The organism is Marichromatium sp. PS1 (assembly GCF_041155115.1).
Taxonomy (GTDB): Bacteria; Pseudomonadota; Gammaproteobacteria; order Chromatiales; family Chromatiaceae; genus Marichromatium; species Marichromatium gracile.
This window is the reverse complement of the sequence record NZ_BAAFHB010000002.1, coordinates 242726-469134: the sequence shown is the minus strand read 5'-3', so window position 1 is coordinate 469134 and position 226409 is coordinate 242726. Positions and strand designations below refer to the sequence as shown.

The window sequence follows — 226409 nt, the reverse complement described above, 5'->3', positions numbered from 1 at the left end:
CGTGGCGCTGATCATGCAGTACCTGACCAATGGCGTGGAGTGGACCCACCGCCGGCTCAACGGCAACATGCATCCGCTGATCGCCGCCGGCCTGCTGGTGGGCACCCTCACCGGCATGGCGAGCTTCGTCTTCGGCTATCCCTTCCTCACCTCGACCTTCAGCCATGTGCACTGGCCGCTGGTCGGCGACTTCGAGCTGGCCTCGGCGATGGCCTTCGACCTCGGCGTCTATCTGGTGGTGGTCGGCTCGACCCTGCTGATCCTGATCCATCTCGGGCTGATGCGCAGCGCCGCCGCCCAGGAGCGAGACTGACTGATATGGAAGCCCTGATCTCCATCCTCATCGGCCTGCTCACCGCCTGCGGGGTCTATCTGGTGCTGCGCGCCCGGACCTTCCCGGTGGTGATGGGCCTGACCCTGCTCTCCTACGGGGTCAACCTGTTCCTCTTCGCCACCGGTCGACTGACCATCGGTCAGCCGGCGGTGATCGACGCCCAGGCGCCGGGCTACGCCGATCCGCTGCCCCAGGCGCTGGTGCTCACCGCCATCGTCATCAGCTTCGCGATGACCGCCTTCGTGATCATGCTCTCGCTCAAGGCCCGCGCCGAGCTCGGCAACGACCATGTCGACGGTCACGCCGACGAGGAGGGACGCACGTGAGTCATCTGGTGATCCTCCCGCTGCTGCTGCCGCTGCTCGCCGGCGCCCTGTTGCTGCTGGTGCGCCGCGCCCTGCCGCTGACGGTGCGGCGGCGACTCAACCTGGTGGCGGTGCTCGCCCAGGTCGGGGTGGCGCTGGCGCTGCTGCTCGCCGTCACCGACGGCAGCGTGCTGACCTACCAGCTCGGCGACTGGCCGGCGCCCTATGGCATCGTCCTGGTGGCCGATCGGCTCAGCGCCTGGATGGTGTTGCTGACCGCCTTGCTCGCGCTGTTCGCGCTGCTCTACGCGATCCGCGGCAGCGATGCCGGCAGCCGTCACTTCCAGCCGTTGTTCCAGCTGCAGCTGTTCGGTCTCAGCGGCGCCTTCCTCACCGGCGATCTGTTCAACCTGTTCGTCTTCTTCGAGGTGTTGCTGCTGGCCTCCTACGGCCTGCTGCTGCACGGCGGTGGCGCCCAGCGCACCCGCGCCGGTCTGCACTTCGTGGTGGTCAACCTGGTCGGCTCGACGCTGTTCCTGTTCGCTGCCGGGACCCTCTACGGCGTCACCGGGACGCTCAACATGGCCGATCTGGCCGGCAAACTCGCCGCCCTCGACCCCGACGATCTCGGCCTGGCCCGCGCCGGCGCACTGCTGCTGTTCGCGGTGTTCGCGCTCAAGGCCGCGCTCTTCCCGCTCTATCTGTGGCTGCCCACGGCCTATGCCGCGACCTCGGCGCCGGTGGCGGCGCTGTTCGCGGTGATGACCAAGGTCGGGATCTACGCCATCCTGCGCATCCAGACGCTGTGGTTCGGTGATGGCGCCGGGGAGTTGGCCGGGCTGCTCGACCCCTGGCTGTTGCCGCTGGCGCTGGTGACCATGGCGCTCGGCAGCCTCGGCGCCCTGGCGAGCACCACGCTGCGGATCCAGATCGGCTATCTGGTGCTGGTCTCGATCGGGGTGCTGCTGACCGCCATCGCGCTCGGCGATCGCGACAGCATCGCTGCCGCGCTCTACTACCTGGTCCACACCACGCTCGCCACCGGCGCCTTCTATCTGCTCGCCGAGGGCATCGCCCGACGCCGCGGCGCAGCCGGCGACCGCCTGATCGACGCCCCGACGATGCCCCATGCCGGACAGGTCGGCACGCTCTTCTTCATCGCCGCGATCCTGGTGGCGGGGCTACCGCCCTTCTCCGGCTTCCTTGGCAAGCTGATGGTGCTGCGCGCCGCGCTCGACGACCCGGCGATGGCCTGGATCCTCGCCGTGGTGCTGACCTCGGGGCTGCTCGGCATCGTCGCCCTGGCGCGCAGCGGCAGCCTGCTGCTGCTGCGCGCCGGTCCCGGCGAGCCACCAGCGGCCACGCCCGGTCGCGCCGAGCTGCTGCCCGCCACCGCGCTGCTCGCGCTGTGCATCGGGCTGACGCTGGGGGCCGGTCCGCTCAGCGCCTTCACCCGGGCCACCGCCGAGCAGCTGCTCGCGCCCGAACACTATGTCGAGACGGTGCTCGGCGGCGACATGGAGGCCCATGCACGATGAAGCTGCGACTGCTGCCCCATCCACTGCTCACCCCGGCGCTGACGGTGATCTGGCTGCTGCTGGTCAACAGCCTGTCGTTCGGCCACGTGCTGCTCGGCCTGCTGCTCGGCTGGCTGATCCCGATCTTCACCCTGCGCTTCTGGCCCGATCGGGTACGGGTGCACAAGCCGCTGACCCTGCTGCGCTTCGTGCTGGTGCTGCTCTATGACATCCTCGTCGCCAACCTGGGGGTGGCCTGGCTGATCGTGCGCGGCCCGCGCCGGGTGAAGCCGGGCTTCGTCGAGGTGCCCTTGGCGCTGCGCTCGGAACTCGGTATCAGCCTGCTGGCCAACACCATCTCGCTGACCCCGGGGACGGTCTCGGCCTGGCTGAGTCCGGATCGCGCCACGCTGGTGGTGCACGCGCTCGACGTCGACGATCCCGAGGCGCTGGTCGCGACCATCAAGCACCGCTATGAAACCCCCTTGCAGGAGGTCTTCGAACCATGCTGAGCACCGCTGTGAGTATCGCCTTCCTGCTGGTGGCCGCGGCCTTCGTGATGGCCCTGCTGCGCCTGCTCTACGGCCCCGATCAGCCGGACCGCATCCTCGCCCTCGACACCCTGTACGTGAACACCGTGGCGTTGCTGGTGCTGCTCGGCATCCATCTCGGCAGCGCGCTCTATTTCGAGGCCGCGCTGCTGATCGCGATGATGGGGTTCGTCGGCACCGTGGCGCTGTGCAAGTATCTGTTGCGCGGCGATATCATCGAGTGAGGCCAAGATGCTCGAAATCATCCTCTCGGCGCTGATCCTGATCGGCGCGCTCTTCACCTTCATCGGCTCGCTCGGACTGGCGCGGCTCGAGGACTTCTACACCCGGCTGCACGGCCCGACCAAGGCCACCACGCTCGGTGTCGGCAGTCTGCTGATCGCCTCGATGGTCTATTTCAGCACCCGCGGCGAGGGGCTGAGCCTACACGAGCTGCTGGTGACGCTGTTTCTCTTCATCACCGCGCCGGTGAGCGCCCATCTGCTGGCCAAGGCCGCGCTGCACCTGCGGCTGCGCTCGATCGCGCCGGTACCGCAGCGCACCGAGGCCAGCGATCCGCGTCAGGCCAATGCCGCCGAGGACTCAGCCACCCCGCCTCAGAGCTAGCAGGAAGCGCTCGATCGCCGCCGCCTCGAGCGGGCGCGAGAACAGATAGCCCTGTCCGGTATGACAGCCCTCGCGGGTGAGGAAGTCCTGCTGTTCGCGCGTCTCCACGCCCTCGGCCAGCACCTCCAGCGAGAGGCTGCTGGCGAGCGCGATGATCGCCTTGGCGATGGCCACGTCGTTGGCGTCGTCGGGGATGTCGGAGACGAAGGACTTGTCGATCTTGAGCTTGGTGAGCGGCAGTCGCTTGAGCTGGATCAGCGAGGAGTAGCCGGTCCCGAAGTCGTCGATGGCGATCTTCACGCCGAGCGCGCGCAGCGCGCCGAGCACGTGTCGGGTGCGCTCGATCGAGCGCATCATCGTCGACTCGGTGATCTCCAGCTCGAGTCCCGCCGGGGACAGACCGGTGCGAGTGAGAATGCCGCCGACCATCTCGCTGAGCGCGTGCTGATCGAACTGCTTGGGCGAGAGGTTGACGCTGATCAGCACCCCCTCGTCGAGCAGCCCGCCCTGCTGCCAGGCACGCATCTGGGTGCAGGCATGCTCGAGGATCCACTCACCCATGACGATGATGATCCCCGACTCCTCGGCCAGGGGGATGAACTTGCCGGGCGAGACCAGCCCCATCTCGGGATGACGCCAACGCACCAACGCCTCGAGCCCGCGTAGCTCGCCGCTCACCAGGTCGAGCTGCGGCTGGTAGAAGAGTTCGAGCTCATTCCGCTCCAGGGCACGGTGCAGGCTCGATTCGAGCAGCACGCGTTCGAAGGCGCGCGCGGTGAGCTCCTCGGAGTAGTAGCGGAAGCCGTTGCGGCCCTCGTCCTTGGCGCAATACATGGCCGCGTCGGCATTGCGCACCAGGTCCTCGGCGCGCGCGCCGTGCTCGGGATAGAGGCTGATGCCGATGCTCGCGCCGAGAAACACCGAGTGCTCACCGACCTCGAAGGGATCCTTGAACAGTTGCAGGATGGCGCGTGCCACCCGTGCCGCGTCGTCCTGATGGGCGATGCCGTTGAGGATCAGGGTGAACTCGTCGCCGCCCATCCGCGCCAGGGTATCGCCCTCGCGAAACTGCGCCCGCAGCCGCCCCGCCACCACCTTGAGCACCTGATCGCCATAGCTGTGATCAAAGCTGTCGTTGACATGCTTGAAGCCGTCGAGATCGATGAACAGCACCGCCAGCCGGGTGTGCTCGCGGTGCGCCAGTCGGATCGACTGCTCGAGCCGGTCGGCGAACAGCAGCCGGTTGGGCAGCCCGGTGAGCGGGTCGTGATGGGCGAGGTGGGCATAGCTGTTCTCGCGCTCGCGCAATCGGTCGAGCAGTTCGAGATGGTCGCTGATGTCGCGCGACACCTCGATGATGCCGATCACCTCGCCGGCGTCGTCGAGCAGCGGACTGGCAGCGACCTCGAACTGACGCACGCCGCCGTCGGGCAACCGATGGTGGCGCAGCATCTTGCACGGCTCACCGCTCTCGAGGATGGCGTGCAATGGGCACAGCGGATCCTCGGGCAGGCAGGGATGGGGGGCGAGCTGGTAGCAGCCGCACTCGTGCAGTTCGGCATCATCGACCGCGGCGAGACGCTGGGCGACGCGATTCATCCGCAGCACGCGGTGATCGGCCCCGATCACCATGATCGGATCGTCGATACCGTCGATCACGTGCTGCAGGAATGCACGCTCCTCGTGCAGCGCGCGCTCGGCGAGCCGGCGCTCGGTGACGTCCTCGCCCGATGACAGGGTGCCGATCACCGTGCCCTCGCCATCGCGCACCAGGTTGTGGTGCCAGGCGATCAGCCGCTCCTCGCCACGCGCGGTCAGGATCGGACCATCGGTCAGGGCGGTCTCCGGGTGGGCGCCCGAGAGCATCTTGCGAAACAGCCCGTGACGCCGCTCGCGCTCGCCCGGCGGCAGGAAGCGGGCGAACCAGTCGAGCCCGATCAGCTCCGACTCGGCACAACCGAGCACGTTACAGCCACGCGGGTTGACCGAGAGGATGTGGCCGTCGAGGTCGAGTGCGAGGAACATCACCCCGGCGATGTCGAGATACTGCTTGGCACGGTTGCGCTCGGTCTCGGCCTGACGCTGTGCCTGCTTGAGCGCGGAGATGTCGATCTGGGTGCCGACCATGCGCAGCGCGCGACCGCGCTGGTCGCGTACCAGATAGGCGCGGGACAGGACATCGACCCAATGGCCCTCCTTGTGACGCATCCGCATCTCGAGGTTGAAGTCGTCGCAGCGTCCACTCATGTAGTCGCGCAACCGGCGCCAGCAGCGCTCGCGATCCCTGGGGTCGACCAGTTGCTCCCAGGTCTCGAGCCGGTCGGGCAGTTCGCGCTCGGCGTAGCCGAGCATCGATTTCCAGCGCGCCGACAGATAGATCTGCCGGGTGCGCAGGTCCCAGTCGAACAGCCCGGCATCGCTGCCGCGCATCGCCAGTGCAAAACGCTCCTCACTGTCGCGCAGCGCACGCTCGTAGCAGTCGCGTTCGGTGATGTCGCGCCCGAGCACGATCAACCCCTTGCGTCGGCCGTCGTCCTCGAACACCGGCACCTTGATCACGTCGTAGACCTTGGTCACCCCGTCCGGTCGGGTGATCCGCTCCTCGGCGCGCGACAGCCGGCCGGCGCACCAGGCGATCTCGTCGCTCGACTCACAGGCGAGGAAGGCGTCGCGGTAGCAGGGATCGGTGAACTCGGCCAGCTCGGCGTCGGTCTTGCCGCGATAGTCGACGGTGGTGAGCGAGAACAGCGCGAGATCGGCGTCGTTGGCCTCCAGCCAGCGTCCCTCGCCGTCCTTGAAGCAGATGATGTCGGGGGTGGCGTTGATCAGCGAGCGCAACCGCTGTTCGCTCTCACGCAGCGCCAGCTCGACCGCGCTGCGAGGAGCAACCTCAAGGGCGAAGGCGCACACCAGGGGCTGACCGTCGCACTCGACCAGAGACAGCGTCACCTCGACGGCACAGTCCTCGCCCTCGACGCGCCGGTGTACGCCCTCACGCCGCTCGTGACGCGCCTGATGCAGACGCGCGACGAGCACCGACCAGGCCGCGGCATCGAGACTCATGTCGATGCTGGCGACCGGCTGGCCGATCAGCCGCTCGCGCCCCACGCCGGTCAACCGCTCGACGGTGGTATTGACCTCGATCAGTCGACCGTCGAGACCGGCCCAGTAGATCTCCAGGGCCGTCTGGTCGATGGCGGCTTGCGCCATGTCTTGTCGCAGCATACCTCGGCTCCGGCGCGCGCGGATGCGCTCAGTGCGTCCCGGATCGACCGTACGCGCAGCGGCTTCGCCTCCAGCCCGTCTGTCTCGACAGCGGGATCGAGCCGGGCACGGCCACCATCCTTGTACGCCGAGGCGAAACGTGCGGAGTGGAGATCCAGACACGCGTGTCAGATAGCGGGCAGAGACGACGGCTGCGCCTCGCCCAAGGGCGCTCACTCCGGGTCGCGGGCCGTCGCCTCGGTCCAGCGCCGCGCCGCGACCTCATCGCTGTCACGGGCCTCGACCCAGCGTTCAGCCGTACCGCTCGTCTCCTTTTTCCACAGCGGGACACGGGTCTTGAGGGCGTCGATCAGGAACTCACAGGCGCGAAAGGCCGCCGCGCGATGCGCGCTGCTCACCCCGACGAAGACGATCGGATCACCCGGGGCAAGCCAACCGACCCGGTGCACCAAGACCAGAGCGGTCAATGGCCAATGCTGCTCGGCCTGCGCGGCGAGCGCATCGAGCGCCTGCTCGGTCATGCCCGGGTAGTGCTCGAGGAACATGCCGTCGACCGCACCCTCGGCGCCGAACTCGCGCATCAGCCCGGTGAAGCTCACCACCGCGCCGACCCGTCCGTCGGTGTCGTTGAACACGGCCTGCTCGGCCAGTGGGTCGAGCGGCTCGTGCTGTACCCTGACCTGTCGCATCGGCGCCTCCGCCTCAACCGATCGGGGCCACTCCCAGCAGCGCCCGATGCAGCCAGAACATGAACGCAAGATAGAGTACCAGACCGCCGACGATGGCGAGTGCATCGTTGACGGGCGAGGCCGGCATGCCATAGACCCTGGGCGCGGGACGACGCTTGAGCGAGATGCGATCGGCCACCGCCCAGGCGAGGAAGCCGCCAAACAGCAGCACATCGGCCAGGGTACCGTTGGCCAGCAGGTGCGCCAGCGCCCACAGCTTCACCGCAACCAGCATCGGGTGCTTGAGGGTGTGCTGGATGCGCCCCGGCAGATAGGCCGCGAGCAGCAGGGTGAACACCGGCAGCATCAGCAGCAGATTGATATGACGCAGCCAGACCGGCGGGTCATAGAGCGGGATCGGCGCCTGACGCGCCAACCCGTAGCCCCACACCAGCACCAGGAAGCCGAACAGCGCAAACAGCGCGTAGAGCGCCTTCCACGGCAACTCACCGATACGCGCCACCGCGCGCGCGCGCCACTCGGGGGCGAAGATGGACACCGAGTGCCCACCGAGAAAGAGGACCAGACCCAGGATCAGGATCGCCATGCGCAACATCTCCTTCGAGCATCAGAAGCGGATGCAGATCCTATGCGATTGTCGGGCGATCGAGAAACCCGTGTGTCGGGGGAGTAGGCGTCAGTCGTCAGCCACCAGCGGTCAGCTTCCAGCCACCGGTGGGCGCGCATGCTCGACATTTGGTTGGCTCGCTCCCCGCTGGTGGCTAACAACTGACCGCTGGCGGCTGATCGCTGATCGCTGATCGCTGGCGGCTGACGACTGACGGCTGGCGGTTGGCGGTTGGCGGTTGGCGGCTGGCGACTGGCGACTGGAAGCTGACCGCTGGCGGCTGGAAACTGACCGCTGGCGGCTGGAAGCTGAAACTCAGCCCCGCACCGCGCTGGCGCAGAACATCGAGTAGCGGCGCCCGACCCCGGCGGCATCGGGCTTGACCAGGCGGTGCGCGGTCTCCACCCGGATCCGTTCCAGACCGGCGGCGGCGAGCGTCTCGGCGATCCACTCACGCTCGAAGCCGTGGTGACAGACGCCCTCGTGATCGGCGTGGAAGCTGCCGTCCTCGCAATCGAGGTCGACCAGGAAGAGCGTTCCGCCCGGGACCAGGAGGCCGGCAAGGCGCGCGATCATGGCACCGACGTCGGGCACGTGATGCAGCGCCATCGCCGAGTGGATCAGATCGAAGTCGCTGGCCGGGGCCGGCTCGTCGACCAGATCGACCTGGCGGATGCGGAGGTTGTCGACCCCGGCGGCGCGCCGCTTAGCCTCGAGTTCGGCGAGCATGCCGGGGCTGCTGTCCCAGCCCTCGACCTCGGCCACCTCGGCGGCGAGCGCGAGCGCCGCCAGACCGGTGCCGCAACCGTAGTCGAGCACCCGCATCCCCGGACGCGGCGCGCAATGACCGGCCAGGGCGAGACGGACCGCCCGTGCAAGCTCCCGGATCAACGGGTTGTCGTCCCAGGTCGCGGCGACCTGCTCGAAATCGGTCCGTGGGTAGGGGTTGGACATGATGATGATCTCCGGTGGATGAGGACGATCTCCAGACTAGCCGACGACCGTCTCGCCACACCTTCATCACCGACGCAACATCCGTCACCCGTGCCGCAATCGCGCCCGATAGCGACGCGGCGAACAGCCCTCGGCGACACGGAAGCGCGAGGCCAGGTGCGACGGCGAGGCGAAGCCGCACTCGGCGGCGACCTCGGTGATCGAGCGCTCGGTGTGCGCCAGCAGGGCGCGGGCCCGGGCCAGACGCGAACGATAGATCAGCTCGCGCGGACTGCAGCCGAGCCGGGCCCGCAGCAGCCGGTCGAGGGTGGCGCACGAGACCCCGAGATGGGCGGCGATCCGCGCGCGCGAGAGCGGCTCGGCGAGATGGGTCTCGACATAGACCACCGCCTGCTCGACCAGTCGCGCGGTCCGTGCGCTGGCCGGGCGCTCGGCCAGCGCGCGCAGACAGAGACGCGTCAGCTGCTCGGCGAGCAGGCGCAGCATCGCCTCGCGACCCGGCAACCGACCGAGATGCTCGCGGGCGAGCCGCTCGGCGACCGCGAGCACCTCGTGTCCCTCGATCGGCAGGAGCAGCGGCGCCCGCAGCGCCTCGGGGTCGAGCCCCTGGGTGTCGGCCAGCGCGGCGAGCCAGTCGTCCTCGACCAGCAGTACCAACTGGGTCGGCACGCCGCACTGCGACAGTGGCCGATGCAGCCGCGCCGGCGGCAGCATCAGCAGGCGACCGCGCTCGACGCGCACGCGCCGCCCCTCGACCTCCATCCACTGATCGCCGTCGAGCACCACCAGCAACAGCCATTGCGGATGACGATGCGGCGTCGCCACGGGCGCTCCGGGGTCGACGACGGGCGCGGCATCGGCGATCAGCAGCGACAGCTCGGGACAGTCGAAGGTGCGGCACGCACAGCGTGCCTGGAAGCGATTCGTCGCGCCCTCAGCCGTCGCGAGCGGCGCGGCTGAGCAGGGTGTCGAGGGCATTGGCGAAGGCCTGACGATCGCGCGCATCGAGCGCCGCCGGTCCCCCGGTCTGGACGCCACTGGAGCGCAGCGTCTCCATGAAGTCGCGCATGTTCAACCGCTCACCGATGTTGTGCGCGGTGTAGCGCTCACCACGCGGATCGAGCACCTCGGCGCCCTTGGCGATGGCCTCGGCGGCGAGCGGGATATCGGCGGTGATCACCAGGTCACCGGCGCTGACCCGGCGCACGATCTCGGCATCGGCCTGATCGAACCCGGCGCCGACCCGGATCGAGCGGATCCAGCGCGAGGGCGGCGTGTTCAGCGACTGGTTGGCGACCAGGGTGAGCGCCACCCCACAGCGCTCGGCGGCGCGGTAGAGGATGTCGCGGATCACCCGTGGACAGGCGTCGGCGTCGACCCAGATGTGCATCCCGTCTCCTGTACCAGTACCCAGGGCGCGATCACCAGCGCCCAGACCTCGGTATCGCGCGCGAACCAGTCGCGTGCCTCGGCGTCCGGGATCGGGCCGACCTCGCCGGCCTCGATCGCCGCGCCCAGCGCAGCGGTATCGTCGCGGGCGATACGCAGCGCGGTCTCGATCAGATCCAGCCCGACGGCGACGCGGATCACCTTGCCCTGGGCGAAGAAGCGTTGCAGCGACGACCAGGGCGCGCGGGCCGTTTCCTGGTTGAGCTTGGCGCGGAGCAGCGCATCGTCCTGCTCCAGCGGAGTGCCGTCGACGACGGCGGGGTCTTGCTGTGTCACGCGGGGTCGACCTCGTGGAATGACGTGGGGACGCCGCGCGAGGGGCGGCGTCGTTGCAATGGTTCGGCCCGACGTCGCAACGCCGGACCGAGATGGATCAGGCGGCGCTGACCTCACGGTCGGCAGTATCGCCGCGCGCGCCCGCCTCCGGGGCCTCGGCCCGTGACTCGCGCACCAGGATCAGGCCACCGAGCGGGGGCAAGGCGATCGGGATCGAGTAGGGACGCCCCATCCAGCTCACCGCCTCGGTCTCGACGCCACCCTGGTTGCCAACGTTGCTGCCGCCATAGAGCTCGGCGTCGGAGTTGATCAGCTCGCGATAGAAACCGGCCTCGGGGACGCCGATGCGATAACACTCGCGCGGCACCGGGGTGAAGTTGAACACCCCCACCGCCAGGGTCTCGCCGTTGCGGTCCTTGCGCAGATAGCTCAGCACCGACTGCGAGCTGTCGTGACAGTCGATCCACTCGAAGCCCTCGCTGGCGAAGTCCTGCTGATGGAGCGCCGGCAGCGTGCGATAACAGTGGTTGAGGTCGGTCACCAGACGCTTGATGCCCTGGTGCTGCGGCCGCTCGAGCAGCTCCCAGTCGAGCGCGTCGTCGAAGCGCCACTCGCGCCCCTGGGCGAACTCGCAGCCCTGGAACAACAGCTTCTTGCCCGGATAGCTGAACATCAGGGTATAGAGCAGGCGCAGACTGGCAAACTTCTGCCAGCCGTCGCCCGGCATCTTGTCGATCATCGAGCCCTTGCCGTGCACCACCTCGTCGTGTGAGAAGGGCAGCACGAAGTTCTCGGTGAAGGCATAGAGCAGCCCGAAGGTGAGCAGGTCGTGATGGAAGTGGCGATAGATCGGGTCCTTGGACATGTAGGACAGGGTGTCGTGCATCCACCCCATGTTCCACTTCATGCTGAAGCCGAGCCCGCCGAGATAGGTCGGGCGCGACACCGCCGGCCAGGAGGTCGACTCCTCGGCGATCATCAGGGTGCCGGGATGACGCTCGTGGGCCACCCGGTTGAGCTCGCGCAGGAACTCCACCGCCTCCAGATTCTCGTTGCCGCCGTACTTGTTGGGGATCCACTCGCCGGCGTCGCGCGAGTAGTCGAGATAGAGCATGGAGGCCACGGCATCGACCCGCAGCCCGTCGAGATGGAACTCCTCGAGCCAGTAGAGCGCGCTCGAGAGCAGGAAGTTCTTCACCTCGTTGCGACCGAAGTTGAAGATCAGCGTGCCCCAGTCCTTGTGCTCGCCGAGCCGTGGATCGGCATGCTCGTAGAGCGCGGTGCCGTCAAAGCGCGCCAGGGCGTAGGCGTCCTTGGGGAAGTGCGCCGGCACCCAATCGAGCAGCACGCCGATGCCGCGCTGATGCAGATGATCGACAAAGAAGCGGAAGTCGTCGGGCGAGCCGAAGCGCGAGGTCGGAGCGAAATAGCCGGTGCACTGATAGCCCCAGGAGGCATCGAGCGGGTGCTCGGTGATCGGCAGCAGCTCGACATGGGTGAAACCGAGCGCCTCGACATAGTCGCCGATCTGCTTGGCCAGCACGCGATAGTTGAGAAAACCGCCGTCGGCATCACGTTGCCAGGAACCGAGATGCACCTCGTAGACCGAAAACGGGCGCTGCTGCCAGTCGGCCTCGGCGCGGGCGCGCATCCAGCCGGCGTCACCCCAGCGATAGCGGGTCTCCGGGCAGAGATGGCCGGCGGTCTCGGGCCGCTCCTGGAAGGCCTGGGCATAGGGGTCGATCTTGACCTGGACGTTACCTTGGCGGTCGCGGATCTCGTACTTGTAGAGCCCGCCGGGACCGAGTTCGGGGATGAACAGCTCCCACACCCCGGAGCCACCGCGCACCCGCATCGGATGGGCGCGCCCGTCCCAGGCGTTGAAGTCGCCGACCACGCTCACCCGCGCGGCATTCGGCGCCCACACCGCGAAACGCACCCCGGCGATGCCGTCGACCTGGTGGAGATGCGCGCCGAGAAAACGATAGGCGTGCCAGTGACGCCCCTCGCCGAACAGATGAAGGTCGAAGTCGCCGAGCTGCGGCGGGAGGCAGTAGGGGTCGTGGGTGCGATGCACCGCCCCGGAGGCGTCTTCCCACTCGAGCTGATAGCACTCTGGCAACGCCTCGGGCAGGCCACGCCAGATGAACAGGTCGGTACCCTCGATCCGGGTCATCGCGGCAGCGGCCTCGACCAGCCGCACCCGCTCGGCGCGCGGCAGGAAGACACGCACCACCAGATCGCCATCCTCGTCGAGATGGCGACCGAGCACGCTGAAGGGATCGTGATGACGCGCCTCGACGATGCGTTGCAGGGGATCGGGAAGGGCCCGCGCGGCCTGGGTTGCGGTTGCCATATCGCTGATCTTCCTCCGCTGTCTAGCTGTGGTCGGGGTCAGTGACGGGCCCGCCGCCGGGGCCGCTGACCAGTCGAGACTGGGAACGCACGTCACCGCGCGAGCCTCGCCCGATACTCAGCAAAGATCGGGGAAATGGCTCGACGAACACGGCTCGATCCGCTCTGAAGAACGCCCTCAATGGTATCATAAGGGCACTGCTTAACATGCGGTTGCCTCAAGATTTCAGGAGGATTTCATGCCCCACAGCAACCCCCGTTTCATCAGCCGTCTCACCCGCAATACCCTGGCGCTGATCTTGGCTGGCGGACGGGGATCCCGCCTCAAGCAGCTCACCACCTGGCGCTCCAAGCCTGCGGTGCCCTTCGGCGGCAAGTTCCGCATCATCGACTTCCCGCTGTCGAACTGCATCAACTCGGGGATCCGTCGCATCGGCGTGCTCACCCAGTACAAGGCGCATTCGCTGATCCTGCACATCCAGAAGGGCTGGGGCTTCCTGCGTGGCGAGTTCGGCGAGTTCGTCGAGCTGTGGCCGGCGCAGCAGCGCGTGACCGAGAACTCCTGGTACGCCGGCACCGCCGATGCGGTCTACCAGAACCTCGATATCATCCGTGACCACGACCCCGACTATGTGCTGATCCTCGCCGGCGACCACATCTACAAGATGGACTACGGGGCGATGATCGCCTTCCACGTCGAGTCCGGCGCCGACATGACCGTCGGGTGTCTCGAGGTCGACACCGAGCGCGCCCGCGAGTTCGGGGTGATGGAGGTCGACGCCGGCCATCGGGTGCGCGGCTTCGAGGAGAAACCCGCCGAACCCAAGCCGATCCCCGGCGCCCCCGGGCGCTGCTTCGCCTCGATGGGGATCTATGTCTTCAACCGCGACTTCCTCTTCGAGCAGCTGCAGAAGGACGCCGACACCCGCGACTCGAGCCGCGACTTCGGCAAGGACATCATCCCTTCGGTGATCAAGCAGTATCGGGTGATGGCCTACACCTTCCGCGACCCGGTCAGCGGCGAGCAGGCCTACTGGCGCGACGTCGGTACCCTCGATGCCTTCTGGGCCGCCAATCTCGAGCTGATCGGCGTCACCCCACCGCTCAATCTCTACGACAAGGGATGGCCGATCTGGACCTATCAGGAACAATTGCCCCCGGCCAAGTTCGTCTTCGACGACGAGGACCGACGCGGCATGGCGGTCGATTCCATGGTCTCGGGCGGCTGCATCATCTCCGGGGCCAAGGTGAGTCACTCGCTGCTGTTCTCCAACGTGCGAGTGAACTCTTTCGCCTATGTCGAGGACTCAGTGGTGCTGCCCGACGTCGACATCGGTCGCAACTGCACCATCCGCAACGCCATCATCGAACGCTACTGCCAGCTCGAGGAGGGTACCGTGATCGGACTCGACCCCGAGGCCGATCGCCGCGCCGGCTACCAGGTCACCGACAGTGGCATCACCCTGGTGACCCCGGAGATGCTCGGGCAGAACGCCAACCACGTGCGATGAGGAACACAGAGCACATGCAGATCGAGATCAACGGCGACCGCACCGAGGTCGCCGAGGCCATCACCATGGCCGAGCTGCTCGAGCAGCTCGAACTCACCGGCAAGCGTCTCGCCGTCGAGGTCAACGCCGAGCTGGTGCCGCGCAGCCGCTTCGCCGAGCACCGCCTCGCCGCCGACGACCGGGTGGAGATCATCCACGCCGTCGGCGGCGGCTGAACGGCCACGCCGAGCCTGCCCCGGCGCCATCCTTGACTCACAGCTGCGGCCCTTTTGAATTTGCCTGCCACCGGCCGCATGCTGGTTCGTTTTCCACTTCACGCTTCGACACGGACCCTCATGACCACAGCGACCCAGAACCCAGACCGACTCGTCATCGCCGGCAAGGAGTACGGCTCCCGCCTGCTCGTCGGCACCGGTAAATACAAGGACATGGACGAGACCGCGCGCGCCATCGAGGCCAGCGGCGCCGAGATCGTCACGGTCGCGGTGCGTCGCACCAACCTCGGCCAGAACGCCGATGAGCCCAACATCCTCGACGTGCTGCCCCCGGAGCGCTACACCTACCTGCCCAACACCGCCGGTTGCTTCGATGTCGACACCGCGGTGCGCACCTGCCGCCTGGCACGCGAGCTGCTCGACGGCCACAAGCTGGTCAAGCTCGAGGTGCTCGGCGACCAGCAGACCCTGTTCCCCGATGTCATCGCCACCCTCAAGGCCGCCGAGATCCTCGTCGCCGACGGCTTCGACGTGATGGTCTACACCAACGACGACCCGATCGTCGCCCGCGAGCTGGAGGCCATCGGCTGCTGCGCGGTGATGCCGCTGGCCGCGCCGATCGGCTCGGGCCTGGGCATCCGCAACCCGCTCAACATCCGCACCATCGTCGAGAACGCCAAGGTGCCGGTGCTGGTCGACGCCGGCGTGGGCACCGCCTCCGACGCCGCCGAGGCGATGGAACTCGGCTGCGACGGCGTGCTGATGAACACCGCCATCGCCGCGGCCAAGGATCCGGTGCTGATGGCCGGAGCCATGCGCAAGGGCATCGAGGCCGGTCGCGAGGCCTATCTCGCCGGGCGCATGCCGGCCAAGCGCTTCGCCTCGGCCTCCTCGCCGATCGAGGGGCTGTTCTTCTGATCCCCGCCGACGGGCCGAGGCCCGTCGCCAGCGCGCCCGACCGGGCGCGCTGCCCCACCGACCGCCCGGCTCTTGGTATCCTGCGCATCCCGATCGTGCAGCGGAGCTGCGGCGCCATCGCCTCGAACCGCCAGGACGCAACACCCGCCCAGGGATCGCCCCCGCCACGATCCATCCGGTCATCAGTCATCAAGCGTCGAGAATCCATCCGTGCAACCAACAGATCCCCGTCATCGTCAGGTGCGCAGCTTCGTGCTGCGCGAGGGCCGACTCACCCCCGGTCAGGAGCGCGCCTTCGCCGAGCTCTGGCCCCGCTTCGGCGTCGACTGGCAGGCACCGGCGCCGCTCGACCTCGGTGCGCTGTTCGGCAACGACCAGCCGGTGACCCTCGAGATCGGCTTCGGCAACGGTGAGTCGCTGGCGCGGATGGCCGCCGACGACCCGGGGCGCAACTGGCTCGGGGTCGAGGTCCATCGCCCCGGGGTCGGGCACCTGCTGCTCGAGATCGAGCGGCTCGGTATCGACAACCTGCGGGTGATGCGTCAGGACGCCGTCGAACTGCTCACCCACGGCATCGCCCCCGGCGCACTCGACCGGGTGCAGCTGTTCTTCCCCGACCCCTGGCCGAAGAAGCGCCATCACAAGCGCCGCATCCTCAACCCCGGGATGATCGCGCTGCTCGAGCGCGCCATCCGTCCCGGCGGTCACTTCCACGCCGCCACCGACTGGGAGCCCTATGCCGAGCAGATGCTCGAAACCCTGGAGGCGGCCACGGGCTTCGCCAACACCGCCGGCGCCGGTCACTACACCCCGCGCCCCGAGAGCCGTCCGCTGACCAAGTTCGAGCAGCGCGGCGAGCGCCTCGGTCACGTGGTCCACGATCTCGTCTTCCGCCGCTGCTGATGGACGGGCTCAGGGTCCAGGGGCTCGGCAACGCCCTGTTCGGGCCCATCGACCTGGCCGTCGGCGCCGGCGAGCGGGTGTTCCTGTCGGGCCCCTCGGGCTGCGGCAAGAGCCTGCTGCTGCGCGCCATCGCCGACCTCGACCCGCATCAGGGCGAGGTCTGGCTCGACGACGCGCCGCGCTCGCGCCTGCCCGCCCCGCTGTGGCGTCGCCGCGTCGGGCTGCTGCCGGCCGAGTCGGCCTGGTGGGGCGAGTCGGTGGGTGAGCACCTGCCCGCCGCACACCCGCCGCTCGATGACTGGCTGAGCGCGCTCGGCTTCGGCCCCGAGGTACTCGACTGGTCGGTCGCCCGGCTCTCCACCGGCGAGCGTCAGCGCCTCGCGCTGCTGCGCCTGCTCGCCCAGTCGCCACGGGCGCTGCTGCTCGACGAGGCCACCGCCAACCTCGACCCGCAGAACTGCGCCCGGGTCGAGGGGCTGATCGAGGACTACCGCATCGCCCACCGCACACCGCTGCTCTGGGTCAGTCACGACCCGGCCCAGCGGCGCCGACTCGGCGATCGCCGGCTGCGCATCCGCGACGGCCGGCTCGAACCCGAGGACATCGACCCGTCATGACGCTGATCTCGCTCACGCCACTCGATCTCTCGCTCGCCGCGGTACTGATCCTGCTGCTCGCCGGGGTCTCCTGGCGGCTGCGTCTGGGGGTGGAACGGCGCGTACTCGTCGCCGCGCTGCGCAGCGCCATCCAGCTCAGCCTGATCGGGCTGGTGCTCAAGGTGCTGTTCGCCCAGTCGAGCCTGTCGCTGATCGCCCCGGTGGCGCTGGTGATGCTCGCGGTGGCCGGCTGGGAGGTGATGCAGCGTCAGCGCCGTCGCTATCGCGGTCCCTGGGGCTACGGCATCGGCGCGGTGTCGATGTTCCTGTCCTCGTTCGGGGTGACCTTCCTCGCCCTCACCCTGGTGATCGGGGTCGATCCCTGGTACCAGCCGCAGTACCTGATCCCGCTGCTCGGCATGCTGCTCGGCAACACCATGAACGGCATCGCCATCGCCCTCGACAACCTCACCCGCCACGCCTGGGAGGCGCGCGCGCGCATCGAGGCGCGGCTGCTCGCCGGCGCCGACTGGGGCGAGGCGATCGGCGAGGTGCGACGCGAGGCGATCCGCTCCGGGCTGATCCCGATCATCAACTCCATGGCCAGCGCCGGGCTGGTCAGCCTGCCGGGGATGATGACCGGTCAGGTACTGGCCGGCAGCCCGCCGCTGGAGGCGGCCAGGTATCAGATCCTGATCATGTTCCTGATCGCCGGCGGCACCGGACTGGGGTCGATCTTCGCGGTCTGGGCGGGTTCGCGACGGCTGTTCGACGACCGCCAGCGACTGCGTCTGGATCGGCTGAAGGCACGACCGAGAGGGGGCTGAGGGAGGAACCGGCGCACAAATCGTGCTTTTACCCACCGCCGAACCCGCCTCGGCGATGGATTGGTCCTCCCCCAATGATCCTGCACGGTGCTCAGCGAGCGACCCTTCAAGGTCGCGCAAGACACTGACCTGAAAGACTTTACATCGAAAGCGGGCAGTTATCCGAGCGACGCGATTGGTATTTACTTAAATCAATGCAAGCAATAAGTTGATTGTAAATATCAATATTATAAATCCGTCCCGCTGCGTTCTTTCCCGGCCCCGCATCCGCTAGTGTGAATCCATACCGCGTCGGGCCTGGCCTGACGCGCCTTCCCGACAGGGATCACAGACGGCAACCCGCGCAGGATCGCCATCGGCTCGGGGCCGAACCACCCTCGAGGCCCCGCTCCCGGACCCAGTGACCACCACCCGTGTCGTCACAGCGACCGGTGCATCCCTGCGCCACGCACAAGGCCGAACCCAGGGGCCTTGCGCCAAGAGCCGGCAACGCCGTTGCGGAGGAGCATGCGCATGAACCCATCAACCCACTACGACGTACTCATCGTCGGCGCCGGTGTCACCGGCACCGCCCTGCTCTACGAACTGGCCAGGTTCACCGATCTCGGCCGGCTGTGTCTGGTGGAGAAATACGACGACGTCGCCACGGTCAACTCACACGCCCACAGCAACAGCCAGACCATCCACTGCGGCGACATCGAGACCAACTACACCCTGGAAAAGGCGCGTTCGGTCAAGCGTACCGCCTACATGGTGATCAACTACGCCACCAAGCTGCCGCCCGAGGAACGCGACCGCATCATCCAGCGCATGCCCAAGATGGTGCTCGGTGTCGGCGCCGAGGAGTGTCGCTACATCCGCGAGCGCCATACCCGGTTCAAGGACCTCTTCCCGCGCATGGAACTGCTCGAGCGCGAGGCGATCGCCGAGCTCGAACCCAATGTGGCACGAGTCGACGGGCGCTGGCGCGACGAGGAGATCGTCGCCACGGGGACCGCCGACGAGTACTGCGCGGTCGATTTCCAGGCGCTGGCCCAGTCCTTCTCGGACGCCTGCGCACACCTGGACCGCACCACGGGCAAGCAGATCACCCAGCTGTTCTCGACCAAGGTCGAGTCGATCCGCAAGGAGGGCGGGGACTACGTGCTGCGCACCAACCGCGGCCTGCTACAGGCGCGCGCGGTGGTGGTCTGCGCCGGGGGGCACTCGCTGCTGATGGCCCAGGAGATGGGGCTGGGGCTGGAGTATTCCTGTCTGCCGGTGGCCGGCTCCTTCTACTTCGCCCCCGAGGCGCTCAACGGCAAGGTCTACACCGTCCAGAACCCCAATCTGCCCTTCGCCGCGGTGCACGGCGACCACGACGTCAAGGAGCGCGGCAAGACCCGCTTCGGCCCCACCGCGCTGATGCTGCCGATGCTCGAGCGCTACAACCGCGCGAGCATCCGTGAGTTCTTCAAGGTGCAGCGCTTCGACCGCGACGTCGCAGCGGTGGTCTGGGACCTGATGCGGGTGCCCGACATCCGCAACTATGTGCTGCGCAACTTCCTCTACGAGGTGCCCTGGCTCAACCGCCAGCTGTTCGTGCGCGAGATCCGCAAGATCGTCCCCGCGCTCCAGGCCTCGGAGATCAGCTATGCCGAGGGCTTCGGCGGGATCCGCCCACAGCTCATCGACAAGCGCGCACGCAAGCTGCGCATGGGCGAGGCCAAGATCAGCGACGGTGGCGGCATCATCTTCAACATGACCCCCTCGCCCGGCGGCACCAGCTGTCTCGGCGCCGGCGAGGGCGACATGCGTGCCATCGCCGAGTATCTCGGCGCCCGTATCGACGAGCGCGCCTTCGAGCAGGAGCTGCTGATGGGGCACGAGGACACCCGCGACCACGAGGACCGGAACACCGAGGCGCTGGCCACGGCGGTCTGATCCCGCAACCGAGCGCGGAAAAACGGGCCCGACCACGCTGAGGCGCGGTCGGGCCCGTTCATGTCGGCCGGATGACGCCGTCCGAAGACGGCGTGACAGCGACTCAGGCGTGGTAGGGACGGCTCAGCTCGTGCACCGCCTCGATCATCGCGCCGGCATTCTCGGGATTGACGTCCGGGGTGATGCCGTGGCCGAGGTTGAAGACGTGGCCGGGGCCCTTGCCATAGCTCTCCAACACCCGCGCGACCTCCTCGCGGATCCGCTCGGGCGAGGCGTAGAGGGTGCAGGGGTCGAGGTTGCCCTGGAGGGCGACGCGATCGCCGACCATGCGCCGCGCATCGGCCAGATCGGTGGTCCAGTCGACACCGAGGGCATCGCAGCCGGTGTCGGCCATGTCGGCGAGCCACTGACCGCCGTTCTTGGTGAACAGGATCACCGGGACGCGGCGGCCCTCGGCCTCGCGGGTCAGGCCGTCCATCACCCGCTTCATGTAGGCCAGCGAGAACTCGCGGTAGTGGGCCGGGGCCAGGGCACCGCCCCAGGTGTCGAAGATCATCGCCGCCTGGGCGCCACGAGCGATCTGGGCGTTGAGGTAGGAGGTCACCGAGTCGGCGACCTTGGTCAGCAGGCGGTGCAGCAGGTCGGGACGGTCGAACATCATCGCCTTGGTGTGGGAGAAGTTCTTGGCGCTGCCGCCCTCGACCATGTAGGTGGCCAGGGTCCAGGGGCTGCCGGAGAAGCCGATCAGCGGCACGCGACCGTCGAGCTCGCGGCGGATCACCGACACCGCGTCCATGACGTACTTGAGCTCACCCTCGGGATCGGGGATCGGCAGACGATCGATGTCGGCCTCGGTGCGCACCGGACGCTCGAAGTTCGGACCCTCGCCCTCGGCGAAGTAGAGCCCCAGGCCCATCGCATCGGGCACGGTGAGGATGTCGGAGAACAGGATCGCCGCGTCCAGCGGGAAGCGATCGAGCGGCTGGAGCGTGACCTCGCAGGCGAGCTCCGGGCTCCTGCACAGATCCATGAAACTGCCCGCCTTGGCGCGGGTGGCACGGTACTCGGGGAGATAGCGCCCGGCCTGGCGCATCATCCAAACCGGCGTGTAATCAACGGGTTCGCGCATCAGGGCGCGCAGGAAGGTGTCATTCTTCAGTTGGGTCATGAAGCAGTGCCCGGGCAGTTTGATGTGTTAAGAACGCAGGTTTTGCAGGGCTATTCTACTACGGGTTGACGACCGAACGCCCGACGAGAACGAACGTATCCCGCAGCGACCCTGCACAGCCCTCTCCCGCTCGCCCCGGATCTCCAGCGAGATCGCCAAGACACTGAAAACAAAGGAAACCTTAATAAGCTGTGCGCAACCCTGTGGATAAGTCGGTGGACAAAGAGGTGGACAAAATCAGGCCCTGATTCAGACACAAGTTATCCACAGGATATCTCCAGCTTCATCCACTCGCAGGCGCCTTGCAAGCCGCTGATCAACAAGAAGAAAACGGAGTTATCCGGATATCCACAGGAATCAATAATAACTACAGACTTTAAATATCTATATTTTATTTTGATTAGATTTTCGCGAAACGGCGGGGCCGAGCGGATCCAGCATACCCCAGATCCGGCCATCCGCGGACCGAAAATGTCAGTGAGATCCTCGTCTTCCGTCGCCCCCGCACTGGGGTAGAATTCCCCGATGAATGCTTCAGCCCTCCTCGACTCGCTCAACCCCGCCCAGCGCGAGGCCGTCTCGGCCCCTCCGGGCAATCTCCTGATCCTTGCTGGCGCCGGCTCGGGCAAGACCCGCGTGCTGGTCCACCGCATCGCCTGGCTGCTCCAGGTCGAGCAGGTCCCGCCCTGGGGGATCCTTGCCGTCACCTTCACCAACAAGGCCGCTCGCGAGATGCGTGGACGCATCGAGACCATGTTCGCGCAGCCGGTCGGCGGGATGTGGGTCGGGACCTTCCACGGCCTGGCCCATCGTCTCCTGCGCGCGCACTGGCAGGAGGCGGGGCTGCCGCAGCACTTCCAGATCCTCGACGCCGACGATCAGCTGCGCATGATCAAGCGCATCGTCAAGGACCTCGGTCTCGATGAGACCCGCTGGGCACCGCGCCAGATCCAGTCCTTCATCAACAAGCACAAGGACGAGGGGTTGAGACCGGCGCACCTCGACTTCTCCGGTGACTTCTTCGGCGAGCGGATGCTCACCGTCTATCGTGAATACGAGCAATTGCGTCAACGTGGTGGTCTGCTCGATTTCGCCGATCTGCTGCTGTGCGCCCATGAGCTGTTGCGTGATCGTGCCGACCTGCTCGAGCATTATCAGCGCCGTTTCCGTCATATCCTGGTCGACGAGTTCCAGGACACCAATGCCATCCAATACGCCTGGCTGCGTCTGCTCGCCGGTGGCGAGGACAAGTTGTTCGCGGTCGGTGACGATGATCAGTCGATCTATGGCTGGCGTGGTGCTCGGGTGGAGAACATCCGTTCCTTTCAGCGCGACTATCCGGAGACCCGTGTCATTCGTCTGGAGCAGAACTATCGCTCCACCGCCACCATTCTCGCCGGCGCCAATGCGCTGATCGCCAACAACCCCTCGCGACTGGGCAAGCAGCTGTGGACCGAGGGTGAGTCCGGCGCACCGATCCGGCGCTATGGTGCATTCAACGAGGTCGATGAGGCCCGCTTCGTCGTCGAGCGTATTCGCCGTCATGCCGAGACGCCGGATGGGCGTCACGATCAATGCGCCATCCTCTATCGTACTACCGCGCAGTCGCGGCTCTTCGAGGAGGCCCTGATGCGTGCCGCCGTCCCCTATCGGGTCTATGGCGGGCAGCGTTTCTTCGAGCGCGCAGAGATCCGTGACGCCCTCGCCTATCTGCGCATGATCGCCAACCAGGACGATGACGCGGCCTTCGAGCGGGTGGTCAATACGCCCTCGAGGGGGATCGGACTGCGTACCCTCGATCAATTGCGCGATCATGCCCGGGGGCACGGGTTGTCGCTGTGGCGCGCCGGCGCACAGCTGATCGCCGAGCAGGGGCTGGGTGGTCGGGCGGCGAATGCGCTGGGCGCCTTCATGGCCTTCATCGAGCAGCAGCGTGCCCGCAGCGCCACCCAACTGCTGCCCGATCTGACCGCCGCGCTGATCGACGAGGCGGGGCTGCCGGCGCACTACGAGAAGCAGAAGGACGGCAAGGGGCGCGATCGCATCGAGAACCTCCAGCAACTGGTCGAGACCGCTGCGCGCTTCGCCCATGAACTCGAGGCGCCGGATGGCGAGGTACTCGGCGCCTTCCTCGCCCATGCCGCGCTCGAGGCCGGCGAGACCCAGGCCGATGCCGAGACCGATGCGGTACAGCTGATGACGCTGCACAGCGCCAAGGGGCTGGAGTTTCCGGTGGTCTTCCTGGTCGGACTCGAGGAGGGCTTGTTCCCGCACGCCATGTCCGCCGACGATCCGGACCGGCTCGAGGAGGAGCGCAGGCTCTGCTACGTCGGCATGACCCGGGCGATGGCCGAGCTTTATCTGACCCATGCCGAGAGTCGGCGGCTCTATGGGCGTCAGGATCTGCCGCCGCCATCGCGCTTTCTGCGCGAGATCCCGGAGCGGCTGATCGAGGACGTGCGCGCTCGCGCCGCGCCCCCCAGACCGTCGCCTGCGTTCAGGCCCTCGCCGCCACCCGTTGCCCGTCCTGCCGCGGCGCGCGAGACCGGCGGTTTTCAGGTCGGACAGCGGGTCCGCCACGCCAAGTTCGGCGAGGGCGTGGTACTCGATGGCGAGGGACGGGGTGCCCAGGCGCGTATCCAGGTCAAGTTCCAGGGCAGTGCCGGTACCAAGTGGCTGGTGCTCGCCTATGCCAAACTGGAGGCGGCATAGCTTTGTCGCCGGTGGCCGACTCTGGAGGCAGAATGAAGACACTCAACAAACGCGTGCTGGTCACCGGCGGCGCCGGTTTTCTGGGGAGTCATCTCTGTGAGCGTCTGCTCGAGCAGGGTTGCGATGTCCTCTGTGTCGATAATTTCTATACCGCGACCAAGGACAACATCCGCCATCTGCTCGGTCATCCGCACTTCGAGTTGATGCGTCATGATGTCACCTTTCCGCTCTATGTCGAGGTCGATGAGATCTATAACCTCGCCTGTCCGGCCTCGCCGATCCATTATCAATCAGACCCGGTACAGACCACCAAGACCAGCGTCCATGGCGCAATCAACATGCTGGGTCTTGCCAAGCGGACCGGGGCGCGGATCTTTCAGGCCTCGACCAGTGAGGTCTATGGTGATCCCGAGGTCCACCCCCAGGACGAGGGCTATTGGGGACGGGTCAACCCAATCGGTCCGCGCGCCTGCTATGACGAGGGCAAGCGATGCGCCGAGACCCTGTTCTTCGATTATCACCGTCAGCACGGATTGCGGGTCAAGGTGGCGCGGATCTTCAATACCTATGGCCCGCGGATGCACCCTGACGACGGACGGGTGGTCTCCAACTTCATCATTCAGGCATTGCGCAATGAGCCCATCACCCTCTATGGCGATGGCAGTCAGTCGCGCGCCTTCTGTTATGTCGATGACATGATCGAGGGGATCGTGAGACTGATGGAGAGTCCGGAGGCGGTCACCGGGCCGATCAATCTCGGCAATCCGGTCGAGTTCAGCATGCGTGAACTGGCCGAATGCGTGCGTGAGCTGACCGGCTCGAATGCGCCCTTGATCGAGCGACCGTTGCCCGTCGACGACCCGCGCCAGCGCCGCCCGGACATCCGTCTGGCGCGCGAGCTGCTCGCTTGGGAGCCTCGGGTCCAGCTCGTCGACGGGTTGCGGCGAACGGTGGAGTATTTCGAGGCGCTGCTGCGTCGTGGCCTGGCCTGAGCCGATCTTCGGGCCGGTTGATGAAGGCTTTTTTGTTCAATGGTTTATTTGTTTCTGCCCCGGCGCTCGAGGCGCTAATCTGAGACCGGCGGCAGGCGCTGCGCGGGGGCTCGGTCGTCGTCGAACGGGGATGTCGGTCAGCGTTTCGCCCAGTGCTGTGCTATGGTTCGCGCCGGCGGTAGACGACCCGAGCGGGTTGCGCCCCCGAATCTCCCGGGGATGGCCGCCGTTCATGCCGGTTGCTCGGCCGCTGGGTTCGCGGGCGCCGGAGGATTCGATCCAGCCCCCGGAGAACACCGAACTCGGGGTGTCCATTCCAGAGGCTTGAAGATTTGCGCAGCGTGGTCTATCCCGGGACCTTCGATCCCATCACCAACGGTCATGTCGACCTGATCCTGCGCGCGGCGCGTCTGTTCGATCGGGTCGTGGTCGCCGTTGCCGCCGACACCGGCAAGCAGACCCTGTTCACCACCGAGGAGCGGGTTGCCCTGGTGCGCGAGGCCGTGTCCGATATCCCCAAGGTCGAAACCGTTGATTTCCAAGGGTTGTTAGTGGATTTCACGCGCGAGCTCGGGGTCGATGTGATCATGCGTGGGTTACGCGCGGTGTCCGACTTCGAGTACGAGTTCCAGCTCGCGGGCATGAACCGGCGCATGGCGCCGGACATCGAGACCCTGTTTCTCACGCCAGCCGAGAAATATGCCTACATCTCGTCGTCCCTGGTGCGGGAGATCGCCCGCCTCAAGGGCGACGTGTCGGCCTTCGTCGTCCCGACGGTCGAGGCTGCACTGAAGGCGCGCTTTGGATAAGATCCGCGCGCTTTTTCTCCATCCACTGAAGCTATAGCTCAAGGAGTTCTTCCATGGCGCTGTTGATCACCGACGAATGCATCAACTGTGACGTCTGCGAGCCCGAGTGCCCGAACGGCGCGATCTCGCAGGGTGACGAGACCTACGAGATCGATCCCAACCTCTGCACCGAGTGCGTCGGTCATTACGAAACCGCGCAGTGCGTCGAGGTCTGCCCGGTTGACTGCATCATCAAGGACCCCAATCACGAGGAGTCCGAGGACGCGCTGCGGGCCAAGTTCGAGCGCATCGCCGGCGGTAACTGACCGCGGTCTGCCACGGCAGTGCGCGACAGGCCGGTCTTTTCCGGACGTCCGCTGCTGTGGCTGTCGGCCTCGTCCCGGCGGTGTCGCGTCATGTCGGCACGTGCGCGGGCGACGATCGAACCCCTTCGTCCCGCCCGTGACGTGCTCCGCTCGCCGAAGACACCGCATGGGATGCATGGCGGTTGCCTGGGGTCGTGCATCGGTCACTGATGCCGTCGCGCGCCCCTCCTCCCTGCCGATCCGCGATCTTCCACCGGCCCCGGAAGACGGCACGTCCGGTCTCGAGGCCGGCGGCGGCGCCTCGTTTGTCGCGCCTTGATTTGCATCGATTTCGACAACCTGAAGGAGATCCTCGCTAATGACCGTCAAGACCCTGTTCACGACCGCGCTGGCGCTGGTCGTGGTCGGCTTCATGTCCGTGTCCACGGACGTCGAGGCCAAGCGATTCGGGGGTGGATCCAGCCTCGGCAAGCAGTCGAGCAGCCTCTCCTCGCGCCCGGCGCAGCGTCAGCAGCAGGCGGCGCAGCCACGCAGCTCGACCGCGGCCAACGCCCAGCAGCCGAAGAGCGGCGCGAGTCGCTGGCTCGGTCCGCTCGCCGGTCTGGCCGCCGGTGGTCTGCTCGCCTCGCTGTTCTTCGGCGACGGCTTCGAGGGTTTCCAGTTCATGGACTTCCTGCTGATCGCGCTGCTGGTGTTCGGCGCGGTGATGCTGTTCCGGGCGCTGCGGCGGCGGCAGGCGGCGGGGCCCGTGCCCGCGGCCGCCGGCGCCCATGGTCGGGTGATGCCGGGCCAGCAGCGTCAGGCTCACCCGGGTGCGGCCGGCATGCGTCGCGCTGGCGGGACCCAGCAGCAGCCGTCCTGGTTCAATGCCGCCGGCTTCCTCGAGGACGCCAAGGCGCATTACGTGCGTCTGCAGTCGGCCTGGGACCAGGCTGACATGAACGACATCGCCGAGTACACCACGCCCGAGCTGTTCGCCGAACTCGAGCGCGAGCGCGCCAAGCTCAGCGGTCCCCAGAGCACCGAGGTGGTGCAGCTCAAGACCGAGCTGGTCGGGGTGCAGCGCGATGGCGATCAGGTGGTCGTGAGCATCCTCTTCTCCGGGCTGATCCGTGAGCAGGCACAGGCACCGGCCGAGCCCTTCCGTGAGGTCTGGCACATCCAGCACGCCTGGGCCAGCCCTGCGGGTGACTGGTACATCGCCGGGATCCAGCAGGTCGAGGGCTGATCCCGAGGTTGCAGCGGGGCGCGTCGGCGCCCTGCTGCAGCGGCTGGTGCGACCGAGTGAGGGACGAGCGGGGCGAGATGCCGCATAATCCGCTCGACGGTGATTGGCCGAACGCCGCCGACCTTCGCCCCACTCGGCTCTGTGGGCGTCGCCCGTTGCTGCCCTGGTCGATCAGCTGGCGGATATCGCTGGTGTTCGTTCACTCCGTGCCCAGTTCATGTTCCATGGTGCCGAGACGGTTGTGGGCGCATCAGGTCCCGTCTCATCGAGTGTTGAGCGCGCCCTGAGTCCGCGCGTGTCTACGGAGAGTCCAGATCATGTCCAGCCCGACACCTCCCCCCTCCAGCTCCACCGGATCAAGCGCGCCCGACGGGATCTATCCCTCCAAGGAGGCGCTCGAACTCGCCTTCAAGGCGGTGCGCAAGGCGGTGGTGCCGCAGATCCCCGATGTGATCCTGGCGCTGCGCAAGGAGCTGAATCGGCCTGAACCCGACCTCCAGGTCGCCGCCGATCTGATCGCTCAGGATCTGGCGCTCTCCGGTCAGGTGCTCAAGACGGTCAACTCGCCCCTGTTCGGCGCGCGGGCCAAGATCTCCAGCGTCCATCAGGCGGTAACCATGATGGGGGTCCGGCGGGTCGCCGCGCTGGCCTCGGCCGATGCCATCGAGCGCGCGCTGCGCCACAGCCAGGGGGGCGCGGCGCGGGTGGTCTGGGAGTCGATCATGGAACAGGCCCATGCCGCGGTCGCGATCGCCAGACAGATCGGCTGCATCGATCCCGAGGAGGCCTATCTGTTCGGCCTGATGCACGATGTCGGCAGTCTCATCTTCGCCGAGCAGCTCAAGGACTATGCCACCGTTTGGATCCTCCACGCCGCCTCGCCGAATGCCCTGATCGAGCACGAGCGCAAGGCGCTCGGGGTCGATCACACCACGGTCGGTTTCCTGCTCGCCGGGACCTGGCAGCTCCCCGGCTACACCACCCTGGCGATCTATCACCATCACGATCCCCAGGCGGTCAAGCTCGCCGATGCGCGGGTGCGCACGCTGATTGCGATCGCCAAGCTCGCCTACTATCTGCGGGCACTGCCGCAGGGCAATCAGGATGCCCCCGAGATGCTCGGTTATCTCGACGACGCCCGTCAGGAGCTCGAGTTCAACGATGAGACCCTGAACGCGCTCTCCGAGGAGGCGATGCGGGGGAGCTGGAGCCAGGGTACAGGCGACGGATGAGGGATTAGTCGCCCCGTCTTGCGCTTTTTCATCGCCCGCCGATGTCCTCGGCGTCGAGACTCGTGTCCTTCGCAGCACGAGGAGAGACGCCGGTGAAGCCTTCCGACCTGACCATCCTGTTCGACAACCATGATCCCGCCGGCGGTCCGCGTACGCTCTGGGGGTTTGCCGCGCTGGTGCGGGTGAACGGTCAGCGGTTGCTGTTCGACACCGGCAGCAACGGCCCGGCGCTGTTGCGCGGGATGCGCGCCCAGGGGGTCGATCCGGCGACCCTCGATCAGGTCTTCCTCTCGCACCAGCACTGGGATCACATCGGCGGTCTGGATGCGGTGCTGGACGCCAATCCGGGTGTGTCCTGCGTGCTCCACGACGGCTTCTCGGCGCATCTGGTCGAGGACATCGACGGGCTCTGTGGCGAGCTGATCGTGGTCGGGGCCGAGCCGCGTGAACTCGCTCCCGGCGTCTCTTCCACCGGCCGGCTCGAAGGGCCGCCCGACGAGCAGGCGTTGGTGATCGACACCGGCGCCGGGATCGCCCTGGTCAGTGGCTGCGCCCACCCCGGGATCGAGACGCTGGTGGCACGTGCCCGCGCGCTCGCCGATGCCCCGGTGCGCTGGGTGATCGGCGGGCTGCACCTGATGCGTGCCGAGTCGGTGGAGATCGCGGCGACGGTGACCGCGCTGCGCGACCTCGGGGTCGAATGGGTGCTGCCGACCCACTGCACCGGCGCCGCCGGGGTGGCCGCCTGTCAGCGCCTCTATGGGGGTCATGCGCTCGGCGGCGGGATCGGTGCCAGGGTCGATTTCGCCGCCCTGGGCGCAACTGCTCAGCGCTGACAGCGCGGACAGTAGACGGTCGAGCGCTGGGCGATGCGCAGCTCGCGCAGCGGGGTGGCGCAGTCGCGACAGGGCTGGCCGCCGCGCCCGTAAACCCTGAGCGACTGGGCGAAGTAGCCGGGCTGGCCGTCGTCGCGGAGGAAGTCGCGCAGGGTGGTGCCACCCTGCTCGATCGCCGCCTCCAGCACCGCGCGGATGGTCTCGGCGAGCCGTCGATAGCGGGCCAGCGAGATCCGATTGCTTGGGCGCGTCGGGTGGATCCCGGCAAGGAACAGCGACTCGTTGGCATAGATGTTCCCCACCCCGACCACCACACTGGCGTCCATGATCAGCGACTTGACCGCGATGCGCCGGGTGCGGCCGATGCGGTGGAGATGATCGCCGTCGAACTCGGGGGTGAGCGGCTCCGGGCCGAGATGACGCAGCAGCGGGTGCGTGGCGCGGGCCTCGAGCGGCGTCTGCGGGGTCCACAGAAAGAGCCCGAAGCGTCTGGGGTCGTGCATTCGCAGGCAGGGGCCGCCGGCGCAGACCAGATCGATGTGGTCGTGACGACGCGGCGGCGTTGCCGGGTCGAGGATGCGCAGACTGCCGGACATCCCCAGATGGATCAGCAGGCTGCCCTGCTCGAGTCCGAGCAACAGATACTTACTGCGTCGCTCGAGTCCGAGGATATGGGTGCCGGCGATCCGCTCGGCGGTGTCGGCGGCGACGGGCTGGCGCAGCCGCGGCTCGCGTACCAGCAGGCGCTCGATCCGCCGCCCCTCGAGATGAGGGCGGATGCCGCGCAGGGTGGTCTCGACCTCGGGGAGTTCAGGCATCTTCGGGGCATACTCTCGAACGGGGACGATCGGCCGTGACAGTCGTCATCGTCAGGGCGGATCCGGGGCGAAGGGGTCCTGGCCGAAGCCCTGGGGCGGACGCTTGTAGGGCTCGGCGCCGAAGCCGGCCTCGGGGCTGGGGCGTTCGGGGCCGAGGCGGACCTCCGGTGGCGGTCCGAGCAGGGCATCGCTCGGCAGCACCGGCTCGTCCATCGCGCCGCTCTCCGGGGCGAAGGGATCGGCGCCGATGGGGGCTGGTGGCGCCATCGGTTCGGGCAAGGTCGCCAGCGCCGGATCGGTCGCGAGCCTGGGCGCCGTGGCCAGCAGATAGCGCAACGGCTGATCGAGTCGTCGCCAGCTGCGCTGATCCTCGGAGAGACGGAAGCGCAGCATCCGACCGTCCTCGGCGCGCAGACTGAGGGCGGTGCCGTGTGGTGGCTCGGGGTCGTGCTCGACCCGCTCGGCGCTGAGCGCGGGCAGCGCGGCGAGCGACTCCGGGGTCAGCCCGATACCCTCGAGTGTGCCCTGCACCGGGACGAAGTCGGCCGGCAGCGGGCGCGTCGAGACATAGTCGCGCAGCGGCGCGATCAGCAGGTGGTAGGCGCGATCGTCGATCAGGTGTACCAGGTCCCCGGCGGCGACATAGCGATGCTGCTGGAGCGGATCGGTGGCGCCGAAGGCGAACGCTCGGGCATCGACCCGCAGCTGCACCCGAGGGGGCGACAGCCCCAGGGGAGCGAGTTCGAGCCCGCTGACCGGGAAGCTCTGTTGCACCGGTGTCGCGAGCACCCCGAGCAGGCGTTCGATGCGCTCGACGTCGGCCGGTGCGCGGAAGGGCGCGCGCAGCTCCCAGCCCGCGCCGGCGCGCATGAACTCGAGCGGCGGCTCGCCATCGCGCTCGAGACCGATGCGCTGGATCTGTGTCGGTTCGATCGTCGCCAGCAGCGGGCGCGCATGGTGCTGGTGCAGCTCATCACGGATCGCCAGTGCGAGTCCGAGCAGGAGTATCGCCAGGACCAGATTGATCCGCCAGCGTCGATTCATCGTACCCTCCCGCGCCGCCACTGGATCAGCAGCCAGATGGCGAGCAGCAGTCCGGGGATCACCCCCAGGCTGCCCAGGCCGAGCAGCAGGCGACGCTCGTCGTCGAGTTCGAGTGGCGGATGTCCGGGCGCCGGTGACGGCAACGGGTGCATGCGCGCGCCACTGAGCCAGTCGATCAAGGCGAAGGCGAGCGCCCGGTTGCCCTCGCGGTTGATCCAGGCGTTGCTCATGAAGTCACCGTCACCGACCACCGCAATGCGCTGGTGGCGGTCGCCCTCGGTGCTCGCGCGGGTCAACGCGAGCAGGAGCGCCTGAGGACCGGCCAACTCGCCGACGACCTCGTCGCGGTAGCTCCCGGGCTCGATGCGTCCGACCTCGTTCCAGCTGCGCGGGCCGCTGAGCAGTGGCTGTGCGAGTGTCCAGCCCGCGGCGCTCTCGGGGGCGAAGACGCGTGCCCCGGGGAGCAGCACCGACTGCGACAGCTGGGCGGTCAGCGGGTGGGGGGTGGCGGTTCCCTGTGCGAGGGTCGGGGTGTCGGCGCCCTGCTCCAGGCTCTCGGGGTCGAGCACCACCCCGGGCAGCGGGTGCAGTCCGAGCCGTTCGAGCAGTGGCTCGAGGCCGTTGAGCGGGCCGGGGTCGAGCAGCCACAGCAGGTTGCCGCCACGATCGAGATAGTCGATCAGTCGCTCGACCTCGCCGGGGAAGAGCGCGATCTCGGGCTGGCTGAGGACCACCAGGTGGGTGTTGACCGGCACGTCGCTGACCAGCGCCAGGTCCAGTGGACGGGCGAGAAAGCCCTGGGCCTCGAGTTCGCGCCCGAGCCGACCGAGATCGGTGGCGGCCTCGCCATCGATGTCGCGCTCGCCGTGCCCCTCGATCACCGCGACCCAGGGCCGCCGATCCTCCAGCAGTCGGGCGATGGCGGCGCTGAGATCATGCTCGTCGAGCCGCTCCAGGGTCTCGCGTCGGCCGCGATACTCGACCAGCAACTGGCCATCGACCCGGACCTGGGCGTTACGCGCGCGCTCGGGGAAGCGGCGCGGGTCGACGAACTCGACCCGCATGCCGGGGAGCGCCTGTTGATAGCGGGTGAGAAAACGTCTGATCGACTTGCCGAGCAGCCCGTCGGGGTCGGCGAAGACGGTGATGCGCGGCGGCTGATCGAGTTCGGCGAGCAGCTGCAGAGTCTCGACCGAGAGGCTGTTGTCGCCACTCGAGGTCCAGTCCCAGTAGCGATCGTGACGTGCGCTCAGCCAGCCGGCGGCGATCGCCACGGCGAGCAGCAGCGCGAGGAAGACGCCATCGGCGAGCGGGCGATCGAGTCGTTTGAGCAGGGCGTGGATACGATGCAGTGGCGACATCAGGCGAGCCGTCGGTTGTCGAGGCGGCGCTGGGCGAGCGCGAGGAAGACCGCGCTGAACAGGGCGAAATAGGCGAGATCGCTGAGTCGGACGGCACCGAGCAGGAACCAGAAGAGGTGCTCGTTCCAGGTCAGCCAACCGAACAGTGACAGTGAGCCGTCGACGAACTGCTCGGCGCGACCGATGACCGAGAGCAGCAGCAGCACGGCGAAGGCGGCCAGGGTCGCGCTCGTCGGCTGGGTGCTCAGCGTCGAGGCGTGGATGGCCACCGCCGCGAACAGCCCGGCGACGAGCCACAGCCCCAGGGTGGCGGCGGCGATCTGTCCCGCGTCGAGCGGCGCGGCACCGACGAGGAGCAGCAGGTTGAGTGCCGGCAGCAGACACAGCGGGCTGAGCAGTGCCCACAGCCCGAGATACTTGCCGAGCACGATCTCGCCACTGCCGATCGGCGCGCTGGCGAGCAGCGCGAAGCGCCCGTCGCGCAGCTCCGCGCTGAGCATCCGCGCGCCCATCAGCGGCGCGGCGAACATCAGGATCACCGCGGTGAAGCCGAACAGGTTGAGGGTCAGCTCCAGGGTCAGACTGTGCTGACGGGTCGCCGCGTCGAGTCCGGCGACCTCCTCGAGCACCTGGAGGAAGATCCAGGCGAGCACGATCTGGGCGCCGCCGAGCAGTACCCAGGGCAAGGGGGTGACGGCGCCGCCGAGCAGCTCACGGGTGAACAGGGTACGGATCATGTCGACTCCTCCGCGCCGGTGAGGTCGAAGAAGACGCGTTCGAGATCGCTGCGCTCGGGGTGGAGTTCGTGCAGATCGACCCCGGCGGCGACCAGCTCGCGGGCCAGGTCGGCGGCGCTCGCGCCATCCTTGAGCACGACCCGGTAGCGGGCCTCGGCGAGTGGACTCACCTGATCGAGCGAGTCGAGCGCGTGCAACCGCTCACCCTGCTCCGGGTCGCCGAGCCGGATCCGCCACAGATGCGGATTGTGGTCGGCGGCGGGATAGCCGTCATAGCGAACCCGGCCCTGGTGCAGGATCATCACCCGGTCGCACACCGCTTGGACCTCGGGGAGGATGTGGCTCGAGAGGATGATGCCGCACTCGTGCGCGAGATCGCGGATCAGTGCGCGCAGCGCGCGGATCTGGTAAGGGTCGAGTCCCTCGGTCGGCTCGTCGAGGATAAGGACCCGGGGGCGGTGGATGATCGCCTGGGCGATCCCCAGGCGCTGCTGATAGCCCTTGGACAGGGTGCCGACGAGCTGGCGACCCGCCCGGTCGAGTCCGCAGCGATGCTTGGCCGCGTCCAGGCTTGCGTTGATGCGCGCACCTGGGATGCCACGCAGTCGTGCACAGAAGCGCAGATATTCGTCCACCCGCAGCTCGGGGTGGAGCGGCGGGCGTTCGGGAAGGTAACCGATCCGGCGCCTGGCCAGGCGTGGCTGACGGGCGAGATCGGCGCCGAGGATCTCGACCCGGCCGCTGCTCGGTGCGAGCACGCCGGCGAGCAGCCGCAGGCAGGTACTCTTGCCGGCCCCATTGGGGCCGAGCAGACCGAGCACCTGACCGGTATCGAGCGTCAGCTCCACCTCGGAGAGCGCCTGATGGCGTCCGAAGCGGCGGCTCAGGGCGGTTGCGCGCACGAGGGTCTCCATGACAGCGGCAAGATACCCGCTCCTCGGGGGATTGCCAAACACTTCCAGCGATCAGCCGTCAGCGACCAGCGACCAGCGACCAGCGACCAGGGGATTGAACCGCAAAGCCGCAAAGGGCGCGAAGAAGGAAAGAGCTTCCAGCGATCAGCCTCCAGCTGCCAGTGGCTGTCTGTCTTCGAGTGTTGGTTGGAAATGCACGCCAACCGGTGGCCGACAGTGAATGGAGCGCGCTATCGTCGAGGGCGTCCCTCCACTGGCGGCTGACCGCTGATCGCTGGCAGCTTGAATCCCTTCGCACCCTTCGCACCCTTTGCGGCTTTGCGGTTCAAACTTCCTGGCGGCTGGCGGCTGGCGGCTGGCGGCTGGCGGCTGGCGGCTGGCGGCTGGCGGCTGGCGGCTGGCGGCTGGTCGCTGGTCGCTGGTCGCTGGTCGCTGGTCGCTGGCGATTGATACCTTGCCATGCCCGGCGGTGGCGGCAAGAATGCGGCGCATGCGTCGTCCTAGCCCGTTGCCGACTTGGTTCCATCCCTCGCTGGAGTGGCTCCGGCTGCGTCTGTCGCGCCCGGAGGCGCTGGTGTGGCACGCCGCCATCGGGTTGTTGACCGGGCTGTTGGCCGGTGCGGTGATCGTCGGTTTCCGGCTCGTGGTCGAGGGTGCCCAGGCGGCCTGGCTGCCCGAGCATGGCGAGAACTACGAGGCGCTCGCCATCTGGGTACGGTTGTTGTTGCCGCTCGCCGGGGCGCTGGTCATCGGGGTGATCTTCCTGCGCTTTGCTCAGGGTATCCAGGTGCTCGGCGTGGCCCGGGTGATGGAGCGCATGGAGTATCACCAGGGCTATCTGACCCTGCGCGGCTTCGTGCTGCAGTTCGTCGGTGCGGCCATCGCCATCGTCAGCGGCCACTCGGTGGGGCGCGAGGGGCCACACGTCCATCTCGGCGCGGCCAGCGGCAGTCTGCTCGGCCAGCTCTTCTCCCTGCCCAACAACAGCATCCGCACCATGGCCGCCTGCGGGACCGCCGCCGGGATCGCCGCCTCCTTCAACACCCCGCTGGCCGGGGTGATCTTTGCCCTGGAGGTGCTGGCGCTGCCCTACAGCATCGGCGGTTTCATCCCGGTCACCCTGGCGGCGGTGAGCGCCAATGCCGTCGCCGTGGCCGTCTTCGGCAGCGCTCCGGTGTTGCTGCTCCCGCCCTTCGTGCTCGGCTCGCTCGCCGATCTGCTGCCGGTGCTGTTGCTGGGGGTGCTTGCCGGCGCGGTCGCGGCGGCCTATATCCAGTCGTTGCAGGGCGCGGCGCGGCTTGCCGGGCGTCTCGGTGGGGTGCGTCGCTACCTGGTTGCGGGCCTTGCCGCCGGGCTCATCGGTGTCCTGGTCCCTGAGGTGATGGGGCTCGGTTATGACACCCAGCAGACGCTGCTCACCGGTCAGGCCGCCTGGGGCTTTCTGGTGGTGCTGCTCGTCGCCAAGCTCGCCGCCACCGCGCTCAGCGTCGGGCTCGGGATCCCCGGGGGCAACATCGGTCCGGCGCTGTTCATGGGGGCGATCGTCGGCAATCTCACCGCGGTGATCAGTGCGTTCTTCGTCCCGCTCGATCCCGCCCATGTCACCTTCTACACCCTGCTCGGCATGGGGGCGATGATGGGGGCGAGCCTGCAGGCGCCGTTGGCCGCGCTCACCGCCATCGTCGAACTCAGCCACAACCCCGGGGTGATGATGCCGGGGATGCTGGCGATCGTGATCGCGGCGCTGACCTGTCGCCAGCTGTTCGGCAAGGACTCGATGTTCCTGACCCTGCTGCGCGCCAAGGGGCTCGATTATCGCGCCAACCCGGTGATCGCGATATTGCGCAGGAGCGGCGTGGCGAGCGTGATGAACACCGGCTTCGTGCGCCAGCAACGGCTGCTCGATCGCGCCAAGGCCGAACGTCTGGTCGCCGATGCGCCGGATTGGATCATCGTCGACCAGGACGGTGCTCCCAGCGTGTTGATGCCCGGACTGGCGGTTGCCAGCGAGCTTGCGCGTACCCCGGAGACGGTCGAGATCGATCTGCTGGAGATCCCCGCCGAGCGTTTCGAGCTGGCCCCCATCCATCTCCAAGCGACCCTCCAGGAGGCGATCGAACAGCTCAATGCCCGCGGGGTCGAGGCGCTCTATGTCCAGCGTCCCCTGGCCCCGGGGATCGAGCACGTCTACGGCGTCCTCACCCGCGGGCGTATCGAGTCGGCGTATCGGTATTGAGTACCTGCCCGCGATCGAACCGCCAAGACACAAAGGACACGAAGGATTTGACGAATTGCGCCCTGTAGACTTTCAGCCGCGAGTGGCCGAAGGCTGAGCTTTGGTGACTGGTGTGTTGCAATTTCGTTCATTCGACGGCGCGACGAGTGGCTCGCCTTGAGATCATAGGGGTGCGTGCAAAAACGCCACTGGCTGCTGGAGGCTAGCGGCTCTTTCCCTCTTCGCGCCCTTCGTGTCTTTGTGGTTCAGTATCCTGGCGGTTGGCGCTATGGGTGCGCGATTATGTATCGCGACCTGGAGGGTCGGTTCGTGAGTCGCGCGCCGGATCTTGGTCCCGGGGAAGCCTGCGGGCACTGGCGTGTGACGTTCCTCTTATCTGCAATCAGGAACGGACATGTTGTTGAATACGCTATTTTTCGTGCTGTTCGCGCTGATCATGGTGCCGGCGGTGATCATTCTGCTCGGGGTCACGCGTTGGCAGAGCGTGACCGTGGCGCTGGTCGAGCGGCTCGAGGCGGCCAGGCGTGCGGTGACGCCGCGCACCTTCGAGCGCGATGAGCTGCAGGGGCTGCCGGAGCCGGTGCAGGCCTATTTCCATGCCGTGTTGAGTGCGCGACAGCCGCTGGTGGCCGCCGCCGAGATCGCCCAGGAGGGCAAGATCGATCTCGGTCGCGCCCGCACCCGCTGGGTCCCCTTCCGTGCCCGTCAGCGGGTCTTCGTCGCCCGTCCCGGTTGGTTGTGGGATGCGCGGCTGCGCTGGCTGCCCGGGCTCGGGCTGTTCGCCCATCAGGGCCTGCTCGCCGGGGTCGGAGTGGCCCGCTACAAGCTGTTCGGCCTGATCCCGTTGGTACGCTCGCGCGAGGATGAGGCCGGCGCGAGGAGCGAACTCAGCCGTTTTTTTGCCGAGGCGGTGTGGTATCCGACCCGGTTGCTGCCGAGTCAGGGGGTGACCTGGGAGGCAATCGACGACCGGCATGCCCGTGCGACCCTGGAGGACGACGGCGTCGGCGTCGAGGTGGTGTTCACCTTCGATGATGGCGGGATGGTGCGCTCGGTGCGGGCGCCGGCGCGTGAGCGACGGGTCGGTGGCACCCGGATCGAGACCCCCTGGGAGATGCGTTTCTGGGAGTATCGCGAGCATGGCGGGATGCTGATCCCGGCGCAGTACGAGATGGCCTGGGTGTTGCCCCAGGGGCGTCAGGTCTATGCCCAGGGGCGGGTGAGCGAGGCGCGCTACAAGTTCACGCCCTGAGGTTCGCCGACATCACGCCCGCCACAGGGTGGCAGGCGTGATGCCGCGACCGGTCAGGTCAAGGTTTCAGCTTGTCCTTGAGGATGGCGTTGACCTGCTGGGGGTTGGCCTTGCCGGCGCTGGCCTTCATCACCTGACCGACGAAGAAGCCGAACACCTTGTCCTTGCCGGCCCGGTACTGCTCGACCTGTGCGGGGTTGGCGGCGATGATCCCGTCGATCATCGACTCGATCGCCCCCGTGTCGGTGATCTGCTTGAGCCCCTTCTGTTCGATCACCTGATCGGCATCGCCCTCGCCCTGCCACATCGCCTCGAACACCTGCTTGGCGATCTTGCCCGAGATGGTGCCGTCCTTGATCCGGGCGATCAGCCCGGCGAGTCCCTCGGCGCTCACCGGTGATGCCTCGATCTCCAGTCCCGCCTTGTTGAGCGCGGCCATCAGCTCGCCGCTGACCCAGTTGGCGGCGAGCTTGGGCTCGCCGCTGGCGCGTGCCGCGGCCTCGAAGTAGTCGGCCAGCGCGCGGCTGCCCGCGAGCAGGTTGGCGTCGTACTCGGAGAGCCCGAAGTCGTCACGGAAACGGGCACGCTTGGCGTCCGGGAGTTCGGGCAGATCGGCAGCGACGCGCTCGATGAAGGTGGCGTCGATCTCGACCGGCAACAGGTCGGGGTCGGGGAAGTAACGGTAGTCGTTGGCCTCCTCCTTGGTGCGCATCGAGCGGGTCTCGTCGTTGGCCGCGTCGTAGAGCCGGGTCTCCTGGATCACGCTGCCGCCATCCTCGAGCAGGTCGATCTGGCGCTCGACCTCGAAGGCGATGGCGCGTTCGAGGAAGCGGAAGGAGTTGACGTTCTTGATCTCGGTGCGGGTGCCGAAGGTGTCGCTGCCGAGCGGGCGTACCGAGACGTTGGCGTCGACGCGGAACGAGCCCTCCTGCATGTTGCCGTCGCTGATGCCGATGTAACGCACCAGCTGGTGAATCTTGCGCGCGTAGGCGACCGCCTCCTCCGGCGAGCGCATGTCGGGCTCGGAGACGATCTCCAGCAGCGGGGTGCCGGCGCGGTTGAGGTCGACACCGGTGTAGCCGCCACCGAGCAGGCTGTCGTCGTGGAGCGACTTGCCGGCGTCCTCCTCGAGGTGCGCGCGGGTCACGCCGATGGTCTTCACGCTGCCGTCATCGAGCACGATCTCGACCTGGCCGCGACCGACGATCGGCAGCTCGTACTGGCTGATCTGATAGCCCTTGGGCAGGTCCGGGTAGAAGTAGTTCTTGCGCGCGAACACCGAACGCGGGGCGATCTCGGCGCCGATCGCGGTGCCGAAACGGACCGCCAGGCGCACGACCTCGGCGTTGAGCACGGGCAGCACCCCGGGCAGTCCGAGATCGATGGCGCATGCCTGGGTGTTGGGTTCGGCGCCGAAGGCCGTCGGTGCCGCGGAAAAGATCTTGGATTGGGTCGCGAGCTGGGTGTGGATCTCGAGACCGATGACGGTTTCCCATTGCATGGTTGGGCCTGCCTGATTCTCTTGTCGATGCGTCACCAGGCACCCTGGGTGCCTGGGTGTTGAGCGATCCCGGCGCCGAGGACGCCGCTTCAGGGCGACGCCTTCGGCAACCGGGTTCTAGACGTCGAGGTTCTCGACGTTGAGCGCATTGTGCTCGATGAACTGACGGCGCGGCTCGACCTGATCGCCCATCAGGGTGGTGAAGATGCGATCGGCGGCGACCGCATCCTCGATCGAGACCTGGAGCAGACGCCGACCCTCCGGGTTCATGGTGGTCTCCCACAGCTGCTCCGGGTTCATCTCGCCGAGACCCTTGTAGCGCTGGATGCTGTAGCCGCGCTGGGCCTCGGCGAGCAGCCAGCGAACGCCTTCGCCGAGCGAGCTGATCTCGCGGCGGCGCTCGCCACGGGCCATGTAGGCGCCCGGTTCGAGCAGGCCGTCGACCTTGGCGCCGTAGTCGACCAGGCGCTTGTAGTCGGCGGTTTGGAAGAACTCCAGCGGCACGAAGCGGGTGTCGGGAATGCCGTGGATCAGTCTCACCACCTCCAGCCCCGCGGCGCGCTCCTCGGTGGCGGCGACATGGTTGACGCGGTAGTGCAGCGAGGGCGACTGCTCACGGTTGAGCCCGGACTCGAGACGCTGGTGCCACTGCGCGAAGGCCTCGGGGTCTGTGAAGGTCGCGGTCTCGAGCGCGGGCAGCCGGGTGAGCTCCTCGAGGAAGGCCGCGTCATAGCGTGCGGCGAGCCGTTTGACGATGCCGACGAAGACCTGATAGTCACGCGCCAGGGCCTCCAGCGCGGTGTTCGCCAGTGCCATGGCGTCGGGCGAGACGTGCAGCTCGGCGCCGTCGAGCGCGGTCTGCAGCATGGCATTGTTGAGCGCCGGCTCGTCGAGCAGATACTCCTCCTGTTTGCCCTTCTTGATCTTGAACAGTGGCGGCTGGGCGATATAGATGTGGCCGCGCTCGACCAGCTCGGGCATCTGCCGGTAGAAGAAGGTGAGCAACAGGGTGCGGATGTGGGCGCCGTCGACGTCGGCGTCGGTCATGATGATGATGCGGTGATAGCGCAGGTTGTCGGGGTTGTACTCCTCGCGTCCGATGCCGCAGCCGAGCGCGGTGATCAGGGTGCCGACCTCGGCCGAGGAGAGCATCTTGTCGAACCGCGCCTTCTCGACATTGAGGATCTTGCCCTTGAGCGGGAGGATCGCCTGGAAGCTGCGATCGCGCCCCTGCTTGGCCGAGCCGCCGGCCGAGTCGCCCTCGACCAGATAGAGCTCGGAGAGTGCCGGGTCCTTCTCCTGACAGTCGGCGAGCTTGCCGGGAAGCCCGGCGATGTCGAGCACGCCCTTGCGTCGGGTCATCTCGCGCGCCTTGCGCGCGGCGTCACGCGCGCGCGCCGCCTCGAGCATCTTGTTGGCGATCGACTTGGCCTCGTTCGGGGTCTCCTCGAGGAAGATGCTGAGCTGCTCGGCAACCAGCGACTCGACCACCGACTTGACCTCCGAGGAGACCAGCTTGTCCTTGGTCTGCGAGGAGAACTTGGGGTCCGGTACCTTGACCGAAAGCACCGCGGTGAGACCCTCGCGAGCGTCGTCGCCGATGGCGCGCACCTTCTGGCTGCGGTCCAGCGCCTCTTGCTCGATATAGCTGTTGAGGGTGCGGGTGAGCGCGGCGCGCAGCCCCGCGAGGTGGGTGCCGCCGTCGCGCTGCGGGATGGTGTTGGTGTAGCAGAAGATGGTCTCCTGATACCCACTGTTCCACTGGATCGCCAGTTCGACGGAGATGTCCTGGCGCTCGGCGCTGAAGTGCATCACCGTCGGGTGGATCGGCTCCTTGTTGCTGTTGAGGTGCTCGACGAAGGCGCGGATGCCACCCTGGTACTCGAAGTGGTCGCTGCGCCCCGTCGCCTCCTCGCTGAGGGTGATGCGCACTCCCGAGTTGAGGAAGGAGAGTTCGCGCAGCCGACGAGCCATGATGTCGTAGTGGAAATCGAGGCTGGTGAAGATCTCGGGCGAGGGCTGAAAGCGGATTTCGGTGCCGGTCTGCTCGGTGTCGCCGACGCGCTTGAGCGGATACACGGGCTCGCCCATGCGGTACTCCTGCTCATAGATGTGCCCGCCGCGCTGGATACGCAGCTTGAGCCACTCGGAGAGCGCGTTGACCACCGAGACGCCGACCCCGTGCAGGCCGCCGGAGACCTTGTAGGAGTTGTCGTCGAACTTGCCGCCGGCGTGGAGCACGGTGAGGATGACCTCGGCGGCCGAGCGCTGCTCTTCCTCGTGGATGTCGACGGGGATGCCGCGTCCGTCATCGAATACCGAGACCGAGCCGTCGGCATGCAGGGTTACGCTGATGCTCGAGCAATGACCGGCGAGTGCCTCGTCGATGGAGTTGTCGACCACCTCGAACACCATGTGGTGAAGACCGGTGCCGTCGTCGGTGTCGCCGATGTACATACCCGGACGCTTGCGGACAGCGTCCAATCCGCGGAGTACCTTGATGTTGGAGGAATCGTACGTCATGTGATCTGCTTCGGGCGATGAGTGAGATCCTGTCGTTCGATGCCCGGGGGGCAAAGGGCAAAGGATCGAGGGATACGCGGTTCGGTGTTCGAGCCGAGCGTCGTGTTCTGGGGCGTCGTGCTGAAACGCACAGGGCGTCCTCCGTGCAGGCCTCCGGGCGTCATGACCTGGCGCGGCCCCGGTGGGCGAGGGCCTGCACGGGACGGGGGGCGTGCCCCGCGTCGACGGTGAGCGGCCGATGCCGACACACTACGCGCGCTGCGAGGGTCCAGGGCGGTCGTCTCATCCCCTGATTATACGGGATGCCGCCCTGCTTGGGCGTCGTACAACGATCGTCGGGCCTGTGGCCTGGATTGGGTTTCACGTGGAACACCCTGTTCAGCCTTCTGCCTTGTGCGCCGATGGTTTCACGTGCAACAAGCGGTGCCCGAGGTCCGAGTCGGGAACCGTTCGGCGAGCCCCCGTTCCACGTGGAACAGGCGCATCAGATCAATGCTCGGCGCTCGAGCCTACAGCCCCGTGTTCCACGTGAAACACCCGGGTCGCGTTGGGACGGGTGCAAGGGCCTGGGTCCGGGGCGGTCGCGACCCGGGTGAGGATGCACTGACCGTCGCGCTGGCCGATCAGCCCCCAGAGTCGCTCCAGGGTATGGGCGTCGAGTTCGGCCTCGATGTCGTCGAGCAGCCAGAGTGCCGGCGCCAGCCCCTGATCGCGATGGACCTGCTCGGCGGCGAGCTGCAACAGACAGACCACGACCTTGGCCTGGCCGCGCGAGAGCGCGAGCCGGGCGCCGTCGCGCTCCAGCTGGAATTCGGCTCGTCCGGGACCGATCAGGGTATGCCCTCGGCTGAGTTCTGCGCGCCGCGCGGTGACGATGGCCTCGGCCAGCGACTGTTGCGCCGACCAGCCCCGAGCGAACACCAGATCCGAGGCATCGAGGAAGGGGAAGGTCGCGGCGAGTTCGTGGAAGCGTGTCCGCCAGCGTGTGAAGAACGTCTGACGCTGATGGTCGATACGCTCGCCCAGCTCGCTCAGCGCCCGATCCCAGACCGCGAGTTCTCGCCCACCACCGCGTCGCAGCACGGCGTTGCGTTGTTGCTGGACCCGGGAGAGTTCTCGTCTGAGCGCGCCGAGTCGAGGTTCCACGTGGAACAGGTTCCAGTCGAGAAAGGTTCGGCGCAGTGCCGGGTCGCCTTCGAGCAGCGACTGGGCGTTCTCACCGATCAGCTTGATGCGCAGCGGACGTTGGTCACCCGCTGGCGGCCAGGGCAGACCGTCGAGGCTGTGCTCGCGACCATGATGATCGCGCCGATAACGCAGTAGACGTCCGTCCGGTGCATCGGCCTCGCAACGCCCTTCGACCAGGGTGCCGCGCTCGCCGCGGGTGGTCATCGGACCGGCCTTGCGGCCGCGGAAGCTGCGCCCGCGGGCGAGCAGATAGACCGCCTCGAGCAGCGTGGTCTTGCCCGCGCCGTTGCCGCCGGTGATCACCACCACGGGGGCGGCGGTCTCCAGCGCGACCTCACGACAGCGACGCAGATGGACCACCCGCAGCGTGCGCAGCGGGCAGACGGGGGTGGGCGCGGACATCTCTCCGGGGTGCGACTAGAGGCGCATCGGCATCACCACGTAGGTCTCGGCCTCCGCGCCCCTGCCCCGCCACACCGAACTGCTGTTGCCGTCCTGGAAGCTGACCTCGACCTCGTTGCCATCGAGCACGCCGAGCAGGTCGGTGAGATAGGAGACGTTGAAGCCGATCGCGGTGAACTCGCCCTGGTACTCGATCTCGACCTCCTCCTCGGCCTCCTCCTGCTCCGGGTTGTGGGCCTGGAGCTTGAGCAGCCCGTTGTCGAAGCCCAGACGCACGCCGCGATACTTCTCGTTGGAGAGGATGGCGGTGCGCGAGAGCGCGCGCTTGAGCGGCTCCTTGTCGATCACCGCCGACTTGGCGAGCTGCTGGGGGATGACCCGCTCGTAGTCGGGGTAGCGACCGTCGACGAGCTTCGAGGTCATCATCATGTCGCCGATCACCAGACGGATGCTCTTCTCGCCCAGGCTCACCGAGACCGGGTCGTTGGAGTTGCCGAGCTGGCGGCGCAGTTCGAGCACCGTCTTGCTCGGCAGGATGACCTGGCGACCATCGACCGCCGCGACCCCGAGATCGGTGTTGAACTTGGCCAGTCGATGACCGTCGGTGGCCACCGCGGTCAGCCCATTGGCGTCGAACTCGATCAACAGACCGTTGAGATAATAGCGCACGTCCTGCTGGGCCATGGCGAAGGCGGTCTTCTCCAGCACCCGCTTGAAACCGGCCTCGTCGAGTCCGAACTCGACCCCGCCCTGTTCCTGTTCCATCACCGGGAAGTCGACCGCCGGCAGCACGCCGAGCGAGAAGCGTCCGCGCCCGGCGGTGACCACGCAGCGCTCGTCGCTGATACGGAAGCGGATGTCGGTGCCCTCGCCGAGGTTGCGACAGATGTCGACCAGCTTGCGTGCCGGGACCGTGGTCTCGCCGACTTCCTGGACCGCCGCCTCGCAGCGGGTCTGGACCTCGACCTCGAGGTCGGTGCCGAGGATGGTGAGCTCGCCCTCGCGCGCCGCCAGGCGGAAGTTGCCGAGGATCGGCAGCGTCTGACGGCGTTCGACGACACCGATCACCTTCCCCAGCGCCGGCAACAAGATCTCGCGGTTAACGACGAATTCCATGAATGTCTCCTAAAAATCGTGAATGGGCGGTTGCGGTGTCGTATGTGATGGATACGACCACCGACCGGCGCGACCCTGGACCTGTGCGCGACTCAGGAGGTCAGGATTCGCAGCAGATTCCTGTAGTCCTCCTCGACCCCGGCGTCGCTCTCGCGCAGGCTCTTGATCTTGCGCGTGGCGTGCAGCACGGTGGTGTGATCGCGCCCGCCGAAGGCGTTGCCGATCTCGGGGAGGCTATGCTTGGTCAGGTCCTTGGCCAGGGCCATGGCGATCTGGCGCGGTCGGGCGATCGAGCGACTGCGCTTGGCCGAGAGCATGTCCGAAGCCCGTAGCTTGAAGTACTCGGCCACGGTCTTCTGGATGTTCTCGATGCTGACCTGCTTGTCCTGCGCCGCGAGCATGTCGCGCAGCGCGTGCTTGGCGAAGTCGAGGGTGATCGGCTTGCCGGTGAACTGGGCGTTGGCCACCAGCCGGCGCAGCGCGCCCTCGAGCTCGCGGATGTTCGAGCGGATCCGGCGGCCGACGAAGAAGGCGACGTCCTCGGGCAGGTCGATGCCGAGCAGACTGGCCTTGCTGTGGAGGATGGCGACGCTGGTCTCGAGGTCCGGTGGCTCGATCGAAACCGTCAGCCCCCAACCGAAACGTGAACGCAGCCGCTCCTCGAGTCCGACCACTTCCTTGGGGAAACGATCGCTGGATAACACGATCTGTTGACGAGATTCGAACAGCGCGTTGAAGGTGTGGAAGAACTCCTCCTGCGAGCGTTCCTTGCCGGCGAAGAACTGGACGTCGTCGATCAGCAGCGCGTTGACCGAGCGATAGGTGCGCTTGAACTCGTCGATGCGGTTGTGTTGTAGCGCCTTGATCATCTCGGCGACGAAGCGCTCCGAGTGCAGATAGGCGACCCGGGCACTGGGGTTGGAGGCGAGCACCATGTTGCCCACCGCGTGCATCAGGTGGGTCTTGCCCAGCCCTACTCCTCCATAGATGAACAGCGGATTGTAGGCTGCCCCCGGATTCTGGCCGACCTGGAAGGAGGCGGCGCGGGCGAGCTGGTTGGACTTGCCCTCGACGAAGCTGTCGAAGGTGAAGTCGGGGTTGAGGTTGGCGCTGAGCTGGCGGTCACGGTCGTCACCGCTCGCCGTCGCCACCGCCGGGGCGCTGGCGCGGGGGCGGTTCGGTGCCGGCGTGGGGTCGGGCGTGGCGACGCTCTGGTCGATGCCGCCGACGCTGAAGGTGATCCGCGAGACCTGCCCCTCGCTGTGCAGCGCACACAGTTCGAGCAGTCGCGGCTCATAGTGCTGACGGGTCCAGTCGAGCACGAAACGGTTGGGCGCGAATAAACGCAGCACATCGGCGTCGATGCGCGCCTGGAGCGGCAGGATCCAGGTGTTGTACTCGGCCGAGGTCAATTCTCCCTTCAGCTGCTTGACGCATTTTTCCCACACACCCACAGTTGATCCCGATCCTCGTCTCGTTGCCCGCACCCGTACCGCTCTCAGGCGGTACCCTCGTCGCGGAGTTGGTTGACGAGGCGCACCTCGAACCACTCCGGTGCGCTCGGAGTCTAGCGCTCTCGGCGCGACTTATCCACAGGTTAAGACGAAAACGGGATTGACTTTTCACGCTAGATTGATTAAATTTTCGCGCCTTTTATAAAGGGGTGCCATGCGCCCCGTGCTGCCAATTCCAAACTCCCTGGAGTACCGACCATGAAGCGCACTTTTCAACCGAGCCGCCTGAAGCGCGCTCGTACCCACGGCTTTCGTGCGCGTAGCGCCACCCGTAACGGCCGCAAGGTCCTTGCTGCCCGTCGCGCCAAGGGCCGCGCGCGTCTCGCGCTCTGAACCCCGAGCGCTCCGCCGGTCGCGCCGAGCAAGCCTTTCCGCGCGAGCGAAGGCTGACGTGCGCCACGCAGTATCGACACGTCTTCAGCGATCCCGTCCGCGCTGGACAGCAGGGCTTCGTCGTCCTGTTCCGTCCCAACGGGAGCGGGCGTGCGCGACTCGGGCTGGCAATCTCTAAGAAGTGCGCGCGACGCGCGGTTGACCGCAACCGGCTCAAGCGTCTCGTCCGCGAAAGCTTCCGGAACCACCATCGCACCCTCCCCGGGGTGGATGTCGTGGTCATGTGCGCGCGTGGTGCACCGACGCTGCCCAATCGGCGACTGTTCGACCATCTCGAGCGTGCCTGGGCAACCATCAGGAAGAAACAACCATGCGCCGAATCCTGACCGGTCTGATTCGCGTGTACCAGTACGTCCTGAGTCCCCTTCTCGGACCGCGTTGTCGCTTCTATCCGACCTGTTCCCATTACGCCATCGAGGCCATCGAGTGCCACGGCCCGGTCTACGGCAGCTATCTCGCCGTACGCCGTGTGCTGCGTTGTCACCCCTGGCACCCCGGCGGCGTCGATCCCGTTCCCCCAGCAAGGCAGACATCGACTCATGGATAATGTGCGCCTGATCCTGTTTCTCGCCCTCGCCGCGGTCTCGTTCCTGATCTACGAGGCCTGGATGCAAGACTACGGGCGGCCACAGTCGCCGCAGGTCGCAATGACCGAGTCGGCAGGCGCGCTCCCCGGAGAGGCCGGTTCGGCGCCGGCGGACGTGCCCAGTGTCGCCGTCACCCCGGATGCCGCCACCCCCGGAGTCATGGGCGCCGAGATGCGCGCCGCCGGCGCCGCGCCCGTGGTCGTCGAGACCGACGTACTGCGTCTCGAGATCTCGCCCCAGGGCGGATCCATCTCCAGCGCCTGGTTGCTTGACTATGCGGTGGTGCCCGAGCGCCCCGAGGACAAGTTCCGGCTGATGAAGCCGGTGCCGCCGAACATGTTCATCGCCCAGTCGGGGCTGCTCGGCCAGCAGGCCGGCACGCTGCCGACCCACGAGGCGCAATTCACCGCCGAGCAGTCCGAGTACCGTCTCGAGGACGGCCAGGACCAGCTCCAGGTGGTGCTGCGCTGGCAGGGCGAGAACGGCGTCGCCGTCGAGCGTGTCTACACCTTCGAGCGTGGCAGCTATGTCATCGACACCGCGCAGCGGGTGACCAACACCACCGATGCGGCGCTGGTGGCGCGTGAGTACAACCAGCTCCAGCGTACCGACTTCTACGATCCCAACGAGCCGAGCTTCGTCCACACCTTCACCGGCGGCGTCTATTACAGCCCCGAAGAGAAGTACAAGAAGGTGTCCTTCGACGACATGCGCGACGACAAGCTCGATCGCAGCGTGACCGATGGCTGGATCGCGATGATCCAGCACTACTTCATGGCCGCGTGGATCCCGCCGCGTCAGGTCCAGGAGACCTTCTATACCAAGGTCGTCGGTGACTCGCGCTACATCATCGGCAAGTACTCGCCGGCGGTGACCATCCCCGCCGGCGCCACCCACAGCTTCGACAACCGACTGTTCGTCGGTCCCAAGCTGCAGGACGACCTCGCCGCCATCGCCCCCGGGCTCGAGCTGGCAGTCGACTACGGCTGGCTGACGGTGATCGCGCAGCCGATCTTCTGGGTGCTGGAGAAGATCCACGCGCTGGTCGGCAACTGGGGCTGGGCGATCATCGTGCTCACCATCCTGATCAAGCTGGCCTTCTTCAAGCTCTCCGAGACCAGCTATCGCTCGATGGCCAACATGCGCAAGCTCACCCCGCGCCTGCAGGCCATCAAGGATCGCTACGGCGACGACAAGCAGCGCCTCAACCAGGCGATGATGGAGCTCTACAAGACCGAGAAGATCAACCCGCTCGGCGGCTGTCTGCCGATCCTGGTGCAGATCCCGGTGTTCATCTCGCTCTACTGGGTGCTGCTCGAGAGCGTCGAGATGCGTCACGCACCCTTCATCCTCTGGCTCGACAACCTCTCGGCGCCCGATCCCTACTACGTCCTGCCGTTGATCATGGGCGTGTCGATGTTCGTGCAGCAGAAGCTCAACCCGCCGCCGCCGGACCCGATGCAGGCCAAGATCATGATGGCGCTGCCGTTCGTCTTCACCGTGTTCTTCGCCTTCTTCCCGGCGGGTCTGGTGCTCTACTGGACGGTCAACAACATCATCTCGATCGCCCAGCAGTGGCACATCACCCGTCAGATCGAGCAGGGTGCTGGCACGGCCAAGCAGAAGCGCTAGCCCGATGAGTGCCGACACCATCGCCGCCGTCGCCACCCCGCCCGGCGTCGGGGGTGTCGGCATCGTCCGGGTCAGCGGCGCGGGCGTCGCCACGATCGCCCGCGCCCTGCTCGGCGCCCTGCCCGCCCCCCGTCAGGCCCATTTCGGCGTCTTCCGCGACGCCGCGGGCGGCTTCATCGACGCCGGCATCGCGCTGCGCTTCGTCGCCCCGGCCTCCTTCACCGGCGAGGACGTGCTCGAACTCCAGGGGCACGGCGGTCCGGTGGTGATGGATCTGCTGCTGCAGCGCTGTCTCGAACTCGGCGCCCGCCCCGCGCGTCCCGGCGAGTTCACCGAACGCGCCTTCCTCAACGGCAAGCTCGATCTCGCCCAAGCCGAGGCCGTCGCCGATCTCATCGAGAGCGCCTCCGCGCTCGCCGCCCGGCTTGCCGGCAACAGCCTGCAGGGCGCCTTCTCGCGGCGGATCGAGGCACTAGTCGAGCGGCTGGTGCGGCTGCGTACCTATCTCGAGGCCACGCTCGACTTCAGCGAGGAGGAGATCGATCCCGGCGACGCGTCGCGGATCGCCGCCGATCTCGCCGAGCTGATCGCCATGACCCGCACGGTGCTCGGCGAGGCGCACCAGGGCTGCCGTATCCGCGAGGGGCTCTCGGTGGTCATCGCCGGCGCCCCCAACGCCGGCAAGTCGAGCCTGCTCAACGCCCTCTCCGGGGCCGATACCGCGATCGTCACCGACATCCCCGGCACCACCCGCGACCTGTTGCACAGCGACATCCAGATCGACGGTCTGCCGCTGCGCATCATCGACACCGCCGGCATCCGCAACAGCGACGACCCGGTCGAGCGCGAGGGGGTGCGCCGTGCCCGCGAGCAGCTCGGGCGCGCCGATTTGGTGCTGTGGGTCTACGACGCCACCCAGGGACCCGACACCGAGACCGCCGCAAGCCTTCCCGAGGGGGTGCGCGTCACCCGGTTGCGCAACAAGATCGACCTGACCGGCGTTGAGCCGGGTATCGACGAGGCTGAGGACGGCACCGAGATCGCGCTGTCGCTGCGCGAGGGGCGCGGGCTCGAGTTGCTGCGCGAACATCTCAAGGCGGTCGCCGGGGTCGGTGCCCGTCCCGAGGGGGCCTTCACCGCCCGTCGTCGCCATCTCGACGCCTTGCGCCAGGGCCTTGCCGCACTGGAGTCGGCGGCCCGCGCCCAGGCCGCGGGCGTCGGCGCCGAGCTGGTCGCCGAGGAACTCCACCTCGCCCAGCGCGCGCTCGGCGAGATCACCGGCCGCTTCACCTCTGAAGACCTGCTCGGGCGCATCTTCTCCAGCTTCTGTATCGGCAAGTAGGGTTCAGTCGCCAGTCGCCAGTCGCCAGTCGCCAGTCGCCAGTCGCCAGCCGCCAGCCGCCAGCCGCCAGCCGCCAGTCGCCAGCAGGCGGAGGGCGGAAGGCGCCGCCGTCGTCGAGGACGCACACCCACTGGCCGCTGATGGCTGATGGCTGATGGCTGATGGCTGATAGCTGGTGCCTGGCCGCCTGAACCTCGAAGCGGCCGAGTTTCAATCGCGCGACTCTGGGTTATCGTGTTGCCCATGGTTTTCCTGCGGAGTCACGGATGCGTCCGACCCCTGTCCTGTCCTGGTTGTTCGTCGGCTGGACGCTGATCGCTCTGGTGGCGCTCTGGTGGCCGGGTGCCGGCCCCCTGTGGTGGGGGTATGGCGGGCTGCTCGCGGTGATCGTGCTGGGCGATGTCCTGGCGCTGTGGCGGACGCCGGTGCCGCAGGTCGAGCGGACGCTGCCGGGGACCCTGTCGCAGGGCGAGTGGTGCACGGTGGCGCTGCTGGTGCGCTCGCCGGCGCGGCGGCGGTTACGGCTGCTGGTGCATGACCAGCACCCGGCCGCCTTCGAGGTCGCCGGGCTGCCCGCCAGTCTGCTGCTGTCGCCGTTGGGTGAGGCGCGTCTGGACTATCGGCTGCGACCCGGGAGGCGGGGCGATTTCGTCTTCACCGGGGTCGATCTGGCGCTCTACTCGTCGCTCGCGCTGTGGCGCCGTCGTCGCCGGCTCGTCTTGTCGGAGCGGGTGCGGGTGGTGCCGGCACTCGCCGCGCTGCGTCGCGGGATCGCCTTGGCGGCGCAGGACGCGCGACTCGGCGCCGGGGTGCACCCGCACCAGCGACGCGGCAGCGACGGCGACTTCCATCAGCTGCGCGACTATCGTGCCGGCGATCTGCTGCGCCAGATCGACTGGAAGGCGAGCGCTCGCGCGCAGCGCCCGATCTCGCGCGAGTACCGTGAGTCGCGCGATCAGCAACTGGTGTTCCTGCTCGATTGCGGTCGGCACATGCGCCATCTCGGGGACGGGCTCGGTCATCTCGATGCGGCGCTCGCCGCGCTGTTGCTGGTGTCGGGGCTGGCGGTGCGCCAGGGCGATGCGGTGGGGCTGATGAGCTATGGCGGGACGAGTCGCTGGTGTCCCCCGCGCCAGGGGCAGCCGGCGCTGCGCCGCTTGCTCGATGACTGCTACGACCTGCAGCCGACGCTGGAGGCCGCCGACCCACTGCTCGCCGCCGCCACGCTGCAACAACGGCTGCGTCGCCGTGCCCTGGTGGTGTTGATCACCTGCGGGCGCGACGAGGATCAAGAAGGACTGGAGCAGGCGGCACGACTGCTCGGTCGCGACCATCTGTTGCTGCTCGCCGATCTGCGCGAGCGCTCGCTGGACGGGGCGTTGAACCAGCCGTTGCGCGACCTGTCGGATGCACTGCGCTTCCATGCCCTGCGCGACTGGCGCGAGCGGCGGCGGGTGCGCTGCGCGCGGCTGCGTCGACGCGGGGTCCTGGTGCTCGACCTGCTCCCGGGGCAGCTGCCGGCGGCGCTCGCCGACCGCTATTTGGCCATCAAGCGGGCCGGTATGCTGTAATTCCGGATCGGCCGTGAGGCTTGGCCGGTGAACCCTCTGTCAGGAATCGACCCCATGCGTAAACTGCTCGGCGCGCTCGCGTTGCTCGTCGTCTCGGTCCAGGTGCGGGCCGGGATCCCCGCCACCCCGGTGATGACCCTCTATGCCTTCAATGGCCCTGTCGAGGTGCCCTATTACAGCGCCGAGCGCTTTCGCCCGGGCGACCCCGGGGCGCCGATCGGCACCCTCGTCCAGGGCACCTCGCTGATCCCCTGTCTGGTGATCCGCGACGGCGCGCCGCTCACCGATGCCTCGGGCACGCCCTATGTCGGGTTCGAGGTGGTGGTCGATCCCCGTCGTGCCGGTCCCGAGGCGCGCGCGCGCTTCCTCGCGGCGATCGAGCGACGCAAGGGGCTGGAGGTGGAGAACCACCACTGTGAGGCCGGGGTGCGCGGGGTGATCGATGTCCGTCAGCTCTATGCCATGGAGAAGGCGCCCTTCTTCACCCCGCCGCCCGATGGTCGACCGGGGACGGTGTCCCCGGCCGCGTCGAGTCAGCTCGATCGCATCGTCCGCGACTTCCATGCCTCGTCCGAGTGCGCCCGCGCCAATGCCCGGCTGAGCGGACGGCGCGGCGCCCTGGAGCGGGCCTGGGAGGATTATCTGGCCCGGCATCGCGGCGAGCTGCCGCTGACCACCCTGGCGCGCGCCAAGCACCTCGACTACACCCTGCGCACCGCGCTGTTCGAGGGCCATCATGCGCGCGGCTGCAACGCCTATGGCGCCTGTGAGCGCAACATCGTCGCGCTGACCATCCGTAATCGCGCCGTCGGCCAGTGCCCGCGACACATCGGTTGTACCTTCCCCGGCGATTTCCAGGGGGTCGCCTCCAAGGTCTCGCAGTACAACATCTGGGACGAGTTCCTCACCCAGATCTCCGGCCTGACCGCCTGCTATCTGCGCCCGGACCTGGCCGACGAGCCGCGCTTCGCCAAGCTGCAGGCGATGTACGTGCAGAGCGTCGGCGACGTCGAACGCATCCTCTATGGTGACGACGACGACCTGCGCGCGGTCTTCCCCGGCACCGATCTGGCCAAGCTCAAGCGGGTGCGTCACTACTATCACGCCCCGGCGATGGGCAAGTGCTTTCCCGAGCACCCACGTGTCGAGTACATGTCCGGCGCGATCGCCCGCAGCGGGGAGGATTTCGCGCTGATCGCCAACACCCGCATCGAGGTCGGCGAGACGGTCGGCACCGGTTATCGCTTCAAGCAGTTTCGTTTCGACGAGTTGGAGACGCGCGATCGCACCTGGGTCGAGGACCGCTATCCCGGCTTCGTCGTCGACGGGCGCAAGGTCAGCCTGCGAGCCCCGAGCGACTGTCGCCCCTATGGCATCCCCGCCGGTTGTCGGCTTGACGACAGCATCGGGCGCTATCGCAAGATTCCGCACTGGGCCGATGCCGGCGAGCCGCTCGAGATCCGCTGTCGGGTGATCGACCGTGGGAGTGACTGTGATCGCGACGGAGACGGCGTCATCGCTCGGGTCGGCGGGGCCTGCGATCGCGAGATGCGACCGGTGAGCGGGGTGCGTTGAGGGTTAAGGCGCGATTTTTGCCTTATGAGTGATCAGGTGGCTGGCCGCTCCCGTCCGCCTGCGTCGCGGCGGGCCACTGTCCATGATTGCGGCGCGATCATGGCGGCGGGAGCGGTCGTGGCCCGGGTTGAACGATCACCAGAGGTAGAGGGCCTTGAGCGAGACGACGCACACCAACGACAGATATGTGAGTTTCGTCGATATCGACTGTGAGTCGCGGGTCGACGGCTGCATCGAGCGCATCCGCGCCTGTATCGAGCACAACACCAACCCATCACCGCTGCACGACTATGTCGCGACCAAGCTCGCCGAGACCGAGGCGCGCGGTCAGGATGGGTTGTACCTGATCGGCAGTCAGGTCAACGTGTTGCGCGAACTGTTCGAGCATCATCACGACGATGCCGGGTTGCACCTGCTCGAGTGTATCGAGCTCGAGTGCTGCTGAGGCGGTTCAGCGCGCCCAGCGCGGCTCCAGGTCGAACACCCGGGCGAGGGTGTCGACCAGCCGGCCGGCGACATCGGTCACCCCGATCCCGGCGACGAACTCCGAGAGCTGGGTCATCGCCAGCCCGGTGTAGCCGCAGGGATTGATCCGGTCGAAGGGTTCGAGCTCCATGGCGACGTTGAGCGCCAGCCCGTGATAGCTACGTGCATTGCGCACCCTCAGCCCGAGCGAGGCGATCTTGGCGCCCGCGACATAGACCCCGGGGGCGTTGTCGCGGCGTTCGGCATCCACGCCGTAGTCGCGCAACAGCTCGATCACCGTCTGCTCGAGCATGTTGACCAGCCGCTTGACGCCGATCCCGGCGCGTCTCAGATCGAACAGCAGATAGGCGACCAGCTGGCCGGGGCCGTGATAGGTGACCTGACCGCCGCGATCGACCTGTAGCACCGGAATGTCGCCGGTGGCGAGCAGGTGCTCGCGGCGTCCGGCCTGACCGAGGGTGAACACCGGCGGGTGCTCGAGCAGCCACAGCTCGTCGAGCGAGTCCTCGTCGCGGGCGTCGGTGAAGCGACGCATCGCCTCCAGGGTCGCGGCATAGTCCTGCAGCCCCGGCAGACGGCGGATCAGCAGCGTCTGCTGTCGCGCTCCCTCCCCCGCCTCGCTCACAGTGCCCAGACCACGCGCTCGTGCGCGGTCAGCTCGGCATAGATGGCGTCGAGCTGCGCCTTGCTGTGCGCCTCGATGGTGACCGTCACCGCCAGCCACTTGCCGCCGTTGCTGGGGCGGGCGCTGATCGCCGTGGCCTCGACGCCGGGGGCATGACGTTCGACGATGTCGACGACCAGCGTCTGGAAGTCGTCGCTGGCGCGGCCCATCGCCTTGATCGGGAAACGGCAGGGGAATTCGAGCAGGGTTTCTTCAGAATCGGACATGACCGTTGCGTACCTGTGACTTGTAGTCCTGATAGAGGGCGTCCATGCGTCGCCAGAGTGGTCCCGGTCGGCCGTCGCCGACCGGCTGGTCGTCGAGCCGGGTGACCGGCACCAGCTCGCGCGTCGAGCTGCCGAGCCAGATCTCGTCGGCGGTGCGCAGCCGGGCGTCCTCGATCGGTTGTTCGGAGAAGGCGATCTCACCGCTCTCGGCGAGTCGCAGCGCCAGCTCGCGGGTGATCCCGGCGAGCAGACGGTGATCGCAGGGCGGGGTCAGCAGCCGCTGACCCTGGACCACGAAGACGTTGGCCGCGGCGGCCTCGGTGACCCGTCCGTCGCGCAGCATGATGGTCTCGTCGGCACCGGCCGCGCTCGCCTCCTGGCGCATCAGCACCGCCCCGAGCAGCGAGGTCGACTTGATGTCGCAGCGCTGCCAGCGGATGTCGGGCCGGGTGATGCAGCGGATGCCGTCGCGGGCGATCGCCGGGTCGCGTGGGGCGAGCGGCGTGCTCATCGCCAAGACCGTCGGCCTGACCCCCGTCGGGAAGCGGTGATCGCGGGTCGGCGCCGCCCCGCGGGTGATCTGCAGATAAAGGCTCTGATCCGGGGCCGGTGGCTCGCCGACCAGCCGGCGCGCCACCCGTTGCCAACCCTCGGGTCCGAGCGGGTCATCGAGCCCGATCGCCGCGAGACTGCGCCCGAGCCGCGCCAGGTGCTGGTCGAGACGGAGGAAGTGACCGCCGTAGCTGGGCACGACCTCGTAGACGCCGTCGCCGAACAGGAAGCCGCGATCGAGCACGGAGACCTGCGCCGCCTCGGGCGGCAGGAAACGACCGTTGAGATAGAGCTCGTTCATGCGCTCGCTCCGCCGGCTCGGACCGGCATCAGAACATGCGCAGCAGATGGTCCTTCGCCTTGCGCACCAAGCCCCCCTCGGGCACCGCCTCGAGCGCGACCAGGGGGACCCGCGTCAGTTCGCGCCCGGCGTTGTCGACCACCAGATCGCCGATGCGGGCGCCGACGGCGATCGGGGCGGTGAGCTCGGCGGTGCGCTCGATACGGGCGCTGAGTTGACCATAGTCGCCGCGCGGGATGGTCGCAAACACATCCGTCGCCGGGCCCACCGACAGCACCTCCTGCTCCCCGTACCACACCCGCAGGTGCTCGACCGGCTGACCGGCCGGATAGAGACGGTGGCTCTCGTAGAAGCGGAAGCCGTAGTTGAGCAGCGCCAGGCTGGAGGTGGCGCGGGCATTGGGGCTGGGCGCGCCCATCAGCACCGAGACCAGTCGCTGGTCGTCACGCTTGGCCGAACCGACCAGACAGTAACCGGCGGCGCGGGTGTAACCGGTCTTGACGCCATCGGCCGAGGGGTCGCGACGCAGCAACGGGTTGCGGTTGGGCTGGGTGATGTCGTTGTAGGTGAAGTCGCGGCTGCTGTACCAGGCGTAGTACTGCGGGAACTCGCGGATGATCGCCATGGTGACGCGGGCGATGTCGCGCGCGGTGGTGTAGAGATCGGGATCGGGCAGGCCGTTGGGGTTGGTGAAGTGACTGTTGGTCATCCCCAGCCGACGGGCATGGGCGTTCATCAGGTTGGCGAAGGCCTCGACGCTGCCGGCGACGTGCTCGGCGAGGGCGACGCTGGCATCGTTGCCCGACTGGATGATCATGCCCTTGAGGAGGTCCTCGACGCTGACCTGGGTGCCGACCTCGATGAACATCCGCGAGCCGCCGGTGCGCCACGCCTTCTCGCTGACCAGCACCTGATCGTCGAGACGGATGTTGCCCTCGGCGAGTTCGCGAAAGACCACGTAGCCGGTCATGATCTTGGTCAGGCTGGCCGGTTCCAGACGCTCGTCGGCATTGATGTCGGCGAGCACCTGGCCGGTGTTGAAGTCGATCAACAGATAGCCCTTGGCGTCGAGCTGCGGCGGTGCCGGGATCTGCGGTGCGGCGCTCGCCAGCACGGGGTACAGGCACAGCAGGACGATCAGGACGAGGGGCTGGATACGTGACTTCATGGGGTGTCCGGGTTCGGCGTGGGGGCGTGTCATCACGGGGTATTCTAACCTTGCTGTCGCTGTCTTGGGGATCGCCCGACCGTGACCCCGGTTGCTGGGATCGATGAGGATGGGGTGGTCGGGCACCGGCGGCGGTGACGCCGCCGCCGGTTGGGCGGACCCGAGGGTCAGTTCTGCACCAGGCGGGTCTCGGCGATGCCGAGCCCTGCCAGGCGTTCGGTGAGGGCGCTGGCTTCGGTGCGCGAGGCCAGCGGGCCGATGCGGACCCGATAGAGCGCATTGTCGGCGCTACGGGTGTTCTCGACCAGGATCGGGTCGCCGAGTTCCGGACGCAGCCGGGAGCGCAGCCGCTCGGCGTTGCGCGGATCGCCGAAGGCGCCGACCTGGACATAGAGGCCACCGCTGCCGCCATCCGTGGTACGCGCGGCGGTCGTGACCGGCTTGGTCGTCGCCCTGGCGGGCTCGGACGCCGGGGGAGTGGTGTCGCGAGCACGCTGCGGTGCGTGCTCGCCGCCCGCCACCAGCGGGCCGGGATCGGCATCCGGTCGTCGTGGGTCGATGGCGCGGACCTCGACCATGGCGGTGCCCTTGCGCGCCATGCCGAGCTTGGTTGCGGCGGTATAGGACAGGTCGATGACGCGCGAGCCGTGGAAGGGACCGCGATCGTTGATCCGCACCACCACGCTGCGGCCGTTCTCGAGATTGGTCACCCGGGCATAGGTCGGCAGCGGCAGGGTCTTATGGGCTGCGGTCATGGCGTGCATGTCATAGGGCTCGCCCGAGCTGGTGCGGCGACCGTGGAAGTCCTTGCCGTACCAGGAGGCCAGGCCCCGCTCGACGTGTCCGCGGCTGCTTGCCTTGGTGTAGTAGCGTTTGCCGAAGACCTCGTAGGACTTGGGGTTGCCGTATCTGGACCTGGGTTCGACCTTGGGGACGGCGTCGGGGATGTCGGCGATCTCCGGCGGGACGTCGTCGAAGGCGTCGAGCTGGTGTTGACCCGGCTGGCTGGCACAGCCGCCGAGCGCGGCTGCACCGATCGCCAGTGCGATCAGCAGCCGACGGTGCGATGGACGAGCGGACGGTATGGACATGCGGATCCTCCCCTGCGACAGCGCCTGTTGATCGACCGCGATGCGGGACGCGCTCATGGCGGCGTCTCCCCGATCGCCTCGCTCAACTGGTGCACGGCCATGGCGTAGAGGTTGCTGTGGTTGTAGCGGGTGATGGCGTAGAAGTTGGCGAAGCTGATCCAGCAGCGCTCGCCTGCCGCGCCGCCATCCAGGCACATCAGGTTGGCCGGCGTCTCCGGCGCGAGCCCGTTTGCGGCCATCGGGTCGATGCCGGCGGCGCGCAGCGCGCCGAGGGTGGTCGCGGGTGCGCGCGGCGCCTTGCGCACCACTGCCGGCATGGTCGCTGGCGGCTGCGCCAGGGGGATCGCCACCGGGCCGCCTGCGCGCCAGCCGTGACGCGCGAGATAGTTGGCGATGCTACCGATGACATCGGCGCTGCTGCGCCACAGGTCGCGCCGCGCGTCGCCGTCGAAGTCGACGGCATAGGCGCGATAGCTCGAGGGGATGAACTGGGGCATGCCGAGCGCGCCGGCGTAGGAGCCGCGTACGACGCTCAGATCGATCCCCTCCTCGGCGCCGAGCAGGATCAGTTGCTCGAGCTCGCGACGGAAGAAGGCGGCGCGTCTGGGGTAGGAGAAGCCGAGCGTGGTCAGCGCGTCGAGCGCGCGATGACGACCGAGCACCTCGCCGTAGCGGGTCTCGATGCCGATGATGGCGACGATCACCGGTGCAGGGATGCCGTAACGCGCCTCGGCCCGCGCGAGCTGCTCGGCATGGGCGGCGTGGAAGGCGCGTCCGCCGGCGATGCGCTCGGGGGTGAGAAAGAGTGCGCGATAGCGGTGCCAGGGCTTGCCCTCGTAGGGCTGCTCCATGGCATCGATGATCTCCTGGCGATACTCGGCCCCGGCGATCAGGGCGGCGAGCCGCTCGGCATCGAGGTCATGGCGCGCGGCCATCTCGGTGACGAAGGTGGCTGCGGCATCCCGATAACTGTCGGGCGCGGCCTCGGCGGTGGCGAGCAGCAGCAGGGCGCTCAACAGGGTGATCAGGGTTCGCATCGGTGCTCGATCGGTCCTGAGTCTCGGTGCGGATCGACGGCAGCTCGATCCTGAAGGTGATGGTGTCGTGCACAAACGCCCGTCGCGCTGCACGCTTTCCTTGACACTCGACCTCCAGTATATGCGCAAAGCGCTTAAATCCGAACCCTTTTTCGATGTGTCTCGATACTCATGATCATCCCGAAGCCGATCATCAGGGTGACCATCGAGGTGCCGCCGTAGCTGATCAGCGGCAGCGGCACGCCGACCACCGGCAGCAGTCCGGTGACCATCCCGGTGTTCACGAAGACATAGACGAAGAACACCATGATCAGGCCGCCGGCGAGCAGCCGACCGTAGTTGTCCTGGGCGCGGCTGGCGATCACCAGCCCGCGCAGGATGATGAACAGATAGAGCGCGAGCAGCGCGAGGATGCCGGCGAAGCCGAACTCCTCGCCGATCACCGCGAAGATGAAGTCGGTGTTGCGCTCGGGCAGGAACTCCAGGTGCGACTGGGTGCCGTTGAGCCAGCCCTTGCCCGAGACCCCGCCGGAGCCGATGGCGATCTGCGACTGGATGATGTGATAGCCCGAACCGAGCGGGTCGGACTGCGGGTTGAGGAAGGTGAGCACGCGCTCGCGCTGGTAGTCGTGCATGCCGAACCACAGCAGTGGCGCGGCGGCGGCGGCGATGAGCGCGAGCGCGCCGATCATCCGCCAGCTCAGCCCGGCGATGAACAGCACCATCACCCCGGCGCTGGCCACCAGCAGCGAGGTGCCGAGATCGGGCTGTTTGGCGATCAGCACCACCGGGATCATGGTGATGAACGCCGCCAGCAGGATGCGGGTGCGCGAGGGCGGCAGCGGCCGGGCGGCGAGGATCCAGGCGACCGCCATGGGCACCGCGAGCTTGAGCAGCTCCGAGGGCTGGAAGCGCACGAAGCCGAGGTCGAGCCAGCGTTGCGCGCCCTTGCCGATCTCGCCGGCCACCAGCACCGCCACCAGCATGATGCAGCCGGCGACGAACAGCGAGGGCGACCAGTTGCGCAGTCGGTTCGGCGGGATCTGCGCCACCGCCAGCATCAGCGCGAAGGCGATGCCGAGTCGGATCAGCTGGCGCTCCACCGCCAGCGGGCTCTGGTCGCTGGCGCTGTAGAGCACCATCAGCCCGAAGCCGCACAGTCCGAGCAGCGCCACCAGCAGCGGCGCGTCGATGTGCAGTCGTCGCAGCGGACCGGGCAGCGGTTCGTCGACCCCACGGTCGAGCTGGGCGGCGCGGGTGTTAGTCGCCATCGGCGCGCTTCTCCTCTTCCTCCGGCGGCAGCGGCTCGCCGCCGAGATAGGCGTCGATCACCCGCCGCGCGATGGGCGCGGCGGTGGCGCTGCCGCTGCCGCCGTTCTCGACCACCACGGCGACGGCGATGCGCGGGTCCTCGACCGGGGCGAAGGCGACGAACAGCGCGTGGTCCTTGAGCCGCTCGGGCACGGTCTCGGCGTCGTAGCGTTCGCTCTGACCGATGGTGAAGACCTGCGCGGTGCCGGTCTTGCCGGCGATGTGGTAGTCGGGGGAGCGGATCTTGCGCGCGGTGCCGTGGCGGTCCTCGATCACCGCCACCATGGAGTCGATCACGGTGTCCCAGTGCGCCGGGTTCTCGACCTGGATCTGGTGCTCGACGATCGGCAGGGGTTCCTCTGGGGTCGATCGCGAGGGCTCCGAGGCGCGACTGGCGCGCACCACCCGGGGGGCGATGAAATGACCGTGGTTGGCGAGGGTGGCGGTGGCGGCGGCCAGCTGTAGCGGGGTGGCCAGATAGGCCCCCTGACCGATGCCCATGATCACCGTCTCGCCGGGGAACCAGGGCTGGTTGCGGACCCGCTGCTTCCATTCGCGCGAGGGCAGCAGTCCGCCGAGTTCGCCGGCGAGATCGATCCCGGTGACGGCGCCGAAGCCGAATTCGGCCAGGCGCGCATGCAGCCGGTCGATACCGAGTTTGTGGGCGAGATCGTAGAAATAGACGTCGCAGGACTCGGCCATCGCCGCACGCAGATCGACATGGCCGTGACCGCCGCGGCGCCAGCAACGGAAGCGGTGCGAGTGTCCGGGGAGGGTGAAATAGCCGGGGCAATAGGCCTTGCTCTGCGCGGTCACCGTGCCCTCGATCAGCCCGGCGAGCCCGACGAACGGCTTGACCGTCGAGCCCGGCGGGTACTGGCCGCGGATGGCGCGGTTGAACAGCGGCTTGTCCGGCGAGTAGAGCAGTGCGTGATAGTCCTTCTGGCTGATCCCCTCGACGAACAGGTTGGGATCGAAGCTCGGCTGGCTGACCAGCGCCAGTACGCCACCGTTGCGCGGGTCGATGGCGACGATGGCCCCGCGGCGATCGCCGAGGATGTCGGTGGTGGCGCGCTGCAGGTTGATGTCGAGATAAAGGCTGAGATCGCGTCCGGGGAGCGGCGGCTGGCTCTCGAGGGTGCGCAGCACCCGGCCGCGGGCGTTGACCTCGACCTGCTGGTGACCGACCTCGCCGTGGAGCAGGTCCTCGTGGGCCTTCTCGATCCCGCCCTTGCCGATGAAGTGGGTGCCGGCATAGTTGCGCGCGTCGATGCGCTTGAGCTCGCGCTCGTTGATGCGCCCGACATAGCCGAGCACGTGCGCGGTATAGGGTCCGAGCGGGTAGGCGCGCACCAGCTCGGCACGTACGTCGACGCCGGGGAAGCGATGGCCGTTGACCGAGAAGCGGGCGACCTCCGCCGGGGTCAGGTTGAGCCGGATCGGTACCCCCTGGAAGCGCATCCGCTGGCGCTTGAGTCGGGCGAAGCGGGCGCGATCCTTGTCGTCGATCGGGATGATGCGGGAGAGCGCCTCGATGGTGGCGTCGAGATCGGTCACCTTCTCGATGGTGATCTCGAGCGAGAACGAGGGGTGGTTCTCGGCCAGCAGCACGCCGTTGGCGTCGTAGATCAGTCCGCGGGTCGGCGGGATCGGCTGGATCTTGACCCGGTTGTCCTGCGACAGCACCGAGAAATGATCGTGGCGTTCGACCTGCAGGTGCAGCAGCCGCACCACCAGCAGCGCCAGGGCCAGCATCACCAGCAGTGCGGCGATCGCCGAGCGGGTGGCGATGATCCGCTGTTCGCGCTTGCGATCCTGGAAGCCTGACTCGAGCATCGTCTCAGAGGGTTCCGGCGCGTCGCCCGAGGTCGCCGAGCAGCGCGCTCAGCCAGGGCCAGAAGATCAGTCCGAGGAAGGTCGGGGCCCAGTAGCTCAGCGCCGGCATCGGTTGTCCGGTGGCGCCGAGCACCCACAGGGTGAGCAGCCGTTCGGCGAGCAGCAGGACCCAGACGAACAGGGTCTGCTGCCACATCGGGAAGATGCGGATGCGCTGGTGCAGCTCGACGACCAGATAGGCGAGCAGCGACAGGGTGAGTGCGTGCTGACCGAGCAGGGTGCCGGAGATCACGTCGAGCGCCACCCCGCTGGCGAAGGCCGAGAAGACGCCGATCCGCTCGGGGGTGTGCAGACACCAGAACACCACCACCATCGCCACCCACTGCGGACGCAGCGCCTCGGCCGGCAGCGGCATCGGCAGGATGCTGAGAGAGAAGGCGACGAACAGGCTGAGGCCGATCAGCCAGCCGCCGCGTGGCCTGGTCTCGCTCATGGTCGGGGCGGGGCCTCCGCGCCCTGGGTGTCGGAGAGTGCCTGCTGTTGCAACACCGGGTCCATGGTCCAGACCAGCAACACCTCACGGCTGCGGTCGAGTGCGGCGGTGGGCTCGGCGAGCACGGTGATGAAGGGGTTGTCCGGGTCGTGGCGTACGGTCTTGATACGGGCGACCGGGTAGCCCGGCGGGAAGCGCTCGCCCATCCCCGAGGTCACCAGCAGGTCGCCGACGCGCACGTCGGCGTTCTTGGGGATGTGCAGCAACTGCAGCTCCTGGCTCAGGCCGGTGCCGGCGGCCACCGAGCGCAGACCGTTGCGATTGATCTCCACCGGCAGTGCGTGCTCGGCGTCGGTGATCAGCAACACGGTGGAGGTGAAGGGGTTGGTCTGGATGACCTGGCCCATCACCGCGTTGGCGTCGAGCACCGGCTGGCCGACGAACAGCCCCGAGCGCGAGCCCTTGTTGATCATCACCTGTTGCCGGTAGGGCGCGATGTCGAGCGACATGATCTCGGCGATCAACACCCGTTCGCCGACGCTGAACGAGGAGCCGAGCAGGTCGCGCAACCGCATGTTCTCAGCCTCCAGCGCCTCGAACTGCTGCAGCCTGGCCTTGAGGGTCAGGTTCTCGCGATGCAGCGCGGCGTTGCGCGCGCGCAGCTCGGCGGCGTTGGTGAGGCGCCCCTGGGTGTCACGCATCATGTGCGCCGGAAGGTCGACGACATAGTGCAGCGGATAGGCGACCAGCGAGAGCGCCGAGCGTACCGTACCGAGATGATCGTAGTGGTGGTCGGCGATGATCAGCCCGAGGGACAGAATCACCGCCACGATCATCCTGAGCAGTGGAGATGGGCCGCGGACGAACAGGGGTTTGATGGTCGGCTCCTCGGCAATGACTGGATTGGGGGAGAGCGCGTCTGCTGCGTCGCGCGGGGTGGTTCAAACCCCGTGGACAGGGCTCCGCCCCTGCTGCATCAGGGGCGGCGTGAGCGGGTCATTTTCCGATATTGTGCCGAGCGCGACCAGTCCGCTCGTGTCGGGGCGTTCCCGCAACGGCGGGGCTCACTCGACCGAGAACAGTCCGGTGGCGCGCTCGTCGATCAGCTCCAGTGCCTTGCCGCCGCCGCGCGCCACGCAGGTCAGCGGGTCGTCGGCCATCACCACCGGCAGTCCGGTCTCTTCCTCGATCAGCCGGTCGAAGCCGCGCAGCATCGAGCCGCCGCCGGTGAGCACGATGCCGCGCTCGGCGACATCGGCGCCGAGTTCCGGCGGGGTCTGCTCCAGGGCCATCTTGACCGCACCGACGATGCCCGAGATCGGCTCCTGCAGCGCCTCGAGGATCTCGTTGCTGTTGAGGGTGAAGCTGCGCGGCACGCCCTCGGCGAGATTGCGGCCCTTGACCTCCAGCTCCAGCATCTCGTTGCCGGGGTAGGCCGAGCCGATGTTGTGCTTGATGCGCTCGGCGGTGGTCTCGCCGATCAGGGTGCCGTAGTTGCGCCGGACATAGTTGACGATGGCGTCGTCGAAGGTGTCGCCGCCGATGCGCACCGAGGCGGAGTAGACGATGCCGTTGAGCGAGATCACCGCCACCTCCGAGGTGCCGCCGCCGATGTCGATGACCATGCAGCCGTGGGGCTCGTGCACCGGCAGCCCGGCGCCGATCGCCGCCGACATCGGCTCCTCGATCAGGAAGACCTCGCGCGCGCCGGCGCCGGCGGCCGACTCGCGGATCGCGCGCCGCTCCACCTGGGTCGAGCCGCAGGGCACGCAGATCAGCACCCGCGGGCTGGGACTGATCAGGCGCGACTCGTGCACCTTGTGGATGAAGTACTGCAGCATCTTCTCGGTGACGGTGAAGTCGGCGATCACGCCGTCTTTCATCGGCCGCACCGCGGTGATGCTCTGTGGGGTCCGTCCGAGCATCAGCTTCGCCTCCTCGCCCACTGCCGCGACCGACTTGCCGCCGGTGGCGCGGTCATGACGGATCGCGACCACCGAGGGCTCGTTGAGCACGATGCCTTGTCCGCGGGCAAAGATGAGGGTGTTGGCGGTCCCCAGGTCGATCGACAGATCGTTGGAGAATATCCCGCGAATGCGTCTGAATACCATCAGATACTTACCTTGGAGGAAGAGAGGAGCGCCGGGTCCCGCAGGCGTCCGGTATCGATGTCCGCTGAGGGAATCCTTGAAAAACAGGACGGCTAATCTAGCAATGCAATCAGGGATGGGCAAGGCAGCGGCGCCAGCGACCAGGGGATTGAACCGCGAAGGCACGAAAGGGAATAAGCCGCCAGCCGCCAGCGATCAGCCGCCAGTGGGTGCGGACCCGCGCCGCCTGTGGCCTCACGCCGACATCACACACCATGCACTTCGCGTGCAGGGAATAAGCCGCCAGCCGCCAGCGATCAGCCGCCAGTGGGTGCGGACCTGTGCCGCCTGTGGTCTCACGCCGACATCACACACCATGCACTTCACGTGCTTCGCGGCTTTGCGGTTCAATCCGCTGGTCGCTGGTCGCTGGTCGCTGGTCGCTGGTCGCTGGTCGCTGGTCGCTGGTCGCTGGTCGCTGGCGGCTGGTTCCACCGTCCATGGCCGCTATGCTATTTTGACTCCCCATTTTTGTAGGCCCAGCAGGACGGACATGTCACTGGATCGTTCCGACGTCGAAAAGATCGCGCACCTCGCGCGCCTGGCGATCAGCCCGGATCAGACCGAGCGCTATGCCGCCGAACTCTCCAATATTCTCGATCTCGTGGCCCAGATGGACTCGGTGAACACCGACGACGTCGAGCCGATGGCGCACCCGCTGCACATGGCCCAACGGCTGCGGCCCGATCAGGCCACCGAGCCGGACCGCCGCGCCGAGTACCAAGCCGGCGCGCCGCTGAGCGAGGGCGGGCTCTATCTGGTTCCGAAGGTCATCGAATAATGCAGAACAAGTCGATCGCAGAGCTGGCCGCCGATCTGCGGCTGCGCAAATACTCCAGCACCGAGCTGACCCGTCACTATCTCGATCGCATCGCGCGGCTCGATCCCCAGCTCAACAGCTTCATCACCGTCGATGCCGAGGCCGCGCTCGCCGCCGCCGCGCGCGCCGACGAGGCGCTCGCCCGTGACCAGGCCGGCCCGCTCACCGGCATCCCGATCGCGCACAAGGACATCTTCTGCACCAAGGGGGTGCGCACCAGCTGCGCCTCGCGCATGCTCGACAACTTCGTCGCTCCCTATGACGCGACGGTGGTCGAGCGTCTGGGTGGCGCCGGCGCGGTGATGCTCGGCAAGACCAACATGGACGAGTTCGCCATGGGCTCGAGCAACGAGACCAGCTACTACGGCCCCGTCGCCAACCCCTGGGACACCTCGCGGGTGCCGGGCGGCTCCTCCGGCGGCTCGGCCGCGGCGGTGGCCGCGCGTCTGTGCGCGGCGGCCACCGGCACCGATACCGGTGGCTCGATCCGTCAGCCGGCGGCGCTGTGCGGCATCACCGGCATCAAGCCGACCTACGGGCGCTGCTCGCGCTGGGGGATGATCGCCTTCGCCTCCTCGCTCGACCAGGCCGGGGTGATGGCGCGCTCGGCCGCCGACGCCGCCTTCCTGCTCGACGAGATGGCCGGTTTCGACGAGCGCGACTCGACCAGCGCCGACGTGCCGGTGCCGGACTATGTCGACGCCCTCGACAACGACATCAGCGGTCTGCGTATCGGCCTGCCCAAGGAGTTCTTCGGCGAGGGGCTCGACCCGCGTGTCGGCGCCGCGGTCGAGGCGGCGATCCGCGAATACGAGAAGCTCGGTGCCGAGATCCGCGAGATCAGCCTGCCCAACAGCCCGCTGTCGGTACCGGTCTACTACGTGGTGGCGCCCGCGGAGTGCTCGTCGAACCTCGCCCGTTTCGACGGGGTGCGTTACGGACACCGCTGCGCCGATCCCGCCGACCTCGAGGATCTCTACACCCGCAGCCGTGCCGAGGGCTTCGGCGCCGAGGTGCAGCGCCGGGTGATGATCGGCACCTATGTGCTCTCGGCCGGCTATTACGACGCCTACTACCTCAAGGCGCAGAAGATCCGTCAGCTCATCGCCGACGACTTCAAGCGCGCCTTCGAGGAGGTCGACGTGATCATGGGACCGACCACCCCGAGCACCGCCTTCGCCCTCGGCGACAAGATGGACGATCCGGTGGCGATGTATCTCAACGACATCTACACCATCGCCACCAACCTCGCCGGGCTGCCGGGGATGTCGATCCCGGTCGAGCCGGTCGCGGGCATGCCGGTCGGGCTGCAGCTCATCGGCAACTACTTCGACGAGGCGCGGCTGCTCAATGTTGCGCATCGCTACCAGCACCTCACCCACTGGCACCAGGCCGCGCCCGCGGGCTTCGACTGAGTGCCTCCGGGCCGGGCGGCCTGCCCGGCCCGATGTGCGCCGCTCCCGCTCCCGCGGGCGGCGGCGCCCTACCCTTGTTGCAGCGTGCCGGCCTTGCCCGAGACCGGGCGCGGCAGCGCCTCGACGGTCTCCTCGATCCACTGCTCGACCGCGGCATTGATCTCGGCGGCCTTGCGTCCCTGGGTCTCCATCAGCGGGCCGATCACCAGGTCGATGGTGCCGGCGCGCTTGTGCAGGCTGCGTCGCCCCCAGAACTCGCCGGCGTTGTGCGCCACCGGGAGCACCGGTCGACCGCTGCGCTCGGCCAGCAGCGCACCGCCGATGGCATAGGGCTGACGTGCGCCGGCGGCCACTCGGGTGCCCTCGGGGAAGACCACCACCCAGCGCCCGGCCTTGAGCAGCGCCAGCCCCTCGCGCAGCAGCTGTGCGACCGCGCGGCGTCCGGCCGAGCGGTCGATGGCGATCGGCTGGAAGCGCTTGAGCGCCCAGCCGAAGAAGGGGATACGCATCAGCTCACGCTTGAGCACCCAGGTCTGTTCCAGCGGCAGGATGGCGCGCAGCGCGATGGTCTCCCAGGTCGATTGATGCTTGGCGAGCACGATGGTCGCCTCCTTGGGCAGGTGCTCGAGCCCCTGGATGCGATAGCGCAGTCCGCAGATCCAGCCGAGCGCGCGCAGGTTGAGCCGTGCCCAACCCCGCGCCAGCCAGGCCCCGACCTGCCTGGGGGTGACGAGGATCAGCGAGGCGTACAGCACGATGGTGATGTACATGAAGGATTGATAGACGAGCGAGCGGATCAGGGTCATGGGCGTGTGTCGGATGCGAGCAGGGCGTCGGTCGCCGCGCTGAGGTCGGGGAAGATCGGGACGCCGGCCAGAGGGTCGGGCCCCGGATGGTCGGCGCAGGCCGCCAGGGTGCGCTCGCCCTTGCCGGTGCGCACCAGCCAGGGCGCGGCGCCGACGGCGCGCGCGGCCTCCAGATCGCGCAGCGAGTCACCGATCACCGGCACCCCGCGGAGATCGGCGCCGAGACGTCGGGCGATCTGCTCGAGCAGCCCGGGCAGCGGTTTGCGACAGTCGCAGCCGTGGTCCGGGCCGTGGGGGCAGAAGGCGATCATCTCGACACGGGCGCCATGATCGGCGAGTTGCTCGCGCAACCGTTGGTGGATGGCGTCGAGGGTGCTCGGGCCGAACAGCCCGCGGGCGATGCCGGACTGGTTGGTGGCGATGGCCAGCCGCCAGCCGGCATGGTGGAGCCGGGCCATCGCCTCGAGGCTGCCGGGGATCGGCCGCCACTCCTCGACCGACTTGATATAGGCGTCGGAGTCGTGGTTGACGACCCCGTCGCGGTCGAGGATGACCAGCCGTTCGGTCATGCCGGGTCGGGCGCTCAGTGCTGCAGCCGCGAGATGTCGGCGACCTGCATGAACAGCGCGCCGAGCGACTGCAGCAGACGGATGCGGTTGGCGCGCACCGCCGGGTCCTCGGCCATCACCATCACCTGATCGAAGAAGGCGTCGACGTCGCCGCCGAGCTCGGCCAGGGTGGCGAGCACGCGGCCATAGTCGCGGCTGGCGACCAGTGGCGCGACCGTCTCGCCGAGCGCGGCGACACGCTCGGCGAGACGCTGCTCGGCCGCATCCTCGAGCAACCCGGTGTCGACCGCCCCGGCCGCGCCGACGGCCGCGGCGTTCTTCGCCAGGATGTTGTGGATGCGCTTGTTGGCCGCGGCCAGCGAGGCGGCCTGGGGCAGTTCGCGGAAGGCCGCGACCGCGGCGATGCGGCGGTCGAGCTCCCAGGGGTTGGCGCCGCCGGCGCCGAGCACCGCCTCGACGACGTCGGCGCCGACGCCCTGCTCCTCGTAGTAGCCGCGCAGCCGCTCGAGCATGTAGTCGCGGACCTCGCCGACCACCTCGGCGCCGAGCAGCCCCTCGGGGTAGCCGGCGGCGGCCTGCTCCAGCAGCGCCTCCAGATCGAGGTCGAGCGGGGTCTCGATGAGGATGCGCAGCACCGCGATCGAGGCCCGTCGCAGCGCGTAGGGGTCCTTGGTGCCGGTCGGGCGCAGCCCGATGCCGAAGATGCCGACCAGGGTGTCGAGCCGGTCGGCGAGCGCCAGGGCGCGGCCGCACAGCCCTTCGGGCAGGGCGTCGCCGGCGAAGCGCGGCAGGTACTGCTGCTCGATGGCGGCGCTGACGCAGGGGTCCTCGCCGGCGCGCTCGGCATAGTAGCGGCCCATGGTGCCCTGCAGGCTGGTGAACTCGTAGACCATGCTGGTGACCAGGTCGCACTTGGCCAACCGCGCGGCACGCTCGATCAGTGCCGGGTCGCCGCCGAGCGGCGCGGCCAGGGAGCGCCCGAGCCGCGCCACGCGCGCGCTCTTCTCGGCCAGGGTGCCGAGCTTGTCCTGGAACACCACCCGTTCGAGCTTGCCGGCGAAGGCCTCGAGCGGCTGCTTGAGGTCCTGCTCCCAGAAAAAGGCGGCGTCGGCGAAGCGCGGCCGGATCACCCGCTCGTTACCGGCACGCACCTTCTCGGGGGTGCGGCTGACGACGTTGGCGACGGTGATGAAGCAGGCCTGCAGACGACCCTCGGCGTCTTCCACCGGGAAGTACTTCTGGTTGCTCTGCATGGTCTCGATCAGCACCTCCGGGGGGATCTCCAGGAAGCGCTCCTCGAAACGACCGAGCACCGGCTGCGGCCACTCGACCAGGGCGCAGACCTCGTCGAGCAGCTCGGGATCGATGCGCGCGCGCAACCCTTCGGCCTCGGCCAGGGCGGTGACGCCGGCGCGCACCTGCTCGCGGCGCTGGGCGAAGTCGGGCTCGACCCGGCCGGTGGTGCGCAGCTGCTCGGCATAGTCGTCGGCGCGCGCGAGGGCGATCGGCTCGGGGTGATGGAAGCGGTGACCGCGGGTGCTGGTGCCGGCCTCGATGCCGAGCACCCGGCCGGCGACCGGCTGCTCACCGAGCAGCAGGCAGACCCAGTGCACCGGGCGCACGAACTCGGCCTCGCCCGCACCCCAGCGCATCCGCCGCGGGATCGGCAGGGTGGCGAGCGCGGCCTCGACGATCTCGGGGATCAGCTCGGCGGTGGCGCGACCGGCGAGGGTCGAGTGATAGACCAGCCAGGTGCCCTTGGGCGTCTCCTCGCGCTCCAGCGCCTCGACCTCGACGCCGCAGGAGCGGGCGAAGCCCTGTGCGGCCTTGGTCGGCGCGCCGCTGTCGTCGAAGGCGGCCCGGAGCGCCGGGCCGCGGCGCACCTGCTGCTGGTCGGGCTGGCGGGTGGCGATGCCGCGCACCAGCATCGCCAGGCGGCGCGGTGCGGCGAAGGGTTCGATGGTGGTGAAGTCGATGCTGCGCTCGCGCAGCTCGCGCGCCACGCCCTCGACGAAGGCCTGCGACAGGCGCGGCAGCGCCAGCGGGGGGAGTTCCTCGGTGCCGATCTCGATCAGCAGATCAGTGGATGCGTCCAATGTTCTCTCCCTCACTGTGCCAGCATCGGGAAGCCAAGCGCCTCCCGGCTCTCGTAATAGGTCTTGGCGACCGCCCGCGACAGCGTGCGCACCCGCAGGATGAAGCGCTGGCGCTCGGTCACCGAGATCGCCCCGCGGGCGTCGAGCAGGTTGAAGGTGTGCGAGGCCTTGAGCATCTGCTCGTAGGCCGGCAGCGGCAGTCCGCGCTCGATGAGTTGGGTGCTGACCCGCTCGCAGGTGTCGAACTGCGCGAACAGCGCGTCGGTGTCGGCGATCTCGAAGTTGTAGGTCGACTGCTCGACCTCGTTCTGGTGGAAGACGTCGCCATAGGTGACGATGCCCGCCGGGGTGCGGCTCCACACCAGGTCGTAGACGCTCTCGACGCCCTGCAGGTACATGGCGATGCGCTCGAGCCCGTAGGTGATCTCGCCGGTGACCGGGCGGCAGTCGAGTCCGCCGACCTGTTGGAAGTAGGTGAACTGGGTCACCTCCATGCCGTTGAGCCAGACCTCCCAGCCGAGTCCCCAGGCGCCGAGCGTGGGCGATTCCCAGTTGTCCTCGACGAAGCGGATGTCGTGCTCCAGCGGGTCGATGCCGAGTCGGCGCAGCGAGTCGAGATAGAGTTCCTGGATGTTCTCCGGCGAGGGCTTGAGCGCGACCTGGAACTGGTAGTAGTGCTGCAGCCGGTTGGGGTTCTCGCCATAGCGCCCGTCGGTGGGGCGACGCGAGGGCTGCACATAGGCGCTGCGCCACGGCTCGGGACCGATCGAGCGGAGGAAGGTGGAGGGGTGGAAGGTGCCCGCGCCCACTTCCATGTCATAGGGTTGGACGACGACGCACCCGAGATCGGCCCAGTAGCGTTCGAGCGCGAAGATCAGGCCCTGGAAGGTCGAGAGGTCCTCGGATTGGAGAGTCAAGGCGGGCTCCTTGGGATCGGGGCGGTTGACGTAAACGCGCAATTATATCGGTTCGGGTCGCTGGCGCGCCAATGGGGTTGGTCGGGGGCAGCGACCAGCCATCAGCCGCCAGCCATCAGCCATCAGCCATCAGCCGCCAGCCGCCAGCCATCGGTGGCTAGCCGTTAGCTGCTAGGGGCAAGAGCGTGGCCTCCCCGGTGACTCGAACCTGTCCTCCCTACTGAAGGCCGTGGGTTGGACGCTGATCTGATCGGCCAACCTTGAGTCATGAACGCCATCCCTTCCCGCTGGCGGCTGTCAGCTGGCCGCTGGAAGCTGATGCGACCTGCCGCTGTCGCTTATACTGGAGCGCCGTCGGCCCGGACCCGGTCGGCGCAACCTGCGGAAGCCCCTAGTCGTGACCCTCGATCAACACAGCGCCGATGCCCGTCGCGAGGCCGTGACCCGGACCGCCGTGGTCGGGGCCGTGCTCAATCTGGTGCTGGCGGCGATCAAGATCGTCGCTGGTTGGCTCGGTCATTCGCAGGCGCTGGTCGCCGACGGGCTGCACTCGCTCTCCGACCTGCTCTCCGACGTCCTGGTGCTGATCGCCGGGCGCCAGGCCCATCAGGGACCGGACCAGGAGCATCCCTATGGGCATGCGCGCTACGAGACGGTTGCCACCCTCGCGCTCGGTTTCCTGCTGCTGGCGGTGGCCATCGGCATCGGCTGGGACGCGGTCGAGCGATTGTTCAGCCCCGAGGAGCTGCTGCGCCCCGACCTCATCGCGCTCGGCGCCACCCTGGCCTCGATCCTGGTGAAGGAATGGCTCTACTGGTGGACCCTGGCCCATGCCAAGCGGGTGCGCTCCGACCTGCTGCGTGCCAACGCCTGGCACCATCGCTCCGATTCGGTCTCCTCGGTGGTGGTGCTGGTGGGGATCGCCGGCACCATGGCCGGGCTGCCCTATCTCGACGCCATCGCCGCGGTGATGGTGGCGCTGATGATCGCCAAGATCGCCTGGGAACTCGGTTGGGAGGCGGCCAGCGAGCTGGTCGATACCGGTCTGCAGGGCGAGCGGCTCGAGGCGGTCAAGCAGACCATCCACTCGGTCGGCGGGGTGCGCGATATCCATATGCTGCGCACCCGCCGTCTCGGAGGGCAGGCGTCGGTCGACGTGCATGTGCTGGTCGATCCCTACGTCAGTGTCTCCGAAGGTCACATGATCAGCGTCCTGGTCGAACGCCGGCTCAAGCGCGAGATCGACGAGATCGCCGATGTCACCGTGCACATCGACCCCGAGGACGACGAGCACCTCTCCGCCTGCTACCTGCTGCCGCTGCGTGCCGAGGCACTGGCGCGCCTGGCCTCGGCCTGGTCGGCGATCCCCGAGGCCAACGAGCGCCAGCGGGTGTTGCTGCACTATCTCGACGGGGCCATCGACATCGAGGTGTACTTCCCGCTCGCCGCCTGTCTGCGCCAGGGAGCCGATGCCGAGCGATTGCGGACACGCCTGGCCGAGGCGCTCGCCGATGACCCGGTGTTCCGTGGGGTGCGAATCTTCTTTGGCGACTGATTTGCACCTTTTTGGTGCATAAAGTCGCTCGATGTTCTTTTTTAGTGCAGTCCGCGCCCGGTGTCGCGCCGCGATTGGGTGCGCCGGCCCCCCGCTGTCCGCCCATCCATGGCGGTGCTGTCGTCACCATGGTGCGTGATTTCACAACCCTCTCATCGCCAAGGTCTTGTTTGTACGTCTCATCGTCTCATCGCGTGTTCGTTGCGATCGGGGCGCGGGGCTGGCGTCAGCGGGGTGCGCAAGATTCTGGCTTGCTCGTTGCATGACTGATTGGCATCGGACGGCGTGGATCATCCCGTCGTCCGGCGGAACGGTCGCGATGGAGGTCCTTGTCGTGGACCCGAGCCCGGGACATCAACCGGGTCAGCCAGAATTCTGCATCGCCTGCCGGCCCGGACGGCAGGTCGTGCGGCACGATCGATGACCTGTTAGGCTGCTGCGCCGGATGGTGCGAGCGCTGATACGCCAGCGCAAGCCTTGTGCATTGCTCGGCCGACAACGCCTTATCCGTATCTAGAACACAGCACTCAGCATTGGAGACGTTCGAATGACCACTGATGTCATGAAGATGATGAAAGACAACGAAGTGACCTTCGTGGATCTGCGCTTCACCGATACCCGCGGCAAGGAGCAGCACGTCTCCATGCCGACGAGCATGATCGACGAGGATGCCTTCAAGGAAGGCAAGATGTTCGACGGCTCCTCGATCGCGGGCTGGAAGGGCATCGAGGCCTCGGACATGGTGCTGATGCCCGACCCCACGACCGCGGTGATGGATCCTTTCTCCGAGGAGAGCACCCTCATCATCCGTTGTGACATCCTCGAGCCCGACACCATGATCGGCTACGAGCGTGATCCGCGTTCGGTGGCCAAGCGCGCCGAGGCCTATCTGAAGTCCACCGGCATCGCCGACACCGCCTTCTTCGGTCCCGAGCCCGAGTTCTTCGTGCTCGACGACGTGCGCTGGGGCGCGGACATGAGCGGCGCCTTCTACAAGATCGACTCCGAGGAGGCCGGCTGGAACTCCGAGCGGGTGTTCGGCGACGGCAACATGGGTCACCGTCCGAAGGTCAAGGGCGGCTACTTCCCGGTGCCCCCGGTCGACTCGCTCAACGATCTGCGTGCGGCCATGTGTCTGACCCTCGAGGAGATGGGCGTCGGCGTCGAGGTGCACCACCACGAGGTCGCCACCGCCGGCCAGTGTGAGATCGGCACCAAGTTCGACACCCTGGTCAAGCGTGCCGACGCCAACCAGATCCTCAAGTACGTGGTGCACAACGTCGCCCACGCCTACGGCAAGACCGCGACCTTCATGCCCAAGCCGCTGGTCGGCGACAACGGCAGCGGCATGCACGTGCACCAGTCGCTCGCCAAGGACGGTCAGAACCTGTTCGCCGGCGACAAGTACGGCGGCCTGTCCGACATGGCCCTCTACTACATCGGCGGCATCATCAAGCACGCGCGTGCGCTCAACGCCCTGACCAACGCCTCGACCAACTCCTACAAGCGTCTGGTCCCGGGCTTCGAGGCGCCGGTGATGCTCGCCTACTCGGCGCGCAACCGCTCGGCCTCGATCCGCATCCCGCACTGCGCCAGCCCCAAGGGTCGTCGCATCGAGGTGCGCTTCCCCGATCCCACCGGCAACCCCTACCTCGCCTTCTCGGCGATGATGCTCGCCGGTCTCGACGGCATCATGAACAAGATCCACCCCGGCGATGCCATGGACAAGGATCTCTACGACCTGCCGCGTGAAGAGGCCAAGGCCATCCCGACCGTCGCCTCCTCGCTGGAGATGGCGCTCGACAACCTCGACCGTGACCGTGAGTTCCTCACCGTCGGCGGCGTGTTCACCGATGACCTGATCGACAGCTACATCAACCTCAAGATGGACGAGGTCACCCGCATGCGGATGACGACCCACCCGGTCGAGTTCGACATGTACTACAGCCTCTGATCGGCTGTCGCGACCGCGCGGGTCCCGCGCGGTCGCAACCTCGGCGCAGGGAAGCGCCACCGACGTCCAGGCGTCCCCGCTTGAGCCCCCTCCGACGCTGGACTATGCTTCGGCCATGATCCGGCCGGCACTGCTCCTCCCGCTGTTGCTGCTCCCCTGCCTCATCGTCCAGGCCGGCGTCTATCGCTGGGTCGATGCCGACGGGCGGGTGCACTTCTCCGATCGACCCGCCGACGCCACCGCCGAGCGACTCGATATCCATGTCGACGCCCCGGTCTCGCGCGGCGCCGACAGCCCCGTCGATCCGCCCCCTGCCAGCGCCCCCTTCCCCGGGCCCTATGCGCGCTTCGAGATCCTCTCCCCTGTCGATGCGGAGGTGCTGATGCGCGGCGAGGGTCGCTTCGCCGTCGAACTCGGACTCGAACCCGCGCTGCAACCGGGGCATCGCTTGGCGATGGTGCTCGATGGACTCGAGACGGTGATCGAGGCCGGCGCCACCCGCTTTGCCCTCGATGGCGTGGCCTTCGGTCCCCACCGCCTCGGCGCGTTGATCCGCGACGAGCAGGGTGTGCTGATCGCCCGCGCCCCGACACTTCGCTTCGAGCTGCGTCGCGACGCGCCCCCCGGCGAGCTCTGAGCACTCCTCCTGGCCGCACTGGCCTGTCTCTTGCTAGTCTTTTCTTCGACGACAGGATGCCCTGTCTCGTCCTCCGGTCTCGGATGACCTCACTCAGTCGCGCAGATGGACCATGACAGCTCAAACCACCGGTAAGCGCTCGCTGGAGCGGACGATCCTCGATCACGTCAACATGGCGGTGCTGCTGTTCGATCGAGGGCTGCGGCTCGAATACCTCAACCCGGCGGCCGAGATCCTCTTCGAGGCCAGCGCCCGACACATGATCGGTCAGGCTGCCGCCGACCTGCTGCCCTGCCCCGATGGCCAGGTCGAGGCCCGGCTGGCGGCGGCGCTGCGTTCGCGCCACCCCTTCACCGAACGTGAGATCAACGTCACCGTGGCCGATGGGCGCACCAAGACGGTGAACTGTACCGTGCTGCCCCTGCACCATTTTGGTGCGGACGAGGGGGTGCTGGTCGAGCTCTATCAGGTCGATCGTCAGCTGCGCATCACCCGCGAGGAGCACCTGCTCACCCAGCACCGGGCCACCCAGGCGCTGATCCGCGGCCTCGCCCACGAGATCAAGAATCCGCTCGGCGGGTTGCGCGGCGCGGCCCAGCTGCTCGAGCAGGAACTGCCCGACCCCGCGTTGTGCGAATACACCCGGATCATCATCGACGAGGCCGACCGCCTGCAGTCGCTGGTCGATCGCATGCTGGGGCCCAACCGCATGCCCCAGCGCGAGACGCTCAACATCCACGACGTGCTCGAGCACGTGCGCGGGCTGATCCTCGCCGAGTTCCCGCGCGGCCCCGAGGTGGTGCGCGACTACGACCCCAGCATCCCCGACCTGATGGGCGACGGTGACCGGCTGATCCAGGCCTTCCTCAACCTCGCGCGCAACGCCGCGGCCGCCACCGGCGCGGACGGACGCGTCGAGCTGCGCACCCGGGTGCTGCGTCAGTTCACCATCGGCAGTCGTCGCTATCGGCTGGTGTTGCAGACCCAGGTTCGGGACGATGGCCAGGGGATCCCCGAGGACATCCGCGACAAGATCTTCTTCCCGATGGTCTCGGGCAAGCAGGGTGGCACCGGACTGGGGCTGCCCATCGCACAGGAACTCATCAACCAGCACGGCGGGCTGATCGAATGCGAGAGCCGGCCGGGCGAGACGGTGTTCTTCGTCTATCTGCCGCTGGAGTCGGAGCATGCATAGGAACCTGCAACCACCCCATTCGCCAACCTCGTCGGCGTCGCCGTGCCCACGCCGCCCGAGGCATGCCGTCGGCATGCCGGGAGCGCGATGATGCCGCACAGTCTCGAGCGCGGGAATCGCGAGCCCCGGGTCTGGGTGATCGACGACGATCGGTCGATCCGCTGGGTACTGGAACGGGCGTTGCGCAAGGCGCAGATGCACGTCACCTGTTTCTCCAACGGGGTCGGGGTGATGGAGGCGCTGGAGCGCGAGCAGCCCGACGTCATCCTCTCCGACATCCGCATGCCGGGGATCGACGGGCTCGATCTGCTCGAACAGGTCTCGGCCCGCTACCCCGGGCTGCCGGTGATCATCATGACCGCGCACTCGGACCTCGACAGCGCCGTCTCCGCCTTCCACGGCGGCGCCTTCGAGTACCTGCCCAAGCCCTTCGATCTCGACGAGGCGGTGGCGCAGGTCAGCCGCGCCTGCCGGCGTGGTCGCGAGGAGCGTCAGGAGGAGGTGGCGCGTCCGACCGGACCCGACATCATCGGCGAGGCGCCGGCGATGCAGGAGGTGTTCCGCGCCGTCGGGCGGCTGGCGCGCTCCAACATCACCGTGTTGATCAATGGTGAGTCGGGCACCGGCAAGGAGCTGGTGGCCCAGGCGCTGCATCGTCACAGCCCGCGCAGCGAACGTCCGTTCATCGCCCTCAACATGGCGGCGATCCCGCGCGACCTGCTCGAGTCCGAGCTGTTCGGTCACGAGCGCGGTTCCTTCACCGGTGCCCAGGCGCGCCGCGAGGGGCGTTTCGAGCAGGCCGACGGCGGTACCCTGTTCCTCGACGAGATCGGTGACATGCCCGCCGAGCTGCAGACCCGGCTGCTGCGGGTGCTCGCCGACGGCGAGTTCTATCGTGTCGGCGGGGTCGCGCCGATCAAGGTCGACGTGCGCATCATCGCCGCCACCCACCAGGACCTCGAGTCGCTGGTGCGCGAGGGGCGCTTTCGCGAGGACCTGTTCCACCGACTCAACGTCATCCGTATCCATCTGCCGGCGCTGCGCGATCGCCGCGAGGACATCCCGCTGCTGATGCGCCACTTCCTCGCGCAGGCGGCGCGCGAGTTGAGCTGCGAGCCCAAGGTGCTGATGCAGGGGGCGATCGAGCGGCTCGAGCGACTCGACTGGCCGGGTAACGTGCGTCAGCTCGAGAACACCGCGCGCTGGCTCACGGTGATGGCCTCGGGCAAGCAGATCCATGCCGAGGACCTGCCCGAGGATCTCAGCGCCTCGCTGACCCAGGAGCAGCCCGAGACATCCTGGGAGACGGTGTTGCGGCGCTGGGCGCGGCAGCGGTTGCAGCAGGGCGAGCGCGGTCTGCTCGACGAGGCGCTGCCGGTCTTCGAGCAGACCCTCATCCAGTGCGCCCTCGAACAGACCGGCGGGCGGCGCCAGGAAGCGGCGCGGCTGCTCGGCTGGGGGCGCAACACCCTGACCCGCAAGATCAAGGAGCTCGGGCTCGAGAGCGAGTCCGAGACCGGGGTGGACTGAGCGCCGGGCTTGGCTTGGGCGGCGGCTGCCGCGACACTAGGTCGACGAGGCCCGGACGTCGTGGACCGGGCATGGCGATGGAGTGAGTCGAGTGGACAGCATCAGTATCGATCTCAAGGGCTCGACGGTCGATGCCGTCGAGCAGCGCGGCGGGCAGCTGCGGATCCATTTCTCGCGCGCCTATCAGCTCAAGACCATGACCGGCTCGCGCGAGCGGACACGCTGGTGGCAGGCCGGAACCCTGGTGTTCGACGGGGCCGACGAGACCGTCCTGCCCCCTCCGGGTGAGCTGTGCTGCAGCGGTGGCGAACTCGAGGACAACCTCTATGTCTATCGCGACATGATCCCGGTGCCCTTCGAGAGCCGGGGACGGGTGGGGTGCAGTCTGGAGTTCGAGGGGCTGGAGGCGCCGCTGGTGGTGCGGGGCGAGGCGGTGCGGCTGGAGCTGGAGGCGGTGCCTCGATATATCGAGCACCTGCGCCCGGAGACGGGGTGACTGCGGCGGCCCCGGCGGCTGCCGGGGCCTGTCGGGTCAGAGTCGCGAGGACCCGACGAGTTCGTGGGCGATGTCGACGACACGGTTGGCCATCGTCATGTACTCGTCACGGTAATTGGCCAGCAGGCCCTCTTGGGACCCCCAGTAGTCCTTACCCGAGACGCCGTTTTCGTGTTCGTAGTCGATGAACTGCTGCTGCATCTCGACCATCTTCTCGATCAGCGCTTGCTTCTCTGCTTTCAGCGCGGCGATGTCACTCATGGACCTGTCCCCCACTATGGCGTGAGCCGTCTGCGACGGCGAATTTAGCAAATGCCGAAGTCTTAATATATCATGCGTCCGCGCGCCGGGGACAACCGTTAAACCCTGGTGCGCGGGCGGATATCTCGCCGTCCGCAAAGGATTTTCCTCCGCCCTCCGCTGCTTCCTGACGAGTCCCGCCCGCGATGTTCGATATCATCCTCTACGAGCCCGAGATCCCGCCCAACACCGGCAATGCGATCCGTCTGAGCGCCAACGCCGGGGCCCGGCTGCACCTGATCGAGCCGCTCGGTTTCGTGCTCGAGGACAGCAAGCTGCGTCGCGCCGGGCTCGATTATCACGAATGGGCGGAGGTTCGCGTACACGCCTCGCTCGAGAGCTGTCTCGGGCAGCTCGCCCCGCGGCGGCTGTTCGCGCTCACCAGTCATGGCCAGGTGCCCTATACCGAGCCCGACTACCAGCCCGGCGATGCGCTGCTGTTCGGTCCGGAGACCCGGGGGCTGCCGCGCGCGCGCATCGAGGCGCTGCCCGAGTCGCAACGGCTCTATATCCCGATGTGTCCGGGCAATCGCAGTCTCAATCTCTCCAACGCGGTCGCGGTGGTGGTCTTCGAGGCCTGGCGCCAGCAGGGGTTTGCCGGTGCCGCGCCACGCTGAGGGCGGGCGCCCGGACCGCGTGCGGTCCGGGCGTGGGGGTCAGTGGAACTCGGGCTTGGGTTCGCGCTCGAGCAATGCCTGGGTCGCCTGTGCCGGCGAGACCCCGGCGTGGAGCACCAGATAGACCTGTTCGCTGATTGGCATCTCGATGCCGAGACGCTGGGCCAGGCCGTGGATCGCCTTGGCGGTGATCACGCCCTCGACCTCCTGGCCGATGCGCGCGCGTGCCGCCTCGATGCTCTCACCCCGGGCCAGCGCCAGCCCCATGCGGCGGTTGCGTGACTGGTCGTCGGTGCAGGTGAGCACCAGGTCACCCATCCCGGCCAGCCCCATGAAGGTCTCGGGGCGGCCGCCGAGTGCCTGACCGAGCCGGATCAGCTCGGCCAGACCGCGGGTGATCAGCGCCGCACGGGTGTTGGCGCCGAAACCGAGACCGTCGGCGATGCCGGTGGCGATCGCCAGCACGTTCTTCGCCGCGCCGCAGATCTCCACCCCGACCATGTCGCTGCTGGTATAGGCGCGGAAGCGCCCGCCGTGGAGCAGGCCGGCGACGTGTTGGGCGAAGGGCTCGCGTTCGGCGGCGACGGTGACCGCCGTCGGCAGGCCGTCGCCGACCTCGCGGGCGAAGCTCGGCCCGGAGACCACCGCCAGCGGGCGCTCGCCGAGCTCCTCCTGGGCGACCTGATGGAGCAGCTGATTGCTGCCCGGGTCCAGCCCCTTGGTCGCCCAGGCCACGCCGAAGCCCTTGGAGAGGTGTGCGGCGAGCTGACGGGCGACGGTGCGGAAGGCATGGCTCGGCACCACCACCAGACAGTCGCTGGCGTCGGCCAGGGCCTCGGCGAGCGAGGCGGTGGGGATCAGCCCTTCGGGCAGCGCCACGCCGGGGAGGAACTGGCGATTCTCGCGGTCGCGCTGGAGTGCCGCGATCTGTTCCGGCTCATGACTCCAGAGCCGTACCTGATGGCCGTTGGCCACCAGCTGCAGCGCCAGCGCCGTGCCCCAGGAGCCGGCGCCGATGACTGCGATCCGGGCGCTGGGGGTGGTGCTCAATGCTGGACCGCCTCGGCCGGCTCGGTGCCGCCCTGCTGGGCCTCCTGCTGGGCGCGCTGCTGCTGGTGCTGGGCGAAGAGCATGTCGAAGTTGACGTGCTGCAGCACCAGTTGCGGGAAGCTGCCCTTGACCACCAGGTCGGAGACCACCTCTCGGGCATAGGGGAAGAGCAGGCTCGGGCAATAGGCGCCGAGCATCGGGCCGAGCTCCTGTTCGGGGAAACCGGCGATGTTGAAGATGCCGGCCTGCTGCACCTCGACGATGAAGGCGGTCTTGTCGCCGACCTTGACCGTCACCGTGACCTCGAGCACCACCTCGTAGTGGTCCTTGTCGAGATCATTGATCCTGGTGTTGAGGTTGAGGGTGTGCTTCGGGGTCCAGTCGCCGCGGAAGAGTTCGGGCGCGTTGGGGGACTCGAAGGAAACATCCTTGATATAGACGCGCTGGACGGAGAATTGACGCTCGGGGGTCTGCTGTTGCTTGTCGGCCATGCCGCGATTCCTGTGTCTGGTGGTGCCCCCGACGTCCTTGACTGGCGTCGGGCGGCGGGAACGGATCGGGCCCGGCCCCGGCGCGCCGGGACGGGGCGAGGGTGCCCGCGCTCGCGCGGGCCGATCAGGCCCGCCGCGCGGCGGGGCTCAGCGCTTCTTCTTGCCGCCGCGGGCCAGCGGCAGGCTCGCCGCCTCCCAGCCCATGATGCCGCCGCGGAGGTTGTAGACCTCCTCGAAGCCCTCCTTGCGCAGCTGGGCGCAGGCCATCTGCGACTGCGAGCCGGAGCGGCAGTTGACGATGATCGGCTTGCCCTTGTGCTTGGCGACGGTGGCGAGCTGATTCTTGAAGCCGTTCATGGGGATGTTGATGGCGTTGAGGATGTGACCCTTGGCAAAGTCGGCCGCCGGGCGCACGTCGATCACCACCGCATCCTGGCGGTTGATCATCTCGGTGGCCGCGAGCGGTTCGACGCTGCCCTTGCTGCCGACGATCAGGTTGTGGATGAGCAACCCGAGGATGACGACGAGCGCCAGGAACAGGAGCCAATGGTTGCCCACGAACTGGACGAGCTGGTCTAGCGACATCGCGATGCAGTCTCACATGAATGTTGGAGCGCCGCCCGCGTGCCGCCCGTCACCGCTGCTGATCGGGGTGCGGCGGCGAGATCGCGCGAACCGGCGCTGGTGCAAAGGGGGTTCAGAGTATAAGGAGCCGCGGCGGTGGGCGACACCCCGGAGGTGTCAGCGCACGTGCTGACAGAAGACCTCGCGCATCATCCCGATCAGCTGCAGGGTGCGACCGTCGCTGACACGGTAGTAGACACGGTTGGCGTCCTTGCGCGAGGCCAGGATACCCTTGTCGCGCAGGATCGCCAGATGCTGGGAGATATTGCTCTGCGAGGTGCCGACATGGTCGACGATCTCCTGCACGCTGACCTCCTGCTCGCCGAGCGTGCACAGGATCTTCAGTCGCAGCGGATGCGACATCGCCTTGAGCGAACGCGAGGCGCGTTCGATATCCGCGTCGTCGGCGAACAGGTCGAGTGGCTCGGAGCCGGCGGCGTTGAGGATCGGGGGAGGAGACTGGCTCAGCTTGCTCACCATCGTGATCGTGTCTAATCAATGTTTCACCATATGATGATAAACGCTTTGCCCGTCAAGCGCGATGCGGCGCGCTGTGAGCCGAATCCGCCCGGATCGATCGCGGATGCCGGGGCTGGGGCGGCGACCGCGCACGCCGCGGCGGAGAGCGCATCATCGAGCAGACATTGACCGGGGGTGGGTGAGTTGAACGCGGCGTCCTGTGTCCCTCGTGCCTGGCCGTGGCTGTGTCTCTGCACGCTGCTGGCGGTCGCGGCGCCGACGGCCGGCTCCGAGCCCGCGCTCGAGACGCGCCAGCGCGACCTCGTCGAGCTCGAGCGCGAGGTCGAGCGCCTCGGCACCGCGCTGGCCGATCAGCAGCGCACCCGTGGCGAGCTGATCGCCGCGCTCGAGGGGCACGAGCGTGAGATCGCCCGACTTGCGCTGGCCGAGCGCGAGATCGCGCAGCAGGAGACCCGTCAGCGCGTCCGTGCCGAGGCGCTCGCGCAGCGTCGCCTCACCGCACGCGCCGCGCTCGACGGCCAGCTCGGCGAACTGGCCGAGCTGGTGCGTACCGCCCACGTGGTCGGGCGCGCCGACCGGTTGCGGCTGCTGCTCAATCAGGAGGACCCGGTTCGCGCCGGGCGGGTGCTGTCCTACTTCGCCTATCTCAATCGCGACCGGGTGCAGCGCATCGATCGGGTACGCGGCGAGATCGAGCGTCTCGCCGCGCTCGCCGCCGCCGCCGCCGAGCAGGCCGCGTTGCTGGCCGAGCTCGGCGCCGAGCGGGGCGCGACGCGCGCCCGGCTGGAGGCCGCCCAGGACGAGCGCGAAACGGTCCTTGCCGCGCTCGAGACGGCGATCGCCGCGCGTCGTGACGACCTCGCCGCGCGTCGCGCCGATGCCGAGACGCTGCGTCGGTTGATCGAGCACCTGCGTCAGCGCGCCGCCATCCAGGCCGAGCTCGAGATCCGTCGCGATCCCTTCGCCGCGCGCAAGGGGCGGCTGACCTGGCCGCTCATCGAGGGCCGGGTGCTGGCCGGCTTCGGCAGCCGCAAGGCCGACTCCCAACTGCGTTGGGACGGCGTGCTGCTCGCCGCTGAGGCCGGCGAGGAGGTGCATGCGGTCTACGACGGCCGGGTGGTCTACGCCGACTGGCTGCGCGGCTTCGGCCTGCTGCTGGTGCTCGAGCACGGCGACGGTTTCATGAGCCTCTATGGCCACAACCAGGCGCTGACCAAGGAGGTCGGCGAGTGGGTCGGCGCCGGCGAGGTGATCGCACTCAGTGGCAACAGTGGCGGCCAGCCGCGCCCGGCGCTCTATTTCGCCATCCGCCACGACGGCAAGCCACAGGATCCGACCCAGTGGTGCAGTCGTCCCGGCGCGCGCGCTGCGCTCGGTCACCCACCGCTCGCCGGGAACATGTCGCCGCGCGCGTCGTCCAATGCGCCGTTGCCCGGGGCGGCGCTGTCGGCGCGTGCGGAAACATGCGATCCTTACGCCATCAGGGATGTCCGCGGTGCGCCGGTCGGCCGCCGCGTCGCCGAATCCATCATCGATCGAGAGATCCCCGCGTCATGATGATCATGCCTCGTCCGCTCGCCCTGGCCCTGGGGCTGTTGCTCGCCGTCGGTCCGTCGGCGTATGCCGCCGAACCCGCCGGTGATGAGATCGCCGCCGCTGACACCGCCTCCGAGGCGCTGCCGCTCGACGAGCTGCGCACCTTCGCCGAGGTCTTCGGTCGCATCAAGACCGACTATGTCGAGTCGGTCGCCGACGGCGAGCTGCTCGAGAGCGCCATCCGCGGCATGCTCGCCGGACTCGATCCGCACTCGGCCTATCTCGACGCCGAGGAGTACCGCGACCTGCGTGTCGGTACCAGCGGCGAGTTCGGCGGACTCGGCATCGAGGTCGGCATGGAGAACGGCTTCGTCAAGGTGATCGCGCCGATCGACGACACCCCGGCACAGCGCGCCGGGCTGCGCGCCGGCGACCTGATCGTGCGCATCGACCACAAGCCGGTGAAGGGGATGAGCCTCAACGATGCCGTCGAGCTGATGCGCGGCGAGCCCGGCACCGAGGTGGTGCTGATGCTGATGCGCGAGGGCGAGGAAGCGCCGCTGGAGCTGACCCTGGAGCGCGCCGTCATCCAGGTCGAGAGCGTCAGGAGCCGGGTGCTCGAGCCCGGCTACGGCTATGTCCGCATCGCCCACTTCCAGTCGCGCACCGCCGAGGACATGACCGCGGCGATCGAGACGCTGAAGGCGGGCGAGACCCCGCTCGCGGGGCTGGTGCTCGACCTGCGCAACAACCCCGGCGGGGTGCTCAACAGCGCCGTCGGGGTGAGCGACGCCTTCCTCACCGGCGGGCTGATCGTCTATACCCAGGGGCGCGATCCGAGCAGCCGGCTCGACTTCAAGGCCGGTCCCGACGACGTGCTCGACGGCGCCCCGCTGGTGGTGCTGGTCAACGGTGGCAGCGCCTCGGCTTCGGAGATCGTCGCCGGCGCGCTGCAGGATCAGCGCCGCGCCATCGTCATGGGTGCCCAGACCTTCGGCAAGGGCTCGGTGCAGACCATCGTCCCGGTCGACGACGAGACCGCGCTCAAGCTCACCACGGCGCGCTACTACACCCCCTCCGGGCGCTCGATCCAGGCCCAGGGGATCAGCCCCGACATCCTGCTCGAGCGCGGCGAGTTCCGCCCCCTCGCCGGCGCCTCGGTGGAGCCGCTCAAGGAGGCCGATCTGGTGCGTCATCTCGACGATCCGGACGGGGACGGGACGGTTCCGGTCGAGGCGGACGAGCCCGCCGAGGCCGCGACCACCGAGTCGCTCGACGCCGAGGTCGAGCCGACGCCGTTGCGCGCCCGCGACGACTACCAGTTGCTCGAGGCGCTCAACGTGCTCAAGGGTGTCAACATCCTCGGGCGGTCACGCGCCGATTGAGTGCGCCCCTGGCCGCCGATCCATCCATCACTGCAAGTTAAGGAGTGTCAAGCCATGCCCAGGGTACTCGTCCCGCTCGCCGAAGGTCTCGAGGAGCTCGAGGCGGTGACCATCATCGATCTGCTGCGTCGCGGTGAGGTCGAGGTGGTGACGGCCGCGCTCGGTGCCCGTGAGGTCACCGCCAGTCACGGTACCGTGCTGGTGGCCGACACCTCCCTCGACGCGGTCGCCGATGAGCAGTTCGACATGGTGGTGCTGCCCGGCGGCCTGCCCGGCGCCGATCATCTCGATCAGGACCCGCGGGTGCGCGCCCTGCTCCAGCGCCATCACGCCGCCGGCGCCTATACCGCCGCGATCTGCGCCGCGCCCAAGGCGCTGGCCAACCTCGGGCTGCTCGACGAGCGTCGCGCCACCCACTATCCGGGCGCGCTCAATGCCGCCGACTTCCCGCGTGCCGAACTGGTCGACGCCCCGGTGGTGATCGACGGCAAGGTGGTCACCGGCCGTGGCCCCGGCACCGCGATGGACTTCGCCCTGGAGCTGCTCGAACTGCTGCAGGGCAGCGAGTGTCGCGCCCGGGTCGAGACGGGGCTGACACGCGCCGCCTGACCCCTTCCCGATGCAACCGCGCCCGGCCCGCGCCGGGCGCCGACCTCGAACCATTCCGAGATGATCCCACAGACCCCGATCCTGGCCGTGGCGGTGCTCGCCGCCCTGCTCCTGAGCGCGCTCGCCACGCGCTGGCTGTCTGCGCGCGCCGGCACCCGGTTCGGTGCGCTCGACGTCCCCAACGCCCGCTCGCTGCACAGTGCGCCGGTGCCCCGCACCGGCGGTCTGGCGGTGCTGCTGGGGCTGGCGCTGCCGCTGCTCGCGCTCGCCGTGCTGGGGCTGGTGCCGGGCGTGCTCGGCTGGATCGCACTGGCGCTGGCGCCGGTGGCGGCGGTCGCCTTCGTCGACGACCTCGGCGAGGTCGCGCCGCGCTGGCGGCTGCTCGCCCAGGTGCTCGGCGCGCTGGTGCTGATCGCCGTCGGGTTGCGCTGGGGCGTGGTCGAGCTGCCCGGGGTGGCGTGGGCGCTGCCGCTGGTCGCGAGTCTGCCGCTGACCCTGCTGGCGGTGGTGTGGATGACCAATCTCTACAACTTCATGGACGGCATGGACGGGCTGGCGGCGAGCATGACCCTGTTCGGTTTCGGTGCCCTGGCGCTGCTCGGCTGGAACGGCGGCGAGCCGGGCTATGCCGCCGTCGCCGGTTGCGTGGCCGCTGCCGGTGCCGGCTTCCTCAGCGGCAATTTCCCACCGGCGCGGATCTTCCTCGGTGACGTCGGCTCGGCCTCGCTGGGGCTGCTGGCGGCGGCCCTGGCGCTGTGGGGCGCGCAGCTCGGGTTGTTCCCGCTGTGGGTGGCGCTGCTCGCCTTCTCGCCCTTCGTGGTCGATGCCACCTGGACCCTGCTCGTACGGCTCGCGCGCGGCGAGCGGGTGTGGCAGGCGCATCGCTCGCACCACTACCAGCGCCTGGTGCTCGCCGGCTGGTCGCACCGCCGCACCCTGCTGCGTGCCCAGCTGCTGATGGCCGCCGCCAGCGCCTGCGCGGTCGCCGCGCCGGGGCTGGTGGCGCGCGATCAGTGGCTGGTGATCGGTGCCTGGTGCGCGATCTATCTGCTGGTGCACCTCAAGGTCGGGCTGGTCGAGCGCGCCGCCGCGGGGTCGCGCGCATGAACCCGGTGCTCGACCGGCTGCGCTCGCGCACCGCCGCCTTCGCCCACGATCTCGTCACCATCCCCGCGGCCTGGCTGCTGGCCTACTGGCTGCGCTTCAACCTCGGCGAGATCCCCCCCGAGTTCCTCGCCGGGGCGCTGCAGGCGCTGCCCTGGGTGATGCTGGTGCAGGGCAGCGTCTATTGGGCCTTCGGGCTCTATCGCGGGGTGTGGCGCTTCGCCTCGCTGCCGGACCTGATCCGTATCCTCAAGGCGGTGGTGGTCGGCTCGCTGCTGGTGATCGCGGTGCTCTTCATCGTCAACCGCTCGCTGGCGCTGCCGCGCTCGGTGCCGGTGATCTATCTCGGCCTGCAGCTGGCGCTGCTGACCGGGCCGCGCCTGCTCTATCGCTGGCTCAAGGATCGCAAGCTCGACCTCTCCGGCGGTCAGCGGGTGCTGATCGTCGGTGCCGGGCGCGCCGGCGAGATGCTGGTGCGCGATATGCTGCGCGACCCGCGCCGCGCCTATGTCCCGATCGGCTTCCTCGACGACAAGCTGCGCCGTCAGGGCAGCGAGGTCCACGGCGTGCCGGTGCTGGGGTCGACCACGGCGCTGCCGGCGCTGGCCGCGCGTCACGACGTCGAGCTGGTGCTGCTGGCGGTGCCGAGCGCCGGGGCGCGACAGATGCGCCGTCTGGTGGCGCTGTGCGAGCGCGCCGGGGTGGCCTTCCGCACCGTGCCCGAGCTGGCCAGCCTGATGCGCGGCGAGGTCAGCATCGGCCAGCTGCGCCCGGTGTCGATCGAGGATCTGCTCGGGCGCGACCCGGTGCGGCTCGATTGGTCGGGGATCTGTGCCGGGCTCTCGGGACGGGCGATCCTGATCACCGGCGCCGGCGGTTCGATCGGCTCGGAGCTGGTGCGCCAGCTCGCCGGCGCCGCCCCCGAGCGACTGATCCTGGTCGACAGCTGCGAGTACAACCTCTATCGCATCGAGCTGGAGCTGCGCGAGCGCCACCCCGGGCTGGCCTTCTCGCGCCACCTGCTCGACGTCACCGACGCCACCGCGATCGATGCCCTGTTCGCCGCCGAGCGCCCGGCGATCGTCTTCCACGCCGCCGCCTACAAGCACGTGCCGATGCTCGAGGATCAGGTCGGGGTGGCGGTGCGCAACAACGTCGGCGGCACCCGGGTGGTGGCCGAGGCGGCGGTCGCCCACGCCTGCGAGCGCTTCGTGCTGATCTCCACCGACAAGGCGGTGCACCCGGCCAACGTGATGGGTGCGACCAAGCGGCTGGCCGAGGCGCTGTGCCAGCGCCTCGATCGCGCCGAGGGCTGCCGCTTCATCACCGTGCGCTTCGGCAACGTGCTCGGCTCGGCCGGGAGCGTGGTGCCGCTGTTCCGTCGTCAGCTCGAACGCGGCGGTCCGCTCACCGTCACCCATCCCGAGATCGAGCGCTTCTTCATGACCATCCCCGAGGCCTGCCAGCTGATCATGCAGGCGGCGGCGATCGGCGAGGGCGGCGAGATCTTCGTTCTCGACATGGGCGAGCCGATCCGCATCGCCTATCTCGCCGAACAGATGATCCGGCTCGCCGGGCGCGAGCCCGGGGTCGACGTGGCCATCGAGTACGTCGGCCTGCGCCCCGGCGAGAAGCTCTACGAGGAGCTGTTCTACGACGGCGAGGACCTGGTCGAGACCGCGCACCCGAAGATCCGCGCCGCGCGCGGCGCCGGGGTCGCGCTCGATCCAGATCGCCTCGAGGCGCTGTGCCGCAGCGCGGTCGATGGCGACGAGCGCGCCGCCCGCGCGCTGCTGCAGGGGCTGTTGCCGGAGTGGCAGAGCCCGGTGATCGCGCCGGAGGGCGCCTGCGCATGTCCGCCGCCCCCGAGCTGAGCGCGGCCGAGTCCGCGGCGCTGACGCGTCTGGCGCGCGCCGGCCGGCTCACCGAGAGCGATCTGGCGCGCGCCCGGCGCCTCGCCGAGGAGGGCGGCGAGGCACTGCTGCCGATGCTGTTGCGGCTCGGGTTGGTGGCCGAGCGCGCGCTCGCCGAGGCGCTGGCCGCCGAGCTCGGGCTCGAACTGGTCGAGTCCGAGCGCTTTCCGGGTGCGCCGGTGGCCGAGGAGCGCTTCACCCCGCGTTTTCTCAAGGACGCCCGGGTGTTGCCGCTGGCCGAGCGCGACGGCGTGCTGGAGGTCGCACTCGCCAACCCCGCCGATCCCTTCGTCGTCCAGGCGGTGCGACTCGCCGCCGCCGGCCCGGTGCGTCTGGCGGTGGCGCTGCCGAGCGTGCTCGAACAGAGCTTCGAGCGGCTCTACGAGGCCGCGCCCGAGCCCGCGGCGGAGGAGCCGAGCGGCGAGATCGACGCCACCGACATCGAGCAGCTCAAGGACCTCGCCAGCGAGGCCCCGGTGATCCGCATGGTCAACCAGCTGCTGCAGCGCGCCGTCGAGGCGCGCGCCTCGGACATCCATCTCGAGCCCTTCGCCGACACCCTGCGGGTGCGCTATCGCGTCGACGGCGTGTTGCAGGAGGTCGAGGCGCCGCCGGTGCGCTCGAGCGCGGCGGTGATCTCGCGGGTCAAGATCATGGCGCGGCTCAACATCGCCGAGCGCCGCCTGCCGCAGGACGGGCGCATCCCGCTGCGGGTGCAGGGGCGCGAGCTCGATCTGCGCGTCTCCACGGTGCCGACCCTGTTCGGCGAGAGTCTGGTGATCCGGCTGCTCGACAAGGAGCGGGTGCGCTTCGACCTCGATGCCCTCGGCTTCGACGGCGCGCTGCGCGCGCGGCTCGACCGGGTGCTCGAACACCCCTACGGCATCCTCCTGGTCACCGGGCCGACCGGCTCGGGTAAGAGCACCACGCTCTACACCCTGCTCGCGCGGCTCAACACCGAGTCGCGCAAGATCATCACCGTCGAGGACCCGGTCGAGTACCAGCTTGCCGGGATCAACCAGATCCCGGTGCGCCCGGCCATCGGCATGACCTTCGCTAGCGCACTGCGGGCGATCGTGCGTCAGGACCCGGATGTGATCATGGTCGGTGAGATGCGCGACCTGGAGACGGCGCGCATCGCGGTGCAGTCGGCGCTGACCGGACACTTGGTGCTCTCCACCCTGCACACCAACGATGCCGCAAGCGGTGCTACCCGGCTGCTCGAGATGGGGGTCGAGGACTATCTGCTGACCTCCACCGTCAACGGCATCCTCGCGCAGCGGCTGATACGGCGGCTCTGTCCCCACTGTCGTGCGCGCTATCGCGCCGACGCCGAGCTGGCCGCGCGACTCGGCCTCGCCACGGACGCGCTCGAACTCCACCGCGCCGTCGGCTGCGACGCCTGTCGCGGCACCGGCTATCACGGCCGGGTGGTGATCGGCGAGCTGCTGCTCCTCTCCGAGGCGGTCCGTGCCGCTGTGCTCGATCATGCCGGGGCCGCCGAGATCCGCCGCATCGCCCGTGCCGAGGGCATGGTGACCCTGTTCGAGGACGGGGTGACGAAGGCGCGCGCCGGGCTGACCAGCATCGAGGAGGTGCTGCGGGTGGCCGAGGACTGAGACCATGGCGCGCTTCCAGTTCCGCGCAGTCAGGCTCGAGGGCGAGACGCTCGACGGCGAGCGCGAGGCGCCGGATCTGGCGGCGCTGCGCGCGCAGCTGCAGCACGAGGGCCTGCTGGTGCTGGAGCTGCGCCCGGCCGGCGGGCTGCGGGCGCGGTTGCGCGCGCGCGCGCGTCGTCGGCTCGGGCGCGCCGAGGTCACCGCGCTGACCCGTCAGCTCGCCACCCTGCTGGAGTCGGGCATGGCCCTCGATCGTGCGCTGCAGATCCTCATCGAGCTGGCCGCCGCGGGGCCGACCACCCGGGTGCTCGGCGACCTGCAGCAGCGGGTGCGCGGTGGTGCGAGCTTCTCGACCGCGCTCGCCGAGCAGGACGGTCAGTTCTCCAGGCTCTATGTCAGCATGGTGCGCGCGGGCGAGGCCGGCGGCGCGCTCGATCGCGTGCTGGGGAGTCTGGCCGATTATCTCGAACGCATCGCCGAGCTGCGCCAGACGGTGATCTCGGCGCTGGTCTACCCGGCGATCCTGGTCACGGTGGCGGGGCTGACGGTGGCCCTGTTGCTGATCTTCGTCGTCCCCCAGTTCGCCGGGCTGTTCGCCGACATGGGCGCGACCCTGCCGCGCTCGACCCGCATCCTCATCGGTCTCGGCGAGCTGCTGCGCGACCACTGGTGGGTGCTGCTCTGTCTGCCTGCACCGATCGCCCTGGCGCTCGAACGCTGGCTGGAGGATCCGGCGCGCCGCGTCCGGCTCGATCGCCGCCTGCTCGGGCTGCCGCTGGCCGGTGCGCTGTTGTGGCGGCTGGAGACGGCGCGGCTCTGTCACACCCTCGCCACCCTGCTCGGCAACGGTCTGCCGCTGGCCGGCGCGCTCGATCTGGCCCGCGAGGTGGTGACCAACCGCGCGCTCGCCGAACGGCTCGAGGCCGCCGGCGACGAGCTGCGTCGCGGGCGTGGTCTGGCCGGTCCGCTGGCGCGCCACCAGGCGCTGCCGCCGCTGGCGCTGCAGATGGTCCGGGTCGGCGAGGAGTCGGGCGGGCTGGAGCCGGTGCTGGCGAAGGTCGCGACGATCTACGACCGCGAGACCCGCGCCGCGGTGCAGCGCCTGCTCGCGTTGCTCGAACCGGCGCTGATCCTCGGTCTCGGGGTGGTGGTCGCCGGGATCATCCTCTCGATCCTCGGCGCCATCCTCGGCGCCAACGCCCTGGTGGTCTGAGGTCGGCGCGGGCGTTTGCCCGTGCTTTCCCCGGCCCTCTAGAATGGCCTCCCCTTCACTCGCGTATCGGCATTGCCATGGATTCTCAGCGTTCGCGTACGTACGGTTTCACCCTGGTCGAGCTGCTGGTGGTGCTCGCCATCCTCGGACTGCTCGCCGGGGTGGTCGGTCCCCAGGTGATGAAGTTCCTCGACAGCTCCAAGAGCAAGACCGCCAAGCTGCAGGTCGACAGCCTCGCCGCCACCCTCGATCTCTACCGGCTCGAGGTCGGGCGCTATCCGAGCACCAGCGAGGGGCTCGAGGCGCTGGTGCGCAATACCGCCGACCTCGACACCTGGAACGGCCCCTATCTCACCAAGGGCGAGGTGCCCACCGACCCCTGGGGCAACCCCTATCATTACCGTTTCCCCGGCGAGCACGGCGGTTTCGACCTGTGGACCTTCGGCGCCGACAACCGCGAGGGCGGCGAGGGCGAGAGCGCCGACCTCCACAGCTGGGACTGAGCGCGTGCGCGCCGCTCGCGCGCCCGGGTTCACCCTGGTCGAGCTGCTGGTGGTGCTGGCGATCCTCGGCCTGGTGCTCGCCGCGCTCCCCGGCGCCTTCAGCGCCGCGCTCCCCGGGGTCGAGGCCAAGGCTGCGGCGCGGCGCACGGTGGCCGCGCTGCGCCTGACGCGCGAGCGGGCGATCCGCGAGGCCCGCGCCGAGGCGCTGCTGGTGCGCCCCGCCGCGCACCGTCTGGAGCCGCCGGGTGCGGCGCCGGTGCAGCTGCCGCGGCGTCTGGCGCTGCATCTGGAGACGGCCCGCGCCGAGCTGGTCGGTGCGCGCGCCGGGGCCATCCGTTTCTTCCCCGACGGCAGTTCGAGCGGCGGGCGCATCGTGCTGAGCGCCGAGGGGCGCGGCTATCAGGTCGGGGTGCACTGGCTCACCGGGCGGGTGTACATGGCCCCCTGGAGCGCGCCATGAGCCGGGCGCGCGAGCGCGGCTTCTCGCTGCTCGAGGCGGTGGTCGCCTTCGCCATCCTCGCCCTTGCCCTCGGGGTGCTGCTGGAGATCTTCTCGCGCGCCTCGCTCGCCAGTCAGCGCGCGACCATGCTGGCACGCGCCTCGGCGCTCGCCGAGTCGCGCCTGGCGCTGGTCGACGGCGGTGCCGTCGACCTCGTCCCCGGGGTGATCGAGGGCGGCGAGACGGCGGGGATGCGCTGGAGCCTGGCGATGATCCCGCTGGCGCGCGCCGGGCTCGCCGCCGGCGATCCCCAGCCCTACCGGGTCGAGGCGCGGGTGCGCTGGGTCGAGGCCGGGCGCGAGCGTCGGCTGGTGCTGCCCACCCAACGTCTCGGCGCGCCGCAGCCATGAGACCGAGTCCGCGCCGCCGCGCGCGCGGCTTCACCCTGCTCGAACTGCTGGTGGCGCTGGCGCTGCTCGGGCTGATCGCGACCCTGGTGTTCGCCGGTCTGCGCCTCGGTGCGCGCACCTGGGAGGCGGTCGATGCCCGCGCCGAGGCGCTCGCCGAGCTGCGCGCGGTGCATGGTTTCGTCGGTCGCGCGCTGCGTCAGGGGCGGGCGCTGGCGCTGACCCGCGAGGACGGCGTGCACCCGGTGTTCGCCGGTGACAGCGAGCGTCTGGAGTGGGTTGCGCCCTTGTCGACCCATGTCGGCCTGCCCGGTCTGCATCTGCTGCGTCTGACCCGCGAGCGGGGTCCGCGCGGCGAGGTGCTGATGCTCACCCACTGGCTGTTCCATCCCGAGGTGCTCGCCGGCGCGTCCGGTACGCCGCCCTGGGTGGCGCTGGCCGATGAGCCGCCAGCGCCCGGTGCGCCGGGCGAGGAACTGGACCTGGGCGACGGCGCCTTTGGCCGGACCCTGCTGCTGGCGGGGCCGATGCGCTTCGAGCTGGCCTATTACGGCACCCGCGAGGGCGAGCCGGGCCCGGCCTGGCATCGCGACTGGCTGGGTCAGCCGCGCCCGCCGCGGTTGGTGCGGATGCGGTTGCGCACCGCGGCGCTCGACTGGCCCGAGCTGGTGGTGGCGCTCGCCGATGAGGCGGCGCGATGAGTGCGTCGCGTCAGCGCGGGGTGGCGCTGCTGCTGGTGCTCTGGGTGCTGGCGCTATTGACGGTGATGGCCGCCGGGCTGACCGCCACCGGGCGCAGCGAGTTGGCGCTGGTCGACAACGCGCTCGCCGCCGCGCGCTTCCGCGCCGCCGCCGATGCCGCGCTCGCCGAGGTGGCGCTACGCCTGACGCTGCCGCCGGGGCGGCTTGGCGAGCCGCTGTGGCGGGTCGACGCCACGCCCCATCCCTGGACCTTCGGCGGCGAGCGGCTGGAGGTCCGCATCCAGGACCTCGGCGGGCTGATCGATCTCAACCGCGCCGACCCGCAGCGGCTCACCGACCTGTTGCGGGTCCTCGGGGTCGAACCGGGGCGAGCCGGACGGCTGGCGGCGGAGATCGTCGACTGGCGCGATGGCGATGCATTGACCCGCGCGGGGGGCGCCGAAGACGCCGATTACCGCGCCCTCGGTCGCGCCTTCGGGGCCCGCGATGGCGATCTGCCGCTGGTCGACGAGCTGGCGCTGCTGCCGGGGATGACGCCCGAGCTGGTCGCGGCGCTGGCGCCGCTGACGCGGGTGACGGGTGACGCTGGCGGGATCGCGCGCGCCTTCGCCCCGGCGGCGGTGCTCGCCGCACTCGACGGTCTCGGGCTGGAGCAGGCGCAAGCACTGCGCGCGGCGCGCGAGATCGATCCCAGGCTGCGCGGTGGGCCGCGCTATCGCGTCGAGGTGCGCGCCCGCGACGGTGGCTGGCGGTTGCTGGCGCTGCTCGAACTCGGTGCCGACCCGGGGCGCCCCTATCGCGTGCGCTGGCGCCGTCTCGTCTATCCCGGCGCCTGAGCCGGGCGGTTCAGACGCCGGGCTCGGCGAGCAGCCGCTCCAGGGCGGGGAGGTCGGCGCCGCGCCAGGGGCGGTCGTCGACCGGGTCGAGCGGCGGCTGGCGCCGCGCCCGTGGCGGCAGCACGATCAGCTCGAAGGGCTGGTCGCCGGCGACGAAGCTGAAGGCGGGGTGGGCATTGCGGGCACCGCCGGGATAGCGCAGGGTGCGCTCGCCCTCGTCCCAGGGAATGCCCTGGTCGTGGAGACGGAAGAGCACGTCCTCGGGGCGCTCGGCATAGAGCAGCAACTCGACCCCGAGGCTGGGGTCGCCGACGCCCTGCAGCGCCGCGCCGACCAGTCGCGGCGAGAAGTCGGCGAGGTTGCGCATCGCCCCGGCGGCGGCCTCGCGCATCCGCCGCAACTGCGCGGCGTCGTCGTCGCGGAACAGCCGGCGCTGGGTCAGCAGCGCCTCCTGCACGGTCTCGTTGTCCGGCCAGTGCCGACGGTCGCGGATGCCGGTGCGGGTGGCGGCCTTGCGTCTGGCCCGGTCGAAGTCGGACAGGCCCTGTTCGATCATGATGCGCGCGGCCTCGTAGGCCATTCGCGCACGCAGGGCGTCGGTGCGCGCTCGTGCGGTCATCGCTGAACCCCTCCGCTCGTTCGCCGGTCCCGCCGGGGCGGGTCTGTGGACGACCATCGCGGGCGTCGTCACGCCCGTATCGGCACCGACACTAGCATGGCCGACGGCGGCGGCGGAAGGGTGTTCCGGCAAGGGCACCGTGCGTGGCGCGGCGATGAGCTCGGTTGTCGGGGCGCGGACCGGGTGGTGGTGCCGCCAGGATGGTCGTCGCGACGATGAATGCTCGCGAAAGCGCAAAATTTTGATATCTTTAGAGCCATTATCGTAGAAGTCGGTTTACCCGCTCCGGGTACGATCGAGCAGACGAGATCACTGAATGTTCGGCCTCATCAGCAAGAACCGTACACTGATCGGTGTCGATATCGGCTCGACCTCGGTCAAGCTCATCGAACTCTCGCGCGGGCACGCCAACGCCTCGAGCGGGTTGCGCCTCGAGCACTTCGCCATCGAGCCGCTGCCGGCCAATGCGGTCGCCGAGAAGAAGATCGTCGAGTCCGAGGCGGTGGGCGAGACCATCGCCCGTGCGGTGAGTCGCTCGGGCACCGAGACCAAGCGTGCCGCCGTGGCGGTGGCCGGCTCGGCGGTGATCACCAAGATGATCGTGATGCCGGGCGGACTCGAGGACGCCGAGCTGGAGAGCCAGATCGAACTCGAGGCCGACCAGTACATCCCCTATCCGCTCGAGGAGGTCAATCTCGACTTCGAGGTGATCGGTCCCTCGCAGACCAACCCGGGGATGATCGACGTGCTGCTCGCCGCCTCGCGCACCGAGAACGTCGACGACCGGGTCAACGCCCTCGAGACCGCCGGGCTGGTGCCGGCGATCGTCGATGTCGAGGCCTATGCCATGGAGAACGCCTGCGCGCTGCTGCTCGAGGAGGACGGCGAGCCGGGCGCGACCGTCGCCCTGGCCGACGTCGGCAGCGCGACCACCACCCTGCACGTGCTCCACGAGGGGCGCATCGTCTATACCCGCGAACAGAACTTCGGCGGGCAGCAGCTGCGTGACGAGGTGCAGCGTCGCTACGGCTTCTCGCGTGAGCAGGCGGCGGCGAAGATCCTCGACGGCGATGTCGCCGAGGGCTACGACATCGATGTGCTCGCGCCCTTCAAGGAGGCCTTGGCGCAACAGATCGGCCGTGCGCTGCAGTTCTTCTATTCGGGCACCAGCTACAACCGGGTCGACCGGCTGGTGATCTCCGGCGGCGTGGCCTCGCTGCCCCGGCTCGATCAGCTCGTCAGCGAGCGACTGCGTATTCCGACCACCATCGCCAATCCCTTCGCGCGCATGACCCTGGCCCCGACGCTCGACGCCCAGGCGTTGATGCGCGAGGCGCCGGGGATGATGCTCGCGCTCGGCCTGGCCCTGCGGGGAGTGGACTAGAAATGCCACGGATCAACCTGCTGCCGTGGCGCGAAGAGGCGCGACAGCGGCGCAAGAAGGAGCTGGCGATCGCCGCCGGCGCGGCGCTCGGCGCGACCCTGGTGCTGGCGGTGCTGGTGCACCTTCATTACGACGGGCGCATCGCCTATCAGGAGAGTCGCAACCAGCTGTTGCAGCAGGAGATCGCCCAGCTCCAGCGCAAGATCCGCGAGATCGACCGGCTCGAGCAGACCAAGGCCGACCTGCTTGCGCGCATGGAGGTCATCCAGAACCTGCAGCAGAGTCGGCCCGAGATCGTCCACCTGTTCGAGGAGCTGGTGGTGACCATCCCCGAGGGGGTCTATCTCAACCGTCTCGAGCAGAAGGGGCGTTCGGTGGTGGTCGAGGGGCGCGCCCAGTCCAACGCCCGGGTCTCGGCCTTCATGAGCAGCATCGAGTCATCGGACTGGGTCGGCAATCCGCGGCTGATGCTGATCGAGAACAAGGACAAGACCGGGACCGGGCTGAGCCACTTCCGGCTGTCCTTCGATCAGGTCCGCCCCGGCGGCGAGGACGAGGACCAGCCGGCATGATCGGCGCGACACGTGGCTCGCCCCCGACGGAGACCGCGACGCGGCGGAGATCGTCATGGATCTGAATCAACTCAACGAACTCGATCTCAGCACCATCGGCGACTGGCCGCTGCCGGCCAAGGCGGCGGTGATCGCGGTCGGCTGTCTGCTGCTCGGCGTCGCGGCCTACCATTTCGACATCAAGAATCAGCTGATGCTGCTCGAGACCGCCGAGCGTCAGGAGCAGCAGCTGCGTGCCGATTTCGAGAAGAAACAGCGCAAGGCGGCCAACCTCGCCGGCTATCGTCAGCAGCTCGCCGAGATGGAGGAGTCGTTCGGCGCCATGCTGCGCCAGTTGCCGAACAAGACCGAGGTCGCCTCGCTGCTGATCGATGTCTCCCAGACCGGGCTGGCCAACGGGCTGGAGTTCGAGCGCTTCGAGCCCGAGGGCGAGAACCAGCGCGACTTCTACGCCGAGCTGCCGATCCGGATCCGCGTCAACGGCAGCTATCACGAGTTCGGTCGATTCATCAGCGGGCTCGCGGCGCTGCCGCGCATCGTCACCATCCACGACATCGAGATCGAGCAGCCCGGCGGTCGCGACCGGGATGTCGCCGAGGCGGGGCGCAAGCTCTCGCTCGATGCCACCGTCAAGACCTATCGCTATCTCGACGAGGGGGCGGCGCAATGAACCGGATCCGCCTGTCCGTCCCGGTCGCCGCGCTGCTGGTGCTGGCCGGCTGTGGTGGCGGCAACATGTCCGATCTCGAACGCTATGTCGGCGAGGTCAAGTCGCGTCCGCCGCGTCCGGTCGAGCCGCTGCCCGAGATCCAGCCGGTCGACAGCTTCGTGTTCGACCCCGGCGATCGACGTGACCCCTTCGTCCCCGATCGCGGGCTCGCCCCGCTCGCCGCCGAGGAGAGCGACAACGGTCTGGCGCCCGACCCCAATCGCCGCAAGGAGGTGCTCGAGGGCTATGCACTCGATGCCTTGCGCATGGTCGGGACGCTCGAGCAGACGGACCTGCGCTGGGCGCTGGTGCGGACCCAGGACGGGGTCCTGCACCGGGTGCGGGTCGGCAACTACATGGGGCTGAACAACGGGCAGATCGTCAGCATCGACGAGGACTCGATCGAGCTCATCGAGATCGTCGCCGACGCCCCGGGGCAGTGGCGCGAGCGCGACGCGGCCCTGGAGCTTTCCGAATGATTTCTGGAGGGGACCCCGGCATGAACGCACCATCTCAATCCGATGCACGCCTCGGGAGGGCGCTGGCGCGCGGCGTGCGCCGGCCGGTCGTGTCGCTGTGCCTTCTGCTCCTGCTGCTCGCCGGCTGGAGCACCGCGACGATGGCCGTGGAGCTGCGCGACGTGCAGTTCGCCGCCCAGCCCGGCAACCGGGTCGAGATCCAACTCGAGCTCTCGGCGCCGGTGAGTCCGCCCGAGACCTTCGCCACCGATGCGCCGGCGCGGATTGCGCTCGACTTCCCCGGGGTGAGCAACGGGCTCGATGAGCGCTCGCTGCCGATCGGCATCGGTTCGGTGCACAGCCTGGTGGCGGTGGAGGCGAGCAATCGCACCCGGGTGGTGATCAATCTCAGCGATCCCGTCCCCTATCGGGTGAGCAGCGAGGGCAACCGGGTGCGTCTGATCATCGAGACCCAGGCCGACGCGGCCGGCTCGCCGCCGAGTCGGCAAACGACAGCGGCGCTGTCCCGACCGACCGCGACGCGCGCGCCGTCGACGCCGGCCTCCGGCGGTTCGGTGCGCGATATCGACTTCAGACGCGGCGCCGAGGGTGAGGGGCGGGTGCTGATCCGTCTGCCCAACCCCGAGACCCGGGTGACGGTGCGCGAGCAGGGGCGGCGGGTGATGGTCGAACTGCACGACACCTCGCTGCCGCGCCGGCTGTTCCGCCGACTCGACGTGGTCGACTTCGCCACCCCGGTGGTGGCCGTCGAGTCGCGCCCGCGCGGGCGCAACGTCGAGGTCGCGGTGGAGACCGGCAGCGATTACGACTACATGGCCTATCAGACCGACGACCTCTTCACCCTCGACTTCCGTCCGCTGACCGCGGCGGAGAAGGAAGAGCAGCTGCGCAGCAAGGTCGTCTACGAGGGCGAGCGGCTGTCGCTGAACTTCCAGGACATCGAGGTGCGGGCGGTGCTGCAGGTGCTGGCCGACTTCACCGATCTCAATCTGGTGGCCAGCGACACCGTCACCGGCAACATCACCCTGCGGCTGAAGAACGTCCCCTGGGACCAGGCGCTCGACATCATCCTCAAGACCAAGGGACTGTCGATGCGCCGTACCGGCAACGTCATCATGGTTGCGCCGACCGAGGAGATCGCCAGCCAGGAAGAGCTGGAGATGCGCTCGATGCAGAAGATCGAGGAGCTGGCGCCGTTGCGCTCGGAGTTCATCCAGGTCAACTACGCCAAGGCCGCCGATCTCGCCCGTCTGCTCAAGAGCGAGGAGAACCAGCTGCTGACCAAGGATCGCGGCAACGTCACCGTCGACGAGCGCACCAACACCCTGCTGGTGCAGGACACCGCCGCGCGGCTCGAGGACATCCGCGGCATCGTCACCCGGCTCGACGTACCGGTGCGCCAGGTGATGATCGAGTCGCGGGTGGTGATCGCCGAGAGCAACTTCGCGCGCGATCTCGGCGTGCGCTTCGGGCTGTCGACCTCGTTCGGCGCCGCGGGCGGCAACGAGGTGATGATCGCCGGCGCCCAGCCCGGCACCCTCGAGATCGGTGGCTTCGACAAGGGCCCCTTCGGTCTCAACGTCGACACCGGCAGCCCCTACAACTCCGGGATCATCGACGAGGACGACAACCAGACCCTGATGGTCGACCTCGCCGCCCCCAACCCATCCGGCGCGGTCAACTTCCTGATCGGCAAGGTCGGCTCCTATCTGCTCCAGCTCGAACTCTCGGCGATGCAACAGGAGGGACGCGGCGAGATCATCTCCAGCCCGCGGGTGATCACCTCCGATCAGCACCAGGCGACGATCAAGGTCGGTCAGCAGATCCCCTATCAGACGGTGTCGCAGAACGGCACCCAGACCCAGTTCAAGGACGCGGTGCTGCAGCTCGACGTCACCCCGCACATCACCCCCGATGACAGGGTGATCATGGACCTGTTGGTCAACAAGGACGCGCCCAACTATACCAACGAGACCGATAGCGGCATCGCCATCGATACCCGCTCGGTGGAGACCTCGGTGCTGGTCGACAACGGCGAGACCGTGGTGCTCGGCGGCGTCTACGAGCGCACCCGCGGCTTCAAGAAAGAACAGGTGCCCTGGCTCGGCGACATCCCGGTGGTGGGACGGCTGTTCAAGCAGGAGCTGCGAGAGGATAACAACAGCGAACTGCTGATCTTCGTGACCCCCAAGATCCTCCGCGGCGATCTCGCGCGACGCTGATGGCGCCGTCCCGGCGCCCTCGGGAACCCGCATCTTTCCCGGGGATGCCGGCGTTTTTTTCGCGTATCCGGGACGCAACTTACCCCATGGGGCTAGAATGTCGCGCGAGCCGGGCGTTGCCCCGCTCCGCTGATGGGCGCGCTCGACCCGTCCCGCCGTGCCTGCGACCGCATGCGTGCCGGGGTGCCCGGTCGATCGTCCATGTCATCCGAGGGCTGCCTGGGGAGTCGGTCTCGAGCCGGGCAAGGCGTGCACGGTGGCCGGCATCCCGCCGCCGTCGTCGCCCGCGTCGAGACACCTCCTTGGTCCTCGTTCCAATGTTTCCGCAGCCCGAGCAGGCGCTGGCCCACCGTTCGCCGGTGTCGTCGGGTCGCCCGGGTCGGCAGGCGATGTAGGTCACCGCCATCCCCGCCGGTTCGCGCTGCGCGCTCATCCAACTCGATGCGAGGGAGGACGCGAACCTCACCCGCGTACAGACAACCTGGCATATCTTTCGCTATGATCCGTGCACAGAACATCTTCATCGTCGGCCCGATGGGGGCCGGAAAAAGCACCGTCGGGCGTCAGCTCGCCGAGGCGCTCTCCTACACCTTCAAAGACAGCGACCAGGAGATCCAGCGTCGTACCGGTGTCGATATCCCCACCATCTTCGAGTTCGAGGGCGAGGCCGGCTTCCGTGCCCGCGAGCGTCAGGTCATCGTCGATCTGATCGCCGGTGAACGGATGGTGCTGGCCACCGGCGGCGGGGTCATCATCGACCCCGAGAACCGTCAGGACCTGGCCGCGCGTGGCGTGGTCATCTATCTCCACTGCAGCGCCGAGCAGCAGCACGCCCGCACCGCCCGCGACCGCAATCGTCCGCTGCTCGACACCGAGGAGCCGCTGCAGCGCCTGCGCGAACTGATGGAGGAGCGCGAGCCGCTCTATCGCCAGGTCGCCGACATGGTGGTGACCACCGAGAAGCGCGGCACCGGCTCGGTGGTCAAGGAGATCGTGCGGCGGCTCGAGGAGGGCGCCACCGGCGTGCTCTGACCCCGATTTACGTTTGGGGTCGAACCCCTTCGCTCTGTGAGGGCGTCGCCCGGGACGGTCACAGCCACGGGCGCGTCGTGTCGGCGTCGGCGGTTGATGCGGACGATCGGGCGGGGTGTCTGGTCGGGTGATGCGATTGCAACTCCGTGTCAGACCGCTAAGATGCCAATAAGACCGATCATCAACCCGTGCGCGCGCATCCCTTGCGCCAGCCGTGCCAAGGACCGGGCTGGCCCCGGTCGCTGACGCCCAGCGCCATCCCGTCATCGGCCCGCCGTAATGCGTCGCCGCTGACGGGGGACGACGAGCCGGCGCCGGTGTGCGAGCCAACCCGCCAAGAGCTGCCTTATGACCAGAACCCTTGAAGTCGATCTTGGGGACAGAAGTTACCCGATCCATATCGGTCCCGGACTGCTCCACGACCCCGTGCTCTACCGCCCCCATATCCGTGGCCGGCAGGTGATGATCGTCACCAATGAAACGGTGGCACCCTTGTATCTGGCCCCCTTGCGCGCAGCCCTCGATGGTCTCGAGGTGCGCGAGGTGGTGCTGCCCGATGGTGAGCAGTACAAGACCCTTGAGGTGTGGAACCGCATCTTCGACGCCCTGCTCGATGCCCGTTTCGCGCGTGACTGCACCCTGATCGCGCTCGGCGGCGGGGTGGTCGGCGACATGGCCGGGTTCGCCGCGGCCTGTTATCAGCGTGGCGTGCCCTTCATCCAGGTGCCCACCACCCTGCTCTCCCAGGTCGACTCCTCGGTCGGCGGCAAGACCGGCATCAACCACCCCGCCGGCAAGAACATGATCGGCGCCTTCCATCAACCGCTGGCGGTGATCGCCGATACCGAGACCCTCGACACCCTGCCCCAGCGCGAACTCTCGGCCGGTCTGGCCGAGGTGCTGAAGTACGGACTGATCCGCGATCCCTCCTTCCTCGACTGGCTGGAGTCGCACATGGCCGAGCTGCTCTCGCGCGACCCCGAGGCGCTCGCCCACGCCATCCGCCGCTCCTGCGAGATCAAGGCACAGATCGTTGCCGAGGATGAGCTGGAGTCGGGACAGCGCGCCCTGCTCAATCTCGGTCACACCTTCGGACACGCGATCGAGACGGCCTCGGGCTATGGCAACTGGCTCCACGGCGAGGCCGTCGGCGCCGGCATGTGCATGGCCGCCGATCTCTCGGCGCGCATGGGCTGGCTGGCCGAGGCCGATGTCGAGCGGGTGCGCAGCCTGGTCACCTGCGCCGGGCTGCCCACCGAGCCGCCGCCCGAACTCGACGCCGAGCGCTTCCGCGAGCTGATGGCGGTCGACAAGAAGGTGCTCGACGGGCGTCTGCGTCTGGTGTTGCTCACCGCCGTCGGCGAGGCGGTGATCAGCGACGAGATCGATCAAGATCAATTGATGGCGACCCTGTCGGCGCGACGTCCCTGAGGGTGGTCGCCCACGCCCCGTGATCCGCACGCGCGCATAGATAGTGGCGTGCGCCGGTGTTCGACGTTATTATTAGGGGTTCGCGATTTCAACCCGGCCTGGTCGCTGGGGTTCGCATGCCTCGAACCCCGCTCGCCGAACACCGGCGTCGGCGGCCCGTGCCGACGCGCTCCGGACACCCTGGAGATCGCACGCCGAGCGTATTGCGATGACGAGCGAGCCTGCTCTCTGGATCCAGGACACAGGATTGTGACGCCAACCGCCTGGCGGTCGGCACGCGCCCTGGTGCTCGATCACCAAGGTCTTCCCGTCCACGGCGGCGTCGACAGTCGGAATCATTTACCCCAGGTATCAACGAGGTCAGCGATGAGCCTTCGTGCCTTGCCTCCTGCACAGGGTCTCTATGACCCAGCCAATGAGCGCGACGCCTGTGGCGTCGGCTTCGTCTGCAACATCAAGAACGAGAAGCGTCACGCAATCGTTCAACAGGGACTCGAGATCCTCGAGCGACTGACCCATCGCGGTGCCGTTGGCGCTGATCCCAAGGCCGGCGATGGCGCCGGTATCCTGGTGCAGATCCCCGACGCCTTCTTCCGCGCCGTGGTCGATTTCGAACTGCCGCCCGTGGGCGCCTATGGCGTCGGCATGGTGTTCCTGCCCAAGGACGCCGATGCACGCGCGCGCATGGAGGAGACCGTCACCCGCCACCTCGAGGAAGGTGGTCAGCGCGTGCTCGGTTGGCGCGACGTCCCGGTCGACAACAGCTCGCTCGGCGAGAGCGTGCTGCCGAGCGAACCGATGGTGCGCCAGGTGTTCGTCGGCTGCGGCGACAACTGTCCCGACCAGGACGCCTTCGAGCGCCGTCTGTTCGTCATCCGCAAGCGGATGGACAACGAGATCCGCAGCGCCGGCTTCGACAAGACCGCCTACTACGTGGTCTCGCTGTCCTCGCGCACCATCAACTACAAGGGCATGCTGCTCGCCGATCAGGTCGGCAAGTACTACCTCGATCTCGGCGACGAGCGCTTCACCTCGGCCCTGGCCCTGGTGCACCAGCGCTTCTCGACCAACACCTTCCCGACCTGGGACCTGGCGCAGCCGTTCCGCATGATCTGCCACAACGGCGAGATCAACACCGTGCGCGGCAACGTCAACTGGATGGCCGCGCGCCGTCACACCATGCGCTCGGAGATCCTCGGCGACGATCTCGACAGTATCTGGCCGCTGATCCCCGAGGGTCAGTCCGACTCGGCTTGCTTCGACAACGCGCTCGAGCTGCTGGTGATGGGCGGCTACTCGCTCGCCCACGCGATGATGATCCTGATCCCCGAGGCGTGGTCGGGTAACAAGCAGATGGACGCCGAGCGGCGCGCCTTCTACGAGTACCACGCGGCGCTGATGGAGCCCTGGGACGGTCCGGCGGCGGTCGCCTTCACCGACGGTCGCCAGATCGGCGCCACCCTCGACCGCAACGGCCTGCGTCCGGCGCGCTACCTGGTCACCAACGACGACATGGTGATCATGGGCTCGGAGATGGGCGTGCTCGACATCGCCGAGGAGCGCATCGTCAAGAAGTGGCGACTGCAGCCGGGCAAGATGTTCCTGATCGACCTCGAGCAGGGCCGCATCATCGACGACGCCGAGATCAAGGCCGAGCTGGCCGGCGCGCAGCCCTACGGCGAGTGGCTGGGCAAGACCCAGATCCACCTCGACGAGCTGCCCACCGACGTCGCCCCGATGGCCCCCGACGAGGCCACCCTGCTCGACGCCCAGCAGGCCTTCGGCTACACCCAGGAAGACCTCAAGTTCCTGCTCGCGCCGATGATCGCCAGCGGTCAGGAGGCGATCGGCTCGATGGGTGCGGACAACCCGCCCTCGGTGCTGTCGAGCCGTCCCAAGCACCTCTCGACCTACTTCAAGCAGAACTTCGCCCAGGTCACCAACCCGCCGATCGATCCGATCCGCGAGGAACTGGTGATGTCGCTGGTGTCGCTGATCGGCCCGCGCCCCAACCTGCTCGGTCTCAACGAGATGGGCAAGAACTGGCGTCTGGAGGTCAACCAGCCGGTCCTCACCAACGAGGACCTGGAGCGGGTGCGCCACATCGAGGACAACTGTGGCGGCGCCTTCCGCACCACCACCCTGCACATGGTCTATGCCTCGAGCGAGGGCTCCGCGGGCATGGCCGCTGCGCTCGAGCGGTTGTGCAAGGAGGCCGAGGATGCGGTGCTCGCCGGCTACAACATCCTCATCCTCTCCGACCGCAACACCAACCGTGACCACATCGCCATCCCGGCGCTGCTGGCCACCTCGGCGGTGCATCACCACCTGATCCGTCGCGGGCTGCGCACCAGCTCCGGCCTGGTGGTCGAGACCGGTGCGGCGCTCGAGGTGCATCACTTCGCCACCCTCGCCGGTTACGGCGCCGAGGCGATCAACCCCTATCTGGCCTTCGACACCATCCAGTCGATGCTTGCCGCCGAGGACGACGCGCCGAGCTTCGAGGAAGCGCAGTCGCGCTACATCAAGGCCGTCGGCAAGGGGCTGAAGAAGGTGATGTCGAAGATGGGCATCTCCACCTTCCAGTCCTACTGCGGCGCGCAGATCTTCGACGCGGTCGGTCTCAACAGCGGCTTCGTCGAGGCCTACTTCACCGGCACCCCGACCACGGTCGAGGGCGTGGGTCTGCCCGAGGTCGCCGAAGAGGCGGTGCGCTGGCACGCCCAGGCATTCGGTGGCGAGCAGATCTATCGCAAGCATCTCGATGTCGGCGGCGACTACGCCTTCCGGCTGCGCGGCGAGGAGCACATCTGGACCCCGGACAGCATCGCCAAGCTGCAGCACGCCACGCGTGCCAACGACGCCAACACCTTCGCCGAGTTCTCGCGTCTGATCGACGAGCAGAGCGAGCGGTTGCTGACCTTCCGCGGGCTGATGGACTTCAGGTTCGCCGAGACCCCGGTGCCGATCGACGAGGTCGAGCCGGCCAAGGAGATCGTCAAGCGTTTCGTCACCGGCGCGATGTCCTTCGGCTCGATCAGCTACGAGGCGCACTCGACCCTGGCCAAGGCGATGAACGCCATCGGCGGCAAGTCGAACACCGGTGAGGGTGGCGAGGAGCCCGAGCGCTTCAACCCGCTGCCCGACGGTTCGAGCAACCCCGAGCGCTCGGCGATCAAGCAGGTCGCCTCGGGTCGTTTCGGCGTCACCGCCGAGTACCTGGTCAACGCCGACGACATCCAGATCAAGATCGCCCAGGGCGCCAAGCCCGGCGAGGGTGGTCAGCTGCCCGGTCACAAGGTCAACGCGCAGATCGCGCGGGTGCGTCACTCGACCCCGGGCGTCGGTCTGATCTCGCCGCCGCCGCACCACGACATCTACTCGATCGAGGATCTCGCCCAGCTGATCCACGACCTGAAGAACGTCAATCCCAAGGCGCGCATCTCGGTCAAGCTGGTCTCCGAGGTCGGTGTCGGCACCGTGGCCGCGGGCGTGTCCAAGGCCCATGCCGATCACGTCACCATCTCCGGCTATGACGGCGGCACCGGCGCCAGCCCGCTGACCTCGATCAAGCACGCCGGCTCGCCCTGGGAGATCGGTCTCGCCGAGACCCATCAGACGCTGGTGCTCAACCGTCTGCGCGGGCGCATCTCGGTGCAGGTCGACGGCGGCATGCGTACCGGTCGCGACGTGGTCGTCGGCGCGCTGCTCGGCGCCGACGAGTTCGGCTTCGCCACCGCGCCGCTGATCGTCGAGGGCTGTCTGATGATGCGCAAGTGTCATCTCAACACCTGCCCGGTCGGCGTCGCCACCCAAGATCCGGAGCTGCGCAAGCGCTTCACCGGCAAGCCCGAGCACGTCATCAACTACTTCTTCTTCGTCGCCGAGGAAGTGCGTCAGCTGATGGCCAAGCTCGGCTTCCGCACCATCAACGAGATGATCGGTCGCTCCGATCGCCTCGAGATGCGTCGCGCCATCGATCACTGGAAGGCGCAGGGGCTCGACTTCTCGCGTCTGCTGGCCAAGCCCGAGGTCGGTCCCGAGGTCGCGATCCACAACACCGAGGCCCAGGACCACGGGCTCGACCAGGCGCTCGACAACGAGCTGATCGCCCAGGCCGCGCCCGCGCTCGAGCGCGGTGAGTCGGTACGCATCGAGACCCCGGTGAAGAACTTCAACCGTTCCTTCGGCGCCATGCTCTCGGGCCGCGTCGCCGAGCGCTACGGTCACGCCGGGCTGCCCGACGGCACCATCCACATCAAGGCCAAGGGCACCGCCGGTCAGTCGTTCGGCGCCTGGGTCGCCGGTGGCGTGACCGTCGAGCTCGAGGGCGAGGGCAACGACTACGTCGGCAAGGGCCTCTCGGGGGGACGCATCATCATCTACCCGCCGGCCGAGTCGGCCATCGGCAAGGCCGAGGAGAACATCATCGTTGGCAACACCGTGCTCTACGGTGCCATCAACGGCGAGTGCTTCTTCCGCGGCGTCGCCGGCGAGCGCTTCTGCGTGCGCAACTCCGGCGCCGTGGCGGTGGTCGAAGGCGTCGGCGATCACGGCTGTGAGTACATGACCGGCGGTGTCACCGTGGTGCTCGGCGCGACCGGGCGCAACTTCGCCGCGGGCATGTCCGGCGGTGTCGCCTACGTGCTCGACGAGGCCGGCGACTTCGCCGATCGCTGCAATCTGGCGATGGTCGAGCTCGAGCCGGTCGCTGCCGAGGACGACGCACTCGAGGCGCTCGACCATCAGGGCGGCGATCTCGAGACCCATGGACGGGTGGATCTCAGCCGCGACATGACGCGCCACGACGCGTTGCGTCTCAAGCAGCTGATCGAGAAACACCTGCACTACACCAACTCCGCGGTGGCGCGGCGCATCCTCGACGACTGGGCGGCCTGGCTGCCGAAGTTCGTCAAGGTGATGCCGGTGGATTACCGTCAGGCGCTGGAAGGCATGCGTGCCAGCCAGAGCCGTCCGCCGCAGTCGAACAAGCAGCTCAAGGGGATCGTCGACCATGGGTAAGCCGACCGGTTTCATGGAATACGACCGTCGCGACCGGCGCTACGAGCCGGCCGGCGATCGCGTCGTCCACTACAACGAGTTCGTCATCCCGCTGACCGAGGCCGAGGTCAGCGAACAGGGTGCGCGCTGCATGGACTGTGGCATCCCCTTCTGTCACCAGGGGTGCCCGGTCAACAACATCATCCCGGACTGGAACGATCTGGCCTATCGGGGTGACTGGCAGGCGGCGATCGAGGTGCTGCACTCGACCAACAACTTCCCCGAGTTCACCGGTCGGATCTGCCCCGCGCCCTGCGAGGCCTCGTGCACGCTCAACCTCGAGGACACCCCGGTGGCGATCAAGACCATCGAGTGTGCGATCGTCGACAAGGCCTGGGAGGAGGGCTGGATCAAGCCCCAGGTGCCCGAGCGGCGTACCGGCAAGCGGGTCGCCGTGGTCGGTTCCGGCCCGGCGGGCCTGGCCGCCGCGCAGCAGCTCGCGCGCGCCGGCCACAAGGTCTCGCTCTACGAGAAGGAAGACCGCATCGGCGGCCTGCTGCGCTACGGCATCCCCGACTTCAAGCTCAACAAGCAGTTGATCGATCGACGCATGGCGCAGATGCGTACCGAGGGCGTGGAGTTCCACACCAACGCCCACATCGGTGTCGACATCTCGGTCGCCCAGCTGCGCGATGAGTACGATGCGGTGGTGCTGGCCGGCGGCTCGGAGAAGCCGCGCGACCTCGACGTGCCCGGTCGCAGCTTCGCCGGCATCCACTTCGCGATGGACTTCCTCACCCGCAACAGCAAGCGGGTGCAGGGCTCCCACGTCCCCGACGACGACTTCATCAGCGCCGAGGGCAAGCACGTGGTGGTCATCGGTGGTGGTGATACCGGTTCGGACTGCATCGGCACCTCCAACCGTCACGGCGCCAAGTCGGTCACCCAGGTCGAGATCCTCGACCGTCCGCCGGAGCGCGAGGACAAGTCGCTGACCTGGCCCAACTGGCCCAACCGCATGCGCACCTCCTCCTCCCAGGAAGAGGGCTGCGAGCGGATGTGGAACGTCGCCACCAAGGGCTTCGTCGGTGATGCCAACGGTCAGGTGACCGGGGTGCGCTACAACCTGGTGCGCTGGGAGCGTGACGCCGACGGTCGCTGGCAGATGCACGACGTCCCCGGCACCGAGGGCGAGCTCAAGGCCGATCTGGTGCTGCTGGCGATGGGCTTCGTCCACCCGGTCCACGAGGGCATGCTCGCCGAGCTGCGCGACGAGGCCGGGCTCGAGCTCGACGCCCGCGGTAACGTCAAGGGCACCACCGAGGGTCCCGAGGCCTATCGCACCAGCGTCGACGGCGTGTTCGCCGCCGGCGACATGCGTCGCGGCCAGTCGCTGGTGGTGTGGGCGATCCGCGAGGGCCGTCAGTGCGCCCGCGCCGTCGACGAGTGGCTGATGGGCTGCTCCGACCTGCCGCGCTGAGCGCCGCCGTCCGCCCCGGTCGATCCGGGGCGAGACGGTCCCCGACCCCAGGAGAAGCGGCCCGCGAGGGCCGCTTTTTCGTTGTCCACATCCCGGTCACGGGCAGGGTCTTGTCGGTGCCGGCGAGGTGATACACTCGATGGCTGAGAACCAACGAGGTATCGCCATGGATCGCCAACAGGCCGCGCGTTTCATGCTCGACTGTCTGCGCAAGATGGTCGCCAAGAAGGGCTCCGATCTCTTCATCACCGCCGGCTTCCCTCCCGCTTGCAAGATCGACGGCCGTCTCACCCCGATCGGCGATCAGCCGCTGAGCGCGGCGCAGACCAACATCCTCGTGCGCTCGATCATGAACGATCGGCAGATCCGCGATTACGACATGCACAAGGAGTGCAACTTCGCGATCCATCCCCAGGACATCGGCCGTTTCCGCGTCAACGCCTTCGTCCAGCAGGGCAAGGGCGGCGCGGTGCTGCGCACCATCAACGCCCGCATCCCCTCCGCCGCCGAGCTCAAGCTGCCGCTGGTGCTGCTCGACATCGTCATGGCCAAGCGCGGCATGGTGCTGCTGGTCGGCGGTACCGGTTCGGGCAAGTCGACCTCGCTGGCGGCGATGGTCGGACACCGCAACCAGGAAACCTATGGCCACATCGTCACCATCGAGGACCCGGTCGAGTACGTCCATCCCCACGGTAACTGTCTGATCACCCAGCGCGAGGTCGGAGTCGATACCGAGAGCTGGGAGGCGGCGCTGGTCAACACCCTGCGCCAGGCCCCGGACGTCATCCTCATCGGCGAGATCCGCAATCGCGAGACCATGGAGCACGCGATCAACTTCGCCGAGACCGGCCATCTCTGTCTCTCGACGCTGCACGCCAACAGCGCCAACCAGGCGCTCGATCGCATCATCAACCTCTTCCCCGAGGAGCGCCGCGCCCAGCTGCTGATGGATCTCTCGCTCAACCTCAAGGCGGTGATCTCGCAGCGTCTGCTGCCCTGCACCGACGGTGGTCGCATCCCCGCCGTCGAGGTGCTGATCAACTCGCCGCTGATCCAGGACCTGATCTTCAAGGGCGACGTCAGCGGTATCAAGGAGGTGATGAAGCGCTCGCGCGAGCAGGGCATGCAGACCTTCGATATGTCGCTGTTCGACCTCTACGAGGCGCGCAAGATCAGCTACGAGGACGCGCTGCGCAACGCCGACTCGATGAACGAGCTGCGGCTGATGATCAAGCTCCAGGGACAGGAGGCGCGCGAGAAGGATCATTTCGAGCCGGCCGACGGGCTGTCCATCCTCGGCGACGACGATGAGCCGCCCTTTCGTTAGGTGACGGGCTGCCGCTGTCCGGCGAGCGCGGTGCTAGAGGATTGAAACGGCTGGCCGCATCGCGCGCCGCCCGCTGCGGAGGCGCAAGCGCGTCGAGCAAAAGCCATTGACGCGGAACAAAGATAAATGCATAAGGATATAAGAATTCCTTTATAAGTTAACCTTGCAGTTTCTCCGTCTTCACCCGCGCGTCCGCGCCGACCCCCGGAGCCCGACATGGCGATGGATATCACCCCCTATCTCGAGATGATGATCCGGCACAACGCCTCCGATCTCTTCCTCACCCCGGGTATGCCGGTGAAGATCAAGATCGAGGGCGTCATCCGCCCGATCGGCGAGACCATGCTCACCCCGACGGTGTGTCGCGAGGCCCTGGCCTCGTTGCTCGATCCGGCCAAGGCGCGCGAGTTCGAGGAGGAGCTGGAGGTCGACTTCGCCGTCGCGCTCGACAATCGCGCCCGCTTCCGCGTCAACGCCTATCACCAGCGCGGCTACCCCTCGATGGTGCTGCGCTATATCCGCACCACGGTCCCCACCTGCGACGAGCTCGGTCTGCCGGCGGTGTTGCCCAAGCTGATCATGCACCGGCGCGGCATCATCCTCATGGTCGGCGCCACCGGCTCGGGCAAGTCGACCACCCTCGCGGCGATGCTCGATCACCGCAACAGCACTGCCCCGGGCCATATCATCACCATCGAGGACCCGATCGAGTTCGTCCATCCGCACAAGCAGTGCATCGTCAGCCAGCGCGAACTCGGGCTCGACACCAAGAGCTATGCCAAGGCGCTCAAGAGCGCGCTGCGCGAGGCCCCCGATGTGGTGCTGATCGGCGAGATCCGCACCCGCGAAACCATGGAGGCGGCGCTCGAACTGGCCGGTACCGGCCATCTGGCCGTCGCCACGCTGCACGCCAACAACGCCTATCAAGCGATGGAGCGCATCATCAACCTGTTCCCCCAGGCGCAGCACAAGACGCTGTTCACCGACCTCTCGGTCTATCTGCGCGCGATCATCTCGCAGCGCCTGGTACGCACCCAGGCCGGGTCGCGCTGCGCCGCGATCGAGGTCATGGTCAACACCCCGCACATTGCCGACCTGATCCGCGACGGTCAGGTCGAGGCCCTCGGTCAGGCGATGCAGCAGAGCGGCGAGGAGGGCATCCGCACCTTCGACGACGCCCTGCTCGCGCTCTATCGCGACGGCACCATCTCGCTGCAGGAAGCACTCGACAACGCCGATTCCGCCGCCAACCTGGAGGCGAGGATCCACTTCGGCTGATCTGGATGGACCCGCGCGCGACCACAGCGGTGGCCGGACGCTCCGGCACCCGAACGACCAACCGGCGGCCCAGGGGTCGCCCGCTATCCCGCCCTGGGCACATGGACCGGGGTCTCTCGCGGAGGAATGGATGATCATCGGACTGGACGTCGGCGGCACGCACGCCGACATCGTCTTGCTCGGCCCCGAGGGGGTGCGCGCGCGCGCCAAGGTCGACACCGACCCCGACGACCTGGGCGCGACCCTGCTCGAGGCCCTCGACCGGGTGCTGCACGCCACCGAGCCGACGGCGGTGCGCCGGGTGGTGCTGAGCACCACGCTGACCACCAACGCGGTGGTCGGCGCCGGTCTCTCCCCGGTGGGGATGCTGGTGTGCGCCGGTCCCGGGGTCGATCCCGCGCTCTATCGCACCGGCGAGCATTACGCGGTGGTGCCGGGCGCGATCGATCATCGCGGTCGCGAGATCAGCCCGCTTGATCTCGACGCCGTCGATCTCTGCGCCGAGCGCTTTGCCGCCGCCGGCATCCGCTATGTCGGCGTGGTGGGCAAGTTCTCCACCCGCAACCCGGCCCACGAGCTGGGCATCGCCGAGCGTATCGCCGAGCGCTTCGAGCGGGTGTTCACCGGCCACCGCGTCTCCGGGCAGCTCAACTTCCCCCGGCGCATCGCCACCACCCATCTCGCCGCCTCGGTCTATCCGCTGCACCGCAACTTCTACGAGGCGATCGCCGAGGCGCTGCGCACCCGCGGGGTGAGCGCCCCGGTGCACCTGCTCAAGGCCGATGGCGGCACCCTGTCGCTGGCCGCCTCGCTCGACTCCCCCGCCGAGACCGTGCTCTCGGGGCCGGCGGCGAGCGTGATGGGGGCCATCCCGGTGGCCTCGCCCGAGGAGGACGTGGTGGTGCTCGACATCGGCGGCACCACCACCGAGATCGCCCTGCTCAGCGGCGGTTCGCCGCTGCTCGAACCGCTCGGCATCACCATCGGCGCCACCCGCACCCTGATCCGCGCCCTGCTCAGCCGCTCGATCGGCGTCGGCGGCGACAGCGAGGTGCGCTGTGTCGAGGGCAAGATCACCATCGGTCCACGCCGACTCGGCGCACCGCTGGCGCGCGGCGGACCGGCGCTCACCCCCACCGACGCGCTGATCGCCCTCGGCGAGAGCGAGCGCGGCGACCCGCAGGTGGCCGCCGCCGGGGTGGCCGAGCTCGCCGCCGAACTCGGCTGCGAGCCGGCGATGGCCGCGCGCGCGGTGATCGATCACGCCTGTCGACGGATCATGGCCGCGGTCGATGGCCTGGTCGATCAGGTCAACGGCAGCCATGTCGACACCATCCACGAGCTGCTCGACGGGCATCGCATCCGCCCGGCGCGCATCCTGGTGCTCGGCGGGCCGGCCGAGTCGCTGGCCCCGCACCTGGCGCGGCGCAGCCAGCTGCCGGTCGAGCTGGTGCCCGATTCGGGGGTGGCCAACGCGATCGGTGCGGCGATGGCGCGCCCGACCGATGCCCTGAGCCTGATCGCCGACACCGAGCAGGGCTGGGTGAGCTGCTCCGGGAGCGACCGGCAGTGGCGGTGCGATCGGAGTTATCGGCGCGAGCAGGCGCTGGAGCAGGCCCGGGCATTGCTCTTCGAGCGCCTCGGTCCCGAGGCCGGGACCCCGGAGCTGGAGGTGGTCGAGGACCTCGAGTTCAACATCGTGCGCGGCTTCTCCACCGTCGGGCGCAACATCCGTCTGACCCTCCAGGTCAAGCCCGGGCTGCTCGAGCCCTTCACCCCGGAACACGCCAAGGTCGCCGTATGCTGAGTGCCAGACACGAGACCGGGCTGGTCCTCTTTCCCGCCTTCGACTGGGCGATCGAGGCCACCCACCCCGAACGCGAGGAGCGCCTGCTCTACACCCGCGACCAGATCTGCGAGGAGGGCCTGCTCGATCTCGAGGGGGTGCGCGAATACCGCCCCGAGCCGGTCTCCGTGGCCGACGTGCAGCGGGTCCACTTCTGCCCGTCCGGGGTCGAGACGGTGGCCGGCGAGTCGCACCGCATCGCCGCCGGTGGCGCGCTGCGTCTCGCCCGCGCCTGGCACGCCGGCGACATCGAGCGCGGCTTCGCGCTGGTGCGCCCGCCGGGTCATCACGCCCAGCGGGTGATGCACGGCGGGCGCGGCTTCTGCGCGATCAACAACGAGGCGATCATGATCGAGGCGCTGCGCCAGCAGCACGACATCCGCCGCGTCGCCATCATCGACACCGACTGCCATCACGGCGACGGCACCCAGGACATCTACTGGCACGATCCCGACGTGCTCTTCATCTCCATCCATCAGGACGGTCGCACCCTCTATCCCGGCACCGGCTTCATGGACGAGCAGGGCGGACCCAACGCGGTCGGCGCCACGGTCAACATCCCGCTGCCGCCGCGCACCTCGGACGCCGGTTATCTGGAGATCGTGCGCGACACCGTGCTGCCGATCCTCGAGGACTTCGAGCCCGAGCTGGTGATCAACTCCGCCGGTCAGGACAATCACTTCGCCGACCCGCTCACCGACATGGACTTCAGCGCCCGTGGCTATGCCGAGCTGACCCGGCTGCTCGCCCCGGACCTGGCGGTGCTCGAGGGCGGCTACTCGATCGAGAGCGCGCTGCCCTATATCAACATGGGCATCCTGCTGGCGATGACCGGGCTGGAGAGCGATCACGTCGTCGAGCCCTACCGCCGCCCCTCGGGCGGGGTGCAGCCCGAGGAGATCACCGAGGCGGTGCGCCGCATCGGCACCCGCACCCGCGCCGTCTGGGCCAAGCGCGAGCAGCGTCAGGCACAGCTCCACGCGGTCAGCGACGAATGTGCCCATCGCACCCGCGAGATCTACTACGACACCATCGACGCCTTCGAGCATCAGCACGAGGCGGTGCGGCTGTGTCGGCACTGCGGCGGCGCGCTGCGTATCGCCACCCGCATCGGCGACGGTCCGCAGACGCTCGCCGTCCATGTCCCGCTCTATGCCTGCGACGACTGCCGTCGCGCGGCGCTGCGCTGGTTCGAGCTGGCGCCCGACGAGGGCTTCGCCGCCGCCTTCCTCCAGGACCGTCCCGCCGATCGTTATCTGATCCGCTGATCGCGATCTTCCCCCGCCTCGCCCGCCGCTGCCGTTCGTCGGCGGTGCGCGAGGCGCCTCTCCCCGTTCGACTCCAGGCGCCGGCGTCTCTGCGCCGTCGTGACGGGCGCTCGTCTGTCTGATCGTCAGCGTCCAGTGTGATATCTGGACGGTGATTTATCATGTTCAAAGTTTGCATAAACATGATTCAGAGTACTAAGCTAATGTTCAAATACTAATTAGTGATGTCTGAGACATGATTACAGCCGCGCAACTTCGTGCCGCCCGCGCCCTGCTGGGCCTCGATCAACGCCGACTGGCCGAGGCGGCGGCCCTGTCGCTGCCGACCATCCAGCGCATGGAGGCCAGCGACGGCCAGGTGCGCGGCAATGTCGAATCCCTGGTCAAGGTGGTCGAGGCGCTCGATCGGGCCGGTATCGAGCTGATCGGCGAAGGTGCGGTCAGCGCCGGTGGCGGACGCGGGGTGCGGCTGAAGGTCATGCCGCCGGACGACGATCGTCCATGAACATGCATCCCGCCCTGTCACTGGCCCTGCTGGCGCTGACCCTGGCGCTGGCCTCGGCGCTGGTCGCGCTGCCGGCCGCACGCTGGCCGCGGGCGCTGCGTTGGGCCTCGCTGCCGCTGCTCGGGCTCTCCGGGGTGGCGGCGAGCGGCGCCGGGCTGTGGGCGCTGGTCGAGGGGCTCGATCTCGGTCTCGTCCTGCCGCTGGGGCTGCCCTGGCTGCCCTGGCACCTCCAACTCGACGCCCTCGCCGGCTTCTTCCTCGCGCTGATCGGTATCCTCGTCACCGCCGCCGGCATCTACGGCCCGGCCTATGTGCGCGGGCTGGAGAACGGACGCGAGTCGCTCGCCGCGCTCGGCGGCTTCAGCGGGCTGTTCGTCGCCGGCATGCTGCTGGTGGTGCTCGCCGCCGACGCCTTCGTGTTCATGGTGGCCTGGGAGCTGATGTCGCTGGCCTCCTATTTCCTCGTCGCCTTCCACCACGACAACCCGGCCAACCGTCGCGCCGCCTTCCTCTATCTGCTGATGGCCCATGTCGGCGGGCTGGCGATCCTGCTCGGCTTCGGCGTGCTCGCCGCCTTCGCCGGCGGTTTCGAGTTCACCCTGCTGCGCGAGGCGGCGCTGTCGACGTCCTGGGCGAGCCTGTGCTTCGCCCTGGTGCTGCTCGGCTTCGGCATGAAGGCGGGGCTGGTGCCGCTGCACGCCTGGCTGCCCGAGGCGCACCCGGTGGCGCCCTCGCACATCTCGGCGCTGATGTCCGGGGCGATGCTCAAGGTCGCCGTCTACGGCTTCGTGCGCGTGGTCTTCGACCTGATCGGTCAGTTCCACTGGCAGTGGGGCGTGGTGATGCTGGCCGTCGGCAGTCTCTCGGCGCTCACCGGGGTGCTGTTCGCGATGATGCAGAGCGACCTCAAGCGGCTGCTCGCCTACTCCTCGGTGGAGAACCTCGGCATCATCTTCATCGCCCTCGGTCTGGCGGTGCTGTTCATGGCCACCGGCCATCCGACGCTCGCCGCGCTGGCCTTCGTCGCCGCGCTCTATCACGCCATCAACCACGCGCTGTTCAAGGGGCTGCTGTTTCTCGGCGCCGGGGCGGTGCTGCACAGCACCCACGAGCGCGACCTCGAGCAGATGGGCGGGCTGCTGCGGCGCATGCCCTGGACCGGGCTGTTCTTCCTCATCGGTTGTGTCGCGATCTCGGCGCTGCCGCCGCTCAACGGCTTCGTCTCCGAATGGCTGACCTTCCAGGCCGCGCTCCAGGCCTGGCAGCTCGACAGCGGCGTGCTGCGCAGCCTGATCCCGATCGTCTCGGCGGTACTCGCGCTCACCGGCGCGCTGGTGGCGGCGACCTTCGTCAAGGTCTATGGCGTCGCCTTCCTCGGCCAGGCGCGCTCGCGTCACGTCCGGCGGGCGCGGGCGGTGCCGCTGGGGATGCGCTGGGGACAGGGGCTGCTGGCGCTCTTCTGCGTGCTGCTCGGGGTGCTGCCGACCCAGGTGATCGCGCTGCTCGACCCGGTCGCCGTGGCCGTCGTCGGCACCGGGCTGCCGCAGGCCGCTGCCGGCGGCTGGCTGTGGCTGACCCCGGTCTCGGCCGAGACCGCGAGCTACAGCGCGCCGCTGTCGATCCTGCTGCTGGCGCTGATCGCCGGTGCGGCGATCCTCTGGGCGCGGCGCGGGCGGGTACGACGGGTGCGCCGCTGCGACCCCTGGGACTGCGGTCTGACCCCGCCGACGCCGCGGATGCAGTACAGCGCCGCGGCCTTCGCCCAGCCGATCCGCCGGGTGTTCGCGCTCGCCTTCGCGATCGACGAGCGCAAGCCCGCGGCCACCGATACCCGGCCGCGCTATCGCCTGCGCATCGCCGACCGTGCCTGGTCGCTGCTCTATGTGCCGCTGGCCCAGGCGGTGGAGTCGGCCGCGCGTCGGGTGGTGCTGCTGCAGTCGGGGAACGTGCGGGTCTATCTGGGCTGGACCCTGGCGACGCTGCTGGTGCTGCTGTGGATCATCTCGTGATCGCGGCGCGCGCCCTGCTCAACCCGGTGGCGTCGCGCCCAGTCGCGGCGCGCCCACTGCCGTGCGGGACCCTGTGCGATGGATGAACCTTTGATGCTCTCGGCCTGGGGGATGGCGCTGCTGCAGGCGCTGCTCTACCCCGCGCTGGCGCCCCTGCTGATCGGCTGGGTGCGCAAGGTCAAGGCGCGGCTGAACAACCGCCGCGGCGCCTCGGTGCTGCAACCCTATCGCGACCTGCGCAAGCTGCTGGCGAAGGAGACGCGGGTGGCGCACACCGCCTCGCCGCTGTTTCGTCTGGCGCCCTACGTGGTGTTCGTCGCCACCTGGCTGGCCGCGGCCACGGTGCCGCTGGTGGCGCGCGACCTGCCGACGGCGCAGATCGCCGACATCATCGTGCTGGTCGGCCTGCTCGGTCTGGCGCGCTTCTTCCTCGCGCTGGCGGGGATGGACGTCGGCACCGCCTTCGGCGGCATGGGCGCCTCGCGCGAGATGATGGTCTCGAGCCTCGCCGAGCCGGCGATGCTGGTCGCGGTCTTCACCCTGGCGATGAGCGCCCACAGCACCAGCCTGTCGAGCGTGATCGGCTATCACCTGGCCGACGGCTTCGTGGTCCGCCCGTCCTATCTCTTCGCCTTCGGCGCCCTGGTGCTGGTGGCGCTCGCCGAGAGCGGACGCATCCCGGTCGACAACCCCACCACCCATCTCGAACTGACGATGATCCACGAGGGCATGCTGCTCGAGTACACCGGTCGCCACCTGGCGCTGATGGAGTTGGCGGCGTATCTCAAGCTGATGCTCTACGGGGTGCTGATCGCCAACGTCTTCGTGCCCTGGGGGATCGGTCAGGCGTTCGCCCCGGCGGCGCTGGCGCTCGGCCTGGGGGCGATCCTGCTCAAGCTCGCGGTGCTCGGCGCGGCGCTCGCCGTCGGCGAGACGGTGGTGGCCAAGATGCGGCTGTTCCGCGCCCCGGCCTTCCTCAACCTCGCCCTGCTGCTGGCCCTGCTCGGGCTGCTCAGTCACGTCATCCTGGAGGTGGGCGCATGAGTCTCACGCAACTGCCGCTGCTCGAACAGTTCGTGCTGCTGCAGGCGGCGCTGGTGCTCTTCCTGTCCTTCGGGCTGCTGTCGCAGACCCGACTGCTCGCCGCCATCCACGCCTTCGCCTGGCAGGGCGCGCTGATCGCCGCGGTGACCCTCACCGTGGCGATCGCCGGCCACGCCCACCATCTCTATTTCTCGGCGCTGCTCACCCTGGCGCTGAAGGCGATGCTGATCCCCTGGATGCTGCACCGGCTGGTGCGCCGTCTCGCCCTGGAGCGTCACACCGAGACCCTCAGCCACCCGGCGCTGGTGAGCATGGCGGCGGTGGCGCTGGTGATCTTCAGCTACTGGGTGGTGGTGCCGATTGTCGCCGAGGAGCTGACCTTCACCCGCAACATCGTCGCGGTGAGCCTGGCGGTGGTGCTGATCGGGTTGCTGATGCTGGTGGCGCGCCAGCAGGCGGTGGCCCAGGTGCTCGGCTTCATGTCGATGGAGAACGGGCTGTTCCTGGCCGCGGTCTCCGCCACCGCCGGCATGCCGCTGGTGGTCGAGCTGGGCGTGGCCTTCGACGTGCTGGTGGCGATGGTGCTGTTCGGGGTGTTCTTCTTCCAGATCCGCGACAGCATCGACTCGCTCGACGTCGACCGCCTCAACCGCCTCACCGAGACCGAGGAGGAGACGCCATGAGCGCGCTGATCCTGATCCTGCTGCTGCCGCTGGCCGGGGCGCTGGCGCTGGCCTTCGTCAGCTCGGTGCGCTGGGCCGGCTGGATCAACCTCGGCGTCGCCGCGCTCACCCTGGCCGCCGCGTTGTGGCTCGGCTGGACGGTCGCCGCGCACGAGGTGGTCGCCGGGCTGCACTTCAGGGTCGATGCCTTCAACGTCTATCTGGTGGTGCTCACCGCCTTCGTCGGTCTGACCACGGCGATCTTCTCGCGCCCCTACATGCGTCACGTCTGCGCCAACGCCCGTATCAGTCCGCCCGGGGTGCGCATCTATCACAGCATGTACCAGACCTTCATGCTGACCATGCTGGTGGCACTCACCACCGACAACCTCGGCGTGCTCTGGGTGGCGGTCGAGGGCGCGACCCTGGCCACGGTGCTGCTGGTCTCGCTCTATCGCACCCCGGAGGCGGTCGAGGCGGCGTGGAAGTACTTCATCCTCTGCGGCGTCGGCATCGCCCTGGCGCTGTTCGGCACCGTGCTGACCTACTTCGCCGCCCAGCAGGTGCTCGCCGACCCCACCGAGGGGCTGACCTGGAGCGTGCTCTACGCCGACGCCGCGGCGCTCGACCCCACGGTGATGCGCATCGCCTTCGTCTTCCTGCTGGTCGGCTACGGCACCAAGGTCGGGCTGGTGCCGATGCACCAGTGGCTGCCCGATGCTCACTCCGAGGGTCCGACGCCGATGTCGGCGGTGCTCTCCGGGCTGCTGCTCAACGTCGCCCTCTATGCCGTGGTGCGGCTGAAGATGCTGGTCGACGGCTCGCTGGCGGCGACCGATACCCCGCACCTGGCCGGTGCGCTGCTGATGGGCTTCGGGCTGATCTCCTTCCTCGTCGCCGGGCTGTTTCTGCACCGCCAGCGCGACATCAAGCGGATGTTCAGCTACTCCTCGATCGAGCACATGGGGCTGATGACCTTCGCCTTCGGGCTCGGCGGGCCGCTGGCCACCTTCGGCGCGCTGCTGCACATGCTGGTGCACTCGCTGACCAAGTCGGCGATCTTCATCACCGTGGGGCACGCCGCGCACATCGCCGGCACCCAGTCGATCGACCGCATCCGCGGGCTGATCCGTACCCAGCCGGCGGTCGGCTGGTCGCTGTTGCTGGGGGTGGTGGCGATCGCCGGCTTCCCGCCGTTCGGGGTCTTCGCCAGCGAGTTCCTGCTGCTCACCGCCACCATCCAGACCCAGCCCTGGTTGAGCGTGGCGCTGCTCGGCGGGCTGGCGGTGGCCTGCGCCGGGCTGTTTCGCCATGTCCACCCGATGGTCTACGGCACGCCGCCCGAGGGTCAGCAGCCGGTCGAGGCCAACATGCTGCCGGTGATGATCCATCTCGGGCTGGTGCTGTGGCTGGGGTTGGCGATCCCGGCGCTGCTCGCCGGCTGGCTCGACCGGGCGACCGGACTGATCGCGGGGAGTCATCTGCTATGAACGTCACCGATCCGCTCGCCGACCTGCAGGGGCTGCTCACCGCCCCGGGCATCGGCGCCACCCCCTGCGCCACGGCTGCCGGGGTCGAGTCCTGTCTGGCGCTGCCGGCGGCGCACTGGGGCCTGCTCGCCGAACTCGCCGCCGACGCCGGGCTGCGTCACGCCGGGCTCTGGGCCGATGCGCTCGATGAGGAGCGGCTGCGCGTGCAGGCGCTGTTCGCCGCCGCCGACGGCTATCTGCTGGCGCAGACCGAGGTGACGGGCGCGCCGCCCGAGCTGGCCTCCCACACCCCGCTCTTCCCCGGTGTCGACCGTCTCGAACGCCATGCCCAGGACCTCCTCGGGGTGCGCTTCCTCGGTCATCCGCGCGGTGCGGTGCGCTGGACCCGTCACCAGGCCTGGCCGGAGACGGCCCACCCGCTGCGTCCCGACTTCCCGCTCGCCGGCGACCATCCCGGTCGCACCCCCGCCGATGGCGACTACCCGATCGTGCGGCTGCAGGGCAACGGCGTCTGCGAGGTGCCGGTGGGGCCGGTGCACGCCGGGGTGATCGCCCCCGGACACTTCCGCTTCCAGGTGATGGGCGAGGACGTGCTGCGGCTCGAGGAGCGTCTCGGCTATGTCCACAAGGGCATCGAGAAACACGCCGTCGGCCGTGATGCCGCGGGGCTGGTGCGACTCGCCGCGCGGGTCGCCGCCGACAGCACCGTGGCCCATGCCTGGGCGGCCTGTCAGGCACTCGAGCGCGCCTGCGACACCGAGGTGCCGGCGCGCGCGCTCTATCTGCGCGCGCTGCTCGCCGAGCGCGAGCGGGTGGCCAACCATCTCGGCGACATCGGCGGGATCTGCAACGACGTCGGTTTCGGCTTCGGCCAGAGCCAGTGCGCGCTGCTGCGCGAGCGCTGGCAGCGCGACAACGCCAGCCATTTCGGCCATCGTCTGCTGATGGACACCCTGGTCCCCGGCGGCGTGGTGCGCGATCTCGACCCCGCCGCGCCGGAGCGTCTGATCCAGGCCAACGGCGAGCTCAGACGGGTGCTGCGGCGGCTGTTCGACATCCTCGACGATCATCCGCCGCTCAACGACCGGCTGCTCACCACCGGCATCCTCGCGCAGGGCACGGCGCGCGCGCTCGGCTGCACCGGCTATGTCGCCAAGGCCAGCGGGATCGACCACGACCTGCGCCATCACGTCCCCTACGCACCCTACGACCGGCTGCGGCTGGAGACGGCGGTGGTCGAGCACGAGGGCGACGTGGCGGCGCGGATGCGGGTGCGGATGCGCGAGATCCACGCCAGCCTGGGGCTGATCGAGCAGCTGCTCGCCGCGCTCCCCGAGGGCGCGATCGCGGCGCCGCTGACGCCGCGCCCCGAGGCCAGCGGGCTGGGGCTGGTCGAGGGCTGGCGCGGCGAGTCGGTCGCGCTGGTGCGGCTCGATGTCGCCGGGCGGGTGGCGCGCTACTTCCCGCGCGACCCGAGCTGGTTCAACTGGCTGGCGCTCGAACACCTGATCCTCGGCAACATCGTCCCCGACTTCCCGGTGTGCAACAAGTCGGTCAACGGCTCCTACTCCGGGGTGGACCTGTAGCGCCCGCCCCAGCATCGACAGGCACTGAACCATGTTCCGCATCCTCAACCAGATCGTTCGCACCGGGCTGCGCACCGAGCCGGTCGCGCGTCCCGACGCCGCCGGCCTCGAACGTCTCGGCATCGAGCTGCGCCGCCGGGTCGACGCGCGGTTCGGCCACAGCCTCGCGATCCGTCAGGTCGATGCCGGTTCCTGCGGTGGTTGCGAGATCGAGATCCACGCCCTCGCCAACGCCTACTACGACCTCGAACGCTTCGGCATCCGCTTCTGCGCCTCGCCGCGTCATGCCGACGCGCTGCTGGTCACCGGGCCGGTGTCGCGTCACATGGAACAGGCGCTGCGTCGCACCTGGCGCGCCATGCCCGCGCCCAAGTTCGTCATCGCCGCCGGCGACTGCGCCTGCGACGGCGGCGAGTTCGGCGAGAGCTATGCCAGCTGCGGCGCGGTCGAGCGGGTGATCCCGGTCGACGTGCGCATCCCCGGCTGCCCGCCCACCCCGCTGCAGCTGGTCGAGGGGTTGCTGGCGGCGCTGGCGCAGGATCGCGACTGATCGCGATCGCCGGCGACGGTATCCTTGGCACTCATCCCCATCGCACGAGTGTCACCATGAGCGAGCCCCGTCTCTCGATCCTGATGTATCACCAGGTCGGCGATTTCGCGCCGATGCGCGCACATCGCGCCAACTACTGCGATCGCCGTCGCTTCAGCGCGCAGATGGCGTTGCTCGCGCGTCTCGGCTATCGGGTGATCGGGCTCGACGAGGCGCTCGCCGGGCTGCGCGGCGAGCGCGCGCTGGCGCCGCGCTCGGTGGTACTGACCTTCGACGACGGTTATCGCAACTTCGTCGACCACGCCCTGCCGGTGCTCGCGCGTCACGGCTTCCCGGCCACCGTCTATGTCATCAGCGACTGGGTCGGGCGGCGCGCCGAGTGGTTCGCCAAGGACCCAGGCCGCCCGGTCCCCGAGCTGATGGACGCCGCCGCGCTGCGCGAGATCCATGCCGCTGGCATCACCATCGGCTCGCACACCGCCAATCACGTCAAGCTCGGCGAGTGCCCGCCTGCGCGTCAGGCCGAGGAGCTGGGCGCCAGTCGTGCACGGCTCGAGGACCTGCTCGGCGCCCCGGTGCAGCATCTCTGCTATCCCTTCGGCAGCTTCGATCACCACACCCCGGGGCTTGCCGCCGCCGCCGGCTATCGCTCGGCGACGACCTGTCTGCGCGGTGCCGCGACCCGCGCCGATCATCCGCTGGCGCTGCCGCGCAAGGCGATCTCCTTCGGCGACGACCTGCTCGGTTTCTGGTGGAAGGTCGCGGTCAAGCACGCCCCCAAGCGCGATCTGGTGAGCTGGCGGGCGCGATTGGCGGGTGAATGAGCGGGTGAAATTCATTACACTTTTCGCGTGAATCATGCGCTGCGGGCACACCATGGAGCGATGACCTGGAGCGATCCCCCGACGATCGATCTGCGGTGTTCGTTCTATGGCCACAGCAAGCATGGATATCGATCCGAGCGCGCTCGACGCGCTGCCCTCGCCACCCCTGGTGCTGCTCGAACTGCTCGATGCCTTCGTCGACGAGGCCGTCGAGTTCGAGACCCTGGCGCGGATCTGCGCGCGCGACCCGTCGCTGACCACGCGGATGCTGGCGATCGCCAACTCCGCCGCCTTCCGCCGTCGTGCGCCCACCTTCGTCTCGCTCGAACGGGTGCTGGTCACCCTCGGGCTCGACACCATCAAGACCATCGCCCTGACCACCGCGCTGGTCCAGGCCTTGGCCCCGGAGCGCGCGCTGTCCGCCGCGACGCTCGCCGCCTTCTGGCGTCATGCCCTGGTCACCGCCGCGCTCGCCCGCGCCCTGGCCCATACCCTCTCCATCGATGTGCCCGAGCGGCTCTATCTTGCCGGTCTGCTGCACGACATCGGTCGTCTGGTGATCGCCACCCAGCGCGGTGAGTGGCCGCCCGAAGGCGCGGGCGAGGGTGATGCCGCGCGTCTGCTCGCGTGCGAGCGCGAACGGCTCGGTGTCGATCACTGCGCCGTGGGCGCTGCGTTGCTCGGCGCCTGGCGGTTGCCGGCGCCGCTGGTGATGGCCGCGCGCCATCATCACGCCCCGCTCGCGGCGCTCGCCGACGCGCCGCCGGCGCTGCGTCTGGTGCATCTGGCCAACGCACTCGACAGTCCGCACTGGCGCGAGTCCGAGGCCCTGGCGCTGGCCGATGCGCTGTTCGGCCTGACCCCGGCGCTGGCGCAACGGCTGCATCGCGAGGCCGTGCAACAGGTCGAGCCGCTGTGCGCGGCGCTGGGGTTCGAGAGCGGCGCCGCGCCGGGCGCGCCGTTGACGCGTGCGCTGTGCGATCGCGCGCTGGTCGACGGGCTCGACGGCCAGCTCGCCCGCGCCGAGGACGAGGACGTGCTGCTCGCGACCATCGCGCGCTGCGTGGTGGTGCTGTTCGGCATCGATCGGGCGCGCTTCCTGGTGGCTGAGGACGGGCGCTTGCGCGGTCGCGATCCGCTGATGGCCGATCCCGGGTTCGCGGCGATCGACTGTGCCGCCGACGGTGAGCACCTGCCCGCTCGCGCACTCGCCGGCGAGCCCTGCTCGACGCTGCTCGCGGACGACGGGCCCGGGGTGCTCGAACACCAGCTCGCCGCCGGCGCCGAGGCGCTCTATTGTCTGCCGCTGCGCGCCGCCGGCGAGCCCGGCGCGGTGCTGGTGCTGGCGCCGAGCGCGGCGCAGCTCGCCCGGCTGCGCGCGCGCGAGCGGCTGCTGCGGACCTTCGGCGAGGTCTGTGGCCGGGCGCTGGCGCGCCAGCGCGAGCAGCGCCTGCTGCACCAGCGCGCCGCGCAGGAGCGCGCGCTGCTCGAACGGGCGCGATTGCGTCAGGTGGTGCACGAGGCGGGCAACCCGCTGAGCATCGCCCAGAACTATCTCGAACTGCTCGCCCAGCGTCTTGCAGACGACGCCGAGGCCAATGCCGACCTGCTGGTGCTGCGCGAGGAGCTGGAACGGGTCGGGACCATCCTGGTGCGTCTGGTCGACGGCGACGAGGCCGCCGGCGACGGTGACGAGGGCGATCCGGCCGAGTCGTTGCGCCGGCTCGTCGGGGTGCTCGACCATGCGCTGTGTCGGCCGCGCGGGATCGCGTTCAGCTGTACCTGTCCCGACTCGCTGCCGCCGCTGCGTCTGGCGCGCGACGCCCTGCGTCAGGTGGTGGTCAATCTGGTGCGCAACGCCGCCGAGGCGCTGGGCGAGGGCGGACGGATCGAGGTGGCGCTGGAGGACGGGGTGCGGGTCGGCGGTCGTGCCCATGTCGAGCTGCGGGTCGAGGACGACGGCCCGGGGCTTGCCGCCGAACGGCTGGAGACCCTGTTTCAGCCGCAACAGAGCGCCAAGCCGGGACATGCCGGGGTGGGGCTGACCATCGTGCGTAATCTGGTCGAGGCGGCCGGAGGGCTGGTGAGCTGTCGCAGTCGGCCTGGCGCCGGCTGTCGCTTCCAGGTCCTGTTGCCGCTGCGCCGACCCTGAGCGAGGCGGAGCGAAGCGATGAGCGATCGACAACCCCCTTCCCCCGCGACGCTGGCCGAGGACGGCTGCCGGCGCCTGCTGGTGGTCGACGACGAGCCGCGCAGTCGCGCCAGCCTGGAGCGCCTGCTCGGGGCGCGGGGCTTCTCGGTGTGCGCCGTCGCCGGTGTCGCCGAGGCCCTGGCGCAGCTCGAGGGCGAGCGCTTCGACCTGATCCTGCTCGACCTGATCCTGCCGGTCGGCGACGGCGTGCAGGTACTCGACCGGCTCGCCGAGCGCGGCGAGGAGATCGCCGTGGTGGTGGTCAGCGCCACCCGCTCGGTGGCCGAGGCGACCCGCGCGCTGCGTCATGGCGCCTGTGACTTCGTCGCCAAGCCCTATCGGCTCGACACCCTGCTTGCGGCGATCGCGCGCGCCTGCGAGCGCGGCGCGCTGACCCGCGCCCAGGCGACCATGCAGGCGCGGCTGCGCGACTCCGAGCGTCTCCACCGCTTCCTGGTGCACGCCTCGCCCGACCTGGTCTTCCTGCTCAACGGCGCCGGCCGGGTGCGCTTCGTCAACGATCGGATCGCGGTGCTGTTGCAGCGCCGTCCCGAGAGCGTGCTCGAGCGCCCGCTGCTCGAACTGGTCGCGCCCGGCCATCGGGGTCGCGCCAGCGCCCTGCTGGATGAGCTGGGTGAGAGCGCCGAGGGGCGGGTGCGCGCCATCGAGCTGGAGCTGCTCGACGGCGCCGGCGGGCCGCCGTTGCCGGTCGAGATCAAGCTGCTCGCGCTCGGCGCCGGTACCGAGACGCCGGTCGGCGGCGAGGTCTTCGCGGTGGTCCGCGACCTCGCCGCGCACCGTCGCGCCGAGGAGGCGATGCGCCGCTCCTTCGATCTGCTCCACCACGTCATCGCCGCCAGCCCGGCGGTGGTCTATGCCCGCGAGCCGGGGCGCCCGGCGCGCTTCATCTTCGTCAGCGACAACCTCCGCCAGCTGCTCGGCTACGATCCCGAGCAACTGGTCAACGGCGCGCTGGTGTGGGAGGGGCTGGTACACCCGGACGATCGCGCCGTGCTCGACGGCATGTTCGACGGCGATGCCGGGCGCGCGGCCAATGCCGAGTACCGCATGCGTCATCGCGACGGCGACTGGCGCTGGGTGCGCGACAGCGTGCGCCTGTTGTGCGACGGCAACGGTCGGGCGGTGGAGCTGGTCGGCTCCTGGCTCGACAACACCGAGGCCCACCGACTCTCCGAGGAGCTGCGCCGTCAGGCCAGTCTCGACGCGCTCACCGGGCTGCTCAACCGCAGCGCCTTCGAGCAGCGACTGCAGCGGGCGATCGAGGAGGCGCGGCGCGAGCGCCGCCAGCATGCGCTCTGCTATCTCGATCTCGATCAGTTCAAGGTGATCAACGACACCTGCGGGCACATCGCCGGCGACGCGGTGCTGCGCCAGCTCGCCCACGTGCTCGCCGCCTGCATCCGTCAGCAGGACACCCTGGCGCGGCTCGGCGGCGACGAGTTCGGGGTGCTGATGGAGGACTGCGAGCACGCCGGCGCGATCCGGGTCGCCGAGGCGCTGTGCAAGGCCGTCGGCGACTTCCACTTCGTCTGGGGCGACAAGCGCTTCCGGCTCGGCGTGAGCATCGGGCTGGTGTCGATCGACGCCGCCAGCGAGGGCCTGGTCTCGCTGCTCAGCGCCGCCGACAGCGCCTGTTACGCGGCTAAGGACGGCGGGCGCAACCGCATCCATGTCTATACCGCCGACGATGCCGAGCTGGCGCGCCGTCACGGCGAGATGCAGTGGGTGTCGCGGATCAACCTGGCGCTCGAGCAGGCGCGCTTCGGGCTCGCCTTCCAGCCGATCGTGCCGGTCAACGGCGACGGCGACGGCGCGCACTACGAGCTGCTGCTGCGGATGTACGACGACGACGGCGCGGCGGTGATGCCCGGCGCCTTCCTGCCCGCCGCCGAGCGCTATCACCTGATCGGGCGGATCGACGAGTGGGTGCTGGAGACGGCGCTCGCCTGGCTCGGCGATCACCCCGAGCATCTCGACGGTCTCAGCCTGTGCTCGATCAACCTCTCCGGTCACTCGCTGAGCGATCCCCAGCTGCTCGATCGCATCGCCATGCGGCTGCACCGCCACGAGGCCATCGCCGCCAAGCTCTGCTTCGAGGTCACCGAGACCGCGGCGATCTCCAACATGACCAACGCCGTCGAGTTCATCGAGGCGCTGCGCGCGCTCGGCTGTCGCTTCGCCCTCGACGACTTCGGCAGCGGGCTGTCCTCCTTCGCCTATCTGAAGAACCTGCCGGTCGACTTCATCAAGATCGACGGCATGTTCATCAAGGACATCGCCGTCAACCCGATCGCCCGCACCATGGTGCGCTCGATCAACGAGGTCGGTCAGGCGATGGGGATGCGCACCGTGGCCGAGTTCGTCGACGGCGAGGAGACGCTGGAGGTGCTGCGCGGCATCGGCGTCGATTACGCTCAGGGTTACGGCGTCGGTCGACCGCGCCCGATCGAGGAACTCGTGCGATCATGTTAGGGATCTGTCCCGTGCGATTGCGGAGTCCAGCTTGAGCCCGATCCCCCTTCCCGATCTCCCCGACTTCGGCCGCGCCAGCATCCTCGTGGCCGGCGATCTGATGCTCGACCGCTACTGGAGCGGCAGCACCCGTCGTATCTCGCCCGAGGCCCCGGTGCCGGTGGTGCGCATCGACGGGCGCGAGGACCGCCCCGGCGGTGCGGCCAACGTCGCGCTCAACCTCGCCGCGCTCGGCGTGCGCACCGCGCTGGCCGGGGTCACCGGTCGCGACGAGGCCGCCGAGTGCCTGAGCGCGCCGTTGCGCGAGGCCGGGGTCGCGCTGCACCTGCACCGTCGCGACGACGTGCCGACCATCACCAAGCTGCGGGTGCTCAGCCATCACCAGCAGCTCATCCGGCTCGACTTCGAGGAGCCGCTCGCGCCGCTGGCCGAGGACCCGCTGCCGGCGCTGGTCGAGGCCGCGCTGCCGCATCATCAGCTGCTGCTGCTCTCGGACTACGGCAAGGGCACCCTGGTCGACCCGCAGCGGCTGATCGAGCGCGCCCGCGCCCGTGGCCTGCCGGTGCTGGTCGACCCCAAGGGATCGGACTTCGCGCGCTATCGCGGCGCCACCCTGCTCACCCCCAATCGCGGCGAGCTGGAGGCGGTGGTCGGCGTCTGCGCCGACGACGCCACCCTGATCGCGCGCGCCGGGCGGCTGCGCGACGAGCTGGCGCTGGAGGCGCTGTTGGTGACCCTGGGCGAGCGCGGCATGTTGCTGCTCGCCGCCGGTGCCGAGGCGTTGCACCTGCCGACCCAGGCACGCGAGGTGTTCGACGTCACCGGCGCGGGCGATACCGTGATCGCCGCGCTCGCCGCCGCGCTCGCCGCCGGCATGCCGCTGCCCGCCGCCTGCGCCCTGGCCAACTGCGCCGCCGGGCTGGCGGTGGCCAAGCTCGGCACCGCCAGCGTCGGCGTGCGCGAACTGGCGCGCGCCTATCGCGGCGGCGAGTGGCGCACCCTGCTCGATCGCGACGCCCTGGTGCACACCGTGGCCGAGGCGCGCGCGCGCGGCGAGCGGGTGGTGATGACCAACGGCTGCTTCGACATCCTCCACGAGGGTCATGTCGCCTATCTGCAGCAGGCCCGCGCGCTCGGCGATCGGCTGGTGGTGGCGGTCAACGACGACGACTCGGTGCGCCGGCTCAAGGGCGAGGGGCGACCGATCAACGGCGTCGAGCAGCGCATGGCGGTGCTCGCCGGGCTGGCCTCGGTCGACTGGGTCTGTCCCTTCTCCGAGGACACCCCGGAGGCGCTGATCTGCGCCGTCGGCCCGGACGTGCTGGTCAAGGGCGGGGACTACCGCGTCGAGGAGATCGCCGGGGCCGACTGCGTGCGCGCGCGCGGCGGCGAGGTGCGGGTGCTCGACTTCCTGCCCGGGCGCTCGACCAGCCGGATCATTGGGGCGATCCGCGATGTCTGAGTCGGTGATCGAGGACCAACCCTCGTTCAGGGGGACACTGTTGCAACTGCTCTACACCCTGGTACTGCGTCTGACCCTGCCGCTGGTGCTACTGCGCCTGGTGCTGCGCGGGCTGTCGCGACCGGCGCGCGAGCTGCGTCTCGGCGAACGGCTGGCGCGCGGCGTGCCCGCACCGCCGGTCGAGGTCTGGGTGCACGCCGTCTCGGTCGGCGAGGTGCTGGCCGCGCGCGGGCTCATCGAGCACCTGCTCGCGCGTACCCCGACCTGTCGGGTGCTGGTCACCACCACCACCCCGACCGGGGCCGAGCGGCTGCACGCGCTGTTCGGCGAGCGGGTGGCGCACCGCTACACCCCCTACGACCTGCCCGGGGTGCAGGCGCGCTTCCTCGATCAGGCGCGTCCCCGGCTGCTGATCGTCATCGAGACCGAGATCTGGCCGAACATGCTCGACGCCTGCGCCGAGCGCGGCATCCCCTCGCTGCTGGTCAATGCCCGACTGTCGGCGCGCTCGGCGCGCGGCTATGCCCAGCTCGGCCGGCTCACCGCGCCGACGCTGCGCCGCTTCGCGCTGATCGCCGCCCAGGGGCGCGGCGACGCGCGTCGCTTCAACGCGCTCGGCGCCGAGCCCGAGCGGGTGCGGGTGACCGGCTCGGTCAAGTTCGACGTCGCCGACGACCCCGAACGCGAGACCCGCAGTGCCGAGCTGCGCGCGCACTGGGGCGAGGGGCGTCCGCTGTGGATCGCCGCCAGCACCCACGAGGGCGAGGAGGCGCGGGTGCTCGCCGCCCACCGCCGCGTGCTCGAACACCACCCCGAGGCGCTGCTGGTGCTGGTGCCGCGCCACCCGGAGCGCTTCGATCAGGTCGCCGCGCTGGTCGAGACCCACGGCTTTCGCCTGGCGCGCCGTACCGATCCCGACGCCGATGTGAGCGAGGCCCAGGTCCTGCTCGGCGACACCATGGGCGAGTTGGCGGGGCTGATCGCCGCCGTCGACGTCGCCTTCATCGGCGGCTCGCTGGTGCCGGTCGGCGGTCACAACCTGCTCGAGGCCGCCGTCGCCGGGGTGCCGGCGCTGGTCGGCCCGCACACCTTCAACTTCGCCGAGATCACCACCCGCCTGATCGGCCTCGGCGGCTGCGCCCGGGTCGCCGACAGCGAGGCCTTGGCCGCGCGCCTCACCGACTGGCTCGCCGCCCCCGAGCGCCGCGCCGCGATCGGCGCCAACGGCCGCGCCTTCGTCGAGGCCAATCGCGGCGCGCTGGCGCGGTTGATCGGGTTGGTCGAGGGGTATTTGCCGAAGGGGTGAGCATGGGGCCTCAGACCATGGCCGTCTGGAGATGTTCTGCGGATGAGCAATGATGATCTGGGCCGCATGACGCAAGCGGCGAGGGCGACCAACTCTTCCCCGATCATGAGGACGATGATGGCCCAGGTCACGATGAAGGTCGTGAGCGAGCGAAGGGGCTGTTTGTTCTTGCGTCTCCTGGCTCCTTATGGGTTCGGGTTTGTCGGTCGCCGAAAGACCGGTGCTTCGGTGGCCGGACGTCCATGCCCTGCGTCCGTTTCGACCGGGGCGAATGGAGGCATGCGTTCAATCCGGCGTCTGTGGATCGGGCTCGCTCGACCAGGCCCGGATGGCGGCAATCTCGTCGGCCTCGATCCCGAGCGAGACGAGGAAGGCCTCATGCGCCTCTGGCGCCTGGCCTTCGAAGGCGCGATGCCAGCGCCGCATACCCTGTTCGTCGAGCCCGGCGGCGCGGAGCATCGAGACCCACAGCGCCTTGTCGACCAGGGGGACGTCCAGTGCCTGGGCGTCGGTCTGAAGCAGACGCAGGATGAGCCGCTGCTGGTCGCGCAGCTGCTCGATCTCGCGGTTGATGGCGAGGAGTCTGCCTTCGAGTATCGGTCGCAGTCCCTCGCCCTCGTGCCGCAGCAGCTCGGCGATGGTCTCCAGTGCCAGACCGGTCGCCCGGTAGGCACGGATCTTTTCGAGCCGTTCGAGATCGCGCTCCGAATAGAGTCGATAGCGGGCGGCGCTGCGGCCGCTCGGGACCAGCAGCCCGATGGCGTCGTAATGGAGGAGGGTGCTGCGCGCCAGGCCGAAACGGCGGGCGACCTGTCCGATGGTCCAGGTTCTAGCGGTCATGATGCGGATCCGGCAAGGGTTCTGACGCGAGCGGCCGAGCGTGTCGCCCGGCCGCTCTCGCTCTGGTGCGATCAGCTCGCGCGGATGCGGCGGATCTCGTCGGGCGGGACGTTCAGCCATTCGAGGAAGGACTGGTGCCCGTCCGGATAACGGGTCTCGAAGCAGCGATGCCAGCGCTGCATGCCGTCTTCATCGATCCCGATCTCCTTGAGCAGCTCGATCCACTGGTCTTTGGTCATCTCGATTCTCCGTGTGTGGGTTGCAGGACGCGCGCCCGATTCAGCGGCGTCGGGGAAGAGCATCGACCCTGAGGCCGTCGTCGGGTCAAGGCCTTCACACGCCATTCGGGTGCGCGCCTCATGTCCTCCGTTCCGCGGGCTGCAAGAGCATTCAAGACGAAGGGGGCGCACCGGCCACCGTCTCTTCCTTGCGCAACGGAAAAGGGTGGAACCATGGGCACCATTCACGGCGATTCGGCGCGCGAGGCCGAGCGTCTCTCGGGTCAGGCGGCGATCCTGCGTCCCTGCCCGCACCGCCGCCTCCGCTTCCCGGCCGGCAGAGCCTGGCCCTGCTGGAGCACGACCCCGGCACCCATCCGATCTGTCTGGACGTCGATACCGGTCAGCTGGATCTGGCCCGGGAGCGTCTCGCCGGATGGGAACGGAGCCTTGGCTTCGTCCATGGCGATCTGAACATGGACCCCTTGACCGGGGGAGGTCTTCGAGCATGCCTTCGTCTGTTTCCTGCTGGAGCACCTGATACGCTCCGAGGCGGCGCTCGCCCGGCTAGGCGGCATGCTGCGGACGGGCGGAATCCTGACCCTGATCGAGGGCGATCAGGCCCCTTCCGCTTTCATCTGGAGACGCCGGCGTCGCGGGACGTCTGGGACGCCCTGGTTGCCGAGCAGCGCCGGCTCGGGGCGATTTCTATGCCATCGCCGTGGCCTATCTGCCGGGCAGCATGTCCGAAACCTGGATGCCTTCGCGGGTGGTGGTGGTCGGGGTCGTTTGTTCCATCGTCGCCGCGCTCGGGATGGCGCTGTTGGAAAACGCCCTGCGCCATGCCGGTCCTGGTCATCTGCGGGTGCCATTGCAGCAGGTGGACGGCGTCTGTCGACGGAGGTGGAGGATCGTGGTCGCGGTATCGACAGCGCGCTGGCCGCCGACATCTTCGAGGCCTTTCGCCGTGGCGGTCCCAACCATCGAGTCTGGGAGGACGTTCATTGGTGATTTCCTGGCCGATGCGCGCGCATCGGTAAGAGGCTCCGCAGCCTAGCCGTCACGTCCGCCGAGACGAGGATCGCCTGATGCTCGACCATCTCTTCCGATGGGGCTGCGCTCGGCGTCCGGACGCAAGCCACCGATGGTTGATGGCTTGCGTCCGGCCCCATCCCCCGCTCTATTCCTTGAACAACGACCAGACGGCGCGGAACTGCTCGTCGGACGAGTCGCCCAGCCATTCGAAGCCGACCGATTCGGTGCACACCACCTGGATGCCGCAGTGGCGCATGCGTTCGAGCACGTTCTGCTTGTAGGCGGGGTGGCGCGAGATGATGCCGTCGGCGGGCACGAACACCTGATAGCCCCAGCGCTGCAGCCCGGAGACGGTCTGCACGATGCAGATGTGCGCCTCCATGCCCACCACCACCAGTTGGCGCCGCTCCGGCGAGGCGGAGATGTTGCGCTCGAAGCCGGGGGCGGTACAGCAGGAGAAGGCGGTCTTCTCGGTCGGTTCGGCCGCCTCGGGCAGCGCCTCGCGGATCGGTGCGATGATCTGCCCGAGCCCGCGCGAGTTGTGCTGGGTGGCGATCACCGGGATGTCGAGCGTCTTGGCGGCGCTGATCAGCCGCTGGATGTTGGCGGTGACGCCCTCGAGTTCGTCGCGCGGCATCGCCGCGGCGAGCCGTTCCTGGGCGTCGATGATCAGGAGCTGGGAGAAGTCGCGCTGACACAGCGGCATCTGCGCCTGGTGGATACTCATCTCGTCCGTCCTCCGCACTGCTTGATTGTGTTGTGCTTCGATGCGAATCCGCCGCTCGGCGGAACACGGAGTGTGCGCTGCAAGCGGCGCCGGGTTCAAGATCTTTGCGGGAAGGGAGAGCGGGCGGACGCCCGGGCGGGCGTCCGCGAGGGGGGGGCGTCAGAAGACGAACTGCTCGCGCGCCGGGGCGTTGCGCAGCGTCCCGGCCAGGGTCTCGAACAGCGGCTCGCGCTGATAGTCCTGGCCGCCGCCGCGGGTGATCAGCACCGCCTCCATCACCGGCGCCTCGCCGAGGATGCAGCACAGTCGGCCGCCGAGCGCGAGCTGCGACTGCAGCGCGTCCAGCGCGCTGTCGCTCGGCAGTGCGCCGTTGAGCAGGATGGCGTCGAAGGGGCCGCCCTCGATCGGCCCGGCGAGACCGTCGGCGGCGCGGATCTCGACACGCTCGGTGCCGAGCTCGGCGAGGTGGGCGCGGGCGATCTCGGCCTGCTCGGGGTCGATCTCGAGACTGAGCACCTGGGCGCCGAGCGCGGCCAGACAGGCGGTGGCGTAACCGCTGCCGGTGCCGATCTCGAGCACGCGCTCGTCGGGCTGTACCGCCAGCGCCTGGAGCATGCGCGCGGTTACCCGGGGCGGCAGCATGTGGCCGCCGTTGGCCAGCGGCACCTCGATATCGGCATAGGCAAGCCCCTGATAGCCGTCGGGCACGAAACGCTCGCGCCCGATCTCGGCCATTGCCCCCAGCACCCGCTCGTCCAGGACGTTCCATGGACGGATCTGCTGCTGGATCATGTTGAAGCGCGCAAGCGCGTTAGGGCTCTCCACGGCACGAGGACCTCGCTGATGAATGATTGGCTAGACCCTACAAATTAACGTTTGGTCCGGACGAGGGCAAATGGCCCCCGTGTACGCCTCATTCGGCCATCGGCGCATAGCCCTGGCTGCGCACGCCCTGGAGCAGTTCGTCGACGTCGTCGGTGGGGACGCCGAGCATCTGCAGCGCCTCGGCGCCGAGGCGCAGGCTGCTCTCGATCGCCTCGGGGTAGGCGTGGGTGGCGCCGGCGCGGATCAGGTTGCCGCAGGCCTCGAGGTCGCGGGCACGGGCGATCACCGGGACGTGCGGATGGGCGGTGCGGATGTGCGAGACGGCGCGCAGCGCCGAGGGGCCGTGGTCGATGGTGAGGATCACCAGCGCGGCGCGCTCGACCTGGGCGGCGGTGAGCAGCTCGATGTCGCCGATGTCGCCGTAGAACACCGGGCGCTGGTCGCGCTCGCCGCGCTCGACGTGTGCGGGGTTGGTGTCGAAGCAGATGAAGGGGATCTGGTTGGCCTCGAGCATGGTGGCGATGGTGTGACCGACCCGGCCATAACCGGCGATCACCACCCGCCCCTGGGGGACGACCCCGGTGGTGGCATAGTCGAAGCTCGTCTGGCTCGTCGTCCGTCGCTCGGCGCGGCGCGCCAGCAGGTCGCCGAGGCGCACCAGCAGCGGGGTGATCAGCATCCCCACCGAGATCACGCTGACCGCCACGGCGAAGGTGGTGTCGTCGATCACCCCCAGTGCCTTGGCCGCACCGAACAGCACGAAGCCGAACTCGCCGCTCTGCGCCAGCATGAAGGCGACCCGGGTGGCCACGCCGCGCGGCAGCCCGAAGGCCAGCGCGATCAGGAACAGCACCAGCAGCTTGATGCCGACGATCACCACCACGTGCTGGGCGAGCAGCAGCGGCTGGGCGGCGATCGCCGGCAGATCGATCGACATCCCCACGGCGACGAAGAACAGGCTCATCAGCAGCCCCTTGAAGGGCTCGATATGGGCCTGGATCTGGAAGCTGAAGCGCGAGGTCGACAGCAGCATGCCCATCAGGAAGGCGCCGAGCGCCATCGACAGCCCGGCCTCGTGCATCGCCCCGGCGGCGAGGAAGACGGCGAGCATCACCACCAGGGCGAAGGCCTCGCGGTTGCCCTGGCGCAGCAGTCGCGCCAGGGCGAAGGGCACCACATAACGCCCGAAGACGACGATCAGCCCGACCATGCCGACGACGATCAGCAGCTGCTCGCCGAAGGGCACCGAGGAGGACAGGGTGCCGCGATCGGAGAGCAGCGGCACGATCGCCAGCAGCGGCACCACCGCCAGGTCCTGCATCAGCAGCACCGCGAAGGCGGTGGTGCCGTGACGGGTGGCGATGTCGCCGCGCTCGTGCAGCAGCTGCATCACCAGCGCGGTGGAGGAGAGCGCGAAGGTCAGACCGATCAGCAGGCTGACCTGCCAGGAGGGGGCGTAGAAGACGCTGTAGGCGGCGATCGCCAGCCCACTGAGGAGGATCTGCGCGGTGCCCAGGCCGAACACCTCGCGGCGCAACGACCACAGCCGCTTGGGCTTCATCTCCAGCCCGATGAGAAACAGCAGCAGCACCACGCCCAGCTCGGTGAAGTGACGCACGTCCTCGACGTGTGCGGTGACGTAGGGACCGGGCGAGTGTGGCCCGACCACGATTCCGGCCACCAGCAGGCCGAGGATCGAGCCCAGCCCCAGGTGCTTGAACAGGGTGACGGTGATCGCCGCCACGCTGAGCAGCACGATTGCGGAGATGACGAAGCTGTTCAGTTCCATGGCGGAACTTTATCAAGATCCGCCATGCGAGGGTTAACGCCGTGTGCGTGGCGCCGGGCGTCGACGACTGCCGGTCGTGCCGGCGTGCCGGGACGCCGTTCAGCCCAGCGGGGCCGATCCTGCCAGATGGATCACCCGCACGCTGCCGTCGCTCGGCGGCGCGACCTCGAGATGGGTGTTGAAGTGCGCCGAGAGCGCCTGGCGGTTGCGACGCATCGGCGCCACGTCGCGCTCGGCGAGCACCTGTCCCTGGGCGTCGAGCACCTGGACGCGGATCGCGCCGGGGACGGCGCCGCGGTGCGGGATGCGCTGGGCGAGGGTGCCGTGGACGTGTACGCCGCTGGTCTCGGTCTCGGCCTGGACCAGACCGAAGGCGACCCGCGCCGAGTCGACGGTGTCGACGCGCGGGCGCTCGGCGGCGAGTGGCAGGGTGGAGACGGCGAGCAGGGCGATCGCGAGCAGCCGGGCGGTGTGTGCGTGTTTCATCGGTCTTGACCTCGTTGGAGTGACTGGTGGCGGTCGACGACCGCCGGATCCGTGGCCGTCCTGGCCGGGTTCGGTGATGGCTAGAGGCGCCCGTACTCGAGTACCGGCACCAGCCAGTGATGGATGCCGCTGCCACCGAAGTCGGTGTGCAGCGCCACCAGCACCGCGCGCGCGGTCTCGGGCGGCAGGTGGATGAGGTACATCACCCGCTTGCTGTGTCCGGCGACCTGCTCGGCGAGCGAGAGCGAGTGCTCGGAGGCGCCGTGACCGGCCGCCGGCACGCTGGTGAAGCCCGGCACCTCGGGGCGTTCGAGCAGCCACTCGGCGAGGGCCTCGGCCGCCGCCGGAGGGACGACCAGATAGAGCAGGGTGTGATCGGTCATGCCTCGGACCTCGCGTCGGTGGGCGTGCCTGGTGTCGGTGGGGCGCCGAAGCGGCGATAGAGGATCGGCAGCAGGATCAGCGTCAGCGCGGTGGCCGAGACCAGGCCGCCGACCACCACGATCGCCAGCGGGCGCTGGATCTCGGAACCGGGTCCGGTGGCGAACAGCAGCGGCACCAGCCCGAAGGCGGCGATGCTGGCGGTCATCAGCACCGGTCGCAGCCGGCGCTGCGCGCCCTCCACCACCACCTGTCCGAGCGGGTGACCGAGGGTGCGCAACTGGTTGAAGTAGGTGACCATCACCACGCCGTTGAGCACCGCGATGCCGAGCAGGGCGATGAAGCCGACCGAGGCCGGCACCGACAGGTACTCGCCGGTGAGCGCCAGCGCGAACACCCCGCCGATCAGCGCGAAGGGCACGTTGGAGAGCACCAGCAGCGCCTGACGTACCGAGCCGAAGGTGGAGAACAGCACCAGGAAGATCAGCCCCAGCGCCACCGGCACCACCAGCGCCAGGCGCGCGGCGGCGCGTTGCTGGTTCTCGAACTCGCCGCCCCACTCCAGCCAGTAGCCGTCGGGCAGGTCGACGCGCTCGGCGACCGCCGCCCTGGCCTCCTCGACGAAGCCGACCAGGTCGCGGCCGCTGACGTTGGCGATGGCCACCGCGAGCTGGTTGCCGCGCTCGCGCGAGATCGCCACCGGGCCCTCGACGCGCTCGACGCGCACCAGGTTGGTCAGCGGCACGGCCCGCCCGTCGGGCAGGCTGATCTGCAGCGCCGCCAGTCGGGTCGGCGCGGAGCGTGCGCTCTCGGGGCCGCGGATCATCAGTGGCAGCCGCCTGGCATCGCGGTAGATGGTGCCGACGCGCAGCCCCTCGATCTGGGCGCGCAGCAGGCTCGCCAGGGCGTCGGCGTCGATGCCGAGTCGCCCGGCCTCGAGGCGGTCGATCTCCAGGTTGAGGTATTGCGCGCCCTCGTTGCGCGGGGTGTAGACGTCCTCGGCGCCGGGCAGCGATTCGAGTACGCCGACGACGGCCTCGGCGGTGGCGTTGAGGCCGTCCTGATCGGTGCCGAAGATCTTCACCGCCAGGTCGCCGCGCACGCCGGTGAGCATCTCCGAGACGCGCATCTCGATCGGCTGGGTGAAGGCGTAACCGAGCCCGGGGAAGCCGTCGAGCACCGCGCGGATGGCGTCGACCAGGGCATCCTTGGTGGCGAAGCGCCACTCCTCGCGCGGCGCGAGCACCAGGAAGCTGTCGGTCTGGTTGAGCCCCATGGGGTCGAGCCCGAGTTCGTCGGAGCCGGTGCGGGCGACGATCGCCCGCACCTCGGGGACCTGGTCGAGGATGGCGCGCTGCACCCGCTGGTCGATGGCGATCGACTCGTCGAGGGTGATCGAGGGCAGCTTCTCGAGCTGCACGATCAGGTCGCCCTCGTCGAGCGTCGGCATGAACGACTTGCCGACCTGGGTGTAGACCGCCCCGGCGGCGAGCAGCAGCGCCAGCGCCGCGCCCACCACCACCCGGGCGTGACTCAGCGCCCAGTCGAGCAGCGGGCCATAGAGCCGGGCGAGCTGGCGCGGCAGCCAGGGGTCGCGATGGGCGCCGGCGCCGAGCAGGAAGGAGGAGAGCACCGGGATCACCGTCAGCGCCAGCAGCAGCGAGCTGGCGAGCGCGAACACGATGGTCAGCGCCACCGGCACGAACAGCTTGCCCTCGAGCCCCTGCAGGGTGAGCAGCGGCAGGAAGACGATGATGATGATGAGGATGCCCGAGGCGACCGGCACCGAGACCTCGCGCACCGCGCGATAGATCAGGTGCAGTCGCGGCAGCCGGCCGCCGCCGCCGCCGCGGGCGAGCTGGGTGACCACGTTCTCGACCACCACCACCGCGGCGTCGACCAGCATGCCGATGGCGATCGCCAGGCCGCCGAGCGACATCAGGTTGGCCGAGAGCCCGAACTGACGCATCAGGATGAAGGTGCCGAGCGCGGCCAGCGGCAGCACCAGGGCGACGGTGAGCGCCGCGCGCAGATCGCCGAGGAACAACACCAGCAGCACCACGACCAGTATCGTGGCCTCGATCAGCGCCTTGGAGACGGTGTGCACCGCGCGCCCGACGAGCTTGCCGCGATCGTAGAAGACCTCGACCCGCACCCCATCGGGCAACCCCGGGGCGAGTGCGTCGAGCTTGGCCTGGACGCCCTCGATCAGGGTGCGCGCGTTGGCCCCGCGCAGCCCCAGCACCAGTCCCTCGACGGTCTCGCCGGCGCCGTTGCGCGTGACCGCGCCGTAGCGGGTGAGCGCCGAGCGGCGGACCTCGGCGACATCGGCCATCCGCACCGGCTCGCGGGCGTCGGCGACCACCACCACGGCGGCGAGGTCGGCGAGGGTCTGGATCGCGCCCTCGCTGCGCACCAGCAACGTCTCCTCGCCCTCGTCGAGCCGTCCGGCGCCGTCGTTGCGGTTGTTGCGTTCGAGCGCCGCGCGCAGGTCGGCGAGCTGGATGCCGCGGGCGGCCATGCGGGCGTTGTCGGGGACCACCTCGAAGGTGGTGACATAGCCGCCGAGGGCGTTGACCTCGGCCACCCCGGGCACCGAGCGCAGCGCCGGGCGGATGGTCCAGTCGAGCAGATCGCGGCGTTCGGCGAGCGACAGGTCGCCGCCCTCGATGCTGAACATGAACATCTCGCCCAGCGGCGTGGTCATCGGCGCGATGCCGCCGGAGAGCCCGCTGGGCAGGTCGTCCCAGACGCCGTTGAGGCGCTCGGCGACCTGCTGGCGTGCCCAGTAGATGTCGGTGCCCTCGGCGAAGTCGATGGTGATGTCGGTGAGGCCGTACTTGGCCACCGAGCGCAGCATGGTCTGGTCGGGGATGCCGAGCAGCTCCACCTCGATGCGGCTGGTGATGCGCTCGGCGACCTCCTCGGGGGTCATTCCCGGGGCCTTGACGATGATCTTGACCTGGGTGGTCGAGACGTCGGGGAAGGCATCGATCGGGGTCTGCTGGATGGCCTGCCAGCCGCCGCCGATCAGCGCCAGCATCGCCAGCAGCATCAGCAACCGCTGGGTGAGCGCGAATTGGATCAGGCGCGCGAGCATCACTCGCCTCCCTGCCAGGCGGCCTTGATCGCGATCACGCCGGTCACCGCGACGCGGTCGTCGGCGCCGAGCGCGCCGCCGACCACCACCTGGTCGTCGGTCGCGCCGAGCAGCTCGACCGGCTGCGGCGCAAAGCCGCCGTCGCGGGCGACGAACACCAGGGTGGTGTCACCGTCGCGCACCAGTGCCGCGGCCGGCAGTCGCCAGCCGGCGCCGGTGGCGCGGGCGAGCTGGACCTCGATGAACTGTCCCGGGCGCAGCTCGGTGCCGGGGTCGTTGATCGCGGCGCGGACCAGCACGCCCTGGTCGAGTGCGTGGACCTGACGGCCGACGGTGGTGATCACCGCCTCGCGCGCCAGCGCCGGCAGGTGCACGCGACTGCCGGGGGCGAGGCCGTCGAGTTCGTCGAGCGGCACGTGGATCTCCAGCCACAAGGGATCGAGCTGGCCGATGCGATAGAGCGGGGCGGCCTGGGCCACCGACTCGCCGGTGTCGACCAGCTGCTCGAGCACCACCCCGGAGATCGGCGCGCGCACGCTGAGGGTGCTGGTGAGGGTGTGGTTGCGGTCGAGCTCGGCGAGCTCGGTCTCGGCAAAGCCGGCGAGCCGCAGTAGCTGACGCTGTTGCTCGACCTGGGTGGCGAGTTCGCGCTGGGTGGCCTCGCGTTCGCGCAGCCGCCGCTCGGCGATCACCCCCTCGCGATGGAGCTGACGGTCGCGGGCGAGTTCGCCCTCGGCCAGCTCCAGACGGATCAGTGCCTCGAGATACTGACGCTGGATATCGACCAGCGCGGGGCTACGCAGCTCGGCGAGCAGGTCGCCGGCGGCGACCCGGTCGCCCTCGGCCACGGCCAGGCGTTCGAGCACGCCGTCCTGGCGCGCGGCGACCACCCGCAGTTGTGGGTTGGGGACGCGGACCTCGGCCGGATAACGGCGCCCGAGGCTGTGCTCGACCGCCTCGGGGGCGACCAGCTCGATCCCGAAGGCGGCCTGCGCTGCCGCGTCGAGGGCGATCGGCGCGGCGGCCTGGACCAGCACCGGGAGCAGCAACAGGGGCGCCAGGGCGTGGCGGGAGAAGCGATTCATTGGGGGATGACTCCGAGTGCCTGATTGAGTCGGGCCTGGGCGCGCCCCAGCTCCAGCCGGCGCAGTGCCAGATCGAGGCTGGCGACGCGGGCGCTGGCCTGGGTGCGCAGCAGATCGGTGAGGTCGCGCTCGCCGAGGTCGAAGGCGCGTCGTCCCAGCTGCAGCGCCTGCTGGGCGAGGGCGTGGCGCCGTTCGGCGACGGTGAGCGCGGTGGCCGCGCCCTCGCGGGCGAGCTGGGCGGCGATCAGGGTGCGCTCGGCGGCGAGTCGGGCACGCTGCAGGTCGGTGGCGCGCTCGGTATAGCCGCGCTCGGCGCGGGCCAGCGCCGGGGCCGACTGGCTGGCGAGTCCGAAGGGCAGACTGATCTCGAGCTGCAGCGAGTCGGCGGTGTCGGCGCCGCGGACCTCGCGGGCGCGCTTGCCGCCGACGCTGAGCACCGGGTTGCCGCGCCGCTCGCGCTGGGCCTGTTCGCGCTCGGCGCGGGCCAGCGCCAGGGCGCTGTCGGCGTCCTCGAGCAGCGGGTGGTCGGTGGGCAGTGCGTCGGTGCTGGCGGGCGTCTCGCGCAGCGGTTCGGGCAGCGTCTGCAGGCCGGTGAGTTGGCGATAGTCGGCGAGTGCGCGATCGTGTTCGAGCTGCGCGTCGCGCAGCTCGGCCTCGCGCTCGAGCGTCTGCTGGCGGGCGACCAGCAGGTCGACCCGCGCCAGCTCGCCGGCACCGACCCGCTTGTCGATCGCCGCCTCCAGGGCGCGGGCGTCGCTCAGTGCCTGCTCGGTCTGACGCAGCCGCCCGGCGGCGATCGCCGCCGCCCAGCTCTTCTCGCGCACCTCGCCGGCGATCTCCCAGCGCAGCCGCCGGTCGAGGCTGCCGGCCTGACCGCCGACGGCGGCGGCGACTTGGCGTCGCGCGTCGCGCTGACCGGGCAGCCACAGCGGCATGTCGACCATGGTCTCGACCTCGTAGGCCCCGGCGTCCTCGGTGGCGCGGTCGCTGAGATAGCTCAGGCGCAGCGCGGGATCGGCGGCGAAGGGGCTGGCGGCCTGACGGGCGAGGGCGTCGCGCTCGCCGGTGATGGCCTGGGGGCGAGCCAGCTCGCCGCTGCGTTCGAGCGCCGCGCCGACCGCCTCGCCGAGGGTTCCGGCGGCGGCCGGCGCGGCGGCGAGGGCGAGCAGCAGTGCCAACGGCAGGACGCCGAGGGGTCGAGTGGGGGGGTGTCTTGTGTCCATGGGTCCATCCTGGACCCCGGAGCTGAAATCAAGCTGAACGCGGGGCGCGATCGCTGGTGGGGTGCTCGAGCGCGAGCCAGGCCTCGGCGCACAGCCCGCCGAGCGCGGCGCGCGAGAACGCCAGTCGGCCGCCGTAGCCCTCGACGATCTCGCGCACGATCGCCAGCCCCAGGCCGTGACCGCTGACCTGCTCATCGAGCCGCAGCCCGCGCTCGGTGAGCGTGGCCAGGGCCGCCTCGGCGCAGCCGGGACCGTCGTCCTCGACGCGGATCAGCAGTTCGTTGTCGGCGGTCGAGAGGGTCGCGCGGACCTCGGACTCGGCCCACTTGCAGGCGTTGTCGAGGAGGTTGCCAAGGAGTTCGAGCATGTCCTCGCGGTCGACCGCGAGCGGCCCCGAGAGCTCGCTGTGGAGGACGATATGGAGTCGCTTGGGCGCATGCATGCGTTCGAGCAGCCGCGCCAGCACCGGCAGTTCCTCCTCGGGCTCGAAGTAGAGCGCCGCACCGCCAGCGCCGGCGAGCCGGGCGCGTCTGAGCTGGCGCTCGGCGATCTGGCGCAGTCGCTCGACCTGATCGAGCAGCCCCTGGCGCTGCTCGGCGTCGAGCGCCAGGGTGTCGGCGGCGAGCTGCTGGCGCAGCAGGGTCAGCGGTCCCTTGAGCGCATGGGCGAGGTTGCCGGCGGCGGTGCGCGAGCGTTCGAGACGCTGGCCGAAGCGCTCGAGCAGGCGGTTGAACTTGCGTACCAGCGGCAGGATCTCGGGCGGGACCTGCTCGGTGAGGGTGCCGGCGCGTCCGTGTTCGAGCCGCTCGATGTCGCGATAGAGCGGGCGCAGGCTGGTGAAGGCGCGCTGCACGATCAGCCGTTGCAGCACCAGGCTCAGTGCCAGCCCGCCGATCGCGAGCAGCGCGAACAGCCGCTCGAAGAAGTCGATCTCGGTATCGAACTCGCTGACGTCCTCGGCGATGGTGAGGGTGAGGAGATGCGCGTCGAGACGATAGCCGCCGGCCCATACCAACAACGACTGCCGATCCGGGCCGGCGGCGCGCCAGGCGGCGGTCTCGCCGGGGGCCAGCGCCCGGGTGTCGAGGTCCTCGTCCCACAGCGAGCGCGAGCGTAGTCGGTTGCCCTGGTCGTCCTCGACGACGAAGTAGTGGCCCGAGAGCGGCTGGTTGTAGACCGGGGTGAGATGGCGCGCGGCGACGTGCAGATGACCGTGACCGCTGCGCAGCGAGCCGAGCAGGCCCTCGGCGTCGTGCTCCAGACGCGAGTAGATGACGCTCTCCGAGCTGTGGTGGAGGGCGATGTGACCGATCCACCAGGCGCTGCCGATCACCGCCGTCAGCGCCAGCGCCAGCCCCAGGTGCAGCCGGGTCTCGAGCGAGATCATCGGCGTCTGAGCCGATAGCCCTGGCCGCGCAGGGTCTCGATGCGTTCGCGCCCGATCTTCTCGCGCAGCCGCCGGATATAGACCTCGATGAGATTGCCGCTCGGCTCGGCGTCGAGGTCGTAGACGTGCTCCATCAGCTGGGTCTTGGAGAGGATGCGCCCGGGGTTGCGCAGCAGGTAGCGCAGCAGGCGGAACTCGGTGCCGGTGAGCGGGTGTGTCTGGCCGTCCTCGAGCACCACGCGCTGACCGTCCTCGTCGAGGCTGAGCCCGTCGACCGCGAGGGTGCGTCCGGCGGCGGGGGCGGCGCGGCGGGTCAGGGCATTGAGCCGGGCGAGCAGTTCCTCGACGTGGAAGGGCTTGCCGAGATAGTCGTCGGCCCCGGCCTTGAGCCCGTCGACACGTTCGTGCCAGGCGTCGCGCGCGGTCAGCACCAGCACCGGCAGGTCGCGCCCGTGTGCGCGCCAGTGACGCAGCACCTCGAGTCCGGGGCGGCGCGGCAGTCCGAGGTCGAGCACCACCACGTCATAGGGCTCGGTGTCGCCGAGCTGCTCGCCGCCGATGCCGTCGGCGGCATGATCGACGGCGAACCCGGCGGCCTTGAGCGCCGGCAGCAGCGCCGCGACCTGGGCCGGGTCATCCTCTACCAATAACAGTCTCATGGCTCGATCTCGTGGTGCAGCGGGCGGGCGGTGGCGGCATCGAGTTCGAGCTCGTGGACCCGGCCATCGGCATCGAGGATCTTGATCTCGTAGCGATATCCACCATGTCGATGTTCGAGTTCGGCCTCGATCAGCTGGCCGGGGCGCAACCGTGCGGCCTGTTCGAGCAGCTGCTCCATGGGCAGGATCTGGCCGTGCTTGCGGAGCTGCCGCACCTTGTCGTGGTCGAGGTGGTCGAGGTGGTCGTCGGCGCCCGCGCAGATGGTCAGTGACAGCAGACCGAAAGCGAGCAGGGGGACTGTGGTCTTCATGCAGAGGGTCCGTTGCGGCTCACGGCGCGGGCGTGACCCGTGCCGATCGATGCCCAAGAAGTGTAAACGAGGTTCCTGAACCCATGCTGAACATCACTGCAAGCAGCCGGGTGCGCTGGCTAGGCGTCGCGTTTGCGCTCGGCGCCGCGTCGACCGGCGCCAGCGAGCTGTCGCCGCCATCGTCGCTGGTGGCGCTGGGCCGGGCGCTGTTCTTCGATACCGGGTTGTCCGAGCCGCCCGGGCAGTCATGTGCGAGCTGCCACCTGCCGAGTGCCGGCTGGAGCGGCCCGGACAGCGCGATCAATGCCGCCGGTGCGGTCCAGCCCGGGGCGGTGCCCGGACGCTTCGGCAATCGTCGCGCGCCGACCCTGGCCTACGCGAGCTTCAGCCCGCCGCTGTATCTCGACGAGGAGGGCGGCGGTTTCGTCGGTGGCAACTTCTGGGACGGTCGCGCCACCGGCTGGCTGCTCGGTGACCCGCTCGCCGAGCAGGCCCAGGCGCCATTGCTCGACCCGCTCGAGCATAACCTTGCCGATGCCGCCGAGGCGGTCGAGCGGGTCTGTGCCGGGCCGCGGGGGCGAGCGCTGCGCGACTGGTTCGGCGAGAGCGTCTGCGCCGAGCCGGTCGCTGGGTTCAACGCCATTGCCCGCGCGCTCGCCGCTTACCAGTCATCGCCCGAGGTCAACGCCTTCAGCTCCAAGTACGACCATTATCTGCGCGATCCCGAGCGCTATCCGCTGAGCGCCGAGGAGGCCCGGGGGCTGGAGCTCTTCGCCCGCGCCGACAAGGGCAACTGCGCCGCCTGTCATCCGCACACCCCGGGGGCGGACGGCAGTCCGCCACTGTTTACCGACTTCACCTACGACAACCTCGGTGTCGGGCGTAACCCCGACAACCCCTGGTACGCGATGGCCGGCTACAACCCCGATGGGCGTGCCTGGCGCGATCCCGGGCTGGGAGGACTGCTCGCCCGGGTGCCGCGCTTCGCGGCCCTGGCTGGGGCGCAGCTCGGCAAGCACAAGGTGCCGACCCTGCGCAATGTCGATCGTCGTCCCGCGCCCGGATTCGTGCGCGCCTACATGCACAACGGCGCCCACAAGGGGCTGGAGACGGTGGTGCACTTCTACAACACGCGCGATCTCAAGCCGGTCTGCGAGGACCTGGCCGCGCCGCGTCCGGGCAACAACTGCTGGCCACGCCCGGAGGTGGCGCGTAACGTCAATGATGACGAGCTGGGTGATCTCGGCCTCGATGCCGAGGAGGAGGCCGCCATTGTCGCCTTCCTGCGAACACTCAGCGACGGTTGGGACGCGCCACAGGATTGATCGGATCGAGGAGGTTGGATGAGTGAGCAGGGACGGCCCCGGGTGGCGGTCGCCGGTGCCAGCGGTTTCATCGGCACCGCGTTGTGCCGGGCGCTGGCCGAGCACCACGAGGTGGTGGCGTTGACCCGCTCGCCGGCGCGGGCGCGGATTCCGGACCCCGAGCGGCGTATCGGCTGGCGTCGCTGCGATCTGTTCGACGTCGAGGCGGTGCGCGCCGGGCTGCAGGGCTGCGATCTCGCGGTCTATCTGGTGCACTCCAACGCCCCTTCGTCGCGGTTGACCCAGGCCGCGGCGCGCGACATGGATCTGATTCTTGCCGACAACTTCGCCCGCGCCGCGGCGGCCTGCGGGGTGCGTCAGATCGTCTTCGTCAGCGCGCTGATCCCCGAGGGCTTCGAGATCGCGCCGCTGCTGTGGAGCCGGCGCGAGGTGGAGCTGACGCTCGCCGCTCACGGCACCCCGGTGAGCGTGCTGCGCGCCGGGCTGGTGGTGGGGCCGGGCGGTTCCGGGCTCGGGCTGCTGGTCGATCTGGTGCGCCGTCTGCCGCTGCTGGCGCTGCCGCCGGAGGCGCGCTCGCCGACCCGCCCGATCGCTCTCGACGACCTGGTGCGCGCCATCCTGCTGTGTCTGGAGCGCCCCGAGGACTATCGCGGGGTGTTCGATCTCGGTGGTCCCGAGTGGCTGAGCCATGCCGAGATGGTGCGTCAGTGCGCCGAGGTGATGGGGGTGCGACGCTGGGTGTTCACCCTGCCGTGGTTGCCGCTGGGGGTGGTCGCGTGGGTGGCGCGGCGGGTCTCAGGGGCCAGTCCCGCGTTGGTCGGGCCGGTGGTCGAGAGTCTGCCGCAGCGGCTGCGAATACGTGACAATGCGCTGCAACGGGCGATCGCGCCCTCGGCCCTCGCCTTCCGTCGGGCGCTGGCGCAGTCGCTCGCCGCCGATGGTCTTCACCTGCAGCCCAACCCGCGCCGCCCGATCCAGCTCGAGGACCGGGCGCAACTGCGCGAGGCGAGCCGGGTACGCTCGATCCAGCGCATCATCCTGCCGCCGGGACAGGACGCGGCCTGGGTGGCGGGCAACTATTTCCGCTGGCTGGGACGCTGCTGCTGGCCGCTGGTGGCCAGTCGCGAGTGCGCCGACGGCGGTTGGGAGGTCGGGCTGCGACTGCCCCGGGTGGTACTGTTGCGGCTGCGTCCGGCGGCGGCGATGAGCACGGCACAGCGGCGGGTCTATCACATCGACGGTGGATTGCTGGCCCGCGCCGAGACCGGCGGGCGGTTCGAGTTCCATACCCTGCTCGATGGCCGCTATACCATGGCCGCGATCCACGACTATGCCCCGGCGCTGCCCTGGTATCTCTATCTGTGGACCCAGGCGGCGATCCATCTGCGGGTGATGCGTCGCTATCAGCGCCGGCTGGCGCGACTGGCGCGCTGAATGCTCGGCGATCAGGCAAGGAGGGCACGCTCATGGAGTCCCAATCCCTTTCCCCGTTGCAGGGTCTGCGGCTGCTGGTCGCCGAGGACAACGAGATCACTCTGTGCGTGCTCCAGGAGATCCTCGAGGGCGAGGGGGCGCGGGTGACCGGCGTCGGCGACGGCGAGCAGGCGCTCGCCGCACTCGATACCGACGACGATTACCAGTTGCTCCTCACCGACCTGCGGATGCCGGTGGTCGATGGACTGACGCTGGCGCGGCGCTGCCGTGAGCGTCTCCCCGGGATCCCGGTGGTGGGGCTGACGGTCGCGCTGCTGCCCGAGACCTGCGCCCAGGCCAACGAGGCCGGTATGGCCGAGCTGCTGGAGAAGCCGCCGGACATCGATGCGCTGGTGGCGGCGGTACTGCGCCACGCTCGCTGGCCGGGCGACGCCGACTGAGCCGGAGCGGTGCTCAGGCCGCCGCGGCCGCGGGCGCCGGCGGCCGGATCACGCCCTCGACCATCGCGGCGAGATCGACGCGCGCGCGCAGTCGGCGCGAGAGCATGAACGAGCCCATGAACTTGCGGTGCAGGAACATCGTCTCCGGCGCCGGGGCGGTGCTGAAGGCGCCGGAGCGGAACAGCTCGCGCCCCTGGCGGTAGACGCGCTCGAACAGGTCGGAGGTGCCGAAGTCGTAGTGGTCATCGGTGCTCAGCGGCTCGGCGGCGAGCTGCAGCAGGTCGAGCATGGTGCCGATGTGCTCGACCGGGTCGTCGGCGCCCATGTAGCCGAGCGCGACCGATGCCTCGCGCATGCCCTCGCGATCGCTGTCGATGGTGGCGAGCGCCAGGCGGCGGAACGCGGCGACGTGCTCGGGGGCGACGCCGTGGGTGGCGCCGAAGTCGAGCAGGGCGATACGGCCGCTGTCGGCGTCGTAGAGATAGTTGCCGAAGTTGGGGTCGGTCTGCACCAGGCCGAACTCGAACAGCTCGCGCAGGGTCAGGCGCATCAGCGCGGTGGCGGCGCGATCGCGCGCGGCGCGGCGGTAGTCGGCGCCGGCGAGGCGGTCGACCGGTACGCCGTCGACGAAGTCCATCGCCAGCACGTTGCGGGTGGTGAGGTCGCGATGCACCGCCGGGACCAGGAAGTCGGGGTCGTCGCCGAGTCGCGCGCGATAGCGCTCGAGGGCCTCGGCCTCGGCGTCGTAGTCGGCCTCGCGATGGAGCTGGCGGCGCGCCTCCTCGAGAAAGGGCTTGATGTCGATGCCCTTGGGGGCCATGCCGAAGGTCTGGCCGAGCAGGGCGAGGTTGTCGATGTCGCTGTCGATGCTGTCGCGCACCCCGGGGAACTGGATCTTCAGCGCCAGACGGCGACCGTCGCGGGTCTCGGCGCGGTGCACCTGGCCGATCGAGGCGGCGGCGATCGGTTTGAACTCGAAGCGGCTGAAGCGCTTGTCCCAGTCCGCCCCGTACTCGCGCTCGAGCACCTGGCTGAGCTGACTCATCGGCATCGGTTCGGCGCGCTCGCGCAGCGCACTCATGATCTCGGCGGCCTCCGGGGTGAAGATGTCCGAGCCTTCCATCGACATCAGTTGGCCCATCTTCATCACCGCACCGCGCATCCGCGCCAGCCGCTCGGTGAAGCGCCGGGTGTGCTCGGGTGAGAGCTGGATGCGCGCCGGCTCGCCGCTGTTGCGACTGCGCGCCAGCTCGAACATCCCCTTGACGCCGACGCCGGCGGCCAGGTCGGTGGTCGCACGACCGAGGTGCCAGAGACGGCTGAGACGGCGGCTGGGGACGGCGCTTCCCGGCTGCTTGGTGGATTTGGTCATGATGAATTCCTTATCGAAATATTAAGGTTTAACCCAATGTAGGCGCGGCATGGAGTGGCGACAAGGCAAAATCGCAACCCTTGCGGTGGCGGTGATGGTGTGTGGAAAAGGTGAAATCACTTGCAGTTGCACGCACATAGTTCAATAATAAACAGTTTCCTCGCGATCTCCGGCAGGCCATCCCGGCCTTCTTTGCAAGCGCGCCTTTCTCTCTCCCCTTCGAGGCTCCACCATGGATACCCCTGACACGAGCACCGGTTTCGCCGATCTCGGTCTCTCCCCCGCCGTCACCCAGGCCGTTGGTGATCTCGGCTATGAGTCCCCCACCCCGGTTCAAAGCCAATGTATCCCGCACCTGCTCGCCGGGCGTGACCTGCTCGGTCAGGCCCAGACCGGCACCGGCAAGACCGCGGCCTTCGCCCTGCCGCTGTTGAGCCGTCTCGATCTCGATGCCGGGGGACCGCAGATCCTGGTGCTGGCGCCGACCCGCGAGCTCGCGCTGCAGGTCGCCGAGGCCTTCCAGGAGTACGCCGCGCACCTGCCCGGCTTCCTGGTGCTGCCGATCTATGGCGGTCAGAGCTACGGGCTGCAGATCAGCCAGCTCAAGCGCAAGCCGCAGGTGATCGTCGGCACCCCGGGTCGGGTGATGGACCACATCCGTCGCGGCACCATGTCGCTCGCCGGGATCCGCGCCCTGGTGCTCGACGAGGCCGACGAGATGCTCAACATGGGCTTCGCCGAGGACATCGACTGGATCTTCGAGCAGGCGCCGGAGGAGCGGCAGGTGGCGCTGTTCTCGGCGACCATGCCGCGCGCCATCCGTCAGGTGGCCGAGAAGCGGCTGCGCGATCCCATGCTGGTGCAGGTGGCGGCCGACTCGGAGACGGTCGACACCATCGATCAGCACCACTGCGTGGTCACCCGCTTCCACAAGCTCGATGTGCTCACCCGCATCCTCGAGATCGAGGAGTTCGACGGCATGGTGGTCTTCGTGCGCACCAAGCACGGCACCACCGAACTGGCAGACAAGCTCAAGGCCCATGGGTTCGCCGCCGAGGCGCTCAACGGCGACATGAACCAGGAGATGCGCGAGCGCACCATCGAGCGGCTCAAGCAGCGCCAGCTCGATATCCTGGTCGCCACCGACGTGGCCGCGCGCGGACTCGATGTCGAGCGCATCAGCCATGTCGTCAACTTCGACATCCCCACCGACCCCTCGGCCTATGTCCACCGTATCGGCCGCACCGGCCGTGCCGGTCGCGCCGGTCGCGCGCTGCTGCTGGTCGAGCCGCGCGAGCGCGGGCTGCTGCGCGCCATCGAGCGCACCATCCGCCGCAGCGTGCCGGCGATGGAGCCGCCCTCGGCGGCCGATCTCAGCGAGTCGCGTATCGATCGCTTCACCGCCGAGATCAAGGAGGCGCTCGGCCAGGACCTCGATTTCTTCTATCGCCTGCTGTCGCGGCTCAACACCGAGCTGGAGGTCGAGATGCACGACCTCGCCGCGGCGCTCGCCTATCTCAACCAGCGCGAGCGTCCGCTGGAGATCCAGGAGGAGCTGCCGCGGCCGCGCCCGTCGCGCGAGCGTCATGACCGCGGTCCGCGTCTCGAGCGGGGCGCTCGTCCCGAGCGCGGTGATCGCGGCGAGCGTCGCCCGCGTCGCGAGCGCGACCACGACGCCGGCCGGCCGCCGCAGGGCGATCTCGAGCACTACCGCATCGAGGTCGGTCATCAGCATGGCGCCACCCCGCGCGAGATCGTCGGCGCCATCGCCAACGAGGCCGGGCTGGAGGGCCGCTTCATCGGCCGCATCGACATCCAGGACGATCACTCGGTGGTCGACCTGCCCAAGGGCATGCCGCGCGAGGTCTTCCAGCACCTCAAGCGGGTCTATGTCCGTGGTCAGGCGCTGCGCATCTCGGCGCTCGATCAGAGCGAGGGCGAGCCGCGCCGTGGCACCGCCGCACCGGTGCGCGAGGGGCGTCCGGGCAAGCCGCGTCCCGGCAAGTTCGTGCCCGGGCGGCAGCGCGGCGAGCGCACGCCGGTGCGTCGTGGCGCGCCCGGCGAGAAGGAGTGGCGGCCGCGCCCGAATCGCAAGCCGCGCGACTGAGATCGGTGGATAACGAGGGGGATCGATGATGCATCCGGCACGACCCTGGCTGGTCGTCGGCGCGCTCTGCGGGCTGACGAGCGTGGCGCTCGGCGCCTTCGGCGCGCACGGACTCGATGGCCGGGTCGAGCCGCACATGCTGGCCAACTGGCACACCGCCGCCGACTATCTCGCCACCCACGCCCTGGCGATCCTGGTCTGTGGCGCCTTGCTGGTGGCGCGCCCGCGCGCCGCTGGCGTCGGTCTCGCCGCCTGGCTGTTTCTCGCCGGCATCGCCCTGTTCAGCGGCAGCCTGTTCGCGCTGGTGCTCAGCGGGGTGCGGGGGCTGGGCATGGTCACCCCGATCGGCGGCATGCTGCTGCTCGGCGGCTGGCTGGCCCTGGCCTTCGCCGGCTGGCGTCTGGCCGGTGGTCGTGATCACGGGGGCTGAGCCGTGCGCATCCCTCGCGTCCATGTCGACCAGCCGCTGACCGACGGCGCCGACTGCGCCCTGCCCAGCGGTCCCGCGCGTCATCTGGCGCAGGTGCTGCGCCTCGGCCCCGGGGCCGAGGTGGTGCTCTTCGACGGCAGCGGTCACGACTTCCCCGCCACCATCACCCACAGCGGGCGCGAGGGCGTGCAGGTGCGTCTCGGCGCGCCTGGTCCCGTCGAGCCCGCGCCCCGGCTCGAGATCCATCTCGCCCTCGGCGTCTCCAAGGGCGAGCGCATGGACTTCGCGTTGCAGAAGGCCGTGGAGCTTGGCGTCACCCGCATCACCCCGCTGCGTACCGAGCGCAGCGTGGTGCGGCTCGACGGGGCGCGGCTGGCGCGTCGTCTCGACCACTGGCGCGGGGTGATCGTCAGCGCCTGCGAGCAGAGCGGTCGTCGCCGCCTGCCCCGGCTCGACGACCTGCAGGCGCTGCCCGACTGGCTCCCCGCCGGCTGGCCCGGCGGTCTCATCCTCGATCCTCGCGCCGAGCGCGCGCTCACCGCACTCACCCCGCCCGAGACCGGCGTCACCCTGTTGATCGGTCCCGAAGGCGGTCTGAGCGAGCGCGAGATCAATCAGGCCCGCGCTCAGGGCTTCACCGGCGTGCGTCTCGGTCCCCGCATCCTCCGCACCGAGACCGCTCCCCTGGCCGCCATCGCGCTGATCCAGGGGCTGTGGGGCGACCTCGGGGACTGATCCCGGGCGCCGGCCGTTAGCGACCAGCCGAATCGAACCGCAAAGATACCGTCTTTCCCGTCAAGCCGCGGAAGCGTAATCGGGCTGGTAGGGACGACGGTTCTTGAACACGCCGAAGCAGATGTGGGCGAGTTTCCGCATGGCGGCGCCGAGGGCGACCATCTTGGGCTTGCCGCGCGCCAGGAGGCGTTCGTAGAGGTCCTTGACGTGAGGGTTGTAGCGAATGGCGGTGACGGCGGCCATGTAGAGGGTGGCGCGTGCATGCGCAGGCCCGGCCTTGGAGAGTCTGGCGCGCCCCTGCACGGAGGTGCCCGACTGTCGCTCGACGGGCACGAGCCCGAGGTAGGCGGCGAACTGTTGGGCCGAGGTGAAGGGACGGCTTTGCAGCAGCGCCACGAAGCGCTGAGCGACCTTGAGGCCGACGGCGGGGATCGAGGTGAGGAGGTCGACGTCCTCGCGTAGCTGAGGATGGCCGTCGAGGTGGTCGTCGATCTGTTGCTGGAGCTTGGCGAGGGCAGCCTCGAGGAAGGCGATGCTCTCGCGCACCGAGTCGCGCACCAGCGCCGGGGTGTGGGTCGCCTCGACCTTCTCCAGGCGGTTGCGCTCGCGGCGCAGGTCCTCGATGAGGGCGCGCTGACGGGCCAGCAGCGCCCGCAGGAAGCGCACCTCGGGCGAGGGCGGCGTCCAGGGCGCGGGCTTGAGGAGCGCGCCGAAGCGCGCCAGCACCTTGGCATCGACCGCGTCGGTCTTGGTGCGCACCGCCAGACCGCGAGCGAAGTCCCGGGCCTGGGCCGGGTTGACGATCGAGACCGTCAGGCCACGCCCGTGGAGCAGCTCGGCGGCCGTCTCGTGGTAAGGGCCGGTGGCCTCCAACACCACATGGACCGCCTCCGGCCTCGCCCCCTGACGCCCCAGCCAGTCGATCAGCGCCTCCACCCCCGCGGCGGTATTGGGCACCGTCTTGGTCTTGAGCTTAACCCGCTCCTGCTCGCTCAGCTCCAGCGCGGTGTGCAGCTTCGCCTTCGAGACATCGATTCCGAGAGACATCATCGTCGTCCACTCCTTGATCCTGGGCCAGTCCTCATACCCACTCGCCTTGTCCATGCAGGGTTCGCCCCTTGGATACCGTTCAGTGTCGAGACTGGCATGAGAAGAGAGATCGAGGGCTGAATCTTTGCGGCAAGGTCCAGGCCTTCAGTCGCAATCGAGCTGCCTCAATCTCGCGCGGTGGGAGCTAACCACCACGGGGTGGCAAGATACAAGACGCCAAGCGCGCAAAGAAGACGATCGGCTTCCAATAGCAGGCCTCCAGTGGGCATTGCATTCAGCCGTACTGGTCGCTGCAACCCAATCAACTGTTTTTGCTTGGCATCCTTCGCATCTTTGCGGTCCAAATCCCTTGGCGGCTCGTCTTGTGTACGCTCCCGTCGAGCCGCTATCCTCCAGGTTGACTCCCGTCGCCCGAGGTCGTGCCGATGCATCGCCTGTTGCTGCTGCTGTGTCTGCTGTTGCTGTCGGGTTGGGTCGTGGCCGGGGAGGGGGCCGACGGGCCGACCGTGGTGCGGATCGGGGTGACGCTGGACCAGATCGTCGGGATCGACCAGAAGGCCGAGAATTTCTCCGCCGTCTATACCCTGCGGGTACGTTATCGCGAGCCGGCGCTGGCCTATGAGCCGACGCCCGGGGCGCCGCCGTTTCGCATGCTGACCTTTGCCAAGACGATGGAGAGGTTACAGGCGCAGGGGGTGGTGTGGCCGGGGATGTTCCTGGCCAATCAGCAGGGGCGGCACGACCTGAGCCGCCAGGGGATACGCCTCTACCCCGATGGCGAGGTGCACTATATCGAGCGCGCAACGGCGGTGTTCCAGGCCCCGGACTTCGATTTCCGCGACTTCCCCTTCGACAGCCAGTCGTTCTACATCCGGGCGGAGTCCTTGCTCCCCGACTCGCTGTTCGTCTTCGAGCTTCTGCCCGAGCATATCGGGGTCGGCGACCAGCTCGGCGAGGAGGAATGGCAGGTGTTCGATTCGGCGGCGGTGGTCGACACCGTCACCGGTGCCGACGGACTCGGTTACTCGCGCTTCTCGCTCGGCTTCCAGGCCAACCGTCACCTGCTCTATTACGTGGTGCGCATCTTCGTGCCGATGCTGATCATCCTGGTGGTCTCGTGGAGCACCTTCCGCCTCAAGGACTACATGAAGCGTATCGACATCGGCATCACCGTGCTGCTGTTGCTGATCGCCTTCAACTTCACCCTGGGCAACGATCTGCCGAGGCTGGGCTATCTCACCGCGGTCGATGCCTTCATCGCCGGCACCTTCGTGATCACCGGGGCGGTGATCCTGGTCAACGTGCAGTTGCGGATCTGGCAGCACCAGAAGCGCGAGCGCGAGGCCGAGCGGCTCGATCGTCTCGCCCGCATCGGCTACTGGCCGGCCTATCTGGTGGGGATGTCGACGGCCCTGCTGTTGCTCTGAGCGGGGTGAAACCGACGGACAGACAAGAAAAAAGGGCTGATCCGTGAGGATCAGCCCTTTTTCGTATTTGGCTCCCTGGGACGGGCTCGAACCGCCGACCTAGTGATTAACAGTCACCCGCTCTACCGACTGAGCTACCAGGGAATGTCTTGAGCCGATAATATTAGTGGGGATGCGCTGATGCGTCAAGCATGGATTCGATTGCTGTGTTCGATCGCATGCCGTTTTCGCTTGCCTCTGACCGATGACTCGGCGCCCCGGCGGACGGGACGCCGGGGCGGGTCTCAGCCGGCGCAGGCGTTGGCGATACGCTCGAGCGCCTGTTCCAGGTTCTCGCGGCTGGTGGCGATCGACAGTCGGACGTAGCCGGGCAGGCCGAAGGCGGTGCCGGGCACCAGGGCGACGCCGGCGGTCTCGATCAGGAACTCGGCCAGCTCGAGGTCGGTGTTGATGTTGGGCATGCGATCGATCAGCCCCTGCACCTTGGGGAAGACATAGAAGGTGCCGTCGGTGGGCAGGCACTCGATGCCCTCGATCGCGTTGAGCCGCTCGACGACCAGGTCGTGACGCGCCTTGAAGGCGACGAGCATCTCGCCGATGCACGCCTGCGGGCCTTCGAGCGCGGCCTGGGCGGCGGCCTGCGAGATCGAGGCCGGGTTGGAGGTGCTCTGCGACTGCACCTTCTTCATCGCCTTGATGATGTCGACCGGACCGGCGGCGTAGCCGATGCGCCAGCCGGTCATCGAGTAGGCCTTGGAGACGCCGTTGAGCACCAGGGTGCGCGGGGCGAGGTCGGGGCAGGCGTTGAGGATGTTGACGAAGGGCGCATCGCTCCAGCGGATGTGCTCGTACATGTCGTCGCTGGCGATCACCGCGCGCGGGAAGTCACGCAGCACCTCGCCGAGGGCCTCGAGCTCGTCGCGGCTGTAGGCCATGCCGGTGGGGTTGGAGGGGCTGTTGATGACCACCAGCCGGGTCTGCTCGGTCATCGCCGCGCGCAGCTGCGCCGGGGTGATCTTGAACGACTGGTCGGCGGCGGCGTGGATGAACACCGGGGCGGCACCGGCGAGCAGCGACATGTCGGGGTAGGAGACCCAGTAGGGGGCGGGGATCACCACCTCGTCGCCCGGATCGAGCAGCGCCTGGGCGAGGTTGAAGAAGCTCTGCTTACCGCCGCAGGAGACCAGGATCTGCTCGGCGGTGAAGTCGAACCCGTTGTCGCGCTTGAACTTGTCGATGATCGCCTGCTTGAGCCCGGCGGTGCCGTCGACGGCGGTGTACTTGGTGAAGCCGTTCTCGATCGCGGCGATGGCGGCGGCCTTGATGTGTTCGGGGGTGTCGAAGTCGGGTTCACCGGCACCGAGTCCGATCACGTCCTTGCCCTCGGCGCGCAGCGCATTGGCGCGGGCGGTGATGGCGAGTGTGGCAGACGGCTTGACGGCCTGGACGCGGGCGGCGAGTTTGGTGCTCATCAGCGATGATCTCTGGGGTCCTGGGGTGGCTGGATTTGATTGTTGCAACTGCCAATAATAGCGAAACGCCGGACGCCCGGCATCTCGCGCGATGGCCGTGGATCGCGGTCGCTGCGGGGTGCCGTCGCCATCAGCAGACGAGGCCCCTTGCATGTCCGCCAGACCTTTCCAGCTCGAAGCCCGGTTCGCACCCGCGGGCGATCAGCCAGCAGCCATCGAACGCCTGGTCGCCGGCCTCGAGGACGGCGAGGCCGGGCAGACCCTGCTCGGGGTGACCGGTTCGGGCAAGACCTTCACCATCGCCAACGTCATCGACCGGGTGCAGCGCCCGACCCTGGTACTGGCGCCGAACAAGACCCTCGCCGCCCAGCTCTACGGCGAGATGCGCGAGTTCTTCCCGCACAACGCCGTCGAGTACTTCGTCTCCTACTACGACTACTACCAGCCCGAGGCCTATGTCCCGGCCACGGATACCTATATCGAGAAGGACGCGGCGATCAACGAGCACGTCGAGCAGATGCGGCTGTCGGCGACCAAGGCGCTGCTGGAGCGGCGCGATGTGGTGATCGTCGCCACCGTCTCGTCGATCTACGGGCTCGGTGACCCGAGCGCCTATCTGAAGATGGTGCTGCTGCTCAAGCGCGGCGATCTGGTCGATCAGCGCGCCATCCTGCGTCGTCTCGCCGACCTGCAGTACCAGCGCAACGAGGTCGAGCTGCAGCGCGGCTGCTACCGGGTGCGCGGCGACGTGATCGATATCTATCCGGCCGAGTCCGACGACGAGGCGGTGCGGGTGGAGCTGTTCGACGACGAGATCGAGTCGCTGTCGCTGTTCGACCCGCTCACCGGCGCGGTGCGCCAGCAGGTGGCGCGCTACACCGTCTACCCCAAGACCCACTACGCCACGCCGCGCGAGACCATCCTCCAGGCCGTCGAGCAGATCAAGCCGGAGCTGCGCGAGCGCCTCGCGGTGCTGCGCGAGCAGGGCAAGCTGGTCGAGGCGCAGCGGCTCGAACAGCGCACCCAGTTCGACCTGGAGATGATGGTCGAGGTCGGCTACTGCCAGGGCATCGAGAACTACAGCCGCTATCTCTCCGGGCGCGCCCCCGGCGAGCCGCCGCCGACCCTCTACGACTACCTGCCGCACGACGCCCTGGTGGTGATCGACGAGAGCCATGTCACCGTGCCCCAGCTCGGCGGCATGTACCGGGGTGATCGCTCGCGCAAGGAGAACCTGGTCGACTACGGCTTCCGCCTGCCCTCGGCGCTCGACAACCGGCCGCTGCGCTTCGAGGAGTTTCGCGCGCGCCAGCCGCAGACCATCTATGTCTCGGCCACCCCGCGCGCCTTCGAGCTGGAGCACTCGGGCGTGGTCGTCGAGCAGGTGGTGCGTCCCACCGGGCTGGTCGACCCCGAGCTCGAGGTGCGCCCGGCGCTGACCCAGGTCGACGACCTGCTCTCCGAGATCCACGCCCGGGTCGCGGTCGACGAACGCGTGCTGGTGACCACCCTCACCAAGCGCATGGCCGAGGACCTCACCGATTACCTCACCGAGCACGAGGTGCGGGTGCGCTATCTGCACTCCGACATCGATACCGTCGAGCGCGTCGAGATCATCCGCGATCTGCGGCTCGGCGCCTTCGACGTGCTGGTCGGCATCAACCTGCTGCGCGAGGGGCTGGACATGCCCGAGGTCTCGCTGGTCGCCGTCCTCGACGCCGACAAGGAGGGCTTCCTGCGCTCGACCGACTCGCTGATCCAGACCATCGGTCGCGCCGCGCGCAATGCCAACGGCAAGGCGATCCTCTACGCCGACAGCGTCACCGCCTCGATGCGCCGGGCGATCGACGAGACCGAGCGCCGCCGCGCCAAGCAGCTCGCCGCCAACGCCGCCAACGGCATCACCCCGCAGACCATCCGCAAGGCGGTGGCCGACATCATGGAGGCGGCCACTCCGGGCGCGCCGCTGCCGGCGCGTGACTATGCCGCGGTGGCCGACGAGGTGGCCGAGTACGCCGCGCTCACCCCGCAGCAGCTGGCCAAGCGGATCAAGACGCTGGAGAAGACCATGTACCAGCACGCCAAGGACCTGGAGTTCGAGCAGGCGGCGGCGGTGCGCGACCAGATCCGCGCGCTGCAGACCCGGGGGCTGGCGGGCTGAGCACGCGCATGGGTGCGACACCGCGACGATGAGCGAGCAGGAGCGGCGGGAGGCCGGCGCGGTCGACGCCCCCGGGCCGGGCATGGCGAGCGCCGCGGCCGAGGCACCCGGGTCGCCGCCGTCGCGGCTCCGGAGCATGCCCGGGCGCGCGCGCTGCTGGCTGCGCCGCTGCGGTCGCGGGTTGCTGGTGCTGGCCGTCACCGGCGTGCTCGGCTCGGCGCTGCTCGTCGGGGCGCTGCGCTGGGTCGATCCGCCGGCCTCGGCGTTCATGCTCCAGCACGCCTACAACCTGTGGCGACTCGATCAGTCACCGCCCTATTACCATCATTGCTGGGTGCCCTGGAGCGAGCTCCCGCCGCCGCTGCGACTGGCGGCGATCAGTGGAGAGGATCAGCGCTTTCCGACCCATCTCGGCTTCGACCTGATCGAGATCCGTCACGCCCTCGCCGCCCATCGCCAGGGCGGCGCGTTGCGCGGCGCCAGCACCATCACCCAGCAGACGGCCAAGAACCTCTTCCTGTGGCCGGGGCAGGGCTGGGGGCGCAAGGCGATCGAGGCCTGGTTCACCTTGTTGCTCGAGGTGCTGTGGTCGAAGGAGCGCATCCTCGAGGTCTATCTCAACATCATCCAGTTCAGCCCCAGCACCTATGGCGCCGGGGCGGCCAGCGTGCGCTACTTCGGCCACCCGGCGCGCACGTTGACGCTGGAGGAGTCGGCGCTGCTCATCGGCGTGCTGCCTGCCCCCGGTCACTACCGTCTCGACCGCCCCTCGGAGCGGTTGCGCCGCCGCGCCGACTGGATCATCGACCAGTCCTCGCGTCTTGGCGGCGAGCGTTATCTGGGGCGGCTCTGAGGTTCAGCGATCAGCCGTCAGCTACCAGCCGCCAGCCGCCAGCCGCCAGCGGGCGTTTTTCCTCACCCTCGCCACGAACACCAGGCGCCATCATCGTAGGATGGGCAAAGCGCAGCGTGCCCATCGCGGGGGGGGGCGATCAGCGCCCAGCCTTCAGTCGCCAGCTGCCAGCCTCCAGTGAGGGGGCTGGGTTGTCTCGTCGCGTCGCGGTTGACCGTACGCCGACACCGGAGGCTGTTTGCTGAAGGCTGGTCGCTCTCTTCGCGTCCTTTGGGACTTTGCGGTTCAATATCTCCCGGCGGCTGGCGGCTGGCGGCTGGCGGCTGGCAGCCCGTCCTCAGGGGCCGCAATACCGCTCGACCTGGGCGCGGTGGTGTTCGAGCATCTGCTCGCGGTAGCGCTGTTCGCTGCGGTCGCGGTAGGTGGCGCGGGCGGCCTGTTCCCAGCGCGCGACCTGGGCACGGTGACGGGCGCATTTGGCCCGATCCACTGCCGTGGGGGTTGATGTCTTGCGCGGCGCGTCGGTGGAAGTGCGCTCGGTCGGGGGTGGGGCGAGCCGTTCGAGCTGGCTGCCGACCGACATCCTCGGGTCGTTGGCGGCGCGGGCGTTGCCGTCGGGGCTGCGGGTGTCGAGCTCGATGCTGCCCCCCGAACTTGCGGCGTCACAGGGCGTTTGCTGGTAACTGGTATGACCGGCGGCGTCGACGCAACGATACAGCTCGGCCTGGGCGTCGAGGGCCGCGACCGCGCAGAGCAGCGCGATGGCGCCTTTCATGCTTGATCCTCCCTCCGCTGGAATCACATGGCGGGGCTCAGTGCCCCGCCATGTCCGAGCTTAGTCGGGATCCCCGGCGCGCGTGAGAGGCCGGCGGTCTCAGTCGCGCCCGCGGGCGCGGGCGGCGCGGCGCTGCTCCACGGCGTCGGCCAGTGCCTGGAGCATGGGCTCGGTGTCGTCCCAGCCGACACAGGCGTCGGTGATGCTCTGGCCGTGGACCAACCCCTTGCCGTCACCGAGGTTCTGCCGCCCGGCGACCAGGTTGCCCTCGATCATCGCGCCGATGATGCACTGCTCGCCGCGCGCCACCTGTCCGGCCACGTCCTGACAGACGCGCACCTGCTTCTCCGGCTTCTTGCGGCTGTTGGCGTGGCTGCAGTCGATCATGACCTTCGGCGTCAGCCCGGACTCGACGATCTGGTCGGCGGCGATGTGCACGCTCTCGGTGTCGTAGTTCGGACGCTGGCCGCCGCGCAGGATGACATGGGTGTCGACGTTGCCGGTGGTGCTGAAGATCGCCGAGCGTCCCTCCTTGGTCACCGACATGAACACATGGGGACGGGCGGCGGCGTGGATGGCGTCGATCGCCACCTTGACGTCACCGTTGGTGGCGTTCTTGAAGCCGACCGGGCAGGATAGCCCGGAGGTCAGCTCGCGATGGCCCTGGCTCTCGGTGGTGCGCGCGCCGATCGCGCCCCAGCTGATCAGATCGGCGATGTACTGGGGGCTGATCAGGTCGAGGAACTCGGTGCCGGCGGGCATGCCCATGTCGTTGAGATCGAGCAGCAGCTTACGGGCGATGCCCAGCCCCTGGTTGATCTCGAAGCTGCCGTCGAGTCCGGGGTCGTTGATCAGCCCCTTCCAGCCGACGGTGGTGCGCGGCTTCTCGAAATAGACCCGCATCACCACCTGCAACTGCTCGGCGAAGCGCTCGCGCAGCGGCTTGAGCTTGCGGGCGTACTCGATCGCGGCGTCGGGGTCGTGCACCGAGCAGGGACCGATGATCACCAGCAGACGATCGTCCTCGCCGTGGAGGATGCGCTGGATCGCGTGACGGGTGCCATAGACGGTCGCCGAGGCGGCCTCGGAGAGCGGAAACTCCTCGTGCAACGCCTTCGGTGAGCGGACTTCTTTGATTTCGCGGATGCGCAGGTCGTCGGTCTGGTACATGGGCATGGGCGTTGCTGGATTGTCGATGGAGCGAAGCATTATAAACCGAAGCGTGTAGGTCGCTGCGCCGGAGATGACCGTCGAGCGCCGCTCGACCGGCATGTCCGCCGTACCTTGGGGGCAGGCGCGGATTCCCCGCTCGCGCCGCTGCCGCCCGGCGTCGCGTCTCCCTCGTGGCGACGGATTCGGGTATGCTTAGACGGGATCAGGGCTGCCGCCCGATCGATCCGGCGCCCGAGCACTTTCCATCTCCATTGCGGCTTGCGCCGCCGATTGCCGGTCCCGGCCCCGTCCCAGGGGTCGTGCGGATCCTGCGTCGGCGCGGCGCGGCCTGGTCGTAGGCCTGCATGAAGCAAGACATCATCGAACTCATCCGCGACGCCCTCGGGCGTCTCGTCGCAGACGGCACCCTCGCGCTCGAGGCGCTGCCCGAGCCCCAGCTCGATCGCACCAGGGATCCGGCCCACGGCGACTTCGCCACCAACATCGCCATGGTGCTGGCCAAGCAGGCGCGCACCAAGCCGCGCGACCTGGCGCAGCGACTGGTCGAGGCGCTGCCCGCCTCCGCCGCCGTGGCGCGGGTCGAGATCGCCGGTCCCGGCTTCATCAACTTCTTTCTCACCGAGGCCGCCTACCACGCCCTGGTGCCGCAGATCATGACCGCCGGGCCCGACTACGGGCGCAGCCAGGTCGGCGCCGGACGTCGGGTGCAGGTCGAGTTCGTCTCGGCCAATCCCACCGGACCGCTGCACGTCGGTCACGGTCGCGGCGCGGCCTACGGCAGCGTGGTCGCCGATCTGCTCGCCGCGGTCGGCTTCGACGTCCACCGCGAGTACTACGTCAACGACGCCGGTCGCCAGATGGACATCCTCGGCACCTCGGTGTGGCTGCGCTATCTCGAGCTCTGCGGCGAGGAGCTGACCTTCCCGAGCAACGGCTACAAGGGCGATTACGTCTGGGACATCGCCGCGACCCTGCACCGCGAGCACGGCGACGCCTACCGGGTGGCCGCCGATGCGGTCTTCGCCGGGGTGGCGGCGGATGACGACGGTGCCGGCGGCGGTGACAAGGAGGCGCACATCGACGACCTGATCGCGGCCGCCAAGCGTCTGCTCGGCGACAACCGCTATCGCTTCGTCTTCGAGCTCGGGCTCAACACCATCCTCGACGACATCCGCGACGATCTCGCCGGCTTCGGCGTCGACTATCAGGAGTGGTACTCCGAGCGCACGCTCACCGAGAGCGGTGCGGTCAACAAGGCCATCGAGCGGCTGCGCGCGTCCGGGCACGTCTACGAGCAGAACGGCGCGCTCTGGTTCCGCTCCACCGACTTCGGCGACGAGAAGGACCGGGTGGTGGTGCGCGACAACGGCCAGACCACCTACTTCGCCTCCGACATCGCCTATCACATGGACAAGCTCGAGCGCGGCTTCGAGCGGGTGATCGACATCTGGGGCGCCGACCACCACGGCTATGTGCCGCGGGTGAAGGCCGCGCTCGAGGCGCTCGGCGACGATGCCAGCCGTCTCGAGGTGCTGCTGGTGCAGTTCGCCATCCTCTATCGCGGCGGCGAGAAGGCGCAGATGTCGACGCGCTCGGGCGAGTTCGTCACCCTGCGTCAGCTGCGCGAGGAGGTCGGGCGCGACGCGGCGCGCTTTTTCTACGTCATGCGTCGCTGCGAGCAGCATCTCGACTTCGATCTCGACCTGGCCAAGTCCGAGTCCTCGGACAACCCGGTCTACTACGTCCAGTACGCCCACGCCCGCGTCTGCAGCGTGCTGCGCCAGGCCGCCGAGCGCGGCATCGTCATCGAGCCGAGCGCCGGCACCAGCCATCTCGATCGCCTGGTCGAGCCCCAGGAGCAGGCGCTGCTGCGCTCCATCGCGCGCTATCCGGAGGTGGTCGAGGGCGCTGCGCTCAAGGCCGAACCGCATCAGCTCACCCACTATCTGCGCGATCTCGCCAACGAGCTGCACACCTATTACAACGCCCACCAGTTCCTGGTCGATGACGCTGCGCTGCGCGATGCCCGGATCAAGCTGATCCTCGCCGTGCGTCAGGTGCTGCGCAATGGCCTGGGGCTGCTCGGGGTGAGCGCGCCGGAGAACATGTGAGATGACCAGGGACTACCGACGCAGTGGCGCGACCCGCCCCAGCCCGAAGCGCCAGCAGTCGCGCTCCTGCGTCTGGTGGTTCCTGTTCGGGGCCCTGCTCGGTGCCTTCGGCGCCAGCCTGTACTGGATGCCCGAGCCCGAGGTGGGCGCGGAGACCGGCGAGCGCGCGGCGCCGGCCTCGCGTCCGGTGCCGGTGCAGCCCGACTTCCAGTTCCCCACGCTGTTGCGCGACGCCGAGGTCGAGATCGAGACCGACGCCCCGCCACCCCCGCCGCCGGCCCCTCGTCCCCAGCCAGAGCCGCCGCCCCAGCCGCAGACCCCGCCGCCATCGGCCAGCCTCGAGCGTCCCGCCGCCACTGGCGGCTATGTCGTCCAGGCCGGCTCGTTCAAGCGCAATGCCGATGCCGAGACGCTGCGCGCCGAACTCGCTCTGCTCGGCCTCTCCAGCCGGATCGAGCGCGTCACCCTCGACAGCGGCGCGGTCTATCACCGGGTGCGTCTCGGTCCCTACGCCAACAAGGCCGATGCCGAGCGGGTGCGCGCCCAGCTGCAGCGCGCCGGCAAGGATGGGCTGACGCTGCCGGCGCGCTAGTCGCCGGCGCGCGCGCACTCAATCCAGGTCGGGGGTCTTGCCCGAGGCGACATAGATCGCGCGCTCGGCGACATTGGTCGCGCGGTCGGCGACCCGCTCGTAGTTGTGGGCGATCCACAGCAACTGGGTCCCGGTGACGGCGAACTCGGGGTCCTCGCGCATCCGCTCCAACACCTGCTCGATGAAGGCGTGCTCGTCGCGGTCGACCTGCTCCTCGGCGGCCACCGCCGCGCGCGCGCGCGCCTCGTCGCCGTTGGCGGCGAACACCTCGAGGGTGGCCTCGAGCATCGCGATTGCGGTGCCCGCCAGCTCGCCGATCGCCGCCACCGGCTCGGCGGGGAAGGGCGTCGCACCGCGCTTGACGAGGAGACGGGCGACGTCGGCAGCATAGTCGCCGATGCGCTCGAGTTCACCGGCCAGCTCCATGCACGCACCGACGGCGCGCAGATCGACGCCGGCGGGCTTGTAGGCGGCCAGGGTCACCAGGCATTCCTGTTCGAGCAGGCGGCGCTGCTGGTTGATCTCGGCGTCGTCGGCGATGATTTGCGCGGCGCGCGCCGGATCGTGCTGCTCGAGACAGTCGACCGAGTGGCGCAGTGCCGTGAGCGCGAGCCGTCCCAGCCCATCGACGGCATCTTGCAGGTGGGCGCGCTGTTTCTGCACCAGGGTCAGGCTGTCGGTCATCGAATCGATCCTCATGCTTGGGGAAGTCGTGTCGACGCCACCGGCGCCGACATGCCAACGTTCCATCTTCGCACAGGGATGTTGCGAATTTGCGGCGGCGGTCGCCGCGGGTCAGGTCTCCTCGTGCGGGGGCGTGTGGAGCCCGAGCCCGCGCGGGCGGCCCTGCCGTCCGCCGGGACCGAAGTCGCGGGCGATCTCGACGAGCTGCTCGGCGGGCAGTGGGGTCGCCGGCGCGCGCGGCTGCTCGGGCGTGGCGTCGATCTCCAGCGTCTGGGTGGGGAAGGCGAACGCGACGCCGAGCTGCTCGGCCAGACGCACCACCTCCAGCAACACGCGCTGGCGCTCGACCAGCTCGGTCGCCCAGTCGGGCACGGTGAGGAAGAAATAGAGCATGACCGTGATGCCGTGTGCGCCGAGGTCGCTCACCACCACGTGGAAACCGTCCTTGCGGGTCGCCGGGTTGGCGCGGATGACCCCCTTGATACCCTCGAGAAAGGCCTCGACACGCTCCGGCGGGGTGTCGTAGCGCAGATCGATGGTGGTGTAGACGCGGCGGTGGTCGCGCTTGCCCATGTTGTCGATGGTGGCATTCATGGTGTAGGCGTTGGGCACCGCCAGCACCGAGTCGTAGAAGGTGCGGATGCGGGTGCTGCGAAAGCCGATGTCCTCGACCGTGCCCTCGTAGTTCCCCATCTTGATCCAGTCGCCGATGCGGAAGGGGCGGTCGAACATGATCGCTAGCGAGCCGAACAGGTTGGCGAGGGTCTCGCGCGCGGCGAGCGCCACCGCCAGGCCGCCGACCCCGAGCCCGGTGATCACCGAATAGGCGGGCAGGCCGATGCGTTGGGCGCCGTCGATCACCAGTGCGGCGATGGCGATGATGCTCAGCAGGCGGAAGCCGAGCCGCAGCAGTTGGCTGTCGATGCCGCGCGGGCGCAGCCGGCGCGAGCGGATGATCGCCTCGGCGCTCTGGTTGAGCAGCAACGCCACCAGCCAGGCGAGCACGGTGTAGAGCACCAGCACGAAGCCCTGTTTGACGGTGATCACCACCGCGCCGGTGAGGTTGATCTGGACGTCGATCAGGTATTCGAGCCCCTGCAGCAGGAGCGCCACCGCGCCGAGCGCGAGGATGGTGCCACCCCGCCTGGAGGTGTCCGTGCGCCGCTGGTCGGCGCGCCGACCGGCGCGCAGCAGCGCGCTGGCGAGCAGCGCGCCGAGACCAAGCGCGACGCCGGTGGCGAGCCACTGCCACAGGGTCTGACCGAGCCATTGCCGGGTCAGCCAGTCCGGCAGCGTCCGCCCCCAGTCGAGGCTGAGTCCGCGCCCCGGGGTGGAGATGTAGGCGTCGTAGAGTCCAGGGGTGGCCTCGGGCAGGTAGGGCAGCGCGGCCACCCGGTCATAGTCGTCCTCGAGACGGTCGAGCGTCCCCGGGGTGAACAGGAACTCGCCCGCGCGCGGCCCGCTCTCGACCCGGGCGATAATGATCTCGGTGTTGGGGATGCGCCAGCGGGTGAGGTCGTGCCGCTCGACCGAGCGCGCGTCCGGGACCTCGGCGAGCGCCGGCAGTCCGACCCGGTCGATGATCTCCTTGAGCAGCAGCGCGCGCTCGATGCCGATGTTGGCGGCAAGGCGCTCGGGGATCTCGCTGAGGTTGAGGGTACGCGCCGCCCGTTGCAGCGGCACCAGGGTGTCGTTGCGTGGCCGTGCCGGATCGAGGGCGATGGCGTGGACGCGCTCGAGGTTGGTCAGCAGGCTCTGCAGCGTCGCCCTGGGGCTCGAGGTATCGGGAGGTCGCAGCGGGTTGGCGGCGGAGGCGATTGCCGCCGGCGGGTTGGCCGGGACGGGTGCGACCGGCAGCCAGACGAGACCGAGCAGGGCGATGAGGCCGAGCGTGCCGCGCCAGCGTGTGGATGGTGCTCGCCCCGTGATCCCCGGTCGTGCGTCCATCCGCCATCTCCTGATGTCCATTCCCGCGCTCCCGTAGCTGACGGACCCTTGCCCGCCTCGGCTTGGGGTATAGCCCGCCACCGTCCCCTTTGCAAATGCAATGAGGGTCGCGGCTCAGTCCCGGTCGCGTCGTTCGATGGTCTCGGGGTCGGCGTCGATCGGACGATAGATCTCCACCCGCTCCTCGGGTGCGAGTGTCCGCTCGAGGGTGACGAAGCGGCCGAAGATCCCGACCCGATTGATCTCCAGGTCGATCTCGGGGAAGCGTTCGAGCATCCCCGATCGCGCGATCGCCTCGCCCACCGTGGTCTCCTCCGGCACCTCGATCATCAGCCAGGCGCGTTGCTCCTTGCTGGCATAGGCGACGCCGATTCGCATGCTGTTTTTCTCTGCCATCGTTCGCTCTCGCTCAGACCGGTGCCGCGGTTGCGCCACGGGCGCGGATGCGGGCACGTCGGGTATCGATCAACCGCTTGCCCGCGAGCATGAAGCCGAGGGCGAGGAAGCCGCCGGGGGGCAGGATCGCGAGCAGGAAGCCGGGGTAGTCGGGGATCAGGGTCAGTTCGAGGAAGGCCATCGATTCGCCGAGCAACAACGAGGCGTCGGCGAACAGGGTGGCGCTGCCGATGATCTCGCGCACCGCGCCGAGCGCGACCAGCACCAGGGTGAAACCGATGCCCATCATCAGCCCGTCGAAGGCCGAGGGCAGCACCGGGTTGCGCGAGGCGAAGGACTCGGCGCGCCCGAGGATGGCGCAGTTGGTGACGATCAGCGGGATGAACAGCCCGAGCACCTTGTGCAGGTCGTGCAGCCAGGCGTTCATCGCCAGGTCGACCAGGGTGACCAGCACCGCGATCACCAGGATGAACACCGGGATGCGGACCTCCGGGGTCACCAGCGAGCGCACCAGCGCCACCAGCACCCCGGAGAGGGTCATCACCAGGGTACTGGCCAGCCCCAGCCCGAGCCCGTTGGTGGCGGTGGCGGTGACCGCCAGCAGTGGGCAGAGCGCGAGCGCCTGTCCGAGCACCACGTTGTTGTTCCAGATCCCGTCGGCGGCGATACGCCGCCAGTCGGTGGGTTGCGGTTGCGACATCGGGGTCACTCCTCTGCGGTGTCGAGCCGGTCGGGCGCGACGATGAGCCGGCTGCGCTCGGCGGCGAAGCGCTCGAGCCCGGCGCGCACCGCGCGCACCACCGCGCGCGGTGTGATGGTCGCGCCGCTGAACTGGTCGAAGTCGCCGCCGTCCTTGGCCACCGCCCAGCGCGCCGCTGGCGGGTCGCCGAGCGCGCGACCGTCGAAGTCGAGGATCCAGTCGTCCTTGGCCAGCTCGATCTTGTCGCCCAGACCGGGGGTCTCGCTGTGGGCGATCACCCGCACCCCGAGGATGCGTCCCTCGGGATCGACGCCGAGCATCAACCGGATCTCGCCGGCGTAGCCCTTGCCCACCACCGGGAAGGCCAGCGCGCTGACCGTGCCGTCGCGCAGCGCGCGATAGACGGTGACCGTGCGCCCGGCGTCGTCGACCAGGGGGACGGTGGCCTCGAGCAGGTCGTTGTCGTGCAGCTCGGCCGGGATCACCTGGGTCAGGGTCGCCTTGAGATCCTCGGCCTCGCGCAGTGCGATGGTGTCGCGGGTGGCGATATCACCCATCACCAGCAACGCCGCGGCGAGCAGGGCGAAACCGCCGAGCAGTCCGGCCTGATAGCCGACGCGCGCGCGGTAACTGGGTTCGGCGAGGGTGTTCATCGACGTGCCTCCGGGCTCTCGGCGCCGACCAGTGGACGGCCGCGGCGGTCACGGCCGTGGATGCGGGGTCGGACGTAGTGGTCGATCACCGGGGTGCAGGCGTTCATCAGCAGCACCGCGAAGGCGACCCCCTCGGGATAGCCCGCCCAGGTGCGGATGACATAGACCAGCAGCCCGCAGCCGGCGCCGAAGATCAGTCGCCCGCGCGCGCTCACCGGCGAGGTGGTGGGGTCGGTGGCGATGAAGAAGGCACCGAGCATGGTGGCGCCGCCGAGCAGGTGATAGGTGGCGTCGGGGTAGTGGGTCGGGTCGTGGAGGTGCATCACCGTGGCGAGCAGGGCGAGGGTGCCGAGCATCGCCGCCGGGATCTGCCAGCCGATCACCCGGGTGAGGATCAGCCCGAGGCCGCCGAGCAGCAGCAACAGCGCCGAGGTCTCGCCGAGGCTGCCGCCGTGGAGGCCGAGCGCGGCGTCGAGCGGCGCGAAGCTCGCGCCGAGGATGCCGCCCAGCGCCTCGCCCTGATCGAGTGCGGTGCGCACCACGCCGAGCGTGGTGGCGCCGCTGTAGGCGTCGATCGGCGCGCCACCCTGGACGATGGCCAGCGCCGCGCCCAGCCCCGGGGCGGCGTCGCTGCCGAGCGGTGCGGGGGTGATGAAGCTGGTCATCTCCACCGGGAAGGCGATCAGCAGCGCCACCCGCGCCACCATCGCCGGGTTGAAGGGGTTCTGACCGATGCCGCCGAACACCTGCTTGGCGATCAGGATTGCGATCACCCCGCCGATCACCCCGATCCACCAGGGCGCCCAGGGCGGCAGGCTGAGCGCGAGCAGCCAGCCGGTGAGCAGCGCCGAGCCGTCACCGAGGAAGGGACGCAGCGGGCGCCCGGCGAGCCACAGACAGAGCGCCTCGGTGACCACCACGGTGGCGAGGGTGACGGCGAACAGCAGCAGCGCCGGCCAGCCGAACTGCCACAGCCCGAACAGGGTGGCCGGCAGCAGCGCGAGCATCACCAGGCGCATGTCGCGGGCGATGCTCGCGCCGCCGTGGACGAAGGGGCCGGCGATCGCCGGGGGTGCGATGTGCATGGTCTCAGTGCTCCGTCTCGGTCTGCTGCTCGGCCTGCTTGCGCGCGGCCTCGCGCTTGCGCTTGGCCATCGCCTCGCGCTTGGCGCGCTTGATCGCCTCGAGTCGCGCGGTGCGTCGCTCGGCCAGTGCCTTGGTCTCGGCCTGCTTGCGCCTGGCGCGCTCGCGCGCGGCCAGCTCGCCCTTGGCGTGGGCGATGTACTGCGCCAGCGGCTGTTGCGAGGGGCAGGTGTAGGCGCAGGAGCCGCAGCCGAGACAGTCGTGGAGCCCGCGCTCGGCGGCGCCCTCGAGGTCGCCGGCGCGGATGTGCGCGCCCAGCTCCAGCGGCACCAGACCGCAGGGGCAGACCTCGACGCAGCGTCCGCAGCGGGTACAGGGCATGGTCCGGCCGGGCGCGCGCTCGGCGGCGCCGAGGGCGAGGATGGCGTTGCAGCCCTTGGTGGTCGGCACCTGGGGGCTGGGTAGCGGTTGGCCCATCATCGGCCCGCCGCTCACCAGCCGGGCGTCCTCCTCGGTGAGTCCGCCGCAGTGCGCGATCAGCGTCTCCACCGGGGTGCCGAGCGGCACCCACAGGTTGGCCGGGCGCGCGATCGCCGCGCCGCTGAGGGTGATGACCCGCGCGATCAGCGGCTGGCCCAGACGCAGCGCCTGGTGCACCGCGAAGGCGGTGGCCGGGTTGTGCACCACCACGCCGAGCTGGGCGGTGAGTGCCCGCGCCGGGGTCTCGCGACCGATGAGCGCCTGCACCAGATGGCGCTCGGAGCCCATCGGGTAGCGGGTCGGCACCCGGATCGGGGTGATCGCGTCGAACCCGGCGGCGGCCGTCTCGATGGCCGCCGCCGCCTCGGGCTTGTTGTCCTCGATCGCCACCAGGATGCCGCCCACCCCGAGGGCATGGGCCATGATGCGCGCGCCGTCGATCACCGCCTCGGCGTGTTCGCGCATCAGCCGGTCGTCGCAGGTGAGATAGGGCTCGCACTCGGCGCCGTTGATCACCAGGGTGTGCAATGGATGGCTGGCGCCGAGATTGAGCTTGACCGCGGCCGGGAAGGTCGCGCCGCCGAGTCCGACGATGCCGGCGGCGGCGACCCGCTCGGCGATGTGCGCCGGGTCGAGGGCGAACGGGTCGTCGCAGGGAGAGATCGCTGGGTGCCAGCGCTCCTCGCCGTCGGGCTCGATACTGATCGTCGGCATCGCCAGTCCCGAGGGGTGATGGGCCGGGCGCTCGGCGATGGCGATCACCCGCCCCGAGGTCGGCGCGTGCAGCGGCGCCGAGATCGGTCCCTGGGCGCGGGCGATCGGCTCGCCCTTGGCCACCCGCTGACCCTTGCGCACCAGCGGTGCGGCGCTGGCGCCGATGTGCTGCTGCAGCGGCAGGTCGAGCCGCGCGGGCAGCGCCAGCTCGGTGATCGGCGCGCTTGCGGCCAGCGCCTTGCGGTCATCGGGGTGGACGCCGCCGCGCACCGGATGGATACGATTGGCGGGGCGGCGCAACAGTTGGCGCAGGGCATTCATCGTGTCGCCACCTCCGGCCGGGGCCAGTACCAGGTCTGCGGGGTGGGGCGCTCGGGGCGCATCTCGATGCCCTCGGTGGGGCAGACTGCGGCGCACAGGCCGCAGCCGGTGCAGGCCTCGGGGAAGACGGCATGGATCATGTTGTTGGCCCCCATGATGGCGTCGGTCGGGCAGCGCTTGAGGCACTTGGTGCAGCCCACGCAGCGCTCGTCGTGGATGTGTGCGAGCTGCGGCGGCTGGTCGTCGACACCGGAGAGGTCGGCCTCGACCCCGAGCAGCTCGGCCAGCGCCTCGGCCAGCGCTCGTCCGCCCGGCGGGCAGCAGCTGACCGCCGCCTCGCCGGCGGCGATCGCCGCTGCCGCCGGGGCGCAGCCGGGATAGCCGCACTGGCCGCATTGCGAGCCCGGCAGCAGCGCGGCGACCTGTTCGACGATGGGGTCGTCCTCGACCTTGAGGTGACGCGCGGCGAGTCCGAGCAACCAGCCGAGGGCGAGTCCGAGCGCGGTGAGGGTGAGGATGGCGGCAAGCATCTCTGAGACTCCGGTTGCGGGGCGTCGGCTCAGGCGAGTCCGGCGAAGCCCATGAAGGCGAGCGAGAGCAGTCCGGCGACGATGAAGGCGATCGGCGCCCCGGCGAAGGCCGCCGGGACCTCGGCCACCGCCAGGCGCTCGCGCAGCCCGGCGAAGAGCACCATCACCAGGGTGAAGCCGAGCGCCGAGCCGAGCCCGTAGAGCACGCTCTCGAAGAAGTCGTGGGATTGCTGCACGTTGAGCAGGGCGACGCCGAGCACCGCGCAGTTGGTGGTGATCAGCGGCAGGAAGATGCCCAGCACCTGATAGAGCGCGGGCGAGATCCGGCGCACCGCCAGCTCGGTGAACTGGACCACCGCGGCGATCACCAGGATGAAGCTGAGGATGCGCAGATAACCGAGCCCGAGCGGGCCGAGTACCAGGTGCTCGAGCAGCCAGCCGGCGACCGCGGCGAGGGTCAGCACGAAGGTGGTGGCCAGGCCCATCCCCAGGGCCGAGTCGAGCTTGCTCGACACCCCCATGAAGGGACAGAGCCCGAGGAATTTCACCAGCACCACGTTGTTGACCAGCGCGGTGCCGAGGATCAGCAGCAGATACTCGCCCATGGATGGCGGTCCTCACGATAGCGGCATTCGTCTGACACGCCAGTAAGCAAGCGGTGTGCCCAAAATCGGGATTGACCCCGAATGGGGCGTCAATCGTGGGTTTGCACCGGCTTCGGGCGGGAGAGGGTCTGTCGTGGTGCCAACAGGCTGTGGCATGGATGCCGATCGCCTTGTCGCAAAGCCGACAAGCTCTGGGATCGATGCCGGTGGTCGCCGAACGATTGAAAGCGGTACGCAGATTGCTTAAAGAACGCCCAGACCCACAGTCCCGAGGAGATGCCCGTGTCGCCCCAGCAAGCCCCCGAGGCCACCCAGGAGGCCGTGATCAATGCCCTCGGCGCCTTTCTCGCCGCGCCGCCCGAGGGCACCCCGCCAGAGGTGGTGGAGGCGCTCACCCTGATGGGCGGCAACCCCAAGGATCCCCTGCCGCCCCGGCTGTTCTTCGAGGCGGTGGAACAGTCGCCGCTGGCGATCTCGATCACCGACGCGCGTGCGACCATCCTCTATGCCAACCGCGCCTTCGAGACCCTCACCGGCTATGACCGCACCGAGGTGCTGGGACGCAACGAGTCGATCCTCTCCAACCGGGCCACGCCGGAGAGCATCTATCGCCATCTGTGGCGTACCCTCGAGCAGCGCCAGCCGTGGACCGGGACCCTGGTCAACCGCACCAAGGGGGGCGAGGACTATCTCGCCGAGCTGACCATCGCCCCGGTGCTCGATCGCAGCGGTGCGCTGCGCTACTTCCTCGGCATGCACCGCGACGTCACCAAGGTCCACGAGCTGGAGGCCGCGGTGCGTCAGCAGAAGGCGCGGGTCGAGACCGTGCTCGATGCCGCACCGGCGTTGATCGTGCTGCTCGATCACGAGGGTCGGATCATCCTCGACAACCAGGAGTACAAGAAGCTGCTCGGCGATCTGCGCGGACGCGAGCCGCTCGAGGTGCTGCGCGCTGCGCTGCGCGAGCAGGTCGGGGTGGACGTGCTCGAGGCCGGGGTCTCGGGGCAGGGGTTCAAGAACCTGGAGGTCGGGATCGAGGTCCCGGGCGGGGGCGGGCCGCGCTGGTTCGTCTGCTCGGCGACCCCGGTCGAGGAGTCCGACGTCTCGGCGCGCAGCTATTTCGGGCGTGCCAGCGGGGGCGAGCACCGGGTGCTGTTGCTCGCCAACGAGGTCACCAGCCGGCGTCGCGAGATCGAGCGCTCGCACCTCGAGAACCTGCGCGCGCGGCTCGCCGAGCAGCAGCGCATGCACGGCATGCGCGAGGCCCTGGCCGCGGCTATCTACCAGATCCAGGTGCCGCTCAACGTCATCAGCGCCGCCGCCTCGATGCTGCGCGGCGGCGCGGCCAACATCGACACCCTCGCCGGGATGCTCGATCAGATCAGCCATTCCGGCCAGCGTGCGCTCGACACCCTGACCTCGGCGCTCCCCGAGGAGCCGCGCGAGCCGGGGGCGCTGGTCAACGTCAACGAGCTGCTGCGTCAGGTGCTCGAACTCGAGACCGACCGGCTGCTCGCCAACGGCGTGGTGGTCGACTGGCGCCCGGCGGCGGTGCTGCCCGAGTTCACCAGCCACAAGGATCAGCTGCGCGCGCTCTTCAAGCACCTGGTCGACAATGCCATCCATGCCCTGTGCGAGTCCGGGCGGGCGCAGCGCGAGCTGCGTCTGTGCACCCGGCGCGTCGACGACGGGGTCGAGGTGGAGATCGAGGACAACGGGTCGGGGATCGCCCCGGAGGATCGCTATCGCGTCTTCGAGCCCTTCTTCATCGGCTGGCGACAGCGTCGCGGTCATGCCGGGATGGGGTTGGCGCTGGCCCAGGAGATCGTCAACGCCCATGGCGGTTCGATCGAGGTCGATTCGGAGGCGGTCGCCGGTTGTCGCGTGCGGCTGTTGCTCAACACCCTGTCGCAGGAACGCTGATCGTGGTCGAGGATCTCATGCGCTCACCCACTCCCGGGGTGTCGGCGCCGCGCGAGGATGCGCGCCGGCTCGCCCTGCTCGAATCCCAGCTCGGGGTGCTGTTCGAGGTCAGCAGCGTGCTCAGCCGCTCGCTCGACCTGCGCCAGACCCTGAGTGCCGTGCTCTCGGTGCTCGATGAACAGGGGCGGTTGCGTCACGGCATGGTCAGCCTGCTCGACGACGAGCGTGGCGAGCTGCTCATCGGCGCGCTCCACGACTCGGCGGCGGCGCCCTTCGAGACCGTCAGCTATCGTCCCGGCGAGGGCGTGATCGGCCAGATCCTGGCCAGCAACGCGCCCTGGATCCTGCCGCGTGTCGGCGACGAGCCGCGCTTTCTCGATCGGCTCAGTCTCTACGATCCCGAGCTGCCCTTCATCGGGGTGCCGATTCGTCTCGGTGAGGCCGGCGCGGTGGGGGTGCTCGCCGCCCAGCCGCTCGACGGCGACGCGCTGCTCGAACAGCGTGCCCACTTCCTCGAGATGGTCGCCAACCTGATCGGTCAGGCGGTGCGTCTGGCGCGTCGTGTCGAGGCCGAGCAGCGGGCGCTGCGCGAGGAGCGCGACACCCTCAGGCGCGAGGTGCGCGGTGCCCACGGTTTCGACAGCGTCATCGGTCGCGCCGATACCATGCGCCTGGTCTTCGAGCAGGTGCGCCAGGTCGCCAAGTGGAACACCACGGTGCTGATCCGGGGCGAGTCGGGCACCGGCAAGGAGCTGATCGCCAACGCCATCCACTACAACTCGCCGCGCGCGCGCGGCGCCTTCGTGCGGCTCAACTGCGCCGCGCTCCCCGACAACCTGCTCGAGTCCGAGCTGTTCGGTCACGAGAAGGGTGCCTTCACCGGCGCCGCCAGCCAGCGCAAGGGGCGCTTCGAGCAGGCCGACGGCGGCACCCTGTTCCTCGACGAGATCGGCGAGATCAGCCCCGCCTTCCAGGCCAAGCTGCTGCGGGTGCTGCAGGAGGGCGAGTTCGAGCGCGTCGGTGGCACCCGGACGCTCAAGGTCGATGTGCGGGTGATCGCCGCCACCAACCGCGATCTCGAGAGCGAGGTCCGCGCCGGCGAGTTCCGCGAGGATCTCTACTACCGGCTCAACGTGATGCCGATCCGCATGCCGCCGCTGCGCGAGCGGCTCGAGGACGTGCCCGAGCTGGCCCGCTTCCTGGTCGACAAGATCGCCCGCGTCCAGGGCCGCACGCTCAGCATCAGCGACAGCGCGCTGCGGGTGCTGATGCGGCATGACTGGCCGGGGAACGTGCGCGAGCTGGAGAACTGTCTGGAGCGCGCCGCGGTGATGAGCGTCGACGGGCGCATCGATTGCGAGGTGGTCGAGTCGACCGGGTTGGACGTCAGCGCCATGGCCAACGAGCCGCCGCGCCCGCTGGCGCGTCCGACGGCGGCCAAGATCGACCTCAACGACCCCAAGCTCGACGAGCGCGAGCGGGTGATCGCGGCGCTGGAGGAGGCCGGTTGGGTGCAGGCCAAGGCGGCGCGGCTGCTCAACATGACCCCGCGTCAGATCGCCTATCGCATCCAGACGCTCAACATCAGGGTGCGGCAGTTCTGAGCGGGGTTCAGCGCGGCAGGCGGATGATGCGCTCGACCAGCGGGATATGGCGCAGCCGGCGCATGATCTGGGCGAGATGGACACGGCTGCGCACCAGGATCACGAACTCCAGCGCGGTGGTCATCCCCTCCTTCTCGCAGGAGACCACGGTCTCGATGTTCGAGCCCTGTTCGGCGATGGCGCTGGCGACCACCGCCAGGGCGCCGCGGCGGTTGCCGATCTCGACGCGGATCTCGGTGGAGAACTCGCCCTCGGGCTCGCTCGCCCACTCCACCGCCAACCGGCGGTCGCGCTTGCGCTCGGGGCTGCCGAGGTTGCGACACTCGCTGCGGTGCACGACGATGCCGCGCCCGGGGCTGAACTGGGCGGCGATGGTGTCGCCGGGGATCGGTCGGCAGCAGCGTGCGAAGCTCACCACCATGCCCTCGGTGCCGCGGATCGCCAGGCGGTTGGGGTGGTTCTTGGCCTCGTTGCGGGGCTCGCTGCCGAGCTCCTCGAGCTCGCCGCCGACGAGTCGGCGCGCGACCAGCGCGGCGAGCCGGTTGCCGAGACCGATGTCGACCAGCAGGGCGTCGAGTCCGGCGAGCTTGGCCTCGTCGAGATAGGCGGCGAGTCGTGGCGTCTCGAGCTGGTCGAGGTCGAGGTCGAAGACCGAGAGTTCGGCGTTGAGCAGCCGCTTGCCGAGCCCGAGCGCCTCGCGCTGCTTGAGGTTCTTGAGATAGCTGCGGATGCCGGCGCGGGCCTTGCCGGTGGTGACGAAGTTCAGCCAGGAGGCGTTGGGCTTGGCCCCGGGGGCGTTGATGATCTCGACGCGCTGGCCGCTGCGCAGCACCGTGTTGAGCGCCACCAGGCGGTGATCGACGCGGGCGGCGACACAGGTGTTGCCGATGTCGGAGTGGATCGCGAAGGCGAAGTCGACGACGGTGGCGCCGCGCTTGAGGGTGATGATCCGGCCCTTGGGGGTGAAGACATAGACCTCGCCGGGGAAGAGGTCGACCTTGACGTTCTCGAGGAACTCGACCGAGTTGCCGGCCTCGCGCTGCATCTCCAGCAGGTTCTGCAGCCAGTCGGCGGCGAGTGCCGCGGGGTTGGCCTCCTCGCCGCTCTTGTAGAGCCAGTGCGCGGCGATCCCCGACTCGGCCATGCGCTGCATGTCCTCGGTGCGGATCTGCACCTCGATCTGGACCCCCTGGGGGCCGACCAGCACGGTGTGCAGCGACTGGTAGCCGTTGGCCTTGGGGATGGCGATATAGTCCTTGAAGCGACCGGGGACCGGCTTGTAGAGGTTGTGGACCACGCCGAGCACGCGGTAGCAGGTGTCGACCCGGTCGACGACCACGCGGAAGGCGGAGACGTCGATCACCTCCTCGAAGGGGTGATGCTTGTCGCGCATCTTGCGGTAGATGCCGTAGAGATGCTTGCGTCGTCCCTCGACGGTGCCGGGGATCCCTTCCTGGGCGAGCGCCTCCTGGAGCGCCCGCTCGACCGCGCCGACCATCTCGACCCGCTCCCCGTGGGTGTGTCGGACCGCGCGATGGATGATCCGGCGGCGCCACGGCCAGTGGTGCTCGAAGCCGAGCTCCTCGAGCTCGATGCGGACCCAGTTGATGCCCAGGCGGTTGGCGATCGGGGCGTAGATCTCCAGGGTCTCGCGCGAGATCCGGCGACAGGCCTCGGGGCGCATCGCGTCGAGGGTGCGCATGTTGTGCAGCCGGTCGGCGAGCTTGATGAGGATCACCCGGATGTCGCGGGTCATCGCCAGCAGCATCTTCTGCAGGCTCGCCGCCTGCGCCTCGGCGCGCGAGTCGAAGTCGATCTGCGAGAGCTTGCTGACCCCGTCGACCAGCTCGGCGACATCGTCGCCGAAGTCGGCGGCGACCTCGGCCTTGGCGATGTCGGTATCCTCGATGACGTCGTGCAGCAGCGCCGCCATCAGACATTTGTAGTCCATGCGCATCTCGGCGAGGATGCGCGCCACCGCGACCGGGTGGTAGATGTAGGGCTCGCCCGACTTGCGCTTCTGGCCCTCGTGGGCCTCGGCGCCGAACAGATAGGCGCGATAGAACTCGCGGACCTGGTCGGGGGGGAGATAGCTTTCGAGATAGGCGCAGAGGTCGCTGATGAGATAGCGCGGCGGCTCGGCGCGCAGCGGGGATTCGGGTGCGCGGGCGACGGGCGGCGCGACGGTCAGCGGATCGGCGGGCATGGACGGCGCGATGCGGCGGTGGAGGTGGGGGGATGCGCGCGCCACCGGCAGGGAGGCCGGTGGGCACGCCCGGGTGCGGGCATGGGGACCCGCCGCGAGGACACGACTAGCGGGCCTCGCCGCGCGGCGTCTCGGTCGCAGCCAGCTCGGCGGCGAGCGCCTGTTCGAGCGAGGCCGACTCGTCCATCTCGCTCTGGGCCTCCTGGATGGTGCCCTTGGTGACGTTGCCGGCGGCGATCTCGCGCAGCGCCATCACCGTCGGCTTGTCGTTCTCCCAGGCCAGCGTGGGCTCGACACCGTTGGCGACCTGGCGGGCGCGCTTGGTCGCCAGCAGCACCAGATCGAAGCGGTTGTCGACGTTCTTGAGGCAGTCCTCGACGGTAATTCTTGCCATGGTCGGGTGATCTCTAAAAGCTATTTTGGAGCGGATGAATCCAGAGCGGGCCGTGCATCTCGATGCGGTGGCGCGGCGCCGCGACGGGGCGCCCCGGGGCGGTCCTGGGACGGCCCGCGAACAGGGTGTGAACACTGCTCAGACTATCACAAGAACGGTGGGTTCAAGTAGCGTCCGGCAGGTCTTTGCGAGCGACCCGGCGCCGGCCCCAGGCCGGCGGCGCGGGATGTCGAGCGAGGCGCGCCGGTGGCGCCGGCTCAGCCCTCGAGCAGCGCTGCGAGCACGGCCTGCTGGCGCGCCTGGCGCTGGCGCTCGGCGGTGACGATCGCCGCCAGGGTGGCGAGCGCGGCGTCGAAGTCACCGTTGACCACCAGATAGTCGTACTCGTCGCCGTGGATCATCTCGTCGTGCGCCTGGGCCATGCGTCCGGCGATCACCGTGTCGCTGTCGGTGCCGCGTCCGCGCAGCCGCCGCTCGAGCTCGCTGATCGAGGGCGGCAGCACGAAGATGCCGACCGCCTCGGGGATGCGCTCGCGGACCTGACGCGCGCCCTGCCAGTCGATCTCCAGGATCAGGTCCTCGCCGGCCTCGAGCCGGTCGCGCACGTCCTGCTCGCGGGTGCCGTAGAGGTTGCCGAAGACCTCGGCCGACTCGAGGAAGTCGCCGGCGGCGATCGCCTGCTCGAAGCGTTCGCGGGCGAGGAAGTGATAGTGGACGCCGTCCTGCTCGCCGGCGCGCGGCGCGCGGGTGGTGCAGGAGACCGAGAGCGCGAGCGCGGGATCACGCTCGAGGAGCGCCCGGACCAGACTGGTCTTGCCGGCGCCCGAGGGCGCCGAGACGATGAAGAGGATGCCTTGTCCCATTGCGGGTGTGCCTTCGACGGTGGGGTCCTGCGCGGCCGCGGACGGTGTGTCTTGGTTGGGGCTGCAACCGCGAGCCCGGAGCGGACTCGGGCGTGCCTTTCCACCTGGGTGCGCGAGACGAAAAAGGCGCAATTATACGACCTTGCAACGGCCCTCGACAGCGGCGCGTGGTGTATGCGAGAACGTCCCTGTCGCTGTCGCCAGCGGCGCGCGACAGGCGTCCGAGGTCATTCGATGTTCTGGATCTGCTCGCGCATCTGCTCGATCAGCACCTTCATGTCGACCACGGTGCGGGTGATGGTGACGTCGGAGGACTTGGAGCCGATGGTGTTGGTCTCGCGGTTGAGCTCCTGCATCAGGAAGTCGAGCCGGCGACCGATCGGCTCGTCGCGCTCGAGCACGCTGCGTACCTCGGCGATATGGGCGGTGAGCCGGTCCATCTCCTCGTCGACGTCGAGCTTGGTGGCGACGAGCACGATCTCCTGTTCGAGACGGGCTTCGTCGAGCTCCTCGCGCAGCTCGGCGAGACGCTCGGCGAGCCGGGCGCGGGTCTCGGCGATGACCTCGGGCATGCGGTTGCGCACTTGTCCGACACAGACCTCGAGCCGGTCGCAGCGCTCGCGTACCAGCTGCGCGAGGCGCGCGCCCTCGCGCTCGCGGGTGGCGATCAGGCCGTCGATGGTCTGATCGAGCAGCGCCATCGCGGCGGCGCCGATCTGATCGAGATCGCGCTCCTGCTCCCGGATCACGCCGGGCCAGCGCAGCAGTTCGAAGGGCGTGGGGCGGGTGTCGCGACCGCTGAGCCCGGCGAGGGCATCGCCGGCGGCGAGCAGCTGCTCGACCAGCGGGCGGTTGAGCTCGAGCGCGACCGGGGCGCCGGCGCCGGGATTGAAGCGCAGCGCGCAGTCGACCTTGCCGCGGTGCAGGCGCTCGCCGAGCCGCGCGCGGATCCGGGTGTCGAGCGCGCGCAGCTCCTCGGGCAGGCGCAGCATCGGCTCGAGATAGCGATGGTTGACGGTCCTGAGCTCCCAGGTAAGCTCGCCGAGCGCGCTCTGGCTGGATTCGCGGGCGAAGGCGGTCATGCTCTTGATCATGCTGGCGCGGCTCTCGGGGGCGGAAGAACGGTCGGATGGACTCCAGTATAAGGCAGCGTCGCCCGGCCTTTCGAGCGTCGGTGTCGTGGGTGGTGCGTATACTTGGCGCCGATGCGTGTCGCCCCGTGACGCGTGTCGTCGCCATCGGGCGCCATCAATGGGTGCCGTGTAGCAAGACACCCGGTCCGGCCGTTCGGCCGCCCGGGTCCAGTGGAGCAGATGATCCAGCCATGGCCCTGGCCCGACAAAGCCTCTCTCCGGGCACCCTGGTGGGTGCCTATCAGCTCGCCGAGGTCATCGGCAAGGGCGGCTTCAGCCTGATCTATCTCGCCCACGACCTCGACACCGGGGCCGAGGTGGTGATCAAGGAGTACATGCCGAAGAAGCTCGCCCGCCGCCGCGACGGCGGGCGTGTCGTCCCGATGAGCGCCGAGCAGGCGCTGTCGCTGCACCACGGGCGCCGACTGTTCTTCCAGGAGGTGCAGGCGCTGGCCTCGCTGTCGCACCCGAGCATCGTCCGCGTGCTCGACTTCTTCCTCGCCAACGACACCGGCTATCTGGTGATGCCCAACGAGCGCGGGCGCAACCTCTCGGGCTATCTGCAGCAGCGCCGCGGCGGCGTCAGCACCACCTTTCTGCTGGATGTCTTCGTGCCGGTGCTCGATGCCCTGGCGCTGATGCACCGGCACGCGATGGTCCATCTCGACGTCAAGCCCGGCAACATCCATCTGCGTCACGGCAACCAGCCGCTGCTGCTCGATCTCGGCGCGGTGCACCCGCTCAACCGCGAGCGTGCCCGCGGCAGCCAGGTGGTCACCGCCGGTTACTCGCCGGTCGAGCAGTACTTCAGTCGCGCCGAGCTCGGTCCCTGGACCGATGTCTATGCCGTCGGCGCGAGCATCCGCACCTGCATGGAGCGCAAGACCCCGCCCCCGGCGCTCGAGCGCAAGAAGGAGGACACCCTGGTGTCGGCGCGCGAGGCGCTCGCCGGGCGCTATCCCGGCTTCCTGCTCGAGGCGGTCGACTGGGCGATGCAGATGGAGGCGGCGCGCCGTCCGCGGGATGCCAGCGCGTTGCTCGACTGGTTGCGCCCGCACCTGGATCGCTACCGGACGGGCGCGGTCACCAGCGCCGCCGACAGCCGTCCGACCGGGGTCGAGGCGCATTGACGCCCCCCTGGCCGGCGACCGAAGATGGCCGGCCAATCAACCGAGAGACAGAGCCCATGCGACCATCCCAACGCCGTCCCGACCAGCTGCGCGACCTGCGCTTCACCCGTGGCTTCACCAAGCACGCCGAGGGCTCGGTGCTGGTGGAGTTCGGCGACACCCGGGTGCTCTGTACCGCCAGTGTCGAGGCCCGGGTGCCGCCCTTTCTCAGGGGCCAGGGCAAGGGCTGGGTGACCGCCGAGTACGGCATGCTGCCGCGCGCCACCGGCGAGCGCAGCCCGCGCGAGGCGGCGCGCGGCAAGCAGGGCGGTCGCACCCTCGAGATCCAGCGCCTGATCGGGCGCGCGCTGCGGACCGCGATCGATCTCGACGCCCTCGGCGAGCGCACCATCACCCTCGACTGCGACGTCCTCCAGGCCGACGGCGGCACCCGCACCGCGGCGATCTCCGGCGCCTGGGTGGCGCTGCGCGAGGCCGTCGACGGTCTGCTCGCCAGCGGCGCGCTCGGCGCCGATCCGCTGCACACCCAGGTCGCGGCGGTCTCGGTCGGGGTGTTCGAGGGCGAGCCGGTGCTCGATCTCGACTATGCCGAGGACAGCAAGGCCGAGACCGACATGAACCTGGTGATGGACGCCGACGGGCGCTTCATCGAGATTCAGGGTACCGCCGAGGGCGTGCCCTTCGCCCGCGCCGAACTCGACGCGCTGCTGGCACTGGGCGAGGCCGGCATTCGCGAGATCCAGGCCGCGCAGCGCGCGGTGCTGGCCGACTGACCACCCGATCAACCCACCTGCCGATGGACCCCGCCATGAACCCAAATGCACCCGAGACCCGGATCGTGCTGGCGAGCAACAATGCCGGCAAGGTCCGCGAGATCAACCAGCTGCTCGCCGCCAGCGGGCTGCAGGTCGAGCCACAGCGCGACCACGCCATCCCCGAGATCGAGGAGACCGGGCTGAGCTTCGTCGAGAACGCCATCCTCAAGGCGCGCAACGCCGCGCGTCACAGTGGGCTGCCGGCGATTGCCGACGACTCCGGGATCGAGGTTGACGCCCTCCAGGGCGCGCCCGGGATCCGCTCGGCGCGTTATGCCGGGGCGGGCGCGAGCGATGCCGAGAACCTCGCGCAGCTGCTGCAGGCGCTCGCCGGTGTCGCCCCCGAGGCGCGCAGCGCGCGTTTCCAGTGCGTGCTGGTCTATCTGCGTCATGCCGAGGATCCGACCCCGGTGATCTGCCAGGGCACCTGGGAGGGGCGGGTGCTCGAGACCCCGCGCGGCACCAACGGCTTCGGCTACGACCCGGTGTTCTTCGTCCCCGAGACCGGCTGCAGCGCCGCCGAGCTCGACGCCGAGACCAAGAACCGGCTCAGTCATCGCGGCCAGGCGCTGCGGTTGCTGCAGGCGCGGCTGGCGCCGGCGGGTGTCTGAGTCCCAACGAACACGTTATCGATCATGACCCAAGAGACCATCGACACGCGGCTGCAGCAGGTGCAGTCGCGCATCCAGGCCGTCGCCGCGCGCGCCGGGCGCGATCCGGCCACGATCGCGCTGCTGGCGGTGAGCAAGAAGCAGCCGCTGGCGGCCATCGCCGCCGCCCACGAGGCCGGCCAGCGCGCCTTCGGCGAGAGCTATGTGCAGGAGGCGCTCGACAAGATCACCGCGCTCGAGGCGCCCGGCATCGAATGGCACTTCATCGGTCGGGTGCAGTCGAACAAGACGCGCCAGATCGCCGCCCACTTCGACTGGGTGCACGGGCTGTGCAGCCCGGATCACGCCCGTCGGCTCAACGACCAGCGCCCCGCGGATGCCGCGCCGCTCAACGTCTGCATCCAGGTCAATCTCGCCGGCGAGGCGAGCAAGGCCGGACTCGCGCCCGAACAGGCCGCCGAGCTGCTGGCGCTCTGCGAGACCCTGCCGGCGCTGCGCGTGCGCGGGCTGATGACGCTGCCGCCGCCGGCCGAGGACGAGGCCGCGCAGCGCGTCCCCTTCCGCGCGCTGCGCGCGCTGCGCGACACGCTGGCCAGCGCCGCCACCCCGCTCGAGTGTCTGTCGATGGGGATGTCGGGCGATCTCGAGGCGGCGATCCTCGAGGGCTCGACCCTGGTGCGGGTCGGCACCGCGGTGTTCGGGCCGCGTCCTTATAATTGAGTTTTGGCATGGCGCCCGCCGGGCGTCTGCCGCATGGTTTCCTTCTGTTTCCGGGGTTGATATGACGACAGCCAGCATTGCCTTCATCGGTGGCGGCAACATGGCCACCAGCCTGATCGCCGGCCTGATCGCCGACGGCTACGATGCCGCCGCGATCCGGGTCGTCGAGCCCGACGACCAGCGCCGCGGCGAGCTGCAGGCGCGCTTCGGCGTGCGTGCCTTCGCCGCTGGTGCCGCCGCGATCGACGGGGTCGAGATCGTCGCCCTGTGCGTCAAGCCGCAGGTCGCCGCCGCCGTCTGCCGTGATCTGGCCCCGGCGCTCGCCGGTCGCCGGGTGCTGGTGATCTCGGTGATGGCCGGGGTGCGCGAGGCGACGCTGCAACGCTGGCTCGGCGCGCCGCTGCCGGTGGTGCGGGCGATGCCCAACACCCCGGCGATGGTGCAGAGCGGTGCGATCGGCCTGCACGCCAGCGCCGAGGTCGATGCCGCCGGTCGCAATCATGCCGAGACCATCCTGCGCGCCGCCGGGCTGACCCGCTGGGTCGACAACGAGGCGCAGATCGATGCCGTCACCGCCATCTCCGGCAGTGGCCCGGCCTATTTCCTGCGCTTCATGGAGGCGCTCGAGGAGGCCGGGGTCGCCCTCGGGCTGGATGCCGAGACGGCGCGGTTGCTGACCGTACAGACCGCGCTCGGCGCGGCCAAGATGGCCATGGAGAGCGACGAGACCCCGGCGCGGCTGCGCGAACGGGTGACCTCGCCCGGCGGTACCACGGCGCGCGCGCTGGCGGTGTTCGACGGCGCCGACCTGCACGATCTGGTGGCGCGTGCCGCGCGTGCCGCGCGTGATCGCGCCGCCGAGATCTCGACCGAGCTCGAGGGCCAGTCATGAGTTCGTCCTATCTGCTCAATCCCGCCGTCTTCCTGATCCAGACCCTGTTCGGGCTCTATGCCGCGGTGGTGGCCATCCGCTTCCTGCTGCAGTGGTCGCGCGCCGACTTCTACAACCCGATCTCGCAGTTCGTGGTCAAGGTCACCACCCCGGTGCTGCGCCCGCTGCGCAAGCTGGTGCCCGGCTACGGCGGACTCGATCTCGCCTCGCTGCTGCTGGTGTGGCTGCTGCTTGCCGTCGAGTCGTTGCTGCTGATGCTGCTGCTCGGGGTCGATCGCTCGCCCTTCGCGGTGCTCGGCTGGGCCGTGCCCGGGGTGCTGGAGCTGTTCTTCGACATCTTCTTCTTCGCCGTGCTGGCGCGCGCCCTGCTCAGCTGGCTCAACCCCGATCCCTTCAACCCGGCCGTGGCGCTGCTCGCGCGCCTGACCGATCCGCTGATGCGTCCGGCGCAGCGGCTGATCCCCCCGATCGGTGGCATCGACCTGTCGCCGATGGCGGTGCTGATCGGGTTGGTGCTGCTCAAGATGCTGCTGGTGCCGCCGCTCGATTTCCTCGTCGGCAATCCCTTCTGAGGCGGGCATGAGCTGGTATCGCTGGAGCGGGGAGGATCTGGAGCTGTCGTTGCGGGTGCAGGTGCGCGCGCCGCGCGACGCCTTCATCGGCCCCGATCCCGGTGGCGAGTATTACCGGGTCCGGATCAAGGCCCCGCCGGTCGATGGCAAGGGCAATCAGGCGCTGCGGCGGTTCGTCGCCGACGCCTTCGGGGTGGCACCCTCGCGGGTCACCCTAATCGGGGGCGAGCACGCACGCTACAAGCGGCTGCGCATCGAGGCGCCGCAGCAGCTCCCCCTACCCGTCGAGCGCCCCTGAAGCCGCGAGTCTTTCGCTCAATGTGTTCAACAGGAGATTGCGTTATGTTCAGACTTAGAGCCCTGCTGCTCCCGCTCGGCGTGGCACTGAGCCTCAGCGCCCCGGTCGGCGCCGAGACCGCCACCAGTGCCGATGGCTACCAGATCCACTACAACGCCATCCCCACCGCGACGCTCAACCCCGAGATCGCCAGTGAGTTCAAGATCCTGCGCAGCAAGCGCCGCGGCATGCTCAACGTCGGCGTGCGCGGTCCGAGCGAACAGGGCATGGGGGCGCCGACCCGCGCGCGCATCGAGGTCGAGGCCTTGACCCCGCCCTCGACCGAGACCACGCGTGTGCCGATGCGCGAGATCACCATCCCCGAGCGCGGCACCGTGCACTATGTCGGTGAGTTCCCGATCGAGGAGGAGCAGGTGATGGTGTTCCGCATCGCGGTGACCCCCGAGGGCAGCGATCAGACCACCGAGGTCGAGCTCGAACAGCAGTTCTTTACCGAGGACTGATCCCCGCCGCGCGCGTTCATCGCAGCACCAGGAGCTGCCAGAGCGCGTGCACCCCGAAGCCCGTCACCACCGCCCCGGCGAGCTGGCGCACCCAGACGCGCTCGCCGAGCCTGGCGGCTGCGCCGGCGAGTAGCCCGAGCCCGACCAGGGTCGGCAGGGTGCCGGCGCCGAAGGCGAGCATCACCAGTGCGCCGCGTCCGGCATCGGCACTCGCCAGGGCGCTGATCAGCACGCTATAGACCAGCCCGCAGGGCAGCCAGGCCCAGATCAGCCCGATCAGCGCCGCCCGCGGCAGGCTGCGCACCGGCAGCAGCGCGCGCCCCAGCGGTTCGAGCCGGCGCCACAGCACCAGTCCCAGTCGCTCGCCGAGCGCGAGTACCCGCCACCAGCCGCCGAGATAGAGCCCGAGCAGGATCATCACCACCCCGGCGAGGCCATAGAGCGCGCGCTGCACCGCCAGCAGCGGACCGAGTTCGACCAGCAGCGCCCCCAGCGCGCCGACCAGCGCCCCGGCCAGGGCATAGCCGGCGATGCGCGCGAGGTTGTAGGCGAGCAGGAAGGGCAGCAGGCGCAACGGCTGGGCGCGGGTCGCGGGATCGAGTCCGAGGGTGAGGGTGCCGGCGACGCCGCCGCACATCCCCAGGCAGTGCACGCCGCCGAGCAGGCCGACGAGGAAGGCGGTGGGATAGAGTCCCAGTGGGGCCTGTTCGAGCATCGATCGACTCCTCGCAGGGCGCGCGACCCTGCTCAAATGCACGGATGAGCGTTTATCCTATTGGGTCTGTGGCGCCGGCGCGGCCTGGTCGTGTCGGGCGCCGATCCCATCCATCCGACGCTTTCTTTCAGGACACGCCCCATGATGCAAGACTACCAGCGCGACCTTCTGGACTTCGCGACCTCGATCGGCGCGCTCCGGTTCGGCGAGTTCACGCTGAAATCCGGCCGCCAGAGCCCCTATTTCTTCAATGCCGGTCTGTTCGACACGGGTGTGCGCCTGGCGCGGCTGGGCGAGGCCTTCGCCCAGCGCATCGTCGACGCCGGGGTCGAGTTCGACGTGCTCTACGGTCCCGCCTACAAGGGCATCCCGCTGGCGGCGACCACCGCCATCGCACTCGCCATCAAGCACGACCGCGACCAGCCCTATGCCTTCAACCGCAAGGAGGCCAAGGACCACGGCGAGGGCGGCACCATCGTCGGCAGTCCGCTGCGCGGCCGGGTGCTGATCATCGACGACGTGATCACCGCCGGGACCTCGGTGCGCGAGTCGGTCGAGATCATCCGCGCTGCCGGGGCCGAGCCCGCGGGGGTGGTGATCGCGCTCGATCGTCAGGAGCGCGGGCGCGATGTCCGCTCGGCGGTGCAGGAGGTCGAGGAGACCTATGCCATGCCGGTCTACAGCGTGGTCACCCTCGATGATCTCATCGCCTTCCTCGGCGAGCGCCCCGAGGCCGACGCGATGGCCGCCGCGGTGCGCGATTATCGCGCCCGTTACGGGGCCTGATCGCCGCACGCAAGCCAGGGAGGGCGGGCGCCGCCGCTGGTCTGCCGGTCCGTGAGCGCGGCGCGGCGAAGCCTCCCCGGCGGCGCTCAGCGCCCCTTCCTCGATCGTCAGGAGGTCTTGCGATGTCGAAGCGATCGCCCCGCCCAAGTCCACTCTGCTCGCTGGTCGTGGCGGCCTGTCTGTGCGGTTGTCTGCAGCAGGTCGAGGCGCGCCTGTATCGCTGGGTCGACGAGACGGGCAACATCCATTATTCCGATATCCTGCCGGCCGAGTCGGTCGATCGCGGGCATGTCGAACTCGATACCCGTGGCGTCGAGCGCGAGACGGTCCCGCCCGCGCCCTCCGAGGCGGAGATCGAGGCCGAGCGCGCCCGCGCGCTGGCACAGATGTATGACGACTACATCCTCGCGAATTATCGCAACGAGGAGGATGTCCGCATGGTCATGCAGGGGCAACTGAGCGCGCTCGACGCCCGCATCCAGGTGCAGCGCGACGGCATCCGCCGCGAACGGACGCGTCTCGAGGCGCTCGCCACCGAGCGGGCCGGGGCCGATCAGGGGCAGGCCGAGACCCTGCGTACGCTGGAATCCGAGGTGATCGAGGTCGAGCGACGGATTCTCGAGCACTATCGCCGCATCGTCGGTCTGGAGCGCTCCAAGGACGCGGCGCGCCGACGCTTCGCCGAGGTGCTGGAGCGGCTGCGTGAGCTACGTGGGCTGGACGGGGAGGCGGCGGCGCCGCTCCCGGTGCCATCCCATCGTCTGGTGTGTGGTGAGCGCGCGCGCTGCGCGCGCGACTGGACGCGGGCGCGGGCCTATCTGACGGAGCGCTTCGCGCCGCCCGAGTTGCACCAGAGCATCGATCTGCTGATCGCCCGGGTGCGTGACGAGCGCGAGGTGCGGGTGCTCACCCTGGCCCGGCTGAGCGGGCTGGAGGGCGGCACCGTGCTCTATCTCGACCTGCAGTGCCGCAACCGGCTGACCGGCGCCGACGACTGTATCGACGCCGCCGCCAAGGCCACGGTCGCGGGCTTTCGCGACGCGCTGCGGTCCCCGCGCTGAGTCTCAGCGGCTGCGGATCAGGGTACCGACGCCCTCGTCGGTGAACAGATCGAGCATCACCGCGTGCTCCACCCGGCCGTCGATGATGTGCGCCGAACGCACCCCGGAGTGCACCGCGTCGAGCGCACAGCGGGTCTTCGGCAGCATCCCGCCGGAGATCACCCCCTCCTCGATCAGCGCCTCGACCCGCGCCGCGTCGATCTCCTTGATCAGCGTGCCCTCGCCGTCGAGCAGCCCGGGGGTGTTGGTCAGCAGCAGCAGCTTCTCGGCCTCGAGCACCTCGGCCATCTTGCCGGCGACCAGATCGGCGTTGATGTTGTAGGCGCGACCGTCCTCACCGACCCCGATCGGTGCGATCACCGGGATGAAGTCGCTCTTGACCAGCATGTGCAGGACGTGGGGGGCGATGCTCTCGACCTCACCGACATGGCCGAGGTCGATGATCTCGGAGGCCTTGAGCTCGGGTGCGCCGCGGCGCAGCACCAGCTTGCGGGCGCGGATCAGGTCGCCGTCCTTGCCGGTGAGACCGACGGCATGGCCGCCGTGCTGGTTGATGAAGTTGACGATCTCCTTGTTGACCAATCCGCCGAGGACCATCTCGACCACGTCCATGGTCTCGGCGTCGGTCACCCGCATCCCCTGGACGAACTCGGTGGCCTTGCCCAGACGCTTGAGCAGCGAGCCGATCTGCGGGCCGCCGCCGTGGACGATCACCGGGTTGATGCCGACGAGCTTCATCAGCACCACGTCGCGGGCGAAGCCCTGCTTGAGGCGCTCGTCGACCATGGCGTTGCCGCCGTACTTGATCACCATGGTCTTGCCCTGGAAGCGACGGATATAGGGCAGCGACTCGTTGAGGACGTGGGCGATGGTATGGGCGCGTTCGTTTGCGAGTGTCATCTGTGGTGTCCGGGTCTGTCGATGCGTCGGCGCGCCGGGCGGCGCGGGTGGGACGCGGGTGGGGCGAGCGGAGACGATCGGCGCGTCTTCGCAGCGGGTGCGCCGGGGCGGTCCTGGAGGCCGATGGCGGGCATCCCCGGCGTGGCGCGGCGCCGCGCCGGCGGTCCGCCGGCGCGCGCTCTGGCGCTCGATTCAGTGTCTGCCGGTGTGGCCGAAGCCGCCCGCGCCACGGTTGGTGGCGTCGAATGCATCGACCACCCGCAATTCGGCCTGCAGTACCGGCACCAATATCAGCTGGGCGATGCGCTCACCGGGCTCGATACGGAAGGAGGCCGTACCGCGGTTCCAGCAGGAGACCATCAGCGGTCCCTGGTAGTCGGAGTCGATCAACCCGACCAGGTTGCCGAGGACGATGCCGTGGCGATGGCCCAGCCCGGAGCGCGGCAGGATCATCCCGGCGACGCCGGGCTCGGCGATGTGGATCGCCATCCCGGTGGGCAGCAGCTCGGCGTCGCCGGGGGCGAGCTCGAGCGGGGCCTCGAGCATGGCACGCAGGTCGAGCCCGGCCGAGCCGGTGGTGGCGTATTGCGGCAGTGGATAGTCGCGCCCGAGTCGGGGATCGAGCAGCTTGACGTCAAGACGATGGTGCATGGTGTTCGAGATAGCGTTCGGCGATGAGTTCGGCCAGCGCCCGCGCGAGTCGGGGCTTGGCCATCATGGGCAGGTCGCGCTGACCGTCGGGCCAGAGCACGGTGAGCGCGTTCTCCTCGCGTTCGAAGCCGCCGCGCGGACCGCCGACACGATTGGCGGCGATCATATCGAGCCCCTTGTCGACGAGCTTGCCACGGGCATAGTGCTCGACCCGCTCGGTCTCGGCGGCGAAGCCGACGGTGAAGGGGGCGGGGCGGCGCGCGGCGACCTCGGCGAGGATGTCGGGGTTGCGTTCGAGACGGATCTCGAGCGCGGCGTGTTCCTTCTTGATCTTGGTCTCGGCCGGGGCGACCGGGCGATAGTCGGCGACCGCGGCGGTGCCGACGAAGAGTTCACAGGCGTCGGCGCGGGCGATCACCTCGGCGTGCATCTGCAGCGCGGTCTCGACCTGCACCACCTGCTCGACCGGCGGTGGCGTCAGCGCGGTGGGGCCGCTGACCAGGGTCACCCGGGCGCCGAGCGCGGTGAGCGCCTCGGCCAGCGCATAGCCCATGCGCCCGGAGCTGCGGTTGCCGAGATAGCGCACCGGGTCGAGCGGCTCGCGGGTGGGGCCTGCGGTGAGCAGCACCCGGACCCCGTCGAGCGGTCGCGCCGGGTGCAGCGCGGCGGCGATCTCGGCCGGTTCGAGCATCCGCCCCGGGCCCTCGTCGCCGCACGCCTGGACGCCGACGCCGGGGCCGATCACCTGGACGCCGCGCGCGCGCAACCGCGCCAGGTTGTCCTGGGTGGCCGGGTGGCACCACATCTGTTGGTTCATCGCCGGGGCGATCGCCAGCGGTGCCGGGCTGGCCAGCACCAGGGTGGTGAGCAGGTCGTCGGCGATGCCGGCGGCCAGCCGCGCCATCAGGTCGGCGGTGGCCGGGGCGATGAGGATCTGGTCGGCCCAGCGGGCGAGCTCGATGTGGCCCATCCCGGCCTCGGCGCCGGGGTCGAGCATCTCGACCCGCGCCGGGCGCCCGGAGACGGCCTGAAAGGTCAGCGGACCGACGAAGGCGGTGGCCGCCCGGGTCATCACCACCTGTACCTCGCAGCCCTGCTCGCTGAGGCGACGGACCAGCTCGACCGACTTGTAGGCGGCAATACCGCCCCCGACCCCGAGCAGGATGCGGGATCCCGCGCTTGGTTGAGTCGACAAATCGTGTATCCTTGGTGTTCGAATCGGATCAGTTTAACGCAGATCACCGGGTGCGAGCGCGACCGCCGAGCGTGGCCGGACGGCACCCGGCGGGAGACCACGGCGATGCCGATCCGCGACTGGCCGAGTGCCGAGCGCCCGCGCGAGAAGCTGTTGGCGCACGGCGCGCAGGCGCTCACCGACGCCGAGCTGCTGGCGATCTTCCTGCGCACCGGGGTAACCGGCAAGAGCGCGGTCGACCTGGCGCGCGAGCTGCTCGCCGACTACGGCGGGCTGCCCGGTCTGCTCGCCGCCGACCAGCGCCGCTTCTGCGCCGGCAAGGGGCTGGGCACGGCCAAGTACGCGCAGCTCCAGGCGGTACTCGAACTCAGCCGCCGCTATCTGTTCAGCCGCATCGGCGGCGCCGATGCGCTCAGCGACGTGCAGTGCACCCGCGACTATCTCAAGCTACGTCTCTACGGCTCGCCGCACGAGATCTTCGCCTGTCTCTTCCTCGACACCCGCAACCGGGTGATCCGCTACGAGGAGCTGTTCCGCGGCACCGTCGACGGCGCCAGCGTACACCCGCGCGAGGTGGTGCGACGGGTGCTCGAGACCAATGCCGCAGCGGTGATCTTCGCCCACAACCACCCCTCCGGGGTCGCCGAGCCGAGTCAGGCCGATCTACGCATCACCGAGCGGTTGCGCGCCGCCCTGGCGCTGATCGACGTGCGCGTGCTCGATCACTTCGTCATTGGCGCCGGCGCGGGCGTCTCCTTCGCCGAGCGCGGCCTGCTCTGAGTCCGGGCGCGGCCGCTCGCTCGGCCAGCCCGGCTCGGGCAGCTCGCCCTCGGTCATGATCGGGCGCATGGCGTGGAGCATGTTGGCGAACAGCCCCTGGTGCTCGCGCTCCTCGCGCGCCAGCAGGGTCTTCATGTAGGCGCGCTGCGAGGGCATGGTGAAGCAGGCCGGGCAGCTGTCGGGCACCACCGGCAGCCCGGCGTGGGCGGCGAAGTCGGCGGTCTGGCGCTCGCGACAGTAGGCCAGCGGACGGATCACCCGCAGGTCGCCCTCCTGGTTGCGATAGTGCGCCTTCATGGTGCGCAGCTGGCCGCCGTGGAACAGCGACATCATCAGGCTCTCGGCGAGGTCGTCGAGGTGCTGGCCGAGGGCGAGCACGTTGTAGCCGTGCTCGCGACAGAGACGGTACATGATGCCGCGCTTCATCCGCGAGCAGTAGGCGCAGAAGGAGTCGCCGTCCATGTGCGTCTTGGCCTGCTCCATCAGCGGCTGCTGCTCGTAGTGCCAGGGCACGCCGAGGCGAGTGTAGTAGTCCTTGAGCGGTTGCGGGTCGAACCCCGGCACCTCGGGGTCGACGGTGAGCGCGGCGAGCTCGAAGCGTACCGGGGCATAGGTGCGCAGATGGGCGAGGACGTGGAGCAGCGACAGCGAGTCCTTGCCGCCGGAGACGCCGAGCAGGATGCGGTCGCCGTCGCCGATCATGCGGAAGTCGGCGATGGCGCGGCCGACCTGACGCAGCAGGGACTTCGGGGGTTTGACGAGGTGCGCGGTGGTTGAACTCATGAATGGTGTCGTCAGGCGATGCGCGCGCGCGGCGCGTGCGAATGATGGGTGAATCTGTGCACCTCGACCGTCCAGGTCGAGGTGCGTGCCTCGAGGATCAGGCAGGAGGGGCCGCCGTGGGTCCGGGTGCGGCCGGCCGCGCCCGGGTTGAGCACCCAGGGCGAGACGTCGGTGTCGACGACCAGCCGATGGCTGTGACCGTACACCAGGACCCGGGCCTCGGGGAAGCGTCGGCGCAGCCAGCCGTGGCGGTCGCGCGCCGGGGTCTGGTGGCCGTGGATCACCACCAGGGTGCCGCCGGGCAGGGGGTAGGCGCGCCACTCCGGCAGGTGCTGGAGCAGCTCGCGGTCGGCGCTCGGCCACTGGCGCGGCGAGTCGTTGTTGCCATAGACCGCGAGCACCCGCCCCTGACGGGGTTGCAGGCGCGCGAGCACGGCGGCGTTGCCGATGTCGCCGGCGTGCACCGCGAGGTCGCAGTCGCCGACCAGTTGCTCGATACGTCCATCGAGGCTGCCGTGGGTGTCGGCGAGCAGGGCCACGCGCAGCGCGGGTTCGGGTTGTGGGGCGGGGGTCGGCATGATCTCGGTCCGTGAATGACGTGTGCTCGCCGCGGCGGTCGCCGCTCGGCGGTGGTGTCCGTCCGCCGTGGCGAACCCGTCAGTCTACTGATGATTCTCAATGTGAGGGTGACCGATAGGCAGCGACAAGGGTGTGGGGTCTGGCACAATCGATGGTCCGGTATCGACGCCGGCCATCCCTTCAGCCGAGGAGTGCACGACATGTCCAGCTCCACCCAGGCCAGATCCACCAAGCCCCAACTGTTGGTCCGCAACGCTCGCATCGCCGATATTCCCGCTATCCGCGCCCTGGTCGCCAAGGTCTACCAGAGCGCCGGCATGGGCACCTATTCGGCAGCGATGTTGCGCGGCCAGATCAACAATTTCGCCGAGGGACAGTTCGTCGCCGAGTATCAGGGCGAGATCGTCGGCTACTGCGCCACCTTCCTGATCAGCGGTCAGTTCGCGCTCAAGCCCCATACCTGGGCCGAGATCAGCGGCGGCGGCTATGCCTCGCGGCACGACCCCGACGGCGACTATCTCTACGGCATGGAGGTCTGCGTCGACCCCGATTATCGCGGGCTGCGCATCGGTCAGCGTCTCTATGACGCGCGCAAGAAGCTGGCGCGCGCCTGGGACGCCAAGGGGATCGTCTTCGGTGGCCGGCTGCCGACCCTGGCGCGACGAGTGCGCCGCTTCGACGGTCCCGAGCACTATCTCGAGGAGGCCAAGGCCAGCCGCCAGCGCGACCCGGTGCTCGCCTTCCAGATGCGCAACGGCTTCGAGGTGCTCGGGCTGCTGCCGGATTACCTCAAGGAGGACAAGGAGTCGCTCGGGTATGCGGTGCATCTGCTGTGGCGCAACCCCAATGCCCCGGACGAGCAGGAGGAGCGTCGCGCCAAGAGCTATGGGGCGCGGTTGCCCGACACCGTGCGGGTGGCGACGGTGCAGTACATGCAGCGCCGGGTGGGGTCGTTCGATGAATTCATCGATCTGGTGCGCTATTTCGTCGACGTCACCGCCGACTATCGCGCCGACTTCGTGGTCTTCCCCGAGCTGTTCTCGCTACAGCTGCTGTCGATGGAGGACCAGGAGCTGTCGCCGGCCGAGTCGATCGAGGCGCTCACCAAGTACACCACGCCGCTCAAGGAAGCGCTCAGCGAGATGGCGGTGCGCTACAACATCAACATCATCGGCGGTTCGCACCCGACGCGGATGGCCAATGGCCGGGTCGAGAACATCTGCTACGTCTGTCTGCGTGGCGGCGAGGTCCACGAGCAGCCGAAGATCCACCCGACCCCCAACGAGGTCTACTGGTGGAACATCGAGGGCGGCGACTCGCTCAACGCGATCAACACCGACTGCGGTCCCATCGGGGTGCTGATCTGCTACGACTCGGAGTTCCCCGAACTCGGCCGTCATCTCGTCGACCAGGGCGCCAACATCATCTTCGTGCCCTTCTGCACCGACGAGCGCCAGTCCTATCTGCGGGTGCGCTACTGCTGTCAGGCGCGGGCGGTGGAGAACCAGTGCTATGTCGCCCTCTCGGGCAACGTCGGCAACCTGCCGAACGTGCACAACATGGACATCCAGTACGCCCAGAGCTGCATCCTCACCCCCTGCGACTTCCCCTTCGCGCGCGATGGCATCGCCGCCGACACCACGCCCAACGTCGAGACCGTGGCCTTCGCCGACCTGCGTCTCGAGGCGCTGCGCGCGGCGCGCAACTCGGGCACGGTGCAGAACCTGAAGGATCGACGTCACGATCTCTACACCACGGTGTGGCGCGAGCGCTGAGGGACGGGTCGTGCCGGGGCCGCAACGACGCGCCCCCGGGCCGGGTGTCGGCACCGGGGGCGTTGCGGGCTCGGGGGCCCGCGTGGTGGATGATCACTTCACCTCGACGCGGCGGCGCTCGGCGCGCTCGGTCTTCGGCAGGTGGACCTCGAGGACGCCGTCCTCGAAGGTCGCCTCGACCCGCTCGGTGGCGACCTCATCGGGCAGCCGGATGCTGCGGGTGAAGCCACCGCGGGCGATCTCGGTGTGGCAGTAGGTGCCGTGCTCCTCGCGGGTCTCGTGCGCCCGCTCGCCCTTGATGGTGAGCAGCCGTCCGCTGAGCTCGATCTCCAGGTCCTTGCGAGCCACGCCCGGCACCTCGGCGCGGACCAGGATCTCGTCGTCGCGGTCGATCACGTCCATCCGCGGTACCACCGCCGTCGCCTTGGTCTCGGCGTCCCAGCCCGGCCACAGCCCGGGGAACGGACGCTGCAGCCAGCCCTGTCGCATCATCTGCTCGAAGGCGCGATCCATCTCGTCGAAGAGGGTCGGCGCGCGCTGCGCGCTGGTCTCGGCGGGCATCTTCGTCTTGGTCTTCATGGCACTCCCCTCCTCCCTCGCATCAGCTCGGGGTTTCTGCTTCAAGCATAGCCTGCCGGCGGCCGTTTTCAATCCCGATCATTTCGTTTTTATTTCTTTTATAACATGTGTTTATGGCGATTCTTTCGGCGTCTTACAGGTCGCGAGATCGGCCGCCAGCCGACGGCTTGCGCCGTAGTCGACCTTGCCGCTGCCGAGCCTGGGGATGCGCTCGACCTGATGGATCTCGGCGGGCATCTCCAGCGGCGTCATCCCCGCCGTGCGTAGCTGACCGCGCAGTTGGTCGAGTTCGAGCACGGCGCTGACCAGCAGCACGATGCGCTCGCCCTTGCGCGGGTCGGGCAGGGTGGTGGCCACCAGGTCGAGTTCGGGGCAGGCGAGCGCGGCCTTGACCTGCTGCTCGACATGACCGAGCCCGACCATCTCGCCGCCGATCTTGGCGAAGCGCGAGTAGCGCTCGACGATGGTGAGGAAGCCGTCGGCGTCGACCCGGCCCTTGTCGCCGGTGCGGTACCAGCGCATGCCGTCGAGGGTGATCACCGTCGCGGCGGTGCGTTCGGGATCGTCGAGATAGCCCTTCATCACCTGCACCCCACCGATCAGGATCAGCCCCTCCTCGCCGGGGGGCAGGGTGCGCAGGTCCTCGGGGTCGACGATGCGGAAGCTGGTGCCCGGCAACGGCATGCCGACGCTGCCCGGGCGCGAGCCGATCTGCACCTTCCAGGTGGCGGTCTCGAGCGCGTCGGGGACGTTGACGCTGGCCACCGGGGTGGTCTCGGTGGCGCCATAGCCCTCGTAGATCGGCTTGTTGAAGCGCAGCAGGAAGGACTTGCGCACCTCCGGGTCGAGCCGCTCGGCGCCGGCAACCACCACCCGCAGCGACTGCAGCATCAGCGGGTGCACCCGCGGGTGGCGCAGATACAGCCGCAGGAAGCTCGAGGTGCTGCACAGCACGGTGGCGCGATAGCGGGCGATGGCGCGGGCGTTGGCGAGCGCGTCGGTGGGGTCGGGGTGACAGACCACGGGGATGCCCTCGAGCAGCGGCAGGAAGGTGGTGACCGTCAACCCGAAGGCGTGAAAGGGCGGCAGGTTGGCGAGGATCAGGTCGTCGCGCTCGGTGTTGAGCACGTCGGCGATCTGGCGCACGTTGGCGAGGATGTTGCGATGGGTCAGCTCGACCCCCTTGGGCAGGCCCTCGCTGCCGCTGGAAAACAGGATCGCCGCGGTCTCGTCGGCATCGAGCCGGGCGCCGAGCGCGCGCAGCAGCCAGCGCGGCGGCAGCAGCCGGGCGAGGACGATCAGCAGCAGTGGCCGTACCCGACCGATCCGCCCGCGCAGGTCCTCCAGTGCCACCGCCTCGACCCCGTCGAGTGCCGCGTCGAGATCGATGCCACGCTGTGCGAGCCGCGCGCGAAAGCGCTTCGAGGTCAGCACCACGCCGCAGTCGGCGCGCGCGATCGACTGGCGCAGCACCTCGGGCCCGGTGGTGTAGTTGAGGTTGACCACCGTCTTGCCGGCGAGCAGCGCGGCGAGGTTGGCGAGCGCGGCGCCGACGCTCGCCGGCAGCAGGATGCCGACCCGCGGCCCGGGGCAACGGGCGCGGACCTCGAGGGCGAAGGCGAGCGCCGCGCCGGCGAGCCGGGGCTGACCCAGACTGGCGCCCTCGGCATCGGCCAGACAGACCCGCGCCGGGGTGCGCCGATTGGCCTCCAGCCAGGCCTCGGGCAGGCTCGGCAGCTGTTCGACATGGCGCTGCCAGGAGCTCACCGAGAGTTCGAACACCGCCTGCTTGACCTGCTCGGCACTGCTCTCGCGCGTCATCGGGGCGCCGAAGGCGACCACCAGGTCGCGGGTGCGCCCGACCCGGCGGTTGGCCTTGAGCTGGTCGCTGGCGTACGAGAAGCGGCTGCCCCAGAGCCCGCGCAGATAGAAGGGCACGATCACCGCGTCGGTGGCCGCGCTGGCGGCGCGCTCGAAGCCGCGCTTGAAGGCCGAGAGCTGGCCGTTCTTGCTCAGCGTGCCCTCGGGGAACAGACAGACCACCTCGCCGGCCTCGAGCAGCCGGGTCACCCGCGCGGTGGCCTCGCGGCTGGCGCCGCCGGAGATCGGGATCACCCCGAAGAAGTCGAGCAGGTGGCGCAGGTACCAGCGCTCGTAGAGCCCGCGTTCCATGACGAAGCGCACCGGGCGCGGCGCGGCCATCTGCACCACCGCCCAGTCGATCCAGCTGACGTGGTTGCCGAGCAGCAGCACGCCGCCGAGCGGCGGTAGCTGCTCGACCCCGATCACCGCGAGGCGGTAGCGGGTGGCGAGCAGCCGACCGGCGACGAAGCGGGCGAGCGACTGCGGCAGGTGATAGAGGGTGTAGCCGGCGCCGAGCAGGGCGGTCAGCGCCAACACCCCGAGCAGCGCACCCGGGGCGATGCCGAGCGCGAGCGCGGCGGCCACCGCCAGCGTGCCGCCGAGCACCCCGGCGCGCGAGAGCGCCTGAGCACACCCCAGTGCGCTGCCGTGGCGGGTGGTGACATGGAACTGGATCAGCGCCTGCAGCGGCACCAGGAAGAGCGCGCCGGCGAGCCCGAAGGCGGCGAGTGCGAGCACCTGGGCGCCGCCGGAGAGTCCGGGTAGCAGCAGTAGCGAGACGGCGACGCCGATGGCGCCGAAGGAGGCGAGCGCGCTCTCGATATGATCGCGTGAGAGTCGTGCGGCGAGCAGTGCGCCGAGCACGAGCCCGACGAGCCCGGCGGCCAGCGGCCACAGCAGGGGCAGTGGACGCTCGTCGAGCGCGGCGGGGAGACCGAACAGCAGCCCGGCGGCGATCGCCCAGAACAGGGTGAGGCCGATCAGCGAGCGCCAGATCACCGGGTTGGCGCGCAGCGCCCGGACCTCGGCGAGTAGGGCCCCGGCCAGCGGCGGTTCCGGCGCCGGTTCGGGCGCGCGCGCCAGGGCGCGGGTCAGCGCGAGCTGGGCGAGCGCGGCCAGCGCCAGCGGGACGAGCGCGGGGAGCAGTTGGCGCAGCCGTGTCGCCAGGTCCACGCCCGTGGGGGTGAGGAGCAGCAACGACCAGCCGGCGAGCAGCCCCAGCCCGAGCGCGCCGAGCAGCTGGGCATTGGCCACCCCGAGCCGGTGCTTGCCGGTGAGCCCCTGGAGGCGCGCCACCACCGCCGGGGCGAAGAGGGCGAGCTGGGCGCCGAGCAGCAGCGCCGCGAGCCAGGGCGTGCCCGGCCAGCCGCGCCACTGCAGTCCGGCGAGCGTCGCGACCAGCAGCGCCTGGGTCCAGGCGGCCAGCCGCAGCACCGGGGTGGCGCCGCGGCGGTCGATCCGGCCACCGATCGCATGGGCCAGCAGCGCCGAGGGTGCGAGCAGCAGCGCCCACACCAGGGGCTCGGCGAGCGGCGCGGCAGCAGCGGGTGACAGCGCGCGATGCAGCAGCGCCAGCACGCCGCCGGCGACGAGACCGTTGAGTGCGACCAGCGCCTGCAGCTGAGTGGTGGCGGTGGGCTGTGGCGACTGATCCATGGAGCGATCCTCGCGTACCGAGTCGGGTGGGAGGCGGTGACCTTCCACCCGAGTCTAGGCAGGCGGATGCGCTCGCGCCATGGCGCGCGCCGCTCAGTCGTCCTCGGGGATCTCGGCCTCGAGCGCGACCTGGCGACCGACGGCACCGAGCAGCTGGATGACGAAGAACAGCCCGCGCCTGACCTCCGGGTCGTTGAGCTGGCGCGAGAGCTGCCACAGGGTCGGCGGCTCGCTGTCGGCGGCGGTGGCCGAGGCGCTGCGCAGCGCGTTGCCGGCCGACCAGCCGGCCCACACCACCTCCTCGAAGGCCTTGGCGAGCTTCTGGGTGAGCTGGTCGTCGGCCATGTCGATGAAGTCGGAGGTGGCCGAGAGCAGGTCGACGACATTGTGCAGGCGCCGCGTCTGCAGCAGTGGGGCCAGGTGTTCGGCGAGGTCGCGCAGCCCTGCGGCGGTATCGGGGTCGGCGAGCACCGCTGCGGCGTCCTGGGGTTTGGTGGCGGTCAGCATGATCGGGTCCTCCTCTCCACTACACCAGACCGCGTGCCGTGGCCCAGTAGACGCCACGGTTGAAGGTCTTGCGCATCAGCCCGCCGACCTTGGTCGGTGGGGTCGGTTGGACGTCCTGGTCGTAGTCGTACCAGAGCGGCATCCCGGCCTCGAGCCCCATCTGCGCGATCGCCTGGACGCGACCGTCGTAGACCGCCGGGGTGGCGCCCTGGCGCAGGTCGAAGGCGATGTTGTCGATGATCACCGGCGACTGGTTGTGACAGGAGCCGCCGGCCTTGGAGATCGGCAGGTCGACGGTGTCGCCCATGCAGTAGACGTTGGGGTGACCCTTGAGCTGCAGGCTGCGACGGTTGGTCGGCAGCCAGCCCTCGTCCTCGGCGGCTTCGGAGACGCCGGAGTTGATCACCGCGTCGACGGCGCGGATCGGCGGGGTTGACATCAGGATGTCGAAGTCCTCGCTGTCGCCCTCGCTGGAGTGGGCGACGCGGGCATCGGGGTCGACGCGTTCGAGGGTGAAGCCGCGTTTGAAGTGGATGTCGCGGTCGCTGAAGATCTGCGGCAGGACCTCGCAGGTCTGCTTCTGCATGAACAGACAGTTGCGCAACAGTTGCGAGACGCTGGGATAGGTGTAGAGGATCTCGACGCGGTCGCGCACGCCGCGTCGGCGCAGCAGCTCGTCGACCATCAGCGTGGTCTCGATCGGCGCGATCCCGCACTGGTGGGGGACGTCCGGGGTCTTGGGGAAGGTGACGGTGATGAAGATGCGCCCGCGCTCGATGGTGCGCAGCTTCTGCGCCAGACGCCGGGCCGGCTCGAACTGGTAGAAGTGGTCACCGGCCTCGGCCAGCCCCTCGATGCGCTCGGGCGCGGGCAGGCAACCGGTGGAGACGACCAGATAATCGTAGTCGTAGTGGGCGCCGCTGCGGGTGTGCAGACGGCTGGCGGAGAACTCGAAGGCCTCCACCTCGTCGACCACGAAACGCACCTCGGGGCGCAGCAGGGTGGCCTGTTTGCGACGTAATTCGGCCTTGTGGTACATGTCGAAGGCGACATACATGAAGGCCGGCTTGTAGTAGTGCCAGGGTGAGTTGGAGATCAACATCACCTCGACCTGGTTGCGCCGGATCTCGACGCCGAGCTTGGAGACCATGTTGTTGGCGGTCATGGTGCCGCCGATGCCGCCACCGACGATGACGATGCGCTTCTTCATCATCCACCCTCGTCTCGTGTTGCGAACCTGAGTCGGACGGGCCGGAGGCCGGGTGCTCGCCCGGCGCCGCCTCCCGGGCGGTTGCCGATCCCGTGCGCGTCCCGTTCCCGGGCGCGCTTCAGTGCCATGCGGGGCCGCCCGGACGGCTGGTTCGCGAACAGTCGTGGCGGGGCGACTCGGTCCCTCATGGTGTCGCGATCCACGGTACTTGGCCGCTGGGGAAAAGGGAATAACCGAGTTTTCCAATCTGAAAAGGTCCCTGTCATGCCCGTCGATCCGTCCCCTTCCGTCCCCGTCGATCCGGTCGATCAGGTTCGCCGGGCGATCATCGAGTGCCTGAACCGCTTCTATGCCATCGAGAGCGGTATGTGGGGCGATCCGCTCTCGAGCCTGATGATCCGTACCGTGATCCAGGCGCGGCTCGAGGGCCGTCCCCACGACATCTCCTCGTTGAGCACCTGTCTCGACCTGAGCCTCGCCACCGTGCACCGCAAGCTCAAGCGCATCGCCGCCGACGGCTATATCGAGATGCGCCGCGAGGGGCGCTCGATCCGGCTCTATCCGACCGAACGGGTGGAGGTGCTGTTCGACACCCGCTTCGACGAGATGATCGAGACCCTGCGCGCGCTCTACGGGCGTGGCGAGGGGAGGGCGTCGGACTGGGGGCCGCCGTGACCGTGCTGTGTCGACGACGGCGATGACTGAGCGCGCTCAGTCGGTCAGCCGGCCGGCTTCGTAGTCGGCGATCGCCTGGTCGATCTCGGCCTGGGTGTTCATCACGAAGGGGCCGTAGTGGGCGAGCGGCTCGGCGAGCGGTCGGGCGGCGATCAGGAGTGCGCCCGCGCCCTCTGTCCCCGCGGTCAGTCGCAGTCCTTCGGTGTCGTCGAGTTCGGCGAGTTGGTGACGCCTGATGCCGTCGTCGGCGATCGCGACCCTGCCCTGGTGGACATAGAGCAGCCGGCGCCAGCCCGGGGTCGCCGGCGGGTCGAACTCGCCGTTCGGGTCGAGCGCGAGGTCGAGCAGCAGGGGGGCGCACGCCGCCTCGGTGAGCGGGCCGTGCGTCTGCGTGCCGGCGAGTTCCAGGTCGCCGGCGATCACCCGTACCCGACAGCCCGGGGTGGGAGCGAGCCGGGGGATCTGTGCGGCGGGGATGCGCCGGTAGGCGGGGTCGCTGAGCTTGTCGCGCGCCGGCAGGTTGAGCCAGAGCTGCAGCCCGTGTGCCCGACCGTTGCGCAGCACGGGTTGTTCGGCATGGATCACGCCGCGCCCGGCGCGCATCCAGGCGACGTCGCCGGTCTCGACCAGATCGCGGTTGCCGAGATGGTCGGCGTGGGCCATGGCCCCGTCGAGCATCAGCGTCAGGGTCTCGAAGCCTCGATGCGGGTGCTCGGGGAAGCCCGGCGGGGTGTCGTGCCGGTCGGTGATGGCGAAGTCGTCGAGCAGCAGCAGCGGGTCGAGCGCACCCATCCCCTCGCGGGCGAGGACGCGCTGCAGCCTGACCCCGGAACCGTCGGAGGCGCGGCGCGCGTCGATCAGTCGGCGGTGGCCTGGGGGGGCCATCTCAGTGCACCAGCTCTGCGGCCAGAGCCTGTACCTGCTCGGTGGCCCGGGCGATGCTCGCGCGACGGGGCTGGTCACCGAGATTGAGTCCCTCGGCATAGATCAGGCGCACGTCGTCGATGCCGAGGAAGGGCAGCATGCTCGTCAGATAGGCCGCGACCGTGTCCTCGGGGCTGTCGCGGTGGATGCCGCCACGACTGAGCAGGGCCACCGCGCGCTTGCCCTCGAGCAGCCCGACCGGCCCCTGCTCGGTATAGCGGAAGGTCTCGCCGGCGCGGGCGACGTGATCGAACCAGCTCTTGAGCTGCACGGGGATGGCGAAGTTGTACATCGGTGCGCCGATCACCAACAGATCGGCCTCGCGCAGCTCGGCGATCAGTGCGTCGGATCGCGCGACCCTGGCCTGTTGGTCGGCGTCGCGCTGCTCGGCGGGGGTGGCGAAGGCGGAGACGCCGGCGGCGTCGAGCGCGGGCAGTGGTGTGGCGGCGAGGTCGCGATGGGTGATCTCCAGCGCCGGGTGGTGCGCGCGCAGGGCGTCGACGAGGTGTGCGCCGAGGATGGTCGAGACGCCCTGGGCGGCGAACAGGCTACTGTCGAGATGGAGGATCTTGTTCATGGTGTCCGGCTCCGGTCGGTGATGCAGAGAGGCTTTCAGTTCAGGATAGAGCTGGATTTAGTCGTCTTTCATGCGAATATTCGCGCTTTCCCATCAAGAATTTAGATCAGTCATGTCCAAGCCCCCACGCACCTCGCTCGAACACTGGGCCATGCTCCAAGCGGTGATCGATCACGGCGGGTTCGAGGCGGCAGCCGAGGCGCTCGGGCGCAGCCAGTCGGCGATCAGCTATGGCATCAAGCGCCTGCAGGAACGATTGCCGGTGGTGTTGCTCGAGCAGCGCGGTCGGCGCAGCCTGCCGACCGCTGCCGGTGAGCGCTTGCTGCGTCGTTCGCGGGTGCTGCTCGAAGAGGCGCAGCGTCTCGAACGGCTGGCCGCGACCCTCGCCGAGGGCTGGGCGCCCGAGGTGCGGCTCGCGCTCGATGCCGTGGTGACGCCGCAGGCGCTGGTGGTGGAGGCGCTCGCGGCCTTTGCCGGCGAGGCGCCGCAGATCAGGGTGGAGTTGATCGAGTCGGTGCTCTCCGGGGCGAGTGATGCACTGTTGCAGCGTCGGGTCGATCTGGCGATCACCCCGCTGGTGCCGCCGGGGTTTCTCGGCGAGGCGCTGATCGAGGTCGAGTTCGTCGCCGTCGCCCACCCCGAGCACCCGCTGCATCGGTTGGGACGGACGCTGGGGATCGCCGATCTGCGTCAGCACCGTCAGGTGGTGGTGCGCGACAGCGGACAGCAGCAGATCGATCGCGGCTGGCTGGGGGCGGATGCGCGCTGGACCGTCTCGCAGCTGGAGAGCGCGGTCGCGCTCATCCGCCGGGGGCTGGCCTTCGCCTGGATCCCGCGGGCCGCGATCGCCGCGGCGCTGGCGAGCGGCGCGCTGCGCGAACTCGATCTGGTGGAGGGCGGACGCTATCGGGTGACCCTGTATCTGGTGCACGCCGAGCACGATGAGGCGGGACCGGCGGTCGATGCGTTGACCCGGTCGCTGTTCGAGGCCGCCGCACGCGTGGCGGATTAGATCGCCGCCGGCCATGGGGCCGGCGGCGGGACGGGTCAGCGCAGCAGGTGCAGGAAGTGCATGTGCTTGTGGTACTGGCTGATGATGTCGTTGATCACCGCCTCGCGCGACCAGCCCATCACGTCGTAGTCCTGACCGCCCTCGCCGAGGTGGATCTCGGCGCGGTAGTAGCGCTGCTCCTCGGGCGCGTCCTCGGCGGAGAACTCGGGCTGGATGAAGGCCGGCTTGATGTGCGAGCGGCTGCGCACCTCGTAGATGAAGTCGACCTCCTCGCCGAGCATCACGATCAGTCGCACCCGATCACGCTCCTCGTCGAGTTCGACGGCGGTCTCGAGGTCGTGCTTGCGCAGCTCGTTGGCCACCGCCTCGCAGGCGGGCCGGGCGATACGACGCATGAAGCGGCGCACGTTCTCGCGGCTGGGCGCGTCCATGATGGTACCGAGTCGGTCCTGCCAGTCGCCGAGTCGCTCGCTGGGGACGATCGGGGCCACGTTCATCTGCAGGCTGTCGCGCTTGGCCGCGTCCACCCTGAGCGCCTTGAGCAGGCCGAAGGTGGCGATCAGCAGCACCACGGCGAAGGGCAGCGCCGAGGCGATGGTCATGGTCTGCAGTGCGCCGAGTCCGCCGGCGACCAGCAGCACCGCGGCGACCACGCCCTCGCCCGAGGCCCAGTAGATGCGTTGCCACAGCGGGGTGTTGTCGTGACCGTTGGAGCAGAGCATGTCGACCACCATCGAGCCCGAGTCCGAGGAGGTGACGAAGAACACCACCACCATCACCGTGGCCACCACCGAGAGCACGCCCGACATCGGGAACTGCTCGAGGAAGGCGAACAGCGCCAGGGTGACATCGCTCGAGACGGTGTCGCCGAGACTGGTCAGCCCCTCGTTGAGGATCATGTTGATCGCCGAGTTACCGAAGAAGGTCATCCACATCAGGGTGAAGCCGCTGGGGATGAAGAGCACGCCCATGGCGAACTCGCGGATGGTGCGCCCGCGCGAGACACGGGCGATGAACAGCCCGACGAAGGGCGCCCAGGACAGCCACCAGCCCCAGTAGAGGATGGTCCAGCCGCCGATCCAGTCGGTCTTCTCGTAGGCGTAGAGGTTGAAGGTGTTGCGCACGATGTCAGAGGCATAGGAGCCGACGTTCTGCACGAAGGCCTGGAGCAGGAACACCGTGGGGCCGGCGAGCAGCACGAAGGCGAGCAGCAGCACCGCCAGGCCCATGTTGAGCTCGGAGAGCCGACGGATGCCCTTGTCGAGGCCGGTGGTGACCGAGATGATCGCCAGCAGGGTGACGCCGGCGATCAGCAGCACCTGGACACCGACCCCGACCGGGACGCCGAAGAGGTGGTTGAGCCCGGAGTTGACCTGGAGCACGCCGTAGCCGAGCGAGGTGGCCACACCGAACACGGTGCCGACCACCGCGAACACGTCGACGGCATGACCGATGGGACCGTAGATCCGATCGCCGATCATCGGGTAGAGCGCCGAGCGCAGGGTCAGCGGCAGGCCGTGACGATAGCTGAAGAAGGCCAGGATCAGCGCCACGATGGCATAGATCGCCCAGGCGTGCAGACCCCAGTGGAAGAAGGTGATCTTCATCGCCTCGCGCGCGGCGGCGACGGTGGCGCCGTCGCCGACCGGCGGCGAGAGAAAGTGCATCACCGGCTCGGCCACGCCGAAGAACATCAGCCCGATGCCCATGCCGGCGGAGAACAGCATCGCGAACCAGGTGGTGTAGGAATAGTCCGGGCTGGAGTGATCCGGTCCGAGCTTGATCTCGCCGTAGCGCGACAGTCCCAGGAAGGCGACGGTGATCAGGATCACCGCTACCGTCAATACGTAGAACCAGCTGGCGTTGTCGACGATGCCCTGCTGGAGGTGCTGCAGCCAGGCGTCGGCGGTCTCAGGAAAGGCCGCTGCGATCACCACCATCAGGATGATCAGGGCGGAGGCGGTATAGAAGACTGGAGGGTTGAGTCGGGCTTTTTCTGGAGTGGATTGCATTCATTACCCTTTGGGGTCTTCGGTTTGCAGTCCGATAAGAGTAAATGCAATCGCGTCTGACGGGCAGTCTGGAGCACGTTTCGTGGTGTTTTGGTGGTCTTGCGCGTCGTTCAGCGTCGCCAGAAGGCGGGCGAGAGGATCACCAGGATGGTGAGGACTTCCAGTCGGCCCAGCAGCATCGCGACGACGGCGATCAGCTTGCCGAGATCGCTGACCGTGGCGAAGCTGGTGGCGACCTCGCCGAGTCCGGGACCGAGGTTGTTGATGCTGGTGGCCACCGCGCTGAAGGCATCGAGCGGAGCGAGCCCGGCATGGATCATCAGCAGGGTGAGCAGGGCGAAGGTGGTGAGATAGAGGGCGAAGAATCCCCACACGGACCGTGCCAGTCGCGAGTCGACGGTGCGCCCGCCGAGACGCAGCGGCAGCAAGGCGCGGGGGTGGATCTGCTGGCGGATCTCCAGCAGCCCCTGCTTGACCATCAGCAGCACGCGCAACACCTTGATGCCGCCGGCGGTGGAGCCGCCGCAGCCACCGATGAAGCTGATATAGATCAGCAGGATCGGCAGGAAATCCGGCCAGTGGGCGAAGTCGACGGTGCCGAAGCCGGTGCTGGTGACCACCGAGACGACCTCGAACAGCGCATCGCGCAGGCTCTCGTCGAGTCCCTCGTAACCGCCCTCGAGGCGGAGCACCACACCGATCAAGAGTACACAGCCGAACACCAGCGCGAGGAAGGCGCGGGTCTCGGCATCACGCAGATAGCGCATCGGCTCGCGGCTGCTCCAGGCCGCGTAATGCACCGCGAAGTTGATCGCCGCGAGCAGCATGAAACAGACCGCCACCGTCTCCACCGCCGCGCTGGCGAAATAGCCGATGCTGGCGTCATGGGTCGAGAAACCGCCGGTCGAGAGCGTCGAGAGGCTGTGGCAGAGGGCGTCGAAGGGCGTCATTCCGGCCAGCCAGTAGGCCAGGGCGCAGGCCAGGGTGAGTCCGAGATAGAGCGTCCACAGGGTGCGCGCGGTCTGGGTCAGGCGCGGGGTGAGCTTCTCCTCCTTGAGCGGTCCCGGGGCCTCGGCGCGATAGAGCTGCATGCCGCCGATGCCGAGCAGCGGCATCACCGCCAGCCCGAGCACGATCAGTCCCATGCCGCCGAACCATTGCAACTGCTGACGATAGAAGAGCAGCGCGCGGGGCAGGGTGTCGAGCCCGCTGATCACCGTCGCGCCGGTGGTGGTGACCCCGGAGGTGGACTCGAACAGGGCGTCGACCGGTGCCAGCCCGAAGCCCTGGTGCAACGGCCAGGCGCCGAGCAGGCTGAGCAGGATCCAGAACAGCGCCACCACCAGATAGCCGTCGGCGACGCCGAGGGTGCGCGCCTGGTGGCGCCCACCGAGCCAGAGCAGGGCGCCGAGCCCGATCGAGCCGAGCATCGGCCAGAGGAAGTGGCGCCACTGCGGCTCGCCGTACCACAGCCCCACCGCGATCGGGGCGAGCAGGGTGAGACCGAACAGCAGCGCGTAGACCCCGACGATGGCACCGATCAGTGGCAGTCGCATGGGCGTGGTCTCCGCTGGTTTGGCCGCGTGTGCCCCGGCTCAGCCGGCGAGCCCGAGCACCTCGAGATAGTGTGCGGCACTGCGCTCCTGACGATAGGCCGCGACCGCCCGGCGCAGGGTCGCCGGCGGCAGCGGCGCGTCCAGGGTCGCGGTCATGGCGCGTGCCAGCGCCTGGTCGTCGCCGACCGCGACCAGCGGGCCGTAGCGACCGCCATCGAGCAGTTCGCGCGGACCGCTCGGGCAGTCGGTGGCCACCGACGGCACGCCGAGCGCGAGCGCCTCGGTGAGCACGTTGGGCGAGCCCTCCCAGGCCGAGGAGAGCACGAACTGCCGGGCGCGGGCGATGAAGGCGTAGGGATTGTGCTGGAAGCCGGGCAGGGCGACCGCCGCGCCGATCCCCAGTTCGCGGGCGAGGCGCTCGAGTCGTGCCCGGCCACCGCCCTCGCCGAGGATCATCAGCCGGCACTCGGGCCGTTCGGCATGAACTCTGGCGAAGGCGCGCAACAGGGTCGGGAAGTCCTTCTGGCGCTGTAGCCGCCCGGCGCCGAGGATCACCGGGGGGGCGGCGTCGGCGAGCCAGGGATGGGGGCAGGGCGCGGCGGCCTGCTCGGCCAGCTCCGGGGTGATCACCGGGTTGCGGATCACGCCGATGCGCGCCGGCTCGAGCCGGGCGATCCGCGCGGTGTCGGCCGCCACCCCCTCGGAGACGGCGACGATGCCGTCGAGCCGGGGATAGAGGACGCGGATCGGGGCATAGCGCAGCCAGCGCGCGAGCGCGCCGCGCTCGGCCATGGCGGTCGAGAGATGGGTGCCGAGCCGCAGCACCAGCCGGGTGTCGGTGCCGGCGAGGGCGCGGGCGATCACCGCCGCACGCCCGGCGCGGTCCTTGGCCGCGAGCAGGGCCGCGGGACGGCGGCGGCGCAGATAGCGCGCCAGCGCCGGGATGGCCAGCTGGGTGTGATCGACGCCGAGGCGGATCTGTCGGACCTCGGGCGGGAGACGTTCCAGGTGCGGACCCTCGGCACGCACCAGCAGCAGCTCGACCGGCTGACCGAGATCGACGAGACCACGGATCAGGTTGACCAGCATGCGCTCGACCCCGCCGCTCCCGGAGAAGGAGGCGAATACGGCGAGCACGGGCTTGGGGTGGGGCATGGCGCGAGATCCTGGGCTGGGGATGGGGCGGAGGTCTCGCGCGAGACGGGTCCGCCGTCCGGGGCCGGACGCCCCGGACGGCGATCATGATACCCGAGCCGGTGAGCGGCTCGGGTCGGTCGGCGTGGCTCAGGGCAGCCAGGCCTCGACCACCTCGGGGTAGGTCTCGACCCAGCGGCGGGCGTTCTCGTAGGGGTCGGCGCGCTTCTCCTCGTTCCACGCCATCAGCTCGCCCATCTGCTCCGGGGTCCAGTGGAAGTTGTCGAGCACCGCATAGGCCTCGGGCAGGTCCTCGGCCAGTCCCTTGCGCACCACGGTGTGGATGCGCTCGACGCCGCCGTAGATGTTCTCGGGGTCGGCGAGATACTTCAGCTCATGGGTCGAGAAGATCCAGTGCGGGGTCCAGCCGGTGACCACCACCCAGTCGCCGTCCTCGATGGCGTCACCGAGCACCGCGGTCATGATCGGGCCGGAGCTCTCCACCAGCTTCATGTCCTCGAGCCCGTAGGTCGCCATCATCTGCTCGGTGCGGCGCATGATGCCGGTGCCCGGCTCGATGCCGATGATCTTGTTGTCGAAGCGCTCGGCGCTGTCCTTGAGCTCGGCGATGGTGTCGATCTCGACATAGCTCGGTACCACCAGGCCCACCTGGGTGCCGATGAGGTTGGGACCGAGGTCGTCGATGCGATCGCGCACATTGTCGTAATAGTTCTGTTGGGTGGTCGGCAGCCAGGCGGCGACCATGCCGTCGACATCGCCATCGGCGATCGCCTGCCACATGGCGCCGACCGCGACCGAGCGGATGGTGACGTCATAGCCGAGGTCCTCGAGCACCACCTTGATCAGGTTGGTGCTGGCGATCTCGGTGGTCCACTCGCCGTAGACCAGTTCGATCTTGCCCTTGGAGCCGGCGAAGGCGCCGCTGGAGAGCAGCGCGCAGAGACCGAACAGGACGAGGCTGGGGAGGGTGAGGCGGGGTTTATCCATACTGCGAATCAATCCTTCAGGTTGAACGACGCGCCGTCACCGCACGCGCGGGACGCGTTGCGCGGAGCCGGGGGCGTGGGGGAGGGAATGCGAAGCGGGGGAGTTGCAAGCGGGTTGTCGGACGGGCGTCGCGCGCCCGTCCGGGTCGGCATCAGAAGTAGTAGCCCAGGTTCAGGGTGAACCGGTAGTTCCACTCGTCGTTGCCGTTGGCGCCGAAGTCGCCGACGCCGTAGATGCTGCCGTAGTTGTCCTGCAGCCCGTTGCCGGCGTCGTTGCCGACGAAGTAGTTGCCGTTGGAGTAGGCCAGGTCGCTGTAGATGTACCAGCCGCCGCTGGCCCAGGCGGCACCGACGGTGATCAGGTCGCTGTTGTTGAACTCACCCTCGTCCTTGATGATCGAGCTGTACTCGACATAGGGCAGCACATAGTCGAGCCAGGGCAGGTTCGGGGTCTCGTGCTTGTAGCTCAGCGACACCGCCGGGACCCACGCCTTGCTGGCCACCGGCCAGGCGAAGTCGAAGGCACCCATCGGGATCAGGGTGTCGGTCCCCCAGGGGTTGTCGGCGTCGATGTCGTACTCGTAACGGGTCAGCTGGGTGGCCAGGGTCCAGTTGCGGTAACGATTGACCATGTGCGCCGAGGCCGCCCAATGGCTGCCGTCGTCGGCGCGCTGGCCCTTGAGCTGGCCGTACTGCAGCGATACGCCGAGGTCGGTGGGGATGGCGGCGTCGGTGAGGTGGTAGATGGCGCGCAGGTTGAACTGGTGGCGCTCCTCGTAGCCGTTGTTGGCGCCGCCGTAGGTGACGTTGCCGTTCTCGTCGACCGACTCGGTCCAGCGCACCGGGTCGTAGCTGTAGCGGGCGCTGTCGAGGCTGCGACCGAAGTAGTTCCCCTCGCTGGCGGCGTAGTAGCCGACATCGATCGTCCAGTTGTCGATGTCGGTGGTGTACTTCACGCCCAGATCCATGTCGTCGGCGAGTCCGACATAGTAGTGCATGTCGAACATGTAGCTCTGCGACACGCCGAAGGGGCCGGGACCGAAGGGCACCCGGTTGACGCCGACCTTGAGCTCGCTGTCGTCGGCGAAGCGGTAGCCGAGCCAACCGGTATGGAGGAAGTTGTAACTCTCCCGGGTGCCGGCCGGATACCAGCGGTACTGGAACTCGCCGATGAAGTTGTTGTAGTCGAGCGAGAGCTCGAGGCGGAAGGTGTCGAACTCGACGTTGCCGCCGTTGCCGCCACGGTTGGGGGCGTTGTCGAGGCCCTCGTAGCTGCCGAGGACGTAGTTGGCGCGCAGCGCGCCGCCGACGGTGACCGGGCCGAGCTTGATGCTGCGGTCGGCCGGCTCGGGTGCTGCGGTGGCGAGACGCTGCTCGGCCTCCGCCGCCTGCTGCTCGGCGGCGACGGTCTCGGAGCGGGCGGCGGCCAGCTCGCGCTGGGCCGCGGCGAGTTGGCGCTGCAGCTCGGCGATACGGCCTTCGAGGGCTGCGGCATCGGTGGTCGCGGCCGTCGCCGGCAGGGCGCTCAGCGCCCCGCCGAGGGCGAGCAGCGCGAGCGAGGCTCGCGCGCCCGGCTGGGGCAGGTGGTTGCTGTTATTGGTCTTTTTCTTGATCACGGTTTCCAGCTCTCAACAGTCTCTGCGTTCTCTTCGACCCAGCGGCGGGCGTTCTTGTAAGGATCGGCGCGCTTTTCCTGGTTCCACACCATCAGCTCGGCCATCTGTTCCGGGGCCCAGTGGAAGTTGTCGAGCACGGCGTAGACCTCGGGCATGTCTTCCTTGAGCCCCTTGCGCACGATGGTGTGGATCTCTTCCTCACCGCCGTAGATGCCCTCGGGGTCCTCGAGGTACTTCAGGTCGTACTGGGCGAACATCCAGTGCGGGGTCCAGCCGGTGATGACGACCCATTCGTTGTCGTCGATGGCGTCGCCGAGGACGGCGGTCATGATCGGGCCGGTGCCCTCGACCAGGGTGATGTCCTCGAGCTCATAGCGCTCGATCGCCAGCTCGGTCTTGCTCATGATACCGGCGCCGGGGTCGATGCCGATGATCTTGTTGTCGAAGCGCTCGGCGGCGTCGTCGAGTTCGGCGATCGAGTCGATCTCGACATAGCTCGGCACCACCAGGCCGATGCGGGTGCCCTCGAGGTTGGGGCCGAGGTCCTCGACGTCGTCGGTGACCTTCTCGAGATAGTGCATGTGGGTGGTGGGCAACCAAGCTGCGACCAGCCCGTCGACGTCGCCGGTTCCCACCGCCTGCCACATGGCGGCGGCCGAGACCGGGGTGATCTTGACGTCATAGCCCAGGTCCTCGAGCACCACCTTGACGACATTGGTGCTGGCGATCTCGGTCGACCATTCGACGTAGGCGAGTTCGACCTCGCCCTTGTCGGCGGCCAGTGCCGGGGTGACGAGCGCACTCAATGCCGTGGCGGCAGCGGTCAGGGTGAATCGGTTCATGGTACGGACTCCTCTGGTTTTGGTGGATGGCACATCATCGATGTGTCGTGGCGCCCCGTCCCTGGGGCACCGGTCGGCATGCGCCGCAATCAGCCCGAGGTCTGGCGGTTGTCGCGGGTGATGCCCTGGGTGATGCGGTCGAGCACCATCGCCAGGATCACCACCGCGAGCCCGGCCTCGAAGCCCATGCCCGCCTCGTTGCGCTGGATCGCGCGCCAGACCTCGCCGCCGAGGCCCTGGGCGCCGATCATGGCGGCGATCACCACCATCGAGAGGGCGAGCATGATGGTCTGGTTGATGCCGGCCATGATGGTCGGGATCGCCAGCGGCAGCTGGACCTTGCGCAGCTTCTGCCAGCGCGTCGAGCCGAAGGCGTCGGCCGCCTCGACCAGGTCGGAGGGCACCTGACGGATACCGAGGGTGGTGAGACGGATCGCCGGTGGCATGGCGAAGATCACGGTGGAGAACACCGCCGCCACCGGACCCAGGCCGAAGAAGGGGATGGCCGGGATCAGATAGACGAAGGCGGGCATCGTCTGCATGAGATCGAGGATCGGGAAGATGATCCGGTAGCCTGTCTGCGAGAGCGCGGCGAGGATGCCGAGCGGGGCGCCGATCAGCACCGCGATCAGGGTGGCGATGATGACCAGCACCAGGGTCTGCAGGGTCGGCTCCCACAGCCCCAGGTTCCACAGGAGCAGGAAGCCGGCGAGGGTGCCGATGGCGGTCTTGACCCCGGCGAGGCGCCAGCTCAATGCCGCGAACAACAGGATGGTGAGCCATGGCGGCAGCCACATCAGGCCGTCGACGGCGCCCTCGATGCCGGTCTCCATGACATCGGAGACGACCTTGGTGGCGGTGGCGAACTGATCGGTGAGGGCGTCGAGACCGTCGTCGATCCAGTCCGAGAGGGGAAGGCGTGGGATCTCGATCATGCGGCCTCCTCGGTGCTGTCTTCGCTGCTGCTGTGCTCGGCCAGGCCCTGGAGCAGCGAGGCGCGGACCACCTGACCCTTGAGTTTGCCCTCGTCGTCGACCACCGGGGCCGGCATCGGGCTCTGCGCGAGCGGCGCGAAGAGGTCGCGCACCGGGGTGTCCGGCGAGACCGGGTCGGCGCACGCCTCGAGGATCTCCTGGATGCTGCGTTCGCCGCGCTGCACCGCCGCCAACGCGGCCTCGTCGCGCACCATGCCCTGGAGCTTGAAGTCACCGCTGACCACGAACAGCGCGCTGAGGTTCTGCTCGTCCATCTTGCGCAGTACGGTGCGCGGCCCGTCGGTGAGGAAGGCGACGTTGCGCACCCGGTGCATCACCGCGCTGGCGGTCAGCACCTTGGTCTTGTCGACCTCGGCGACGAAGCGCTCGACATAAGCGGTGGCCGGGTCGGAGAGGATCTCCTCGCCGGTGCCGACCTGCTCGATGCGCGCGTCCTTCATCAGCACGATGCGGTTGCCGAGATAGAGCGCCTCGTCGAGGTCGTGGGTGATGAAGACGATGGTCTTCTGCAGCCGGTTCTGCAGCGCCAGCAGCTCCTGCTGCATGTCGCGACGGATCAGCGGATCGAGCGCGGAGAAGGCCTCGTCCATCAACAGCACATCAGGGTCGACCGCGAGTGCGCGGGCCAGTCCGACGCGCTGCTGCATGCCGCCGGAGAGCTGATCGGGACGGGCGTCCTCCCAGCCCTCGAGTCCGACCTGGCGCAGCGCGGTGATCGCCTTCTCGGCGCGCACCTCGGGCGCCACGCCCTGGATCTCGAGACCGTATTCGACGTTCTCGCGGATGGTGCGGTGGGGGAACAGGGCGAAGTGCTGGAAGACCATGCCGAACTTGCGCCGACGGGTCTCGAGCAGCTGGTGGTGATCGAGTCCGACGATGTCCTCGCCGTCGATCAGGATCTCGCCCCGGGTCGGTTCGTTGAGCCGGTTGAGACAGCGGATCAGGCTCGACTTGCCGCTGCCCGAGAGTCCCATGACGACCAGGATCTCGCCCTCGTAGACATCGAAGCTGGCATCGGCGACGCCGACCGTTTGCCCGGTCTTCTCGAGGATGGTCTTTTTGTCGGCGCCCTGGGCGAGCAGCTCCAGGGCCTTCTCCGGCTCGTCGCCGAAGATCTTGGTGAGACCGCGCACGGCGATCTTGATGGATTGTTCTGCGGGCATGGCCCCGATGGTCCTTGACGGATAGATTGATGTGTGAGCGCCCGAGGGCCACTCACGGCTTTTGATCGCGGCATGGTGTCGCGCGTACCCCGACCGACCGGGGTGCTTGTGGCACCGTCTCCGGCGGGCGTCGGGGCGATGGTTGGTAGCGTGCCGGGGGTTTCCGGCCGACAGACATTTTCTAACCCTAACAGACTGTTGCGTGTACGCGCAACCATGATGGGCTGGTGGCCGGGGCGGTTTCAGGCTGGTTTTCGGACCCGCTGTGTGTGCCGCGCGCGCGGATCGGCAGCGCTCGGCTGGTGACGTAGAATGAGGGCTTTAAACGAGCGGAAGGATGGCTATGACGAGCTTTCGCGGTACAACGATCCTCTCCGTGCGGCGCGGCGGCAAGGTCGTGGTCGGCGGTGACGGGCAGGTTTCACTGGGCAACACGGTGATGAAGGGCAACGCGCGCAAGGTGCGGCGGCTCTATCATGGCCGGGTGCTGGCCGGTTTCGCCGGCGCCACCGCCGACGCCTTCACCCTGTTCGAGCGCTTCGAGGCCAAGCTGGAGAAGCACCAGGGCCACCTCACCCGCGCCGCGGTGGAGATGGCCAAGGACTGGCGCACCGATCGCATGCTGCGCCGTCTCGAGGCGTTGCTCTGTATCGCCGACGCCGAGACCTCGCTGATGATCTCGGGGACCGGCGACGTGATGGAGCCGGAGCACGACCTGATGGCGATCGGTTCGGGCGGGGCCTTCGCCCAGGCCGCAGCGCGCGCGCTGCTCGAGAACACCGAGCTCGATGCCCGCGAGATCGTCGAACGGGCCTTGAGTATCGCCGCCGATATTTGCATCTATACCAATCACAATCTGGTGCTCGAGGAACTCGACGCCCAGGCGTGAGTGTCCCGGCGCCCTGGCGCAACCTGCCCGGGGAGCGGAGAATGGCCGCTCGACCGGGCGCGGGAGGTCTCCGCGGCCCCCGTCCCCTTCGCGCTCACCCGCCGTGCCGTCTCGCGGAGGCGGCCCACCCGATGGACAGGCTCAATGTCGGAAATCACCCCACAACGCATCGTCGCCGAGCTCGACAAGCATATCGTCGGTCAGCACGAGGCCAAGCGCGCCGTGGCCATCGCGCTGCGCAACCGCTGGCGTCGCTCCTGCATCGAGGAGCCGCTGCGCTCGGAGATCACCCCCAAGAACATCCTGATGATCGGTCCCACCGGCGTCGGCAAGACCGAGATCGCGCGTCGGCTGGCGCGTCTGGCCAATGCGCCCTTCCTCAAGGTGGAGGCCACCAAGTTCACCGAGGTCGGCTACGTCGGGCGTGATGTCGAGTCGATCGTGCGCGATCTGGTCGATATCAGCATGAAGATGGCGCGCGAGCAGGAGATGGCCAAGCTCGCCGACCAGGCCGCCGCCGCGGCCGAGGAGCGCATCCTCGATGCGCTGCTGCCGCCGCCCTCGGGCTTCGAGCAGGACAGTCGCGCCAGCGCGCCGAGCTCGGCCACCCGCGAGAAGCTGCGCGCCAAGCTCCAGGCAGGCGAACTCGACGGGCGCGAGATCGACATCCAGGTCTCCGCCACCCCGCACGGGGTCGACATCATGGCCCCGCCGGGGATGGAGGAGATGACCAACCAGCTCCAGGGGCTGTTCCAGAACCTCGGTCAGGGGCACCAGCAGCGGCGCAAGCTGCGTATCGGTGAGGCGCGCAAGCTGCTCGAGGAGGAAGAAGCGGCCAAGCGGGTCAACGACGAGGATCTCAAGCTGCGCGCCATCGACAATGCCGAGCAGCACGGCATCGTCTTCATCGACGAGCTCGACAAGGTCACCCGCCGGGGCGAGGGCGCGAGCAGCGCCGACGTCTCGCGCGAGGGCGTGCAGCGCGATCTGCTGCCCCTGGTCGAGGGCAGCACGGTGTCGACCAAGTACGGCGCGGTGCGCACCGATCACATCCTCTTCATCGCCTCGGGGGCCTTCCATCTCGCCAAGCCCTCCGACCTGATCCCCGAGCTGCAGGGTCGGCTGCCGATCCGCGTCGAGCTCAAGGCGCTCGACAGCGACGACTTCGTGCGCATCCTCACCGAGCCCGACGCCTCGCTCACCGGCCAGTATCGCGCCCTGCTCGCCACCGAGGGGGTGAACCTGGAGTTCACCGAGGACGGTATCCGCCGTATCGCCGAGATCGCCTGGCAGGTCAACGAGCGCACCGAGAACATCGGCGCGCGGCGCCTGCACACGGTGCTCGAACGGCTGCTCGAGGACATCTCCTTCAACGCCTCCGAGCTCGACCGCGTCACCGTCACCGTCAACGCCGCCTATGTCGACGACAACCTGTCGGGGCTGGCCGAGGACGAGGATCTCTCGCGCTACATCCTGTGATCGATCGCGTCGGGCGCCCGGCGCGCCCGACCCTGGAGGCCCAGCCATGCCCGTACCCACCGAACTCAATCTCCATCGTCAGTCGCGCGTGCTCGAGGTGAGCTTCGACGACGGCGCGCGCTTCGCGCTGCCCTGCGAGTATCTGCGCGTCTACTCGCCCTCGGCCGAGGTGCAGGGGCACAGCCCCGAGGAGCGCATCCTCGTCGTCGGCAAGGAGGAGGTCGGCATCGACCGCATCGAGCCGGTCGGCAACTATGCCGTCTGTCTGCACTTCGACGACGAGCACAACACCGGGATCTACTCCTGGGACTATCTCTACCAGCTCGGTGCCGAGCAGGCCGAGCGTTGGCAGACCTATCTCGACGAACTCGCCCAGTCCGGACATGTCCACAAGGATCGTTCGAACTGACTGATATGACGGCCACGCGCCGGCGGTCCCCGGGCCGCCCGGAGCGCCCTCCGGCAGCGGCCCGGGGGCCCCGATCGGCGCCGGCCTTTGGTGTAAACTAGCCGCCGATTCGACAGCAGGGACACACTATGTCCGACCAGAAGACCACCCATTTCGGCTATCAGCAGGTGCCGATCGAAGAGAAGGCCGCGCGCGTGCGCGAGGTCTTCGACTCGGTCGCCACCCGCTACGACCTGATGAACGACCTGATGTCGCTCGGCATCCATCGGCTGTGGAAGCGCCACACCATCGAGCTGGCCGGCGTGCGTCGCGGTCAGCGCGTGCTCGACCTCGCCTCGGGCACCGGCGACCTGGCCGATCGCTTCGCCGCCATCGTCGGCCCCGACGGTCAGGTGGTGATGTCCGACATCAACGCCGCGATGCTCGGCGAGGGGCGCAAGCGGATGCTCGATCGCGGGCGCGTCGGCAACATCCAGTACTCGCTGATCAACGCCGAACAGATCCCCTTCCCCGACGACTACTTCGACTGCGTCACCATCGGTTTCGGGCTGCGCAACGTCACCGACAAGCAGAAGGCGCTCGGCGAGATGCAGCGCGTGCTGCGGCCCGGCGGTCGGGCGCTGGTGCTCGAGTTCTCCCACCCGCTGACCAAGCCGCTGGGCCGTGCCTACGATCTCTATTCGTTCTCGGTGCTGCCCACCCTGGGCAAGCTGGTGACCAACGACCCGGGCAGCTATCGCTATCTCGCCGAGTCGATCCGCATGCACCCGGACCAGGAGACGCTGCGCGGCATGATGGAGACGGCCGGGCTCGAGCGTTGCGAATACTTCAACCACAGCGGTGGCATCGTCGCGATCCACCGGGGATACAAGTTGTGAGCGAAGGCATCCAGATTCCCGACGCCCTGCTCGCGGTGATCGAGCAGGCGCTCAACCGCTACATCGCCCTCGACCCCGAGGGTCAGGCCGGGTTCGCGGCGCTCGAGGGGCGGATCATCGCCATCGAGGTCAAGGGCTTCGGCACCCGGGTGACGGTGCTGCCGGGGCAGCGCGGGCTGCAGCTGTTCGGGCTCTACGATGCCGAGCCCGATTGTCTGATCCACGGCACCCCGCTGGGGCTGGCGCGCATGGGCATGGCCGAGCGCAAGGCCGCCCAGCTGATCTCCGGCGAGGTCGAGATCGAGGGCGACACCGCGCTGGCGCAGTCCTTCAGCCAGGCGCTGGCGCACCTCGACGTCGACTGGGAGGAGCAGCTCGCGCGCGTCCTCGGCGACCCCTTCGCCCACCAGCTCGGCAACCGTGCGCGCGCCGCCGCCGACTGGCGCGAGCGCGCCTCCGAGACGATGAACGCCAACCTCAGGGAGTACCTGCAGGAGGAGCGGCGCCTGCTGCCGACCCGCTATGAGGTCGAGGCCTTCCTCGAGCAGGTCGACATCCTCCGCGACGATGTCGAGCGGCTCGCCGCCCGCATCGAGCGACTCACCACCCAGGCAGCGGACCTCGGCACCCAGCAATGATCGGACCCCGTCAGGCGTTACGCCTCTTTCGCATCAACTGGGTGCTGCTTCGCAACGGACTCGACGAGGTCATCCTCGCCACCCATCTGCTCCGCCCGCTGCGCTGGTTGATCTATCTCACCCCCTGGTACTGGTTGCGCGGCGAGCTGCCGCCCTATCCGGCACGGGTGCGCCAGACCCTCGAGGACCTGGGACCGATCTTCGTCAAGTTCGGCCAGATCCTCTCCACCCGTCGCGACCTGCTGCCCGACGACCTGGCCGTCGAGCTGGCCAAGCTCCAGGACCGGGTGCCGCCCTTCGGCGGCGATCAGGCGCGGGTGCTGATCGAGCGCGCCTGGGGCTGTCCGATCGAGGACGTACTCGATGAGTTCGACCCCGAGCCGCTGGCCTCGGCCTCGATCGCCCAGGTCCACACCGGGCGTCTCAAGGACGGTCGCGAGGTGGTGGTCAAGGTGCTGCGTCCGGGCATCGACCGGGTGATCCGCCAGGATCTCGGCCTGATGTATACCGTCGCCCAGCTCGCCGAGCGCTACTGGGCCGATGGCCGACGGCTGCGTCCGGTCGAGGTGGTGCGCGAGTACGAGAAGACCATCTACGACGAGCTCGACCTGCAGCGCGAGGCGGCCAACGCCTCACAGTTGCGCCGCAACTGGCAGGGCAGCGAGATGCTCTACATCCCCGAGGTGTTCTGGGACTGGACCCGCTCCAACGTGATGGTGATGGAGCGCATCTACGGCATCCCGGTGAGCAACGTCGAGGAGATCAAGGCGCAGGGCGTGAGCATGAAGCAGCTCGGCGAGCGCGGGGTGGAGATCTTCTTCACCCAGGTGTTCCGCGACAACTTCTTCCACGCCGACATGCACCCGGGCAACATCTTCGTCGAGCCCTCGGGGCGCTACATCTCCATCGACTTCGGCATCGTCGGCTCGCTCACCACCGAGGACCAGCGCTATCTCGCCGAGAACCTGCTCGCCTTCTTCGAGCGCGACTATCGTCGGGTGGCCGAGCTGCACGTCGAGTCGGGCTGGGTGCCGCCGGGGACCCGGGTCGACGAGTTCGAGTCGGCGATCCGCACCGTCAGCGAGCCGATCTTCGAGAAGCCGCTGGCCGAGATCTCCTTCGGTCACTTCCTGGTACGGCTGTTCCAGACCGCGCGGCGCTTCAACATGGAGATCCAGCCGCAGCTGGTGTTGCTGGAGAAGACCCTGCTCAACATCGAGGGGCTGGGGCGTCAGCTCTATCCCGAACTCGACCTCTGGACCACCGCCAAGCCCTACATGGAGCGCTGGATGAAGGAGCGCGTCGGGGTCAGCGGGCTGGCCGAGCGCACCAAGCGCAACGTGCTCTCGATCGCCGACCAGACCCCCGAGCTGCCGCTGATGGCCTATCGCATCCTCAGCAGCTACGACCGCCGCTTGCGTCTGGCCGAGTCGAGCCACGAGATCAACGCCGAGCGCGCCCGTCAGGCGCGCACCAGCGGCAATGCCATCCGCGCCATCGGCGGCGCCACGGTGCTCGTCTGCGGCACCCTGGTGCTGTTGCTCGGCCCCGGCCACTGGCTGCAGGAGGGCGTCGGCGTGGCCCTGGTGGCGCTGTGCTATCTCTCCGGGATCTGGCTGTTCGCGAGCGCCTCGCGTCGGGCCTGAACCGGCGGCGCTGAGACGCTGTGGAACACGGGACGCCCGCGCCGCGGGCGTCCCGTTGTTCGTTCATCCCCGGCGGCCATGCGTGCCGCCGCGCGCAGGAGCGACGACTGCCTCATGGTCGACACCAACCGTTACGGGCCATTGGCCGCCCGGGTCTATCACCTCGACAAGCCCATCGGGCGTTCCTTCGGTGACATCGAATACTATGCCGAGCGCCTGGCCGAGTGCCCGGGGCCAGTCCTCGAGCCGGCCGTCGGCAATGGTCGGGTGCTGATCCCGCTGCTGGAGCGCGGGCTCGACGTCCGTGGCGTCGACACCTCGGCGGAGATGCTCGCGCACTGTCGCGAGGCGTGCGCGACGCGCGGTCTGTCGGCACCGCTCGAACGGCAGGGCTTCGAGGACTTCTCCTCAGCCCTCGCGTTCGCGGCGATCATCGTCCCCGCCGGCTCCTTCCAGCTGATCACCGATCCCGGTCGGGCGCGTGCCGTGCTGCGCCGCTTCCGTGCCGCGCTGCGTCCGGGTGGGCGGCTGATCCTCGATCTCGAACCACTCTCGGCGCTGACCGCGCCGCCCGGCGCGGCGCGCCACTGGCGCGATGGCGCGGACCTGCTCACCCTGACCGAGCAACGGGTGGAGACCGATCCCGTGCGCCAGACGACCTGCTCCCAGCTCCGCTACGAGCTGTGGCGCGACGGCGCACTGGTCGCCACCGAGATCGACCTGTTCGCGCTGCGCTTCTGGGGGATACTGGAGTTCGAGCTGGCGCTGCGCGAGGCCGGGTTCGAGGCGGTCGAGGTCGCTGTCGATTATCGCCGCGGCGCCGCGCCGAGCGCACAGGCCGGGATGTTCACCTTCGAGGCGCGCTAACCGCCTTGGAGCCCGTGACCGGCCGGGCCGGGCACAGGCTGTCCGCGTCCGAGCCGCACGGCGAACCAGAAGGTGCTGCCTCGACCCGGCTCGCTGCTGCAGCCGGCGCCGCCGCCGAGTCGCTCGGCGATCTTCTTGACGGTCACCAGGCCGAGCCCCGAGCCTTCGTGGCGCCGGCTCATCGAGTTGTCGGCCTGCTCGAACAGGTTGAACAGACGTGCTCTCACCTCGGGGCCGAAGCCGACCCCGGTGTCGGTGACGGTGAAGCAGACCCTCAGGGCCTCGTCACTGCGCTCCTCGATCTGCATGGCGATCTCGATGCTGCCGTGTTCGGTGAACTTGATGGCATTGTCGAGATAGCAGTGCAGGGCGTGACGGATCCACTCGGCATCCCCGCTCACGGGCTCGTTCAGTGCCGCCACCCGGGTCTCGACGCTCAGTCCCTTGGCGCCGATCCGCGTTCGCAGCGGTGCGACGACCTCCTCGACCAGTGTCGCCGGGTCGAGCGGTTCGGGGTGGGTGGCGAGCATTCGCGAGTCGAGTTCGGTGACGCGCAGGACCGCATCGAACATGCCGGTCAGGCGATGTGCCGAGTCGACCACCTGATCGATCCAGGCGTTGCACTTGGGATTGTCGGGCTGGGTCTGGATGAGCTGCAGCAGACCGACGATCTGGTGCACCGGGGTGCGCATCTCGTGCGACATGTTGTGCAGGAAGTTGCTCTTGGCGCTGTTGGCCGCCTCGGCTGACTCCTTGGCCCGTTGCAGCTCGCCGGTGCGTTCGGCGACCTTGCGTTCGAGTGACTCGTTGAGTGCGAGCAGCGCCTGCTCCTGCTCCTTGAGCGCGAGCTGCAGGGCGATGCGTGATTCGAGCACGTCGAGGTTGACCGGCTTGTGGATGAAGTCGGCCGCGCCGCTGCGCAGGGCATCGGTCTCGCTCTCGGCAGTGTTGGCGGCGGTGACGAAGATCACCGGGATGGCCTGGGTGGCGGCATCCTGTTTCAGTCGCGCGAGGACCTCGTAGCCGTCCATGCCCGGCATCTTCACGTCGAGCAGGATCAGTGCCGGACGCTGGGCGTGGGCGAGCTGCAGTGCCTCCTCGCCGGAGGTCGCGGCGAGCACCTCGAAGCCCTGCATCAGGCGCTTGCCGATCACCAGGATGTTCTCCGGTGCATCGTCGACGATCAGGATGGTCTTCACGCTGCGGCCTCGTGTCGTGTCCTGGTCCAGGGACGTCACCTGCCTCGTGCCGCCAGGTCTCGGCGCGGGGCATGGGCGTTCAGGTGCCGGGCGAGGCGCGCGATGACTCGATGATGTCGAGCGCCTGGTCGAAGTGCAGTGCCCGGATCGCCGCGTCCAGGGCGGCGAAGTCGGCGCTCGCGAGCGTCGCCTCGAGCCCGGGGGCGAGCGTCTCGAAGGTGGCCACCGCGGTGAGTCGGTGGGCGGCAAGGTCATCGCGCAGTTGTGTCAGCGCCTCTTCATCGACAGCAGCCCCCGGATCGGGGGCGTTCGTCCCCGGCCTCGTCGCGCGCGCGTCTTCTTCCACATAAGGGTGGAGGCGGGTCTCGAGATCTCGAAGGGTCCGGGCGAGTTCGTCGAGAGGAGCGACGAGCGGTGCTGGGTCTGCTTGCCTGAGCTGGTGCTCGACCGACCGGGCCTGTTGTTGCAGCGCCTCGGCGCCGATCAGTCCGGCGTTGCCGGCGAGCTTGTGCAGCCGGTCGGCGAACGCCTGTCTGGTCGGCGCGTCGCTGGCCGGTGGGGGGGCTGCGCGGAGATCGGCAAACTCCCTGAGCAGGCTGCGACAGGTCGACCGGAACAGCGCCCAGTCGCCATCGAGCCTGGTCTCGACCTCGCGCATTCGCAGCCCCGGGATGGCCGGCCAGTGCGTCGCCGGTGCGGTCTCACCGGCGTACTGGGTGACCGGCAGCGCGGTGCCGCGCGCCAGTTCGATGTGACGGCGCAGGGTGCGCACCATCTGGTCGGGCTCGAAGGGCTTGGTGAGATAGTCGTTCATCCCCGCGGCGAGCGCGCGCTGGCGCTCGCTGGAGAGTGCCCCGGCGGTCAGCGCGATGACCGGCAGTTGCTCCAGACACAACTGGTTGCGGATCGCCCGGACCGTGGCGATACCGTCCATGATCGGCATCTGCACGTCGAGCAGCACCGCGTCGAAGCCTTGCTCCGGCTGGTCGAGCAGTTCGAGCACCTCCTGACCATTGGTGCAGGTTCGCACCTCGGCGCCCTGGCGCTCGAGGATACGGCGCGCGACATCGAGATTGAGCACGCTGTCGTCGACCAGCAGCACCCGGGTGCCCGGCAGCCATTGGATGTGGTTGGCGCCGAGACAGGTCCCCTCCAGCACCCGGTCCTGGAGGCCGGCGCGCTTGACCACCGCGGAGTTGACCTGGTTGAAGAGCGTCGAGCTGTCGACCGGCTTGACCATGATGCTGTCGGGCAGGTCGGCGTTGGGCTCGGCCTCGAGCGCCTCGGTGTCCTGGGCGGTGATCAGGATGGCGGCGGGGAGTTGGTCGGTGCCGATGCGGGTGCGTAGCCGGTCGAGGGCGGTGAGGCCGTCGAGTCCGGGCATCCGCCAGTCGACCACCAGACAGTCGACCGGCTGTTGCGAGGCGTCGCGCCCGAGCACATGGTCGATCAGCGCCTCGCCGTCGGCCACCCCCTCGGCGTGCCAGCCGAGCGAGGTGGCCATGGCGATCAGTGCCTCGCGCTGATCGGCGTCGTCCTCCGCGACCACCACCTCCAGGCGGCGTATCCCGCTCTCGAAGACCGCCAATTGGTCGGTGTCGGGCAGGTCGAGCGGGAGCTCGACGCGGAAGGTGCTGCCCACGCCCTCGGTGCTCTCCAGTGACACGCGTCCATCCATCTGCTCGACGGTCTGACGGACGATCGCCAGCCCCAGTCCGCTGCCGCCGAAGCGGCGAGTGGTGGACTCATCGGCCTGGACGAAGGGGGCGAACAGTCGCTCCTGGGCCGCCGCCGGGATGCCGATGCCGCTGTCCTCGACCTCCAGGCGGAGCAGGATGCGATGCTCGTGTCGGCTGGCGGTCGCGCGCAGCGTGATGCCACCACTGGCGGTGAACTTCACCGCGTTGGTCAGCAGGTTGAGCAGCATCTGGCGCAGCCGGGTGGCGTCGCCGACGAGGATGTCGGGGACGGTGGTGGCGATGTTGAGGTCCACGGTCAGCCCCTTCTCCCTGGCCTGCTCGGAGACGATACGCAGCGACTCCCGGCAGAGGTTGCCGACGCTGAACGGGATCTGCTCGAGCACCAGCTCGCCGGCCTCGATCTTCGACAGGTCGAGGACATCGTTGACGATGCCGAGCAACGTCTTGCCGGCCGACTGGATCTTGGTGACATAGTCGCGCTGCTCGCCGCTGAGCGGCCCGATACCGAGCAGATGACCGAGCCCCAGCACCGCGTTCAGCGGGGTGCGGATCTCGTGACTCATGTTGGCGAGGAACTGCGACTTGGCGGCATTGGCCTGCTCGGCGGCGTCGCGGGCCCGCTCCATCGACTCCTTGAGCGCCAGCTGCAAGCGCGCCTCGCGCTGCAGCGCGGCCATGCGCGAGGAGAGCCAGGCGATGACCGCGATCAGCAGATAGGCGGTGGCATTGACCAGCAGGAAGTCGGACCAGGCGTTGTGCCGGATCTCGCCCAGTGCCTGGTCGAGCGGGTAGATCGCGTGCAGGGTCAGCGGCTTGCCGTCGCCGAGGCTGTAGATCCGTCGCGAGTCGACGATGAAGATGCGGTCGGTGTCTCGCGCGCGCATCAGCCGCGCGCCCTCGAAGCCGGCGGGGTACTCGGCGGGGGTGAGGAACGCGAAATCGCCCTGCCAGCCGGAGACCGGGCCGGGGGCGTATTCGTGCTGGAAGGCCGCGGCGCCGGGATGGAGCAGATAGTGACCATGACCATTGGTCAGGAAGTAGCGGGTGGCGTCGTCGCTGCGACCGAGTTCGTCGAGCAGGGCGCCGAACTCGTAGTTGACCACGACGACGGCGAAGGTCTCGCCGCGGGCGTTGGCCACCGGGGTCGAGACCCGTACCGTCGGTCGATGGGGCTCCTCGAGCCTGCCGTGTTCGCGGTTGAGTTCGATCTCCGAGACCACCAGGGTGCCGGGTGGGGCGGCGATGGCCTCGATGAAGTAGGGGCGGTCGCCCTTGTGCTGAAAGCTGTCCTCGGCGGGGATGCGGGGCGTGCCGCTGGCGTCGCGCTCGACGCGGATCAGCTCGAGACCGTCGCTGGCGGTGCCGATGAAGCGGGCCTGGAACACCCGTGGCTCGGCCCTGAGGAAGCCGAGATAGATCTGGTCGAGTCGGTTCTTCCACACCGAGAAGGTCTCGCCGTTGACCGGATCGACGCCACCGTGGAGCAGCACCCGGGCGATCCCCGGCACCGGTGGGACCGAGGCGAGGAACTCGGTCATCCGCTTGAGATGACTGATCTCGCGATCGAAGACCGTGGCCTTGAGCGCGAGCTGGCTCTGTTGCTGGAAGGAGACGGCGTTGAAGAAGGAGCGCCCGGACTGGACCTGGGCGTACCAGTAGGTGCCGAATGAAAAGGCCGCCGCGGCCATGATCGCCAGGGGCCATGCTGCACGCGATCTCAGTGTTCTTCCTGGCTCGACCATGGCGCCTCCGTGTCGCGGCGAGGAGTGTCGTTGAAGCTAGTCGATAATGCCGTGCTTCGCGACCTCCCGGTGTTCGGCGCGCTCGTGCCCCGATGATCTGCGTCGCGACTCAGTCGCGCATGACGATGTCGGCGGTGCTGATCTCGGCGATGTCGCGATGACCGATGAAGGCCATGGTCAGTTCGGTCTCCTCGTGGAGGATCTCGAGCATGCGGGTGACCCCGGCGCGGCCATCGGCGCCGAGCCCGTAGACCAGCGGGCGCCCGATCATCACCCCGCGCGCGCCGAGCGCGCGGGCGCGGATGACGTCCTGGCCGGTGCGCACGCCGCTGTCGAGCCAGACCTCGATGTCCCCGCCGACGGCCTCGACGATCTCCGGCAGCACGCTGATCGAGGAGCGCGCACCGTCGAGCTGACGCCCGCCGTGGTTGGAGACGACGACGGCATCGGCGCCGAG

At 69.0% G+C, this 226409-nt stretch carries 204 protein-coding genes and 1 tRNA gene (2 of these 205 running past the window's edge); 110 read left to right on the top strand and 95 right to left on the bottom strand.

Translation table 11 applies throughout. The features are described from left to right. The 6 genes in view from ACAM26_RS03375 to ACAM26_RS03350 are tightly spaced (at most 7 nt apart) and all read left to right on the top strand, a layout consistent with a single transcriptional unit that may run on beyond the window. On the top strand, window positions 1–313 hold the final stretch of the coding sequence (locus ACAM26_RS03375) for a monovalent cation/H+ antiporter subunit A (protein WP_369613113.1). Its footprint begins 2480 nt before the window's first position; 313 of the gene's 2793 nt are visible here — the last part of the coding sequence; its start codon lies off the left edge, out of view; its stop codon occupies window positions 311–313. Between the two features lie 5 nt (window positions 314–318). Continuing rightward, window positions 319–660: a Na+/H+ antiporter subunit C gene (locus tag ACAM26_RS03370; protein ID WP_369613112.1), complete on the top strand. Its 342-nt coding sequence runs from the start codon at window positions 319–321 to the stop codon at window positions 658–660. Continuing rightward, on the top strand, window positions 657–2177 hold the full coding sequence (locus tag ACAM26_RS03365; RefSeq protein WP_369613111.1) for a monovalent cation/H+ antiporter subunit D: 1521 nt from the start codon (window positions 657–659) through the stop codon (window positions 2175–2177). Before ACAM26_RS03370 ends, ACAM26_RS03365 begins: the two co-directional genes overlap by 4 nt. After that, complete coding sequence (locus ACAM26_RS03360) at window positions 2174–2668, top strand: Na+/H+ antiporter subunit E (protein WP_123139129.1); 495 nt, start codon at window positions 2174–2176, stop codon at window positions 2666–2668. The genes ACAM26_RS03365 and ACAM26_RS03360 overlap by 4 nt, the downstream gene beginning before the upstream one ends. Beyond that, complete coding sequence (locus ACAM26_RS03355; RefSeq protein ID WP_005222186.1) at window positions 2662–2931, top strand: K+/H+ antiporter subunit F; 270 nt, start codon at window positions 2662–2664, stop codon at window positions 2929–2931. Before ACAM26_RS03360 ends, ACAM26_RS03355 begins: the two co-directional genes overlap by 7 nt. 7 nt (window positions 2932–2938) lie before the next feature. Beyond that, entirely contained in the window at window positions 2939–3313 is a 375-nt protein-coding gene (locus ACAM26_RS03350) for a Na+/H+ antiporter subunit G (RefSeq protein WP_234526122.1), read from the top strand. Here the strand turns inward: ACAM26_RS03350 and ACAM26_RS03345 are convergent. The 8 genes from ACAM26_RS03345 to glgB form a co-directional block, all read right to left on the bottom strand. Continuing rightward, complete coding sequence (locus ACAM26_RS03345) at window positions 3290–6538, bottom strand: EAL domain-containing protein (RefSeq protein WP_369613110.1); 3249 nt, start codon at window positions 6536–6538, stop codon at window positions 3290–3292. The two genes, ACAM26_RS03350 and ACAM26_RS03345, sit on opposite strands and share 24 nt — an antisense overlap. 212 nt (window positions 6539–6750) lie before the next feature. Next, window positions 6751–7227 carry a molybdenum cofactor biosynthesis protein MoaE gene (locus ACAM26_RS03340; protein WP_123139126.1) on the bottom strand — a complete coding sequence of 159 codons (477 nt, stop codon included), beginning with the start codon at window positions 7225–7227 and terminating at the stop codon, window positions 6751–6753. Between the two features lie 13 nt (window positions 7228–7240). Further along, the gene (locus ACAM26_RS03335) at window positions 7241–7813 is read right to left on the bottom strand and encodes an NnrU family protein (RefSeq protein ID WP_123142174.1); all 573 of its coding nucleotides are present in this window, start codon (window positions 7811–7813) and stop codon (window positions 7241–7243) included. A 336-nt stretch (window positions 7814–8149) separates the two neighbouring features. After that, complete coding sequence (locus ACAM26_RS03330; RefSeq protein ID WP_123142175.1) at window positions 8150–8788, bottom strand: class I SAM-dependent methyltransferase; 639 nt, start codon at window positions 8786–8788, stop codon at window positions 8150–8152. A gap of 84 nt (window positions 8789–8872) precedes the next feature. Then, window positions 8873–9766: an AraC family transcriptional regulator gene (locus ACAM26_RS03325; RefSeq protein WP_190287855.1), complete on the bottom strand. Its 894-nt coding sequence runs from the start codon at window positions 9764–9766 to the stop codon at window positions 8873–8875. Continuing rightward, complete coding sequence (locus ACAM26_RS03320; RefSeq protein ID WP_123139122.1) at window positions 9723–10178, bottom strand: YaiI/YqxD family protein; 456 nt, start codon at window positions 10176–10178, stop codon at window positions 9723–9725. Before ACAM26_RS03320 ends, ACAM26_RS03325 begins: the two co-directional genes overlap by 44 nt. Next, a complete protein-coding gene (locus ACAM26_RS03315) occupies window positions 10139–10513 on the bottom strand; it encodes a DUF2288 domain-containing protein (RefSeq protein WP_369613109.1) in 375 nt (124 codons plus the stop codon). Before ACAM26_RS03315 ends, ACAM26_RS03320 begins: the two co-directional genes overlap by 40 nt. 97 nt (window positions 10514–10610) lie before the next feature. Continuing rightward, window positions 10611–12869 carry a 1,4-alpha-glucan branching protein GlgB gene (gene glgB / locus ACAM26_RS03310; RefSeq protein WP_123139120.1) on the bottom strand — a complete coding sequence of 753 codons (2259 nt, stop codon included), beginning with the start codon at window positions 12867–12869 and terminating at the stop codon, window positions 10611–10613. A 238-nt stretch (window positions 12870–13107) separates the two neighbouring features. Here glgB and glgC point away from each other — a divergent pair, with 238 nt between their 5' ends. From glgC to ACAM26_RS03275, 7 genes are all read left to right on the top strand, one after another. After that, window positions 13108–14379 (top strand): glucose-1-phosphate adenylyltransferase, encoded by a 1272-nt coding sequence (gene glgC, locus ACAM26_RS03305; RefSeq protein WP_123139119.1) that lies wholly within the window; start codon window positions 13108–13110, stop codon window positions 14377–14379. 14 nt (window positions 14380–14393) lie between these two features. Then, window positions 14394–14594 (top strand): sulfur carrier protein ThiS, encoded by a 201-nt coding sequence (gene thiS, locus ACAM26_RS03300; RefSeq protein ID WP_123139118.1) that lies wholly within the window; start codon window positions 14394–14396, stop codon window positions 14592–14594. A gap of 120 nt (window positions 14595–14714) precedes the next feature. Further along, on the top strand, window positions 14715–15512 hold the full coding sequence (locus tag ACAM26_RS03295; protein ID WP_123139117.1) for a thiazole synthase: 798 nt from the start codon (window positions 14715–14717) through the stop codon (window positions 15510–15512). 210 nt (window positions 15513–15722) lie between these two features. Next, window positions 15723–16415 carry a tRNA (guanosine(46)-N7)-methyltransferase TrmB gene (gene trmB, locus ACAM26_RS03290; protein ID WP_123139116.1) on the top strand — a complete coding sequence of 231 codons (693 nt, stop codon included), beginning with the start codon at window positions 15723–15725 and terminating at the stop codon, window positions 16413–16415. After that, complete coding sequence (locus tag ACAM26_RS03285) at window positions 16415–17032, top strand: ATP-binding cassette domain-containing protein (protein WP_132228249.1); 618 nt, start codon at window positions 16415–16417, stop codon at window positions 17030–17032. The genes trmB and ACAM26_RS03285 overlap by 1 nt, the downstream gene beginning before the upstream one ends. Then, window positions 17029–17838, top strand: a complete 810-nt coding sequence (gene fetB / locus ACAM26_RS03280) for an iron export ABC transporter permease subunit FetB (RefSeq protein ID WP_123139114.1) — start codon at window positions 17029–17031, stop codon at window positions 17836–17838. The genes ACAM26_RS03285 and fetB overlap by 4 nt, the downstream gene beginning before the upstream one ends. Window positions 17839–18351: 513 nt before the next feature. Then, complete coding sequence (locus ACAM26_RS03275; RefSeq protein ID WP_123139113.1) at window positions 18352–19761, top strand: FAD-dependent oxidoreductase; 1410 nt, start codon at window positions 18352–18354, stop codon at window positions 19759–19761. Window positions 19762–19864: 103 nt separating this feature from the next. Here ACAM26_RS03275 and hemE read toward each other — a convergent pair whose 3' ends face one another. Beyond that, window positions 19865–20929: a uroporphyrinogen decarboxylase gene (gene hemE / locus ACAM26_RS03270; protein WP_005222211.1), complete on the bottom strand. Its 1065-nt coding sequence runs from the start codon at window positions 20927–20929 to the stop codon at window positions 19865–19867. A gap of 525 nt (window positions 20930–21454) precedes the next feature. On the opposite strand from hemE, the gene uvrD reads away from it, so the two are divergent. The 7 genes from uvrD (at window position 21455) to ACAM26_RS03235 (ending at window position 29043) form a co-directional block, all read left to right on the top strand. Next, window positions 21455–23641, top strand: a complete 2187-nt coding sequence (gene uvrD / locus ACAM26_RS03265) for a DNA helicase II (protein WP_369613108.1) — start codon at window positions 21455–21457, stop codon at window positions 23639–23641. Between the two features lie 32 nt (window positions 23642–23673). Then, window positions 23674–24633, top strand: a complete 960-nt coding sequence (locus tag ACAM26_RS03260; protein WP_123142180.1) for a UDP-glucuronic acid decarboxylase family protein — start codon at window positions 23674–23676, stop codon at window positions 24631–24633. A gap of 332 nt (window positions 24634–24965) precedes the next feature. Next, window positions 24966–25442: a pantetheine-phosphate adenylyltransferase gene (gene coaD, locus ACAM26_RS03255; protein ID WP_062274882.1), complete on the top strand. Its 477-nt coding sequence runs from the start codon at window positions 24966–24968 to the stop codon at window positions 25440–25442. A gap of 53 nt (window positions 25443–25495) precedes the next feature. Then, on the top strand, window positions 25496–25747 hold the full coding sequence (locus ACAM26_RS03250) for a YfhL family 4Fe-4S dicluster ferredoxin (protein WP_062274879.1): 252 nt from the start codon (window positions 25496–25498) through the stop codon (window positions 25745–25747). A gap of 358 nt (window positions 25748–26105) precedes the next feature. Continuing rightward, entirely contained in the window at window positions 26106–26975 is an 870-nt protein-coding gene (locus ACAM26_RS03245; RefSeq protein ID WP_062274876.1) for a Tim44 domain-containing protein, read from the top strand. A 317-nt stretch (window positions 26976–27292) separates the two neighbouring features. Further along, window positions 27293–28207 (top strand): HDOD domain-containing protein, encoded by a 915-nt coding sequence (locus ACAM26_RS03240; protein WP_123139109.1) that lies wholly within the window; start codon window positions 27293–27295, stop codon window positions 28205–28207. Between the two features lie 92 nt (window positions 28208–28299). After that, window positions 28300–29043, top strand: coding sequence for an MBL fold metallo-hydrolase (locus ACAM26_RS03235; RefSeq protein ID WP_123142181.1), 744 nt, complete (start codon window positions 28300–28302; stop codon window positions 29041–29043). On the opposite strand, the gene mutM is transcribed toward ACAM26_RS03235, so the two are convergent. The 5 genes from mutM to ACAM26_RS03210 are packed head-to-tail and all read right to left on the bottom strand — an operon-like array spanning window position 29034 to window position 33905. After that, window positions 29034–29861 carry a bifunctional DNA-formamidopyrimidine glycosylase/DNA-(apurinic or apyrimidinic site) lyase gene (gene mutM / locus ACAM26_RS03230; RefSeq protein ID WP_123139107.1) on the bottom strand — a complete coding sequence of 276 codons (828 nt, stop codon included), beginning with the start codon at window positions 29859–29861 and terminating at the stop codon, window positions 29034–29036. The two genes, ACAM26_RS03235 and mutM, sit on opposite strands and share 10 nt — an antisense overlap. Before the next feature lie 51 nt (window positions 29862–29912). Further along, the gene (locus tag ACAM26_RS03225; protein ID WP_123139106.1) at window positions 29913–30905 is read right to left on the bottom strand and encodes a hypothetical protein; all 993 of its coding nucleotides are present in this window, start codon (window positions 30903–30905) and stop codon (window positions 29913–29915) included. Continuing rightward, complete coding sequence (locus tag ACAM26_RS03220; protein WP_132228259.1) at window positions 30902–32266, bottom strand: GldG family protein; 1365 nt, start codon at window positions 32264–32266, stop codon at window positions 30902–30904. Before ACAM26_RS03220 ends, ACAM26_RS03225 begins: the two co-directional genes overlap by 4 nt. Continuing rightward, window positions 32266–33003, bottom strand: a complete 738-nt coding sequence (locus ACAM26_RS03215) for an ABC transporter permease (RefSeq protein WP_123139104.1) — start codon at window positions 33001–33003, stop codon at window positions 32266–32268. The genes ACAM26_RS03220 and ACAM26_RS03215 overlap by 1 nt, the downstream gene beginning before the upstream one ends. Beyond that, window positions 33000–33905, bottom strand: a complete 906-nt coding sequence (locus ACAM26_RS03210; protein ID WP_123139331.1) for an ABC transporter ATP-binding protein — start codon at window positions 33903–33905, stop codon at window positions 33000–33002. The genes ACAM26_RS03215 and ACAM26_RS03210 overlap by 4 nt, the downstream gene beginning before the upstream one ends. Before the next feature lie 502 nt (window positions 33906–34407). Here ACAM26_RS03210 and ACAM26_RS03205 point away from each other — a divergent pair. Together ACAM26_RS03205 and ACAM26_RS03200 are read left to right on the top strand one after the other, a co-directional pair. Next, window positions 34408–36153 carry a chloride channel protein gene (locus ACAM26_RS03205; RefSeq protein ID WP_369613107.1) on the top strand — a complete coding sequence of 582 codons (1746 nt, stop codon included), beginning with the start codon at window positions 34408–34410 and terminating at the stop codon, window positions 36151–36153. A 394-nt stretch (window positions 36154–36547) separates the two neighbouring features. Then, on the top strand, window positions 36548–37405 hold the full coding sequence (locus tag ACAM26_RS03200; RefSeq protein ID WP_148040511.1) for a DUF6544 family protein: 858 nt from the start codon (window positions 36548–36550) through the stop codon (window positions 37403–37405). Window positions 37406–37463: 58 nt separating this feature from the next. On the opposite strand, the gene gatB is transcribed toward ACAM26_RS03200, so the two are convergent. The 5 genes from gatB to dnaA form a co-directional block, all read right to left on the bottom strand. After that, entirely contained in the window at window positions 37464–38906 is a 1443-nt protein-coding gene (gatB, locus tag ACAM26_RS03195) for an Asp-tRNA(Asn)/Glu-tRNA(Gln) amidotransferase subunit GatB (RefSeq protein WP_123139101.1), read from the bottom strand. Window positions 38907–39023: 117 nt separating this feature from the next. Further along, the gene (gyrB, locus tag ACAM26_RS03190) at window positions 39024–41429 is read right to left on the bottom strand and encodes a DNA topoisomerase (ATP-hydrolyzing) subunit B (protein ID WP_123139100.1); all 2406 of its coding nucleotides are present in this window, start codon (window positions 41427–41429) and stop codon (window positions 39024–39026) included. A gap of 489 nt (window positions 41430–41918) precedes the next feature. After that, a complete protein-coding gene (locus ACAM26_RS03185; RefSeq protein WP_369613106.1) occupies window positions 41919–43019 on the bottom strand; it encodes a DNA replication/repair protein RecF in 1101 nt (366 codons plus the stop codon). A 15-nt stretch (window positions 43020–43034) separates the two neighbouring features. Further along, complete coding sequence (gene dnaN, locus ACAM26_RS03180; RefSeq protein ID WP_123142188.1) at window positions 43035–44135, bottom strand: DNA polymerase III subunit beta; 1101 nt, start codon at window positions 44133–44135, stop codon at window positions 43035–43037. Between the two features lie 92 nt (window positions 44136–44227). Further along, window positions 44228–45589 (bottom strand): chromosomal replication initiator protein DnaA, encoded by a 1362-nt coding sequence (dnaA, locus tag ACAM26_RS03175; protein ID WP_123139097.1) that lies wholly within the window; start codon window positions 45587–45589, stop codon window positions 44228–44230. Window positions 45590–45847: 258 nt separating this feature from the next. Here dnaA and rpmH point away from each other — a divergent pair, with 258 nt between their 5' ends. The 8 genes from rpmH (at window position 45848) to cowN (ending at window position 53194) form a co-directional block, all read left to right on the top strand. Further along, window positions 45848–45982 carry a 50S ribosomal protein L34 gene (gene rpmH, locus ACAM26_RS03170; RefSeq protein ID WP_005222248.1) on the top strand — a complete coding sequence of 45 codons (135 nt, stop codon included), beginning with the start codon at window positions 45848–45850 and terminating at the stop codon, window positions 45980–45982. Then, window positions 45979–46368: a ribonuclease P protein component gene (gene rnpA, locus ACAM26_RS03165; protein WP_123139096.1), complete on the top strand. Its 390-nt coding sequence runs from the start codon at window positions 45979–45981 to the stop codon at window positions 46366–46368. Before rpmH ends, rnpA begins: the two co-directional genes overlap by 4 nt. Then, complete coding sequence (gene yidD, locus ACAM26_RS03160; protein ID WP_005222249.1) at window positions 46353–46589, top strand: membrane protein insertion efficiency factor YidD; 237 nt, start codon at window positions 46353–46355, stop codon at window positions 46587–46589. Before rnpA ends, yidD begins: the two co-directional genes overlap by 16 nt. Next, the gene (gene yidC, locus ACAM26_RS03155) at window positions 46582–48261 is read left to right on the top strand and encodes a membrane protein insertase YidC (protein WP_123139095.1); all 1680 of its coding nucleotides are present in this window, start codon (window positions 46582–46584) and stop codon (window positions 48259–48261) included. Before yidD ends, yidC begins: the two co-directional genes overlap by 8 nt. 4 nt (window positions 48262–48265) lie before the next feature. After that, window positions 48266–49603, top strand: a complete 1338-nt coding sequence (gene mnmE, locus ACAM26_RS03150) for a tRNA uridine-5-carboxymethylaminomethyl(34) synthesis GTPase MnmE (protein WP_369613105.1) — start codon at window positions 48266–48268, stop codon at window positions 49601–49603. A 266-nt stretch (window positions 49604–49869) separates the two neighbouring features. Then, window positions 49870–51174, top strand: coding sequence for a DUF58 domain-containing protein (locus tag ACAM26_RS03145; RefSeq protein WP_123142190.1), 1305 nt, complete (start codon window positions 49870–49872; stop codon window positions 51172–51174). A gap of 54 nt (window positions 51175–51228) precedes the next feature. Further along, window positions 51229–52749, top strand: a complete 1521-nt coding sequence (locus tag ACAM26_RS03140; RefSeq protein ID WP_369613104.1) for a hypothetical protein — start codon at window positions 51229–51231, stop codon at window positions 52747–52749. A 154-nt stretch (window positions 52750–52903) separates the two neighbouring features. Beyond that, window positions 52904–53194 carry a N(2)-fixation sustaining protein CowN gene (cowN, locus tag ACAM26_RS03135; RefSeq protein WP_123139091.1) on the top strand — a complete coding sequence of 97 codons (291 nt, stop codon included), beginning with the start codon at window positions 52904–52906 and terminating at the stop codon, window positions 53192–53194. Between the two features lie 6 nt (window positions 53195–53200). On the opposite strand, the gene lipB is transcribed toward cowN, so the two are convergent. From lipB to ACAM26_RS03080, 11 genes are all read right to left on the bottom strand, one after another. Then, window positions 53201–53860 (bottom strand): lipoyl(octanoyl) transferase LipB, encoded by a 660-nt coding sequence (lipB, locus tag ACAM26_RS03130; protein WP_123139090.1) that lies wholly within the window; start codon window positions 53858–53860, stop codon window positions 53201–53203. Further along, window positions 53857–54126 (bottom strand): YbeD family protein, encoded by a 270-nt coding sequence (locus ACAM26_RS03125; RefSeq protein ID WP_123139089.1) that lies wholly within the window; start codon window positions 54124–54126, stop codon window positions 53857–53859. Before ACAM26_RS03125 ends, lipB begins: the two co-directional genes overlap by 4 nt. After that, window positions 54113–54979: a D-amino acid aminotransferase gene (locus ACAM26_RS03120; protein ID WP_123142192.1), complete on the bottom strand. Its 867-nt coding sequence runs from the start codon at window positions 54977–54979 to the stop codon at window positions 54113–54115. The genes ACAM26_RS03125 and ACAM26_RS03120 overlap by 14 nt, the downstream gene beginning before the upstream one ends. A 28-nt stretch (window positions 54980–55007) precedes the next feature. Beyond that, the gene (locus ACAM26_RS03115) at window positions 55008–56147 is read right to left on the bottom strand and encodes a D-alanyl-D-alanine carboxypeptidase family protein (protein ID WP_123142193.1); all 1140 of its coding nucleotides are present in this window, start codon (window positions 56145–56147) and stop codon (window positions 55008–55010) included. Between the two features lie 167 nt (window positions 56148–56314). Further along, on the bottom strand, window positions 56315–57238 hold the full coding sequence (locus tag ACAM26_RS03110) for a septal ring lytic transglycosylase RlpA family protein (RefSeq protein ID WP_223806050.1): 924 nt from the start codon (window positions 57236–57238) through the stop codon (window positions 56315–56317). Window positions 57239–57291: 53 nt separating this feature from the next. Continuing rightward, a complete protein-coding gene (mltB, locus tag ACAM26_RS03105; RefSeq protein ID WP_369613103.1) occupies window positions 57292–58275 on the bottom strand; it encodes a lytic murein transglycosylase B in 984 nt (327 codons plus the stop codon). Between the two features lie 134 nt (window positions 58276–58409). After that, complete coding sequence (gene rodA / locus ACAM26_RS03100; RefSeq protein ID WP_123139084.1) at window positions 58410–59546, bottom strand: rod shape-determining protein RodA; 1137 nt, start codon at window positions 59544–59546, stop codon at window positions 58410–58412. Beyond that, window positions 59536–61422, bottom strand: a complete 1887-nt coding sequence (gene mrdA, locus ACAM26_RS03095; RefSeq protein ID WP_123142196.1) for a penicillin-binding protein 2 — start codon at window positions 61420–61422, stop codon at window positions 59536–59538. The genes rodA and mrdA overlap by 11 nt, the downstream gene beginning before the upstream one ends. Before the next feature lie 4 nt (window positions 61423–61426). Next, window positions 61427–61915 (bottom strand): rod shape-determining protein MreD, encoded by a 489-nt coding sequence (mreD, locus tag ACAM26_RS03090; RefSeq protein ID WP_123139082.1) that lies wholly within the window; start codon window positions 61913–61915, stop codon window positions 61427–61429. Then, window positions 61912–62739 (bottom strand): rod shape-determining protein MreC, encoded by an 828-nt coding sequence (mreC, locus tag ACAM26_RS03085; RefSeq protein ID WP_243695628.1) that lies wholly within the window; start codon window positions 62737–62739, stop codon window positions 61912–61914. The genes mreD and mreC overlap by 4 nt, the downstream gene beginning before the upstream one ends. A 240-nt stretch (window positions 62740–62979) precedes the next feature. Further along, window positions 62980–64026 carry a rod shape-determining protein gene (locus ACAM26_RS03080; RefSeq protein WP_123139080.1) on the bottom strand — a complete coding sequence of 349 codons (1047 nt, stop codon included), beginning with the start codon at window positions 64024–64026 and terminating at the stop codon, window positions 62980–62982. Between the two features lie 532 nt (window positions 64027–64558). Between ACAM26_RS03080 and gatC the strand changes: the two genes are divergently transcribed. Both gatC and gatA read left to right on the top strand, forming a co-directional pair. Next, complete coding sequence (gene gatC / locus ACAM26_RS03075; RefSeq protein WP_005222284.1) at window positions 64559–64846, top strand: Asp-tRNA(Asn)/Glu-tRNA(Gln) amidotransferase subunit GatC; 288 nt, start codon at window positions 64559–64561, stop codon at window positions 64844–64846. After that, the gene (gene gatA, locus ACAM26_RS03070; protein WP_123139079.1) at window positions 64846–66300 is read left to right on the top strand and encodes an Asp-tRNA(Asn)/Glu-tRNA(Gln) amidotransferase subunit GatA; all 1455 of its coding nucleotides are present in this window, start codon (window positions 64846–64848) and stop codon (window positions 66298–66300) included. Before gatC ends, gatA begins: the two co-directional genes overlap by 1 nt. A gap of 68 nt (window positions 66301–66368) precedes the next feature. On the opposite strand, the gene ACAM26_RS03065 is transcribed toward gatA, so the two are convergent. The 4 genes from ACAM26_RS03065 to glyQ are packed head-to-tail and all read right to left on the bottom strand — an operon-like array spanning window position 66369 to window position 70688. After that, window positions 66369–67106: a 1-acyl-sn-glycerol-3-phosphate acyltransferase gene (locus ACAM26_RS03065; RefSeq protein ID WP_123139078.1), complete on the bottom strand. Its 738-nt coding sequence runs from the start codon at window positions 67104–67106 to the stop codon at window positions 66369–66371. Next, entirely contained in the window at window positions 67103–67675 is a 573-nt protein-coding gene (gmhB, locus tag ACAM26_RS03060; protein WP_369613102.1) for a D-glycero-beta-D-manno-heptose 1,7-bisphosphate 7-phosphatase, read from the bottom strand. The genes ACAM26_RS03065 and gmhB overlap by 4 nt, the downstream gene beginning before the upstream one ends. 14 nt (window positions 67676–67689) lie before the next feature. Further along, the gene (glyS, locus tag ACAM26_RS03055; RefSeq protein WP_369613101.1) at window positions 67690–69771 is read right to left on the bottom strand and encodes a glycine--tRNA ligase subunit beta; all 2082 of its coding nucleotides are present in this window, start codon (window positions 69769–69771) and stop codon (window positions 67690–67692) included. Between the two features lie 11 nt (window positions 69772–69782). Then, entirely contained in the window at window positions 69783–70688 is a 906-nt protein-coding gene (gene glyQ, locus ACAM26_RS03050) for a glycine--tRNA ligase subunit alpha (RefSeq protein ID WP_123139075.1), read from the bottom strand. Window positions 70689–71085: 397 nt separating this feature from the next. On the opposite strand from glyQ, the gene ACAM26_RS03045 reads away from it, so the two are divergent. From ACAM26_RS03045 to ACAM26_RS03020, 6 genes are all read left to right on the top strand, one after another. Then, window positions 71086–72243 (top strand): cation diffusion facilitator family transporter, encoded by a 1158-nt coding sequence (locus ACAM26_RS03045; RefSeq protein ID WP_369613100.1) that lies wholly within the window; start codon window positions 71086–71088, stop codon window positions 72241–72243. Window positions 72244–72790: 547 nt separating this feature from the next. After that, window positions 72791–74197, top strand: coding sequence for a glutamate--ammonia ligase (gene glnA / locus ACAM26_RS03040; protein ID WP_062272656.1), 1407 nt, complete (start codon window positions 72791–72793; stop codon window positions 74195–74197). A 115-nt stretch (window positions 74198–74312) separates the two neighbouring features. Beyond that, complete coding sequence (locus ACAM26_RS03035) at window positions 74313–74834, top strand: DUF4124 domain-containing protein (protein ID WP_123139073.1); 522 nt, start codon at window positions 74313–74315, stop codon at window positions 74832–74834. A 112-nt stretch (window positions 74835–74946) separates the two neighbouring features. Further along, window positions 74947–76029 carry a nitrogen regulation protein NR(II) gene (gene glnL / locus ACAM26_RS03030; RefSeq protein WP_123139072.1) on the top strand — a complete coding sequence of 361 codons (1083 nt, stop codon included), beginning with the start codon at window positions 74947–74949 and terminating at the stop codon, window positions 76027–76029. A gap of 90 nt (window positions 76030–76119) precedes the next feature. After that, complete coding sequence (gene ntrC / locus ACAM26_RS03025) at window positions 76120–77559, top strand: nitrogen regulation protein NR(I) (protein ID WP_123139330.1); 1440 nt, start codon at window positions 76120–76122, stop codon at window positions 77557–77559. A gap of 91 nt (window positions 77560–77650) precedes the next feature. Then, the gene (locus ACAM26_RS03020; RefSeq protein WP_132228281.1) at window positions 77651–78055 is read left to right on the top strand and encodes a hypothetical protein; all 405 of its coding nucleotides are present in this window, start codon (window positions 77651–77653) and stop codon (window positions 78053–78055) included. Between the two features lie 36 nt (window positions 78056–78091). On the opposite strand, the gene ACAM26_RS03015 is transcribed toward ACAM26_RS03020, so the two are convergent. Then, window positions 78092–78316 (bottom strand): hypothetical protein, encoded by a 225-nt coding sequence (locus tag ACAM26_RS03015; protein ID WP_062272772.1) that lies wholly within the window; start codon window positions 78314–78316, stop codon window positions 78092–78094. A gap of 185 nt (window positions 78317–78501) precedes the next feature. Here ACAM26_RS03015 and ACAM26_RS03010 point away from each other — a divergent pair, with 185 nt between their 5' ends. Then, window positions 78502–78972 (top strand): tRNA (cytidine(34)-2'-O)-methyltransferase, encoded by a 471-nt coding sequence (locus ACAM26_RS03010; protein ID WP_123142803.1) that lies wholly within the window; start codon window positions 78502–78504, stop codon window positions 78970–78972. A 39-nt stretch (window positions 78973–79011) separates the two neighbouring features. On the opposite strand, the gene ACAM26_RS03005 is transcribed toward ACAM26_RS03010, so the two are convergent. The 4 genes from ACAM26_RS03005 to ACAM26_RS02990 all read right to left on the bottom strand — a co-directional run bounded on the left by ACAM26_RS03005 (window position 79012) and on the right by ACAM26_RS02990 (window position 81617). Next, a complete protein-coding gene (locus ACAM26_RS03005; RefSeq protein ID WP_123139069.1) occupies window positions 79012–80022 on the bottom strand; it encodes an NAD(P)H-dependent glycerol-3-phosphate dehydrogenase in 1011 nt (336 codons plus the stop codon). Further along, entirely contained in the window at window positions 80019–80513 is a 495-nt protein-coding gene (secB, locus tag ACAM26_RS03000; protein ID WP_123139068.1) for a protein-export chaperone SecB, read from the bottom strand. The genes ACAM26_RS03005 and secB overlap by 4 nt, the downstream gene beginning before the upstream one ends. Before the next feature lie 147 nt (window positions 80514–80660). Then, window positions 80661–81098, bottom strand: coding sequence for a rhodanese-like domain-containing protein (locus ACAM26_RS02995; RefSeq protein ID WP_062272671.1), 438 nt, complete (start codon window positions 81096–81098; stop codon window positions 80661–80663). Between the two features lie 156 nt (window positions 81099–81254). Continuing rightward, on the bottom strand, window positions 81255–81617 hold the full coding sequence (locus tag ACAM26_RS02990) for a helix-turn-helix transcriptional regulator (RefSeq protein ID WP_123139067.1): 363 nt from the start codon (window positions 81615–81617) through the stop codon (window positions 81255–81257). A 183-nt stretch (window positions 81618–81800) separates the two neighbouring features. Between ACAM26_RS02990 and ACAM26_RS02985 the strand changes: the two genes are divergently transcribed. From ACAM26_RS02985 to ACAM26_RS02930, 12 genes are all read left to right on the top strand, one after another. After that, a complete protein-coding gene (locus ACAM26_RS02985; protein ID WP_369613099.1) occupies window positions 81801–83174 on the top strand; it encodes a murein hydrolase activator EnvC in 1374 nt (457 codons plus the stop codon). Continuing rightward, window positions 83171–84538, top strand: a complete 1368-nt coding sequence (locus ACAM26_RS02980; RefSeq protein WP_123142802.1) for a S41 family peptidase — start codon at window positions 83171–83173, stop codon at window positions 84536–84538. The genes ACAM26_RS02985 and ACAM26_RS02980 overlap by 4 nt, the downstream gene beginning before the upstream one ends. A gap of 54 nt (window positions 84539–84592) precedes the next feature. Continuing rightward, window positions 84593–85147: a DJ-1 family glyoxalase III gene (locus ACAM26_RS02975; protein WP_123139065.1), complete on the top strand. Its 555-nt coding sequence runs from the start codon at window positions 84593–84595 to the stop codon at window positions 85145–85147. A gap of 60 nt (window positions 85148–85207) precedes the next feature. Then, window positions 85208–86254 carry a glycosyl transferase gene (locus ACAM26_RS02970; RefSeq protein ID WP_369613098.1) on the top strand — a complete coding sequence of 349 codons (1047 nt, stop codon included), beginning with the start codon at window positions 85208–85210 and terminating at the stop codon, window positions 86252–86254. Next, window positions 86251–88125, top strand: coding sequence for a polysaccharide biosynthesis protein (locus ACAM26_RS02965; RefSeq protein WP_369613097.1), 1875 nt, complete (start codon window positions 86251–86253; stop codon window positions 88123–88125). The genes ACAM26_RS02970 and ACAM26_RS02965 overlap by 4 nt, the downstream gene beginning before the upstream one ends. Further along, window positions 88104–89783, top strand: a complete 1680-nt coding sequence (gene gspE / locus ACAM26_RS02960) for a type II secretion system ATPase GspE (protein WP_369613096.1) — start codon at window positions 88104–88106, stop codon at window positions 89781–89783. The genes ACAM26_RS02965 and gspE overlap by 22 nt, the downstream gene beginning before the upstream one ends. A 4-nt stretch (window positions 89784–89787) precedes the next feature. Then, a complete protein-coding gene (locus ACAM26_RS02955) occupies window positions 89788–90996 on the top strand; it encodes a type II secretion system F family protein (RefSeq protein WP_369613095.1) in 1209 nt (402 codons plus the stop codon). Between the two features lie 77 nt (window positions 90997–91073). Next, a complete protein-coding gene (gene gspG, locus ACAM26_RS02950) occupies window positions 91074–91499 on the top strand; it encodes a type II secretion system major pseudopilin GspG (protein WP_123142797.1) in 426 nt (141 codons plus the stop codon). Between the two features lie 4 nt (window positions 91500–91503). Continuing rightward, complete coding sequence (locus ACAM26_RS02945) at window positions 91504–91959, top strand: GspH/FimT family pseudopilin (protein WP_123142796.1); 456 nt, start codon at window positions 91504–91506, stop codon at window positions 91957–91959. Then, on the top strand, window positions 91956–92348 hold the full coding sequence (locus ACAM26_RS02940) for a prepilin-type N-terminal cleavage/methylation domain-containing protein (protein ID WP_369613094.1): 393 nt from the start codon (window positions 91956–91958) through the stop codon (window positions 92346–92348). The genes ACAM26_RS02945 and ACAM26_RS02940 overlap by 4 nt, the downstream gene beginning before the upstream one ends. Further along, a complete protein-coding gene (locus ACAM26_RS02935) occupies window positions 92345–93046 on the top strand; it encodes a prepilin-type N-terminal cleavage/methylation domain-containing protein (protein ID WP_369613093.1) in 702 nt (233 codons plus the stop codon). The genes ACAM26_RS02940 and ACAM26_RS02935 overlap by 4 nt, the downstream gene beginning before the upstream one ends. After that, window positions 93043–93882 carry a general secretion pathway protein GspK gene (locus ACAM26_RS02930; RefSeq protein WP_123139056.1) on the top strand — a complete coding sequence of 280 codons (840 nt, stop codon included), beginning with the start codon at window positions 93043–93045 and terminating at the stop codon, window positions 93880–93882. Before ACAM26_RS02935 ends, ACAM26_RS02930 begins: the two co-directional genes overlap by 4 nt. A 10-nt stretch (window positions 93883–93892) precedes the next feature. On the opposite strand, the gene ACAM26_RS02925 is transcribed toward ACAM26_RS02930, so the two are convergent. Then, on the bottom strand, window positions 93893–94501 hold the full coding sequence (locus tag ACAM26_RS02925; RefSeq protein ID WP_123139055.1) for a hypothetical protein: 609 nt from the start codon (window positions 94499–94501) through the stop codon (window positions 93893–93895). A gap of 316 nt (window positions 94502–94817) precedes the next feature. Between ACAM26_RS02925 and ACAM26_RS02920 the strand changes: the two genes are divergently transcribed. The 25 genes from ACAM26_RS02920 to waaA all read left to right on the top strand — a co-directional run bounded on the left by ACAM26_RS02920 (window position 94818) and on the right by waaA (window position 130652). Further along, on the top strand, window positions 94818–95885 hold the full coding sequence (locus tag ACAM26_RS02920) for a pilus assembly protein PilM (protein ID WP_123139054.1): 1068 nt from the start codon (window positions 94818–94820) through the stop codon (window positions 95883–95885). Between the two features lie 2 nt (window positions 95886–95887). Next, the gene (locus ACAM26_RS02915; RefSeq protein ID WP_123139053.1) at window positions 95888–96457 is read left to right on the top strand and encodes a PilN domain-containing protein; all 570 of its coding nucleotides are present in this window, start codon (window positions 95888–95890) and stop codon (window positions 96455–96457) included. Between the two features lie 55 nt (window positions 96458–96512). Further along, window positions 96513–97127: a type 4a pilus biogenesis protein PilO gene (locus ACAM26_RS02910; RefSeq protein WP_123139052.1), complete on the top strand. Its 615-nt coding sequence runs from the start codon at window positions 96513–96515 to the stop codon at window positions 97125–97127. Further along, window positions 97124–97645, top strand: a complete 522-nt coding sequence (locus ACAM26_RS02905) for a pilus assembly protein PilP (protein WP_123139051.1) — start codon at window positions 97124–97126, stop codon at window positions 97643–97645. The genes ACAM26_RS02910 and ACAM26_RS02905 overlap by 4 nt, the downstream gene beginning before the upstream one ends. 20 nt (window positions 97646–97665) lie before the next feature. After that, a complete protein-coding gene (gene pilQ / locus ACAM26_RS02900; protein WP_123139050.1) occupies window positions 97666–99867 on the top strand; it encodes a type IV pilus secretin PilQ in 2202 nt (733 codons plus the stop codon). 498 nt (window positions 99868–100365) lie between these two features. Further along, a complete protein-coding gene (gene aroK, locus ACAM26_RS02895) occupies window positions 100366–100899 on the top strand; it encodes a shikimate kinase AroK (RefSeq protein ID WP_123139049.1) in 534 nt (177 codons plus the stop codon). A gap of 348 nt (window positions 100900–101247) precedes the next feature. Continuing rightward, window positions 101248–102330, top strand: a complete 1083-nt coding sequence (gene aroB, locus ACAM26_RS02890) for a 3-dehydroquinate synthase (RefSeq protein ID WP_123139048.1) — start codon at window positions 101248–101250, stop codon at window positions 102328–102330. A gap of 366 nt (window positions 102331–102696) precedes the next feature. Beyond that, window positions 102697–107352 (top strand): glutamate synthase large subunit, encoded by a 4656-nt coding sequence (gene gltB, locus ACAM26_RS02885; RefSeq protein ID WP_123139047.1) that lies wholly within the window; start codon window positions 102697–102699, stop codon window positions 107350–107352. After that, window positions 107345–108811 (top strand): glutamate synthase subunit beta, encoded by a 1467-nt coding sequence (locus tag ACAM26_RS02880; protein ID WP_123139046.1) that lies wholly within the window; start codon window positions 107345–107347, stop codon window positions 108809–108811. The genes gltB and ACAM26_RS02880 overlap by 8 nt, the downstream gene beginning before the upstream one ends. A 166-nt stretch (window positions 108812–108977) precedes the next feature. Then, window positions 108978–110138 (top strand): PilT/PilU family type 4a pilus ATPase, encoded by a 1161-nt coding sequence (locus ACAM26_RS02875; RefSeq protein ID WP_369613092.1) that lies wholly within the window; start codon window positions 108978–108980, stop codon window positions 110136–110138. A 222-nt stretch (window positions 110139–110360) separates the two neighbouring features. After that, window positions 110361–111416 (top strand): PilT/PilU family type 4a pilus ATPase, encoded by a 1056-nt coding sequence (locus tag ACAM26_RS02870; RefSeq protein ID WP_123139328.1) that lies wholly within the window; start codon window positions 110361–110363, stop codon window positions 111414–111416. A gap of 130 nt (window positions 111417–111546) precedes the next feature. Further along, entirely contained in the window at window positions 111547–113223 is a 1677-nt protein-coding gene (locus ACAM26_RS02865; RefSeq protein WP_123139044.1) for a hydantoinase/oxoprolinase family protein, read from the top strand. Then, complete coding sequence (locus ACAM26_RS02860) at window positions 113217–114530, top strand: histone deacetylase (RefSeq protein ID WP_123142792.1); 1314 nt, start codon at window positions 113217–113219, stop codon at window positions 114528–114530. Before ACAM26_RS02865 ends, ACAM26_RS02860 begins: the two co-directional genes overlap by 7 nt. 235 nt (window positions 114531–114765) lie before the next feature. After that, window positions 114766–115035: a transcriptional regulator gene (locus ACAM26_RS02855; protein WP_005224898.1), complete on the top strand. Its 270-nt coding sequence runs from the start codon at window positions 114766–114768 to the stop codon at window positions 115033–115035. Next, window positions 115032–117044 (top strand): hydrogenase 4 subunit B, encoded by a 2013-nt coding sequence (gene hyfB / locus ACAM26_RS02850; RefSeq protein WP_123139042.1) that lies wholly within the window; start codon window positions 115032–115034, stop codon window positions 117042–117044. Before ACAM26_RS02855 ends, hyfB begins: the two co-directional genes overlap by 4 nt. Before the next feature lie 78 nt (window positions 117045–117122). Beyond that, window positions 117123–118088: a respiratory chain complex I subunit 1 family protein gene (locus ACAM26_RS02845; RefSeq protein WP_369613091.1), complete on the top strand. Its 966-nt coding sequence runs from the start codon at window positions 117123–117125 to the stop codon at window positions 118086–118088. After that, on the top strand, window positions 118085–118771 hold the full coding sequence (locus tag ACAM26_RS02840) for a formate hydrogenlyase (RefSeq protein WP_123139040.1): 687 nt from the start codon (window positions 118085–118087) through the stop codon (window positions 118769–118771). The genes ACAM26_RS02845 and ACAM26_RS02840 overlap by 4 nt, the downstream gene beginning before the upstream one ends. Further along, window positions 118768–120240 (top strand): hydrogenase 4 subunit F, encoded by a 1473-nt coding sequence (locus ACAM26_RS02835; protein ID WP_062272724.1) that lies wholly within the window; start codon window positions 118768–118770, stop codon window positions 120238–120240. Before ACAM26_RS02840 ends, ACAM26_RS02835 begins: the two co-directional genes overlap by 4 nt. Then, complete coding sequence (locus ACAM26_RS02830; RefSeq protein WP_369613090.1) at window positions 120237–121826, top strand: NADH-quinone oxidoreductase subunit C; 1590 nt, start codon at window positions 120237–120239, stop codon at window positions 121824–121826. Before ACAM26_RS02835 ends, ACAM26_RS02830 begins: the two co-directional genes overlap by 4 nt. A 31-nt stretch (window positions 121827–121857) precedes the next feature. After that, on the top strand, window positions 121858–122376 hold the full coding sequence (locus ACAM26_RS02825; RefSeq protein WP_062272728.1) for an NADH-quinone oxidoreductase subunit B family protein: 519 nt from the start codon (window positions 121858–121860) through the stop codon (window positions 122374–122376). 56 nt (window positions 122377–122432) lie between these two features. After that, the gene (locus ACAM26_RS02820; RefSeq protein WP_369613089.1) at window positions 122433–123200 is read left to right on the top strand and encodes a polysaccharide deacetylase family protein; all 768 of its coding nucleotides are present in this window, start codon (window positions 122433–122435) and stop codon (window positions 123198–123200) included. A 106-nt stretch (window positions 123201–123306) separates the two neighbouring features. After that, window positions 123307–125352: an HDOD domain-containing protein gene (locus ACAM26_RS02815; RefSeq protein ID WP_369613088.1), complete on the top strand. Its 2046-nt coding sequence runs from the start codon at window positions 123307–123309 to the stop codon at window positions 125350–125352. 18 nt (window positions 125353–125370) lie between these two features. After that, window positions 125371–127884, top strand: coding sequence for an EAL domain-containing protein (locus ACAM26_RS02810; RefSeq protein ID WP_369613087.1), 2514 nt, complete (start codon window positions 125371–125373; stop codon window positions 127882–127884). Window positions 127885–127915: 31 nt separating this feature from the next. Beyond that, window positions 127916–129346 (top strand): bifunctional D-glycero-beta-D-manno-heptose-7-phosphate kinase/D-glycero-beta-D-manno-heptose 1-phosphate adenylyltransferase HldE, encoded by a 1431-nt coding sequence (hldE, locus tag ACAM26_RS02805; protein WP_123139034.1) that lies wholly within the window; start codon window positions 127916–127918, stop codon window positions 129344–129346. Next, window positions 129339–130652: a lipid IV(A) 3-deoxy-D-manno-octulosonic acid transferase gene (gene waaA, locus ACAM26_RS02800; protein WP_369613086.1), complete on the top strand. Its 1314-nt coding sequence runs from the start codon at window positions 129339–129341 to the stop codon at window positions 130650–130652. Before hldE ends, waaA begins: the two co-directional genes overlap by 8 nt. 285 nt (window positions 130653–130937) lie before the next feature. Here waaA and ACAM26_RS02795 read toward each other — a convergent pair whose 3' ends face one another. The 13 genes from ACAM26_RS02795 to ACAM26_RS02735 all read right to left on the bottom strand — a co-directional run bounded on the left by ACAM26_RS02795 (window position 130938) and on the right by ACAM26_RS02735 (window position 144718). After that, the gene (locus ACAM26_RS02795; protein WP_123143273.1) at window positions 130938–131492 is read right to left on the bottom strand and encodes a MerR family transcriptional regulator; all 555 of its coding nucleotides are present in this window, start codon (window positions 131490–131492) and stop codon (window positions 130938–130940) included. Window positions 131493–131563: 71 nt separating this feature from the next. Continuing rightward, window positions 131564–131731: a hypothetical protein gene (locus ACAM26_RS02790; protein ID WP_165913408.1), complete on the bottom strand. Its 168-nt coding sequence runs from the start codon at window positions 131729–131731 to the stop codon at window positions 131564–131566. 1159 nt (window positions 131732–132890) lie between these two features. Next, window positions 132891–133472 carry an isochorismatase family protein gene (locus ACAM26_RS02785; protein WP_369613085.1) on the bottom strand — a complete coding sequence of 194 codons (582 nt, stop codon included), beginning with the start codon at window positions 133470–133472 and terminating at the stop codon, window positions 132891–132893. A 159-nt stretch (window positions 133473–133631) separates the two neighbouring features. Further along, a complete protein-coding gene (locus ACAM26_RS02780) occupies window positions 133632–134297 on the bottom strand; it encodes a protein-L-isoaspartate O-methyltransferase (protein ID WP_123139022.1) in 666 nt (221 codons plus the stop codon). Window positions 134298–134385: 88 nt separating this feature from the next. Beyond that, the gene (locus tag ACAM26_RS02775; protein ID WP_123139021.1) at window positions 134386–136086 is read right to left on the bottom strand and encodes a cation:proton antiporter; all 1701 of its coding nucleotides are present in this window, start codon (window positions 136084–136086) and stop codon (window positions 134386–134388) included. 99 nt (window positions 136087–136185) lie between these two features. Further along, window positions 136186–136572 (bottom strand): hypothetical protein, encoded by a 387-nt coding sequence (locus ACAM26_RS02770; RefSeq protein ID WP_123139020.1) that lies wholly within the window; start codon window positions 136570–136572, stop codon window positions 136186–136188. Between the two features lie 80 nt (window positions 136573–136652). Beyond that, entirely contained in the window at window positions 136653–136955 is a 303-nt protein-coding gene (locus ACAM26_RS02765; protein ID WP_005223158.1) for a DUF3240 family protein, read from the bottom strand. Further along, window positions 136952–140053, bottom strand: a complete 3102-nt coding sequence (locus ACAM26_RS02760; RefSeq protein WP_369613084.1) for an efflux RND transporter permease subunit — start codon at window positions 140051–140053, stop codon at window positions 136952–136954. The genes ACAM26_RS02765 and ACAM26_RS02760 overlap by 4 nt, the downstream gene beginning before the upstream one ends. Continuing rightward, window positions 140053–141138: an efflux RND transporter periplasmic adaptor subunit gene (locus ACAM26_RS02755; protein WP_123139018.1), complete on the bottom strand. Its 1086-nt coding sequence runs from the start codon at window positions 141136–141138 to the stop codon at window positions 140053–140055. The genes ACAM26_RS02760 and ACAM26_RS02755 overlap by 1 nt, the downstream gene beginning before the upstream one ends. Beyond that, window positions 141135–142361: a TolC family protein gene (locus ACAM26_RS02750; protein ID WP_132228313.1), complete on the bottom strand. Its 1227-nt coding sequence runs from the start codon at window positions 142359–142361 to the stop codon at window positions 141135–141137. Before ACAM26_RS02750 ends, ACAM26_RS02755 begins: the two co-directional genes overlap by 4 nt. A gap of 28 nt (window positions 142362–142389) precedes the next feature. Then, window positions 142390–143748: an ATP-binding protein gene (locus ACAM26_RS02745; protein WP_369613083.1), complete on the bottom strand. Its 1359-nt coding sequence runs from the start codon at window positions 143746–143748 to the stop codon at window positions 142390–142392. Continuing rightward, a complete protein-coding gene (locus ACAM26_RS02740; protein WP_123139015.1) occupies window positions 143745–144407 on the bottom strand; it encodes a response regulator transcription factor in 663 nt (220 codons plus the stop codon). Before ACAM26_RS02740 ends, ACAM26_RS02745 begins: the two co-directional genes overlap by 4 nt. Continuing rightward, on the bottom strand, window positions 144404–144718 hold the full coding sequence (locus ACAM26_RS02735) for a PepSY domain-containing protein (RefSeq protein WP_369613082.1): 315 nt from the start codon (window positions 144716–144718) through the stop codon (window positions 144404–144406). The genes ACAM26_RS02740 and ACAM26_RS02735 overlap by 4 nt, the downstream gene beginning before the upstream one ends. A gap of 83 nt (window positions 144719–144801) precedes the next feature. On the opposite strand from ACAM26_RS02735, the gene ACAM26_RS02730 reads away from it, so the two are divergent. From ACAM26_RS02730 to ACAM26_RS02720, 3 genes are read left to right on the top strand one after another with little or no spacing between them, the layout of a single operon-like run. Then, window positions 144802–146043 carry a cytochrome-c peroxidase gene (locus ACAM26_RS02730; protein WP_369613081.1) on the top strand — a complete coding sequence of 414 codons (1242 nt, stop codon included), beginning with the start codon at window positions 144802–144804 and terminating at the stop codon, window positions 146041–146043. Window positions 146044–146061: 18 nt separating this feature from the next. After that, entirely contained in the window at window positions 146062–147477 is a 1416-nt protein-coding gene (locus tag ACAM26_RS02725; RefSeq protein ID WP_369613080.1) for an NAD(P)H-binding protein, read from the top strand. Between the two features lie 32 nt (window positions 147478–147509). Next, window positions 147510–147917 (top strand): response regulator, encoded by a 408-nt coding sequence (locus ACAM26_RS02720; RefSeq protein WP_123139011.1) that lies wholly within the window; start codon window positions 147510–147512, stop codon window positions 147915–147917. Window positions 147918–147930: 13 nt separating this feature from the next. Here the strand turns inward: ACAM26_RS02720 and ACAM26_RS02715 are convergent, their stop codons facing one another. Further along, window positions 147931–149289, bottom strand: coding sequence for an AarF/ABC1/UbiB kinase family protein (locus tag ACAM26_RS02715; RefSeq protein WP_123139010.1), 1359 nt, complete (start codon window positions 149287–149289; stop codon window positions 147931–147933). Between the two features lie 232 nt (window positions 149290–149521). Here ACAM26_RS02715 and ACAM26_RS02710 point away from each other — a divergent pair, with 232 nt between their 5' ends. From ACAM26_RS02710 to ACAM26_RS02700, 3 genes are read left to right on the top strand one after another with little or no spacing between them, the layout of a single operon-like run. Then, window positions 149522–151396 carry a DEAD/DEAH box helicase gene (locus ACAM26_RS02710; protein ID WP_123143094.1) on the top strand — a complete coding sequence of 625 codons (1875 nt, stop codon included), beginning with the start codon at window positions 149522–149524 and terminating at the stop codon, window positions 151394–151396. Between the two features lie 28 nt (window positions 151397–151424). Continuing rightward, window positions 151425–151826, top strand: a complete 402-nt coding sequence (locus ACAM26_RS02705; protein WP_369613479.1) for a DUF423 domain-containing protein — start codon at window positions 151425–151427, stop codon at window positions 151824–151826. Between the two features lie 3 nt (window positions 151827–151829). Then, window positions 151830–152561, top strand: a complete 732-nt coding sequence (locus tag ACAM26_RS02700) for a 16S rRNA (uracil(1498)-N(3))-methyltransferase (protein ID WP_123139008.1) — start codon at window positions 151830–151832, stop codon at window positions 152559–152561. A gap of 60 nt (window positions 152562–152621) precedes the next feature. Here the strand turns inward: ACAM26_RS02700 and ACAM26_RS02695 are convergent, their stop codons facing one another. Then, window positions 152622–153611 carry an IS110 family transposase gene (locus ACAM26_RS02695; protein WP_369612990.1) on the bottom strand — a complete coding sequence of 330 codons (990 nt, stop codon included), beginning with the start codon at window positions 153609–153611 and terminating at the stop codon, window positions 152622–152624. Window positions 153612–154036: 425 nt separating this feature from the next. On the opposite strand from ACAM26_RS02695, the gene ACAM26_RS02690 reads away from it, so the two are divergent. Continuing rightward, complete coding sequence (locus tag ACAM26_RS02690; RefSeq protein WP_082805864.1) at window positions 154037–155038, top strand: hypothetical protein; 1002 nt, start codon at window positions 154037–154039, stop codon at window positions 155036–155038. Between the two features lie 68 nt (window positions 155039–155106). Here ACAM26_RS02690 and ACAM26_RS02685 read toward each other — a convergent pair. Together ACAM26_RS02685 and ACAM26_RS02680 are read right to left on the bottom strand one after the other, a co-directional pair. Further along, a tRNA-Asn gene (locus ACAM26_RS02685) sits at window positions 155107–155182 on the bottom strand. A gap of 140 nt (window positions 155183–155322) precedes the next feature. Next, window positions 155323–156510: a pyridoxal phosphate-dependent aminotransferase gene (locus ACAM26_RS02680; RefSeq protein WP_123143095.1), complete on the bottom strand. Its 1188-nt coding sequence runs from the start codon at window positions 156508–156510 to the stop codon at window positions 155323–155325. A 151-nt stretch (window positions 156511–156661) separates the two neighbouring features. Here ACAM26_RS02680 and uvrB point away from each other — a divergent pair, with 151 nt between their 5' ends. Then, a complete protein-coding gene (uvrB, locus tag ACAM26_RS02675; protein WP_123143096.1) occupies window positions 156662–158671 on the top strand; it encodes an excinuclease ABC subunit UvrB in 2010 nt (669 codons plus the stop codon). A 28-nt stretch (window positions 158672–158699) separates the two neighbouring features. After that, window positions 158700–159524, top strand: a complete 825-nt coding sequence (gene mtgA, locus ACAM26_RS02670; protein ID WP_369613079.1) for a monofunctional biosynthetic peptidoglycan transglycosylase — start codon at window positions 158700–158702, stop codon at window positions 159522–159524. A 337-nt stretch (window positions 159525–159861) separates the two neighbouring features. Here mtgA and ACAM26_RS02665 read toward each other — a convergent pair whose 3' ends face one another. Both ACAM26_RS02665 and ACAM26_RS02660 read right to left on the bottom strand, forming a co-directional pair. Further along, a complete protein-coding gene (locus ACAM26_RS02665; protein WP_123139004.1) occupies window positions 159862–160299 on the bottom strand; it encodes a DUF4124 domain-containing protein in 438 nt (145 codons plus the stop codon). 99 nt (window positions 160300–160398) lie between these two features. Next, complete coding sequence (locus tag ACAM26_RS02660; RefSeq protein ID WP_123139003.1) at window positions 160399–161469, bottom strand: 3-deoxy-7-phosphoheptulonate synthase; 1071 nt, start codon at window positions 161467–161469, stop codon at window positions 160399–160401. 347 nt (window positions 161470–161816) lie between these two features. On the opposite strand from ACAM26_RS02660, the gene argS reads away from it, so the two are divergent. Both argS and ACAM26_RS02650 read left to right on the top strand, forming a co-directional pair. Continuing rightward, window positions 161817–163583 (top strand): arginine--tRNA ligase, encoded by a 1767-nt coding sequence (gene argS, locus ACAM26_RS02655; protein WP_123139002.1) that lies wholly within the window; start codon window positions 161817–161819, stop codon window positions 163581–163583. Between the two features lies 1 nt (window position 163584). Next, window positions 163585–164175, top strand: a complete 591-nt coding sequence (locus tag ACAM26_RS02650) for an SPOR domain-containing protein (RefSeq protein WP_123139001.1) — start codon at window positions 163585–163587, stop codon at window positions 164173–164175. A gap of 18 nt (window positions 164176–164193) precedes the next feature. Here the strand turns inward: ACAM26_RS02650 and phoU are convergent, their stop codons facing one another. The 9 genes from phoU to rsxA form a co-directional block, all read right to left on the bottom strand. Next, entirely contained in the window at window positions 164194–164859 is a 666-nt protein-coding gene (gene phoU / locus ACAM26_RS02645) for a phosphate signaling complex protein PhoU (protein WP_123139000.1), read from the bottom strand. Between the two features lie 111 nt (window positions 164860–164970). Further along, window positions 164971–166806: a mechanosensitive ion channel family protein gene (locus ACAM26_RS02640; RefSeq protein WP_369613078.1), complete on the bottom strand. Its 1836-nt coding sequence runs from the start codon at window positions 166804–166806 to the stop codon at window positions 164971–164973. A gap of 114 nt (window positions 166807–166920) precedes the next feature. After that, on the bottom strand, window positions 166921–167202 hold the full coding sequence (locus ACAM26_RS02635; RefSeq protein ID WP_123143102.1) for an RnfH family protein: 282 nt from the start codon (window positions 167200–167202) through the stop codon (window positions 166921–166923). Window positions 167203–167215: 13 nt separating this feature from the next. Next, on the bottom strand, window positions 167216–167902 hold the full coding sequence (locus ACAM26_RS02630) for an electron transport complex subunit E (protein WP_123138997.1): 687 nt from the start codon (window positions 167900–167902) through the stop codon (window positions 167216–167218). A gap of 5 nt (window positions 167903–167907) precedes the next feature. Then, window positions 167908–168555, bottom strand: a complete 648-nt coding sequence (gene rsxG / locus ACAM26_RS02625) for an electron transport complex subunit RsxG (protein ID WP_123138996.1) — start codon at window positions 168553–168555, stop codon at window positions 167908–167910. Then, complete coding sequence (locus tag ACAM26_RS02620; RefSeq protein ID WP_369613077.1) at window positions 168552–169640, bottom strand: RnfABCDGE type electron transport complex subunit D; 1089 nt, start codon at window positions 169638–169640, stop codon at window positions 168552–168554. Before ACAM26_RS02620 ends, rsxG begins: the two co-directional genes overlap by 4 nt. 4 nt (window positions 169641–169644) lie before the next feature. Beyond that, on the bottom strand, window positions 169645–171153 hold the full coding sequence (rsxC, locus tag ACAM26_RS02615) for an electron transport complex subunit RsxC (protein ID WP_369613076.1): 1509 nt from the start codon (window positions 171151–171153) through the stop codon (window positions 169645–169647). Continuing rightward, complete coding sequence (gene rsxB, locus ACAM26_RS02610; RefSeq protein ID WP_123138993.1) at window positions 171150–171683, bottom strand: electron transport complex subunit RsxB; 534 nt, start codon at window positions 171681–171683, stop codon at window positions 171150–171152. The genes rsxC and rsxB overlap by 4 nt, the downstream gene beginning before the upstream one ends. 29 nt (window positions 171684–171712) lie before the next feature. After that, window positions 171713–172288, bottom strand: a complete 576-nt coding sequence (gene rsxA / locus ACAM26_RS02605) for an electron transport complex subunit RsxA (protein WP_005223102.1) — start codon at window positions 172286–172288, stop codon at window positions 171713–171715. A gap of 276 nt (window positions 172289–172564) precedes the next feature. On the opposite strand from rsxA, the gene nifL reads away from it, so the two are divergent. Beyond that, entirely contained in the window at window positions 172565–174211 is a 1647-nt protein-coding gene (nifL, locus tag ACAM26_RS02600) for a nitrogen fixation negative regulator NifL (RefSeq protein ID WP_132228337.1), read from the top strand. A gap of 17 nt (window positions 174212–174228) precedes the next feature. Then, a complete protein-coding gene (nifA, locus tag ACAM26_RS02595) occupies window positions 174229–175815 on the top strand; it encodes a nif-specific transcriptional activator NifA (RefSeq protein ID WP_123142979.1) in 1587 nt (528 codons plus the stop codon). A 7-nt stretch (window positions 175816–175822) separates the two neighbouring features. On the opposite strand, the gene ACAM26_RS02590 is transcribed toward nifA, so the two are convergent. The 4 genes from ACAM26_RS02590 to ACAM26_RS02575 form a co-directional block, all read right to left on the bottom strand. Next, a complete protein-coding gene (locus tag ACAM26_RS02590) occupies window positions 175823–178021 on the bottom strand; it encodes a bifunctional (p)ppGpp synthetase/guanosine-3',5'-bis(diphosphate) 3'-pyrophosphohydrolase (protein WP_123138991.1) in 2199 nt (732 codons plus the stop codon). A gap of 106 nt (window positions 178022–178127) precedes the next feature. After that, window positions 178128–178415, bottom strand: coding sequence for a DNA-directed RNA polymerase subunit omega (gene rpoZ, locus ACAM26_RS02585; protein WP_123138990.1), 288 nt, complete (start codon window positions 178413–178415; stop codon window positions 178128–178130). 257 nt (window positions 178416–178672) lie between these two features. After that, entirely contained in the window at window positions 178673–179278 is a 606-nt protein-coding gene (gene gmk / locus ACAM26_RS02580) for a guanylate kinase (protein ID WP_123142975.1), read from the bottom strand. Window positions 179279–179505: 227 nt separating this feature from the next. Then, complete coding sequence (locus ACAM26_RS02575; protein ID WP_123138988.1) at window positions 179506–180372, bottom strand: YicC/YloC family endoribonuclease; 867 nt, start codon at window positions 180370–180372, stop codon at window positions 179506–179508. Between the two features lie 230 nt (window positions 180373–180602). Between ACAM26_RS02575 and ACAM26_RS02570 the strand changes: the two genes are divergently transcribed. The 8 genes from ACAM26_RS02570 (at window position 180603) to ACAM26_RS02535 (ending at window position 185952) form a co-directional block, all read left to right on the top strand. After that, a complete protein-coding gene (locus tag ACAM26_RS02570) occupies window positions 180603–181541 on the top strand; it encodes a serine/threonine-protein kinase (protein WP_123138987.1) in 939 nt (312 codons plus the stop codon). A 56-nt stretch (window positions 181542–181597) separates the two neighbouring features. Continuing rightward, complete coding sequence (gene rph, locus ACAM26_RS02565) at window positions 181598–182314, top strand: ribonuclease PH (protein WP_062271544.1); 717 nt, start codon at window positions 181598–181600, stop codon at window positions 182312–182314. Window positions 182315–182349: 35 nt separating this feature from the next. Further along, entirely contained in the window at window positions 182350–182967 is a 618-nt protein-coding gene (rdgB, locus tag ACAM26_RS02560) for an RdgB/HAM1 family non-canonical purine NTP pyrophosphatase (protein WP_369613075.1), read from the top strand. 24 nt (window positions 182968–182991) lie between these two features. Continuing rightward, window positions 182992–183687, top strand: coding sequence for a YggS family pyridoxal phosphate-dependent enzyme (locus ACAM26_RS02555; protein ID WP_369613074.1), 696 nt, complete (start codon window positions 182992–182994; stop codon window positions 183685–183687). A gap of 61 nt (window positions 183688–183748) precedes the next feature. Then, complete coding sequence (gene proC / locus ACAM26_RS02550; RefSeq protein WP_123138985.1) at window positions 183749–184579, top strand: pyrroline-5-carboxylate reductase; 831 nt, start codon at window positions 183749–183751, stop codon at window positions 184577–184579. Next, complete coding sequence (locus ACAM26_RS02545) at window positions 184576–185151, top strand: YggT family protein (protein WP_123138984.1); 576 nt, start codon at window positions 184576–184578, stop codon at window positions 185149–185151. Before proC ends, ACAM26_RS02545 begins: the two co-directional genes overlap by 4 nt. A gap of 7 nt (window positions 185152–185158) precedes the next feature. Then, window positions 185159–185449: a DUF167 family protein gene (locus ACAM26_RS02540; RefSeq protein ID WP_123138983.1), complete on the top strand. Its 291-nt coding sequence runs from the start codon at window positions 185159–185161 to the stop codon at window positions 185447–185449. A 44-nt stretch (window positions 185450–185493) separates the two neighbouring features. Beyond that, window positions 185494–185952: a DUF4426 domain-containing protein gene (locus tag ACAM26_RS02535; protein WP_165913409.1), complete on the top strand. Its 459-nt coding sequence runs from the start codon at window positions 185494–185496 to the stop codon at window positions 185950–185952. Between the two features lie 16 nt (window positions 185953–185968). On the opposite strand, the gene ACAM26_RS02530 is transcribed toward ACAM26_RS02535, so the two are convergent. Further along, window positions 185969–186667 (bottom strand): sulfite exporter TauE/SafE family protein, encoded by a 699-nt coding sequence (locus ACAM26_RS02530; protein ID WP_369613073.1) that lies wholly within the window; start codon window positions 186665–186667, stop codon window positions 185969–185971. 144 nt (window positions 186668–186811) lie between these two features. Here ACAM26_RS02530 and pyrE point away from each other — a divergent pair, with 144 nt between their 5' ends. Both pyrE and ACAM26_RS02520 read left to right on the top strand, forming a co-directional pair. Then, on the top strand, window positions 186812–187453 hold the full coding sequence (pyrE, locus tag ACAM26_RS02525; protein ID WP_369613478.1) for an orotate phosphoribosyltransferase: 642 nt from the start codon (window positions 186812–186814) through the stop codon (window positions 187451–187453). Window positions 187454–187575: 122 nt separating this feature from the next. Next, on the top strand, window positions 187576–188514 hold the full coding sequence (locus ACAM26_RS02520) for a DUF4124 domain-containing protein (protein ID WP_132228343.1): 939 nt from the start codon (window positions 187576–187578) through the stop codon (window positions 188512–188514). 3 nt (window positions 188515–188517) lie between these two features. On the opposite strand, the gene argB is transcribed toward ACAM26_RS02520, so the two are convergent. The 3 genes from argB to coaBC form a co-directional block, all read right to left on the bottom strand. Beyond that, window positions 188518–189414: an acetylglutamate kinase gene (gene argB, locus ACAM26_RS02515; protein WP_123138979.1), complete on the bottom strand. Its 897-nt coding sequence runs from the start codon at window positions 189412–189414 to the stop codon at window positions 188518–188520. 192 nt (window positions 189415–189606) lie between these two features. Further along, a complete protein-coding gene (gene dut / locus ACAM26_RS02510; protein WP_123142971.1) occupies window positions 189607–190065 on the bottom strand; it encodes a dUTP diphosphatase in 459 nt (152 codons plus the stop codon). Further along, the gene (gene coaBC, locus ACAM26_RS02505; protein ID WP_123138977.1) at window positions 190049–191260 is read right to left on the bottom strand and encodes a bifunctional phosphopantothenoylcysteine decarboxylase/phosphopantothenate--cysteine ligase CoaBC; all 1212 of its coding nucleotides are present in this window, start codon (window positions 191258–191260) and stop codon (window positions 190049–190051) included. Before coaBC ends, dut begins: the two co-directional genes overlap by 17 nt. 105 nt (window positions 191261–191365) lie before the next feature. On the opposite strand from coaBC, the gene radC reads away from it, so the two are divergent. After that, window positions 191366–192040, top strand: a complete 675-nt coding sequence (radC, locus tag ACAM26_RS02500; protein ID WP_123138976.1) for a DNA repair protein RadC — start codon at window positions 191366–191368, stop codon at window positions 192038–192040. Here the strand turns inward: radC and ACAM26_RS02495 are convergent. Together ACAM26_RS02495 and ACAM26_RS02490 are read right to left on the bottom strand one after the other, a co-directional pair. After that, window positions 191924–192823: an ATP-binding protein gene (locus ACAM26_RS02495; RefSeq protein ID WP_369613072.1), complete on the bottom strand. Its 900-nt coding sequence runs from the start codon at window positions 192821–192823 to the stop codon at window positions 191924–191926. The genes radC and ACAM26_RS02495 overlap by 117 nt on opposite strands. Before the next feature lie 11 nt (window positions 192824–192834). Then, window positions 192835–193401 carry a metallophosphoesterase gene (locus ACAM26_RS02490; protein ID WP_369613071.1) on the bottom strand — a complete coding sequence of 189 codons (567 nt, stop codon included), beginning with the start codon at window positions 193399–193401 and terminating at the stop codon, window positions 192835–192837. Window positions 193402–193602: 201 nt separating this feature from the next. Between ACAM26_RS02490 and ACAM26_RS02485 the strand changes: the two genes are divergently transcribed. Next, window positions 193603–195177: a carbon-nitrogen hydrolase family protein gene (locus ACAM26_RS02485; RefSeq protein WP_123138974.1), complete on the top strand. Its 1575-nt coding sequence runs from the start codon at window positions 193603–193605 to the stop codon at window positions 195175–195177. Between the two features lie 93 nt (window positions 195178–195270). Here the strand turns inward: ACAM26_RS02485 and ACAM26_RS02480 are convergent, their stop codons facing one another. The 4 genes from ACAM26_RS02480 to ACAM26_RS02465 form a co-directional block, all read right to left on the bottom strand. Beyond that, window positions 195271–195756 carry an Hsp20/alpha crystallin family protein gene (locus ACAM26_RS02480; protein ID WP_123142968.1) on the bottom strand — a complete coding sequence of 162 codons (486 nt, stop codon included), beginning with the start codon at window positions 195754–195756 and terminating at the stop codon, window positions 195271–195273. A 111-nt stretch (window positions 195757–195867) separates the two neighbouring features. Continuing rightward, window positions 195868–199275, bottom strand: a complete 3408-nt coding sequence (locus ACAM26_RS02475; RefSeq protein ID WP_369613070.1) for an MFS transporter — start codon at window positions 199273–199275, stop codon at window positions 195868–195870. A 93-nt stretch (window positions 199276–199368) separates the two neighbouring features. Further along, window positions 199369–199782 carry a DUF1641 domain-containing protein gene (locus ACAM26_RS02470; protein WP_123138971.1) on the bottom strand — a complete coding sequence of 138 codons (414 nt, stop codon included), beginning with the start codon at window positions 199780–199782 and terminating at the stop codon, window positions 199369–199371. A 19-nt stretch (window positions 199783–199801) separates the two neighbouring features. After that, entirely contained in the window at window positions 199802–200995 is a 1194-nt protein-coding gene (locus ACAM26_RS02465; RefSeq protein WP_242465901.1) for an FAD/NAD(P)-binding oxidoreductase, read from the bottom strand. Between the two features lie 261 nt (window positions 200996–201256). Between ACAM26_RS02465 and ACAM26_RS02460 the strand changes: the two genes are divergently transcribed. Beyond that, on the top strand, window positions 201257–201667 hold the full coding sequence (locus ACAM26_RS02460; protein WP_369613069.1) for a winged helix-turn-helix domain-containing protein: 411 nt from the start codon (window positions 201257–201259) through the stop codon (window positions 201665–201667). 36 nt (window positions 201668–201703) lie between these two features. Here the strand turns inward: ACAM26_RS02460 and ACAM26_RS02455 are convergent, their stop codons facing one another. Both ACAM26_RS02455 and ACAM26_RS02450 read right to left on the bottom strand, forming a co-directional pair. Next, the gene (locus ACAM26_RS02455; RefSeq protein ID WP_369613068.1) at window positions 201704–202552 is read right to left on the bottom strand and encodes a pirin family protein; all 849 of its coding nucleotides are present in this window, start codon (window positions 202550–202552) and stop codon (window positions 201704–201706) included. A 1-nt stretch (window position 202553) separates the two neighbouring features. Beyond that, a complete protein-coding gene (locus tag ACAM26_RS02450) occupies window positions 202554–203168 on the bottom strand; it encodes an FMN-dependent NADH-azoreductase (protein ID WP_123138967.1) in 615 nt (204 codons plus the stop codon). Between the two features lie 112 nt (window positions 203169–203280). On the opposite strand from ACAM26_RS02450, the gene ACAM26_RS02445 reads away from it, so the two are divergent. Next, window positions 203281–204180, top strand: a complete 900-nt coding sequence (locus tag ACAM26_RS02445; protein ID WP_369613067.1) for a LysR family transcriptional regulator — start codon at window positions 203281–203283, stop codon at window positions 204178–204180. 35 nt (window positions 204181–204215) lie between these two features. On the opposite strand, the gene ACAM26_RS02440 is transcribed toward ACAM26_RS02445, so the two are convergent. The 8 genes from ACAM26_RS02440 to ACAM26_RS02405 form a co-directional block, all read right to left on the bottom strand. Further along, entirely contained in the window at window positions 204216–206192 is a 1977-nt protein-coding gene (locus ACAM26_RS02440; RefSeq protein WP_123138965.1) for a choline BCCT transporter BetT, read from the bottom strand. Window positions 206193–206302: 110 nt separating this feature from the next. Then, entirely contained in the window at window positions 206303–207748 is a 1446-nt protein-coding gene (locus ACAM26_RS02435; RefSeq protein WP_123138964.1) for a TrkH family potassium uptake protein, read from the bottom strand. A gap of 39 nt (window positions 207749–207787) precedes the next feature. After that, window positions 207788–208903, bottom strand: coding sequence for a glycosyltransferase (locus ACAM26_RS02430; protein ID WP_123138963.1), 1116 nt, complete (start codon window positions 208901–208903; stop codon window positions 207788–207790). A 129-nt stretch (window positions 208904–209032) separates the two neighbouring features. Next, entirely contained in the window at window positions 209033–209890 is an 858-nt protein-coding gene (locus ACAM26_RS02425; protein WP_369613066.1) for a glycine betaine ABC transporter substrate-binding protein, read from the bottom strand. Window positions 209891–210041: 151 nt separating this feature from the next. Continuing rightward, a complete protein-coding gene (locus tag ACAM26_RS02420) occupies window positions 210042–211505 on the bottom strand; it encodes a hypothetical protein (protein ID WP_123138961.1) in 1464 nt (487 codons plus the stop codon). Further along, window positions 211502–212347 (bottom strand): glycine betaine ABC transporter substrate-binding protein, encoded by an 846-nt coding sequence (locus ACAM26_RS02415; RefSeq protein ID WP_369613065.1) that lies wholly within the window; start codon window positions 212345–212347, stop codon window positions 211502–211504. The genes ACAM26_RS02420 and ACAM26_RS02415 overlap by 4 nt, the downstream gene beginning before the upstream one ends. Before the next feature lie 89 nt (window positions 212348–212436). Then, window positions 212437–213282: a proline/glycine betaine ABC transporter permease gene (locus tag ACAM26_RS02410; protein ID WP_123138959.1), complete on the bottom strand. Its 846-nt coding sequence runs from the start codon at window positions 213280–213282 to the stop codon at window positions 212437–212439. Then, complete coding sequence (locus ACAM26_RS02405) at window positions 213279–214505, bottom strand: glycine betaine/L-proline ABC transporter ATP-binding protein (protein ID WP_123143398.1); 1227 nt, start codon at window positions 214503–214505, stop codon at window positions 213279–213281. Before ACAM26_RS02405 ends, ACAM26_RS02410 begins: the two co-directional genes overlap by 4 nt. Before the next feature lie 343 nt (window positions 214506–214848). On the opposite strand from ACAM26_RS02405, the gene hslV reads away from it, so the two are divergent. From hslV to ACAM26_RS02370, 7 genes are all read left to right on the top strand, one after another. Further along, window positions 214849–215394 (top strand): ATP-dependent protease subunit HslV, encoded by a 546-nt coding sequence (hslV, locus tag ACAM26_RS02400; RefSeq protein ID WP_062271602.1) that lies wholly within the window; start codon window positions 214849–214851, stop codon window positions 215392–215394. Between the two features lie 144 nt (window positions 215395–215538). Next, window positions 215539–216873, top strand: a complete 1335-nt coding sequence (gene hslU / locus ACAM26_RS02395) for an ATP-dependent protease ATPase subunit HslU (protein ID WP_123143399.1) — start codon at window positions 215539–215541, stop codon at window positions 216871–216873. Between the two features lie 46 nt (window positions 216874–216919). After that, window positions 216920–217282, top strand: a complete 363-nt coding sequence (locus ACAM26_RS02390) for a gamma-butyrobetaine hydroxylase-like domain-containing protein (RefSeq protein WP_123143400.1) — start codon at window positions 216920–216922, stop codon at window positions 217280–217282. Between the two features lie 128 nt (window positions 217283–217410). Continuing rightward, a complete protein-coding gene (gene ubiE / locus ACAM26_RS02385; RefSeq protein ID WP_123138955.1) occupies window positions 217411–218160 on the top strand; it encodes a bifunctional demethylmenaquinone methyltransferase/2-methoxy-6-polyprenyl-1,4-benzoquinol methylase UbiE in 750 nt (249 codons plus the stop codon). After that, entirely contained in the window at window positions 218157–218798 is a 642-nt protein-coding gene (locus ACAM26_RS02380; RefSeq protein ID WP_123138954.1) for an SCP2 domain-containing protein, read from the top strand. The genes ubiE and ACAM26_RS02380 overlap by 4 nt, the downstream gene beginning before the upstream one ends. Further along, the gene (gene ubiB, locus ACAM26_RS02375) at window positions 218795–220444 is read left to right on the top strand and encodes a ubiquinone biosynthesis regulatory protein kinase UbiB (RefSeq protein WP_123138953.1); all 1650 of its coding nucleotides are present in this window, start codon (window positions 218795–218797) and stop codon (window positions 220442–220444) included. Before ACAM26_RS02380 ends, ubiB begins: the two co-directional genes overlap by 4 nt. Window positions 220445–220558: 114 nt before the next feature. Further along, the gene (locus ACAM26_RS02370) at window positions 220559–221311 is read left to right on the top strand and encodes a bifunctional 2-polyprenyl-6-hydroxyphenol methylase/3-demethylubiquinol 3-O-methyltransferase UbiG (protein WP_123139322.1); all 753 of its coding nucleotides are present in this window, start codon (window positions 220559–220561) and stop codon (window positions 221309–221311) included. Here ACAM26_RS02370 and ACAM26_RS02365 read toward each other — a convergent pair. The 3 genes from ACAM26_RS02365 to ACAM26_RS02355 form a co-directional block, all read right to left on the bottom strand. Continuing rightward, complete coding sequence (locus tag ACAM26_RS02365) at window positions 221308–222510, bottom strand: hybrid sensor histidine kinase/response regulator (RefSeq protein WP_123143326.1); 1203 nt, start codon at window positions 222508–222510, stop codon at window positions 221308–221310. The genes ACAM26_RS02370 and ACAM26_RS02365 overlap by 4 nt on opposite strands. Before the next feature lie 79 nt (window positions 222511–222589). Continuing rightward, window positions 222590–225952: a response regulator gene (locus ACAM26_RS02360; RefSeq protein WP_369613064.1), complete on the bottom strand. Its 3363-nt coding sequence runs from the start codon at window positions 225950–225952 to the stop codon at window positions 222590–222592. Between the two features lie 109 nt (window positions 225953–226061). Continuing rightward, on the bottom strand, window positions 226062–226409 hold the 3' end of the coding sequence (locus ACAM26_RS02355; protein ID WP_369613063.1) for an L-lactate dehydrogenase. Its footprint extends 795 nt past the window's final position; only the last 348 of its 1143 coding nucleotides appear in the window; its start codon lies beyond the right edge, outside the window; it ends in the stop codon at window positions 226062–226064.

What these genes read in the sequence shown, in the direction of transcription:
- ACAM26_RS03370 (WP_369613112.1), top strand. Translation starts at nt 319, where the DNA reads ATGGAAGCCCTGATCTCCATCCTCATCGGCCTGCTCACCGCCTGCGGG.
- ACAM26_RS03360 (WP_123139129.1), top strand. Translation starts at nt 2,174, where the DNA reads ATGAAGCTGCGACTGCTGCCCCATCCACTGCTCACCCCGGCGCTGACG.
- ACAM26_RS03355 (WP_005222186.1), top strand. Translation starts at nt 2,662, where the DNA reads ATGCTGAGCACCGCTGTGAGTATCGCCTTCCTGCTGGTGGCCGCGGCC.
- ACAM26_RS03350 (WP_234526122.1), top strand. Translation starts at nt 2,939, where the DNA reads ATGCTCGAAATCATCCTCTCGGCGCTGATCCTGATCGGCGCGCTCTTC.
- ACAM26_RS03345 (WP_369613110.1), bottom strand. Translation starts at nt 6,538, where the DNA reads ATGCTGCGACAAGACATGGCGCAAGCCGCCATCGACCAGACGGCCCTG.
- ACAM26_RS03340 (WP_123139126.1), bottom strand. Translation starts at nt 7,227, where the DNA reads ATGCGACAGGTCAGGGTACAGCACGAGCCGCTCGACCCACTGGCCGAG.
- ACAM26_RS03335 (WP_123142174.1), bottom strand. Translation starts at nt 7,813, where the DNA reads ATGGCGATCCTGATCCTGGGTCTGGTCCTCTTTCTCGGTGGGCACTCG.
- ACAM26_RS03330 (WP_123142175.1), bottom strand. Translation starts at nt 8,788, where the DNA reads ATGTCCAACCCCTACCCACGGACCGATTTCGAGCAGGTCGCCGCGACC.
- ACAM26_RS03325 (WP_190287855.1), bottom strand. Translation starts at nt 9,766, where the DNA reads ATGCCCTCGACACCCTGCTCAGCCGCGCCGCTCGCGACGGCTGAGGGC.
- ACAM26_RS03320 (WP_123139122.1), bottom strand. Translation starts at nt 10,178, where the DNA reads ATGCACATCTGGGTCGACGCCGACGCCTGTCCACGGGTGATCCGCGAC.
- glgB (WP_123139120.1), bottom strand. Translation starts at nt 12,869, where the DNA reads ATGGCAACCGCAACCCAGGCCGCGCGGGCCCTTCCCGATCCCCTGCAA.
- glgC (WP_123139119.1), top strand. Translation starts at nt 13,108, where the DNA reads ATGCCCCACAGCAACCCCCGTTTCATCAGCCGTCTCACCCGCAATACC.
- thiS (WP_123139118.1), top strand. Translation starts at nt 14,394, where the DNA reads ATGCAGATCGAGATCAACGGCGACCGCACCGAGGTCGCCGAGGCCATC.
- ACAM26_RS03295 (WP_123139117.1), top strand. Translation starts at nt 14,715, where the DNA reads ATGACCACAGCGACCCAGAACCCAGACCGACTCGTCATCGCCGGCAAG.
- ACAM26_RS03285 (WP_132228249.1), top strand. Translation starts at nt 16,415, where the DNA reads ATGGACGGGCTCAGGGTCCAGGGGCTCGGCAACGCCCTGTTCGGGCCC.
- fetB (WP_123139114.1), top strand. Translation starts at nt 17,029, where the DNA reads ATGACGCTGATCTCGCTCACGCCACTCGATCTCTCGCTCGCCGCGGTA.
- ACAM26_RS03275 (WP_123139113.1), top strand. Translation starts at nt 18,352, where the DNA reads ATGAACCCATCAACCCACTACGACGTACTCATCGTCGGCGCCGGTGTC.
- hemE (WP_005222211.1), bottom strand. Translation starts at nt 20,929, where the DNA reads ATGACCCAACTGAAGAATGACACCTTCCTGCGCGCCCTGATGCGCGAA.
- uvrD (WP_369613108.1), top strand. Translation starts at nt 21,455, where the DNA reads ATGAATGCTTCAGCCCTCCTCGACTCGCTCAACCCCGCCCAGCGCGAG.
- ACAM26_RS03260 (WP_123142180.1), top strand. Translation starts at nt 23,674, where the DNA reads ATGAAGACACTCAACAAACGCGTGCTGGTCACCGGCGGCGCCGGTTTT.
- ACAM26_RS03250 (WP_062274879.1), top strand. Translation starts at nt 25,496, where the DNA reads ATGGCGCTGTTGATCACCGACGAATGCATCAACTGTGACGTCTGCGAG.
- ACAM26_RS03245 (WP_062274876.1), top strand. Translation starts at nt 26,106, where the DNA reads ATGACCGTCAAGACCCTGTTCACGACCGCGCTGGCGCTGGTCGTGGTC.
- ACAM26_RS03240 (WP_123139109.1), top strand. Translation starts at nt 27,293, where the DNA reads ATGTCCAGCCCGACACCTCCCCCCTCCAGCTCCACCGGATCAAGCGCG.
- mutM (WP_123139107.1), bottom strand. Translation starts at nt 29,861, where the DNA reads ATGCCTGAACTCCCCGAGGTCGAGACCACCCTGCGCGGCATCCGCCCT.
- ACAM26_RS03225 (WP_123139106.1), bottom strand. Translation starts at nt 30,905, where the DNA reads ATGAATCGACGCTGGCGGATCAATCTGGTCCTGGCGATACTCCTGCTC.
- ACAM26_RS03220 (WP_132228259.1), bottom strand. Translation starts at nt 32,266, where the DNA reads ATGTCGCCACTGCATCGTATCCACGCCCTGCTCAAACGACTCGATCGC.
- ACAM26_RS03215 (WP_123139104.1), bottom strand. Translation starts at nt 33,003, where the DNA reads ATGATCCGTACCCTGTTCACCCGTGAGCTGCTCGGCGGCGCCGTCACC.
- ACAM26_RS03205 (WP_369613107.1), top strand. Translation starts at nt 34,408, where the DNA reads ATGCGTCGTCCTAGCCCGTTGCCGACTTGGTTCCATCCCTCGCTGGAG.
- ACAM26_RS03200 (WP_148040511.1), top strand. Translation starts at nt 36,548, where the DNA reads ATGTTGTTGAATACGCTATTTTTCGTGCTGTTCGCGCTGATCATGGTG.
- gatB (WP_123139101.1), bottom strand. Translation starts at nt 38,906, where the DNA reads ATGCAATGGGAAACCGTCATCGGTCTCGAGATCCACACCCAGCTCGCG.
- gyrB (WP_123139100.1), bottom strand. Translation starts at nt 41,429, where the DNA reads ATGACGTACGATTCCTCCAACATCAAGGTACTCCGCGGATTGGACGCT.
- ACAM26_RS03185 (WP_369613106.1), bottom strand. Translation starts at nt 43,019, where the DNA reads ATGTCCGCGCCCACCCCCGTCTGCCCGCTGCGCACGCTGCGGGTGGTC.
- dnaN (WP_123142188.1), bottom strand. Translation starts at nt 44,135, where the DNA reads ATGGAATTCGTCGTTAACCGCGAGATCTTGTTGCCGGCGCTGGGGAAG.
- rpmH (WP_005222248.1), top strand. Translation starts at nt 45,848, where the DNA reads ATGAAGCGCACTTTTCAACCGAGCCGCCTGAAGCGCGCTCGTACCCAC.
- yidD (WP_005222249.1), top strand. Translation starts at nt 46,353, where the DNA reads ATGCGCCGAATCCTGACCGGTCTGATTCGCGTGTACCAGTACGTCCTG.
- yidC (WP_123139095.1), top strand. Translation starts at nt 46,582, where the DNA reads ATGGATAATGTGCGCCTGATCCTGTTTCTCGCCCTCGCCGCGGTCTCG.
- mnmE (WP_369613105.1), top strand. Translation starts at nt 48,266, where the DNA reads ATGAGTGCCGACACCATCGCCGCCGTCGCCACCCCGCCCGGCGTCGGG.
- ACAM26_RS03145 (WP_123142190.1), top strand. Translation starts at nt 49,870, where the DNA reads ATGCGTCCGACCCCTGTCCTGTCCTGGTTGTTCGTCGGCTGGACGCTG.
- ACAM26_RS03140 (WP_369613104.1), top strand. Translation starts at nt 51,229, where the DNA reads ATGCGTAAACTGCTCGGCGCGCTCGCGTTGCTCGTCGTCTCGGTCCAG.
- ACAM26_RS03125 (WP_123139089.1), bottom strand. Translation starts at nt 54,126, where the DNA reads ATGTCCGATTCTGAAGAAACCCTGCTCGAATTCCCCTGCCGTTTCCCG.
- ACAM26_RS03120 (WP_123142192.1), bottom strand. Translation starts at nt 54,979, where the DNA reads ATGAACGAGCTCTATCTCAACGGTCGTTTCCTGCCGCCCGAGGCGGCG.
- ACAM26_RS03115 (WP_123142193.1), bottom strand. Translation starts at nt 56,147, where the DNA reads ATGAAGTCACGTATCCAGCCCCTCGTCCTGATCGTCCTGCTGTGCCTG.
- ACAM26_RS03110 (WP_223806050.1), bottom strand. Translation starts at nt 57,238, where the DNA reads ATGTCCATACCGTCCGCTCGTCCATCGCACCGTCGGCTGCTGATCGCA.
- mltB (WP_369613103.1), bottom strand. Translation starts at nt 58,275, where the DNA reads ATGCGAACCCTGATCACCCTGTTGAGCGCCCTGCTGCTGCTCGCCACC.
- rodA (WP_123139084.1), bottom strand. Translation starts at nt 59,546, where the DNA reads ATGGCGACTAACACCCGCGCCGCCCAGCTCGACCGTGGGGTCGACGAA.
- mrdA (WP_123142196.1), bottom strand. Translation starts at nt 61,422, where the DNA reads ATGCTCGAGTCAGGCTTCCAGGATCGCAAGCGCGAACAGCGGATCATC.
- mreD (WP_123139082.1), bottom strand. Translation starts at nt 61,915, where the DNA reads ATGAGCGAGACCAGGCCACGCGGCGGCTGGCTGATCGGCCTCAGCCTG.
- ACAM26_RS03080 (WP_123139080.1), bottom strand. Translation starts at nt 64,026, where the DNA reads ATGGTATTCAGACGCATTCGCGGGATATTCTCCAACGATCTGTCGATC.
- gatC (WP_005222284.1), top strand. Translation starts at nt 64,559, where the DNA reads ATGTCACTGGATCGTTCCGACGTCGAAAAGATCGCGCACCTCGCGCGC.
- gatA (WP_123139079.1), top strand. Translation starts at nt 64,846, where the DNA reads ATGCAGAACAAGTCGATCGCAGAGCTGGCCGCCGATCTGCGGCTGCGC.
- ACAM26_RS03065 (WP_123139078.1), bottom strand. Translation starts at nt 67,106, where the DNA reads ATGACCCTGATCCGCTCGCTCGTCTATCAATCCTTCATGTACATCACC.
- gmhB (WP_369613102.1), bottom strand. Translation starts at nt 67,675, where the DNA reads ATGACCGAACGGCTGGTCATCCTCGACCGCGACGGGGTCGTCAACCAC.
- glnA (WP_062272656.1), top strand. Translation starts at nt 72,791, where the DNA reads ATGACCACTGATGTCATGAAGATGATGAAAGACAACGAAGTGACCTTC.
- ACAM26_RS03035 (WP_123139073.1), top strand. Translation starts at nt 74,313, where the DNA reads ATGATCCGGCCGGCACTGCTCCTCCCGCTGTTGCTGCTCCCCTGCCTC.
- glnL (WP_123139072.1), top strand. Translation starts at nt 74,947, where the DNA reads ATGACAGCTCAAACCACCGGTAAGCGCTCGCTGGAGCGGACGATCCTC.
- ntrC (WP_123139330.1), top strand. Translation starts at nt 76,120, where the DNA reads ATGCCGCACAGTCTCGAGCGCGGGAATCGCGAGCCCCGGGTCTGGGTG.
- ACAM26_RS03015 (WP_062272772.1), bottom strand. Translation starts at nt 78,316, where the DNA reads ATGAGTGACATCGCCGCGCTGAAAGCAGAGAAGCAAGCGCTGATCGAG.
- ACAM26_RS03010 (WP_123142803.1), top strand. Translation starts at nt 78,502, where the DNA reads ATGTTCGATATCATCCTCTACGAGCCCGAGATCCCGCCCAACACCGGC.
- secB (WP_123139068.1), bottom strand. Translation starts at nt 80,513, where the DNA reads ATGGCCGACAAGCAACAGCAGACCCCCGAGCGTCAATTCTCCGTCCAG.
- ACAM26_RS02995 (WP_062272671.1), bottom strand. Translation starts at nt 81,098, where the DNA reads ATGTCGCTAGACCAGCTCGTCCAGTTCGTGGGCAACCATTGGCTCCTG.
- ACAM26_RS02990 (WP_123139067.1), bottom strand. Translation starts at nt 81,617, where the DNA reads ATGGTGAGCAAGCTGAGCCAGTCTCCTCCCCCGATCCTCAACGCCGCC.
- ACAM26_RS02980 (WP_123142802.1), top strand. Translation starts at nt 83,171, where the DNA reads ATGATGATCATGCCTCGTCCGCTCGCCCTGGCCCTGGGGCTGTTGCTC.
- ACAM26_RS02975 (WP_123139065.1), top strand. Translation starts at nt 84,593, where the DNA reads ATGCCCAGGGTACTCGTCCCGCTCGCCGAAGGTCTCGAGGAGCTCGAG.
- ACAM26_RS02970 (WP_369613098.1), top strand. Translation starts at nt 85,208, where the DNA reads ATGATCCCACAGACCCCGATCCTGGCCGTGGCGGTGCTCGCCGCCCTG.
- ACAM26_RS02965 (WP_369613097.1), top strand. Translation starts at nt 86,251, where the DNA reads ATGAACCCGGTGCTCGACCGGCTGCGCTCGCGCACCGCCGCCTTCGCC.
- gspE (WP_369613096.1), top strand. Translation starts at nt 88,104, where the DNA reads ATGTCCGCCGCCCCCGAGCTGAGCGCGGCCGAGTCCGCGGCGCTGACG.
- ACAM26_RS02955 (WP_369613095.1), top strand. Translation starts at nt 89,788, where the DNA reads ATGGCGCGCTTCCAGTTCCGCGCAGTCAGGCTCGAGGGCGAGACGCTC.
- gspG (WP_123142797.1), top strand. Translation starts at nt 91,074, where the DNA reads ATGGATTCTCAGCGTTCGCGTACGTACGGTTTCACCCTGGTCGAGCTG.
- ACAM26_RS02940 (WP_369613094.1), top strand. Translation starts at nt 91,956, where the DNA reads ATGAGCCGGGCGCGCGAGCGCGGCTTCTCGCTGCTCGAGGCGGTGGTC.
- ACAM26_RS02935 (WP_369613093.1), top strand. Translation starts at nt 92,345, where the DNA reads ATGAGACCGAGTCCGCGCCGCCGCGCGCGCGGCTTCACCCTGCTCGAA.
- ACAM26_RS02930 (WP_123139056.1), top strand. Translation starts at nt 93,043, where the DNA reads ATGAGTGCGTCGCGTCAGCGCGGGGTGGCGCTGCTGCTGGTGCTCTGG.
- ACAM26_RS02925 (WP_123139055.1), bottom strand. Translation starts at nt 94,501, where the DNA reads ATGACCGCACGAGCGCGCACCGACGCCCTGCGTGCGCGAATGGCCTAC.
- ACAM26_RS02920 (WP_123139054.1), top strand. Translation starts at nt 94,818, where the DNA reads ATGTTCGGCCTCATCAGCAAGAACCGTACACTGATCGGTGTCGATATC.
- ACAM26_RS02915 (WP_123139053.1), top strand. Translation starts at nt 95,888, where the DNA reads ATGCCACGGATCAACCTGCTGCCGTGGCGCGAAGAGGCGCGACAGCGG.
- ACAM26_RS02910 (WP_123139052.1), top strand. Translation starts at nt 96,513, where the DNA reads ATGGATCTGAATCAACTCAACGAACTCGATCTCAGCACCATCGGCGAC.
- ACAM26_RS02905 (WP_123139051.1), top strand. Translation starts at nt 97,124, where the DNA reads ATGAACCGGATCCGCCTGTCCGTCCCGGTCGCCGCGCTGCTGGTGCTG.
- pilQ (WP_123139050.1), top strand. Translation starts at nt 97,666, where the DNA reads ATGAACGCACCATCTCAATCCGATGCACGCCTCGGGAGGGCGCTGGCG.
- aroK (WP_123139049.1), top strand. Translation starts at nt 100,366, where the DNA reads ATGATCCGTGCACAGAACATCTTCATCGTCGGCCCGATGGGGGCCGGA.
- aroB (WP_123139048.1), top strand. Translation starts at nt 101,248, where the DNA reads ATGACCAGAACCCTTGAAGTCGATCTTGGGGACAGAAGTTACCCGATC.
- gltB (WP_123139047.1), top strand. Translation starts at nt 102,697, where the DNA reads ATGAGCCTTCGTGCCTTGCCTCCTGCACAGGGTCTCTATGACCCAGCC.
- ACAM26_RS02880 (WP_123139046.1), top strand. Translation starts at nt 107,345, where the DNA reads ATGGGTAAGCCGACCGGTTTCATGGAATACGACCGTCGCGACCGGCGC.
- ACAM26_RS02875 (WP_369613092.1), top strand. Translation starts at nt 108,978, where the DNA reads ATGGATCGCCAACAGGCCGCGCGTTTCATGCTCGACTGTCTGCGCAAG.
- ACAM26_RS02870 (WP_123139328.1), top strand. Translation starts at nt 110,361, where the DNA reads ATGGATATCACCCCCTATCTCGAGATGATGATCCGGCACAACGCCTCC.
- ACAM26_RS02865 (WP_123139044.1), top strand. Translation starts at nt 111,547, where the DNA reads ATGATCATCGGACTGGACGTCGGCGGCACGCACGCCGACATCGTCTTG.
- ACAM26_RS02860 (WP_123142792.1), top strand. Translation starts at nt 113,217, where the DNA reads ATGCTGAGTGCCAGACACGAGACCGGGCTGGTCCTCTTTCCCGCCTTC.
- ACAM26_RS02855 (WP_005224898.1), top strand. Translation starts at nt 114,766, where the DNA reads ATGATTACAGCCGCGCAACTTCGTGCCGCCCGCGCCCTGCTGGGCCTC.
- hyfB (WP_123139042.1), top strand. Translation starts at nt 115,032, where the DNA reads ATGAACATGCATCCCGCCCTGTCACTGGCCCTGCTGGCGCTGACCCTG.
- ACAM26_RS02845 (WP_369613091.1), top strand. Translation starts at nt 117,123, where the DNA reads ATGGATGAACCTTTGATGCTCTCGGCCTGGGGGATGGCGCTGCTGCAG.
- ACAM26_RS02840 (WP_123139040.1), top strand. Translation starts at nt 118,085, where the DNA reads ATGAGTCTCACGCAACTGCCGCTGCTCGAACAGTTCGTGCTGCTGCAG.
- ACAM26_RS02835 (WP_062272724.1), top strand. Translation starts at nt 118,768, where the DNA reads ATGAGCGCGCTGATCCTGATCCTGCTGCTGCCGCTGGCCGGGGCGCTG.
- ACAM26_RS02830 (WP_369613090.1), top strand. Translation starts at nt 120,237, where the DNA reads ATGAACGTCACCGATCCGCTCGCCGACCTGCAGGGGCTGCTCACCGCC.
- ACAM26_RS02825 (WP_062272728.1), top strand. Translation starts at nt 121,858, where the DNA reads ATGTTCCGCATCCTCAACCAGATCGTTCGCACCGGGCTGCGCACCGAG.
- ACAM26_RS02820 (WP_369613089.1), top strand. Translation starts at nt 122,433, where the DNA reads ATGAGCGAGCCCCGTCTCTCGATCCTGATGTATCACCAGGTCGGCGAT.
- ACAM26_RS02815 (WP_369613088.1), top strand. Translation starts at nt 123,307, where the DNA reads ATGGCCACAGCAAGCATGGATATCGATCCGAGCGCGCTCGACGCGCTG.
- ACAM26_RS02810 (WP_369613087.1), top strand. Translation starts at nt 125,371, where the DNA reads ATGAGCGATCGACAACCCCCTTCCCCCGCGACGCTGGCCGAGGACGGC.
- waaA (WP_369613086.1), top strand. Translation starts at nt 129,339, where the DNA reads ATGTCTGAGTCGGTGATCGAGGACCAACCCTCGTTCAGGGGGACACTG.
- ACAM26_RS02795 (WP_123143273.1), bottom strand. Translation starts at nt 131,492, where the DNA reads ATGACCGCTAGAACCTGGACCATCGGACAGGTCGCCCGCCGTTTCGGC.
- ACAM26_RS02790 (WP_165913408.1), bottom strand. Translation starts at nt 131,731, where the DNA reads ATGACCAAAGACCAGTGGATCGAGCTGCTCAAGGAGATCGGGATCGAT.
- ACAM26_RS02785 (WP_369613085.1), bottom strand. Translation starts at nt 133,472, where the DNA reads ATGAGTATCCACCAGGCGCAGATGCCGCTGTGTCAGCGCGACTTCTCC.
- ACAM26_RS02775 (WP_123139021.1), bottom strand. Translation starts at nt 136,086, where the DNA reads ATGGAACTGAACAGCTTCGTCATCTCCGCAATCGTGCTGCTCAGCGTG.
- ACAM26_RS02770 (WP_123139020.1), bottom strand. Translation starts at nt 136,572, where the DNA reads ATGAAACACGCACACACCGCCCGGCTGCTCGCGATCGCCCTGCTCGCC.
- ACAM26_RS02765 (WP_005223158.1), bottom strand. Translation starts at nt 136,955, where the DNA reads ATGACCGATCACACCCTGCTCTATCTGGTCGTCCCTCCGGCGGCGGCC.
- ACAM26_RS02760 (WP_369613084.1), bottom strand. Translation starts at nt 140,053, where the DNA reads ATGCTCGCGCGCCTGATCCAATTCGCGCTCACCCAGCGGTTGCTGATG.
- ACAM26_RS02755 (WP_123139018.1), bottom strand. Translation starts at nt 141,138, where the DNA reads ATGAATCGCTTCTCCCGCCACGCCCTGGCGCCCCTGTTGCTGCTCCCG.
- ACAM26_RS02750 (WP_132228313.1), bottom strand. Translation starts at nt 142,361, where the DNA reads ATGGACACAAGACACCCCCCCACTCGACCCCTCGGCGTCCTGCCGTTG.
- ACAM26_RS02745 (WP_369613083.1), bottom strand. Translation starts at nt 143,748, where the DNA reads ATGATCTCGCTCGAGACCCGGCTGCACCTGGGGCTGGCGCTGGCGCTG.
- ACAM26_RS02740 (WP_123139015.1), bottom strand. Translation starts at nt 144,407, where the DNA reads ATGAGACTGTTATTGGTAGAGGATGACCCGGCCCAGGTCGCGGCGCTG.
- ACAM26_RS02735 (WP_369613082.1), bottom strand. Translation starts at nt 144,718, where the DNA reads ATGAAGACCACAGTCCCCCTGCTCGCTTTCGGTCTGCTGTCACTGACC.
- ACAM26_RS02730 (WP_369613081.1), top strand. Translation starts at nt 144,802, where the DNA reads ATGCTGAACATCACTGCAAGCAGCCGGGTGCGCTGGCTAGGCGTCGCG.
- ACAM26_RS02725 (WP_369613080.1), top strand. Translation starts at nt 146,062, where the DNA reads ATGAGTGAGCAGGGACGGCCCCGGGTGGCGGTCGCCGGTGCCAGCGGT.
- ACAM26_RS02720 (WP_123139011.1), top strand. Translation starts at nt 147,510, where the DNA reads ATGGAGTCCCAATCCCTTTCCCCGTTGCAGGGTCTGCGGCTGCTGGTC.
- ACAM26_RS02715 (WP_123139010.1), bottom strand. Translation starts at nt 149,289, where the DNA reads ATGACCAAATCCACCAAGCAGCCGGGAAGCGCCGTCCCCAGCCGCCGT.
- ACAM26_RS02710 (WP_123143094.1), top strand. Translation starts at nt 149,522, where the DNA reads ATGGATACCCCTGACACGAGCACCGGTTTCGCCGATCTCGGTCTCTCC.
- ACAM26_RS02705 (WP_369613479.1), top strand. Translation starts at nt 151,425, where the DNA reads ATGCATCCGGCACGACCCTGGCTGGTCGTCGGCGCGCTCTGCGGGCTG.
- ACAM26_RS02695 (WP_369612990.1), bottom strand. Translation starts at nt 153,611, where the DNA reads ATGATGTCTCTCGGAATCGATGTCTCGAAGGCGAAGCTGCACACCGCG.
- ACAM26_RS02690 (WP_082805864.1), top strand. Translation starts at nt 154,037, where the DNA reads ATGCATCGCCTGTTGCTGCTGCTGTGTCTGCTGTTGCTGTCGGGTTGG.
- ACAM26_RS02680 (WP_123143095.1), bottom strand. Translation starts at nt 156,510, where the DNA reads ATGAGCACCAAACTCGCCGCCCGCGTCCAGGCCGTCAAGCCGTCTGCC.
- uvrB (WP_123143096.1), top strand. Translation starts at nt 156,662, where the DNA reads ATGTCCGCCAGACCTTTCCAGCTCGAAGCCCGGTTCGCACCCGCGGGC.
- mtgA (WP_369613079.1), top strand. Translation starts at nt 158,700, where the DNA reads ATGAGCGAGCAGGAGCGGCGGGAGGCCGGCGCGGTCGACGCCCCCGGG.
- ACAM26_RS02665 (WP_123139004.1), bottom strand. Translation starts at nt 160,299, where the DNA reads ATGAAAGGCGCCATCGCGCTGCTCTGCGCGGTCGCGGCCCTCGACGCC.
- ACAM26_RS02660 (WP_123139003.1), bottom strand. Translation starts at nt 161,469, where the DNA reads ATGTACCAGACCGACGACCTGCGCATCCGCGAAATCAAAGAAGTCCGC.
- argS (WP_123139002.1), top strand. Translation starts at nt 161,817, where the DNA reads ATGAAGCAAGACATCATCGAACTCATCCGCGACGCCCTCGGGCGTCTC.
- ACAM26_RS02650 (WP_123139001.1), top strand. Translation starts at nt 163,585, where the DNA reads ATGACCAGGGACTACCGACGCAGTGGCGCGACCCGCCCCAGCCCGAAG.
- phoU (WP_123139000.1), bottom strand. Translation starts at nt 164,859, where the DNA reads ATGACCGACAGCCTGACCCTGGTGCAGAAACAGCGCGCCCACCTGCAA.
- ACAM26_RS02640 (WP_369613078.1), bottom strand. Translation starts at nt 166,806, where the DNA reads ATGGACGCACGACCGGGGATCACGGGGCGAGCACCATCCACACGCTGG.
- ACAM26_RS02635 (WP_123143102.1), bottom strand. Translation starts at nt 167,202, where the DNA reads ATGGCAGAGAAAAACAGCATGCGAATCGGCGTCGCCTATGCCAGCAAG.
- ACAM26_RS02630 (WP_123138997.1), bottom strand. Translation starts at nt 167,902, where the DNA reads ATGTCGCAACCGCAACCCACCGACTGGCGGCGTATCGCCGCCGACGGG.
- rsxG (WP_123138996.1), bottom strand. Translation starts at nt 168,555, where the DNA reads ATGAACACCCTCGCCGAACCCAGTTACCGCGCGCGCGTCGGCTATCAG.
- ACAM26_RS02620 (WP_369613077.1), bottom strand. Translation starts at nt 169,640, where the DNA reads ATGCACATCGCACCCCCGGCGATCGCCGGCCCCTTCGTCCACGGCGGC.
- rsxC (WP_369613076.1), bottom strand. Translation starts at nt 171,153, where the DNA reads ATGAATGCCCTGCGCCAACTGTTGCGCCGCCCCGCCAATCGTATCCAT.
- rsxB (WP_123138993.1), bottom strand. Translation starts at nt 171,683, where the DNA reads ATGCTTGCCGCCATCCTCACCCTCACCGCGCTCGGACTCGCCCTCGGC.
- rsxA (WP_005223102.1), bottom strand. Translation starts at nt 172,288, where the DNA reads ATGGGCGAGTATCTGCTGCTGATCCTCGGCACCGCGCTGGTCAACAAC.
- nifL (WP_132228337.1), top strand. Translation starts at nt 172,565, where the DNA reads ATGCCCGTGTCGCCCCAGCAAGCCCCCGAGGCCACCCAGGAGGCCGTG.
- nifA (WP_123142979.1), top strand. Translation starts at nt 174,229, where the DNA reads ATGCGCTCACCCACTCCCGGGGTGTCGGCGCCGCGCGAGGATGCGCGC.
- ACAM26_RS02590 (WP_123138991.1), bottom strand. Translation starts at nt 178,021, where the DNA reads ATGCCCGCCGATCCGCTGACCGTCGCGCCGCCCGTCGCCCGCGCACCC.
- rpoZ (WP_123138990.1), bottom strand. Translation starts at nt 178,415, where the DNA reads ATGGCAAGAATTACCGTCGAGGACTGCCTCAAGAACGTCGACAACCGC.
- gmk (WP_123142975.1), bottom strand. Translation starts at nt 179,278, where the DNA reads ATGGGACAAGGCATCCTCTTCATCGTCTCGGCGCCCTCGGGCGCCGGC.
- ACAM26_RS02575 (WP_123138988.1), bottom strand. Translation starts at nt 180,372, where the DNA reads ATGATCAAGAGCATGACCGCCTTCGCCCGCGAATCCAGCCAGAGCGCG.
- ACAM26_RS02570 (WP_123138987.1), top strand. Translation starts at nt 180,603, where the DNA reads ATGGCCCTGGCCCGACAAAGCCTCTCTCCGGGCACCCTGGTGGGTGCC.
- rph (WP_062271544.1), top strand. Translation starts at nt 181,598, where the DNA reads ATGCGACCATCCCAACGCCGTCCCGACCAGCTGCGCGACCTGCGCTTC.
- rdgB (WP_369613075.1), top strand. Translation starts at nt 182,350, where the DNA reads ATGAACCCAAATGCACCCGAGACCCGGATCGTGCTGGCGAGCAACAAT.
- ACAM26_RS02555 (WP_369613074.1), top strand. Translation starts at nt 182,992, where the DNA reads ATGACCCAAGAGACCATCGACACGCGGCTGCAGCAGGTGCAGTCGCGC.
- proC (WP_123138985.1), top strand. Translation starts at nt 183,749, where the DNA reads ATGACGACAGCCAGCATTGCCTTCATCGGTGGCGGCAACATGGCCACC.
- ACAM26_RS02545 (WP_123138984.1), top strand. Translation starts at nt 184,576, where the DNA reads ATGAGTTCGTCCTATCTGCTCAATCCCGCCGTCTTCCTGATCCAGACC.
- ACAM26_RS02540 (WP_123138983.1), top strand. Translation starts at nt 185,159, where the DNA reads ATGAGCTGGTATCGCTGGAGCGGGGAGGATCTGGAGCTGTCGTTGCGG.
- ACAM26_RS02535 (WP_165913409.1), top strand. Translation starts at nt 185,494, where the DNA reads ATGTTCAGACTTAGAGCCCTGCTGCTCCCGCTCGGCGTGGCACTGAGC.
- ACAM26_RS02530 (WP_369613073.1), bottom strand. Translation starts at nt 186,667, where the DNA reads ATGCTCGAACAGGCCCCACTGGGACTCTATCCCACCGCCTTCCTCGTC.
- pyrE (WP_369613478.1), top strand. Translation starts at nt 186,812, where the DNA reads ATGCAAGACTACCAGCGCGACCTTCTGGACTTCGCGACCTCGATCGGC.
- ACAM26_RS02520 (WP_132228343.1), top strand. Translation starts at nt 187,576, where the DNA reads ATGTCGAAGCGATCGCCCCGCCCAAGTCCACTCTGCTCGCTGGTCGTG.
- argB (WP_123138979.1), bottom strand. Translation starts at nt 189,414, where the DNA reads ATGACACTCGCAAACGAACGCGCCCATACCATCGCCCACGTCCTCAAC.
- dut (WP_123142971.1), bottom strand. Translation starts at nt 190,065, where the DNA reads ATGCACCATCGTCTTGACGTCAAGCTGCTCGATCCCCGACTCGGGCGC.
- radC (WP_123138976.1), top strand. Translation starts at nt 191,366, where the DNA reads ATGCCGATCCGCGACTGGCCGAGTGCCGAGCGCCCGCGCGAGAAGCTG.
- ACAM26_RS02495 (WP_369613072.1), bottom strand. Translation starts at nt 192,823, where the DNA reads ATGAGTTCAACCACCGCGCACCTCGTCAAACCCCCGAAGTCCCTGCTG.
- ACAM26_RS02490 (WP_369613071.1), bottom strand. Translation starts at nt 193,401, where the DNA reads ATGCCGACCCCCGCCCCACAACCCGAACCCGCGCTGCGCGTGGCCCTG.
- ACAM26_RS02485 (WP_123138974.1), top strand. Translation starts at nt 193,603, where the DNA reads ATGTCCAGCTCCACCCAGGCCAGATCCACCAAGCCCCAACTGTTGGTC.
- ACAM26_RS02480 (WP_123142968.1), bottom strand. Translation starts at nt 195,756, where the DNA reads ATGAAGACCAAGACGAAGATGCCCGCCGAGACCAGCGCGCAGCGCGCG.
- ACAM26_RS02475 (WP_369613070.1), bottom strand. Translation starts at nt 199,275, where the DNA reads ATGGATCAGTCGCCACAGCCCACCGCCACCACTCAGCTGCAGGCGCTG.
- ACAM26_RS02470 (WP_123138971.1), bottom strand. Translation starts at nt 199,782, where the DNA reads ATGCTGACCGCCACCAAACCCCAGGACGCCGCAGCGGTGCTCGCCGAC.
- ACAM26_RS02465 (WP_242465901.1), bottom strand. Translation starts at nt 200,995, where the DNA reads ATGATGAAGAAGCGCATCGTCATCGTCGGTGGCGGCATCGGCGGCACC.
- ACAM26_RS02460 (WP_369613069.1), top strand. Translation starts at nt 201,257, where the DNA reads ATGCCCGTCGATCCGTCCCCTTCCGTCCCCGTCGATCCGGTCGATCAG.
- ACAM26_RS02455 (WP_369613068.1), bottom strand. Translation starts at nt 202,552, where the DNA reads ATGGCCCCCCCAGGCCACCGCCGACTGATCGACGCGCGCCGCGCCTCC.
- ACAM26_RS02450 (WP_123138967.1), bottom strand. Translation starts at nt 203,168, where the DNA reads ATGAACAAGATCCTCCATCTCGACAGTAGCCTGTTCGCCGCCCAGGGC.
- ACAM26_RS02445 (WP_369613067.1), top strand. Translation starts at nt 203,281, where the DNA reads ATGTCCAAGCCCCCACGCACCTCGCTCGAACACTGGGCCATGCTCCAA.
- ACAM26_RS02440 (WP_123138965.1), bottom strand. Translation starts at nt 206,192, where the DNA reads ATGCAATCCACTCCAGAAAAAGCCCGACTCAACCCTCCAGTCTTCTAT.
- ACAM26_RS02435 (WP_123138964.1), bottom strand. Translation starts at nt 207,748, where the DNA reads ATGCGACTGCCACTGATCGGTGCCATCGTCGGGGTCTACGCGCTGCTG.
- ACAM26_RS02430 (WP_123138963.1), bottom strand. Translation starts at nt 208,903, where the DNA reads ATGCCCCACCCCAAGCCCGTGCTCGCCGTATTCGCCTCCTTCTCCGGG.
- ACAM26_RS02425 (WP_369613066.1), bottom strand. Translation starts at nt 209,890, where the DNA reads ATGGATAAACCCCGCCTCACCCTCCCCAGCCTCGTCCTGTTCGGTCTC.
- ACAM26_RS02415 (WP_369613065.1), bottom strand. Translation starts at nt 212,347, where the DNA reads ATGAACCGATTCACCCTGACCGCTGCCGCCACGGCATTGAGTGCGCTC.
- ACAM26_RS02410 (WP_123138959.1), bottom strand. Translation starts at nt 213,282, where the DNA reads ATGATCGAGATCCCACGCCTTCCCCTCTCGGACTGGATCGACGACGGT.
- ACAM26_RS02405 (WP_123143398.1), bottom strand. Translation starts at nt 214,505, where the DNA reads ATGCCCGCAGAACAATCCATCAAGATCGCCGTGCGCGGTCTCACCAAG.
- hslV (WP_062271602.1), top strand. Translation starts at nt 214,849, where the DNA reads ATGACGAGCTTTCGCGGTACAACGATCCTCTCCGTGCGGCGCGGCGGC.
- hslU (WP_123143399.1), top strand. Translation starts at nt 215,539, where the DNA reads ATGTCGGAAATCACCCCACAACGCATCGTCGCCGAGCTCGACAAGCAT.
- ACAM26_RS02390 (WP_123143400.1), top strand. Translation starts at nt 216,920, where the DNA reads ATGCCCGTACCCACCGAACTCAATCTCCATCGTCAGTCGCGCGTGCTC.
- ubiE (WP_123138955.1), top strand. Translation starts at nt 217,411, where the DNA reads ATGTCCGACCAGAAGACCACCCATTTCGGCTATCAGCAGGTGCCGATC.
- ubiB (WP_123138953.1), top strand. Translation starts at nt 218,795, where the DNA reads ATGATCGGACCCCGTCAGGCGTTACGCCTCTTTCGCATCAACTGGGTG.
- ACAM26_RS02370 (WP_123139322.1), top strand. Translation starts at nt 220,559, where the DNA reads ATGGTCGACACCAACCGTTACGGGCCATTGGCCGCCCGGGTCTATCAC.
- ACAM26_RS02360 (WP_369613064.1), bottom strand. Translation starts at nt 225,952, where the DNA reads ATGGTCGAGCCAGGAAGAACACTGAGATCGCGTGCAGCATGGCCCCTG.